The organism is Bradyrhizobium sp. LB14.3 (assembly GCF_040547985.1).
Classification (GTDB): Bacteria; Pseudomonadota; Alphaproteobacteria; order Rhizobiales; family Xanthobacteraceae; genus Bradyrhizobium.
This window is the reverse complement of the sequence record NZ_JBEPQT010000005.1, coordinates 56080-285926: the sequence shown is the minus strand read 5'-3', so window position 1 is coordinate 285926 and position 229847 is coordinate 56080. Positions and strand designations below refer to the sequence as shown.

Genomic DNA, 229847 nt, shown 5'->3' with positions numbered 1-229847 from the left:
TCCTGGGCGGCACCGACATTGATCGTGAGCAGCCAATCCGGCTTCGACTTCTGGATGTTCTGGATCGTCTGCGCGAACTGCGACACACCGAGCGGAATGAACTCTTCGCCCACTACCTCACCGCCGAGATCCTTCAGGATCTTGCGGTTCCACTCTGCCGAGATCTGACCGAAATTGTAGTCGGCGGCGATGACGTAGACTTTCTTGCCGAACTTCTCGACCATCCACGGTATCAGCGTCGAGAACTGCTGCTCAGGCACCGCACCCATGCTGATCATGCTGGCGTCGCAGACACCGCCTTCATACTGGTTAGTGTAAAAATAAGGCGTGGAGGTGCGGTCGACGATCGGACGCAGCGCTTCGCGCGAGGCCGAAGTGATGCCGCCGATCAATACGTCGACCTTGTCGCGATTGAGCAGACGGCGGCCGAATTCCTGATATCGGGCGTTGTCGCCCTGCGGATCGAGGTGGATCAGCTCGATCTGCCGCCCCAGGATGCCGCCGCTCTTGTTGATTTCCTCGACGGCCAGCTGGGAACCGTGCAGCTTCGGCATGCCCATGAAGGCGAGATCGCCGGATACGTCCTCGAGCAGCCCCACTTTCAACGGCGGCTCTGCCGCGCGTGCAACATTCATCACCGCAGCTGTACCAAGCATGGCGCCGAGCAAAACGATTCCGAGCTTACGTCCTGAACTCATCGTGATGTCCCCTGTTTTTGAAAGCGGCTGGATGTCATGGCTTGAGGTAATTCTTCAGGATCGATGCTCCCATCGTGTATTTGGGGTCGACCATGTTGCCGAGGCGCATGCGGCCCGTCTGGCTGAGCAGCATGTAGGCGTCGATCTCATCGAAGCCGTAATCTGCCGCCATCCACCGCACGAGCTCACGATAGGCGATACGCGCCGCGTCCTCGAGCGGACGCGCGCTGCCGATCGTCATGATGAAGTCCTTAGTCTCGAGCCGGGGCCAGGCGAAGCTCCAGTTCTTGATCAGGTCGACCTGCAATGTAACGGTGGCGCGCTGCTCCAGCGCCACGCCGGAGAGCTCACCGTCGCCTTGCGTCGCATGGCAGTCGCCGACGTAGAGCATCCCGCCATCGGTATGCACCGGAAAATAGATGATCGCACCTGGCGCGACGTCGGGCAGATCCATGTTGCCGCCGTGGTAATCAGGCTGAAGCGACGAGATGGCCTCGATCTCCGGCGAGACACCGATGGTTCCGATGAACGGCTCGTAGGGCAGCGTGATCTTGTCGTTCCAGCGTATGCCGTTCCTGTCGACATGCAGTTTCTTTACGCGTTCCGGCAGCGGCGGATTGAGCAGCGCCGTCGAGCTTGTTCCAACCAGCCCGCCGAATTCCGGAATGATGCAGGTCGTACCGGCCGGCTGTTCACCCCGCGTCTCGACGTCGCGGATATAGATCGCGAGACAATCGCCCTTCTTGGCGCCCTTGACGGCGATCGGTCCGCATTGCGGGTTGAGATAGGGGAAATTCAGTTTGGCGGTTGGGCTGTCGCTTTCGCTGGTGAGCACGCCGCCAAAGGCATCTTCCGTCTCGACGACAACGATCCCACCCGGGTCGATCGACAGGGTCGGCTTGGCATAGGGGCCGTAGACATAATGGAAGCCGCCCTGCTGCTCGATCGTCAGGCTATGCGTCGCGCCAGTCGCGCCTTTGGCGACCGCGCGCTTGGTCATGATTGATGTCTTCAACCAGTCTTCGGACATGTGATCAGCTCCTCAACTCAGACCCCGGGATGACGTTTGTGCCAGTCGGTGACGCGCTGGAACGCGTCGCCCGCCCGCACAAGTCCGGCCTCGTCGAAATGACGACCAACGAACTGGAAGCCGACCGGACCGCCATTCGCCGCGAACCCGCCGGGCAGCGTCACGGTCGGACTTCCCGTCATGTCGAATGGACACGTGAAGCGCAGCAGTCCGCCGATCAGCGAGGCGTCCTCGCCGAGCGCCGCCATCTTGGCGAGCGTGGGCGCGGCGAACGCCTGTGCCGGCACCGCGACGAGATCGACGGTCTCGAACAGGACACGGACCGCGCCGCGAAATGCCTCGCGGCGAAGCACGATCTTCTGGTAGTCCATGCCGGACTGCTGCCGGCCGAGATCGAGCAGACCCGCGAGCGCCGGGCCATACTCGTCCTTGCGCGCCGGATAGGTGTCTTCGTGCGCGACGGCGACCTCGATGCCGCAGAGCGGGAACCAGTCGTCGATGACCGCCTTGGGATCGGGGAAAATGATCTCATTGATCTTCGCGCCGAGATCGGCCGCCACACGCAACCCTTCGGTCAGGACCTTCGCCGCATCGCCATCGGTTCCTTCGCTGGTCCAGCGCCGGTCGACGCCGATCGTCACACCGCGCAGGTCGCCGGAGAGACCGGCGAGATAGTCGGGCACAGGCAGCGGCACCGACGTCGTGTCCCTGGGATCCTGCCCCGCGATGACGCCGAGGATGGCGCCGCAGTCGACAGCGCTCCGCGCCATCGGGCCGATGTGATCCAGCGTCGCCGCAAGTTCGAAAGCGCCGTAGCGGCTGACTCGTCCCCAGGTCGGTTTAAGCCCGGTGACGCCGTTGGCCGCGGACGGAAAGCGGATTGAACCGCCGGTATCGGTGCCGAGCGAGCCGAAGCATAGGCCAGCCGCGGTAGCGACGCCGGAACCGCTCGAGGATGCGCCGGGCCAAAGATCCGCGTTCCACGGATTTTTCGGCGGATCAATCTTCGGATGATGATCGGCGTAAGCTCCTTCGGTCTGCTGCAGCTTACCAAGAATGATTGCGCCGGCCTCCTTCAGCCGCGCAACCACCGTTGCGTCCTCAGTCGGACGAAAATCGTGATGGATCGTCATGCCGTGCGCGGCAGGCGCGCCCCTGGCCCAGCAGAGATCCTTGACCGCCACCGGCACCCCATGCAGCGGTCCTTTGACCTTGCCGGAGGCGATTTCCTTCTCGGCCACGGCGGCGTCGGCAAGCGCTGAGTCAGCCATCACATGCGCGAAACTCTTAAGCTTGCCGTCGAGCTTCTCGATCCGCCCGAGCATCGCCTTGGTCGCTTCGACCGGCGACAGCTCCCTCGCCTGGATCTTTCGCCCGATGTCGACGAGCCCGAGATAGTGGAGATCCGTTTCCGCCATCGCTCTTCATCCTCCCGCTCACATGACACATCGCCGTCTCGCACATGCGTCACCGTTCTGGCTACGCGGACGCATCGCCAGCTTTCCCGGCGGCAAACGAAAAAAGCCACCCGTCCCTCCCGAATGAGGTGACGAATGGCTCAAATGCCGCGGCTATGATCTGTCGCTTTAGGGTCCGTGATCGAACGAAGCACTTAGTGCAAGGAGCTGGACGTCATCGGCCAGATCGGCGCACGCGAGGTTCGACAGGTCACCCTGTAGGAGAAAAGTCTAAGGACCTGCCCATCGCGTTGTCAACGATGCTGTCTGCCTAAATTTCGAGAGTGCTGCGCAGCAAAACGGCAAGCCACTTGCGCTGTCATCGGCGATGATGATTTCATCTTCGCGTTACGCGATCGAAAGCAGTCAATGACAAAGCCGTATGTTCCCGTTGGCATCATCTGCTCGCAGTCCGGGCCTTATCAGGCAATGGGCCGCGAGATCCTCAAGAGCGCGATGATGGCGGTCGACGAGATCAACAGCCAGGCGGAGTTCGACTTCGCGATCGCGCCCCATATTCGCGATCCCCGCGGCATCGTCTCCGAATATCACACGGTCTGTGACGACCTCATTCGCAATGTCGGCGTCGAGCACATCATCGGCTGTTACACCTCGGCCTCGCGGAAGCAGGTGCTTCCCATCGTGGAGCGCACCGATCGCCTGCTCTGGTATCCTGCCCGCTATGAAGGCTTCGAGTGCTCGGACAACGTGATCTATGTCGGCGCCTCGCCCAATCACAACGTGCTGCCGCTGGTCCGCTACGTGCTCGACAATCTGTCACGGGAAATCTTCTGCGTCGGCTCCAACTACGTGTGGACGTGGGAGACCAATCGCGTCACCCGTGAACTGGTCAGCGCGGCAGATGGCCACATCCTCGCCGAGCGGCTGCTCGAGCTCGGCGAAAGCGCCGTCGGTCACATCGTCGACGAGATCGTTCGCCGCAAACCGCCGATCGTGTTCAATACGCTGGTCGGAAGCTCGAGCTACGACTTCATCCGCGCATTTCACGCCGGCACCAAGGCTGCCGGGCTGGAGATTCCCATGCTGAGCTGTAGCCTGTGCGAGCCGGAACTGGCGATCGTCGGGCCGGCATCGGCCGGCTGTATCACGTCGTCGGCCTATTTCGAGAGCATCCGGCTGCCGGAGAACCGCGCCTTCGTAGCGCGCTGGAAGGCGCGCCATGGCGAGGACAGCAGCCCCTCCGTTGACGGGCAATCCGCCTATGTCGCAGTCTATCTGCTGGCGCGCGCGCTGCAGCGCGCGGGCACGTCCGACATTGCCGAGGTGCAGCGCGCCGCGGCGGGATATCGCTACAATTCGCCGCAAGGACCGGTGTGGATCGACGGCGGCAACAATCATTGCGTCCTTACACCGCGGCTTGCCGTATCCAATCCGCGAGGACAGTTCGATATCTTCTGGGAAGCCGACGCGCCTGTTAAGCCTGATCCTTACCTGACGCAGCTCGACGTTGCGGTCAGCCCTTCGAAGGAGATCTCGATGGGCGGCGCATTGCCGAACGCGCCGCATTTGCGGGTTGTGAAATGAGCAGACCGTCTTCATTTTCGCTGCGCGGACGCAAGGCGCTCGTTGCCATCAAGGACGAACGCGATGCGACCATCGTGCGACGCCAGTTCGAGCGTCTCGGGATCGAGGGTGTTGCATGGACGCCGGGTGAGCCCGTCGGCTTCACACCGGATCTGTCGCTGATCGATGACGAATTCCTGCCCTTACTGCAACCGGCGCAACGCGCGTACCTGGCGCGATCACCTGTCATCGCGCTGGTCGGCACCGAGACCCCAAGCCGCTTGAAGTTGGTGTTCGAGCTCGACCCAGCTTCGTTCCTGATTAAGCCGCTGCGATCGGCCGGCATCTATGCAGCGCTCGTCATGGCATTCGAGCGAAACCATCGCACAAGCGAATTGAAGCAACAGATCCTCAAACTCGAGCAGCGCCTGCGGTCACGTCGTGTCGTACTTGCCGCCGTTCTCCAGGTGATGCATTCGCATGCGCTTGCCGAACCTGCCGCCTTTGCGCTGATCCGAAAAGCCGCCATGGAGCAACGCAAGACGATCGAAGAGCTTTCGGCAGAGATTACGGCAAGCGGCATGCTCCCACGCGCAACGGGTTAGATCGCCTCCAGCTGCGGACGGGCGTGACAGGCCGCAATCTCCTATGCCCCGCTGGACTCTTTGCTGTTGCATCGTCACATCGAGAAGATGAGCCGTAGCACGCGCATCGCATAGCGCTCGATGAGCTCTCAACTGATTGGCACCATCGGGCAAACTCTGGTTTCGGCTTCTGGCCGCATAGTTGACATCCCAACGGCTGTAGCTGCGGTCTGCTATTTGAGACAAATCAGGCATCCATCTCCCGTCCAGCGCCCAACTGATAAGCTTTCGTATGAAACCTTATCAGTCGGCATGCTTACTCCGATTCGTATGCGTCGCTTTTCAGTTGCTAGGATTTCCAGGACAACCGCGCGTCAACTAAATTCCGTAACGCTCTCTCGCTGGAACAGAAATTCCAGGAGACACTTATTCACCCAGATGAACCTCAGGTCCACTGGGGCACCGAAAGTAACGTTTTCCAAGCTCCTCCAAGCGGCGCCAAATTACCTCGCCAGGTCAGTTCGAGCAGGCGGTGTTCGCCTCTGGAAGTTGCTCCAATTTCGGCCTGAGGCGTGTCCAGGTGCTCTGTTGACAGACTCGCTCTGCAAGAACTCGGCTTGCTAGCGCGAGAAGCGTCGCGCACCTCCGTCAACGTGGACTACCTGTCCCGTGATGTAACGGGCAAGTGGTGAGGCAAGAAAGGCGACCAGCACCGCGAGATCTTCCGGTTCGCCGATATAGCCGGCAGGACAATTTTCAGCGACCCATTTGCGCTGAGCCTGGCAACAATTCTGGTCGATCTGCTCGGAGTGCAGCCGACCTGGCGGGATTGAATTGACCGTGATCCCATCCTTGCCCACAACGCGGGAAAGCGACTTTGCCCAGATGTCGGTGGCCCCATTGGGGGAATGCCGCCGTTCAACGCCAATCGATCGTCGCCTCCCGTCAGATTGACGATCCGGCTGAATTTCTGTGCTTGCATTATGGGTACGAAGGCATGGGCGAGTTCCCGACCGGCATGAAATTAAGCGCCATAGCCTCATCCCATTGTTGACGCGTGCCGAGCCCGTCGAAGGGCCGCGAACCGCCGGCATTGTTGACGAGGATGTCTAGTCGGCCGAAAGCGGCAACCACATCATCTCTGATCCTCGTAGCTGCGTCGTGCTGCGTGATATCCGCGACAATGACCAACGGCCGCTCGCATCCGATAACCGCAATCTCTTCCGCAGCGTTTCTTAGGCGGTCTTCTCGCTGGGCCACGGTTGCGAGGCGACATCCTTTCTTCGGCAAGCATCTGCGCGATCGCGCGGCCGAGGCCGACGCTGGCACCGGTGACAAGCGCGACCTTGCCGGCGAGCTCGAGATCCATGGTTTTCCCCCTTTTTGCCACACCGCGCAAGGCTGATCTCGCCTGGACGGTACTGGCGCGCATTCTGTCCTTTGGGAAAGACCGCGGCATCATTACCCGCAACCCCTGTGAGCGCGGTGGTCGGCTCTATGTCGCAGACCGCCGAGACAAGATCTGGACCGAGCAGAACATCGCCGCAGTCCTGTCAGTCGGCTCCCCCGAGATCCAGCTGGCGCTGGTCTTGGCTTTGTGGAGCGGACAAAGGCAAGGCGACCTGTTGCGGCTGCCCTGGTCGGCCTACGAGAGCCCTTACATTCGCCTTCGCCAGTCGAAGGGAGTCGGCGCGTCGCAATGCCTGCCGGCGGTCCTCTGCGAACTCTACTCGACACCACCGAAAGTCGGGGACCCCTTATCTTGACGAACACGCTGGGCCGGCCTTGGACGTCCGACGGTTTTCGGACATCGTGGGCAAAGGCTTGCGAGCGCGCCGGTATCGAGGGCCTGACATTTCATGACCTGCGCGGCACGGCGGTGGTTCGGTTGGCGATCGCCGGCGCTAGTGTGCCACAGATTGCCGCAGTCACCGGTCACTCCCTGAAGGACGTCGAGGCTATTCTCGATGCACACTATCCCGGACGTGACATTCAGCTCGCAGAAGCTGCCGTGCTCAAGCTCGAAGCAAGAACAAAACTGTAAACGGTGGTGTAAACGGCGCTGGTTTTGCCGTTTGCTCAAACCGCTAAGTGTTTGATTTGTTTGGTGGGCGCACCAGGGCTCGAACCTGGGACCCGCTGATTAAGAGTCAGCTGCTCTACCAACTGAGCTATGCGCCCGAAAGGCGGTCAATGCCTTGCGAGGTCGGTCGTTTAGCAAAGCGATCCCGGTCTGGCAAGCGATGCAGCGAAGGTTTTTCCACAGTCCTCAGAAAGCGAAAAGCCGCTGGATTCCAGCGGCTTCGCCAAGGTTGATCCCAGACCACACTTGAAGGCTTAGAGCCGCCCCTCGCGGTCCCGGTCCGGGCCGCCGTCGCGGTCGAAACGATCACGGTGGAAGTGGTCCATGCCGCGCTCCATCATGCGGTCCATGCCCCGTTCCATGAAGTGGCGGCGCGGGCCGTCTTCGCCGCTGCCGAACGGGCCGCGGTGACGAGTCAGTACGGCGAGGCGCCGCTTCTGGCCCTCGTCCAGGGTCTTGTAGAGCGGATCGGCTGCATCGGCGATCTTCTTCAGGGCCGCCGAGCTCGTGCCCATGTCCTCGGCGCGCTGGCGCAGTCGGGCGATTGGATCCTCGGGCTTGTCGGCATCCTTGTTAGCGTCCTTGCCGGCATCGCCGGGGCCGGCATTCATCCGCGCATTGGCGCGGTCGATGCGCAGCTTGGCGAAGTCGCGCACCGCACTCTCGACCGGCGGCCACAGCTTCTCCTGGTCCGCGCTAAGCTTCAGTCCGGCATGGACGGCGGCGATCCGCGCGTCGACGAAAGCGGCGCGGTCTTCCGGATTCATGCGCATGTGGCGCATGTGCTCGTGCATCCACGGGCGATGATATTGGGCATAGACCGCGCCCGAGCCGGCGATGCTGAGCACGGCAATGGCGGCGATGGTAAACTTCCTCATACGAACCTCCTTGGAAGGACGCCCTGAAGATGAGGGTCGCAAGGCTGACGCGCAACTTACAAGTTGGACAGAGAGAGCCTTCTTACTCCCCTGAATGTCCATTCAGATGCACACTGAAACGATTTGCAACAAAAAAAAGGGCCTCCGCGGGGTCTGCACGGAAGCCCCTTCATTCACGGCCGATCCGGATCAGTTCGTCGTGCTCTTCGCTTCCTTCTGGAACTCGTCGATCAGCGGCTGGCCGATGCGGCCTGCGGCGTCTTTGTAGACCGCCTCCATGGCCTTGCGCATCGCCTCGTCCTGCTCCGGCGTGAGCTTGATGATCTCGCTCTTTCCGCTCTTCTTGATCTCCGCCAGCGCGGCGTCGTTCTCTTTCTGCGACTGCGTATTGTTGAAGTCGGTCGCTTCCTTCATCGCCTTCGAGAGCTGGTCGCGAATGTCGGCCGGCAGATCGTCCCAGAACTTCTTGTTCACGATCACGACGTAGCCGATGTAACCGTGGTTGGTCTCGGTGATGTACTTCTGCACCTCGTGCATCTTCTGGGTATAGATGTTCGACCAGGTGTTCTCCTGCCCGTCGACGACGCCGGTCTGGAGCGCCTGGTAGACTTCCGAGAACGCCATCACCTGCGGCAGCGAGCCGAGCGACTTGAACTGGGCCTGGAGCACGCGCGAGGACTGGATGCGGAACTTGACGCCCTGATAGTCCGCCGGCGTCACCAGCTTCTTGTTGGCGCTCATCTGCTTGAAGCCGTTGTCCCAATAGGCCAGCCCGGTGATGCCCTTGGAGTCCAGCAGCTTGAGCAGCCGAAGGCCGAGCGGGCCTTCCGTCACCTTCCGCAGCGTCTTCAGGTCGGGAAGGATGTAGGGCAGATCGAACACCTCGAATTCGCGGATGCCGAGCGGGCCGAACTTGGAGTTGGACGGCGCCAGCATCTGCACGCTGCCGAGCTGAAGCGCCTCGAGCTCTTCCTTGTCCTTGTAGAGTGTCGAGTTCGGATAGATCTCGACCTTGACCTTGCCGCCGGTGTACTTCTCGGCAAGCTCCTTGAATTTCTCCGACGCCTTGCCCTTCGGCGTGTCGGTGGCCACGACGTGGCTGAACTTGATGATGATCGGCGATTGCGCCGATGCCGGCCCGGTCAGCGCCAAAGCCGCAATCGATGTCGCAGCCAAAATGAGTTTCCGCATGCTTCCTCCCCCCATGTCCTTATGGGGCACGGACCGCCGGCCCCCGGGACTTGAACTCTTGGGGGCAGATTTATAGGGAAGCACGCCAAGGCGCCATTGCCCCTTAGCAGGGGCCTCCTTGCAAAAATGCGGTACCCGGAAAGAAGCGCCCGCACTGGACGATCAACGAAAAACGCGGCACCGAGGGCGCCGCGCTTTTGCAGATTGGCCGGGAGAATGAGCGTCAGCTCGCCGCTGCCGTCGTCACCGTGTCGCGCTGGCGCTTCATGACGATCTTGTTCAGCGCGCCGAGATAGGCCTTTGCCGAGGCAACCAGCGTATCCGGATCCGCCGCGCGCGCCGTCATTGCACGTCCCTCATGCGACAACCGCACCGAGACTTCGGCCTGCGCGTCGGTGCCTTCGGTCACCGCATGGACCTGGTACAGCTCGAGCTTGGCTTCGTGCGGCACCAGGCGCTTGATGCAGTTGAACACCGCGTCGACCGGACCGTTGCCCTCGGCCTCCTCGATCCTGATCTGGCCGTCGACGTCGAGCTTCATGGTCGCGCGCTGCGGGCCATGGGTACCGGCGATCACGGTCAGCGAGGTCAGCTTGATGCGATCATGCGAAGCCGCCATCTCCTCGTCGACCAGCGCCTCGATGTCCTCGTCGTAGATGTCCTTCTTGCGGTCGGCCAGCGCCTTCATGCGCGTGAACGCATCTTCCAGCTGGTTCGGACCGAGCTTGTAGCCCATCTCCTCCAGCTTGTGCACGAAGGCGTGGCGGCCGGAATGCTTGCCGAGCACCAGCGAGGACTGCTTCAGGCCGACCATCTCCGGCCGCATGATCTCGTAGGTCGAGGCGTCCTTCAGCACGCCGTCCTGGTGGATGCCGCTTTCATGCGCGAACGCATTCCGGCCGACGATGGCCTTGTTGTACTGCACCGGGAACGAGGTCGCCGCCGACACCACCTTCGAGGCGCGGGTGAGCTGCGTGGTGTCGATCTTGTTCCACCACGGAAACTTGTCGTTGCGGACATTGATCGCCATCACGACTTCTTCCAGCGCGGCATTGCCCGCCCGCTCGCCGATGCCGTTGACAGTGCATTCGATCTGGCGCGCACCGCCGGCGATGCCGGCCAGCGAATTCGCGACAGCCATGCCGAGATCGTTATGGCAGTGCACCGAGAATACCGCCTTGTCCGAATTCGGCACGCGCTCGATCAGCGTGCGCATGAAGTGGGTGTATTCCTCGGGCGTGGTGTAGCCGACGGTATCCGGAATGTTCACCGTGGTGGCGCCGGCCTTGATGACGGCCTCCACAATGCGGCACAGATAGTCCATCTCGCTGCGGGTGGCGTCTTCGGCCGACCATTCGACGTCATCGATCTGGTTGCGGGCGCGCGCGACCATGGCGACCGAGGTCTCGAGCACCTGCTCCGGGGTCTTGTTCAACTTCACCCGCATATGCAGCGGCGAGGTCGCGATCACGGTGTGGACGCGGCCGCGCTTGGCGAATTTCACCGCCTCGGCGCAACGGTCGATGTCGGCGGGATGCGCGCGCGACAGGCCGGCAATCACGGCGTTCTTAGAGCGGCGGGCGATCTCTCTCACCGCCTGGAAGTCGCCTTCAGAGGTGATCGGGAAGCCGGCTTCGATGACGTCGACGCCCATATCGTCCAGCATCTCGGCCACCTCGATCTTTTCCTCGAAGGTCATGGTGGCGCCGGGGCACTGCTCGCCATCGCGCAGGGTGGTATCGAAAATGATGACGCGGTCCTTCTCGGACTTGTTCACGGTAGCCATTTCAAATTTCCTTTTGAGCTTCTGCGCCATCAGTTTTCTGGGCGCTTGAGGTGTCCGGTGATCTCGACCAACCCCTGAGCGCCCAGGCGGCCCTCAGGGGCAAGTAAGAAGAAGCCCGCCAATAAGGAGGGAGGGCAGCAGCGCGGCCGGGATCGTGGCGGCGGCCAGAGCCACCTCCCCCGAAATCCCATCGATTTGGCCGCGAATCAGCATTGCCAGACCCTGTTGAGCCCTCAAATCCTCGGTCAAAACCGTTGACGGTTGGTTGCCGGGGGGCTCGATCGGCCGTTTCTAGACGAAAAATAGGAGCAACTGCAACGCCAAAAGATGGACAGAAAGGCTGACGTGATTGCAGCGCGGGCGATATCACCAGATGTGCTGCAAGTGCTTGCGCCTTCCGCCGGTAGCTATCCCGTGCGGCGAGCGCGAGCCCTGGTCTCCCAGCGGTCCAGCATCTGACCCAGCTCGCCGGTCGCGACCGGCGCGGCTTTATCGGCGTTCGCGACCTCGTTGGTGTTGGCCGGCGCGTTGGCACCGAGCCACTCCGGCTCGGAGTACTCGCGCCAGCGGCGCGCCTCAGCTCGCCTTTTGCGGGAGACGTGGTCGCGGGTGAAATAGCCGGCCGCAAATGCAATCCCGAGCAGCAAAACCAGTACGACGACAGCGACCACGGCGAACTCCGACTTTACACCCCGAGTGACGTTCTGCCAGCGTCGCGCAGGAGGTCAAGGCTTGACATGCTCCACAGTTTGGCAACGCTCCGAAGGCGTTCCGGGGAAGCCGTCACGCGGGGACGAATTTGTCGTTTCCATGTTCGACGTTCCCACGCTTTTGCCGGCCCGATATCACGCTGAGGATGCGTACCTCCCCCTCGCAACCGCCATCGGACCGGACTAACTTGCCCTGCTCGGCCGGATCAACCGGCTAGCCGAACATGACCGGGAGGACGCGATGACACGCCAGGAAGCTCGTGACCACGAGCAGCGTGACCAGGATGCTGCGCTTTCACGACGAACACTCGTTCAGGGGCTCGCGCTGGGTGCTGCCGCCACAATGGCCGGCGCCGGCTCCGCGCTGGCCCAGACCGGACCCGCCGCACCGCCGACGACGATCACCACCCCGCCACGCGATTTCGGTCCCAACGGTGCCCCGACCACCTATTTCTGGGATCCCGACATCATTGCGGTCGATCCGTCCTTCAACGATCTCGCCCAGCCCAACACGGCGATCAAGCGTCTCTATACGGGCGTGCTGTGGGCTGAAGGCCCGGCGTGGAGTGCACAAGGCCGCTATCTGCTGTGGAGCGACATTCCCAACAACCGGCAGATGCGCTGGAGCGAGGACGACGGCCGCGTCAGCGTGTTTCGTTCGCCGTCCAACAATTCCAACGGCAACTCGTTCGACTTTCAGGGCCGCCAGCTCTCCTGCGAACATTTGACCCGGCGGGTGACGCGCTACGACCACGACGGCACCGCGACCGTGCTTTGCGACAATTACAACGGCAAGAAGCTGAACTCGCCTAACGATGTCGTCGCGCATCCCGACGGCAGTTACTGGTTTACCGATCCGCCCTATGGCGGCCAGCTCTACGAAGGCGAGCCCGATGCCGCAGGCGGTCCAACCAACTCCGGCGGCAAGCTCAATCCGCGGATTGGGCAGCCGGCCGGCTTCGTGCCGGGCAAGCGCGAACTGCCGACCAATTGCTATCGCATCGATCCCTCGGGCCGTGTCGATCTCGTCGTCACCGAGGAGCAGGTGCCAGATCCGAACGGCCTGTGCTTTTCGCCGGACTTCAAGAAGCTTTACGTCGTGTCGACCGGCAAGGGACCCGGCGACACCGGGCCCGGCGGCAAGGGCGAGATCTTCGTGTTCGACGTTGGCGGCGACAACAAGCTCACCAACCAAAAGCGGTTCAGCGAGTGCGTGATCGACGGCGTGAAGTGCGGGCCGGACGGCGTGCGCTGCGACGTCAACGGCAATGTCTGGACCGCCAGCAACGCCGGCCGCGCCGTCGGCTACAACGGCGTGACGGTGTGGTCGCCGGACGGCAAGCTGCTCGGCCGCATCCGGCTGCCCGAAGTGTGCGGCAACATCTGCTTCGGTGGCCCCAAGCGCAACCGTCTCTTCATGGCCGCGAGCCAGTCGCTCTATGCGGTATATACGGCCACGCAAGGCGCAGGGCCCGGCTGAGCCCGCGCGAGAGATCGCAAGCACGGGCGTCGGCGTGGACCGCCGGCGCCCGATCGCTTTCCGCGGGTGCGATCTGCACAAATAACGGTCACGAGCACCGCGGCGAACTTGCGCGTTGTGACAGCAGTTCGAACGCGTGCGCAGAGTTGCGGTTCCCTGGTCGCAATCAAGTTACGCCTCGGGCAAATCTCCGCCATCAATCCAACGAAGATTGAATGGCACGCCAAGGCCGCAGTGCGGCGCGAAGGCATGCTGCTCTTCGTTCCCGCGCCCGGCTTGAACCGGGAGTTGCGCGATGCGCCGTATGCCAAACGACACCATCATCGTCAGCGTTGGGACCCAGCAATTCGTGACTGAGTTTGGAGACCCGGGCCTGCCGACAATGACGTCGTCATTGCATCGATGAAAAACAGATCGTCCGCCGCGTTCAGCGGAGACTCCGGTAGTTCCATCAGCGATCATGCGCATGGCGGCTGGAGGGGGGTCCATACCGCGGATCTCCATGCGAAGGATTTCATTGTGTAGAGGGAATTCATGCGCGTTGTGATTTGCGGCGGCGGCGTGATCGGGGCCTGCACCGCCTGGTTTCTCCGCCGCCGCGGCATCGACGTCATCGTCGTGGAGCGGACAGACGTCGCGGCCGCAGCATCAGGCAAGGCGGGCGGCTTCCTCGCGCGCAACTGGTGCGAGGGCTCGCCGCTCGATGCGCTGGCGCGACGGAGCTTTGCGATTCATGCGCAACTGCCGGAAGAGATCGCAGGCGATTGGGGCTATCGCCCGATGACCGCTTATAGCGGCTTCGTTGCTGCCGATGGCCATCCGCGCAGGGATGCACCCTCCGCGCTCGGCTGGCTCAGCAACGGCGTCATCATCGCACAGCGCATCGGCACGACGGAGACCACTGCGATCGTTCACCCCAAAAAATTCACCTCAGCCGTGATGAACGCGGCGCTCGCGCAAGGCGCCGAGCTTCGTTCCGGCAACATGGCCGGTATCATGCGCGATGCGGACGGCACGACCGCGACGGGCGTCGAGGTCGACGGCCGCACCGTGGAGGCGGACGCCGTCGTGATCGCGATGGGACCATGGTCGCTGCTCGCCGCGCAATGGATGAGCCTGCCCGCCGTCTTCGGCCAGCGCAGCCCGAGCATCGTGTACGACACCGGCACGGATGCCCCGGCCGATGCGCTGTTTCTGGAGTCCGAAGAGAATGGCAGCGCCGTGTCAGCCGAGGTCTTTCCTCGCGCTGACGGCAGCACGCATATCACCGCTCTCTCCGACTTCGCGCCGCTTCCGCTCGATCCGGCCGCTGTGACGCCGGACCACGACGCGATCGCGCGCCTGCAAACCATGTCCGAGCGGCTGTCGCCGCTGTTCCGCTCCGAGAGGATCATTGCGCGGCAGGCTTGCTTCCGGCCGCTGACACAGGACGGCCTGCCGCTGATCGGCCGGGTACCGCAGAGCGACGGCCTCTATGTTGCGACCGGGCACAATGTGTGGGGCATCCTGAATGCACCCGCCACGGGCGAGGCAATGGCGCAACTGATCGCCGAGGGTGCGACGCGCAACGTCGACATCTCGCCCTTCGATCCCGCCCGGCTCGAGCCGCTCGATCCGTGGCTGCTGCGAGCGTGCTGAGCCAACGCGACGGCATCGCAATTCAACGATCCGGTTGCTGGGCGCGATAGCAGCGCATGCCTACCGACGAAATCTGCATGCCTGCGCGTGAAACGGGTCCGGCAGCTCTCCCGCCCGCTATTTGCGCAGCGCTAGACTTTAGTTCGTCTGTCGCAATCCTGAACGCGGTTTCACTTGCCGAGAATGCCTCCGCCGGTATAGTTGCCGACATAATGGCTCACAAGAGGCCTTTTCAAAGGGAGAGAATAACATGAAGAAACGACTCTCTGTAGCATTGCGAATATCGCTCGGTGCGGCCGCGGCCGGTGCGTTGATGACGGCGTCAGGCGCGGCACTTGCCGCCGATCCCATCAAGATCGGCGTGATCGCGGAAGCGCAGGCGATTGCCGGCGCCTCCATCCCTCAGGCGGCACAGCTTGCCGCCGACGAGATCAACGCCACTGGCGGCGTCGACGGCCGCAAGATCGAGATCATCGGATACGACAATCACTCCTCCTCGGCAGATTCAGTGCGCGCGTTCCAACGCGCGGTGAACGAGGACAAGGTGCAGGTCGTCATCGCCAGCTACATCAGCGAGGTCGTGCTGGCGCTCGAGCCCTGGGCTTCGCGGCTGAAAACGCCGTTCGTGACGCCCGGTGCTGCTTCCAACGAGATCAGCAAAAGCGTCCACGCCGATTACGAGAAGAACAAGTATACGTTCCACGGCTATCTGACGTCAGCGGCACTGGCGCTCTCGGTTTGCGACGGCGCCAAGGACCTCCTCGTCGACAAGATGCACATGAAGACCGCGGTCATCATGAGCGAGGACGCCGCCTGGACCAAGCCGCTCGACGTCGGCTACGAGGAATGCCTGCCCAAGATCGGGCTCAAGGTGCTCGATCACATCCGCTTCTCGCCTGATACCACCGACTTCACGCCGATCTTCAACAAGATCGAGGGCTCAAAGCCCGACGTGATCATCACCGGTATCTCCCATGTCGGCGTGCAGCCGACGGTGCAGTGGAAGAACCAGCAGGTGCCGATCCCGATGTTCGGCATCTCGTCGCAGGCCACCAACGAGACTTTTGGCAAGGATACCAACCAGGCCGCTGAAGGCGTGCTCTACCAGGGCGTTTCCGGGCCCGGCGTCGCGGTGACGCCGAAGTCGGTGCCGTTCGCAGAAGCCTTCAAGAAGAAGTTCGGCAACTATCCCTCCTATGCCGGCTACACCTCTTACGACGAGGTGTACTACATCGCCGATGCCGTGAAGCGCGCCGGCTCGACCGACGCCGACAAGCTCGTCGATGCGCTCGAGAAGACCGACTGGGAAGGCACGATCGGCCGCGTCCAGTTCTACGGCAAGGACGATCCGTTCACCCACTCGATCAAATACGGCAAGGGCCTGATCACCGGACTGATGCTGCAATGGCAGGACGGCAAGCAGAGCGCAGTCTGGCCCAAGGATGTCGCCAAGGTCGACGTCAAGTTCCCGAGTTTCATCAAGCTCTCGAACTAGCCGGAACAGCTCCCGGGACCACTTCCCGGGAGCTTCCACACGCGGCTTTCCGCAGCACATTCCTCCAGCAAGATCGTCTGGCCAATCATAGATGCGAGCTTTCCAGATTCTGATTGATGGCTTTGCCATCAGCGCTCTCTACGCTCTCGGTGCCACCGGCTTCACACTGATCTTCGGTGTCTCTGGTGTGCTCAACCTCTCCCACGGTGCCATCATGGTGGCGGCAGCGGTGGCGGCCTGGGCCGCCGCCAGCATCCTCAATGTCGGCACCTATGCTGGCGCACTGATCGGCGTCGGAGTTGCCCTCCTGACAGCCTTTGCCACCTATTTCGCAGTGGTGAAGCCGATCCAGGACTCCCGGCGCATACCGAATGAAGAGAAGGAGATCTTCGTCCTCACCGGCACGCTGCTGTGGGGGATCATGATCCAGGAGGTGATCGCTTATTTCTTCACCAACAACGCCAAGACCGTGCTGCCGATCGTCGATGGCGTCGTCGAGATCCTCGGCGTCCGCACGCCCAAGAACGAGATCTTTACCGCGATCGTGTGCTGCTTCGTCATCGCGCTGTTGTGGCTCCTGGTGAACCGCACCCGCACCGGAAAGGCGGTGCTGGCGGCATCGATGAACCCGCGCGGCGTCACCCTGCTCGGGCTCGAGCTCACCAACATCTATGTCGTGGTGTGGGCGATCTACGGCATCCTCGCCGGCATCGCCGGCGTGCTGCTCGGAATGTTCCTCGGCGTCAGTTCCTACAGCGTCGGACCGCTGACGGCGAGCGCATTCTCGATCGTCGTGCTCGGCGGTCTCGGCAGCGTCTCCGGCTCGCTGATCGCGGCCTTCGTGGTCGGCTATCTCGAAACCCTCACGGCCTATCTGATCTCGCCGGCCTATCGCACCATTCCGGCGCTGCTGCTGCTCGTGTTCGTGATGTACATCCGGCCCCAGGGCCTTCTGGGGAGGCGCTGAGATGGCCAGCTTCTTTACGACACGCCTGTTCTTCATCTCGCTCACGCTCGTCATCATCGCGGCGACGCTGCCGCTCTACGTCTCCGGCTACGTGCTCGGGCTGCTCACCGTCGCGTTCTATTTCGGCGTGTTCGCGATGGCCTGGGACCTGCTGTTCGGCTTCGCCGGCGAGGTCAATTTCGGGCCGACCTTCCTGATCGGCGTCGGCGCCTACACCGCCGGCATCCTGAACGCCCAGTTCGGCTGGTCGGTTTATCTCTGCATCGTGCTCGGCGCGCTCGCCTCCGTGATCGCCGGCCTCGTGCTGGCGCTACCGGCACTTCGGGTGCGCGGACCGTATTTCGGCCTGACCACGCTGGTCGCGGTGCTGATGCTGCAGAATTTCATCGTGGTGTTTGCCGATCTCACCGGCGGCGAGATCGGCCTGACCATCCCGGATGTCATCACCATCAACGCCGGCGCCAACTACTGGATCGCGCTTGGCTTCATGACGATTTCGGCCGCGATCCTCTACGGCCTGTCGCAATCGCCGGTCGGGCTGGTGCTGCAGGCGAGCGGCCAGGACCCGGTGCAGGCCGGCGCGCTCGGCTTCAACATCGTCAAGCACAAGCTTGCCGCCTTCATCGTCAGCGCGTTCTTCTCAGGGTTGTCAGGCGCGCTGCTGGTGTTCTACTTCGGCACCGCCTCGGTCGGCACCGTGGTCGACGTCGCGGTCGGCGTCAACGTCATCGTCTCGGCCGTGCTGGGCGGCCGACGCACGGTACTTGGCGCGGCGCTGGGCGCGATCTTCCTGATCGTCGCCGGCGAATTCCTCAGGCCGACCGGCGAGCTCGCGACCTTCATCGTCTCGGCGGTCGCGCTTCTCGTCGTGCTGTTCTTCCCCGGCGGCTTCCTCGGAGCGGCTCTCTCGCGTGAGGCGCGCTCGTGATGGATATGAAGACTTCAAACCGGGTCGTGCTGGAAGTCCGCGGCCTGACCAAGCGCTTCGGCGGATTGACGGCGGTGAAGAACCTCGGCTTCGAGGTCAATAGCGGCGAGATTTTTGGCCTCATCGGGCCGAACGGCTCGGGCAAGTCGACCGCGATGAAGAGCGTGATGGGCATCGAGCGCCCGACCGCCGGCGAAGTGATCTTCGAAGGCGAGAACGTCGCCGGCCTTCCCGCGCACAAGATCGCGCGCAAGGGCTTTGGCATGGTGTTCCAGCACTCGCGGCCGCTGAACCGGCAGACGGTGCTGGAGAACATCATGGTGGCGCTGCTGCCGGACAGCCTGTTCATGCTGTTCCCGGACAAGGCGCTGGTCGAGCGCGCCAAATGGATCGCCGACCGCGTCGGTTTGGGCGCCGTCATGAACCGCCGCCCGCCGACGCTGCCCTTTGCCGACCTGCGCCGGCTCGAGCTTGCGAAAGCGATCGCGCGTGATCCGAAGGTGGTGCTGGTTGACGAACCCTTCGCTGGCCTGACGCGCGGCGAGGTCGACGTCTTCTCCGACCTGATCCGCAGTTTTCGCGACGAAGGCCGCGCGGTGATGCTGGTCGACCACAACGTCAAGAGCGTCGCGGCCCTGGTCGACCGCGTGCTCGCGATGTATCTCGGCGAGGAGATCGTCACCGGCAAGGCCGAGGACGTCATGAAGAACGAGACCGTGCGCCGGGTCTATCTCGGCGGCGCTATCGAGACCCACGCGCGGCCCGAGACCAGCTTCAAGGACAAGGTGCCGCTGCTCCAGGTCGAGAATGTCAGCGTGTTCTATGGCAAGGCGCAGGCGCTGGAGAACGTCTCGATCCACGTCCACGAGGGCGAATTCGTCTCGATCGTCGGCCTCAACGGCGCCGGCAAGACCACGCTGTTCAACACCATCTCCGGCTTCCTGCCTTATAGCGGCGAGATCGTGCGCGGAGGCGAGAAGCTGCGCGGCACGACGCCGGCCAAGATCGCGCGCAGCGGTCTTGTGCAGTGCCCGGAATCGCGAGAACTGTTCGGCGAGATGAGCGTTCGGGAAAACCTCGATCTCGGCGGTCAACATCTGACCGACGACAAGCGCGCGACGCAGCTCGCCTGGCTGTTCGAGCTGTTCCCGATCCTGAAGGAACGCCAGGGCCAAATGGCTCAGACGCTCTCCGGCGGCGAGCAGCAGATGCTCGCGATCGGCCGCGCGCTGATGATGCAGCCGCAGATCCTGATCCTGGACGAGCCAACGCTGGGCCTCGCCCCTGTCATCCTCGAACTCCTGTCCAAGGCGTTAACGAAACTGCGGCAGACGACGTCGATCACGGTGCTGCTCGGCGAGCAGAACGTGACGTTCGCGCTTCCACATGCCGACCGCGTCTATGTGCTCGAACATGCAAGGATCGTCTGGGAGGGCGATCCCGGCCGCTTCGCCGCGGAGGCTGGCGCCGATTTCCTGTAATTCACAGCCCAACAACAAAACAAGAAGGGAAACGACCATGCGACTATCTACGATTCTCGGCAGCAGCCTCCTCACCTCTGCGCTGGCGCTGTGCCTCGCCGCCCCCGCCTACGCGCAGTCGAATGATCCGATCAAGATCGGCGTCATCGCCGAAGTGCAGTCGATCGCGGGCGCCGCGACGCCCGGCGGCGCGCAGATCGCCGCCGACGAGATCAACGCCAAAGGCGGCATCCTCGGCCGCAAAATCGAGATCGTGACCTACGACAACAAGAGCTCCTCGGCGGACTCGGTACGCGCCTTCCAGCGTGCCGTGAGCGAGGACAAGGTGTCGGCCGTGATCGCGAGCTATATCAGCGAAGTCGTGCTGGCGCTCGAGCCCTGGGCGGCGCGGCTGAAGATGCCGCTGATCACGCCCGGCGCGGCCTCGAACGAGATCACCAAGGCGATCCACAACGACTACGAGAAGAACAAGTACACCTTCCACGGCTATCTGACCTCGGCGGCGCAAGCCCAGCTCGTCTGCGACGCTGCTAAGGACTTGCTCGTGGACAAGCTCAAGTTCAAGACGGCCGCGATCATGAGCGAGGACGCGGCCTGGACCAAGCCGCTCGACGTTGGCTACGAGGCCTGCCTTCCGAAAGCAGGCCTGAAGGTCGTCGAGCATGTGCGGTTCTCGCCCGACACCACCGACTTCACTCCGATCTTCAACAACATCGAGGGCAAGAAGCCGGACGTGATCGTCACCGGCATCTCTCATGTCGGCGTGCAGCCGACGGTGCAGTGGAAGAACCAGCAAGTGCCGATCCCGATGTTCGGCATCAGCGCGCAGGCGCTGAGCCCGACTTTCTGGAAGGACACCAATGGTGCCGCCGACGGAGTGCCGTCGCTGGCGGTCGCCACGCCCGACGTCGCCGTGACCTCCAAGACAAAGCCGTTCGCGGCGGCGTTCCAGGCCAAGTTCGGCTCGCCGCCGGCCTATACCGGCTACACCGCCTATGACGAGGTCTACTTCATCACGGAGGCGATCAAGCGCGCGGGCTCGACCGATCCCGACAAGATGGTCACCGAGCTCGAAAAGACCGACTACGAGGGCACGATCGGCCGCATCCAGTTCTACGGCAAGGACGACGAGTTCACCCACGGCATCAAGTCCGGTCCCACGACCGTATCCGGTCTGGTCTTCCAGTGGCAGGACAGCAAGCAGATCGTGGTCTGGCCCGAGAAGATCGCGGAGGGCAAGCTGAAGTTTCCGAGCTTCGTGAAGCTGTCGCAGTAGCACTTCGGGCTGGGCGCCGGGCTCGGTACCGAGCGCCCCATCACCCTTGCAAGGCCCGTCGCTTCAACTGCGACGGGCCTTCGCTTTGTGCAGAACGCAGCTGGTGCGCTGGCATCGGAGGACCCATCCTGCGATCTTGCCGTTAACCTCCTATGCGCGGCTGGAACAGCCAGATGGACGACCGACCAAGACAACCCGATAGACTGATGCAGGACGACGGCTTCGTTCGTGTGCGAGGCGCGCGTGAGCACAACCTCAGGAACGTCGACGTTCGCATTCCCCGCAACGCCCTCGTCGTGTTCACGGGCGTGTCGGGATCAGGGAAATCCTCGCTCGCCTTTGGAACGATCTATGCCGAGGCGCAGCGTCGATATCTGGAATCGGTGTCGCCTTACGCGCGGCGGCTGTTCCACCAGATGCAAATCCCAGAGGTTGACGACATCGAAGGCCTGCCGCCCGCCGTAGCGCTCCAGCAGCAGCGCGGCGCGCCGACGACGAGGTCGTCTGTCGGCAGCGTGACCACCATCTCGAACCTGCTCAGGATGCTCTACTCCCGTGCCGGCGATTACCCGCGCGGACAACCGATGCTCTATGCGGAATCGTTCTCGCCGAACACGCCGGAAGGAGCCTGCCCGACCTGTCACGGTATCGGCAGGATGCTCGACGTCACCGAAAAATCCATGGTGCCCGACGACACCAGGACCATCCGCGAGCGCGCCGTCGCGGCCTGGCCGAGTGCCTGGCAGGGGCAGAACCTCCGGGACATCCTGACGACGCTCGGTTACGACGTGGACAAGCCCTGGCGTGAGCTGCCCAAAAAGAACCGCGACTGGATCCTGTTCACGGAGGAGCAGCCGACCGTTCCGGTCTATGCCGGTTACACTGCGGCCGAGGTCAAACGAGCCCTTCGCCGCAAGGAGGAGCCGAGCTATCAGGGCACTTTCACCGGCGCAAAGCGCTACGTGATGCAGACCTATGCCAAGTCGGAGAGTGCGATGATGAAGCGCCGCGTCGCGCAATTCATGATCACCCAGGACTGCCCGACCTGCCACGGCACGCGATTGAAGCCCGAGGCGCTGAAGGTCAAATTCGCCGGCCTCAATATCGCCGAGATGTCGCATCTGCCGCTCAAGCAGCTGCAGGAGGTGATAAAGCCGTTCGCAAGGGCATCGACGGAAGGGGCATCGGAGAAGACCATCGTCGCCAGGCGCATCAGCGAGGATCTGTCGGCGCGACTAGCCGTCCTGCTCGACCTCGGCCTCGGCTATCTCGCTTGCGAGCGCAGCACGCCGACGCTGTCGCCGGGCGAGTTGCAGCGGCTGCGACTTGCGACGCAGGTCCGCTCCAACCTGTTCGGCGTCGTCTACGTGCTCGACGAGCCCTCCGCAGGCTTGCATCCCGCCGACACCGAAGCGCTGCTGCGGGCGCTGGACCGGCTGAAGCACGTGGGCAATTCAATCTTCGTGGTCGAGCACGAGATCGAGGTGATCCGGCATGCCGATTGGCTGGTGGATGTCGGCCCTGACGCCGGCGAAGGCGGCGGGAGCATCCTCTACAGTGGGCCAGCCGGTGGGCTTGGCCAAATCGAACAATCGCGAACCGCTCGTTATCTCACGCATCCACGAAAGCCGCTGCCGACGGTCCGTCGCGCGCCGAAGGGGCATCTGAAAGTCCGGGGGGTGACCCGGAATAATCTTCACAGCCTCAGCGTCGATATCCCACTGGGTGTTCTCACCAGCGTGACCGGCGTGTCGGGCTCCGGCAAATCGAGCCTGATCAGCCAATTCCTCGTCGATGCCTTGGCGGAGCATCTCGGCCATACACGTGGCGCGGAAGCGGACGACGACAGCCTGGCACCTACGGTCGAGACATTGGGCGGCAAGATTGTTGGCGGCCTCGACCAGATCAATCGCCTCGTCGTGGTGGATCAGAAGCCGATCGGCCGCACGCCGCGATCCAACCTAGCGACCTATACCGGCCTGTTCGACCATGTCCGGAAGCTGTTCGCCGCGACGCCGCAGGCAAAATCCCGCCGCTACGATGCCGGACGCTTCTCCTTCAATGTCGCGAAAGGCCGATGCAGCACCTGCGAGGGCGAAGGATTTGTCTGCGTCGAGCTTCTGTTCCTGCCCAGCGTCTATGCGCCCTGCCCGACCTGCAAGGGCGCGCGCTACAACGACAAGACGCTCGAGGTGAAGATCCGCGGAAAATCCATCGCGGATGTGCTGGCGATGCGCGTCGACGAGGCCTACGAATTCTTCCGCGCAGATCCAACACTGAACCGCTCGCTAGCGGTCGTTCGCGAGGTTGGCCTCGGCTATATCCGCCTTGGCCAGTCCGCCACCGAATTGTCGGGCGGCGAAGCCCAGCGCATCAAGCTCGCGACCGAGCTCATGCGGCCGCAACGCGGTCACACGCTCTACGTCCTCGACGAGCCGACCACCGGTCTTCATCCGCAGGATGTCGAGCGGCTGATCGCTCAGCTCGAGCGGATCGTGGAGGCCGGCAACAGCGTGATCGTGGTCGAGCATGACATGGATGTCGTCTCTCACAGCGACTGGATCATCGATCTCGGCCCCGGCGCCGGTGACGAGGGCGGCCGTATCGTGGCATCGGGGACACCGCATCGGATCGCCGAAGCCGGCGGGAAGACCGCAAATTACCTTGCCGGTCGCTTGAAACAGTAGCGCACGATCTCATCGCCACTCATTTCGCAATTGCGTTCTGCGCCGCGGAGGAGGGACCCCGACTTTCGCCATGTTGACTTTCCGCCGTCCCGCTCCCCATACTTCGCAAAAAGATAAGCAAGACCAGTCATCGGACGGTTTTTGAGGGAGGATAGGATGCCGACTTCACGCAGGCAGCTGCTGAAGAGCTCGGCGGCTGCTGCCGCCGCACTCAGCCTCGATTGGACAAGGGCCCAGGCGCAAGCCGAGAATTTGCGCATCGGCCTGATCTACGACCTCACCGGCCCGTTCGCCGCCGGCGGCTCGGTCGCCTCCTCGGTCGGCGCACAGATCGCCATCGACCTCGTCAACGAAAAAGGCGGCATCGGCGGCAAGACCAAGATCGTGCCGGTCGCGGCGGACTCGCAGAGCAAGGCCGATGTCGCGATCAACGAGGCCGAGCGGCTGATCAGCCAGGAAAAGATCGACATCATCAACGGCGTCTATTCCAGCGCGCATGCGGTGCCGATGGCGGCAAAGGTGGAGCAGCAGAAGAAGATCCTCTGGATCACGACCGCGGTGTCGACCGCCGTGTTCAAGGACAAGAACCTGCAATATGTCTTTCGCGCGCAGATCCATTCCGACCAATATGGACAGGCCTTTGCCGGCTTTATGAGCGAGCACGCCAAGGCCAAGCTCGGCATGGAGCCAAAGGACGTCAAGATCGCGTTGATCCACGAGGACGGCCCTTACGGTGTTGGCGTCGCCGCCGCAGACGAGGCCTATGCGAAAGAAGCCGGACTTCAGATCGTGCTGAAAGAGGGTTATTCGGCTTCGGCCCCGGATTTGTCGGTGCTGGTCACAAAAATCAAACGCGCCAAGGCCGACGTGATTTCGCATGCCGGCTACAACCCCGACATCACCCTGTTCCTGCGCCAGGCCCGCGAGAGCGGCCTGCGCTTCAAGATGCTGTTCGGCGCGGGCGCCGGCTATAGCCAGCTCGACAAGCTGCGCGCGACTTTCGGCGCAGACATCGACAATTTCTGCAACATCGATCCGGTGCCGGCGCAGCTGCTCGATCCCGCCAAGCTTGCGCCTGGAATCGGCGATCTGACCAAGACCATGGTCTCGCGCTACCAGACCAAGACCGGCGCGACCGACGTGCCGCCGCACTGCTCGATGGGTTTCAACCAGACCTGGGTGCTGCTCAACAACGTACTGCCGGTCGCCAAGGAAAAGTACGGCAGTTTCGAGCCGGATGCCATTCGCAAAGCCGCGCTCGACGTCGACATCCCCGCCGGCGGCACCATCCAGGGCTACGGCGTGAAATTCTTCCCGCCCGGCACGCCGCTTTCCGGCCAGAACGAACGCTCGACGCCGGTCGTGATGCAGAATGCAGGCGAGCACATCTCGGTGGTGTGGCCGACGAACATCAGGACGCAAGACCCGGTATTCCCGCTGCCGAAGGGGTCGACTTACGGGACGTAGGATTGAAGCCGCGCAGACGGTGCGTCCCTCTTCCCTTGTGGGAGAGGGTGGCTCGCCGCTCGCCCTACAACACCACCCTTCGCCCCTCCTCCGCCGCCCAATAGCCGGCGTAGTTCACCTTGATCGTCTCATACGCCAGCGCAAGGTCGGACAGCGGCGGCCTTCCGCTCGCGGCGCATTCCATGAAGTCCTGGATTTCCTGGAGATAGCCGCGCGTCCATTCCTCCTCGAGGCAGACATATTGCCAGCCGGTCTTGCGGTCGACTTTTTCGGTGATGTAGACCGAGGCGAGCTTCTCTTCGGAGGTCTGGTAGCTCATCAGATGCGTGTTCGGCGTGATGTTGGCGAACAGCGAGCCGCCTGACGTATAGGTCTCGATCAGATTGCGCACGCCGCCCATGATCATGTCGCCGGAGAACACCGTCGCCTTGGTACCGTCCGAGAAGGTGGCGGTGAGTGTGCCCCAATCCTCGACGTCGACGGGATTGGCCTTGATGTAAGTGCGCTCCTCCGGCTTGAGGATGGCCGTGACATTGCCGACATCGCCGGTGACGCTGGCGACGCGGATAGTCTCGCCGCGCGCCTTGGCTTCGACCTGCTTGAGATACAGCACCGCGGAGAGCGGATGGCAGCCCATCCGGATCAACGAGCCGCCGCCGGTCATCGCCCATTGCGCGGCATGGGCCGCATGCGAGCCGGAATGACTCTCCTCGCCCTTCATGAACAGGATTTTGTCTTTCGTCGCCCTGATGATCTCCGCGGTCTTGGTCACCGCGGGTGCGTAGATCCAGTCCTCGGCATACATGAAGAGCTTTCCGGTACGTTCGATCGCGGCTCGTGTCGCGTCCATCTCCTCCAGCACGCGCTCGTACATCAGCGCCTTCGGCACATGCTTGCCGATCGGCTGCTCGTCGCCCGCCCGACCAAAATAGCCGGCGAAGGGTTTTTCACAGATCACGTGCTTGCCGGCTTGCATGGCGGCCACGATCATTTCGGCATGCAGATTGGGCGGCGTGCAGATGTCGATGACGTCGAGTTCGCGGTCTGCGATCAGCTCGGTGAAGCTGCGATAGACCCGTGGGATCTGGTGGCGGCCAGCGAATTCGACGACGCGGTCGCCGCGCGCAGCGACCGCCGCGACCTCGACATCCACGCCGTAGACGCGCCGGAACGCATACATATGCAGCTCCGACACGAAGCCGCAGCCGACGAGTCCCACCCTGATCTTTGCCATAGCGCCCCTTACCCATGCTTTGGGCCGCACTATAGCGCGCCGGCAGGTCTATTCCACCGAGACCCGCACCACGCCGGCGCTCATCATGCCCAGCGCACGAGCGGCGGGAACGGAGAGGTCAACGATACGGCCGCGGATGAACGGGCCGCGATCGTTGACGCGGCACTGAATCGAGCGGCTCCCGTAAGACACCCTCAGCACGCTTCCGAAGGGCCGCGTCCGGTGCGCGCAGGTCAGCTCGCCTTTCCCGGCTTTTCCGTATCCGTAATAGGAGGCAAGCCCGCTCTCGGCGTGGGCAAAGGAAACAGCAGAAAGCGAAAAAGTGGCAAGGCAAGAAAATAGCGTGGTCTGCGCTCGCACGGCACCGCTCCCGGTTGGCCCTGGCCCGCGCAGCAAACGTTTGTTGGTTCCCGTGGGTTCCTGAGCCGCTGCCGGGCGACGCCCGGCAGCGCCATCACACATTGTTACCGTTTGTGGAACACGAGCGTCCGGACCTCGATGCTCTCGCGCGGCGCCGCATCCGCCGGCGTGGTCGGATCGACGAAGGCCGTGTGAGGCCCGAAGCGCGTGCGGCCATCGGTTGCGGAATCGTAGCACTTGAGCAGCAGCGCTTCCTCGGCCGTCATCTCGGGGAAATAGAACCAGCGATGGTTCGGATTGTATTTCACCGAATAAGTCTCGCCGCGACGGTTGGGATAGATCAGATCGGAGGCGACGAGATCGTCGGGCGCAACCGTCGTGCCGTCGGCCATCGCCAAGGGTGAATCGCGCAAGGGACCGCGAATCGTCCGCCAGAGGTTGATCACTTGCACGCGTCCCTTCAGCAGCTCTTCGGCTTCGTCGGGCAGATGTTCGCGCACGCGATTGGCGCCGGAGATCGCGGTCTGGTCGACATGGACGCGCGTTGCCGGCTGACGCGGACCGCCGTCGCGAATGTCCGCGGCGCCCTTGACCCGCCTGCGCACGGTATGATCGAAGATGAAGACGCGGTCGGCCTTCAGCGTTGCGCGCAGGAAGGCCTCGACGGCGGGATAGTAGACCGCCCTCACCTCTTCCTCGTTGTTGAAATCCTTCACCAGGGTCGGATGCCGCACGAGCGCAAAGCCTTCGCGATCGAGCGAGATATTTTGCGCGATCAGGCGCGCATCGAAGATCGGAACCTGATGCGGCTCCGGCAACGACGTGCTTTTGGGCTCGCCCGGCGGCGGATCGAAGGCGTAGGTGCGCGGTTTGCCCGAAACCGGCGCGAGATAGTTGAGTTCGGCGGTGACGAAGGGAAGCGATTCGATCTTTGTTTCTTGCAGGCCCATGGCCGGTCTCCCGATGTGGTCGTCTGGAAGATTTTTGAGGGGACCGCGCGTGGCGCAAGGGAGACGGTGCAAATAGCAATGGAGGTGTTGTCGGGAGCAAGGAATGCAGAAGGAACGTTTCGAAGAAGGCAATCGGATTAGGAGGTGCTCTCTCCGCTTCACGGACACTTGAGAGGCATGTGAGGTTTCGTGCCCCGGACGCAGCGCAGCGCTTCTTCAGCGGTGCGCTGCTGAGCCGGGGCCCATATCGCCGAGCATTTCTGTGCAACATGGGTCCCGGCTCTGCGGAGCAGCGTTGCACGCTGCGCCGCGTCCGGGACACGAGAGCTGTTCCTACAACCCTGCCTTCGCGATCGCATCCGAGAACGAGCGATCCACGATCTCGGTCGCATCCAGCTTCTGCTTGATCAGGCCCCAGCGAAAATAGAGATCGATCGTGCTCTGCTCGTCCGCGACCACGCCGTCGTCGATCGGCGCGATCCTGATCTTTGCGCGTGACAGCCAATTCTGCGGCACGGCGGTCGGGATGTTCATCAGCCTGCCCCAGGTCGCGGCATAGCTCTCGACATTGTTCAGCGACCACGCCCGCGCCGCGGTGAGGCGCCGGATGAAGTCGGTCAGCTCCGCGCGCTTGGCGCGGATGGAATCGGGCCGCGCCACCTGAAAGCTCAGCCCCGGTGTCAGGCCCTCCGAGGTGATGACGCGGCGCGATTTGAACAGCACCTCCTCCTGGCTGACATAAGGCTCCCAGGTCGACCACGCGTCGACCGAGCCTTGCGTGTAGGCGATCTTGGCATCGGACGGCGCCAGGAACGCGATCTGCACGTCAGCCGCAGCCCAACCGTTCTTTTCGAGCGCGGCGAGAATCAGTTGATGGCCGATCGAGCCACGGCCGGTTGCGATCTTCTTGCCGCGCAGATCGGCGAAACTCTTGATCGGCGAGTTCTCGGGCACGAGAATGGCGAGACCCTCGCGCGTCTGCCGGATCGCGGCAATCGCTTTCACCGGCGCGCCAGAGGCGGCGGCGAAGGTGAAGGGTGCATCGCCAACGAGACCGGTCTCGATCGCGCCGGCGCTCAGCGCTTCCAGCAGTGGCGCAGCGGCCGGAAACTCCTTCCATTCGATTTTATACGGAACGTCCTTGAGCACGCCGGCGGCTTCCATGACCGCCTGCGAATTGCCCTTCTGGTCGCCGACACGCAAGGTGGTCTGCGCCGCCGCCAGCTCGAACGAGCCGAACAGCAGCGCGCCGGCTAGCATGAGGCGGATCATTCCGCCGCCTCGCCGCGAACGGCGTGACGCTTGGCGACCAGCTCGCGCGTCAGTGGAATCAGTTCGCGCCCATACTCGATGGCGTCGATCAGGGGATCGAAGCCGCGGATCAGGAAATGGCTGATGCCGAGATCGTAATAGTCGCCGAAGACTTCCGCGACCTGCTCCGGCGTACCGACCAGCGCCGTGGTGTTGCTGTTGGCGCCGGTGAGCTTTGCGATCTCGGTCCACAGCCGCTTGTCGATGCGGCTGCCCTGGTCGGCAAGCGAGAGCAGGCGCCGCGCGCCGGCCGTGGCGTGGCCGTCGGCGGGTTTGCGGTAGCCGGTCTTGTCCTGGAGCGCGGTGGCGCGCGCAAGAAGCTCTTCCGCCTTTTCCCAGGCCTGCTTCTCGGTCGGGGCAATGATCGGCCGCACCGAGAGGCTAAAGCGTGGCGTCGGACGGCCCTGCCTGACGGCCGCGTTATGGACGCGTGAGGTGACGTCGCGCACCTGCGCATAGGATTCACCCCACAGCGCAAAGGTGTCGGCGTGCTTTCCGGCGACTTCGATCGCCGCATCCGAGGCGCCTCCGAAATAGATCCGGATGCCCTCTGGGCGATACGGCTTCACCTGCGAAAACGCGTTCTCGACCTGATAGTGCTTGCCCTTGTAGGTGAAGGGCTTGTCGCTGGTCCATTCCAGCTTGAGGACATCAAGAAATTCCGAGGTGCGCGCGTATCGCTCGTCTTTGTCGTCGAGCGTGTTGCCGTCCTGCCGCAGCTCGGTGGCGTTGCCGCCGGTGATGACGTGGAGCGCGACACGTCCGCGGGAGAACTGGTCGAGCGCTGCGAACTGCCGCGCCAGCAGGGTCGGGGCGGTGAAGCCCGGGCGCTGCGCGATCAGCACGTTGAGGCGGCTGGTCGCACCGAGGACGTGCTGGGCGACCTGAAGCGCATCGGGCGCCGTTGAATGAAACGCCAGCAGCGCGCGGTCGAAGCCGGCATTCTCATGCGCCTTCGCCACCGTCTCGATGTGGGTCGGGTTGAGGATCGGTCCCTCGCGAACGACGGTCTCGGACGAATTGTTGTTGCTGATGAAACCGATGAACTCGATCGACATGATCGTCTCCCTGATTGTCTGGCGGAAAAGCTAGAGTCCCAATGCGGCACGGCCGAGGCCGGCGCGCGTGGAATCGTCCTGCGGTGTGTGCACGCGGCCGCACAGGACGTCGCGATAATGCCGCTCCAGCGGATTGGCGCGGGAGAGGCCATGATTTCCGGTCAGCGACAAGGCGTCCTCGACCGCAGCGACGGCGTTGTTGGTCACCGTCAGCTTGATGACATTGGACTCGGCCGCCGAGAGCGCGATGCCGTCATCGAAATCACCGGCGAAGGATGCGATCAGCCGCGCATTGACCGCGAGCCGTGCCTCGATCGCGCCGAGGATCTCCTGCACGCGCGGCAAGGTCGCAAGCGGCGCACCGAGGCTGGCCGGCACCCGCTGCTTCAGGAACGCGACCAGCCAGTCGCGCGCAGCCCGCGCCACGCCGTCATAGATCGCGGCGACGAAGATCGTGTGGACGGTCGCCTGCGCGACATCGGGTGCGCGCCAGTCCGCCGGCTTGCGCACATCGACTTCCGCATCGAGGGGGATCACGACGTCGTCGAAGATGACGTCGTGGCTGCCGCTGGCGCGCAGGCCGTGATGATCCCAGGTCTCGACGATGCGGGTGCCCGGCAGGCCCGCCGACACCAAAAACTGTCCGACGCGCGGCTCGGCCTCGTCCGTCCGCGCCCACACCAGATACCATTTCAGGATCGGCGATCCCGTCGAATAGATCTTGTGGCCGGAGAGCCGCCAGCCGGTTTCGGTGCGACGTGCAATGGTCGCGGGCAGTCCGCCGCGCGCAGGCGAGCCCAGTTCGGGCTCGACGCGGAGCGCGTTGACGAGCGCAATGCCTTCGACGCTCTCGCGTGCAAGCTTGCGCGACAGCCGCGCCGGCCAGGTCGGGCTCCGTGCCATCACCAGATGATTGATGTAGTGCATCGACAACACCAGCGCGGTCGACGGATCAGCCTTGCCGATGATGCCGAGGACGCGTGCGGCATATGCATATTGTGCGCCCGCTCCGGCCCCGCCATGGGCGGCCGGCACCGTCAACGACAGCAGGCCTGCCTCGGACAGCTCGCGAAAATTCTCGAACGGGAAGCTGGCGGTGCGATCGTGCTCGGCCGCGCGCACGGCGAAGGCCTCGGCCAGCGCCTCGGCACGTGCGATGTAGTCGGGCTCGCTATGGCCCACGCGCCCCTTGGCTATCGAACTCACCATGTGGCGTCCAGTCCCAGCAGGCCAAGAATCTGGCGGCGCAGATCGGCCAGATACGGATCGCCGCGATGGCGCGGATAGGGCCGGTCGACACGGATGTCGGCCTTGACCCGCGCCGGGCGGTCGCTGAACACGATGACGCGGTTGGCGAGCACCAGCGCCTCCTCGGCGTCATGCGTCACCAGCAGCGTGGTAAAACCCTTGCGCTGCCACAACGAGACCAACTCGGCCTGCATGGTGATGCGGGTCAGCGAATCGAGCTTTCCGAGCGGTTCGTCGAGGATGAGGATTTTGGGATCGTTGACCAGCGCGCGGGCCAGCGCGACGCGCTGCGCCATGCCGCCTGAGAGCTGGTGCGGATAGGCATTGCGGAAGGACGATAGCCCCACGAGATCGAGCGCGGCATCGACGCGATGACGCTGGCTCTTCAAGATGCCCTGCGCCTCCAGCCCCAGTGCGACGTTGTCCCACACCGTACGCCAGGGAAACAATGTCGGATCCTGGAACACGACAACGCGCGACGGGTGCGGTCGCGTGATGCGAGCCTCGTCCTCGCGCAGCGTTCCGGACCTGGGCTTGTCGAGGCCTGCGACGAGGCGCAGCAGGGTCGACTTGCCGCAGCCGGAGGGGCCGAGCAGCGCGACGAACTCGCCCGGCTCCACGGAGATGCTGACGTCGCTGAGCACCGGCAGCTCGGCACCGTCGATGTCGAAGGCGTGGCTGACCTGCTCGATGTCGAGCGCGGCACCGGCGGCCGGGTGAGCGTCGATTTCGGCGAGCGCAGTTGCGGCTACCATTTTACGGTCCCCTTCTGCCAGACCAGCAGGCGATCACGGATCGCGAACAGCAGCGTGATCGCACCGGAGCAGAGCAGCGACATCACGATCAGCGCCGCATACATGTTGGCGTAGGCGGCCCAGCCCTGCGCCCATTGCAGGTACCAGCCGAGGCCGGCCTTGACGCCGATCATCTCGGCGACGACCAATACGGCGAAGGACGAGCCGAGCCCCATGAACAGGCCGACGAAGACATGCGGCAATGCCGCGGGGATCGCGACCTTCAACACCAGGAAGGACGGCTTTGCGCCGAGCGTCCGCGCGACGTCGTAATAAGCGTTGCTCACACTCGCGACGCCCGACCAAGTCAGCACGGTGACCGGAAAGCCGGTTGCCAGCGCAATCAGAAAGGTCGAGGCGCTCCAGCTCGACGGGAAGGTGAAGAAGGCGATCGGCAGCCAGGCGGTCGCCGGCAGCGGGCCGATGAAGCGCAGCACCGGATGCACCCAATAGCCGACGGCGCGCGACCAACCGATCGAGACACCGGTCAGGAAGCCGACCGTCGCGCCAATCAGATAGCCGCCGAGTTGGAGCTTGACCGAAGCGAACACGCTGTCGAGCAGTTTTGGCAGATCGTCGGTATAGACCTCGATGATCGACTGTGGCGGCGGGAAGAACGGCAATGGCAGCCAGGCGAATTTCGCGGTCGCGACTTCCCACAGGGTCATCAAAACGCCGAGCACGACGAGCCACGGCGCACGCTGGCGCAAGGCCCGGCCGGCCGAGCCAAGATAGTCGGCCGCGACGGTCCCGAACAGCGCGACGGCCGCGATGACAAAGGCGGCAATACCGAGCGAATGGGTTCGCGACCAATCGCCGACGTCCTCCCACCACAGGCAGGACAGGCCGAAGGCGATCCACGCCACGCTGGCGAGAATGCCAACGCCGGATTCACGGACCCAACTCGCAAGCAGCGGCGCGCGCGAGAGACGCGGCGCGCCGGAAGCAAGGCCGTCAGACAGCGAATACGTCGACATAAATGCGCTCCGCGAATTTGGCCGTATCGGTACTCTGTTTGAAGACCTGCACGCTCTTGAGATCGTCGGCATAGGCCTTGAGCTCGCGCTTCAGTACTTCGCCGACGGGGTGATGGTGGTGAGTGTGGTAGCGCACCATGCCTTCGATATCGGCGAGCGATGCCGTCTTGGGCGCGTAGGGCTGGAACGATTTTGCCGCCACTGTCGGGTTCTGCGAGGTGAACATGGCGGCGTCGAGCAGCGCCTGCGTGATGGCGCGCGCGACCTGCGGCTCCTCGCGCACCAGACTGCCGCGCAAGCCGACGATGCAGCAGCTCTTGTCGCGGTATTCGCCGTCGAGATTGGAGGCGACTTCCTTGTACTGGCTGTCCTTGAGCCAGAGATAGCCGAGTGGGTCGGACGACAGGAACGCCTGCACCTCGCCTTTCTCGACGGCGACGTTGAGGAGGTTGCCGGGATAGGCGCGCCAGTCGACGTCCTTGTTGGGATCGATGCCGAGCTTTGCGAGCTGGATCGAAAAGAAGTTCTTGTCGGGGCCGCCGAGATCGCCGACCGCGACGATCTTGCCCTTGAGATCGGCCAGCTTGCTCACGTTGGAGTCGGCGCGCGTCAGCACGCGCATGCAGCCGCCATGGGTGCCGGCGGCGATCTTGACGTCAAAGCCCTGCTCCAGCGGCTTCAGCCAGCGCAGCGCCATGCCGAGACCGGCATCGCTCTTTCCCGTTGCGATCGCCTCTAGCAGCTGGTCGGTCGATCCGGAATAGTTGACGAGCTCGACGTCGAGATTCTGCTTCTGGAAGAAACCGTGCTCGATGGCGACCGGCAGCGGTGCAAGGCAGACCGCGCCGGCATTCCACGACAGCTTCAATTTGCGGGGCGCACCGGCGAGCGCGGGCGCATCTGACGCCGTCCGGCACAGCGGAAATTCCGAGAAGTCGACGCCGGACGCAATCCCGCGCGGCACAAAAGCCTGTGCCGCACCGAGGGCGCCGAGCGGCGCGGCGAATGCCGCCGCGAGCCCCGCCTTGAGCAGGTGACGCCGGTCGAGCCTCGATCCGCCGTGCTTGATGTCGTCGTTCATCCGTCCCCACTCCTGCGCTGGCACGGCTCCGCCATCTGCACAACAGTTTGCGTTGCGCCTGTTCCGTGCGGAGCTGCGTTGAGAGAAAATCTTTTCGCCGGCGCCTGCTGCGCCTCGTTGATGCGATGCGCAAATCATGCGGCGTGCTCGCCGCATCGTCAATGAAATGGATTTTCGAATGTGGCGCGAAGCGAAGTCATTCTCTCCATCGGCGCGTCCGGGACGATGAAAGGATTTCTTCCGATGCATCGGTTGGCAGCGTGCTGGCCTACTCCCTCTCTTGCTTCATTCTTGCGCAGCATCAGTGGCGCACACCGCACGTTCTCGAAAGCAGCGCCTCGCTAAAACGTCCTTGCCCATCGCGCGCGCAATACGGTTAGCCATTTCATTGACTGCGCATCGCGCGACCATAGACTTGATCGTCTCGCTGGATCGTTCGCTCACGCGTCGTGAGCAAAGCACCAAGACAGGCAACATGAGCATCAACTCCCTCCACCATTCCGTCACCCGCCGGCTCGCCGCATCGCTGCTTGCTGCCGCCATCACCCTGTCGACGGCCGCGACGTCATTCGCAGCCGACGCAATCGTGCTGCGCGTCGGCGACCAGAAGGGCGGCAATCGCTCGCTGCTCGAGATCTCTGGCTACGCGAAGGATCTGCCTTACAAGATCGCATGGTCGGAATTCCCCGCGGCTGCGCCGATCCTGGAGGCGCTCAACGCCGGCGCACTCGACGTCGGCTACACCGGCGACCTCTCGTTCCTTTCCGTCTACGCGGCCGGCGCGCCGATCAAGGCGATCGGCGGCACAAGGTCGGATGCGAAGACACAAGCCATTCTCGTACGCCAGGATTCGCCGATCAAATCGGCCGCCGACCTCAAGGGAAAACGCCTTGCCGGCACGCGCGGCGGCTGGGGCCAGTTCCTGATCGACGCCACGCTGGAGAAGGCGCAGATCAAGTTGGAGGACGCGACCTTCGCACCGCTCGGCCCGGTCGACGCCAAGATCGCGTTGGTCGCGGGCTCGATCGATGCCTGGGCAGTGTGGGAGCCCTACGTCTCGTTCGCGACGCTCAAGGACAACGCCCGCGTGATCGCCGATGGTGAGGGCCTGACGCCGACCATCACCTTTATCGTCGCCTCTGACAGCGCCATCACTAGCAAGCGCGCGGCGGTGCAGGACCTCGTGCAGCGGCTGAACAAGGCGCGGCTGTGGTCGCTGGATCATCTCGGCGAATATGCCAAGAGCACGGCCGAACTAACCAAGCTGCCGGAGGACGTGCTGCTCTCGGCCTACACCGCGCAGCGCACCAGCCCGATCGTGATCGACGAGAACGTCGTGAAGGAAGTGCAGGAAGCCTCCGACCGCTCGACGCGCTACGGCATCCTGCCGAAGAAGCTCGACGTCAGCAAAGCCGTCGACCGCAGCTTCACCACTGCGGCCGCAGGATCGAACTAGGAGGCGGCGGGATGCGAAGGCTTCGCCTCAAGGCTGGCCCACTGCATCTCGCCGCGATCGTGCTCGCGCATTTCGCTTGCATGGGCCTGATCGTGTGGCTGTCACTTTAGACGCCGGCCAACGTCGCCGCTCGCTGGCCGGGCCTTAAGGAAAAGATCAGGACAACATAAGGAGCACATAAGGACTTACGAGACGCCACTGGCCTAGCATCGACCCTGTGATCTCGTCGGTAACAGGATGCCTCGTCCACGGCTTGTCCAGGCAACCGCAGCTCGTTCTCCGATTGCCGATCCCGACTGGACGGGCTTACAGTGGAACTCGCCCTGCGGCCGTCAACGCTTGCAATGGGAAGGCGACCTTCGGGCTGGGAGATCAGCGCCATGTCAGCCGGTCAGTATCTTCGTTACGATCCGTCCGTCGAACAAATCCGGCCGGAGGAAGCGGAGGCCGTCGAGGCGATCGTTGCCTCGATCTCGCGAACGAGCGCCCGCACTTTTCACAACGACAAGCATGGGACCCGGCAGCAGCACGCCAAGGGCGCCGGCTATCTCCGCGGCGAGCTGATCGTCTACGACGATTTGCCTGATCATCTGCGCCAGGGCCTGTTCAAACAGGCTGGCCACTTCCCGATCATCGTCCGCCTCTCCACCGCATTCAACAGGAGCGATCGCGTACGTTCGCCGCGGGGGTTTGCCATCAAGGTCTTGGGCGCGACTGGGCTTAAGGCGCTCGGCGACGACGACTCGACGAACCAGGATCTTCTGCTCGTCAATCACCCCAGCTATTTCGCGGATGCGATGGCCTATATGCGCGCGCAGCACAAGGTCGAGCGCAGCCTGATCCTGCCGGATCTGGCGTATGGACCCATAGGCTTTGTCGCGCGCATCCTGGTCGCCGCATCGGACAGAACAGGCATTCCGATCCCGATAGTCTTGAAAGCGCTTGGTGATGCCGGCAGCAACATTCTTGGAGAAACCTTTCACACAGAGGGAGCACTGCGGTTTGGCGATTATATCGCAAGGCTTCGCCTGGTGCCGATCTCGGCCTCGGTCCGCCGGCTCACCGGCCAGCCCTGCCACGATGCCGATAATGCCGTGCTGAACACTGTCGTCGCCTTCTTCAAGGACAATGCGGCCGAGTACGAACTATTTGCCCAGCTCTGCACCGACCTGGAGCAAACGCCGATCGAAGATGCCTCAATCGACTGGCCCGAAGACGTCGCGCCGCCGCAAGCACTCGGCAAGATCACGCTTCCGCGCCAGACCGCCGACAGCCCCGCGCGTCGCGTCTATTCCGACGAGGTGCTTTCGTTCGATCCATGGCGATGTCTCGCGGCCCATCAGCCGCTCGGCTCGATCATGCGATTGCGCAGGGATGCCTACCGTGCCTCCCGCACGCTGCGGCAGCAGCAGAATCAACACACGGTCAAGCAACAGCCCGGAGAACCGCGACAGATCGCGGACCTGCCGGATTGAGCCCGATCACCGTTCCGCACTATCGAGCCGGGTGTCCCGGCCTGCGTCGAAAAAGGACGCCGATCGCAGCGGATCGCCGGGATCAAGCGTCTCTGCCAGCGATCCGATCACCTGGCAGGAGCGGTCCCGCCACTTGGCAGCCCTTTGCGTTTGTCCAAGGCCCGCATAAAGCGCTGCGGTCGTGCGATAAACCCGCCAGGTGGCATGCGGCAACCTGGCATGGCGGACGATCGAAATTGCCGTCGACAAATGCTCGCCGGCGAGTTGCACATCCTGCTTCAGGATCGCAATTCTTGCCATGACCTCGTGGCACAGCGCGAGAAACGGGCGGTCGGGTGCCGCGCTCGTCACCTCATGAAACTGGCTGGCCGAACTCTGGGCGCGATCCAGATCGCCGATCGCGATCCAATAGTCGCAGCAAGTCAGCAGATAGTGGGGGATAACCAGCGACTCCATCGGCACGCGATCGACCTCCATTCGCCGCTCCATCGCATCGAGATGCTGCCGCGCCCGAGTCAGGTCGCCCATCCTGACATAAGCTCGCGCCAGCAGGTTCCTGCCAACGAAGAAGGTGAACGGATTGGCCTCGATCATCGGGCCGAGCGCATCCTCCGCACGCCGTGACGCGCTCCCATATTCCTCGGCCTCGGAATACAGCCATCCGATCGCGAGATGACACAGCGCGACGGCCTGCGGATTTGCATTTCGCTCCGAGATGGCCAACGCGGAGACGACGTTTCGTTGCGCCTGCCCCCATTCACCGTGATAAATCTGGGCAAAGGCCTCGACCGATTCATAGAGTACGAACAGATAGACGTCACCGACCAGGCGGGCGAGCTCCTTGCCCCTGGTCGTCGCATCGCAGCAGGCCGGATAATTCGCGCGCAAGAACTCCAGCACCATCTCCATCGAGCAGCGTCGCAGCCGCATGCTCAGATCCTGTTCTCCGGTGATCAGTGCTGACGCATGCTCGGCAAGGTCCGCATTCTCGCGATCCCAGCCGCGGAGCATCAGCTTCAAATTGGCAACGTTCCCCTGGACCAGAGCGCTGAACGCGGCGTCGTCGATCGCCCGGCTCTTTACAAGAGCCTGTTCCGCAACAGGCAGGCTCTGGCGTCGATCGACGTAAAGACAGAATCTGCTGAGGTCGACCAGTGCGTTCACCTCTTCGCGCACGTGCCCGTTCTCCGCCGCGTGGGCGACGACTGCGCTGAGATCCTGCAGGGAATTCAGAAAATCTCCACTGGCCCGCCAGGCCCAGGCGCGCTGAAGCAGCAACTTCAGACGTGCTGTCACCCGAAACTCCGGCGGCAAATGCGGCACCAGTTCCAAAGCACGGGACAGGTAATTGGCGGCCTCGCGTGTGCTGAACCTTCGCGCCGAGCCCTCGGCGGCCGCGCCCAGATAATGCATCGCTTTCGGGAAATCGCGGCCCAGTTCGAAGTGGCGCGCGAGAACGGCGGCGATCTCCGTAGCCTGCGGCCCATAGCCCTGCTCGAGCTCCGCCCCAAGTAGCGCATGGGTTTTCGTGCGGCGCGCCGGGGCGAGCCGCTGGTAGAGGATCTCCTGGTAGAGCGCGTGCTGGAACGCATAGCGACCGGAGACACCTCCGCTCGGCCACTCAGTCATGCCGGCAACGACGATAATGCGATCAGTCCGCGCCAGGTCCTCGCACATCTGCTCGACATCCAGCACGGGACGGTCCAGCGCACCGGCGATATGGAGCGCAGAAAACTCAGCTCCGGCCGCACTGGCGACCTCGAGCAAGCTGCGCTCGTCCACGGTGAGGTGATCAATCTGCTGCTTGATCATTCCTTCCAGATCGCGCGGCATGCTGTCATGCGAGGCCGCGTCTTCGCTGACCAGCCGCCAGCCCAATTCGTGCTCGACAAGCGCGCCTTGCGCCACGAGATGATCGAGGAGAGACGACACGAACAGAGGATGCCCGCCGGTTCGCGCGAAGATGCGCTCGACCAGCTCTCTGGCAAAATCGGCCGAGTTGAAGCGCAGGGAAAGATAACGTTCGACGTCGACGCCGGTTAGTCGATCGAGCGCGAGCTCGGTGGCGTGTCCGTGAATCCGCAAGTCCTGGTGAACGGCACGGATAGGATGTCCGCCGACGGCGACTTCCATCGGCCGATAGGTGGCCAGCACGAGGATAGCCGCCCTCCGATCCCGGCGCGCAAGCCGGGAGAGCACATCCACGGTGGCAACGTCGCTCCAATGCAGATCTTCCAGGATGATCACCCATGGTCGCCTGACGGCGAGATGTTCCATGAGATCGGCAAATTCGCGCAGCATGCGCTCCCGGGTTGCGCCAAAGACCTCATGCTGGAATGCGGCCCGGTCTGCTTCGCCGAGGAATCCGGGCATTTGCGCGAGCCAGGTCGGCGCGTGCTCGCGTATGGAAGTCAGCAGCGATGCTCCATCGGTTCGACGGCAGCACTCGTTCAGCGCTCCGATCAGCGGAAGAAAGGCCTCATGAGTGCCGAACAACTCGTTGCAGCTACAGTGCAGCACGCCGAGTCCCTGCTGGTTCATCCTGTCGAGCGTCATTTGCAAGAGGGTGGTCTTGCCGATTCCGGCCTCGCCGGTGATGAAGACGATCTGACGCTGTCCGGTACGAGCGAGTTGCAACGCCTTGTCCAGCGTCTCGAGTGCCCCAGTGCGGCCCACCCTCCAGTGCCGGCGTCGATCGACGACCTGCTCCGTGGCGGAAGCCGCCTCCTCTTCGGCTGGCCGCTCGATCGCAGGCAATTCGGCGGTCGCGACCGGCGCAATGAAGCGATAGCCGCGCCGCGTCACCGTCTCGATGTAGTTGGGGGACTGCCTGTCGTCGCCGAGCACCGAGCGCAGCGTGTTCACGGCAACGGCGAGGCTCGACTCGCTGACGTGCAGATCGGACCAGACCGCGTCGAGCAACTCTTCCTTGGTGACGAGCGCACCGGGCCGACCGACAAGATAGCAAAGAACCTCGAACGGCTTCGGCGCCAGCGCGATCCGCTCCCCGCCTCGCCACAATAGCGCGTTGGCCCGGTCGAGGCGGAATTCACCAAAGGCAAGCGCGTCTCTACGCACGGCTCCAACCCCCGGATGCTCCCCGATCTTAAGGGAAAGCTCAGCCAAATGTAAGGGCGCGCTAAAGACCTGCGCCCTGCGCCGGCACTAGCATTGGCCTGTCCACTTCAGAGACGCCGGCAAGGCGTCGGACGGCCTTTTCATCACGCTGTCATTTCAGTCGACAGGCAGTCGATGCCTGAATTCCGGCAAGGAGTTGGCCATGAGCATTTTAAAACACCTGGCGATCTCGCCTCTCGCTTTTGCCATTCGCCATTACGACGTCAGGGTCATATTGAGCGTCACCGTCCTCAGCCGCATCTTTCTCGTCGCCATCTATCTTGCGTGCGGCGGCCCGGGCCTGTCCGGGCCCGATCTCACCAACACCATCGCGCTGCCATGACCTCGGGACCGCTCGAGTGGTGCATCGAGATCGCGATCATCGTCGCGATCTGCATCGGGATTGTCGCGGGCGGGCATGGCCGGCTCGTAGTGCCGCATCACCGGGTTCAACGCGCGCAAGCCGATCGGACCGCTTGCGTACAGCGGCCCTCAAACCTCTTCAGCATCGTCGCGCTGCAGCGAGGCGCTCCGCCCGTTTGATCGATCACCAATATCCGCGATGATAGGCCCGGTACGGCCGGTAGTAGCCGTAGCGCGGACCGTAATATGGACGATAGGCGCGATAGTCGTAGTAGCGTGGACGCGCGTAGTAGCCGCCATAACCGTAACCCGGACCATATGCGTAACCCGATCCGTAGCCGCCGCCATAATAGACGGGCGCATAACCGTAGCCCGGCCCCGGATATCCATAGCCGCCCCCATGGTATGGGCCGCCGCCATATCCATAGCCATAAGGCGCGCTGCTGGCGATGGCGCTGCCGATGATCGCGCCGGCTGCGAGGCCGCCAATACCCCATCCAAAACCTCGGCCGCGCCAGTACACCTGCGTAACATCATCGCCGACCGCGGCCTTCATGGTCGCGACATTGGTCGGCAGCGGAGCTGCTGCCGCCTGCTCGACCTGGCCGGCCGTCACCGCACCCGCCAGCGAATAGGCAATTGTCAGTTTCCAGATACTCATCGCCTCACTCCCTGTTTGACGTTTCGCTCGGAAGAGGATCGCGGTCGCATGATCGGGCATCCTTGCGCCAAGTCAAAGGCTCAAAAGTCGCGCCTCCAATTGCGTGCACCGCACAAGATGGCATGCCTCAATTGTCATCAGACCGGAGGCCGCAGACCCGGCAAAGCATTAAGCTTCCCGCGCATTCGCAACCAACAACCACCTTCCCGATTGACTATTCGTGCCGTTACTATCGGTTCCGAAGTGCGCGGCCGGGAGGCTTCTGGCGAGCGCCAGAGTTGTGGGAGGATGACATGAGTGCCGCGAGACCCGAGCCGCTTGCCCGTCAGGCCCTGGCGTTCGTCCTGGCCGGCGGACGCGGCAGCCGGCTCCTGGAGCTGACCGACCGGCGCGCCAAGCCTGCGGTCTATTTCGGCGGAAAGTCCCGCATCATCGATTTCGCGCTGTCGAACGCGGTGAACTCGGGCATCCGCCGCATCGCAGTCGCCACCCAGTACAAGGCGCACAGCCTGATCCGGCACCTTCAGATGGGTTGGAACTTCTTCCGTCCCGAGCGCAACGAGAGCTTCGACATTCTCCCGGCCAGCCAGCGCGTCTCCGAGAACATGTGGTATGTCGGCACGGCGGATGCGGTCTACCAAAACATCGACATCATCGAATCCCACGCCTGCCGCTTCATCGTGGTTCTCGCCGGCGACCATGTCTATAAAATGGATTACGAGGTGATGCTGCGCCAGCATGTCGAGAGCGGCGCCGACGTCACCGTCGGCTGCCTCGAAATGCCGCGGGCGGAATCCTCCGGCTTCGGCATCATGCATATCGACGAGAATGGCTGGATCAAGTCGTTCCTGGAAAAGCCGAAAGATCCGCCGCCGATGCCGGGAAAGCCGGACGTTTCGCTCGCCAGCATGGGCATCTACGTGTTCGACGCGAAACTCCTGTTCGAGGAGCTCAAGCGCGACGCCGAGGATCCGAACTCCAACCACGATTTCGGCAAGGACATCATCCCCTACCTCGTCAAGAACGGCCGCGCCATGGCGCACCAATACTCGACCTCCTGCGTCCGCTCCGGCAGCGACCCCCGCGCCTATTGGCGCGATGTCGGCACGGTCGACGCCTATTGGGCCGCCAATATCGACCTCACCGACGTGGTACCCGAGCTCGATTTGTTCGACAGCGCCTGGCCGATCTGGTCCTATTCGGAGATCACGCCACCGGCAAAGTTCGTCCACGACGAGGAGAGCCGGCGCGGCCAGGCCGTGAGTTCGCTGGTCTCGGGCGGCTGCATCATTTCCGGCGCCTCGCTGCGACGCTCGCTGCTGTTCACCGGCGTACGCGTCAACTCCTACGCCAATGTCGAGAACGCCGTGATCATGCCCTACGTCAATGTCGGCCGCGGCGCGCGCTTGAAGAACGTCGTGATCGACCGCGGCGTCGAGATCCCGGAAGGACTCGTCGTCGGCGAGGATCCCGAGTTGGACGCCAGGCGCTTCCGCACCACCGAAGAGGGTATTTCGCTCATCACCCAGTCGATGCTGGACAGGCTCAATACATGACGTCTGTTCGCGTCCTCGCGGTCGCCTCTGAAGTCTATCCCATCGTCAAGACCGGCGGCCTCGCGGATGTCGCGGGCGCGCTGCCGCTCGCGCTGAAAGCTCATGGCGTCGAGATGCGCACGCTGATGCCGGGCTATCCCGATGTGATGCGGATGCTCGGGGGAGCCGACGAGATCCGGCGCTGGCCGGATTATTTCGGTGGTCCCGGACGCCTGCTCGCGGGCTCGCATGACGGGCTCGATCTGTTCGTGCTCGACGTGCCGCATCTCTACGCGCGGCCGGGCAATCCCTACGTCACCGCCGAGGGCGTCGACTGGCCGGACAATGGCGTGCGCTTCGCGGCGCTGTCGCGCATCGCCGCCGATATCGGCCACGGTCTCGTTCCCGCCTTCGTGCCCGACGTCGTGCACGCCCATGACTGGCAGGCCGGGCTCGCGCCGGCCTATCTGCACTATGACAGCCGACCGCGGCCCGGCACCGTGATGACCATCCACAACATGGCCTATCAGGGCAAGTTCGCTCCCGAGCTGATCGGTTCGATTGGCCTGCCCTGGCACGCCCTCGGCATCGACGACCTCGAATATTTCGGCGGCATCAGTTTTTTGAAGGCAGGCCTGCAATTCGCCGATCGCGTCACCACGGTCTCGCCGACCTATGCGCGGGAGATCCAGAGCGACGAGGGCGGCATGGGGTTCGGCGGCTTGCTTCGCTCCCGTGCGAACGTTCTGAGCGGCATTCTCAACGGCATCGACATCGATGTGTGGAATCCGCAGACCGATCCGCACATCGCCTACCGCTTCGGCGCAGAGGATCTCACCTTCCGGGCCGCGAACAAGGCGGTGCTTCAGCAGCAATTCAATCTCGATTCCTCGGACGAGACGCCATTGCTCGGCGTCATCAGCCGCCTGTCGTGGCAGAAGGGGCTCGATCTCCTGCTCGAGGCCATTCCGACCATCCTGAGCGAAGGCATGCAGCTCGCGCTGCTCGGAAGCGGCGACCGCGATCTCCAGGAACGCTATCAGGCCGCCGCACGCGCGAACCCGGGCCGGATCGGGGTCGTGATCGGCTACGACGAGATCATGGCGCATCTGATCCAGGCCGGCTCGGACGCGCTCATCGTTCCGTCACGCTTCGAGCCGTGCGGCCTGACCCAGCTCTGTGCGCTACGCTATGGCGCCGTGCCCATCGTCTCGCGCGTCGGAGGCCTCGAGGATACCATCGTCGATATCGGCGAGGCCGATAAATCGGGCCATGATGCCACCGGCTTCAAATTCGGCCCCGTGACCGCGGATGCCCTCGCCGGCACGCTGCGCAAGGCAAACACCACCTTCCACGACAAGCTGACCTGGCGCCGTCTGCAACTGGGCGGCCTCGCGACCGACGTGTCCTGGCGCAACCGTGCCGGCGACTATGCCGCGCTTTATCGCGGGCTGATGGCGTCCCGCCGCGCCTGAGGCCTGATCGTCCACGAATCCATGCTATAGAGCCGGCATGGAACCCCTTACGATCAAGCTGATCGGCTTTGCCGCCGCCACCTGCACCACCGTCGCCTACGCGCCGCAGGTCATCAAGGTCTGGAAGACCCGCTCGGCGCGCGACATTTCGCTCGGCATGTTTCTCATCATGGTGCTGGGCCTCGCGCTCTGGCTCGTCTACGGCCTGCTCTCCGGCGACGCGCCGCTGGTCGCTGCCAACGCCATCACCATGCTGCTCGCCGGCGGCATCTTGTTCATGAAGCTGAAATACGGGTGAGGCTAGCGCGATGCCAGGGTGGATTAGCGAAGCGCAATCCGCCCTACGAGTTCACCCGAACACATACGACGCCATCGCAACGTTAGCGACCTCGTCGACGAAGACGCGCTTGCCCGCGTCGCTGCCGGCGGCGCCGGCGGCCACCATCAGCGGCAGCAGATGATCTTCACGCGGATGCGCGAGACGGGCACTCGGCGCGTTCTCCCAGTCAACCAGCATCGCGTTGCGGCGCGCCGAGTCCGGACTGCCGATCGCCTCGTTCAGATAGGCCTCGAAATCATACGAGACCGGCTTCGACTCCGCCCGGCCAAACCCGCGCATGTTGTGATAGGTGAGCCCGCTGCCGACGATCAGAATGCCTTCATCCCGGAGCGAGGTGATCGCCTGCCCCACCCTGATGTGCTCGGCCGCGTCATAGCTCGATCTCAGCGACAGCAGCACGATCGGCATGTCGGCATTCGGATACATCAGGCCAAGCGGCACGAAGGTGCCGTGATCGAAACCCTGATTGGGATCCTCGCGGCAATCGAGGTCGGCGCGCGCAAGCAGCGCCTTCACTTCCGCCGCGAGTTCAGGCTTGCCCGGTGCCGGATATTTGAGGTGATAGGTGTGCTCGGGAAAGCCGTGATAGTCGTACACCATCGGCGGATGCGCCGAGGTGGTCACCGTGAAGGTCTCGGCCTCCCAATGGCCGGTGATGACGAGCACGGCCTTCGGGCTTGCCGGCAATAGCTGCGGTAGCCGGCCGAACGCCTCGGCAGTCTTCGCATATTGCACCCGCCTGTCCTCCATGAACGGCCAGGGACCGCCGCCATGCGACAGGAAGAGGGTCGGAAATCGCGTCATGGATGCGGGCTCGTCTCGTTGACAGCATGCGCGTGTAACAGCCGCGCGATCGGCGGCGAGCATAGGCAAACCCGTATGGTTAGCAAGGCGTTAACGATTTGCCGCCCAAAATCCGGGCGTGGCCGAAGGAGTCGGCCAGAAGACCAAGGACGTGAGATGAAGAAGTTTGCGCTGGGGGACGTCGTCAACAGTGACAAGGGCCGCCGCGGTGTGGTTCGCGCCGCCTACAGGTCGAGGGAAGGCCAGCAGTTCTACGCCGTCGAGAGGGATGGCGCGATGGATTATCTGGAAGAAGACCGGCTGAGCCCGGCGCCGCGCGTCGAGCTCGCGGCTTAAGTCCAACTCATCTAACGGCCGAGCCGGTCCAGGCGCTCCGACCAGGGGTCGTCTCCGCTCGCGAGGCGATCATTCGTGATCAGCAGCAGGCGATCGCTGCCTGCCGCAGCGTCCCATTGCGGCAGGTCGGGACCGTTGGGATCGCCGCTCTTGGCGAAGTTGATCCAGTAGGCGCGCATGCGGCTTGCGACCTCGCGATCGCCTCGTGACAAGATGCCCGCACCCGGCATGCCTTCTGCGCCGAAGATGAACTGCAATTCCCGCCCGTGACCGCCTTCGGGGTTGGCGCGCCGTGCCTCCGGCACATAGGCGAAGCGATAGCGGAAGGTCGGCGCGCCGCTTGCGGCATGCAGCCGCGCCAGCAGTCTCACCGGCTCCGAGAAAACCTTGTCGGTGTAGAACCTTGCCGCGCGGTCCGAAGGTTTGGCGAGGTCGGGATAGAGCTTGCGCAGTTCGTCGCTGGTGATGCCTGACGATGCCAGCTCCTCCCGGATATCGAGCTCGCTGTCGAAACCCGTCTCGTCATCGTTCGAACCGATGATCATGGGAATGCGGGCCTCACGTCCGGCCGCGAAGCCTGCGGCGATCTCCTCGTTCACCAGACGTCCGTCGATCATCGGCGCAAAACTGCGCGGCGATTTTTCCAGCAGATGTTTTTCGGCGGCAATCAGGCGTCGCGGTTCGGCTGCGCGCAAATCAGCCTGTTGACCAAGCGCCGCGACGAATTGCCGGCCCACAATCTCGGCCTCTTGCGCCGAGCGCAGCCGCGCACGGCCAGGGACCGATTGCAGAATGGCTTTCTGAAAGAGAGCGCGCGATTGCGCACACAGCATCAAGAGCGCGATCGAGGTCGCGCCTGCGCCGCTGCCAAACAAGGTGACGTTGTTCGGATCGCCACCGAAGGCCGCGATGTTGTCGTGCACCCAATGCAATGCGGCGATCTGGTCCATCAGGCCGTAATTGCCGGAGCCGCCTTCCGACAGCGCGGGCTCAGTGAGCCAGCCGAGCGCGCCCAGGCGAAAATTCACGGTCACCACGATGAGGCCGGCCTGCGCCAGCCTGCCGCCGTCGAACAGCGGATCGTTCGCGGTGCCGCGGACGAAAGCGCCGCCGTGGATGAATAGCATCACCGGCAGCGGGCCATCGACCCCGAACGGACGAAACACGTTCAGCGTGAGGCAATCCTCGCTCGCGCCCGGCAGCGACGGCTGAAGGCACGGCGCGCCGTACTTGTAGGCCGTGCGCATCTCCGAACTCTCGGCCGTTGCCTGCGGCGGACGCCAGCGCAGCGGCCCGATCGGCGCGGCCGCATAGGCCAGCCCCTTGAACGACGCCACCTCGCCTTCGACGGCGCCAAGCATCTGTCCTTCACGCGTCAGCGCGAACGGAAATTGGCCGACCGGCTGGGCCACGGCCGAGCCGTTGCAACAGAGGATGACAGAAGCCGCAAAAAGCGCGAACACGGACCGCATCTTCGGAGCATCTCGATGCGCGGAAGGGTTCGGTCAGGTTATGTCCGTCGTCCATAGCGAGGCAAGCGCCGCGGCGGCGCCTAGCTACCCTTGGCGATAAGCTCAGCCAGTGCGTGCCGTGCGATGATGCCGAATTCACCGAGCGTGGAGTGGCCTGACTGCGCCGCCTCGATCAGGCGCTGGGCGATGAACCTGCGGCTGTCGTGATCGCCGCCATGCGGCAGTTGACGGCACGTCTCCTCCAGGACGACGTCCATGTTCGCTCTGGTTCGCTCACTCAACTCTGTCATGACGCCCTGGGTATGCGTGGCTTGTAGCCGCAAGCATACACAGACGGATCATCCATGATTAGCCCGGGTAATCACGGCCATTGTGCATCGCGATGCGTGCATTGAAGCAAGGTTCGCGCGGCCATGATGACGCCGCAAACAGCTACCGAAGATTGCACTTGCTCTGATGACAAGCCGAGCCTGCGGCGATAGCCTGCCGGCAAAACAAAACATACGGGAGGAAATACCATGCCTGACGCAATGGTTGCTGCACGTGCCTCTGACGCGGGTCGCGGAGCCAGTCAGCAGGTCGATGTTGCCGTGGTGGGGGCCGGGTTTGCCGGCCTCTATCTTCTCCATCGGCTGCGCAAGGCCGGCCTCACGGCGGTCGCCCTCGAAGAAGCCGGCGATGTCGGCGGCACCTGGTACTGGAACCGTTATCCCGGCGCGCGCTGCGATATCCAGACCATCGATTACAGCTACACGTTCGATCCGGAACTCGACAAGGCCTGGACCTGGTCGGAAAAATACGCTGCCCAACCCGAGATCTTGCGCTATCTCGGCTTCGTCGCCGACCGCTACGATCTCAGGCGCGACATCCGCTTCAAGACCAAGGTGACCGAAGCCAAATGGGACGAAGCGACCGAACGCTGGCAGCTCACCACCGACAATGGCGCACCGGTCTCCTGCCGCCATTACATCATGGCCACTGGCTGCCTTTCCGCGCCAAAGCCGCCCGAGATCGACGGCGTCAAGGATTTTGGCGGCGAGGTGTATTTCACCGGACGCTGGCCGCATGACGGCGTCAATCTCGCCGGCAAGCGCGTCGCCGTGATCGGCACGGGCTCATCGGCCATCCAGTCGATCCCGCTGATCGCCGAGCAGGCCGCGCATCTGACCGTATTCCAGCGCACGCCGAATTTCGCGCTGCCGGCGGGTAACGGTCCGGCGCCGGAAGATCGCAAGACCTTCTTCGAAAGCGACCCCGCCGCATATCGCGATCAAGCACGCTTGTCGATGACGGGCGTGCCATATCCGCAGCAGACGGTGGTAAGTTGGCAGTTGAGCGATGCCGAGCGTCGCGAGCGCTTCGAACGCGCCTGGGCCGCGGGCGACCTCGTCCACATCCTGACCCAGCTCTGGGCCGACCAGGGCGTGGATGTCGATGGCAATGCGTTGATCGGCGAGCTGATCCGCGAGAAGATCGGCGCTGCCGTGAAGGATCCGGAGACGGCGGCGGCACTGATGCCCCACGATCATCCCTTCGGCGCAAAACGCCCCTGCCTCGATACCAACTACTACGCGACCTACAACCGGCCGAACGTCACGCTGGTCAATCTGCGCCAGGAGCCGATCAAGGCGATCACCGCAAGCGGCATCACGACGGCCAAGCGCAGCGTCGACGTCGATGTCATCGTGTTCGCGACCGGTTTCGACGCCATGACCGGCGCGATCCGCGCCGTGCATCCGATCACCGGACGTGGCGGCAAATCGCTCACCGATGTCTGGGCACAGGGACCGCAGTCCTATCTCGGGCTCACTGTCGAGGGCTTTCCGAACTTCTTCATGATCACCGGCCCCGGCAGCCCGTCGGTGCTGTCGAACATGGCGGTGTCGATCGAGCAGCATGTGGACTGGGTTGTCGACCGGCTCAAGGCATTGCGCGACGCCGGCTTCACCACGATCGAGCCGACCGAGACGGCGCAGGCCGGCTGGGGCCGGCACATGGCCGACTGCTCGATGGTGACGCTGCACCGGCTCGCCAACACCTGGTACACGGGCGCCAACGTGCCCGGCAAGGTGCAGGGCCTGATGCCTTATACCGGCGGCGTCGGCCCCTATCGCAGCATCTGCGACGAGGTCACGAGCCGCGGCATGCTCGGCTTCAAGCTGACCGGCCCCAACGTTGCCGCGCAATGCAATGACGGCGAAGTGGTGCGCCTGCAGCCGGATGTGCGGCTGGTGCTGAACCTGTTGGCGTCGCTGAATCTGCCGCAGATCGAGTCGATGGGCGCGATCGGTGCCCGCGCCTTCGTCGACGAGTTCAACAAGGGCCGGCCTGCGGGACGGCCAATCGGCGACATCGTCGACGGCACCCTGCCCGGCACCGACGGCCCGCTGTCTTACCGCGTGTACCGGCCGGCGACGCCGGGGCCGCATCCGGTCGTGGTCTATTTCCACGGCGGCGGCTGGGTGCTCGGCGACGAGCAGTCGGACGATCCGTTCTGCCGCGACATGGTGCGGCGGACCGGCATGATGCTCGTCAGCGTCGGCTATCGTCATGCGCCCGAGCATCGTTTCCCGGCCGCAGCCGAAGACGGCTATGCAGCGACGCGCTGGATCGCCGAGCACGCCGCCGAGCTCGGCGGCAAGCCGGGCCCGGTGCTGGTCGCAGGCTGGAGCGCCGGCGGCAACATCGCCGCCGTCACTTGTCAGCTCGCACGCGATCGCGGCGGCCCGGAGATTGCCGGCCAGCTCCTGATCTGCCCGGTCACCGACTGCACATTCGATCGTCCCTCCTATAACGACAATGCGACCGGCTATTTCCTGACCCGCTCGCTGATGTACTGGTTCTGGGATCTCTACTGTTCGCCAGCCGACCGCACGGATCCGCGCGTCTCGCCGCTCCGCGGCAAGGTTGCGGGCCTGCCGCCGGCCTTCGTCGTTACCTGCGAATTCGATCCCCTGCGCGACGAGGGCATCGCCTACGCCGAGGCAATGGCGGCCGCCGGCGTCCCGGTCGAGCAACTTAGGGCGCGCGGTCATTTCCACTCGTCCTTCGCCATGGTGGACGTGGTGATCACCGGGGTCTCCGGCCGGGTGCAGATGGCCGAGGCGTTGCGGCGCTTCGCCGGGCTTCCGCCAAAGGTCGGTCGCGGCGACGAGATCAGCCACGGTCACGCCAGCCCGGAGCCCAGAATCGCGGCCGCCGCGAGCTGACAGCGACAAAGCGGCCGGGAACTTTTTCCCGGCCGCTGCGTTTTGTGGGGCGGCACCCGTGTAATGGAGTGCGTGTTGCGTGAGGTGGGGCGATGGGCGACGTGGTTGCGGATTCAAAGGTTGATTTTGGCGCGGCTGCGGCCCTGTATAAATGGCCTTCGCTTGCGAACCAGCGCCGGCCGGACCGGGATTCCTATCAGGTGAGCCAAGGCACTCTGGACGAATGCATCTCGGCTTTCATGGAGAAGCCGGCGACGACCAGGCATCTCTATGAAATTCACACGGCGGCGCAGCCGTCGCTGGTCACGGATATCCTCTCGCCCGAGCACGTCACCGAGCTATCGCGGCTCAGGGAATATCTCTGATTGCCTGCAGGCGCCGAAGCTGCACGCACACGACAAGCTTCTCACAAAGCAGGAACCTTCTTCCGGTTTTTCCCGTTAGTGGTGATCGGAAGCGAAGGTGTGAGTGCTTCACATGCTTGAAGCCGGCGTGCCAGCCCAGGTCGTGCCCTATGGCGCAGATCAGACCTTGTTCGTGGTGATCGATCGCCTCGACAAGGCGACTGAAATCCGCATCGAGCGAAGCGATCTCGACGCCACCATCGGCGAGCTCGTCGCCGGCTGCTTCAACGATCCCATCCAGGTCATCTCGTTCAACACGCTCGAGCACTGGATGAAAGACATCTCGACCGACGTCGCCGGTGAGATTCGGGCGCGCTGCGACATCGATGGCGTGAGGCTGCCCGATTATCTCAGCGACTTCGTCGAAAGCTATAGCTGAGCGCGCGTTACTTCGATTGCTCAGACGAGGAGGCGAGGCGTATGCGTTTAGCGCATGGATGATGAGAATCAGGCGCGCCGGTACTTGCCGGCGATGACCTCGATCTCGCGGCGGCGTTCGCCCGCGAAGCTCAGGAGCTTTTCGATCGTCACGGTATCCGTGATCCGCTTGGCGAGCCGCTCGGCGCGTGTGGCCTGATCTTCGAGATACTGGATCGTGTTCAAACGCCGCCCCCCAAGAGCCCCGATTTGGAGTCCGGAATTGTTTGGATGTCGATCGTGCGTCAGAGGCGGCTAACAGCCGGTTAAGCACAGCGTCGGAAATCGATGAGAATCGCGCTTTATTGCACGACGTCGAGCCGGACATTGGTGACGCCCTTGTCGACCATGCCGAGCGCCTCAGCCGCAGAGGGAGAGATGTCGACCACGCGTCCGCGAACATAAGGCCCGCGATCGTTGATCCTGACGGTCACGAAGCGACCAGAGGAGACATCGGTGACGCGCAGCTTCGTGCCGAACGGCAAGGAGGGATGGGCCGCGGTCAATTCGTTCTTGTCGAACCTCTCGCCGCTCGCGGTCTCCGTATCCGAATAGAAGCTGGCAACGCCATGCGAGGCGGTTTGCTTTGCGTCTCCGTCGGGGACGCGCACCCGGCTGATCGGCCGTGGATGCAGTGTCGCCACCCTGTGCGGGCGCTCGACCGTGGCCTGCCGGCTGGTGCCCGCCAGATCGGCCTTCTGGCGGCCGACCGGCGATTGCGCACACGCCGCAAGCGACGCCGCACCGGCGATGGCGAGCAGCAACCGGCACGAGGTTGCCAGCGAAATCCGGGTATTTTCGGCACGTGCAAAGCGAGACATGATGCGCCCTCCGAACGGCCCGAGTTTCGGCCGGCAATGAGGGCAGAACCTTGTCGGAACAAAAGCGGGTCGGAGGCCGCAGCCGTTTCGTGTTTAGCTGTGACGATTCCACCACACTGGCTTGCCTTGAATCGAGACAGGCTCGTGGGATAAGTCCGATACAACGTGCCAGACGATGCGCGGCCCCGGCTGAACCTCGGAAGGCTTGGTGTCACCCTTCAGGAGCCGCGCGAGTTCGCGCCGATAGAGCCACTGCCAGCCTGTCTTGAGGCTGGCGAGAAAGTCGAGCTCCCGCTGTGTCAGTGTGCACATCTCGAACCCGATCCGGTTGCAAAGCCGCGCTATCAGCCGACGAGGCCACCCATCGGGCTGACATCGGCGCTGCCGGGGAAGACCGCATCGGCCAGCACCTTTTCCTCGACGCGCAGATGATCCCTCAGCAGGCCCTTCAACACCGCGCGCAAATCCGTGGTCGGCTTGAGATCGCGATCCTCGAAGAGTTGCGCCGGCTTCAGGCCAGGCCAGTCCGCGACCACGCGGCCGCCGGCGAGCGCGCCGCCGATCAGGAAAGCGACCGTGCCGGTGCCGTGATCCGTACCCTGTGTCCCGTTGATGCGCGCGGTGCGCCCGAACTCGGTGACGACGGCGACCACCGTCTCTCGCCAGGCCTCGCCCATGTTGCTCTCGATCGCGGCGAATGCGCCGTCGAGCGCGCCGAGCAGATTGTAGAGCTGGCCCGCGGCCGCGCCTTCGGCGATGTGCGTGTCCCAGCCGACGAAGCCCATGGCGCCGACACGCGGACCAGCGGGCTTTGCGAGATAGCGCGCGGCGGTGCCGGCGGCTTCGGCAAAATAGGCGCGCACGCGCGCGATGCCGGGCGCCAGCGTCGGATCGTCGGACATCGGATCGCCCGTGCCCGGTGCGCCGCCGAGCGAGGCGAGCTTCATGCGGGCCTGGAGCACGGTCGCAAGCTTCGGATCGGTGTGCCGGTAGAGATCGAGCAGGCGGTTCTGCGTGTCCTCGCTCGCCGGCAGCAATTTCTGCGGCACCCATGTCATGACAGGCGCCGAGCCGCGCACCACCAGCGGCGTCACCGAGCCAATGCCGAGTGCGCGGCTGCCGCGCGGGTCGACACGCCCGCCCGATTCCAGCGCGAGCAGCGCGCGGTTGAGCCATCCCGAGTTGGTCATGCCGGGCTTGACGAGCCCGCTTTCCAGCACGTCCTGGCCGTCGAAATGCGAGCGCTCGCGATAGGGCGTCGCGGTGGCGTGGACGATCGCAGCCTTGCCGGTCTTGTAGAGCCGATGCAGGTTCGGCATCGCCGGATTGAGCGCGAAGAAGGCATCGAGCGGCAGCGCCGGCGTCTTGCCGTCCAGCACCAGCGCGCGATCGCCGCGCAAGGAGATCCAGTCGGGATCGCCGACCGGCGCGACCGCACCGAGACCATCGAGCGCACCGCGCAGCACGATGACCAGCAGGCGCGGATCGCGCCCTTCGGCCCGCGCAATCCGCGGCATCTGGCTCCATGCGAACAGCGCACCGGAACCGACGAGAAGCTCGCGCCGCGTGGGCAAATGATTGACGAAGCCCATACTCACCTCCTCAGAAAATCCGCCGACATGAACAGCAGCGCCAGCGCCTGCTGCCGGCTCTCGGCACGCCCGACCGCCTGCTTCACCTCGGGCGCGATCTCGGACGCGAAGACATCCTCGATGATGGCTTGCGGATCCGCAGTGGCCGCCACGCGCTCGGCAAAATTATTGGCGATGTCGAGCCTTCGGCCAACGCCGTCGATCCAGCTTGCCTCGTCATCCGGATATCCCTTGGGCGCCGACGGGCGCCACAGTCCCTCGCCGAGCAGGTCCTGGCCGCCGGTGAAGCGCGTGGGATCGACTTCCCTGATGCCGGTTGCGCGCACCATGCCGACGACCCATTCGCCGGGACGCTTGAGTTTTGACGGCGGCCCGCGCCACGCTTCGTCTGACGAGACCAGCGCGATCGCGACCTGCTTGAGATCGCCCTCGGTGTCGCAAAAGGTTTTTGCCATCTGCGCGACGAGCGCCGGCGGCGGTTCGTCTGCCACGAAATGGCGCGCGAGTTTTGTCGCGACATGGGTCGCGGTTGCCGGATGCGCGGCGAGGTCGCGCAGCACGGCGCGGCCCTGCTCGGCATCGTCCTGCTCGTAGCGCTTGCCGAGCACGGTCTGTCCGCCGGGCTCGTGCAGCCGCGGATTGAAGATGAACTCGCCACCGTGCTCGGGATTGTCTCCGGGCGGAACAAGCGTCCATCCCGTCAGCACATTGGCAAAGCCGATGACGTCGTCCTGGCTGTAGCCGGTACGCACGCCGAGCGTATGCAGCTCCATGATTTCGCGCGCAATGTTCTCGTTCAGGCCGCGGCTGCGGTTGATGCCGGCAATCGAGTTCGCCCCCATCGAGCCGAGATTGTCGAGATAGAACAGCATCGCCGGATGGCCCTCGACGGCCTGAAGCAGATCGACGAAGTGACCGAGCGCATTGGCGCGAATGGCCTCGCGCTCGTAAGCACCCGACATGCTCTGGATCTTGTAGGCCGAGACGCAGAAATGGTTGGACCAGAACCACACCAGCCTCTCGGCGAAGCCGATGTCGGCGCCGAGCGCGGCTTCGGTCCGCAGCTTGGTTTCCTGCAAATACATGGGACGTCCGGGATCGGGAACGGCTTCGGCCGCCTGCTTGGCTGCCATCTCCCCGTCCTTCTCCTGACCCTGCGCTGGCCCTTGCGTCTGCGTTTGCTCTTCCGACATGACCGGCGCCGCAGCGATCTGCTGCTTCTTCGCCTGCTGCTGGGCCTGCTTGGCGCGCGCCGTTCGCCGCGCATTGGCGTCGGCCACGGTGCGATAGGCTTTCGCACTGGAGGGCAGGCTGGCGGCTGCGGTGAGCGCAAGCGGGCGATCGAGCTCGGCGATCAGCGCGCCGCGCGGGTCGGTCCCGACCGCCGCAATCGATCCCGGTCGCGGCCCCATTCCGAAGCGACGAAGCGCCAGCACAGCTTCGGCCTTTGCAGAATTGCTCATGGCGAATGCCCGCTTCTTCTAGCCTGCCCGACAACGCGCCGCACGAAGCTACGAACCGTAATGCTACATATCGTAGCATTCGCAGGATAGACTCGCAAGCTGAGATTGAGACCTCGCCCTCAAGACGTCCGAGGCCTCCGGTCCGGCAGACCGGCAGCGGTCCTAGAAATTCGGCCCAAGCGCGATCTTGGTGATCGTGCCGTTCCTGACACCGATGCGCCATTCCGCCGAACCGTTGGCGAACTGGGCGACATAGATGTCGCTGTCGAGCGCGGTGACGCCGCGGAAGGAGACCGCACGCAACGCACCGAGCCGCGTCAGAATCGCCTGATCGAACGGAAGCTGCTGACGCGTGATGTCGGCCACTTCCGACGTCATGCCTTCATAGTCCGGCTGTCCCTTGCCGACGCCCTCGATGTAGCGGCGCAGCATCTCCTCGCCATTGGCGATCGGAACGGCACGGCGCGCGGCGCGTCCCGGCTTTGCGCCGATGTTCGAAGCCTCAACATTGTGGAAGCGCGTCTGCCGGCCCGGCATCAGGACCTCGAGACACCGCCCCGACTTGTCGGCGATCACCCAGGGATTGTTCACGGTGGTCGTGGCAGCCCAGCTCATGTTGGGCCTGACCACACTCTGCGTCTTGCGGTTGCCGTCGGCACCGAGATTGAAGACCTGGATGTCGTCGCCCATCTCGTTGTAGACCAGAATTCTGATCGGCGAGGTGCCGGCACGACCGCGCACGTTCGCCTCCTCCGAGCAAGGCACGATGCCGCCGAGCTCGTCATTGCCGTCGGCCCGGAAGATGACATCGCCGGCCTTGCCATCGGGTTCGAGCAACAGGCGGAATTCGGCCGTGCCGTTCTCGAACTTGGCGCCATAGATGTCGTAGCCGCCGGGCCCGACGCCGCGGAAGAAAATCGACTCCAGCCCGCCGAGCGCGAGTAACGTCGCGTGCATTTCACTGAGCTGCCGGTGGACCTTGGCCGCGAGCGGCGCGCTCATGCGGTCGTAGTTCGGCGTCCCAAGGCGCAGATCCTCGATCCCGCGCAGGATCATGTCCTTGCCGCCCGCGACCGGAACCTGCTCGCGGAAACGATCCGGGACTTCCGCGACACGACGCGCGAAGTCGGCCTCGATCGCCTGCGCCAGCGCCGCATCGATCCGCGGCGCGAGACGGGCGCCGAAGACTGCGTTCTGGACCAGCACGCGCGAGACCTTGGCTTGGTCGTCGCGCAGGAAAATCAGGAGATTGTCGCCATGGATCGAGAAGACGTCGGCACCTTCGGCGAGGAGCGCCGCCCGGCCCTGCACGGTTTCATGAACCTGGAGCCGGTCGCCGTCGCGGCGCACCGTGAGCACGCGGTTCGGCGCGACCCTGTACCAGCCGACATATTGATCGAGCGATGCGGAATCGGCCGCCGCCGTCGGCATCTCGGCGACGCGAACCGCGCGTATGTCGCGGCCGTTCATGCGCAGCATCAGTTCGGCCGAACGACGCTCGGCATCGAGCGGGAACGTGATCTCGCCGGAGGAGGCCGCGTAGGACGCGGTACCGTCGCTCCCGACAGTCAGGCGCAATTTGCGCTGCCCGGTGAGCTGGCCGTAAAGCTCGTCACCGTCCCGGAAGATCGCGAACACCGAAGCCGGGCCCATGGCATAGAAATTGACGAAGGGACGGTAATGCTGGGCCGGCACCTCGCCGGTATCCGCGGCGAGGGGCGCCGGGTCCGGCGTCCGATAGGCGATCATGCCGGCGGATACGATCACGGCCGGTACGATCGCGGCCGCAATCCAAAGCCGCTTGCGCCAGCCGACTGCGACGGGCATGGCGGCGGCCGCGATAATGCGCTCGACGCGGGCGCGCACGGTCGAGGCCCGCGCCATCGCAAGCTCGACCGGTCGCGGTCTTACGGTGCTTGCAAACTCAAGCAGGATTTCCGCATAGGACAGCCGGTCGTCGATCACCTCGATCGCCTCAGCGTCGCTGATGATCTCGGCGAGCTCGGCGAGGTGCGCGAGCTGCCACCACGAGAACGGGCTGAACCAGAACACCGCGCGGTTGAGGGACGCGAGCAAGAGAACGTAGAAATCGCGGTTGGCGACGTGCGCGCCCTCGTGCGCGAGCACCGCGAGCCGCTTCTTCGCGTCCCAGCCGGAAAATTGCGGCGGCACCAGAATGGTCGAGCCGAAGGTAACGGGACCACCAACGTCGCAGCTGACGCGCACATCAGCGTCGATCATCAGCGGGCCCTTCATCGGCTTCGCGACGCGCGCCAGACGCCAGGTCAGGCAAAGGCCGATAGCGAGCCGCAGCAGCAACAGGCCGGCGACGCCGGCATAGACAATAGTGGCGACCAGCCACCAATCGATCGAGAACCCGCTCTTGGCCGGTGGAACAATCGCCGGACCGGGCGCGACCGGAGGTGTCGGCTGCGGCATCTCCAGCGTCGACATGTCGGCCGGCAGAAAATCATCCGGCATGGATACCGGCAAGGGCAGCCGGGTAATCGTGAGCGTCGGCCAATGCATCACGAAGGGCATCGCAAGCGACGCCAGCAGCACGACGACCCATGCCGTCATGTGGACGTGCGGATTGCGCACCCGAAAAAGATTGAGGCCGAACCAGACGACGCCTCCCAGCATAAGGGAGCGCAGCGCCGCCTCCGCCAGAGTTGCGATCATTCTTTCTTCACTCCCCTCGCCTTCTTCGCCTTGGCTACCTGATCGGCCAGCGTGCGCAATTGCTGCTGGTCGAGCATCGCATTGTCGACCATGCCGACGAGAACCTCTTCGATCGAGCCGTTGCAGAACCAATCGACGATGCGCTGCACCGCCTTGGCTGCAACCCGCGAGCGTTCTTCAGCCGCGTGGTAGACATAGGTCCGTCCGTCCACGGTGTGCCGAGCATAGCCTTTTTCTTCCAGCCGGCGCAGCACCGTGCGGACCGTGGATTCCTTCAGACGCCGCGACAGCCGCTCGCGCACGATTTCGGCCGTAACAGGACCATGGGCCCAAACCAGTTGCATGACCTCGTGCTCGAGGTCGCCCAGATCGGGCAAACGATCGTCCATGGCGGCTTACCTTGCTTCGAATTTTCTTGTAGCGCTACAGATCGTCGCATATACGGCCGCGCCGCGCAACGGCGTTTCCACCTGAAATCGTGTCGCGTGCTGACCTAACTAGGCGCGTTGCGACGCGCGGGGGCGGTGCGCTCCCTCTCCCGCTTGCGGGAGAGGGTTGGGGTGAGGGTGTCTCCGCAGTGGGACTTCCCAAGAGGATAGAGCCCTCACCCGGCGCAAGCGCGCCGACCTCTCCCGCAAGCGGGAGAGGTGACCGGGCCAGCCGCCAGATCGAGTCAATCAAAAGTCATCACGCTCAGTATTTCGGCTCGTACATCTGCGACTGGACCAGGCCTTTCACGTCGTTCGGCGCGGGTCCGTCCGCGAGCCCGCGCTGAAAAGCGACGTCGGCGACGGCGGCGGCGATGCGAACCGAGACCTCGCGGATGCGCGGCAGCGCCGGGTAGAGGCTGCCCTGCGCAAGATCGTCCTTGCCGACGCAATTGGCGAGCGTATGGGCGGCGGCCATGAACATCTCGTCCGTCACCAGCCGTGAACGGCTGGCGATGACGCCGAGGCCGACGCCCGGGAAGATGTAGGAGTTGTTGCCCTGGCGCGGCACGAAGGTGCGGCCGTCGAGCTTGACCGGGTCATACGGGCTGCCGCAGGCAAACAGCGCGCGGCCCGCGGTGTAGCGATAGGCATCTTCCGCAGAACATTCGGCTTTCGAGGTCGGGTTGGAGAGCGCAAACACGATCGGCTGCTCGTTGAGCTCGGCCATTGCCTTCAGTACGTCGGGTGTGAAGGCGCCGCCGACCGCGGCAACGCCGATGATCGCCGTCGGCTTCAGCGTCTTGATCGCGGTAAGGAAGTCGGCGATCGGCGCCTGATCGGCAAGGGCATAACGGAGCTTGTGACCGGAGAGGCCTTCGCGGCTGCTAACGACGAGACCGCGCGAATCCACCAGCCAGTTGCGGCGCAGCGCTTCCGCCTCCGAGGCGCCCTCGGCCATCATGGCGGAGACCACGAGGTCGGCGATGCCGGTCGCAGCCTCGCCTGCGCCAAGGAACAGGATACGCTGATCCCTGAGCTTGCCGCCGTTGATGCGCAAGGCCGAGAAAAGGCCGGCGAGCGCCACCGCTGCGGTGCCCTGGATGTCGTCGTTGAAGACGCAGGCGTCATCCCGATATTTGTGCAGCAGCTTGAACGCCGAATGATTGGCGAAATCCTCGAACTGGATCAGCACACCGGGGAAGGTCTTTCGCGCGGCGACCATGAATTCGTCGACGAAGCTGTCATAAGCCTCGCCGGTGAGACGCCGCTCGCGCAGGCCGAGGTAATAGGGATCGTTCAGGAGCTCTTCGTTGTTGGTGCCGACATCGAGCACGATCGGCAGGCACAGTTCGGGATGCACGCCGGCGCAGGCCGAATAGAGCGAGAGTTTTCCGACCGGAATGCCCATGCCGTTGGCGCCGAGATCGCCGAGGCCCAGGATGCGCTCGCCGTCGGTGACGACGATCAGCTTGGCTGGGTAAGGCCAGTTCTTCAGGATTTCGCCGATCTGGCCCCGATCGCGCGAGGATATGAACATGCCCCGTGGCCGCTGGAAGATCAGGCCGTATTTCTGGCAGGCGAGCCCGACCGTCGGCGTGTAGATGATAGGCTGGATCTCGTCGATATTGTCGACGACGACGCGGAAGAAAAGCGCCTCGTTGCGGTCGTGCAGCGCATTCAGCGCGACGTATTTCTCGAGATCGGTCGGCAGCGTGCGTAGATTGGTGAGCACGCGCTCGACCTGGGTCTCCATCGTCAGCACGCAAGGCGGCAGCAGGCCGCGCAAGCCGAGCGCGTCGCGGTCCTGCGCCGTGAAGGCGGTGCCCTTGTTGAGCAAGGGATCGCGCAGCAGCGTCATGCCGTGCGCGGTGTCGGATGACGTCGAATGGGCGCTGACCCGAGCAGGTCTATTCACGAATTCCCCCAGGGAGTTTCTTGTTGAGCCGCAATCATTGTCGGCCACCCCTCACCTGATATCAAGGACGTAGAAACTCAGGCATTGATTGTGATCTCGCACCGCAGCGAGATTTTCGTGAAGACCGGCAGTTGCGCGCGAGAAATGATTAACGCCGCAAGACTCCCGCTCCTCATGGTGAGGAGCGCGTCTTCGCGCGTCTCGAACAATGCAGGCCCTGCTCTCTCCCGCGGCGCATCCTTCGAGACGCGGGCTCCTCAGGATGAGGAAGTGGTATTATTCCGCCTTGATATCGGCGGCCTTCACGATCGGCCACCATTTTTCGGTCTCGGCCTTCTGGAAGGCTCCGAGCGCCGCGGGCGTTTGCTGATCCGCTGGCGGAATCTCCTGCCCCAGTTCGCCAAAACGCTGCTTGACGGAGGGATCGGCAAGCACGGTCACGATGGCCGCGTTGAGCTTTGTGACGATCTCCTTCGGCGTGCTCTTCGGCGCCCAGATGCCGTGCCAGTAGGAAATGTAGAGGCCGGGTAGGCCCGCCTCGTCGACGGTCGGAATGTCGGGCGCAGACGCGAGCCGTGTCGGCGACGTCACCGCGAACGCCTTGATCGCATTGTTCTTGTATTGTGGCAGAGAATTAGAGGCCTGATCGAACATGATGTCGATCTGCCCGGCCACGAGGTCGATCATGGCAGGCCCTGCGCCGCGATAAGGCACGAACTGAAAATCGGTGCCGGTCCTTCCCTTGAAGAAGACACCGGCGACATGGGCGCCCGTGCCGGCGCCGGCTGTGCCGGCAGTCGCCTTGCCGGGGTTGGCCTTCAGCCAGGCGATCATCTCTTTCAGATTGTTGGCCTCGAGCGACTTTCGGCCGACGATGAGCTGCGTGCCCATCGCAATCGTCGCGACCGGTTCGAAATCGGCGATCACGTCGTAGGGCAGCTTGAAGATCGCGCCGTTGAGCACATGCGTGCCCCAATGACCGATCGTGATCGTGGTGCCGTCAGGCGTTGCGCGCGCAACGCGGGCGCCGGCGATGCTGCCGGAGGCGCCGGCCACGTTTTCGACCACGACCGTCGTGTGCAGTTCGGCGGCGATGCGTTCGGACAGGATGCGCGCCAGCGTGTCGGTCGGACCGCCCGCAGCGAACGGCACCACGAGGGTGATGGGACGCGACGGAAACGGCTGCGCGCTCGCAGGTGCGATCCCCGTCGTACATCCAATCAGCGCGCCCACAACCATCGCACGGCCGCGCAATCCGGCCCACAGCCCCCGCATCAGTCTCTCCCACCCTTTTTGCCGCCCGCATGTTGTCAACGGGCTGGGGCCGGAGTGAACGCTGCCGGACGGGCCGAGGCAAGTCGGAAATTTAGCGGAGCGACTATACGGCCGCCCGCCTTGGCGTCAAATTGGCGGCGCTATCAGCCGGAGGCGCGACGTGCATCAAGATGGTCTGGGTGGGGGATGCGACCTCGATGCCGTTCTGTTGGAAGCGCTGTTTCATGCGGCGGTTGAATTCGCGCTGCACCGGCCAGCGTCCGGCCTCTGTGCAGCGGATCTGGCCGACGATCGAGACCATGGCGCCGTCGACCTTGTCGATGCCCCAGAGATCGAGATCGCCGCGGATCAACGCGCGGAATTCCACCTCGCGGCGCATCTCGTCGACGATATCCTTGAGGATCTGACCGGCGCGGTCGGTGTCTTCCTTGTAGGCGACGTTGACGCTGACGGACGCATTGCCGGCGCCGCGGCTGGCGTTGGTGATGGTCGTCACCGCGCTGAACGGCACGATGTGCACGGCACCGTCGCCGGCACGGAGCCTGATAGTCCGGATCGAGACGTTCTCGACCACGCCTGATAGTCCCGACACGCTGACGCTGTCGCCGACCTGGACGGTGTTCTCCAGCAGCAGGAATAGACCGGTGATCAGATCCTGCACCAGCTTTTGCGAACCGAAACCGATGGCGATGCCGACGATGCCGGCGCCCGCCAGCAGCGGCGCGACGTTGACGCCGATCTCGCTGAGCGCCGTGAGGCCGACGACGGAGGCGATCACGCAGAGCAAGGCCGTCCGCAGCATCGGCTGAAAGGTCCGCAGCCGCGCGGCGCGGGCATAGTGCCCGTCGCGCGACAGCGTATTGATCTGGCGGTCCAGCAGCGCGTTGCTGGCTTCCCAGATCGCCGCCGCGATGAGTACGGCAACGCCGATCGTCATCACCGCCGAGATCAGCCGGCTGCCGATCTGGCCACCATAGAACCAGACGATGGCATCGACGCCCCAGACTTCGAGCACGGCCACCAAGCCGATGAAGGCGATCACGCTGGATACGATCTTGCGCAGCAGCGGCAGGTAGCGGTTGGCGCGGATCTCGAGACCCGGAAAGCGCTGGAGGATCTCCGGCTTGATGCGGAAGCCGCGGTCGATCAAGCCCAGCGTCAGCATGATGGCAACACGCGTGATCAGCACCACCGCGATGGTGCCGACGAAGTATTGCAGCAGCAGCGAATAGCCGTTGCGGATGTTCAGCGCCCACACGGCCCACAGCGCAAGATCGAGTGCGATGGCAAGATAGTGCCAGCCGCCCGCAATGCGGTTGCGCAGTCGCGCCGCGATCCCCTGCCGGTCGGCCGGCGCGCGGATGGCTTCGGCGACCTGGCGGCGGCTTTGCAGGATGATGACGACGACGAAGAGATGCACGACCAGCATCACCATGCGCAGGAGCGCGGCATAGCCGGCGCGATGCAGGCCGAGCAGCAGCGCCACGTTGGCGAAGGCGATGCCGGAGACGCCGACACCGACGATACGACGCGCCCAGATCTCGATATAGGCCGCGGTTTCGGCCCTGACCGGAAACAAGCCGAACGGTCCCGCCAGCGCACGGACCGCACAGATGAGCGCGCGCGAGAACGCGTAGGCATTGATGACCGCGAGGATCACGAGGCGGACGGTGGTGGGCTCGCCGATCTCTGTGCCGAGCAGCGCCGTGGCGGCGCCGACAAAGACCAACACCGGAAGCAACTCGAGCAGGAAGCGTCCCAGCACGAGGGGCAGCCGCAGCATGACCTGCCAAGCCCGCGCCAGGCTGTGGCGGCGCCTGTGCAATTCGGGCGCAGGGGTGACATCGGCCACGGATGACGGCGGATCGGCAATGGGCAACACCTGCACCGGCAGACGCGCCGTTTGCGGCATGCGCACTTCCAGGAACGCGACGGGGCGCCGGATCAGACGGAACATCACCCATTCGGCGCAATAGGCGCAGCCGAACACCAGCGCTAGCTTCCAACCGATCTCGATCAGGAGATTATAGGCCGCGGGGTCGTTCGCGGTCTGCACGATCCAGTAGTAGAACGCCGGGAAGTGTGTGAGCGTCCTGGCCATATCGGCGACGTCTCGCGAAATTTCGCCGATCTCCTCAGACACGGTGAGCATGAGCTGCGCACCGAGGCCGTCGGCCGCGAGCGGGATCGGCGATTTCTGCTCGGGCGCGGGTTGCTGCTGACCGGGCGCATTCGCGATCGCGCGTAGCGTATCGATCATCTGCGCGCGCTTCTTGTCGTCCTGGAGCGTCTCCAGCGCGCGCTTGGCCTCCTCCGGCGACACTGCAGCAGCACTGTTGGCGGCCGGCGGCTCTGCGCGAGCGCTGGTGAAAGAGGAGATCGCGAGGAAGAGAACGGCGAAGAGCGCCGGGGCAAGCTTTTGCGACACGAGGATTCCCTGGAAAAAAACAAAAGCGCCGGCGGAATCGGAATCGTCATCACCGAAGCGCATGCGTCATGTCGGAAGGCGTTATTCGCCCCGGTCCTGTGTCGGAAATTTGCCGATGCGGCGACATTCTCTTGGCATTTGCCGCAACGCAGAAACGGGAACCGCGGTCTCGGAGACACCGGGCGCGTATTAGACGCAGTACGCGCAACCTCTCCCGTCATTCCGGGAGTCGGCCCCGGAATGACGGCGATGAGGAGGAGAGAGGCAGGATGTCAAAAACGCCTGTCGCGGCGGCCTCGTCACGGCCATCCGACATGATCGATGTGATGCACAATACAGCGCCGGGCAGGTAGGGGCTTTGCCTTACTGATGCAGCCCACTAAACCTTGACCCGGCGTGCCGTTCGCGGATTCTGCCGCTATGCGATAGTCCGAACGAGCTCCATCGCAATTAACGCGGCTGGGTCTGCGGAGGTGGTGTCATAGACCTCCCCTTGCTCTTGATGTGGACATTGCGCGTCGCTTGTTTGCGACCATTGCGATGCTCCACCCGTGACACAAAACTGTCAAGCGGGATCGACCGCCTGAGGTATCACATTTCAGGACGCGTTCCATCTCACTGCGACAGATAAGCCGCAGCGGACCGCGGAATAAATTCCCTTCGGCAGTGGGCAAATTACGAGGCCGTCCTTCCCACCAATGTCGAGCGCCTCTGCTACTGGTGGGGCCGCGGGTATTGAGGGGACGACGGGGGCGATGGTGACATCCTGCTCCTGTTTTGCCCGACGAGTCAAACGGCTTCGTAAAATCCGCAGCCGTTTATAGTGTCCGTCAAGCCATTGATTTCGCTATCCTCGGCTACTGTGCATGGGGTTGTTTTCGCGTTTTTTGTCCGTGACCACGAGTGGGCGGGCTTCGCGCCAATCGACTGTCACTTCGCTCGCCCCTTGCTTCCCTTGCCCTCTTTCTCCAGCACGTTGCGCACCTCGCCGAATTCCTCCCGCGACACCTTGTCGGCGCGCGGAAAGCGCAAATCGAGCTTTTCGAGCGCTGCGACGATGGCCGACCCGATCACGACGCGGGCGAACCATTTGTGATCGGCCGGCACGACATACCACGGCGCATGCGGCGTTGCCGTGTGGCGCACGATGTCCTGATAGACCGCCTGGTAGCGCGGCCACAGCGCACGTTCCTTGATGTCGTCCATGGAGAACTTCCACTGCTTGGACGGATCCTCCAGCCGGTCGAGGAAGCGCTCGCGCTGCTCGTCCTTGGACAGGTTGAGGAAGAATTTCAGCACCACGGTGCCGTTACGCGAGAGATAGCGCTCGAAGGCGGAGATGTCCTCAAACCGCTCTTTCCAGATGTTCTTGACGAGCTTTTGCGGCAGCTTCTCTTTGGCAAGGATCTCCGGATGCACGCGCGTCACCAGACATTCCTCGTAATGAGAGCGGTTGAAGATGCCGATATGGCCGCGTTCCGGCAGCGCGATCACGTGACGCCAGAGGAAGTCGTGGTCGAGCTCCTTGCTGCTCGGCGCCTTGAACGCACTGACTTCGCAGCCCTGCGGATTGATGCCCTCGAAGATCGCCTTGATCGCAGAATCCTTGCCGCCGGCGTCCATCGCCTGGAACACGATTAGCACCGACCAGCGGTCCTGGGCGTAGAGCTTCTCCTGAAACGCGATCAGCCGCTTCTTGTTGGCGTCGAGAAGCTCCTGCCCCTTCTCCTTGTCGAGGTCGCCCTTCGCGTCGGTCTTGTGGTCCTTGAGATGAAACTTGCCCGATCCATCGTAGCGGAACGGCGTGATGTAGCGGTCAAGTTCCTGGGCGAGCGATTTGGACGGCTTCTTGCTCATGAGCGCGGGGCACCTTGCGTTGCGGCTTCAATCGATCGAGCAAGCTACCAAGGATACCCTTGGGAAGGAATATGATGAAAAGCACGAGCAAGACGCCGTAGACGAGATTGTCCCAGCCGACCGCCTTGGTGCCAAAGCCGATGCGCAAGGTCTCGGCCAGCAGGATCGTGATGACGGCGCCGAAGGTCGGGCCGAGCGAGACGAACAGGCCGCCGACGATGGCGGCGAACACCATCTGGAGCGACACCGCGATGCCGCTGACGGTGTCGGGCGTGATGAACATCTGGTACTGGCAATAGATCGCGCCGGCGAGCGCCGTCATCACCGCGCTGAGCAGCGTGATCTTCAGCTTCTCCGCCGTGACGTCGACGCCGGCGGCGGCCGCAGCGTCCTCGTCTTCCGAGATCGCCTCCAGCGCATAGCGGGCCATGCTGCGGTCAACCCAGTGCCAGACAACGATGCCGAACAGCCAGACCCCGAGCGCGATCAGGTACCAGGTGATCTTGTCGTCGAATTGCAGCGCCAGGAGCTTGTTGCCCGGGGCCCGGTTCGGCGTGTAGCCGAGCGAGCCGCCGGTATAGTCGCGCGTCGCCGTGATGACCTGGAGCACGATCCCGGAGAGCGCGAGCGTCACCAGCACGAAATAGTGCCCGGTGATGCGGAAGCGGAAACAGGGATAGCCGACGATCAGCGCCAGCGCGCCGGCCGCGACCATGCCGATGGGGATGCCGATCCAGGGTGACCATCCCAGATGATTCCAGAGCAGTGCGGTGACATAGGCGCCGATACCCATGAAACCGCCATGGCCGAGCGAGACGAGGCCGAACCGCCCCATCATCGACCAGGACGTATAGGCGAACGACCAGATCAGGATCAGCACCAGGATGTGCAGATGATAGGGATCGCGATAGACGAAGGGCAGCGCGACCAGCGCCGCTAATCCTATCGCCCAGGCTGCAAGCCGCCCCTGCCCCATCATCGGCGCCTCGCCAGCAGGCCCGCGGGCCGGATGAACATCATGACGATGAAGAAGGCGAAGGCGAGCACATAGCCCCATTCGAGATCGGAGAACAGGCCGCCAAGCGAGATGATCTCGGCGAACACGAAGGCGGCGATGAAGCCGCCGATGAAATTACCGAGGCCGCCGAGCACGCAGATCAGGAAGGTGATCGGCCCGAACGACAGACCGACGAAGGGATGCACGTCATATTGCAGAACCAGCAGGCAGGCGGCGAGCCCGGCCAGAGCGCCGCCGAGTGCCGAGGTAATGAGATAGATCCGCTTGGTGTCGACGCCCATCAGCGCCATGATCTGCCGGTCCTGCGAGATCGCCCGGATCGCGGTGCCGGTGAAGGTCCGCGTCATGAACAGATAGACCACGACCATGCCGACCAGCGCCGCCAGAAAGGACAGCAGCCGCGCATAGCTAAAATGCATTTCGCCGAAGGCGAGCACCGGCAGGCGGATGCCGAGGTTGCGAAAGTCGATGCCGAAGGCGACGGTGGCAAAACTCTGGAGCACGAACAGCACCCCGCCGGTCGCGAGCAATTGGTTGATCGGAGGCGCTGTGAGCAGCGGCGCGATCACGAGGTAATGCAGCGCCGCGCCGAGCACCGCGACCAGCAGGATGGTAAGCGGCGCGGCGACGAAATAGCTGATGCCGTAATGCTGCACCATGAAATACATGGCGTACATGCCGATCATCACCAGCTCGGCGTAGCAAATCCAGGTCACGTCGATGACGCCGAAGATCAGGTTGAGCCCGAGCGCGAGCAGCGCCAGCACGCCGCCGAGCAGGATGCCGTTGATCACGGCCTCCAGCAGGTAGATGTCGAAAATGTCCAAAAATGCTTGCATGCCCGCATGAACCTCACACCCCGAGATACGCTTCCTTGACCGTGTCGCTCGCCAGCATCTCGGCCGAGGTGCCTGAGGACCTGATCGTGCCCGCCTCGATCAGATAGGCACGATCGACCACTTTCAGCACCTGCTGCACATTCTGCTCGACGATCAGCACGGTCAGCCCGCTTGCACGGATCCGCTTCACCAGCTCGAACACCTGCTGAACCACCACTGGCGCCAGCCCCGCCGACGGTTCGTCGAGCAGCAGCAGTTTTGGATTCGACATCAACGCGCGTCCGATCGCGCACATTTGCTGCTCGCCGCCGGACATGGTGCCGGCCATCTGATGGCGGCGCTCCTTCAGGCGCGGAAACAGATCGAACACGACGTCCAGCCGCTCGGCATAATGGCCGCGCGCCTCCTTCATGAAGGCGCCCATCTTGAGATTGTCGTCGACCGAGAGCTGCGGAAACAGCCGCCGGTTCTCCGGCACATGCGCGATCCCGAGACTGACGATCTTGTGCGACGGCGTCGCCACGAGGTCGATGCCCTCCATCGCGATCGACCCACGCGCGGGACGGATCAGGCCGGAAATGACGCGCATCAAGGTGGTCTTGCCGGCGCCGTTAGGGCCAATGACGCCGACCGCCTCGCCGGCCTTCACGTCGAGATTGACGTCGAACAGCGCCTGGAAGGTGCCATAACCGGCATTGACGGCGCGGAGCTCCAGCATCGACTATCCTCCCGCGCGGCGGCGCGCTTCGGCGGCCGCGGCCTGCGTGGTCTCGGCATCGGTGCCGAGATAGACCTCGATGACGCGCGGATCGCCGGCAACCGCGCTCGGCAAACCTTCCGAGATCTTTTCGCCGTGGTCGAGCACCATCACGCGATCGACGACGCGCATCAGGACGCCCATGATGTGCTCGACCCAGATGATGGTGATGCCGAGCTCGTCGCGGATGTTGCGCAGCATGTCGGCGGCCTGGCCCATCTCGGCTTCGTCGAGCCCGCCGAGGCTCTCGTCGGCGAGCAGCAGTTTTGGCGCAGTCGCGAGTGCTTTCGCCAGTTCGAGCTTTTTCAGGCCGGCTGCGCCGAGGCCATCGACGCTGGCGTGGCGATCGGTCGGCAGGCCGACCATGGCCAGCGATCGCTCGGCCGCCTCCTCTGCTTTGGCACGGCTGTGGCGGCCCTGGCCGTAGAATCCAGCAAGCGCGACGTTCTCGAAAATGGTGAGGCGGCGGAACGGCCGCGGGATCTGGAAGGTGCGCCCTATACCGCTGTTGATGATCCGATGTGGTGCGAGACCCGCGATCTCGGAGCCGCCGAACAGGATCGAACCGGACGTCGGCGCCAGCGTGCCGGAGAGCATGTTGAAGATCGTGCTCTTGCCCGAGCCGTTGGGGCCGATCAGGCCGAGGATCTCGCCCCGATCGACTTTGAACGACACGGTGTTGACAGCGGTGAAGCCACCAAACCGCTTCACCAGCCCGCTGACTTCCAGCACCGCCCCGCCCTCCTTGCTCCGCGTATTTGCGCTACTGGTTGCTGTAGGTGGTGCCCTTCGGCAGCGGCAGCACGGCCTCGCGCTGCGCCTGGCTCTTGGGCCACACCACCGAGGATTTATCGTCGATGTACTGGATCACGACCGGGAACGAGCGCTCGTTCTGCCCGGCCATCGGCGTGCCCTCGCCGTAGAATTTGACGCCGAAGCCGAGCATGGTGCCGCCCTCTGGGATGTCGGTGTCGAGCGCCGCTTTGCGCAGCGCATCCGGATCGACGCCACCGTACTTCTTGATCGCGCGCGGCAGGACGTCATTCATGAACACATACGTGTTGGACGCGCCGATGCCGACATGAGCCGAGCGGATGGCGACGCCGGGCCGGATCTTGTCGAACTCCTCGCCGACCATCTTGATCACCGCAGGGAGCTTCGGATCCATGGTCTTCTGGTTGGCAAGCCAGATCGAGATGGGATCGGTGTTGAAGATGTAGGTGGCATCGGCGCCCATGCCTTCCTTCAGCTTCTCATAGACGCCGTAGCCCGCGCCATGCCCCATCAGCGCGCCGAACTTCAGGCCCTGCTCGCGGGCTTGGCGCAACAGCAGCGTAATGTCCGGATTGTAGCCGGTGTGGAAGATCACGTCGGGCTTGGCGCGCTTCAACTTGGTCACCAGCGCGGAGAGGTCAGGTGCGGTGGCCGAATAGCCCTCTTTCATCACGACGTTGAAGCCGGCCTTCTTCGCGCCGGCTTCGTTGCCCTTGGACACGTCGACGCCATAGGCGCCGTCCTCGTGGATGATGGCGACGCGCAGATCCTTCGGCTCCTTGTCGAACTTCGCCTTGGCGTTCTGCGCGATGAAATCCATCGTCATCATGCCGAACTGGTCGCCGCTCGCCTGCGGGCGGAACACGTATTTGTAACCCTTCTCGTTGAACACGGCTGACGAGATGCAGGTCGTCATCCACATGAACTTCTTGAGCTGCTCGACGCGCGCGGCCACCGGCACGCATTGCGCCGACGAGAAGAAGCCGAGCACCATGTCGACCTTCTCCTGCTCGAGCAGGCGGACGGATTCGTTGATGGCGATGTCGGGCTTGCTCTGCGCGTCGGCATAGACCGCCTCGATCTTGTAACCCTCGACGCCGGTCCTGGCGAAGTGGTCGAGGATGATCTTTGCGCCGATATAGCCGAGCTCAGAGCCGCCGCCGGCGAGAGGTCCGGTCAAATCGAAAACGACGCCGATCTTGATCTTCTTCTCTTGAGCCTGGGCGGAGACCGCCAAGCCCGTCGCTGATATCGCGACCAACAGCCCACGCACGAAGCGGGCAGCCATGCGCACGCGCATCAAAACCTCCCTGGACGATTGTGCATTGCAGTCTTTTTGCTTTTGCTTTTTGCCCATCACATGGGCTGAGCGCAGCGATGTCAAGCCTCGCGCATCAGCGCGACGCGAACTGCTGCTCGACGAAGGCCGTGACAAATCGCGGCATGGACGGCGTGAGATCACTCATCCCGTGCACGAGATGGATAGCCGAGAGCTCCGGCTCAGCCTCGCGCGCCAGATTGGCTTCGATCCGCGCACGCGCCACGTCACCCGGCATGTCCAGGTTGATGATTTGCATCATTGCAATCGTGGGCCCGGAGACGACGCAATGCCAGTCCGGCTCGGCCCGGTAGTCGGCCGCGGTCAGGCCGGTCTCTTCCTCGAGTTCGCGGACAACGCTGCCGGAAATGTCGAGCGTGTCGCCCCTGACGTCGTCAAGGTCGGGCGTGCCCGATGGGAAATAGATGCGCCCGCCGTTGGCGGTGTGCTGTGCCATCTCGCCCATTACGAAGGCGCCGTCGGAGGTGCGCAGCGCGCCCATGCCGAAACCGTTGAACACGGCTTTGTCGGGAATGCCCCAGTCGCGCCAGGCGAGGAAGCTCGCGAAATCGGTCTCGAAATAGGTCGCGGTGAAATGGCCATCCGTAAACACGGGATCACGCCCGAGCAGGACACGGCCGTTCCAGATCTTCGGCCGCTCACGCTGCTTCTCGGCGAAATGCGCGGCGATCTCGGCGCGCCGCTCCTCGGCGAACGGCCAGACGATCGGCCGCACGGCGAGATCAAGGGTGGTGACGCGATGAATGATTGGTGACGTCATGACGGCCTGATGACCACGCCTTCGCGTCAGTTATTTGGCGCTCCCCGTGGTCTTCTTGGCCTGCTCGACATATTTGTTGGTAAAGGTCTTGCTGACGTCGATCTTGGCGTTAGCGACTTCGGGCGAGCCAGCGCTGAACACCGCGAGCACGGCGTCAGCGCCCTTCGGATCCATCTTGCCGGTCTCGGAGAACATCGGAATCGTGTTCTTGAGCGCCGCGAGATAGAGGTCCTTGTTCTTTCCGACCGTCTCCTCCGGCATCTTCGCCATGATCTCCTCGGGCGAGTGCGAGTGGATCCAGGCGAGCGTGCCCATGATCGCGTTGGTCAGCGCCTGCGTCTCCTTTTCGTGGCCGGCAACCCAGGCCGCGGTCGAGTACAGCGCACCGCCCGGATATTCGCCACCGAACGTCTCGAGCGTGTCCTTCTGGGTTCGGGTATCGCTGAGGATGCGAAGATCCTTGTGACTGCCCTGGAGCACGGTGACGGAGGGATCGAGCATCACGGCGGCGTCGATCTGGCCCTGCTCCATCGCGGCGACCGCGGTGGCGCCGAGGCCGACGCCGATCACGGCAGCGCTGGCGGGATCTACCCCATTCTTCTTGAGCATGTATTTGAGGAAGAAGTCCGTGGAGGAGCCGGGCGCGCTGACGCCGACCTTCTTGCCGGCGAGATCCTTGATCGACTTGATCTCGTTGGTGTGCGAGGGCGAAACCACCAGCACGAGGCCGGGATAGCGGTCATAGACCACGAAAGCCTGGAGCTCCTGCTTCTTGGCGGCGAGGTTGACGCAATGGTCGAAATAGCCGGAGACCACGTCGGCGCTGCCGCCGAGCACGGCCTTGAGCGCGTCCGAGCCGCCCTTGAGGTCCACCAGTTCGACACTGAGACCCGCCTTGTCGTATTCGCCGAGCTGCTTGGCCAGCACCGTCGGCAGATAGCACAGGCAGGAGCCGCCGCCGATGGCGATCGTGATCTTGCTTTGCGCCGCGGCAAGACCGGTGGTGAGCGTCAGCGCGAGCAACGCGCCGGCGAGCCGGCCAAACAGTTTCTTCATGGTTTCCTCCCGGTCTCAATTCGAGGCGCACGATAGAGCAGCGTGCGCCGCCTGAGAAGATGCCGTGCCTACGATAGACTAAAAGCCAATGCGGAGGCCGCCCCGGCCGCTGACGATCGAGCCCGAATTGTTCCACGCGAGATATTCGGCCGCAGCGAAAAGAGACACGTTGCGCGACTGCCATTCCACGCCAAGGCCACCGAAACCACCCCAGACATTGCCCGCGCCCGGTGCGGTGAAGGCGAGCGGCTGCGTGAGCAAGGTGGCGTTGACGGTATCGCCACCGACCCGCTGCAAACCGAGCGCCCCGCCGGACAGGTGGATGGTTAGCAGCGATGCCGGGGATATCTGCGTGGTTCGGATGAACTTCAGCTCGGCCCGCTCCTCGATATTTTGCGTATTGCGGCCGCCGGCCGTCAACGGCGCGGTGGTACCGGTCTCGGTATAGCCGTCGAAACCGGCATAGAGGTAACGGACCTGCACGTTCGGCGTCAGCGCGTAGTGCGAATCGAGCAGCGTTCCGAGCGCGAAGCGATGGCCCCATGTCAGTTCGGGACTGACGTACCAGCCGGTGTAACCCGCGGTCGCCGTCTCCAACCCATTAGCCACGAGATTGTTGTTGACCAGACGAGACGTCGAACTGTGCAGGGCCCCGCCCTGCAGCGCCGCATTGAGGAACGATGCGCCCGACGTGTAGCGCGCGTAGGCTCCGCCAAATGCGAGATTGCTGTCGGTGGCGTCGCCGTTCAGATCGAGGCGGTTATGGGTGCTGCCCGCGCCGACGAACAGGCCGAGCCGCAAATCCGGCCGCAGCGATTTGTCGATGCCGATCGCACCGCCATACCAGGTCGTGACGTTGCGCGACAGCAGGCCATCGGCAGCCTGCACATGCCGTCCGCCAAACCCTCTGCCCCACACGGCGGTGCCGTCGGCATAAACCGCGGTCGGACTCTTGTAGGCAACCTCGTCCGAGGCATAGGCCGAAAGGCCGGGAATGCCGGCAAAGGCATCGGCGATGCCCGACATGCCGCTATCGGGCGCAGCGAATGCGGACACGCCGCCACCGGATGCCATCACGCTGTCGAATGCCGGCACGATCGCAGAGACGCTGCGCGAGAAGTCGGCAAGCACGCTGCCGGCCGTTGCAAACGAGGACGGATCGACCGAGGCGATCCGGTTGCCCGACACCACGTAAGGCACCGTGCCGTTCACCGTTGCGCCGGCCAGCGTATCGAAGGTGAGGTTCTGGTTGACCGCCCGCATGTTGACGGTGTCGCCGCCGCCGCCAAGATTGACGGCGCCGATGATGCGCGATCCCTGCTGCACGGTGAGCGTGTCGGACAATCCCACGAACTGGAGCGCGGCGAGCCGCCCGCTGAGGATCCCGGAATTAGTCAAATTGCTGGAGCCAAAGGCCTGAATGCCGAAGCCGCCGGCCGAGACGGTGCCGGAATTGATCACGGTGGCATTGTGCTGATCGACTAAAATGGCAATGCCGCCCGTACCATTCGCCGAAATGATTCCGGAATTGACGACATGGGCGTTCTGAAGACCGATGATCGCGACGCCGGAGGGTCCATTGGCAGCGATCACGCCCGAATTCGTCACATTTGCATCTCGCACGGCGATGATAGCTGTAGCGGACAGACCGTCAGCCAGAATGGACCCGGAATTGAATACATTTGCATCTCGACCGGCACCGACGCCGGTACCGACGCCCGACGACGAGATGGTGCCGGAATTGACCACGTTGGCGTCTCGGCCCGCAGAAATTCCAACCGTGCCCGCGATCGTGCCCGAAATGACTCCGGAATTGGTGACGTTGGCATCCTGAAAAGCGCGGATCGCGCGCGCGGTGAAGCCGCCGACCGAAATGGTGCCGGAATTGACCACGTTTGCGGTCGTTGCAGAGATGGCGAACAGATTTCCCAGGACGAGCCCTGAGTTGTTGACGTCGGCGATCTGGGTGGCGGCAATGGCGGTGCCGCCGGTATCGTTGGCTCTGATGAGCCCCGAATTGGTCACGGCGGCATTCCGCAGCGCGTGAATGGCGACGCCAGTGCTGGAAGCAGTGATCGTGCCGGTATTGGCTACGGTGGCATCTCGAATCGAAAGGACACCGCGACCGCCGTCCCCGGCCGAGATGATTCCGGAGTTGCTCAAACTGGCGTCTTGATAACTCTTGATACCGATGCCGCTGACGCCGTTCACCGAGATGGTGCCGGAATTGGTCGCAAGGACGGTCTCGCCGGAGACAATGCCGATGCCGCCGCTTCCATTGGCCGAGATGACCCCGAAATTGATAACGGTCGCAGTGTGCAGATCGACGAAAATACCGAAGCCATCGGGGCCGTCGGTCAGGATGCTTCCGGAATTGATCACATAGGCATTTCGACTGGCGATAATACCGGTGCCTTGGGCACCGTTGGCCGAAATCGTGCCGGAGTTAATTACGTTGGCGTCGCGCGTAGCCACAATAGCGTTACTCATACCATCGTCAGCCTGGATGATCCCGGAATTGCTAATGGTGGCATCCCGTCCCACCGCAACGGCGCTGTTGGCAGCACCCGCGGCAGCGACACTTCCTGAATTCGTCAGGTTCAAATCCTGATTGGCGAAGATGCCCAGACTGCTGAAGCCGCTGCTGGAGATCACGCCGGCCGCGGTGTTGGTCAGACTTAGCGTCCCCAGATCCTGCAAGCCGACATTGCCAATGCCCCGAATACTGGTATCAGCGAGCGTCCCGCCATTGGTGCAAGTCTGATTGGTCTGGACCGGGAAACCGACGCACTGCGCATTCGCAGCGTCCATCGGCCAAAGCATCAGCGGCAACATCGCCGCCAAGAACACAGCCCCCGACATTCGGCAGCCACCGAAAGGCATTCCCAGACAAGACCTGAAAATTCGCAAAATATTCCTCAAACGCTCATCAAAAATAACGCCGAAGCGATCCAAGCGTTGGCGGCATGTTATTCAAATCAGGCGACTAAAGTCGATCAGCCCCGCGAATATGGCCGCCTATTTCAAATCCCTGTGGCAAACGCGCAACGCTGGGAACGCCGACCATATCGGCCGATCACCGCAAAGCAGCATGCGGCCCTTGAGACGGCGACTTTCCGACCGCTGGTCAAGCAAGTACCGGCGGCATACCATCGCTCGCATAATAATCAGCACGGGGAGGACTACCCATGAATCGCCTGGCCATCACGCTATCGCTCGTCGCCGCCTTCGCCGCCGGGTGCGGCGCAACCCACCTGATGCGGCCGGCGCTCGCCGCCGAGAACATCGCCCCGCAGATCATTCACACCGCCGAGATGGAGGGCGACGCACTCGGGAATGCCAACAGTGTCGGCTACCGTTCCAAGACGTTCGCAAGCGCCGATGGCGCCACCATCTCGATCCAGGTCGGCAATGTGCCCAAGCACATGCATCCCAACACCAACGAGATCCAGTACATTTTAGAGGGCACCGGCACGATCTGGTTCGGCGATAAGGAAGTCACGGTGAAGCCGGGCGACCTCGTCATCATCCCGAAGGGGACGCCGCATGGCGGCACCAAGCCGATCAGCGGACAGGTCAAGGCGATCGCGATCAAGACACCGCCGCAGGCGCCCGACGACACCAAGCTGCTGGACTGACCCATCGCGCTTCCGGGCTCGCGCCAATGCGCGGGCCGTTCTTGAAATCCGGGCTAGATCGGGCGCGCCTGCTTCCGGATCTCGTTCGCGATCGGCTTGAGCGTGTCCGCTGGAAGCTGGGCGACGAGCGTATAGCCCATACCCCTGTCCGCCCAGGCGAAGCCCGTAATATTGCCGGTCGATTGCGGCAGCATCGGCGTATCCTGCCTGGGATTGCTCATCGGACGTGTCAGCACGACAAGACGGTCGCCGTGATCGTCGTCGTACATAAACATCGCGGCCGGACCATGCGAGGTCGCAACGAGGCGTCCTCCCATCAGCCGATAGCCGGAGACAGCAAGGTCCGGCACCTTGACCGGCTGTTTCAGCCGATTGGAGACCCATTGCGTCAGCTCGGCACTGTCTGAAGCTCGTATCTCGACCGGCCGTACGCGATCCGGAGCGTAGACTCCGTAGGAGTAAGCCGCCTCCTGCGCCAACGCAGACAGTCCGCTCGAACCATCCTGCAACAGGCTGCGCATGGTCCAGCCGCCGAGACCGCCAATGCTCAAGAGCAACAGCGCCGCTATCGCCGCCCACGCCCGCAAGGGACGCCGCTTCCGGCGCTCAATGATGCGCGACAGGTTCAGCGCGGACGGCAATGGTTCGTCGGCGATCGACGCCAGCGCGCCGCGCAACTGCTCGCGCTGGGCGGCGAAAGCGGCGACGCGCCCCGCGATGTCAGGGTGATCGTCCAGATAGGATGCGATCTCTGCACGACGCTCGGGCTCGAGCGCCTGGTCCACATAGGCGTGGAGATCATCCTCCGTGATCGGCCGCTGGCTCATTTCATGCTCCGCAATGCCACGACATTCCCCGGTGCAATGCCGTCCATCTCCTGAAGTAGCCTTTCTCGCGCACGCGACAGGCGCGACATCACGGTCCCGACCGGGATATTCAGCACCGCCGCAGCATCGGCGTAGGAGAGATCCTCGACGGCAACAAGCAGCAATACAGCCCGCTGCTCTTCCGGAAGTTTCGCCAGCCTGTTCAGGACATCCTGATAGATCACCCTGTGCTCCTGCGCGGCAGCGCTGACGAGCTCACTCTCGCCTGCATCGTCGATCGGCATATGCCTGCCCCGCGCTGTTGCTTGACGGAACTGCGTGACCGCCAGATTGTGGAGGATGGTGAACAGCCACGCGCGCACGCTGCCGTCGCGCCGCTGATGCCAGCGGGTGACGGCGCGCTCCAGGCAATCCTGAACCAGATCGTCGGCAGCCGCGCGATCGCGTACGAGCGCCCGCGCATAACGACGGAGCGCGGGGATCAGCGGCTCGACCTGAACCAGCATATCCTTCATGAGGCGCTCCGCCCGATCTTCGTTGCCGCCCTCCGGCGGGTCATTGCGTCTCGATCTGGACCGCTTCGCCGGGCCCGGCCGCGTCTCCGGAAGCAATCACCAGATATCGCTTTCCTGCCACGGCGGACGGGTCGACGATCTGCCGGATCGGGCCGGCCGCGTTGACGATGGCCGATCCGGCCGGATTGGTCATGAAAGCCGCCAGCGGTTGCAGCGGCCCGCTCCCGTCGCTGCGTTCCGCCAGTGCAAGCACATATTTCTGCTTGGGCTGAAGGCCCGTCACCGAGGCCTGCAAAATCTGAATCAGGCCCTGGTCGAACAGCGAAACGCTGGTCGGCGCCTTGCCGTCCTTCGAACTGTCCCTAGAGGCGAGCGACAGATAGGCGACCTGGCCGGCAATGCCGAGGGCCTGCAAGTTCTGACGATCATCCGGGTCGGGCGCCGCTCCCGGAACATAAGCGATCGCCTGCGGCGCCTGGCCGATCGCGATATTCGCCACCACACTGTTGGTCGCGGTGTCGATCGCCGCGAGGGCGTCGGCATTCTCAAGCCCAACATAGATGCGCGTGCCGTCGCCGGAGGGCCAGATGCCATGCGGCAGATTGCCGACCGGGATCGTTGCGACCTGCGAGAAATCGTCGGTGCGGAATACTTTCACCTCGTTCAGTCCGCCAATGGTCACGTAAGCAAAGGTCCCCTTGGCGGTGTGCGCGAAGTTGACGTGATTTGTAATCGGACCGGTGTCGATCGTCTTGATCGGGTTGAACGGCGGCTTGGCATTGAACACCTGGGTCCGGCCGATGTCCTTCAGCGTGAACCACACCTGATTTCCGTCGGGCGTCACCGCGATGTTCGGGCAGAAGGGGCTCTCCTGCTTCACCCTGGCGATGATCTTGTGCTCGGCGACCGCGACGACATCGGTCTCGGGGTTGAAGGACGAGCAGATGTAGCCGTATTTGCCGTCGGGGGAGAATATCTGCATGCCCGGCCCGTTCGGGGTGGCGATGCGGGCTTTCTCCGCAAAACTCTTCGCATCGATCACGGAGACATAGTTTTCGCCGCGAATGGTGACCCAGACCTCCTTGCCATCAGGCGTAAAGAACGCCTCGTGCGGCGACCGCCCGATATAGGTCGTGTGCTTGACCGCGTTGGTCGCGGTGTCGATGAACGTCACCGAATTGGAGCCGATCGACACCACGGCAAGCGTCTTGTGATCGGGCGAGAAGCCCATGCCGTGCACGAGGACTTGGCCCTTGTACAGTGGGCTGAAATTGCCGGGCTGCGGGTCGCCCAGCCGGATCACACCAAGCAGCTTGTTGTCGACGGGATCAGTGACCGAGACCGTATTCGAGAACTGCTCCGCCGCGTAGATGCGGTCGTGGTGGCTGATCGGAATATCGGGCGCGGACAGCGCGCCCGGCGCCTGCCCAGCCCATGCGACGGAACCGGTGGCAAGCATGGTGGCTGCCAGAAAAGTGCTCTTCATGATGTTGCTTTGCGACGCCGTCATCTGCGGCTCCTACTTCTTCATTCCGGCGGACATATCCATCTGCATGCCCGGATGTTGATGAACGTTTGCGGCGGGAACAGCCGACGGCTGCGTCGGAGCCGGCGTCGTCTCCGTCGCCGGCTCGCCGATCGCCAGCTTCATCGCCGCGATCTCCTGCATCTGGTCGACGATGATTTCCTGCGCGATGCGTCGCAGCTGCTCGTTCTTGCCGTAACGCAATTCGATGATCGCCATGTCGATCGCGCCCTGATGATGCGGAATCATCATCGCGGCGAAGTCGCGATCGACATCGCCGGTCGGTTTGGCCGCCATATCATTCATCATCTTGGTCATCGCGGCTTCGTTTTTTTCCAGGAACGCACGCTCTTTCGTACTCAGCGCAGCCGGTGGGACTGCCGGATGAGATTCATGCGCGAGCACAAGCGAAGGAAGCGCGAATGCGACGAGAATGCGCGCGCAAATGAGCGCCGTACCGAAACCGGGCTTTGGCCTCCGGCATCTGCCTGCGAGCGCCGCAACGACGAGGAGAAACTGTGACCGGGGCATCCTGAACTCCCATGCGGGTGGTTGCATGGGGGTATGACGCGCGGGCGCGCGTTCTATTCCGGCCAGCCCATCACATAAAAGTCAGCAGGCAATCGAGGTAGATTAGCCGCGCTCATCCACGGTCGGCCGCCAGACCAGCAGACGGCGCTCGACCAGCGTGACGCCAAAGTCGATCAGGATGACGAAGGCCGACAGCACGAACATGCCGGCGAATACGCCGGCGACGTCGAATATGCCTTCAGCCTGCTGGATCAGATAGCCGAGCCCCGCCGCCGATCCCAGATATTCGCCGACGACCGCGCCGACCACGGCGAAGCCCACCGAAGTGTGCAGCGACGAGAACATCCACGACAGCGCCGACGGCCAATAGACGTGCTGCATCAACTGCCGCTCGCTCATGCCGAGCATGCGACCGTTGTCGAGCACGGTGCGGCTGACCTCCTTCACGCCCTGATAGACGTTGAAGAACACGATGAAGAACACCAGCGTCACGCCGAGCGCGACCTTGGACCAGATACCAAGCCCAAGCCACAGCGCGAAGATCGGCGCCAGCACGACGCGCGGCAGCGCATTGACCATCTTCACGTATGGATCGAACACGGCGGCGACCAGCGGCTGGCGCGCGAACCAAAAGCCGACCAGCACGCCGCCGGCCGATCCGATCACGAAGGCCAGGATCGATTCCGTCAGCGTGATGCCGAGATGCCTCCAGATCACACCGGACGAGAACCACTTGACGATCTGGGCGAAGACATCGACCGGGTTGGAGAAGAAGAACGGCGGCAGCAGGATCTTGCCGAACACGGGCACGGTCGTCAGCAATTGCCACAGCACGAGGCAGACGATGGCGACCAGGATTTGCAGCGCAAGCAGCGTGACGCGCGACATCAGACCGCCTCCGCCGCTTGCGTGGACTGCGCATAGCCCTTCATGACCTCGTCCTTGAGCACGCTCCATATCTCGCGATGAAGCGCATGGAACTCCTTGTCCAGCCGGACTTCAAAAATGTCGCGCGGGCGCGGCAGGCTCACGCGCCAGTCGCCGATGATGCGGGAGGACGGCCCCGCCGACATGATCACGACGCGGTCGGCGAGCGCGATCGCCTCTTCCAGATCATGGGTGACGAACAGCACGGCCTTGCGGTCGGCGTTCCAGAGGTCGAGCAGGAGGTTGCCCATCACCTGTCGGGTCTGCGCATCCAGCGGTCCGAACGGCTCGTCCATCAGCAGGATCTTTGGATCGCGGATCAGCACCTGCGCGAGCGCCACGCGCTTGCGCTGGCCGCCCGAGAGCATATGCGGATAGCGGCCGGCGAAGGCGCCCAAGCCGACCGAGGTCAGCCATTTCTGCGCCCGCGGCAGCGCCTCGCTGCGCGGCGTGCCGCTGACTTCGAGCCCGATCGCGACGTTGTCCAGCGCGGTCTTCCATGGGAACAGCGCATCGGCCTGGAACAGATAGCCGGCATCCCGGTTCAGCCCGGCGAGCGGCTGGTTGAATATCTTGACGCTCCCGGCAGCCGGCTTCAGCAGCCCGGCCGCGACGTTGAGCAGCGTCGATTTCCCGCAACCGGTCGGGCCGACGATGGCGACGAACTCGCCCTGCGCGACCGTCAGATGCGCCTTCTCCACCGCCGTATAGACCCGCCCGTCCCCCAGCCGGAACGCGACCTTGGCATCTTCCAGCGCCACTGCCGTAGGCGTTGTCATGTGTCCCCTCCGAACTTGGTCCGATGCCTTAGCCGCTCGCGCGGCCAAGTTCAATCGAGCCGCCAACCGTGGTACGCATAGGCCTCGTCATCCCCTCCCTCCCGGGTGGGTCAGCGCAGTGAGCCCCCGCCCGATGCCGTCCAGGCCGATGATTCGCTATGCCCATGTCACCAAGAGCTTCGGCGCGCTCAAGGCCGTGGACGATGTGTCACTCGACATCGCCGAAGGCGAGTTTGTGGCCGTCGTCGGCGGCTCGGGCTCGGGCAAGACGACGCTGCTGCGGCTCGCCAACCGCCTGATCGAGGCGGATGGGGGCACGATCACGGTCGAGGGCGACGACGTGCAATCCGCCGATCCGGTCGCGCTGCGGCGCCGCATCGGCTACGTCTTCCAGAGCGGCGGGCTGTTCCCGCATCTGAGCGTCGCCGACAATATCGGGATCACGCCGAAGCTGCTCGGCGTGCCGGCGGGAGATATCGCAACGCGAGTTGATGAGTTGCTCGAACTCGTGCAGCTCGATCGGGCCGCGCATCGCGACCGGCTGCCGGACGCGCTTTCGGGCGGCCAGCGCCAGCGGGTCGGCGTGGCGCGGGCGCTTGCGGCACGGCCCCGCATCGTACTGATGGACGAGCCCTTCGGCGCGCTCGATCCTCTCACCCGCGATGCGCTCGGCGACGATTTTCGCGAGCTGCACCGCCGGCTCGGCCTGACCACCGTGATGATCACACACGACATGACGGAAGCGATTTTGCTCGCCGACCGCATCGCGGTGATGCGCAGCGGAAGGCTGCTCGCGCAGGGCACGCCAGTGGAGCTCTCGAAAACCAGTGACGCCTACGTGCTGGAGCTGCTGCGGACGCCGCGACGCCAGGTCGAAAGGCTGAACGCGCTGCTGCCACAGAGCGGTGCGGCATGAGCCTGTTGTCTGATCCGCGCTGGGGCGAGGCGCTGGCGCATTTGCCCGACTATCTCGGCAACCATGTGCGGGTGAGTTTGGCCGCGCTCGCGCTCGGCCTGATCGTCAGCCTGCCGCTGGCGATCATGACGCGCAACCGCCCCACCCCGCGCGCTGTCCTGCTCGCGCTCGCAAGCATCGTGCAGACGGTGCCGGGGCTGGCACTGCTCGCGCTGTTCTATCCGCTACTGCTGCTTACGGCCTCCGTGACGCTGGCCTGGTTCGGCGTCTCGTTCTCGGCGTTTGGCTTCCTGCCGGCGATGCTGGCGCTCGCGCTCTATTCGATGCTGCCGGTACTGCGCAATGGCATCACCGGCCTCAACGGCATCGATCCCGCGCTGATCGAGGCCGCGAAGGGCGTCGGCATGACCGCACGGCAGTCGCTGGTGATGGTCGAACTGCCGCTGGCCCTTCCGGTGATGATGGCGGGCATCCGTACCGCCGCAGTTTGGGTGATCGGCACCGCGACGCTGTCGACCCCGATCGGGCAGACCAGCCTCGGCAATTACATCTTTGCCGGGCTCCAGACCCAGAACTGGGTGTTCGTTCTGTTCGGCTGCTTTGCTTCCGCCCTGCTGGCGCTCGCCGTCGATCAACTGCTCGGCCTGATCGAGAGCGGCCTGCGCCGGCGCAGCCGCGTGCGTACAGCGCTTGGCGCGGCCGGGATCGCGGCATTGGTCGTCGCAACATTGGTACCGACGATGGGGCGCTCGTCGCAGAGCTATGTCGTCGGTGCCAAGACGTTCGCCGAGCAATACGTGCTGTCGGCGTTGATGAGGGACCGGCTTCAGGCGGCCGGTCTTTCCGCCGTCTCACGATCCGGCCTCGGCTCAAGCGTGATTTTCGAGGCGTTGAAAGCCGGCGATATCGATCTCTATGTCGATTATTCCGGCACGCTCTGGGCCAATCAACTTCATCGCACGGACATCAAGCCGCGTGCGGAACTGTTGGCGGAGCTGAAAACAACGCTCGCGAAGGACAACATCACGCTGCTCGGCGAGCTCGGTTTCGAGAATGCCTATGCGCTGGTGATCCCGAAGAAGCGCGCCGAGGCACTTGGCATCCGCACCATCGCCGATCTCGCCGCGCATGCGTCGTCCCTGTCGATCGCCGGCGATTATGAATTTTTCTCGCGGCCCGAATGGGCGGCGCTGCAAAAGACCTATGGCCTCTCGTTCCGCGCCCAGCGCCAGATGCAGCCGGACTTCATGTATGCGGCCGTCGCCAGCGGCGAGGTCGATGTCATCGCGGGTTACACCAGCGACGGGCTGATCGCAAAATACGATCTCGTTGCGCTCGACGATCCCCGGCACGCGATCCCGCCCTACGATGCGATCCTGCTGCTGGCCCCGAAGCGCGCCGGCGACGAGCGGCTGCAGGCCGCGCTGAAGCCGCTGCTCGGCAAGATCGACATCGCGACCATGCGGGAAGCCAATTTGCGCGCCGCCGGCAATGACGCGAATTCGTCGCCGGATGCGGTGGCGAAGTGGCTGTGGGAGAAGGTGGGGAAGTAGGTTTTGCCGTATGTCCCGTCATCCTGAGGTACGAGGCGTGCGCTGCGAAGCAGTGCGCGAGGAGCCTCGAAGGATGAACGGCCGCGATGCAGCCGGGCCGCGCATCCTTCCGAGGCCTCCGCTACGCTCCGGCACCTCAGGATGACGGTGACGAAGACTACAGCCCCCGGATCATCCCCGCATCGATCAGCAGCCGGTTCAGCCGGCGCGCCTCGGCGCCGTCCTTGCAGCCGTAGAAGATCCCCTTGCAGCGGAGCATGATCTCCTTCTGCTCGGCGAAAGACGGATCGAGCGGGATGCCCGCGGCTTCCTGGATGACCAGCGGCAGATACGGGCCGTCGACCGTGTCCATCACGGCCCCGCTCTTCACCGGCTCGAAATTGACGGCGTCGATCGCGTAATAGGTCGCGTAGAGACGTGGGTCGTAGGCGTCGAGCTTCTTGCCGAGAGCACCTTCGTCGAGCCCGGGCTCGAGGATACCAGGCGCGAATTCCGGCTGGTGATCGCCGTAGCGCACGATCAGGAATGGTTCGCCGGGGTAATTTTTCTTCAGGCCCGCGAGGAAAGCCTTGTACTGCTCGGCGCTCATCGCCTGTCGGCGCAGATATTCGTCGATGGACGGCATATTGCCCGGCGCGCGCCAGTTCGGCAGCAGGTCGGGGCGGAAGCGCGTCTCCCAGGGGAAATGATTGGCACCGAGATAGATGAAGGTGAACAGCGGCTTGTTCGGCGTCCGCTCACCCATCAGCCGGAGCGCCTTGTCGTAGAAGAAGCTATCCGGCTCGACATCCTTGGCGCCGAGATCCTTGGAATCGAAGAATCGTTCGACGCCGGTCGTCAACTGAAAGCTGCGCGCGGCCATGAAGCCGCCATAGGCAGGATAGAGCGACATCGTGTCGTAGCCGCAGCGGCGCAGCGCCAGCGGCAGGCCGCGCTCGACACGGCCTGTCGCGATGCGCGTCACGAAATAGGCGAAGCGGCCGAACGAACGCGAGGAAAGGCCCGCAAGCACGTTGTATTCGGTGAACCAGCTCGGCCCGCCATTGCTCTCGGCCAGAAATGTGCGCTCCTTGCCGTCCCAGGATTTGAAGTGGCTGCCATAGCCTTGCGGCACCTTGATGCCCTGCGCGGCGCGGATGTCGAAGCTCGATTCATCATGGACCATGATGATGTTCGGCCGGCGGCCCGCGGGATGGCACGCATCGACCAGTGGCATGTTGAGCCGTTCGTTGGTCGAAGCAGCCGACTCCATGAAGCCGTATTGCGCGAAATCGGAGACCGCGCTGACGCCGGAACGGAAGAATTTCGAGAGATAGCCGTCGTCGTAATAGCCGCGCCAGGCCTCGTCCGGATGATAGAGCGAATAGCCGACCAGCGCGGCGAGGCAGCCGAGCATGGAGGCGAGCGCCGGCAGCCTGCGGATGCGGAACGGATCGAGCCACCACAGCGCATACATCAGCGGCAGCGTGACGAGACCCGCCAGGACCACCGACCAGCGCAAATTCGGGAAGATCGTGAACAGGAACGCCACCGTGTCGCGGTCGATCATCATCAGGTCGATGAAATTGACTGTCATCTGCACGACGTCGTGCTTCAGGCGTGACAGCAGCACCAGCACCACGACCATGGTCAGCGACAATGCACCCGACAGCGCCGGCCGCCGCAGCAGCGCGATCCAGAAGAAGTTGAGGATGCCCCAGGCCAGCACGAAGGAGAGCCGCGCGCCGAAATCCGTCTCGGTCTCGTACATCAGTGCGAGCGCGGCAAGATGGGGCGCCGCAACCGCGAGCAGCCGCCAGATGCCGAGCGCGGCGACACTCGCCAGCACGGCGGTCGCGGCAGAAGGACCTGGATTGGGCGCGGGCGGCATCGACGACACGCTAAACTTTAGTCCGGCGGGTGATGCCAAGCGTCTCGCGTTTGAAAAACGCGAAGGCGTCCGACGCAGCCGGAAGCCTGCACCGTGTCACAAAACTGTAACGGAACGGTCAAGGACAAGCAACGCGCGCGGCGATCCGACCTTTGCTTATTGTTGGTGAGCGGCGAAGCGCCGCACGGCCAACTCTATCTCCTCACCCTGAGGGCCGGCAGGCGCGCTAGGGTTTGGCAATCCCGGCGATGAACAGGTCGATGACCCCTTCCGCCATCCGCTCGATCTCGCCCTCCTCCACGCCCCAGCGCGGAAGGTGGCCGTCGAGATTCATCCTGGCAAAACCATAGACCAGGGCGCGGCCGGCGATCTGGATGCGCTTTAGGTCGGCCGACCGCAGCAGGCCCTGCTTTGCCGCCTCAATCAGTATTCCCTCGGTCAGCGCGATCAATTCGGCATTGTCGCGCGTCAGCTCCGCCGAGCTGCTATGGGCGAAATAGCGCCCGGTGGAGATGATCTCGAAATGCGCGGGATTGCGCCTCGCCCAGCGCACGTAGGCGAGGCCGAAGGCGCGGAAGCGGCCAAACGGGTCGGCGGCCGGTGCCTGGTCCAGCGCCACCTCGATCTCGGCACGAAAGCGCCGCTGCGCCTCCTCAGCCACCGCTGACATGAGCGCGTCGCGGTTGGGGAAGTGCCGGAACGGCGCGCCCGGCGAAACCGCGGCCCGGCGTGCGGCCTCGCGCACCGAGATTTCGGCCCCCTCCGCCGCCAATTGCAGCGCAGCGTCGATCAACACGCGGCGGAGATCGCCGTGGTGATAGGGCCGGACTTCAGAGGTGTTACGGCGAGCGCGCGGCTTGGCCGGCTGTCGGGCAGGCATGGAGCTTCCTAGCATCACCCGAACGTGAATGTAAGCAGCGATTACACCATTGACCGCGCAGCCAAGCGAAATGTAATCGGTGATTACATAATGGAGCAAATCGCATGTCACAACGCCAAAGCTGGTTTGAAGGCTGGCGGCTGCTTGCCGTCCTCGCATTGAGCCTGATCGCACTCAGCCTGTGGATTGCCTCGATGCGGCAGTTCGAGGTCGAGGGCGCGCGGATGGTGATCCGTTTTACGGCAAGAAGTTCGCTCCTGCTGTTCTGCCTTGCCTTCAGTGCCGCGGCACTGGCACGGCTGTGGCCCAGCGCCTGGACGCGCTGGCAGTGGCGCAACCGGCGCTATCTGGGCCTGAGCTTCGCCACCTCCCACGCCATCCACGCGGTTGCGATCGTCGCGTTCGCCAGGATGGATCCGGCAAGCTTTGCCGAGGCCACCTCGGCGGCCTCCTACATCTTCGGCGGCATCGGCTATGCCGCCATCATCGCCATGAGCGCGACTTCGTTCGACCGCACCGCCGCGCTGCTCGGGCCGCACGCCTGGCGCGCGCTGCACCTTACGGGCGGATACTATCTCTGGTTCCAGTTCGTGGTGTCGTTCGGCAAGCGCGTGCCGGCGATGCCGCTCTATGCCGCGTTTCTCATTCCGCTGATCGCAGTGATGACGCTGCGCCTGGTCGCGATGGCCGCTCGGCCGCGCGGACAGACGGCCGAGGCGAGCTGAACGTCAGCCCTGTGGAAGCAACCCGAGACGCTTGGCGATGATGCGGTCGACCACGCGCTTGGGCAGCGTAGCCGTCATCAAATGTCGCATCCGGTCCGGCGTGATCTGGTAGCGAACCTTGGGTCTCTCAGTCGTGAGCGCCTCGAGAACGACCTCAGCGATCCGCTCGGCCGGCAGCCCGGTCTCGCCGAGCTTCATCATGAACGCCTTGACCTTGTTCAGCGCCGGCAGATAAGGCGAGTTCTGGTAGACGGAGAGATCGATCTGCTCGGCCTTGCTCCAGATCGGCGTCTTGACCGCGCCCGGGGCGACGATGATGACGTCGATGTCGAACAGCATCAGTTCGCGGCGCAGGCTTTCCGATAACCGCTCGACGGCGTGCTTGGAGGTACAGTAGGGCGCCGACAGCGGATTGCCGTTCTTGCCCGCGACCGAGCTGATCATCACGATCCGTCCCTTCGGCCCCTTCAGCGACAGGTCGGCACCGAGCAGCGGCCCGAAAGCCTGCGTCGCGATCACAGGGCCGATCACGTTGATGTCCATCTGGCGCCGGAAATCGTCGGCCGACAATTCGAGCACGGGGCCGGCGACCGCGACACCGGCATTGTTGACCAGACCGGCCAGCGTCTCGCCGCCCAGCATCTCGCGTACTTCTCGTGCGGCGGCCAGCACGGCAGCCTCATCGGTGACATCGAACAGCAGCGGGGTGAAGTTCGCGCCAAACTCACCGTTGAGCCGGTCGGCGTCCGCCTGCTTGCGGACGCTGCCGAAGACGCGATAGCCGCGCCCGATCAGCAATTTTGCAGTGGCCCAGCCAATGCCGGTGGACGCGCCGGTGACGACGACGGATCGCATGGTCTTTCCCCCCAACAGTTCCCGCGATCATGTAGGACAAAGACGTCAGTGCGCAATGCCGCCCGACACTCAAGGGGGCGCCGCAGATGTCAGTTCTTAAGATGAAGCGGCGCGCGAACGTCGCGGCGCGGGATGGATCGCGCCTTCACAATGCGGGTGAAGAGCCGAATCCTTACCCCTGAAGACGCTAGGCTTTCGGCGTTCACGCGCTTCTGAAAGATTTTGAAAAACCACGCGAGACCAAGAATGTGGTTTAAGCGTCAGTTCTTCGTGCTCAGGCAGCACTTCAGCTCGCGAAGAATTTGAATGAAGCAGCAATGCTTCGCGCGAGACGAAAAGAGCGAGACCGCTGTTTGCGATCCCGCTCAGACATAGTCGCGAAGGTTTAAGAATTGGTTTGGCGAGCGAAGCTTGTGTTTCGCTCCCGTATCCCGACGCGGCGTAAACGATACGCCGCGTCTGGACGACGGCGACTTAGTTCTTCGACTTGTCGACCAGCGCGCCCTTCTTGATCCAGGGCATCATGTCGCGCAGCTTGGCGCCGACTTCCTCGATCGGGTGCTCGGCGAGCTTGGCGCGGGTCGCCTTGAAAGAGGTCTGGTTGACCTTGTTCTCGAGCATCCAGTCGCGGGCGAACTTGCCGCCCTGGATGTCGGCAAGGACACGCTTCATCTCGGCCTTGGTCTCGGCGGTGACGATGCGCGGGCCGGTGACGTACTCGCCGTACTCGGCGGTGTTGGAGATCGAGTAGTTCATGTTGGCGATGCCGCCTTCATAGATCAGGTCGACGATCAGCTTCACCTCGTGCAGGCACTCGAAATAGGCCATCTCCGGCGCGTAGCCGGCCTCGACCAGCGTCTCGTAGCCGCCCTTGATCAGCTCGACCAGGCCGCCGCAGAGCACGACCTGCTCGCCGAACAGGTCGGTCTCGCACTCTTCCTTGAAGGTGGTCTCGATGATGCCGGCGCGCCCGCCGCCGACGGCGGAGGCGTAGGACAGGCCGAGGTCGTGGGCGTTACCCGAGACGTCCTTGGCGATCGCGATCAGGCAGGGCACGCCGCCGCCGCGCTGATACTCCGAGCGCACGGTGTGGCCGGGGCCCTTGGGCGCGATCATCAGCACGTCGAGATCGGCGCGCGGGTCGAGCAGATTGAAGTGGACGTTGAGACCGTGCGCAAACACGAGGGCGGCGCCCTTCTTCATGTTGTCGTGCAGGTGCTCGCGATAGATGTCGCCCTGGAGTTCGTCTGGGGTCAGCATCATGACGAGGTCGGCCCATTTGGCGGCCTCGGCGACTTCCATCACCTTGAAGCCGGCGGCTTCCGCCTTCTTGGCCGAGGCCGAATCCTTACGGAGCGCAATCGTCACTTCCTTGACGCCGGAGTCCTTCAGGTTGAGCGCATGGGCGTGGCCCTGGCTGCCGTAGCCGACGATGACGACCTTCTTGCCCTTGATCAGGTTCAGGTCGGCGTCGCGATCGTAATAAACACGCATGGTCGTTTCCTCATTCAGGGGCCGGAATCGGCCGTTGGTCAGATCTCGTCAGTCAGGGCTTGTCCGTCAGGGCTTGTCATTCAGGTCTTGGACGCTGAAATTTGCGGATTTCGGAGGCTGTCTAGAGCATTTTCAGCCCACTGGGAAACCCGATTCTGCATGGAAATCCGCGACATCATGCATCCATGAAAACGGGGTAGAGAGACGTCAACAGCAGGATCGCCATCAGGATATTGAAGGCGCGGACCAGCCGCTCGGAGGTCAGGACCGGCCGCAATGCCGTGCCGAAAAAGGCCCAGACCACGGTCGAGACCGTGCCCACGAGCAGGCTGATCAGGGTCTGGATCGCGATGTTGAGCGGGAATTGGGCGATTGCCGCATAGGCGGTGATGGTGCCGATCACGATCACCCAGCCCTTGGCATTGATCCACTGGAACATGGCGGCGCCCCAGAAGGTCATCGGACCGCGGGCGCTCCCTTCGCCCGGCTTAGCCGCGCCGGAGAAGGCGATGACCGCGGCCAGGTAAATCAGATAAGCGGCGCCGGCATATTTCAGGATGGTCTGGAGGATCGGATAGGCCAGGAATACCGTGCCGAGACCGAGGCCGACTGCGCCGACCATGAAGGCAAAGCCGATGGTGATGCCGGCGATGTGCGGGATGGTGCGACGGAAGCCGTAGGTCAGTCCCGAGGACAGCAGCATGATGTTGTTCGGCCCCGGCGTGAAGAACATCACGAGGGCGAAGATGATGAAGGCGTAGAGCAGCGACTGAGACATGTTCACCTCACGCGACCTTGGCCAGCGCCCGCGGGCGCCGCGCCAGCACCATCACCGCGATGCCACCGACCACGGTCAGCATGCCGGCAAGCCGCAACGGGCCGAACTTCTCGCCGAACACGATGCTCGACGCGGCCGAGCCGACGAACGGCACCAGAAGCGCGAACGGCACCACTTGCGCCGCGGGATAGTCACGCAGCAACCGGCCCCACAGCCAATAGGCGATGCTGGTGGAGATGGCGCCGATCACCAGCAGGCAAATGAGGCCGGTGAGCGACATGTGGATCAGCGACTGCCAGGTCGGCGCCGGTCCGTTGACCACCAGCGTGAGCGCGAACAGCGGCATCGCGGTGGCGAGACACAACCAGGCGAACAGATCGAACATCGGCACGCCGCGAGCACCGCGTAACAGGATATTGCCGATCGCAAAACTGACCGGCGCGATCATCAGCACGGCGAAGGCACCGACGCTGAAATCATAACCAACGGTGCCGCAGATCATCAGGAGACCGACGGCTGCGATGACGATGCCCAGCGTCTGCGCCGGCGTCGGCCGCTCGCCGAATGCGATCGCGGCAAGGCCGATCGTGAACAGTGCCTGGCTCTGCACGACGACGCTGGTCAACCCCACCGGCACGCCATGGGCGATGCCGTAGGCCTGGCTCAGAAACTGGCCGAGAAAGAGCGTGAAGCTGATGGCGATCAGGAGCGACCAGGCAATCTTCGGCTTGCGAATGAACAGGCACGGCACCGCGGCAATCGTGAAGCGCATCGCCGTCATAAGCTCCGGCGAAAATTCGTCGAGCGCAATCCGGCTCGCCACGAAGGCAAGCCCCCAGATGATCGCCACCAGGATGGCGATGAGGATGTCGGCCGGCTTCATTGTTGTTCCCGGTTCTGCCTTGTCGTGCAGCCCTGTTGTTGTCGTCTAGTCTTGCTCGCCGGCCTTTACGTGGAAGAATTGGATTTCCGCAGCAGATAAGTGCCGTGCATAGGGGCGTGGTAATCGGCCGAGACCACTGTGAAGCCGACATCGGTCAGCATCCGCTCCATGACCCAGCCAAAAGTGGAATATTCGTCGCGCATGTGGGTGACGACGCTGTCACGCGAGACATCGTGGTTCTTGATCTCAAAGTCGGCCCATTGCTCGACGTCGCGCTCGACGGCATCGGGCATCGAGGCGTAAACGATGTCGCGCAAATAGAAGGTCGCACCGGGCTTGAGCGCGCGATAGATCCGCGACATCGCCACCGCCTTCCAGAAATCCGGCAGATGGTGCAGCGTGAACTCGCTGACGATCAGGTCATAGGATTCCGGCCGGTAGGCAAAACTGAGCAGGCCGGCAGACTGTGTGCGCACGGGGGCCTTGCGGTCGCGTGCGTAGATCTCGGCGAGCGCCAGCATCGCGGGCGAGATGTCGATGGCGTCGACCTCGGCACCCAACAGCGCCGCCTCGGTCGCGAGCACGCCGTTGCCGCATCCGATGTCGGCGATGCGCCAGCCGCGTTGGACCCCGAGCATTTTCAGCGCGGCGCGCGACCGCAGATCGGCGTCGTCGTGGCTGTCGTAGATCGACGCCACGGCGGGCCCGATGCCCATCCGGTTCCGCTCGTTATAGTACCAGTCGCGCGCCAGCATGGTTCACATCCCTTCGGGCCCGCGGCCGATCGCGGCAACGCCGGTGCGCGACACTTCGACGAGGCCAAGCGGACGCATCAGGTCGATAAACTGGTTGATCTTGTCGGTATTGCCTGTGATCTCGAACACAAAGCTCTCAGTGGTGGCGTCGATCACGCGGGCGCGGAACGCATCCGCCAGCCGCAGCGCCTCGACGCGATGCTCGCCCTGCCCGCGCACCTTCACCATCGCCAGCTCGCGCTCGATCGAGCGTTTCGTCAGCGTCATGTCGACGACGCGATAGACGGGGATCATGCGATCGAGTTGATGCTTGATCTGCTCGATCACCATCGGCGTGCCGGTGGTGACGATGGTTATGCGCGAGAGATGCTTCTGGCTCTCGGTCTCCGAGACGGTGAGGCTCTCGATGTTGTAGCCGCGCCCCGAGAACAGGCCGATGACGCGCGCGAGCACGCCGGGCTCGTTCTGCACGAGCACCGAGAGCGTGTGCGTCTCGTTCGGATCGTGGCGCTCCTCGATGAAATAGGCGGATGCGGGTTGGTTCATTGTCGTCCCCTCTATTCTCGTCGTTACGCCGTCGCCCGAAGGGCGACCGGCGCATCCGTCCCGACCCAATCGCGGAACAGATCGAAATCGATATTGCCGCCGGACAGCACGAGTCCGACGCGCTTGCCCGACAGTTTCGTCTTTTCCTGAAGCGCCGCGGCGAGCGCGGCGGCGCCGGCGCCTTCGGCGAGATTGTGCGTGTCGGTCCAGTAGGCGCGGATCGCGGCGGCGACCTCGTTGTCGGTGACCTCTACGATGTGCGAAGCGCCCTTGCGGATGATGGCGAGCGCTTCCGGATCGGGAATCCGCGTCGCCATGCCGTCCGCGAGCGTGTTGCTGGTCTCGGTCGTCACGACGTGGCCTGCCGCAAACGACAGCGCGTAGGACGGCGCCTCCGTCGATTGCACGCCAACGATCTCGGTCTTCAGGCCCAGCAGATCTCGCGCCATGATGCAGCCGCAGATGCCCGAGCCCTGCCCGATCGGCACATAGAGGATGTCAAGATCCGGTGCAGTCCTGAACAGTTCGAGCGCATAGGTCGCCACACCCAGAACAAGATCCGTATGGAACGACGGCACCATGTGTAACCCAGCGAACTGCGCACGGCGGCCGGCCTCCTCACGCGCAGCTTGAAAGTCCTCGCCATGCTCGACGAGCTCGGCGCCAAACATCTGCATCGCGCGGTTCTTCTCGACCGAGTTGCCGCGCGGCACGTAGATCACCGCAGGCACGCCGTGACGGCTTGCCGCGAACGCGAGGCTCTGGCCGTGGTTGCCGCGCGTCGCCGAGATGATGCCCGGAATGTTGGGCTGCTCGCGCTTCAGACGTTCGAGATAGACCAGCCCGCCGCGCACCTTGAAGGCGCCAATCGGCGTGTGGTTCTCATGCTTGACCACGACCTGTGTGCCGAGCCGCTCGGAGAGCAGCGGCCACGCGTATGCCGGCGTCGCCGGCACCGCCTGCCCCACGATCGCATGTGCGCGTTCGAGCTCCTTCAGGTCGAACATCGCGCTCACACCAGCGCCTTGCCGCCGGCGAACGCCTTTGCGGTGGCTTCGTCGTTGGCCTGCTCCGGTAACAGCATCTCGTTGTGCGCCTTGCCGGAGGGAATCATCGGGAAACAATTTTCCAGCGCCGCGACGCGGCAGTCGAACAGCACCGGGCGCTTGACCGAGATCATCTCCTGGATGGCGCCATCGAGGTCGGCAGGCTTGTGCACCTGGAAGCCGACGCCGCCATAGGCCTCCGCGAGCTTGACGAAATCCGGCAGCGCCTCCGAGTAGGAATGCGACAGCCGGTTGCCGTGGAGCAGCTGCTGCCACTGCCGCACCATGCCCATGTACTGGTTGTTCAGGATGAAGATCTTGATCGGCAGCTCGTACTGCACCGCCGTCGACATCTCCTGCATCGTCATCTGCACCGAGGCATCGCCCGCGATGTCGATGACGAGGCTGTCGGGATGGGCCACCTGCACGCCGACCGCGGCCGGCAGGCCGTAGCCCATGGTGCCGAGACCGCCCGAGGTCATCCAGCGATGCGGCTCCTCGAAACCGAAGAACTGCGCCGCCCACATCTGGTGCTGGCCGACCTCGGTGGTGATGTAGGTATCCTTGCCGCGCGTCGCCTCGAACAGGCTCTGGATCGCGTGCTGCGGCAGGATGACGTCGTTGCTCTTTCTAAAATAGAGCGAGTTGCGGGCGCGCCACTGCGCGATCTGCTGCCACCACGCCTTGACGTCGGGCTTCTTCGCCTCCGCCTTGAACACCTGGAGGATGTCGCCGAGGATGTTGCCGCAGTCGCCGATGATCGGCACGTCGACGCGGATGTTCTTGTTGATCGAGGACGGGTCGATGTCGATGTGGATCTTCTTCGACCCCGGCGAGAACGCATCGACGCGGCCGGTGATGCGGTCGTCGAAGCGCGCACCGACGCACAGCATGACGTCGCAATCATGCATGGTCATGTTGGCTTCGTAGGTGCCGTGCATGCCGAGCATGCCGAGCCAGCTCTTGCCCGACGCGGGATACGCGCCGAGACCCATCAGCGTGGAGGTGATCGGAAAGCCGGTGACCTCGACCAGCTCGCGCAGCAGCCTGGTCGCCTCGGGGCCGGAATTGATGACGCCGCCGCCGCTGTAGATCACGGGGCGCTTGGCATTGGCGAGCAGCGCCACGGCCTTGCGAATCTGCGTCGCATCGCCCTTCACGCGCGGCGCGTAGGAGCGATGCACGTCGGACTTGCGCGGCGGATGATAGGTGCCGGTCGCGAACTGCACGTCCTTGGGGACGTCGACGAGCACCGGGCCCGGTCGCCCCGTAGTCGCAACGTAGAACGCCTCGTGCAGCACCTTGGCGAGATCGTTGACATCGCGCACCAGCCAGTTGTGTTTGGTGCAGGGGCGCGTGATGCCGACGGTGTCGCATTCCTGGAATGCGTCATTGCCGATCAGATGCGTCGGCACCTGGCCGGAGATGCAGACCAGCGGGATCGAGTCCATCAGCGCATCCGTCAGCGGCGTCACCATGTTGGTGGCGCCGGGGCCGGAGGTCACCAGCGCGACGCCCGGCTTGCCGGTCGAACGCGCATAGCCTTCGGCGGCGTGGCCCGCGCCCTGCTCGTGGCGGACCAGGATGTGCTGGACCTCGCTCTGCTGGAAGATCTCGTCGTAGATCGGAAGCACGGCGCCGCCTGGATAGCCGAAAATGTCGGTCACGCCATGATCGATGAGCGCGCGGACGATCATCGCGGCGCCGGTCATCTGGTTCGGATCGTGGCTCTTGTCGCTCATTGGCTTGCTCCGGATGCGCTGTTGTCAGCGGCTTCGTTCGTGTCGGGTTCGGGAAATAAAAAAGGCCCCGAAGAGGGCCCCATGCACACCGCCTGTCATGTGGATGGCAGCTAGCCACCCCCGGCGGTGTGCCTGGGTACGACGGCGATAAGAAGTTTGGTAATAATGTTACGCATGGCAGGTGCCCAGCTTCCCAAAGGTTGCGCGAAACATAGCGACCAACGCCCCGATGTCAAGGCAATGTGGCCGTTCCCGCGCGATTTAGGCAGTGTAGCGGCGTTCCCGGAGTTCGGCGAGCGGTAAATATGGGAGCCGAGGCACAAAAGCACGTCAGCCCGAGTCCCGTGCCGCGTTCACGATCGCCGCGAGCCAGCCCCTCGCCTCCTCCGGCTTGACCCACTCGAACTCCGGCAATTGGTGCCGGAACCAGGTGAACTGCCGCTTGGCGTAATGGCGGGTGTCGGCGCGGCCGATTGTGGCCGCTTGCTCCAGGCTGGGCTCACCGCGCAAATGCCGGATCAGGGCCGGCACGCCGTGAGCCTTCATCGCCGGCAGCAGCGGATCGAGGTTTCGGGCGGCGAGACGCTCGACCTCCTTCAGTGCGCCGGCCCCTAACATGGCGTCGAAGCGGGCGTCGATGCGGGCATAGAGTTCGTCGCGCTCGGGCGCGAGGAACACCGCGCGAAAACTGTCCCTGGGCAAGAGCGGCGGCTGGCCCTCATGGTGCCAGTCCAGTAGCGAACGGCCGGTGGCTTCGACCACTTCGAGCGCGCGCGCAATGCGCGTGCGGTCGCGCAGGTTCAATCGCTCGGCCGCCCGCGGATCGCGACGCGCGAGTTCCGCGTGCAGCGCCTCGACGCCGTTCCGCTCCAGCCGCGCCCGAACGTCCTCGCGTACCTCGGCAGGGATCGACGGTACCACGGAAAGGCCCGCCGTCAGCGCCTTGAAATACAACCCGGTGCCGCCGATGAAGATCGGCTGGCGGCCTTCGGCTTTCGCCTCTTCGAGCGCCTTCGCCGCGTCGTTCACCCAGGCACCGGCCGAAAAATTGACGGCCGCATCGACGTGGCCGTACAGGCGATGAGGCACCCGCGCCTCCTCGCCATGTGTCGGGCGCGCGGTGATGATGTGGAGGTCGCCATAAACCTGCATGGAATCGGCATTGATGACGACGCCGCCCGTAGCGAGCGCAAGCTCGAGCGCCAGCGCCGACTTGCCGCTGGCGGTCGGGCCTGCGATAAGCACGGCCTTGCCAACATGCCTTCTGCCGACTTGCCCCTCGCTCACGAAAACCTCAAATGTCCCTCGTCGCCACGCTGATCTGCAACCCGAATAATCCCGCGCTCGACTCTACCATCGTCGACGGCGCCCGCGCCGTGCTGCCACAGGCGGCTCCCGCGCACTGGCTGTTCGACGGGGTTGCAGTCGACATCCCCTTCGGCGCCGACAGTAACCTCGAAGGCGACCGTCACGCCATCGAACAGCGGTTGCGCGAGCTTCGCGGCGACCTTCCCATCGACATCGTCGTGCAGCCAGTCGGCTTCCGGCGCAAGAAGCTTTTTCTCGCCGACATGGATTCCACCATGATCGGGCAGGAGTGCATCGACGAACTCGCCGATCTTGTCGGGATGAAGACCCACGTGGCCGCCATTACCGAGCGCGCGATGCGCGGCGAGATCGAGTTCGAGCCGGCGCTGCGCGAGCGCGTTGCGCTGCTCAAGGACCTCCCCGCCAGTGCCGTCGACGAGGTGCTGGCCAAGCGCATCACGCTGACGCCGGGCGGCCGCGAACTGGTCGCGACCATGCGCGCCCACGGCGCCTATGCCTGCCTCGTCTCCGGCGGCTTCACCCTGTTCACCAGCGCGGTCGCCACCAGGATCGGCTTCCAGGAGAACCGCGCCAACGAGCTCGTCGTCCGCGACGGCAAGTTCACCGGCGAGGTGAAGGAGCCGATCTTGGGGCGCGCTGCAAAGCTCGCGACGCTGGTGGATTTGATGGAGTCGTTCGATCTCGACGACATCGACTCGGTCGTCGTCGGTGACGGGGCCAACGATCTCGCGATGATCCAGGCGGCGGGGCTGGGCGTGGCGTATCATGCCAAGCCGTCGGTTGCGGCCGCGGCCGCGGCGCGGATCGATCACGGCGATCTCACCGCGCTGCTGTATGCGCAGGGGTATCGGCGCGAAGAGTTCATGGGGGCGTAGCGTCCTCTCCGCTGTTATCGTGCGCAATTGCGCACTGGGCTGGGTGATCCAGAGTTCCAGAGACCGCGAGGATGGAACCGAGAAGCCGCGGCATGACAGTGAGTTTGTGGTAGGCCGTTCTTCCTACTGCACGCTCAGCGCGACAAACCGCAGCTCGCCGTCGGCATTCGACACCAACAGCAGCACCGACTTCTTGCCGTCCTTCTTGAGCTGGTCGACCCGCTTCTGGATGTCGGCTCCGTTTGACACCGCCTCCTGCGCCACCTCGACGATGACATCGCCGGCGGAGAGCCGCTTTTCCGCGGCGTCCGAATTGGCGTCGACATTGGTGACGACCACGCCCTTGACGGTGTCCTTGATCTTGTAGCGCGTGCGCAGATCCTTGCTCAGCGCCGCGAGATCGAGGCCGAGCGCCTTCTGCGTCACGGTCTTTTCAGGCGCGGGCTCATCGGTCTTCACCACGGCCTGTACCTTGTCGGGATCCTGCAACCGGCCGAGCGTGACCTTCTTGGTCTCTTCCTGGCCCTTGCGAATGATGATGACGTCGACCTCCTTGCCGACCGCCGTGTCGGCGACGACGCGGGAGAGATCCTTCGGGTCCTTGACGTCCTTGCCGTCGAACTTGATGACGACGTCGCCGGGCTCGATGCCGGCCGGTTTGGCCGGGCCCTTGTCGTCAACGCCGGCAACCAGCGCTCCGCGCGGCGGCTTGATGTTGAGGCTCTCGGCGATCTCGTCGGTGACGCTCTGGATGCGGACACCCAGCCAGCCGCGGCGCAATTCGCCGAACTGACGGAGCTGGTCGACAACACCCGCGACCGTCTTCGACGGTACGGCGAAGCCGATGCCGATCGAGCCGCCGGACGGCGAGATGATCAGCGTGTTGACGCCGATGACGTCGCCATCGAGGTTGAACAGCGGACCGCCGGAATTGCCGCGGTTGATGGAGGCGTCGGTCTGAATGTAGCTGTCGTAGGGACCTGAGGAGATGTCGCGGTTCTTCGCCGAGACGATACCGGCCGTCACGGTGCCGCCGAGGCTGAAAGGATTGCCGATCGCGACGACCCAGTCGCCGAGGCGCAGCTTGTCGGAATCGCCGAACTTCACCGACACCAGCGGCTTCGGCGGCTTGAACTTCAGCACGGCAAGGTCGGTCTTCTTGTCGACGCCGACCAGCTCGGCCTTGATCTTGGTACCGTCGTTGAGGATGACGCTGATCTCGTCGGCGTCCGCGATGACGTGGTTGTTGGTGACGACGACGCCTGATGTGTCGATGATGAAGCCACTGCCGAGCGAGTTGGTCTTGCGCGGCGCCGGGCTGTTCTCGCCGCCCTTGCTGCCGCCGCCGGGACCCTTGCGATTCTTGAAGAAGTCGTCGAAGAACTCCTCGAAGGGCGAGCCGGGCGGCAGTTGCGGCATGGCGTTGCTGCCGCCGCCGCCACCTTTGGCGTCGACGGTCTGCGAGGTCGAGATGTTGACGACCGCGTCGATCACCTTCTCGGCAACGTCGGCGATGCCGTCCGGTCCGCGCGCAGAGGCCGGTGTGCCGAATGCGCTGAAAGCGCCAACGGCGAGCGCGGCCAGCCCTAAGCGCAAACGGGTCGGGGCAATGATGGCAGCGGTCATTGTGATCTCCAGGGAATGCGGATTCGGCGTCAAGACTGCGCTTGAACGGGAGGACGGCGCAAGCGCGGACCTTAACGGGCCTCAAGACCCGGACAATACGGCGAAAACCGGTCCCTCGCCTTCACTTTGGCGTTGGCGCGACGGCTAAATTGGACGTCGCATAACCCAGATCAGGATCAGGCCGGCCACGGCCGAACCAATCCCCACCGCCCGCAGGACATTGTCCGGAGTGGCCATGGCGCTTTTCATGGCCTTGCGCATCCAGGCCGGACTTGCCGCGAACATCAAGCCTTCCAGCACGAACAGGATGCCCAAGCCGATGAGGAAGTCGGCGAACGCAATGGACCTCATCGGATTGGAACCTCCCGTTGTGCTGTTCTTGTCCGGACGAAGAGCGGCCAGACCGGCCGCCCTCGTCTGGCTTACGGCTTCGCTGGCGTCGTGGTCGCCGTCTTGCCGGACGGGTTACCAAAGAACCGGAAGAAATCCGAGTCCGGGCGCAGGAGGAAGCGGGTATCGTTCGAGCGCAACCCGTTCTCATAGGCCGACATCGAGCGGTAGAAGGCGAAGAAATCCGCATCCTGGCCGTAGGCTTCGGCGAACAGACGGTTGCGCTCGGCATCGCCGACGCCGCGCGTTTGCTCGGCCTGTGACCTTGCTTCTGCCTCGATCACAGTTGCCTCGCGGTCTGCCTTGGAGCGGATCTCCTGTGCCTTCTGGCCGCCCTGCGCGCGGAACTCGGCGGCTTCCCGCTCGCGCTCCGTCTTCATGCGCTGATAGACCGCCTGGCTGTTCTGCTCCGGCAAATCGGCGCGGCGGATCCGGACGTCAACGACCTGGATGCCGTAGCCGTCGGCCTCGTGATCGAGCTGATCGCGGATGCGCTGCATCAGCTTCTCGCGGTCGTCGCGCACCACGTTGATGAACGTGACCTCGCCGAGCACGCGGCGCAGTGCCGCGTTCAGCAGGGTGGTGAGCTGGATGTTGGCGGCCTGGATCGAGCCGATGCTCTGATAGAACCGCAGCGCGTCCTTGATGCGGTAGCGCGCGAAAGCATCGACCACGAGCCGCTTCTGGTCGGACGCGATCGCTTCCTGTGACGGATTCTCGAGATCGAGGATCCGCTTGTCGATGTTGATCACCGAATTCCACGGCGCCTTGAAATGCAGGCCGGGAGCGGTAACGACGTCGACGGGCCGGCCGAACTGCAGCACGATGGTCTGCTCGGTCTGCGCTACCGTGAACAGCGACATGTAGCCCACGATCACGACAAGCAGGAGCCCGAGCAGCGCGACTATACCTGTAACTGGAGACCTCATCGGTTGCCTCCGGTCGTCTGCTGGCCGGTTGCAGGCGGCCGCTTGGCCGTCAATTCGCTGAGCGGCAGATAGGGCACGACGCCTTGGCCCGACTGGCCGCCGTCATAGATGAGCTTCTCCGAGCCGCCGAGCACGCGCTCCATCGTCTCAAGATAAATCCGTTCACGCGTCACGTCGGGCGCCTTCTTGTATTCATCGTAAACCTTCAGGAAGCGCGAGCTCTGGCCCTTGGCCTCGGCGACCGTCTGCTCCCTGTAGCCTTCGGCGGCCTGCATGATCTGCGCCGAACGTCCACGTGCCTGCGGCACGACCTGGTTGGCGTAGGTCTGCGCCTCGTTTTGCAACTGCTCGAGATTGGCGCGCGCCGCCTGGACGTCGCGGAAGGCGTCGATCACCTGGGCCGGCGGATCGACCTTCTGCATCTGCACCTGGCTGATCTGAATGCCGGCGCCGTAGGTGTCCAGGGTCTTCTGGATCAGCTCCTGCACGCCCTGTTCGGTGACGTTGCGCGCGCCGGTCAGGATCGGCTGGATCTGCGAGCGGCCGATCACCTCGCGCATCGAGCTCTCGGCGACCGCCTTCACGGTGCCCTCGGGATTCTGGATGTTGAAGAGGAAATCGCCAACGCCATTGGGCTTGATGCGCCAGAGCACGGTGAAATCGACGTCGACGATGTTCTCGTCACCGGTCAGCATCAGGCTCTCTTCCGGCACGTCACGAATGGAGCGGCCGCGCCGCGCCGGATCGTCGATCAGCGTCATGCCGATGGAGATGGTGGAAACGCGCAGTGCCTTCGGCAGCAGCACGGTCTCGATCGGATAGGGCAGGTGATAGTTCAGGCCGGGCTCCACGGTGCGAACATGCTTGCCGAAGCGCAGCACGACGCCGAGCTCTTCGGACTGCACCCGGAAGAAGCCCGACAACAGCCAGAACGCTACGATGAGCAGCACGATCAGCGTGATGCCGATGCCGGAGAAATAGCCGCCCGGCATGATCTGCTGGAGGCGGTCCTGGCCGCGGCGCAGAAGGTCTTCCAAATCCGGCGGCCTCGGTCCGACCGGCTGCGGGCCGTTGCCCCATGGTCCCTTCGGACCCGAGCCCCATGGGCCACCGCCCTGATTCTTCCACGGCATTCGATGCTCTCCTCGGCAGGGTGAAATTGCCCCAGCCCGCTTTGTCCGGTCCGGCTTTATAGGGGACAGGCAGGTCCCTTACAACGCGGCCCTCGCTGTCTTCCGAGCTATGCTCGGGCACGAAAAAGTCAATGTAAACATTGGCGAAAGCGGTTAATGGCGCGGCCGCCGACGATATGTCACATAGGAGTAGTCGGCGCTGTCGTCGGGTCCGGCAGGATGACGTACACGCGCCACCTCATCCCAGTCTGCCTTGTCGATGTCGAAATACGTGTCGCCTTCGGGGCGCGCATGCACTTCGGTGATTTCGAGGCAATCGGCGCGATCGAGCCATTGCCGATAGATTTCGGCGCCGCCGATCACGGCAATCTCGGCGACCGAACGCCGCAGGGCATCGCCGCGCGCGACGGCGCCTGCATCGGCAGCCGATGTCGTGACGATGGCGCCAGTGGCGCGATAATCCGCATCGCGCGTGATGACGATGTTGGTGCGGTCCCGAAGCGGCCGGGGCAGGGATTCGAAGGTCCTGCGGCCCATGATCACGGGCTTGCCGATCGTGAGCGCCTTGAAGCGCGCCATGTCGGATTTCAATCGCCACGGAATCGCGTTGCCGGCGCCGATGACGCCGTTCTCCGCGATCGCGACGACGAAGACGATCTCCATCAGGTCGCGCTCCCGGCAAGCCGCGTCAGCGCCGGACCGGTGACGCGGCACAGCGTCCAGTCGTCCAGCATGACGGCACCGAGCGACTTGTAGAACGCGATCGACGGTGCGTTCCAGTCGAGCACCGCCCATTGCAGCCGCGACCAGCCGTTCTCGACGCATTCCACGGCAAGGCGCACGAGGAGCGCCTTGCCGAGGCCCCTGCCCCGATGCGACGGCCGCACATACAAATCTTCGAGATAGATGCCGTGGCTGCCGCTGAACGTAGAGAAATTCACAAACCACACCGCGAAGCCGACCGGCTCGCCGTTCCACTCGGCGATTGCGCAATGGAGTTGCGGTCTCTCACCGAACAGCGCATCGGTGATCATCGCCTCGGTCGCTTCGACCTCGTGCGAAAGCTTTTCGTACTCGGCGAGCTCGCGGATGAAAGCGAGAACGAGCCCGGCTTCGTCTGGACGCACACGGCGGATGTTGAGCGACATCGGCTTCAGACCGCGACTGCCGCCTTGATGTGCGGATGCGGATCGTAGCCGACCAGCTCAAAATCCTCGTAACGGAAGGAGAAGATATCCTTCACGTCAGGATTGATCCGCATCACCGGCAGCGCGCGCGGCGCACGCGTGAGCTGGAGCTTCGCTTGCTCCAGATGGTTGGAATAGAGGTGGGTGTCACCGAACGAATGCACGAAGTCGCCGGCCTTCAGACCCGTGACCTGCGCCACCATCATGGTGAGCAGCGCGTAGGAAGCAATGTTGAAGGGCACGCCGAGGAACACGTCGGCCGAGCGCTGATAGAGCTGGCACGACAGCTTGCCGTTGGCGACGTAGAACTGGAACAGGCAGTGGCACGGCGGCAGCGCCATCTTGTCCACTTCGGCCGGATTCCAGGCCGAGACGATCAGGCGGCGCGAATCCGGATTGCGCTTGATCATGTCCGTCACGTTGGCGATCTGGTCGATGCTGCGTCCGTCCGGCGCGGGCCAGGAGCGCCATTGATGGCCGTAGACGGGTCCGAGATCGCCGTTGGCATCCGCCCACTCGTCCCAGATGGTGACGCCGTTGTCGCGCAGATATTTGACGTTGGTGTCGCCCTTCAGGAACCACAACAGCTCATGCACGATCGCCTTCAGCGGCAGGCGCTTGGTGGTCAGCATCGGAAAGCCGGCGGACAGGTTGAAGCGCATCTGATGGCCGAACACCGACAGCGTGCCGGTGCCGGTCCGGTCGGTCTTTTCCGCGCCGTCTGAAAGAATCCGCTCGAGCAGGTCCTGATACTGGTGCATGTGCGTGAGCCTTTGGGGAGGCGGCAAACCTAGCGGCCACCCCCGCGCTGCGACAGCGTCGATTCGCCATCCATACGCATTATACCCGGAAAAATGAGCGTTCCCGGCGCAAACGACAAGGGGCGGAACTTGCGTGCCGCCCCTCGCCTATCGACTTGATCCTGCTGGCTAACTTGCCGGCTTGAGCACCGGGGTCCACTTCGCGATCTCGCTCTTGACGAGGGTCGCCAGCGCCTCCGGCGTCCGGTCCGCGGGCGCCGGAATGACGCTGCCGAGCTCGAGCAAGCGCTTGCGCACGGTCGCATCGTCGAGCGCCTTGACGGCCGCGGCGTTCAGGCTCGCTAGGATCGCGGGCGAAGTTCCCTTCGGCGCGAACATCGCATTCCAGGCCTGGGCCTGGAATGCAGGCAGGCCGGCTTCCGCCGTCGTCGGCACGTTCGGCAGCGACGGATTGCGCTCGGCCGTTGCGATCGCATAGGCCTTGATGGTGCCGGCATTGATCTGCGGCACGGCGTTGACGATCTGGTCGCAGATGTAATCGACCTGGCCCCCCACCAGCGCATTCATCGCGGGGCCCGTGCCGTTGAAGGGCACGCCGACGGGCTTGATGTCGAGGATGACGGGCTTGATGTCGAGGATGGAGTGCAGCAGTTCGCAGGAGACGTGCGAGACAGAGCCGACGCCGGCATGGGCAGCGTTGACCTTCTCGGCATTGGCCTTCACGTAAGTCACGAATTCCTTGAGGTCCTTCGGCGGAAAGTCCTTGCGCGCCAGGATCAGGATCGGCGTGCCCGCCAGCAACGCGACTGGCTCAAAATCCTTTTCCGGATGATAGGCGAGCTTCGGATAGAGCGGCACGGAGGCGGCATGCGTGCCCATGTGCCCGGTGATGAGCGTATAGCCGTCATTGGCCGCACGCGCGGCGCGCGTGGTCGCGGTGGTGCCGCCGGCGCCGACCACGTTCTCGATGATGATGCTCTGTCCCAGCGTCTGCGCCATGTGTCCGGTGACGATGCGCGAGATCACGTCGGTCGGACCGCCGGCCGCGAACGGCACGATCATGGTGATGCCGCGCGTCGGATAGGTCTGCGCCGCAGCCGGTGCGACAAAGCCGCACAACGACGCCAGCGCCGCGGCACATGCGCCTGCAAGCGTGCGAATGGAAGTCATCTCGATTCCCTTGTCGATCCGTTTGTCGGTCTCTTGAGCCCACAAGCAAAATGCCGGCCACAAGGGCCGGCATTTTCATTTCACGAAGCCGTCACACAAGTCGATTGGACTTCCGAATGCGGCGCGCCGACGCAGGCGCGAAGACGACGCAAGAAGCGTCGCCTTCAGTTCTCGGATTCGGTGAACACCTCGTCGCGCTTGGCACGCAACGTGGGCAGCACCGTGAGCACCAGCAGGAAGGCCGCAATCGCAAGCAGCACGGCCGACAGCGGACGCGTCAGGAACACGCTCCAGTCGCCGCGCGAGATCAGCAACGCACGACGCAGGTTCTCTTCCATCAGCGGTCCGAGCACCATGCCGAGCAATAGCGGCGCCGGTTCGAAATCGTGCTTGATCAGCCAGTAACCGACCAGACCGAACACGCCAGCGAGGATGACATCCACCGGTGCGTTGTTCACCGAGTAGATTCCGATCGCGCAGAAGATCACGATCGAGGGGAACATCAGCCGGTAGGGCACGCGCAACAGCCGCACCCAGATTCCGACCAGCGGCAGGTTGATGATGATCAGCATCAGATTGCCGACCCACATCGAAGCGATCATGCCCCAGACCAGCTCCGGCTGCTTCTGCATCACCTGCGGGCCTGGCACGATGCCGTGGATGGTCATCGCGCCCACCATCAGCGCCATCACCGCGTTGGGCGGGATGCCGAGCGTCAGCAACGGGATGAAGGAGGTCTGCGCCGCGGCGTTGTTGGCGCTTTCCGGCGCCGCAACGCCCTCGATCGCACCGCGGCCGAACCGCGACGGGTTCTTGGCGATCTTCTTCTCGAGCGTATAGGCCGCGAAGGAGGCGATCACGGCGCCGCCGCCCGGCAGGATGCCGAGGATCGAGCCGAGCACGGTGCCGCGCAGGATCGCAGGCGTCGAGTCGATCAGGTCTTTCCTGGTCGGCATCAGGCCGGTGATCTTCTGCTGCACGAGGTCGCGGTTCATCTCGGCGCCGGCATCGAGGTTCCGGATGATCTCGGCGAATCCAAACACGCCCATCGCCACCGTCGCGAAGCCGAGTCCGTCGGCGAGTTCCGGAATGTTGAACGCCATGCGCGAGGCGCCGGTCTCGATGTCAGAGCCGACCATCGACAGCAACAGGCCGAACACGATCATCGCGATCGCTTTCAGCACAGAGCCCTTGGCCAGCACCACCGCGAAGATCAGGCCGAGCACCATCAGCGAGAAGTATTCGGCCGGACCGAATGCCAGCGCGAGCTTGGTCAGCGGCGCACCGAGGATGGCGATCAGGATGGTCGCGACGCAGCCGGCGAAAAACGAGCCGATCGCCGCAATCGCCAGCGCCGGACCGGCGCGGCCTTGCTTCGCCATCTGGTGACCGTCGATGGCGGTGACGACCGATGTCGCCTCACCGGGAATGTTGACCAGGATCGAGGTGGTCGAACCGCCATATTGGGCGCCGTAATAGATGCCGGCGAGCATGATCAGCGCGCCGACCGGCGGCAATCCGAACGTGATCGGCAGGAGCATCGCCACGGTTGCGACCGTGCCGATGCCCGGCAGCACGCCGACAAGCGTGCCGACCAGTGCGCCAATCAGGCACATGAGAATATTGATCGAAATCGGGAGCGACAGTCCGAACAGCCACGACGGTGACCACCAGGAGATCTGAAACACCACACCGAAACCGAGGCCCAGATTGTGAAAAAGATCGGCCATCACACCCTCACTGAACCAGGAAACGCGGGAACATCGGCATTGGCAGCCCGAGCACGTAAGGGAAGAGCAGCGCGCAGCCGAGCGTCAGGCAGGCGCCTACGATGATGGCTTCGATCCAGCGCGTCTCATGCGTGCCCATCGCCGCGACCAGGAAGCTCACGAACGCCGTAACCACGACCCCAAGCGGACGAATCGCCAGCGCGAAGAAGACGATCGAGATCAATACGAACAGCGGTCCGCGCCAGGCATAATGTGCCATCGCCGGTCCATCAGACAACAATCCCGTCAACGCGATGCCGGCACCAAGCGCGACGAGGAGCCCGCCAAACATTCGCGGCGCCGTGCCGGCGCCGAAGGAGAAGCCGCGCATACCCTGCAAATCGCTGGAGGCCCACAGCGCGAACAAGGCCAGCGCCATCAGAACGATCCCGCCGACATAGTCCTGCGCCGACCTGATCGTCATGAAGATCGTGAGGATCGCCACCGCAAACAGTGGATAGGAATAGATCAGCGCCAGCAGCACATCGGATGACGCCTTCTTGGTGTCACCGCCGATCGCTCCGATCAGCGCGCCGGGGGCGCCGGCGAGCAGCGCCGTCACGTGACTGATCACGACGGTGGCCGGACCGCGTCCGGTGCCCCAGCCGAAGATCGTCCCGAACGACCAGATGAATTCGAAGATCTGCGGCGCTATGGCCAGCAGACAAAAGCTGAGCGCCACCGACGTGTTTCGGTTGGCTGTCGCCGAGTGGCCCATCGTATCGGCCATGCCTATCTCCTCCGCGACCCGTAAGCCACGAGCAATGTTGTTCTAATCGGCTGGAAAACGATCCCCCCGCCCGGATCACTGCCTAGCGATTTTCATTACACAATGCCAGCAAAACCCAACAGGCCTCCGGCGAGCAAAAGCCATAGTGGATTGATGCGCGAGACCGAGGCGATCACTGCAACCGTCGCGGTCAGAAGCAGTGCAGCAATGGTGCGATCGGTCGACTGTGCCAGGATCAAGGCGCTCGCCGCCATCAGTCCGATCGACAGCGGAACCCAGCCTGAATCAGCACGGGCCAGCGCGATTGGCTGGGGCGGTTGAGGAGCCGGCTGACATAATAGGCAAGCAGCGCCGTCGGCAGGCACATGGCCAAGGTCGCCGCCAGCGCGCCGGGGATGCCGGCAACGGCGTAGCCGATTAGCGTGACGATAAGTACGTTCGGACCTGGTGAGAGCTGCGCAATCGCATAGGCATCGGCGAACTGCTTGTCGGTCATCCAGTGATGCACATCGACCGCGATGCGGTGCATCTCTGGCACCGCCGCCGCGGCGCCGCCGACTGCGAACAGCGACATCAGGCCAAAGGTGGAGATCAGCGCCCAGATCGGGTTCTCGGCGTTCATGCGGCTACCTTCCGCCGCATCAGGAAGGTGGCGCCGACACTCACGGGGATCGCAACCAAAAGCACGGCCTGGAGCGGCAGGCGAACGACGCCGATGGCAAGAAACACGGCCAGCATCAGGATGAGCGCGACGACGTCCAGCCGCTTGAGCAGCGGCGTCATCATCCGGAAGACCACCGCGATCAAGAGCCCGACCGCCGCGCAGGAGATGCCCGCGAGGATGCGGCGCAGCACCTCCACATCGCCGAACCGGGCGTAGATGATCGCAAGCACCGTCATGATCAACGTCGGCGGCAGCAACAACCCGGCGAAGGCGGCAATACCACCCGCGATCCCGCGCAGCCGCGCGCCGAACACCATCGACAGATTGACGATGTTGGGCCCGGGCAGGAAATGGCAGAGCGCAAAAGTCTCGTTGAACTCGTCCGCGGTCATCCAGCGGTGCTGCTCGACGATGGCCTGCCGGGCAAATACCAACACCCCGCCGAAACCGGCCAGCGACATCCTGGCGAAGGCCAGGAACAGCGCGACGAGGCCGGGCGGAACGGGGTTGGTGGCTGGACGGTCCGGCGATTGATCTGGGTGTTGGGCGGCCGGTGCGGAATCCTTGGACATGTCAGGAGCTTAGAACGCCGGCCGTCGCGCGGCCAAGCCAGTCGGGAACCTATCCAAAGGGAACCTCCGGAAAACCGCTCGAAACACCTGTCATTTGAAACCTTTGCCCCCTATATTGGGGGTGCCGGTTCGCCGGCTATGGAAATAAACGGTCGTCGCAATAAACCATTCGGACCCGGGGGCGGTACCCGGCGCCTCCACCAAAGCCCACCAGCGGGCTAGCCCTAGAGTGGGCTTTGGCGGGGGCGAAATAGGATCGACGAGGGCGTAAAGGGCGTTCTTTTTCTCGGTATTGTTCCGCCGTTATCGGGCTATGCAATAGTTGCCAACGACAACTTTGCTCCGGTTGCTCAGGCTGCGTAACGCAGTTTGAAAGACCATTCTGAAGTCCTAACGGGTTAAGCTCCGTTAGGCGGGGTTCGGAGGCACCTGGCAACAGAAGCCTCCACTTACCTCCATTTCCTACCCGGCGGGGACTCCTGCTGACCCGTCAGGCGCGGTATTATCGCGGCTTGGCGAGTCGGGCCGGCGGGGCCCAACTCCTGGAATGCAACAGGACCACCATGGCGACCGATCATATCCGATACGATGTGCTGGCCCGCGACGCGTTGCGCGGCGTGCTGCGCAAGGTGCTGACCGATGCCGCGTCCCAAGGACTGCCGGGCGAGCATCATTTCTTCATCACCTTCGTCTCGAAGGCCGACGGCGTGAAGATCTCATCGCGACTGCTGGCGCAGTACCCGGAAGAAATGACGGTCATCCTGCAGCACCAGTTCTGGGATCTGACCGTGCTCGAGGACCGCTTCGAGGTCGGCCTGTCCTTCGGCGGCATTCCGGAGCGGCTGATCGTGCCGTTCAGCGCCATCAAGAGCTTCCTCGATCCGTCCGTGAAATTCGGCCTCCAGTTCGATACCTCCGATGTCGCCGAGGTCTCGCCCGAGACATTGCCGGCCGCTCCCGCCCCGTCCGCGGTCGCGGTGCCGGCGTCTGCGGCCGAGACGACGGAAAGCTCTGAAGAGCCGGCCGCCCCGAACCAGGGCGGCGCCGAAGTCGTGCGATTGGATCGTTTCCGCAAGAAATGATCTAGATTGGGCCGGAGCCCGTCGCACACGGCCAAACTCCCTATATAGAGGCACATGAAGAGGCTGCGCGGCGTTCGCGCGGCGGAATGGATGTGCCCATGGCCAAGATCGCCCGCTCGAAAACCGACCGCTCCTCGCGCCCCGCGACCCGCACCGAGACCGACAGCTTCGGCCCCATCGAGGTCCTCGCCGATCGCTATTGGGGGGCGCAGACCGAACGCTCGCGCCAGAATTTTCGCATCGGCATCGATCGCATGCCGATCTCGCTCGTGCATGCGCTCGGCATCGTCAAGCTCGCCGCGGCGCAATCCAACCAGGAACTTGGCCTGCTCGACCAGCGCCGCGCCAACGCCATCATCCGCGCCGCGCGCGAGGTGATCGAAGGCAAGCTGGACGATCATTTTCCGCTGGTGGTGTGGCAGACCGGCTCGGGCACGCAGAGCAACATGAACCTCAACGAGGTCATCGCCAACCGCGCCAATGAAATGCTCGGCGACGAGCTCGGCGCCAAGAAGCCGGTCCATCCCAACGATCACGTCAACATGAGCCAGTCGTCGAACGACTCGTTCCCGACCGCGATGCACATCGCGGCGGCAAGCCGTATCAATGCCGATCTCGTCCCGGCCCTCGGCGAGCTGCTCCGTGCACTGCGCAAGAAAGAGAAGGAGTTCGCCAAGATCGTCAAGATCGGCCGCACCCACACCCAGGATGCGACGCCGCTGACGCTGGGCCAGGAATTTTCCGGCTACGCCGCGCAGGTCGAAAGCGGCATCGCCCGGCTCAAGGTCGCGGTGAAGGAGCTCTATCCGCTGGCGCAGGGCGGCACCGCCGTCGGCACCGGCCTCAATTCGAAGCCGCGCTTTGCAAAACTGTTCGCAAAGCACGCGGCCAGCATCACGAAGCTGCCCTTCACCAGCGCCGCCAACAAATTCGAGGCACTGGCCTCGAACGACGCCTACGTGTCGGCGCACGGCGCCATCAATTCGGTCGCGACCGGCCTGTTCAAGATCGCCAACGACATTCGCCTGCTCGGATCCGGCCCGCGCTCGGGCCTCGGCGAATTGATGCTGCCGGAGAACGAGCCGGGCTCCTCGATCATGCCGGGCAAGGTCAATCCGACGCAGTGCGAGGCGATGACCATGGTGTGCTGCCAGGTGTTCGGCAATCACACCGCGATCACGGTCGCCGGCAGCCAGGGCCATTTCGAGCTCAACGTCTACAAGCCCGTGCTGGCCTACAACATGCTGCACTCGATCCGGCTGATGGCGGACGCCGCGCGCTCCTTCACCGAGCATTGCGTCAGCGGCATCCGCGCCGACGAGAAGCGCATCAAGGAGCTGATGCAGCGCTCGCTGATGCTGGTGACGGCGCTCGCCCCCAAGATCGGCTACGACAACGCGGCCAAGGTGGCCAAGACGGCGCATGCCAACGGCACCACGCTGAAGGAGGAGGCACTGCGGCTCGGCTTCGTCTCGGCGGACGAGTTCGACCGCCTGGTGCGCCCCGAGAAGATGACCAGCCCGGGATAAAATTCCGAATTCCGATAGCCATCCGTAGTGATACGGACGCGCGCGCTGCAGAAATATGAGGCTTTGAGGGCCGGATTTGATTACCGTCAATGTCGCGGCGGGGCGGTCTGTTACGCAGCCCCTCTGCCCTTCACGGAGCGAAATTCATCGTTTGATGGCCCAAGGGGCCGATTGACGAGGACGAGCGAATGGCGATCAAGTCTTGTGGGGCGCAACGCGGCACCCTGTTTCTGAATGTTTCATCCAGCCCACGGAGGATCGGATGATGGAGACGCGGCATGGGGAACGTCATCAACCTGAAACGTTTCAGGAAGCGCGCCGAGCGGGAAGCCACGGCGAAGCAGGCGGACGCCAACCGAACGAAGTTCGGCCGCACGAAGGCGGAACGGTCGGCGGAGCAGACGCGCGCGGACCAGGCGAAGGCACACCTGGACCAGCACCAGATCGATCGCGAGGAGCAGCCATGAAGTCGCCCGTCGTGAAAAGGTCGATCGTCGTCGCCGGCCACAAGACCAGCGTCAGCCTCGAAGAGGCGTTCTGGAACGGCATGAAGGAGATCTCGGGCCTGCGCAACATGACGCTGTCCGAGCTGGTCGGCGAGATCGACGGCAACCGCCAGCAGGGCAATCTGTCCTCGGCGATCCGCCTGTTCGTGCTGGACTACTTCAAGAGCCGCGCCATGGCCGCCATCCAGTCGGAAAAGGTCCCGGCCCAGTAGCCGCCCTGGCGCCGATCCCCCTCCGTCACGAAGCTGCTACTTTAAAATCACTCTAAGATGCAGCTTCCGCGAGCCAGCGCGCTTGACCTCGATGCCCTGCGTTGAAAATACAGGGCATGACCGACATCCATGATACGCGTCCGCACATGCCGCTGGGTCTGGCCCAGCGCGGCTATACCGGCGTCATCCAGCACCTTTCCGCCAAGGACGCCGGCTCGGCGCTCTCGGACATCGAGCTCGAGAGCCGGCTGATCGAGCTCGGCTTCGTCGAAGGCGCCCGGGTCGAGGTCTTGCACGAGGGGCTGGTCGGGCGCGACCCGATCGCCGTACGGATCGACAGCATCACGATCGCGGTGCGCCGTCGCGAAGCCATGGCCATTATCGTCGCCTGAAGCGACCGGACCCCAATTCCATGGAATTGCCCCAACTTCATCTCGCCCTGGTCGGCACGCCAAACAGCGGCAAGACCTCGCTGTTCAATGCGCTGACCGGCAGCCGGCAGAAGGTCGCGAACTATCCCGGCGTCACCGTCGAGCGCAAGGAAGGCTTCTTCGTCACGCCCCTGGGGCGCCAGGTCTCGGTGGTCGATCTGCCCGGCACCTATTCGCTGCGCGGCCGCAGCCCGGACGAGGAGATCACCCGCGACTTCGTGCTCGGCAAGGCCTCCGGCGAGACCGCGCCCGACCTCATCCTGTGCGTGGCCGATTCCACCAATCTGCGGCTGACCATCCGCCTGCTGCTCGAGCTCAAGCGCACCGGCCGGCCGATGGTCCTCGTGCTCAACATGTTCGATATCGCCAGCCGCCGCGGCATCACTGTCGACGTCGAGCGGCTCGCCAACGAGCTTGGCGTGCCCGTGGTCACCTCGATCGCGGTGCGCAAGGGCGGCACGGCCGACCTGCTGGCGCTGACGGACGAGATTTCGGCAAAGCTCGCCGCCGAGCCGGGGGAGAACAATTGGCGTGTGCTCAGCGTGGCCGAACTGCGCGCCACCCAGCGCGAGGCCGACCGCATCATCGCCGACTGCGTCAGCCTGCCGAGCCGGCCCGACACCTGGACGGCGCGGATCGACGCGATCGTGCTGCACCCCGTCGGCGGGCTGATCGTGCTCGCGGCTATCCTGTTCGTGATGTTCCAGGCGGTGTTCGCCTGGGCGCAGCCGCTGATGGAGCTGCTCAACTCGGGCTTCGACTCGCTCGGCGAGTTCGTGCACGCCACCCTGCCCGCCGGCCTGCTGCAGAGCTTCCTTCAGAACGGCGTGATCTCGGGCGTCGGCAGCGTGATTGTGTTTCTGCCGCAGATCATCATCATCTTCCTGTTCATCCTGCTGCTGGAAGATTTCGGCTACATGGCGCGCGCCGCGTTCCTGATGGACCGCATCATGGGCGGCGCCGGCCTGCACGGCCGCGCCTTCATTCCGCTGCTGTCGAGCTTCGCCTGCGCCATCCCCGGTATCATGGCGACGCGCGTCATCGACAACAAGCGCGACCGGCTGACCACGATCCTGATCGCGCCGCTGATGACCTGCTCCGCGCGCATTCCGGTCTACACGCTGATCATCTCCGCCTTCATTCCGGCAAAGGACGTCTGGGGCTTCATCAACCTCCAGGGCCTCGTGATGTTCGGGCTCTACGCCGCCGGCATCATCAGCGCGCTTGCCGTCTCGTTCCTCATCAAATTCTTCATGCTGCGCGACTATGCGCCGGCGCCGTTCATGCTGGAGCTGCCCGACTACAAAATGCCGCGGCTGAAATCGATCGCGATCGGCGTCTATACGCGGGCCAAGATGTTCCTGCACCGTGCCGGCACCACGATCTTCTCGATGATGGTGCTGATCTGGTTCCTGGCCTCGTTCCCGCAGCCGCCCGCTGGCGCAACCGAACCGGCGATCGACTTCAGCCTGGCCGCGATCATCGGCAAGGCGCTTGCGCCGCTGCTCGCGCCGGTCGGCTTCAACTGGCAGATCGCGGTGGCGCTGATCCCGGGCATGGCGGCACGCGAGGTCGCGGTCGCCGCGCTCGGCACCGTCTATGCGATCGAAGGCGGCAAGGAAGCGGCCGAGCAGATCGGCCAGGTGCTGGCGACGAAATGGTCGCTCGCGACCGCGCTGTCGATGCTGGCCTGGTACATCTTCGCCCCGCAATGCGCATCCACGCTGGCCGTGATCCGGCGCGAGACCGGAAGCTGGACCTGGATGGCCGTCACCTTCGGCTACATGCTGGTGCTGGCCTATGCGGCGAGCCTCCTGACCTACAATGTCGCGGTCGCGTTCGGGGCGGGCTGAAGCCTCTCGACACCAAAACCGCGAAAACAACCCCATGCACAGTAGACCGATGCTGTGAAATCAACAGCTTACTTGCGCTAAAATGATCCGAGCGTAGCCGGGACAGAACCCACGCGTCGGCACACAGGCCGGTTGCCCCGTCGGGCAAAACAGGCGCATGATGGCATGGTCCGAGAATTGGCGAGACGCTCCGTGACGGCAGGACACGCCGGCGTGGCAGGCCTTCTCAGCCGCTCGCCTGTGTCGCCGGGAACGACGCGGTGAACACCGTTTCATCCCGCACCGACGACGCGACGATCAACCCGCCATGGGCGCGCGCGATCTCCTGGGCAATGTACAGTCCGAGCCCAAGCCCTTTCTGGTTCGGCAGAACGTCGCCACGATCGAACGCAGTGAAAAGGCGCGGCATCGCCTCCGCCGGAATTGGCGCACCTTTGTTGACAATGCTGATGTCGAAGCCAGCTCCGGTCGTTTGCGCCAGCACCCTGATCGGCTCGTTGGCCGCTCCATAGGAAATCGCGTTGCCGAGAAGATTGGACAGCATCTGACCTATGCGGCCGGCGTCGATCCTCACAGTCCCTGGAATGTTGATGACCGTTTCGATAACGCGATCCGGATGCACGTTCTCGAACTCTGCGACAATCTGCTTGATGACAGGCTCGAGTGCCTGTTCTCTCAGCTCGAGCTGCATCCCGGCACCGAGCCGCGTGCGGGCGAGGTCCATGACATTGTCGATCAGACCCGCCATCCGGGCGACGCTTCCTTGCAGAAGGCTGATCCAGTTCTGCCCCTCTTCATCGACCTTCTTGTTCAGAAGCCGCAGGCCGCCCTGGATCGCGGCAAGAGGGTTTCTGAGGTCGTGACCGAGCACGGCGATAAACTGCTCGCGCAGTTCGGCATTCTGTCGTTCCAGCGCCAGCCTGTTCTCGATCAGTTCGACGCGGTCGCCCGCGTCGAGGTGAGACGCGATCAGCTCGGCAAAAAGCTTGAACATCCCGATGACTTCGGGGGTCCGAAGCTTGCGCGGCTTCGGATCGATCGCGCAAAGAGTCCCGAAGAATGAACCGTCGGGAAGGATGATCGGCACGGAGATGTAGCTTTGGAAGCCATATTGCGCGGGCGTGTGATGCTTGAAGTACCCGGCATCCTCGCTGACATTCTCGATGACGACCGCCTCACGGCTCTGCCGGATCTCATGGCAGATCGTGGTCTCGACCTTGAGCTCGTCACCGGGTTTCAGCCCGAACGCAAGTTCGTCACGCGAGGCACAGGTGATCCACCTGTCCTCCGTGACGCGGGCAACGGCCGTAAATCCCATGCCGGTGGTCCGGCTGACCACGTCCAGGATGGTCGAGACCGCCGCGATTCCGCTGACCTTGGCTATGTCGCGCTCGAAATCCATTGCCGCTCCGCGTCGGAACATTCGCCCCGAGGCGACCGTCACCCCAACCAAAGCGCGTCCTTGCAACATTGAAAGCACTGCCAGCCAGGTTATTCCACATCAATGTTGCTCGACGCCCCACCATGGAAGCGGCTATCTGTTCCTATGGAACATTTCAGCACGGGGAGACTGACCGCCGAGAGGCTTCGTGAAGATCACCTGGCCGACCTCGTCGCATTGCATCTCGATGCCGAGGTATCCGATATCTCGGCGGTGTGCGCCCGGCGGAGACGACCAGGACCTATCTCGGCGCCAACATGGCGCATTGGGACCGGCACGGTTTTGGGCTCTGGGTGCTGCGAACCAAAGACGGGGCATTCGCCGGACGGGCGGGCATCCGGCACATTCTGGTGGATGATATCGACGAGACCGAGATTGCCTACGCATTCAAGCGCGAATTCTGGGGCCGTGGACTTGCAAGCGAGACCGCGATCGCGCTGACGGATATTGGACTGTTACACCACGAGCTGCCGTCCCTCATCGGCCTGGTCTATGTCGGCAATGGCGCATCGCGCCGCGTGCTGGAGAAGTCCAACTATCTCCTCGAGCGAAGCACGATCCGGCACGGCGAAGACGTCGTGATCTACCGCATCCGGCGGTGAGACCCGGCCTGGAGATCACTCGGTGCGCAGTCGGACAACCGATTGAGGCAGAGACGCGAGAAACGCGCCGCTATGACCGAACCCGTCCAGGATCAAGCTGGCTTATGAGCCAGCACCGTTCCGATCCGCTCCTTTTTAAGCGCAAACTGTGCCGCCAATGCGAGGCCGAATGCCAAACAAAACGTCGTACCGGCCGCAATGAAGCGCAGCTTATTGGTTTCCCAGATCGCACCCTCCTGTGCCACCAGCGACAGCAAGGGCGGAAGAAGCAAAAACACATTGGTTGCCGCAAAGCCGAAGCAATTGAACAGTCGCCACGCTACCGTTCGTAGGGAATTATCGATGTCCGGCAAATCGGAGCAGCTCTGCCTGTCGAGATAGTACGAAATATAAACGGTCACGAGCGCGGGCCCGAGCCCCCACCGCAACATCGCATAGTAAAGACTGACAACAGACATTTCCCGCAGATTCCCCTCTCCAAAGTAATGGACGGCCACCGTCAGACCGGCGGGCCCTACGACCAGCGCGACCAGAAAACTCCAGCAATAGGTGGTGAGGTGCGACGGATCTGAATGGCTTCCCAGCGAAGAAATCGCAAATCGAAGCAAAAGAACGACGACGATCGCCAATCCATAATTGCAAAGTGAATACATGACCCATGCCATCGAGCGATTAGGGTCTTGCGCCAAAACAATACCCTTGCCTTGCAGCACGTCATAAACGACGGCCGAAATGGCCACGCCCAGATAGACGGAACAGATCAGTGCAATAATATAGACAATCCAGTACCGTAAGGGATTGTCGTGAACAGGAGCATCAATTTCGATGCCGAATTTGTTGGCCTCATTGCGCAGGTCAATTCGAGAGCCGTTGCGGTAGATCAGGTAGCACGCAACAAGGCGGGCAAATCGATTGTAGAGCTCTTTGATCAATTGCGTGGCCTGGGGCGCAGCGAGGCCCGTTAGCACGCCGGCCTTCCACTGGCTCATTGTCGGCGACGTCAGCTGAAAGTCTGCCATGAGCTTGTCGAAACCAAAGCTGTCCTCGGTAAAGAAGGTGGCGTCATCGCCAGCGTCGTGCCCCTGCGTCAGCCACCATTTCATGTAGCAAATTTCCGCCCACATTCGATCCGGGGTATTGGGATCCTTGCGGAAGTCCTGATCCACGATCTCCGGCGAGTTCGCAACGACTTCCGAGACCGCATTCTCTGGCACGCGCAGCGAAAAGCGGATTTGCGCCATGATCTGCTTCGCGAGTTGAGGCACGCTGATCCAGCTCTGGATCACGTCGCGGACCATCAGCAGGACGTTCCACTGAGCCTCCTTTGTAAGGAGGAACAAATACACGGCCCCCATTGCGGCGATCACGGTCAGGTAGGGCGCAGACTGACCTTTCGCAGCCTGTATGACGGCGTCCGGAATCGCAGGGACCAATGGCGCCAAGGCAATGACGTCCCGGTTCTCATGGATGAGAAGAAGGAAAAAGCAGCATGAGAATATGACAAAGATGAAACCGCCCAATCGATACTGCTGTCGGGTCGTCATGTATCTCGGGAAAGTCGGTACTTCGGCAATGGTCACGGCGCGGCCAAAGGCTTGCCAAGCCAATCGGGCCGCCACGACCAAACCCAACAAGGTGATGGACCAGCGCACCAACGAAGGAAGGAGTTCGGACGCGGTGTCGCCGAACTCATCGGCGGAGGCTTGTGTCGATACCAATATGGAGATGACAATTCCCAACACGATGCTAGCCATTGCCAGAACTCCCTCTTGAGCGAGATAGTTCGAACGGGCCGCTCTACGCGGAATTTGAACAAACCGTAAATCCGGCGCGTCGGCGTGTGTGTGAACTAATTCACATCCTTTGGGAGTTTTTGTGCAACTCTCTCGGGCAAGAGGCACAATGCCTTGTCCGCAAGACCCCGACATCTCAACCAGGCGAGCCGGAAACGAAATCCGGTGCGGCCGGGATTGCCGTCACCTCGGCGGAGCGCTGATCTCCGTCGGCATGACACCGGCCTGCTTGAATGGCGAAGCCAACGTCATCGAGATCAATTCGAATGATGATTGGTACGGTTTGTCAGCCGGCTATTCCAATGTTGCAGGCACGCGATCCCTTGTCCTGCGCTCGGCCCGTTAGCGCGGGCCGCCGTGTCCATCCTCCGGATCGCTCTCCGGCTCGCGGATCAGCACCGCGGGTTCGTCATAGCCTTTGCGGCTGCTGTAAAACACCAGCGCCATCAGGCCGATGCCGACGACCAGCGAGAACACGACGCCGAGCACCAGCGCAACATAGCCCGACGCCGGCACGCCGTTATCGGTGCTGGTCCAGCCGAGATAGCCGAGAACGCACGCGGCGACGAGCAACGCGCACAGCACCGCAATGACCACCCATCTCGCGAGCTTGCCCTCTCGCGGGCTGGACGTCTCGGTTGCCGGTTGCTCATTGGTGCTGTTCATGGAGCTCTCCTCAAGCGTGGCCGCATTATGTTACGGCACAGTGGCCTTGGTCGCAATCGCATGCAGGGCCGCCGTCATCGCGGCAACCGCAGCCTTTGCCGGCTCGCCGGCGCCGTGACGCCCAGCGAGATAGGCCGGATCGTTGTAGGACAGCCAGGTCGCACCTTGCTCGTCCTGCCAGACCAGTGCCTTCAGCGGAAGGTCGATGCCAGCGGTCTGCGCCTGCTGCATCAACGGCGTGCCGCCCTTGGCGTTGCCGAAGATCAGCAGATCGGTCGGGCGCAATGTCAGCCCGACAGCGGCAGCGCCCGCGGCGTGATCGACATGGGCAAACACCGCGAGGCCTTTGGCTTTCACCTCTGTCTCGAGCCGCTTCATCGTGTCTTCCGGTCCAAAACTGCTCTTGATGGTGATGAGTCCGTCTGCGGCCATTGCTTGTGCCTCCGATAAACATGACGCTGCGACCAGAGCGATGATCCTGATCAGTGCCGAAAGCTTCATGACCGCTCGCTTACTTCTTGCGGAATAGTTTCGCCGGGTCGAACTCCGGTTCCGGAATGAAGCCGTCGCGATTGGGCATCTTGATCTTCGGCAGGCTTTCCTTGTCGACCTTGCCGTCCGCTGGAATGATGCCGTTGAGGCTCAGGATGTAAGCGGTGACGGCATAGGTTTCGTCCGTGCTGAGCGAGCCGGGCGTCGGATACGGCATGGCGCGATGGATGTAGTCGAACAAGGTCGTCGCATAGGGCCAGAAGCTGCCGACCGTCTTGACCGGCATGTTGGAGGTGAGCGTGCCCTGTCCTCCAGCGAGACGATCCTTGATGCCGCCCTGGCCATTGTCGCCATGACAGGCCGCGCAATTGTCGGCGAAGATCTGCTTGCCTGGCGCCACCGCGCCGCTGCCGTCCGGAAGCCCTTTGCCGTCAGGTCCGACATCGATGTCCCACAGCTTGATCTCCCCCGGCGTCGCTGGACGGCCGAAATCGAACCCCAGCGCGGGTGTCGCGAGCAGGCCCAGGGTGAGCGCGACTGCGAGAAACAGCTTGCTATGCGAGGACATTGCGGACCCTCCCGGCCTCGTCGATGCTCCAGGTCTGCTGGGCGTTGTAATGAAACAGCGCGTTAGTCCCCATCGCGGCGATGAAGGACTGCCGGTCCGGTTGAACATTGCCCTGGTCGTCAGTCGAACGGCTCACGATCTTGGTCGGTTTGCCGTCCCACGCCCAATCCATCTGGAACCGGACCTGGGCCTTGGACAACACCGGCTGGCTCAATTGGGCGGGCATCCACGTCCTCGCCCCATCGGTCGAGATTTCGACCTTGGCGATCTTGCCATGGCCGCTCCAGGCAAGACCCGATATGCGATTGTAACCCGGCTGGATCTGCATCATCCCCGAGGGGTGCGTGATGACTGAGTTGGTCTCCATCCTCAGCTGAAACTGCCTCGCCTTACCGTTCGCAAGCAGCTGTGTGTAACGCGCCGTCTCCCAACGCGTCATCCACGGTTCGTTGCCGAACTTGAGCCGGCGCAGCCATTTGATATTGAGGTTGCCCTCGAAGCCCGGCATCACCAGCCGCATCGGAAAGCCATGCGCGGGCCGCAACGGCTCCCCGTTCTGCCCGTAGGCGACGAAAGCCTCGTTCACGATCTCTTCGGTGAGCGGAATGCTGCGGTCGACGCCCGCGCCGTCGCCGCCCTCCGCGAGCATCCAGTTCGAGCTCTTGTCCTTGGCTACGAGATCAATCAGGAATTTGAGCGGCACGCCGGTCCATTCATTGGTGCTGACGAGGCCATGCGTGTTCTGCACCGTCACATCGGGATCAGCCTTTTTCCAGTTTTCCCATCCGTTGCCGGTGCATTCGATGAAAACGATCCGCGTGACCGACGGCATCCGCTTGAGATCGTCGACGCTGAAAACCAGCGGCTTCCGAATCATGCCGTGGATGAGAAGCCGGTGCTGCGCAGGATCGATATCGGGCACGCCGGAATGGCTGCGCTCGTAATGCAAATCGGTTGGCGTGATGTTTCCGACCAGCTTCTGATGTGGCGTCTTGGAGTTGATGGCATCGCCCGGGTCGATGTTGCGCTTGCCCGGCGTGGACTCGGGGATGCGATCGAGCTTGGCGAACCGGGACCGTTCGCTGTGAGCGCTCAGATCGGCGCCGGGCCCGCGATCGGGGACATCGGCCAACGTTTCGGCGCCAGCGGCTTCGGTCGCAACCGCACCCACGATACCGGCCGACAGGCCTGTCACGAAGCCGCGACGCGAAACGTTCGCGGCGCGCGGCAACAACTCGATTGGCGTCCTGCTCGTCATGCGATCTCCCCTTGGTAGACGTGCTTTTTGGAAATCCCGGCCGCTCTCGTGTCGTCATATTGGCAAACGCCGCGAAGATTGCTCGTTAGGTTGTGTTAGAAGCCATGAGCACCAGCTCATTCGCGCGATGATTGCCAGCATTCCGATCTTGCCGACGCGGCGAGGACCTGGTGGCGATCATTATTCCGATCGAGCAAGGCCATGTTATTTCCCGCGAATGACTTGACGCGCGTAGGTTAGATGCGCTTTGCCGCTCCGTGGAATGGCCGGGCGGCTCGGATTCATGTCCGGGCGGATCAAGGGGTGACGGATGTCGGAGGCGGACGCAGCGGACTTGTTGAAAGCGATGGTGCCGCTATTCAGAATCCGCCCTGTGTTCGAGGATTCCTGCAGATTTGGTGGCAGCTGGGAGTCGTTACACGCGCCGAACGGCAAGGGATGGGCGCAATTCCACATGGTCACGCGCGGCTCCTGCACGGTCGAGAGGCCTGGCCTGGGCTCGCAGCGGCTCGAAGCGGGTGACATCCTCCTCCTGCCGCATGGCGACAGTCACGCGGTCCGAAGCCAGATCGGAGGCGCTGTCGGGCAGATATCGATCGAGGTCAAAAACGGCGTCCGCCAGCGAGCGACGATCGACGCTGACGCCGATACCGAACTCCTGTGTGGCCGGTTCCTGTTCGAAACGTCGGACAGGAACCCCCTGATCGCAGCTCTTCCCGACGAAATCATTGTCCGCACGGCGGGCGAACCGCTCCTGGAAAGGTTTCGGCACCTGTTCATCGACATTCGTGACGAGCTGGATGCAGGAAGGGTTGGCTCGGAGGTGGTCGCGGCCGACCTCGCGAGGGCACTGTTCGTCATGATCCTCCGCGACCATCTCGCCGACGATGCTTCCGGGGATAGTACGGTGTCGCTCTTGCGGGACCGCATAACGGCTCGTGTCGTGTCGGCGATCCTCGACGATCTCGCCCGGGACTGGACGCTCGACGAGATGGCGGCTGTCGCGATCTCCTCGCGCGCGAGTTTGGTGCGCGCCTTTCGGAAGCGCGCAGGCATTGCTCCAATGACGTTCCTCGCCGATTTGAGATTGACGATCGCGCGCCAACGGTTGGCCGGCACCTCTGATCCGATTGCGAAAATCGCGGGCGAGGTCGGCTATGCATCCGAAGGCGCGCTGAGCAAAGCCATCATGCGCAGATACGGCATGCGGCCCGGCGCTCTGAGAATGGCGGAGCCGGGCGAAGCGCGATCCGTCACGGCGAAGACGTCATGATCGACCGAAGAGAGGCCGCCTGACGCTCAGCCGGTGCGCAGACGGACAACCGATTGCGGCAGAGAGGCGAGAAACAACACCGCGCAGACGCACAGCAGGACGATGTCCTTGAACAGAAACTCGCCGGTCAGATTCCACGCCATCGGATCGAACGAAAGGCTCCATTTGACGACATCAGGCGTCGTGAAGAAGAACGACCACGTGATCGCGAAGGTCACCATGCCCATGAACGAGCCGAGAGCGGACAGGACCGGGCTGAAGCTGCCTGCCGCGAGCAGCCCCGCGATCACGAATTCGGCGACACCGAGGAAATATGCCTCTCCCCTCAAGCCGAACACCGACAGCCAGGAGATGAACGGGCTGTTGCTGATGAACTGAGCGATGCCCTGTGCGGATTGCGGCGTGAACTTCTGCATTCCAAACGATACGAATATGATCACCATGACCCAACGGAGAATGGCGAGAGGACGATAGGAACCGCCCCCATTTTCAGCGACGTTGAATTCCTTCATCCGACCAAGTCTCCCCGGATTGCACATCCATCAGCTCTGCAAAATACGTTCGCTGAAGCTGTACGAAGGGGAGCTTCGGTCGTTACCCGCATCGGCGGGTTCCGCAGATCACAGCTGCGTGCGATGTGCGTGTCCGCGCGGCCTACGGCTAACGCCGCCGTCGGCGCATTGATGTGCCATTGGGGCACCTGCGGCGTCTTACCTGAAATACCCCAGCACGAGATCGACATCCGCGCGGCCGGCGACCGTACCGTTCAGCTCGGCGTCGATGACGCGGCGGCAGGCTTCGATCGCGGCGTGGTCGCCGAGGTCGTTGGCGGCTTCCAGCACGAGCCAGGCGGCGTCGACCGAGGCCTGGTCCGATGCTCCGCCGGCATCGGCGTTGAGGTTCTTCTTGCGAACGGCGGTGCCGAATTGAGGTAACATTGCAGATACTCCCTCTCGCTCAGTGCACCTGGAGCTCGGGCTGACGGCCCGCTTCGGTGCCGGCGCTGTTCTTGCGCGACTGATAGCACTTCAAAACGCTGCGTGATGTCTCGATCTTGAGCTTGCCGAAATCGCGTTCGTTGTCGTGAAGCTCACGCGCCGTGATCAGATGATCCTTGGCGCCGAGGAACAGCAGCGACATGGTCGTGTCCCAGGAGAAGTCGAGCGCCTTGCACAGCACCAGGATCATCTCGCGATTGCGGTCCATCATCGCACGCTCGATCACGTCGACCGGCAGCGACGACAACAGTGACAGGCCGATCTGCACCTCGTCGAGCCGGTGCTGGCGCGCGTAGTTCGAGATCGAGTCCTGATTGAGGTTGCCCTGCCGGTACTGCGTCGTCACCACGCGCTTGGCGACGAAATAGCTGCGCGAGGACGGACCGAACTTCGACTGCAGGTCGCCGGTGACCCCTGTCACCGAGCTCTGGATCTGCGCCATCATCTCGGGCCGCTCGGTCTCGAGCCGGTGGCGGACGTCTTCCGAAGCCTTCGAGATGAGCTGCTGGAAAATGTGGCGCGGCACGTCCTTGCGCAGGCCAAGCTGCTCGGCAAGAATCGAGTCGCCCTCGGCGCGGCGGACCATGTGGAGCAGGCCCGAACCGGAGAAGCGCGCGCCCTCGTTCCTGGCAACCGACGTCACGACCGCCTGGTCGCCGCGCTTGACCAGCACGTCGGTGACGGCCTCGCCGATCGATTTGCGCTGGGCGATCGCGAGCAGGTGCGACTGGCCTTTGGTCATGGCGCTCTCGACCAGCATCTTCTCGTCGATGCGCGTGGAGTCGCGCAGCACGGGACCGGCGACGGCGATCTCGTCGTCGAGGGCGAGCTTCTCGATGACGTTGAGCGGGGCGTGATCGCACGCCGACATCAACTCCGAGAGCTGCGCGCGCGCGGCGACCTCGATCTCGTCGGCGAGCCGGCCGATCACCTCGCCGAACGTGCTGATCTCGTCGTCGCTGTAGCGGCCGGTGATCAGAATGTCGGTCGCATGCCACAACGCCTTCGCCCGGCTTTCGTCGGAGCCGCGCGCGATCGCGTCGTCCAGATCCTGCAGAAGTGTTGTCGCCCCGTTCATCTCGATATCCCCAGTTCTTGGCGAACCGTCCCGCCTGTGCTGGCGCGACGCCGAATTCCTCTGGGAGCCAGACTAGGGAACAAACGCGCAAATCCGGTAAAATCGGCAGAGCAGTTTTGCCGAGCAAAATTCATTAAAATGCGAGGGAATTCATTTAGGCCCGCGTAACATCGCGCGTCGCTCGGGTCTGCCCGCTCGTTACGGATTCGACGGCGTCAGAACCAGCGGCGGCTTTGGCCTGGGCTTTGCGGGCGGCGGGCCCGGGGCCGGCCTCACGTCGATCGGCGGAGGCAACGGTGCGATCTGCTGGCTTGCAAGCGGCGGGCTCGGCGCTGCGGGAGCTGCCTGCGGCGCCTTCGGCGTCGGCGTGACCCTGATATCGACCTTGGGCTTCGGCGGCGGCGCGCGGCGCGGATCGCGGCCGGGCATCGGTACATCCAGCAGCGACGGCTCCGGCGCTGGGTCTGGCGAGACCAGCGTCGGCAGCGCGGCGGTTGCCGGCGGCGGCTCGCCACGCTCGATCGCGTCCAGCCGCCGCGTTTCGCGGTCGATCATGCGCACCGCCAGCCACGAGGACAGCGGCCCGAGATCGACGGTGCGGCTGAGCCTGTCCGGGGGACCTGCAGCGAACAGCTGAATCTCCGGCGGCGCGCCGGACAGCCCGGTCATGATCGGCGTCAGGCTGGCGCGGATGTCGGCCTGGTCGGCGGGAATGTCGTAGCCGCCGGAGACGATGGCACGCGCGTTCTTCGCCTCTAACGACGTGGCACCGACGCGCAGGCGTCCGTCGCGGATCGTGAACGGGAACTGCGCCGAGGCCACTGCGATCGGACCTGCCGACAGCGCGGGTTCGACCAGCTGCCGCAATCGATTGTCGTCGGCAACCTGCCCGCCATCGCTGGCCCGGATCGCAATCTCGAAGGCGCGGGGATTGAGGCCGGCGATCTCGGCGGACTCGAGCGTCACCGTGCCATTGCCGGCGAGCGCGCCGGTCAAGGCCGCGACACTGCGGCCCTGGCTGGTCAGCGCCATCTGCGCCGAGGCGCGTCCCTTCGGCAGCGCGAGGTCGCGATAGCGCAGCACCGCCGCATCGACATTGCCGAGCTCGATACGCGCGTTCAACGTCAGACCATTGGCGCCATTGCGCGCATCCAGGTTCGCCGATATCTCGCCGCCGCCGACGCCGCCCTTGAGCGCATCGAGCGCGAGCGACTGACCGTCGCTTCGGATCGTACCGCCAAAGGGGCGCAGCTCGATGCCGCCGGGCAATGTGCCGCGCAAGGCCTGAAAAGCGATGCGGCCGCGCCAGCCACCGAGGAGCCCCGCACTCAAGGGATCGCCGCCATCGTGGCCGGCCGCGCCGATGGCCATCGCGAGCGCGGGCACGAGGTCGAGCGTGTCCAGGCCGACTTCGCCGTCGACGCTCTTCTCCTGATCGAGCGTCACCGCCAGATGACCGCGCAGATGCGAGCCGACCGCGCTGCTGTCGAGGTCGTCGAAGGTCAGCCGGTTGCCGGAGAAGCCGACGCGCGAGGACAGGTTGACGGTCTGCACCGATTTATCGGCCGGGCTGAGCCCGAACAGCGGCGCCAGATTGGCATTGCGCACGCGCAAATTCACGCTGCCTTTCGGCTCCGACAATTCGACGCTGCCTTGTGCGTCCGCGTCCAGCCCGCCGCCGCTGAGCTTTGCGTTCAATTGCAGCTGATGGCGCCACGCGCCGCTCAAGCGGCCTTCGAACCGGGAAGCGCCCTCGCCTGCAGCCACTACGCGATCGAGCCCGAGCAAGCCCAGCAATGCACCGGCCTGCGGTGTCGAGACATTCGTGTCCAGCGTGAAGTCGCTGTTGCGGAAGCGGTCGATATCGATGCCGTTGACGGCCGCTACGGGCATCTGCGCGGCCAGCGTCGCGGTGGCCTTGAGCTGCGGCGCGTCGAGGTCGAGTACGACGCGCGCGTCGTTGCGATCGGCATGCTCGGCGTTCTTGTCGAGGCTGAGGTCGAGCTTCAGGCGCGTCGCGCCGGGCAATGACGGGATGGCGTCGAAGCGCGCGCGCACCGAAGGCGCAAACGGCTCGAGCAGCGCAGTGAGCTCGCGCAGCGAATTGGCGGAGGATTTCAGCGCGAACTTGCCCGTGGCCTTGGCGCGGTCGAAGCTGCCGCTCGCTTCCGTGGTCACGCCGCTGGCCTGGCCGAACCGCAACTGCTCCAGCGACAGCGCCGCCGGACCGTAGCCGAGCTTCGCCGCAAACGGCCGCAACTCCTGGCCCGCCGAGACTGCGCGGCCGATATCGAGCGAAAGCTTCGCTTCCTCCGGCCATTCTCCTTGCGGCCCCGCGAGCGCGCGCACAAAACTCGCGGCGGAATCGAGGTCGAGGCGATCGGCCCTCAGCTCCGCGTCAATCCGCGAGCCCTTGCTCGCGCCGGTCTGGGCGAAGGCGATACGGCCTTCGACCGCGCCGCCCTCGATCTCGGCCTTCAGCCTGTCGATGGCGAAATGGTTGGCGGCGATGGTCACGTCTCCGGCAAGACGCAGCGGCCGCGTGCTGCGGCGGTTGACCTCGCTGCGGCCCTGGAGCCAGGCCACCAGCGTATCGGGATCGGAGGAATCGACGCTGAGGCGGCCGCTGAAACTGTCTGCACCGGGCGTCGCGCCGTTGAGCGAGAGCTGCGTCTGGCCCGGCGCGCGCAGCTCAAGCCGCTGGAAGGTCCAGGACCTTCCGTCGGTCTGAAGCTCGGCCGTGATGTTCTGGAGCGGACGGCCGCCGAGCATGATCTGGTCGGAGTTGAACTCGATCTGCGCCGGGATCGGCGCCTGCGGGATTGCGGCTAGCCCTGCGCGGAGCGCCGGAAGGATGCGCTGCGGCTCGTTATCGTCCTTGGCCGTGAGCTTGTCGGCATCGACCTGGCGCGCCGACAGCACCGCACGCAGCAGCGGCGAAGCGCCGAACTTGATATCGCCGACGCCGCCGAGCTTCAACGCGGTGTCTTCGGGGCCGAAGCTGGCATCGACCTGCTCGAACTTGGCGCCGGCCGGATCGGCCTTGAGTTTTGTCGTGAGCTTCCAGGGCATCCGCCCCGCTTCGCCCGGCTTCTTCGCCGCGGGTACGGCGAGCGTCAGCGCACCGTCGAATTTCGGAAGGCGATTGTCGAAGGCGAGCACACCTTCGAGATCGGCCAGGATGGCGCGCTCGCCGGGATCGATGTTCAGGTGGAGGCGGGTGGCGTTGCCGTCGGCGCTTGGGCCGGAGGAGACGCGGAACGGATAGCGCACCCCGGTGGCGGTGAAACTGCCGTCGCCGCGGACCGAGCCGGCCAGCGAGCGCACGTCGCCGGAGAAGGTGATGTCGCTCAGCTCCAGCGTCGAACGGCTGGCGGCATCATGCAGGGCGATGCGGCCGGTGAGGTTCAGCCGCTCGATCGCCAGCGAGGCCAGATTGAAGCTGCCGCTCGCGACCGACGGCAAATCGACCCGCCCGCGCGCGTCGAGACCGAGATCGACCGCCATGCCGTTGACCGAAAGTTCGGTGGCGCGCCATTCACCGCGCATCAGGGAGCTCAGGCTGAACTCGACGTCGAGCTTGTCGGCGCGCAGGCGGCCGAGATCGTTGTTGCCGCCAAAGGTGACCGCGCGCAGCCGCAGCGTCGGCGCCGGCAAGAGCCGCGCGTCGAGTTCGCCCGCCACCCGCACCGGAACGCCGATGATCCTGCCAGCCTCCGCCTCGAACTGGGGCCTGAACTGGTTCCAGTCGACGAAGTAAGGCCCGATCAGAGCGGCCAGCAGCGCTAGAATAAAGGCAATCGCCAATCCGAGCAGCGTCGTCTGCACGGGTCTCCCCTCGGCCAAACCAGATGCGGGCCTTGCCTGAGCCTTAGGGCCTCAGACGTACCGGAACAGCCCCTTATATAGGGGGAAGTGTGGCGAAGTCACAGCGACTGTTGCGCGCGGAGGTTAACGCCGGCAGCTATCACCAGCTCGCGGGCAGCAGCTTCAGGCCGCGCAGCACGAAGGTGGGCCGCCATTCCGGATTGTCGACGTCGTCAATGCGCAGATCCGGCAGCCGCCGCAGCAGCGTGGCGATGGCGATCTCGGCCTCGATGCGCGCCAATTGGGCCCCCAGGCAGAAATGGATGCCGCCGCCGAACGACAGCGGCCTCACATTCTGGCGGGTGACGTCGAGCCGGTCGGGGCGGTCAGGATAGACCGCCGGGTCGCGGTTGGCCGAGCCCAGCAGGCAGAGCACGGTCTCGCCCTTGGGGATCCTCGCGCCGCCGAGATCATCAATATCCTCCAGCGCGACCCGCCCGGTCATCTGCACCGAGGAATCGTAGCGCAAAAATTCCTCGATCGCGCCCACCATCAGTTCCGGCCGTGCCTTCAGGAGCGCGAGCTGATCCGGATTGCGATGCAGCGCAAGCAGGCCGTTGCCGATCAAATTGACCGTGGTCTCGTGGCCGGCGCCAAACAACAGGATGATGTTGGCGGTCAGTTCCTCGTTGGTGAGCTTGTTGCCATCTTCCTCGGCCTGCACCAGCTGGGTGATGAGATCGTCGCCGGGGTTGCGGCGGCGCAGCTCGAACAGCTGCTGGAAATACATCTGCGCCATCATGTTGCCGGCGTTGCCGTTCGCGATCTCCTCCGGCGAGAGCGGCACGGGGTCGAGCAGCCGTCCGCCGTCGCGCGAGCTGCTATAGAAAGTCTCGCGATGATCCTCGGGGATGCCGAGCATGTCGCAGATGATGGTGACAGGCAGGCGGAAGGCGAAGTCCTCGATCAGGTCCATGTGGCCGCGGTCGATCACGGCATCGATGGTCTGGTCGACGATCTCCTGGATGCGCGGCCGCATGTCCTCGACGCGGCGGGCGGTGAAGGCCTTCACGACGAGGCCGCGCAGGCGGGTGTGGTCGGGCGGATCGGCCTTGCAGCATCCAGTGACTCATGCTGCGGAAGACCGGCTCCTCCATGATCTTCTCGCTATAGCGGCGCCTGGAACGCTCGACGAAATCCTTGCCGAAGCGCTTGTCGCGCATCACGAGGCTGACATCGGCATGGCGGCTGGCGACGAACTGGCCGAACGGCGTCACATGGATCGGAAAGATCGCGCGAAGCCGGTCATAATGCGGATAGGGATCGCGGATGAAGTCCGGCGACAGCGGATTGAACAGCGGACCGCCGGCGCCTTGCACGTGCTCGTTCATGGTGACCTCAAATCGGTTGCCGCATGAATCGAATACGCCGGGCAGCCCTCTTGCGCAGCGTAACCATCCCTGAACTATCAACTCGATACATTGTTGTATCGAGTTGCATTCTGCCCTAAACTGCTCCGATGTCAAGAGTGAGAACCAGGCCGACCAGGGACGACACGCGCGACAGGCTGTTCGAGGCGGCCGCGCGCATGTTCGAGGAAGACGGCATCGGCGGCGCCAGCATCGAGGCGATCGCGGCGGCCGCCGGCTTCACCCGGGGAGCGTTCTATTCCAACTTCAAAAGCAAGGACGAGCTGATCATCGCCATGCTCGAGGATCATGTCGAGCAGTCGATCCGGCGCAACATGGACATCCTCGCGCAGCACGACAATCTCGACGATTTCATCGCGGCGCTGAAGACGATGGATCGCACAAGGCAGGATCCGCTCGGCCGTTCGCCGCTGCTGCACATGGAGATGATCCTGTTCGTCGCGCGCGCCGAGAAGCGCCGGCCTGAACTTGCCAAGCGCCTGCGCGCGCGACGCAAGCTGGTCGCCGATATCGTCGAGGCCACGCTGAAGAGCAGCGCGAAGGGCGACAAGTTGAATCCGCCATGGATAGCCTCCGTCGTGCTGGCCCTGGAAGACGGCTTTCGCCTGCACCGCCTGATCGATCCGGAGACAACGCCGCCCGACAGCTTCTTGCGCGCGATCACGGATTTGCGGCGGAGGACGGGGTTGTCGTCGGATTAGGACGAGCTTCAGAATTCTGTCGAGCTTTCACGTGCGATCGGCCTTGTAAATGGATCAACCGCCGCTCAGCGTGCGGCTGACACGGGTCACGATCGCATCCCACTGCCGCTTCTCGGCGGAAGCCCAATGATAGCGTCGGAACGCTCGTTAGGCCGCCAGCGTCTCGTCGACGCGTCCGAGCGCTCGACGAAGAGCTGCAAAGCAGTCCGGGTCGATTTGGGTGCCGATCGTCTCCGCCATGATCGCAAGAGCTTTCGTGACCGGCATCGCAGCGCGATACGGCCGGTCTGCGGTGAGCACGTCGAAGATATCTCCGGTCGTGATGATTCGGGTGTCCAGGCAGATCTGGTCTCCCGCGAGGCCACGAGGATAGCCTTTGCCGTCCAGCCGCTCATGATGCGCGCCGGCGATCGGGGCGAGTTCGTCAAATGCGCCGATACGGACAGAATTGCTTCCGAATGCGCGGAATGCATGCGCATGACCGCCCATTCGGCTTCGTCCAGCTTGCCGGGCTTGTCGAGGATGGCGTTGCTGACGCCGAGCTTGCCGATGTCGTGCCGCAGCGCGGCACGCTTGAGCCAGCGTCGCCGCTCGGCAGTGAACTCCAGCTGCTCCGCGATCATATCGGTAAAGAGCGTCACGCGCTCGCTGTGCCCGTGGGTGTAGGGACTCTTGGAGCCGACCATTGTTTGCGAGCGATCCAGCCGAAGGTCGCGCCCTCCGCCGACCGCTTCACCGTCTTTTCAATCTCACCGGCCGGATGGATATCGAGGGGGTCAGCGCAGTTCTAATGCGCTAGTGTCCATGGCCGCGATCAAGGATGCGATCTCGATTGTCGCGAAATTGCAGAAGCTGTCGGAGACCGCATAGGGGAAGATGATCTTGTCGCGATGGCGCATCGCGCCGCAGGTATAGACAACGTTTGGAACATATCCTTCGCGTTCGGAAGGGTCTGGGCGCAACAGGGGCTCGCGCAGGCGGCCGAGCACCTTCGACGGGTCCTTTTTGTCCAGCAACGCGGCCCCGATCGAATATTTTCGCAAAGGGCCGACGCCGTGCGTCAGCAGCAGCCACCCTACGTCGAGTTCGATCGGTGATCCGCAGTTGCCGATCTGCACGAATTCCCAGGGGTATCGAGGCTTCAGAATCGGCTGGCCGCCATCCCACGTATGGAGATCGTCGGAAAAGATCAAATAGAGGTTTTCGTTGTCCTGGCGCGCGATCATCGCATATCTGCCCTCGATCTTGCGCGGGAATAACGCCATGCCCTTGTTGCGCGCGGCATGGCCCTTCAAGGTCGATAGCCGGAACGATACAAAATCGGACGTCTCGATCAGCTCCGACCGGATCGCGCGTCCGCTATAGGCGGTGTAGGTCGCGTAATAGATCTTCTGTCCGGCGTTGCTGAACTGCACAAAGCGGGCATCCTCGATCCCGTTCGACTGCGCTTCGGTGACCGGAAAGATCACCCGCTCGCTCAGATCCTCCCCAGCCGCGAACGTAACGTCAATGTCGTCGCCGGCGGCGCCCGATGTCAGCCTGACGAGATCGGGGCTGGACGCAAGACGCCCCGTCGGGTCGATGGTCACGGCCCCGTCTGCGGCAATAAGCCCCGAGCGAAATGTCAGGGAAGACACATGACCCTCGCCGACGGCACGAAGACTTAGGATGAAGCGGAGGCTGCCGTCCGGCGTTCCGGACTGATCGGGATGTGGCACGATACTCGGATTGAACAATGCCGAGGCCTCGAACGAATATTCGTTGAGAAAATAGGCGCCGGCGAGTTGGCGCTGGACCTGCGTGAATACGGCATGGTCGGCCAGCGCCTGTTCCATTTCCGCGGCGCGTGCCTCGAAGATCTGCAACAGGTTGCGGTGACGGCCGAGGAAATTCTCCAGAACGTCGGCCAGTTGCCGGTCGGCCGTCTCGGGATCGAGCGCGAGAACCCGTTCGACGATATGGTTGGCGCGGGTCTTGTCCGTCGGATTGAGGTCGCGCGGCTCTGTCGCCGGCTTGAATGGCCGAACGATGACACGGGTCGGGTCCGGCCGCAGCTGAAGGGCTTGGCGTTTGAGGAAGGGAGATTGCGACAAAACGGCCTCGATTGGTTGAAGGAGTAAATCGTAATCGGCGCCGTCAAGCGACCAGAGGAGCAGGCTTGGCCCGGCTTTCGCTGAGGCGGGCAATCTGCCGAATCTCGGAAAGGCCAAGCAGATACGACACCACGGATTCCCCGCCCCGATTCTCATTAGGACGATCGGGGTGCAGGCCATCCCGGCAGCTTCCGGTTTCCAAATCGACCAGCGAGGCCGACAAATCGTTACTGCCAAGAAACCACGCGAATACCCGTGCGGCTTCGGCTTTCCACTCGACATCGTGATCGGCCCGCCACGCGGCGAGGCATGCCGCGATGGTCGCCGCAGCTTCCAGCGGCTGCTGGTCGAAGGCTTGCGGCGGTCGGCGTCGATCACCGAATCCCGCCGTGCCGATCGGGCGGAATTGGCCCTTCGCTGAGGTTTGCCGCTTCACAAGCCAGCGCAGCGACTCCAGCCCGATATTGACATAGCGCGATGTCTTGCTGGCCAAGCCGGTAATGATCAGCGCCTGGGACAAGCGGGCGTTATCGTAGGCCAACCCGTCCTCGAACCAGACCCAATCGCCGGTTGCCACGGTATCGAAGATCAAAATCAACCGATCGGCAAGCACGGCACGCAGGCGGGTCGCCTGGAAATCGTCCGGAACAGCCGAGCAGTAAGCATCGAGGCCCAACAATACGAACGCCCACGCACGGGGCGAACGAAAACCTTCCACTGTCACCATCGCTTCGGAAAACAGCGCCGCGGCCCATGAGCGCCGCGACGGGCTGGCATCGGTAAGCGCGCAGACGCCCAAGGCCCAGAGCGTGCGTCCGTGGCTATCCTCCGACCCCCTGTCCTCCAACCAGCAGCGGTTGAAGCCCATGAAATTGCGAAACCGCCGTGTATCCGGATTCCAGGCGTGCTGGACGAAGGCGGCAAATCGCGCCGTCAGGGCTTCCGGCAGCCGCTCTTCGCCCGGATTGTTGAGCGCACAGGCCAAGAGCAGCGCCCGGGCGTTGTCGTCGACGCAATAGCCGTGCGCACGATCCGGCACGCTATGAACGGCATGCTGAAACAGTCCGGTGTCGTCGCACATCGACAGGAAATGGCCGAGCTGCATTTCCGGCGGGGCGCGGCTGTCGCGCAGCAGCGTACCAGTATCCGTGCGCGCAATGGTCTTGAGCCGATGCCGTCGGCCCGCGTTCTCGAATACCGACATATAGCGTTCGGCGGTTCTTTCCCACGTCATCGCGCGGCTGCTCGAATAGGCGCGCTTGCGCATCGCCTGCCGAAGCACGTCGTTGGTGAGCAGCTTGGCGATTTCGATGCCAAGCGCTGCCGCATCGCCAAACGGGACCAGGATGCCGCGGCCATCGGCTAATAGTTCGCGGGCATGCCAATACGGAGTTGAAACCACGGCTTTACCGAGGCCAAAACTATAGGCAAGCGTGCCCGACGTCATCTGGGCTTCACTGAGGTACGGCGTTACGTAGACGTCGGACATCGAGATGAAATCGAGCAGCGTTTTCTTGTCGACGAACTGATCGAGGAACACCACGTGATCCTCGACTCCAGCCCGGCGCGCGTGCGCCATCAGGGCCTCACGATAGGCTTCGCCCCGATCTCGCACGAGGTTGGGATGCGTCGCACCGAGCACGACGTAAACGGCGTCGGGTCGGGTCTTCAGAATAGAAGGCATCGCATCGATCATGACTTCGATACCCTTGTTCGGCGACAGCAATCCGAACGTCAGGATGACCGACTTGTTGCTGAATCCGAGCGCAGCCTTGGCCGCGTCGGGTTCGACAAACGCGAACTCCGGGATGCCGTGCGGGATGATTTCGATCTTCTCGTCAGCCACGTGATAGACGGAGCGCAACAATTCCCGACCTTTTTCAGCCATCACGACGACCTTGGACGAGGACTCGACGATGCGGGCGATGACATCGCGCTGAGCCTCTGTCGGCTCGGACAAGACCGTATGCAGGGTTGTCACGATCGGTATGGTCAGGCGCGACAAGAGCGCCATGATCTGACCTCCGGCTTCGCCGCCGAAAATGCCGAATTCATGTTGCAACGAAACGGCCTCGAAGCCGCCGCTGTTCAGATAAGCGGCCGCACGGACATAATCATCTTGCCGGTCGTCGTTGATCTCCAGGCTCACGGTAGCAGGATAATCGTAGACCTGGCCGTGATCGGTCATCGCGACGATGACGGTTTCCAGATCGCCCCGGGACGCCGCAATGGCGCTCTGCAAGTCGGTGGTGAAGGTCGCAATGCCGCAGCGGCGGGGAAGCGAATTCCCGATGAATGCGATACGATTTACGGTAGCCAATTTGGCGTCTCCGATTGTTTGAGCGCGGCGGTCTCGAAGGGGGGCGGGACCAGGGCGCTGGGAAAAGCGTGCGGTACGCGACTGGCGCCCGCGGCGCTGCGCTCTATTAACGCGGCAGGGTTTGCCTTCGGGCCGGGATAGGCCAGTAGCGCTTTCAACCCGTTGGCACCTACCTCGATTTCCGCATGGTCGGCTTCCAGGAAAAACGCGTCCCCCGGCGCGAGCCTCGTCGGGCCGAGTTGGGCGTGACCTTCGATCGCCAGCAGCCAAGTCTCTTTCGGTGCGTCGAGCATCCAAACGGAGCCCGGAGCAAGGTCAGTTTGCTCCAGCGCAAAATAAGAATTGACGGTGAGGACGGTTCGCGCGCCGCTCAGACGTTCGGAAGGCAATTGGATTTTGCGAGGGCCTGCCGTGGCCACCGCGACGGCATTGTCGATGTGCAGTTGGCGCCCTCGTCCATAGTCGAACAGCCGGAACGTGGCGTCGCTGTGCTGCTGGATTTCAACGAGCACGATGCCAGCGCCGATCGCATGAATGGTTCCAGCAGGAATGAAAATGACGTCGCCTGGATGAACCGGCTGCCAATGCACGATATCGGCGATCGAGCCGTCAGTGACCGCGGTTCGCAACTCAGCGGCAGAGCGCGGATAGTCCAGTCCCACCGCGACCTGCGCACCGGGGACCGCGGAGACGATGTACCAGGCTTCGGTCTTGCCGTTGGCAAGCCCGATCGAGTGCGCGAACGCATCATCCGGATGAACTTGAATCGATAGCGGCTCGGTGGTGAAGAGCATTTTGAGCAGCAACGCCGTCTTCGGCGCAGCAAGACCCGGGCGCTCAAACCACAATTCCCCGATCGGGCCGTCGCCGGTCGACGTCTGGCTCCAGGGACGCAGATCGAGGCTGCCCCAGGGCTTCGGCCTGGCTCGCACGATAGCATGTTCGATCGTCAAGCGGGCCTCCCAAAGGCTGTGGCATCAGTCGGTGACCGTGCGTGCCGGGCGCGGGCCGGTCCAGGGCGGGAGCGCATCCCATTCAGCCCTTCGCATGCGGCGTTCTTCATCGCCGACCTTGACGAAGACAAACGGGGCGTCGTCCTGCCCGGTCTTCGATCCAGTGAATGTGGCTGGAAGCCCGTTAAAGTCTCGAACAGCTGCTGTATTTGCCAAGGAACCTCCTGACCGATCTGCGCGCGAGATCGCTGCCGCAGATCAATCAAAAATAGATTCCCGATGCATGAGGCCGACACAGCGACCGGCAAAACAAGGAAACCGGGCAACGGCACCGCAGGTACCAGCCACTTCAGGAGATTTGTATTTAGGGGTATCAGACATCCGACCGCCTTCGTGGTTGAGGCGGGAGCGCAATGCTCTCAGTCACCGATAACTACCTGGGGCGGGCGGTGATCTCAAGCATATAGGAACGTCGTCGCCCAATAGCGAGACGAGAGCATCAATCAGATCGGCTTTATTAGCTGTATCTTTGTGTTGGCATTGCTCTATGGTCACACGACCTGACGTCTGAGTTGACGGGGGCAATTGCTCGATTCCAATCCTGGCCGGCTGATCCCCCTTTTCGGAAGGGTTTTCGGCTATCGGATGCTGCATGGTTTCAACGGATCATTTCCGGCAAGAGATTCGATCCCGGCTCGAATTGGCGAGCGCGCAAGGCCGGCAGAACCTGACTATCGAATGTGGCGAGCTTTACCGGTCCGTGAGCAAGCTGCCCCTTTTGAATCGATTGATGATCTTCTGCTGCAATGCCATGCGCGCCGAAATGGCCTTGACCGATCATTTGATTTTCGATGACAGGAACGCAAGCTTGCTGACCGTTCACTATGCATTGCCACGTCAATGCCGTCTAAAATCAAACCAGGTACGATCGAAGTAACGCGTTTCTGGGCGAGCAGCCCTTGTCCGCGGACATGGCACGCCCTCGGGATGCAAGCCTTCGGGATGCAAGCCTTCGGGATAATTGGCGCCGAGAGTACACGCCCTACGCCGATCGCTTCACCGCAGCCGCGTCAACCGGCTTGACATCAAGCCTGCCCAGCATCGCCCTCGCCTGCTCGGCGCAGTGCTCGATCAGCCAGCGCTCGAAGGCTACAGGCGCGAGCGCGGGAGCGTAGAGGAAGCCTTGCACGACGTCACAGCCGAGTTCGGCCAGCACCTTGCGCTGCGCCTCGGTCTCGACGCCTTCGGCGACAACGGTCATGCCGAGGCCCTGGCCGACGCGCACCACGGCAGTGGCGATTGCGAGGGCGCCCGCGTCGCGCTCGATGTCGCGCATAAAACTGCGGTCGATCTTCAGCTCGCGGATCGGCAGATGCGTGAGCCGGCTGAGGCTGGAATAGCCGGTGCCGAAATCGTCCACCGAAAGCCCGACGCCGAGCTCCCGGATCGCGTTCATCGTCTCGAGCGCGGCGACGCTGTCCAGCATGAACGCGCCATGTGCGGAACCTATTCAGCGCCGGTTCCCGCCTGAAGCTTGCCGGCCACCGCGCGTACCTTGCGCGGCGCGGCCTGCCAGATCGAGAGCGCCGACAATCCGCTCACGATGATGGCGATGCCGAAGGCAAGCGTGTAGTCGCCGGCCCGATCATAGAGCAAGCCGGTGACCCAGGGTCCGGCCGCGCCGCCGGCCAATGCCGCCAGCATGATCGTGCCGAAGATGCTGCCCTGGTGCTTGCCCTGAAAAATCTCGAACACCACTGCGCCCATGATCGAGGTGAGGCCGTAGCCGAGCGCGCCTTGCGTGAACACCATGAGATAGACCAGCCATAAGGACGGCTGGAATTTCAGTGCCATCAGCGCCGCGAAAGAGATCGCAAAGCCCGCGCAGCTGATCGCCCACACCCATTCCCGCCCGATCCGATCGGAGACATGGCCGAGCAGGATCTGGCCGGGAATGCCAAGCAGGCTGACGATGCCGAGTGCCCACACCGCGACATTCGCACTGAAGCCGATGTCGAGCAGGAATTTGGTCTGGTGCACCTGCACCGCATACCAGATGTAAAGGCCGCAGAAATAGCCGAGCGCGATCCACCAGAACCGCGCAGTAGCGACGGCGCGCCGAAGCGTCCACTCGGTACCAACCCAGGCGGGATCGACGATGTTGGAGACGGGCTTTGCGGCACCCGCGGCCGGGGCGGCATCGCCGTCCGGCTGGAGGCCGATATCCTCGGGGCGCCTGTGCAGGAACAGATTGATCGGTGCCAGCACGATCAGGATCATCAGACCCATCGCGGTACAGGCGGTGCGCCAGCCGGTCTGCTCGATCATGTGCTGCACCCATGGCAGCAGCGTCACCGAGCCGATGCCGACGCCGGCGAAGGCGATACCGATCGCGAAGCCGCGCTTGCGGATGAACCAGTTCGGCAGGAACAGCGATTGTCCGGAATAGCCGAGACACACCGAGCCGGCGCCGACCATGACGCCGATGGTCACGTAGAGATGCCAGGGTTGGCTCGTGAGCGGCGCAAGCAGCAGCCCGCCGCCCATCAGAACCACGCCGAGCTCCATCACCGCACGCGGGCCGGCGCGGTCCATCAGCCGGCCGATCAGCGGGCTGACCATGCCCGACACCACGAAGCCGAAGGAGAAGGCGCCTGCGGTGACGCCGCGCTCCCAGCCAAATTCGGAGATGATGGGAGGAAAGAACAACGAAAAGGCTGTGCGCGCGTTGACGCCGATGGCCATGGTGACGAAGGTCACCGCGACCACGACCCAGCCGTAGAAGAACGGAAGCCGCATTGTGTGTTTCATCCCTGGACGGTCCTTCGGACCATCCGGGAATGACCGGGTCAAGCGCTTTTCGCGCATGCCCGCTGAGCAAGGCGATCGCATTTGAAGGGCAACTCGGCGAACAACTACCCTGCGGCCATCCTTCGAGACGCCCGCTTGGGGCGGGCTCCTCAGGATGAGGACGGAGTGTACGGCAGCAGTTCAACAGGCGCCGATGCCGCTTAGCCTCATCCTGAGGAGACCGCGAAGCGGTCGTCTCGAAGGACAAGGCGCGCGCTCAGGCGGCGTTGAGCTGGGACGGTTCGACGGGCACGTCGAACAGAATCCGCTCGATCGGCTGCGGGCGGCCAAACAGATAGCCTTGCGCGAAATTGACGCCGAGCGCCTTCAGCCGCTCGTACTCCTCGCGGGTCTCGACGCCCTCGGCGGTGACCGACATGTCCAGCCCGCGCGCCAGCGTCACGATCGAGGAGATGATGGCGGAGCTGCGCGGCAGATGCGTGAGGTTGCGGATGAACGATTTGTCGATCTTGATCTTGTCGAACGGGAACGCGGTCAGATAGCTGAGCGACGAATAGCCGGTGCCGAAATCGTCGAGCGCGAGCTCGATGCCGATACTCTTCAACCGCTCCATGAAGGCGTGGTTCTCGACCCCGCGTTCAAGCAGCACGGATTCCGTAATCTCGATCTCCAGCCGCTGCGGCGGCAGCCCGGAATCCGCGAGCGCCGCGCTGATCATCTCGAACAGCTCGGCCTCCTTGAACTGGATCGGCGACAGGTTGACGGCGAGTGCGAGGTGGGAGGGCCAGCCGGCCGCGTCCGCGCAGGCGCGCCGCAACACGAATTCGCCGAGCGGCACGATCAATCCGGTTTCCTCCGCGAGCGGAATGAACTGGTCCGGCGGAATCAATCCGCGGCTCGGATGCCGCCAGCGCACCAGCGCCTCGAAACCGCGCCGCGCACCGCTGAGGGCGTCGACGAACGGCTGGTAGTGCACCTCGAGCTGGCACTGTGCGATGGCGTCGCGCAAATCGCCTTCCAGCGTGTTGCGGGCCTCGAGCTCGGCCGACATCGCCACGTCGTAGATGGTGAAGCAGTTGCGGCCCGCCGATTTCGAGCGGTAAAGCGCAAGGTCGGCCTTCTTCAGGAGCTGCTCCTGGTCGCTGCCATGATCGGGCGCGATCGCAATGCCGATGCTGGTGCCGATCTCGACGCGGTGTCCGGGAAGCAGGAACGGTTCGGCCACGAGCTTTGCGATTCGCCCGGCCAGTTCGGTCGAGCAGACGCGCTGATCCTCGCAAGCCTCCTGGATGATGGCGAATTCGTCGCCGCCGAGCCGGGCCAGCACGTCGCCGGTGCGCAGCGCGGATTTCAGCCGCTGTGCGACCTGACGCAGCAGTGCATCGCCGGCACCGTGACCGAGCGAGTCGTTGACGTTCTTGAAGCGGTCGAGGTCGAGCATCAGGATCGAAAAGGTCGGACCGCCGTCCTTCAAGCGGCCGTTGAGCTCGTCGAGCCGGGCGAGGAAGAAGGCGCGGTTCGGCAGTCCGGTCAGGATGTCGGTCTGGGCGAGTTCGAGCACACGCCGGTTCGCCAGCGACAGCCGCTGCGAATTGCGGCTTGCGAGCCTGAGATAGATCGAAAGCGACAGCGTCAGCAGCATGCCGACGATCAACACCGCGCCCGCGCGATCGTACGTCGTCTCCAGCGAGCCGCCGGCAGCCGGTATCGCGCGCACTTGCCAATCGGTGTCGCCGATCTTGAGATTGCCCGACCAGTGCAGGGCCCGCGCGACATCTCGCATCGACTGCGGCGCCGTGGCAGCCGACGAATAATCCGGCAGCATTTCCTCCAGGCTGACGATCTGCCCCGTGAACGGCGGATAGACGTTCACGCTGACCGCGGGGCTTGCGCCGGTGGTCACGCGAATGGACTGGATCAGCAGCGGCAGGTCGAACACGCCGACGACGAAGCCGGCGAGATTGCGGCGCCGGTCCACGACCGTGTCGCGCGACGTTGCCTTGGCGTAGACGGGAATGGCGACGAGGACGTCGGGCAGCCGGCCGCCCTCCTTCGGCTCGTAGAGGCGGGTGCGAATGGCCGCGACCCGATCGGCGTCGCGCGCGCGCTCGAGAACCGCGCGGCGCTCCGGAACGGTCGCGTAGTCCATGCCGTAGACCGAAGACGTCTTCGGCTGGGTCGAGTAGAACACCGGAAAATACTCGTCGCTCTGCGGCGCGCTCGCGAACGCATCGCCCTGGAGCGACTTGATGCGATAGCCGGACACACCGTCCGCGATCGCCGCGGCCTCGTATTCGGCACGCTCCTTGCGGTTCACGCGCGGCACCCACGCGATGCGCAGCATGCCGGGATGGCGTTCGAACAGGCGGGCGCTGAAGGTCTCGAATTCGCTGCGGGTGATCTTCTGGTTGGTCGATTCGAACAGCGTGCGCAGCGCGACGAGCCTGGAGATGTACTCGCCCATGCCGTTCTGCATGACGATCGCTTCGGTTTCGGCCGCGTTCTCGAACTCGATCTTGTTGACGCGGTCTTCCCATCGCGCCACTGCGGCCGCACCCGCAATCGAGAACAGAAGACCGATTCCGACCGCGACGAGCGCAGGACGATACAGCCCGAGCAGCGGCGCGGCACGCCACCATCCGGTCATACGTCCCCGATCCTGATCGTTCTGATCGCGACCGTCCATTCCAGAAACCGCCGTCCCCTCTCCCGGGTCAACCGAACCTCTGGTTGAGCCGCCGGAGCCACTATCGGAACAGGACCGCAGTTAAGAACTGCTCAATTTCGGAACCCGGCCGTTCCGCATGACCCGGCTTAGTTAATGAAGTGCGGGATGATGCGAACTTTGTCGACGTAAGTTGCCAGTTTCCCCGGAGTAGTACGGAGCCGTCGATACATCGCCGATTCATCCTGCGGAGATAGCTGTCCCGAAGCTCCTCCCCGCACCCGGCAAGACTTTTCTCGATGTATCGCGCGCGCGAGCCTGCTGCGCGCCATCAACGATATCGGCCGCTTCGACATCAGCGGCAGCACCGTCACCGTCGGCATGCGGATGATCGAACCGAAGGTGTTTTTGACGGTGACCCAGAAGGACGGGACGTTCAGAGCGGTGGACCGGCTGTAGAGCCGGATTTGACGAGACTCGCCTACCGCTTCGAAAGAGATGCGTTCCCTCCCGTTGTGGGTCAGGGCTATCGCATAGGAAGAAACATATGGCTGGAAGCTCGACTGCGGCCATCCTTCGAGACGCCCGCCTGCGGCGGGCCCTCAGGATGAGGGATGAGCATGCGGCAGCATTTTCAACGCAGATGGATGCAGCTGAGCCTCATCCTGAGGAGGCCGCGAAGCGGTCGTCTCGAAGGACGAGGCGCTCGCTCAGGCGCCGCTGAGACGTCATATGCGATAGCCCTGCCCACAAGGGGAGAGGGAACGGAGAAGCGTGCGTTTAGCCGTGTGCCAAGCTCAATTCGACCTCAACAGATCACGCTCGCAGTCGATCAGGGCCGCCGCGTCCAGCGCTCGGCGTTGACCGCGCCCTGCGGAATCTCGCCTTTGACGATCGCTTCGACCTGGCGCACGGTTTCCAGCGACTGATATTCGATCGCCTGCGGCGTCAGCCCACCGACATGCGGCGTCGCGATGACGTTGGGAAGCTTCGCGAGTTCCGGCGCCGGCATCTGGTCTGGCGCGCGACCGACATCCATCGCAGCGCCTGCGATGCGGCCTTCCAACAGCGCCTTCGCAAGCGCCGCCTCGTCGACGAGGTTGCCGCGCGAGAGATTGACGAAGACCGCGTGCCTCTGCATGCGCGCCAGCGCCGCCTGCCCGATCAGGCACTCGGTCTCTTCGTTCGCAACCGCAAGGCAGACGACATAGTCCGACCCGGCAAGGAGATCGTCGAGATCGACCTGGCGGATCGCAGCATCACTGACTTTCGCGAAGGGATCGGATACCAGCACCTCCATGCGCAGCACTTTTGCCACCTCGGCGAGGTAACGCCCGATGCTGCCATAGCCAATGATGCCGATCTTGCTGCCGGCGAGCTGACGGCCCATCCGCGCTTCCGGCTGGCGGCCGGCCTGATAATCGGCCGTCGCCCGCGATACGCCGCGGGAGAGATCGACCATGAAGCCGAGCGCGAGCTCGGCAACGGCTTGCACGAAGCCAGGCCCGGCGCGGGTCACGAGCACGCCGGCGTTCGAGGCCGCCTCGACATCGACGTTGCGGATGTCGACGGCGCAACGGACGAAGGCGCGCAAGCGCGGCAGTTGCGCAAAGATCTCGCCGCGGCCCTCGGTCATGCGATCGGCCACGATGATGTCGATATCTTTCGCGGCGCGGACGAGGCCGGCGGCGTCCAGCGTATCATCGCTCTCGTGCAGGACCACCTCGGCGGTCGCGCGCAGGCCGCTCAGGCTGCGATCACCGTAGTAATTGCGGCGCATCTCCGGCGTGTGGGCCAGCAGGACTTTCACGGCAAGACTCCTTCAGTAGCCGAACGCGCGCGGCAATGCCGTGCTGAGCCATGGCACGAACGCGATCACCAGCAGGCAAAGGAACAACAGGCCAAGATAGCCCATGATCGGCTTCACCGTCTGCTCGATCGGCACGTTGCCGATCAGGCAAGCGCCGTAGAGCCCGAGCCCGAGCGGCGGCGCGAACAGGCCGATGCCCATCGCGATCACGAGCACGACGCCGAAATGCAGGGGATCGATACCGAGTTGCACGGCCACCGGCAGCAGCAGTGGACCGAAAATGATCAGCGCGGCCGCGCCTTCCAGCACCGAGCCCATCACGATCAGCACGCCGATCGCGAGCAGGATGAACAACCAGGTGCCGCTGGTCTTTGACAATCCCAGCATGAAATCGCCGACCGCATGCGGCACCTGCTGCAAGGTCAGCGTGAACGCCAGCGATTGCGCTGCGGCAACGATGAACAGCACGAGCCCCGCGCGCGTCGCTCCCTGCACAAAACTATGCGCGGCCGATGTGAAGCTGAGCTCGCGGAACACGACACTGCCGACGACGAGTGCATAGGCGACGGCAAAGGCCGAGATTTCCGTGGCGGTGGCAAAGCCGCTCTTGAAGCCGAAGAAGATCATGAAGATCAGGCCGAACGAGGCGATCGCGCCGCTCCACAGCCCCGACACCGGCATCTGCGGCTCGACGTCCTCGGTAGCAGCGGGAGTCTTGCCGAAGATGATGGAGACGGCGATCAGGGCCAGCGCCATCAGCGCCGCCGGCAACAGCCCTGCGACGAACAGGCCGCCGATCGACAGGTTCGCGACGAAGCCAAGGATGATCAGGTTGATGCAGGGCGGAATGGTCTCCGCCATCACCGCGGATGCCGCGAGCAGCGCCACCGCGCCGCCCGGATTCTGCTTGGAGCGGCGCGCAGCCGGGATCAACACGGAGCCGACCGCGGCGACATCAGCCATCTTCGAGCCGGAGATGCCGGAGAACAGCACCATCGAGGCCACCATCACGACGTTGAGGCCGCCGCGCATGCGCCCGACCCCACGCTGCAACAGCTCGATCAGCCGCACCGACATGCCGTTGGCTTCCATAAGGTAGCCGACGAGGATGAAGAACGGGATCGCGAGCAGCACGAAATTGTCGATACCGCGCGCCATCTGCTGGGCGAAGATCACGCCGGGCAGCGCGCCCTCGACCCAGATGAAGACCAGCGCGGCCAGCGCCAGCGCAAAGCCGATCGGCAAGCCGCCGACCAACGTCGCGAAGAAACCGATCAGCATCAGCGTTCCCGCCGACGGCACCGTGGCGGGCGACAAATAATCCCACGCGAGATAGAGGCCGGTCACAACGGCAATTGCAACGAGACCTCTGACGATATCAGGGAGCGGCCTTGCGCAAAGATGGTCGATCGCGAACACCGTCATGAACAGCGCGCCGATGCCCATCGGATAGAAGGTCAGCTCCAGCGGCAAGCCAGATCCGGTGGTCTGGCCCGCCGTCAACGAGCCGAGCTTGATGGCGTTGTAGGCGACGTAGCCCGAGATCAGCACCACCAGCAGCGAACTCGCGGCGTCGACCAGCGCGCGTAGCCGCACCGGAGCCAGATCGCGAAAGAAGGAGACGCCGACATTCTCGCCGCGCGCGAGTGCGCTCGCCGCGCCGAAGAAGGCCGAGCCGACCATCAGGCCGCGCGCGACGTCGTCGGACCATTCGACCGGCGCGTTGAAGCAGAAGCGCAGCAGTACGGAACCGCAGACAACGACGAGATCTGCGGCGAGCAGGATGGCTGCGATCGCGTCGCTGACGCGAAGCAGCAGTGCGATGCTCCCGTGGCGGCCGCCCGAGAGGGAGGCGGCGCCCGTCATCGCCAGCTCAGATTTGGCCATTTCAAGCTTGCGTGGCGCGGATGATGTCGATGACGACTTTGGATTCCGGCCGCGCCTTGATGAAGTTCTCGATCTGCGGCGCCACGCGCTTTTTGAAAGCCTCGCGGTCGCATTCGGCCACTGTCACGCCCTTCTCGGTCAAGGCCGACAGCGCCTCCTTCTCGACCGCGAGCCCATGGGTACGCGTGTCGGATGCGGCCTTCTTCGCGGCGTCGAGAAAGCCCTCGCGCAGCTTCGGATCCATGCGATTGTAGGTCACGTCGCTGAAATAGATCGCGAGCGGCGAGAAATTGTGCTGCGTCAGCGCATAGAATTTCGCAGTTTCGAAGAACTTGCTCGCCAGGATGGTCGGCGGATCGTGCTCCAGCCCGTCCAGTACGCCGGCCTGCAATGCCGTGTAGATTTCGCCGAACGCCAGCGGCGTCGCGGCGGCGCCCATCAGGCGCAGGCATTCCGTGATAACGGGATTTGGCAGGGTGCGGATCTTGAGCCCGGCGAGATCTTCCGGCGTCTTCACCGGCTTCTTCGCAAGGACGCTGCGTGAGCCGAAATTATAGGCCCAGGCGATGATGCGGACGTTGCTGCCCTTGAGCAGCGCGTCCTCGATCGGCTTGGCGGCGCCAGCGTCGAACGCCTTGGTCTGCTGCGGGAAACTCGAGAACAGAAAGCCGAGGTCATAGGTGCCGACCAGCGGCACCAGATTGGCCGAGATCGACGAGCCCGACACCATGAGGTCGATGACGCCGAGCTTCACCGAGTTGATGACGTCGATTTCCTGCCCCAACTGGTTGTCGGGAAAGAAAGCGACCTCGACCTGCTCACCGAGGCCGTTCGTCTTCAGGTTCTTCACGAGATTGTCGTAATAGACGCGGCCGTTGGCGAATTTGGGATCGTTCGGCAGCGAGGAGGAGCATTTCAGCTTCAACGTTGCGGCTTCGGCGCGGCCAATCAGTGCGGGGGAGAACACGAGGCCGGCGGCAAGTCCCGTCGACGACTTGATGAACGCGCGACGGTTTACGGGCACGATGGACATAATGCGGTCTCTCCCCAATTTTTATTTTTTCGCGCCGCGGTGGTTGCCGCAACCCGTTGCGCGGACTGTATGGCCAAAGCGATGGCGCAGGCAAGGCTTGCGGCCGGCCGTCGCAAGGCGGCGTGCAGCAAAAAGCAACGGCATCAGCGCGCAGCGAAATGACCATGTTTGTGCGGGATTCCCGATCAGATCGGCATGGGGCCCGAGGCACGAAAGCATGCCTTCGCGCAGATCCCGAGATCAATCCAATTGGCGCATGGATCAATGCGCTATTCACATGGATGGCGCTAGAACGATGCTGCACCGGCTCTGGCAGACCTGCTGCCCCTTTTTGCCGCAGCTCGCAACGTGATCCAGTGCACAGACAGGCGCGTGGCGGCGACCTAGAAAAGGTGACATCCTCGCGCGCATTGCCGATGGAGGAGACACCATGCCCCGTCCAGTCCTTCGCAATTTTTTCCTTGCCTCCAGCCTTCTTGCGCTCACGCAATTGACGACGCCGACGGAGGCCGCGGCCGAAGCGCGGCTCGCGCTCGTGATCGGTCAATCGGCCTATCGCACCGTGCCGGAACTGCCCAACGCCGCCAACGACGCCAGGGGCATGACGGAGTTGCTCGGCAATGCCGGCTTCACCGTCACCACGGCGGCCAATCTCGGGCAGAACGACATGCGCGCGGCGATCTCGGACTTCGCCGGCAAGGTCAGCGCCAGCGGCGCCGACACGGTCGCGCTGGTGTTCTATGCCGGCCACGGTCTCCAGATCGACGGCGAGAACTATCTGGTGCCGGTCGATCTCGACCCCAAGCGCGAGGCCGACATTCCGCTTCAAGGCGTGCGGCTCAACGATTTGCTCAACACGCTCGGCGCGCTGCCGACGCGGGCGCGCATCTTCATGCTCGATGCCTGCCGCAACAATCCGTTCCCTGCGCTCAGCGGCGCCGGCCACGGGCTTGCGATGGTCGACACCAAGGCCGGCGCGCCCGGCTCCTTCATCTCCTATTCGACCTCACCCGGCGCGGAAGCCGAGGACGGCAGCGGCATCGACAGCCCTTACACCACGGCAGCGCTGACCGTCGCCAAGCAGCCCAACCTGCCGATCGAGGAAGTCTTCAAGCGCATCCGCGTCGCCGTGGCGCAATCGACCGACGGACGGCAGATCCCCTGGGAAAGCTCGTCGCTGACGACCGACTTCAAGTTCTTCGGCGGCGACAGCAGCGGCGATCAGACTGCGCTTCCCGGCGCATCCTCCATGGCACTTGCGAGCGGCACGCGCAGCCTCGATGACTGGCGCAAGGATTTGCAGGGCAAGCCGGCCATGGTCGCCTATGAGATCGTGATCACCGACGACACCGTACCGGCGTATCAGGCCTATATCGAGCTGTACGCTCAGGACACCCGTACGCCGCGCCTTCGCACGGTGCTGGAGCGCCGGCGCCAGATGCTGGCCTGGGAGCGCGCCACCGCGATCAACACCCGCGCCTCGTTCGAGGCCTATCTGGCGAACTGGGACAACAGCGATCTGGCTGCGACCGCACGCAAGCTTCTGCTCCGCGTGCAGAACCGCAACTATGCCTTGCCTGCTGTGGTCGCGGCCGCTCCTGTCCCGGTCGCAATCGCGATGGCGCCGACCTGCCCGTGCTCCACGCCCTCGACACCGGCAACACCCGTCAATCCGGCAATCGCGCCTGTGATCAAGAAGCGCGTCGACGACACGCCGCCGAAGCGCAAGGTCGTCGACACGCCGCCCAGGCAGCGGCGGCCGCCGCCTGATGAAGTGATCTACGAACGCGCGCCGCCCCCCGGTCCGCCTCCCGGCGCCGTCATGCAAGGCATCGGCATCGGTGTCGGAATCGGCATGGGAGTGGGCGGCGGCCGCGGCGGCGATTATCACAACGACCGCGGCCGGTACTGAGGCTTCCGCCCACGTCGCGAGAGATGTCCGCGAGCCCATGGTTTGCGAACATTTCTGTTGATGCGGCTCTCGTGCCCCGGACGCAGCGCAGCGCTCTTCGGCGGTGCGCTGCAGAGCCGGGGCCCATGCGGCAGCGAACTGTGCAGCATCCTGGGTCCGGCACTGCGCAGCAACGCTACGCGCTGCAGCGCGTCCGGGACACGAGAGAGTTGCGGATATTCGCCATCTGCCGCCCTCCGAGCCGGAATTGCTGTAGTCTGATCGTCCGACGCAGGCCTTCCGGGGATTCCACATCAATGCCGCACGACACTCACGCGAAGAGGACTTGGCCGCTATTCCGGTCGCTCGCGTCCTATTCGCTGCCTGGCGATCTCATGGCGGGGCTGACGCTGGCGGCCATCGCGATCCCCGAGCAGATGGCCACGGCGCGGCTCGGCGGCTTCGCGCCGCAGATCGGCTTCTTCGCCTTCATGGCGGGATCGCTGGGCTTTGCGATGCTCGGCGGCAACCGCTTCCTGTCCTGCGGCGCGGACTCCACGATCACGCCGATCTTCGCCGGCGGGCTTGCGGCGCTGGCCGCCGCCGGCTCGCCAGACTATCAGGGCCTCGCAATCGCACTGGCGCTGATAGTCGGCGCGATGATGCTGGCCGGCGGCGCGTTCCGCCTCGGCGGCATCGCCAATCTGCTATCGGTGCCGGTCATGGTCGGCTTCCTCGCCGGCATCTCGGTCCACATCATCGTGTCGCAATTGCCGGGCGTGCTGGGTCTGGAATCGCCGAGTGGACCGACGCTCGATCGCATCGGCGTGCTCGCAAGCGAGCTCGGCCGCAGCAATCCCTTCACGCTATGCATCGGCTTAGGTGTGCTGGCCGTGGTCTTCGTCGCCGAGAAGCTCAGCGCAAAAATTCCGGGCACGCTGATCGGGCTCGTCGCCGCGACCTTGGCCACAATCGCCCTCGGCCTCGAGAGCAAAGGCGTTAGCGTCGTGGGCGTCGTGCCCGGCACGCTGCCGCGGCCGACCTTCCCCGACCTTGCACCGGAGCAATGGGTGCGCCTCGTGCCGCTCGCCTTTGTCATCACGGTCGTGGTGATGGTGCAGACCGCGGCGACGACGCGCTCGTTCCCGTCCGATCCCGACAAGCCGGCCGATGTCGATCGCGATTTCCTCGGCGCGGGCGCCGGCAGCGTGCTGTCCGGCCTGTTCGGCGCGTTTCCGGTCAATGCCAGCCCGCCGCGGACGGGCATTGTCGCCGAGACCGGCGGACAATCGCAGCTTGCGGGCCTTGCCGCCGGGACAATCGTGCTGGCGCTGCTCGCATTCGGAACGGGGTTGCTGCAGCACGTTCCGGACGCCGCGCTCGGCGGCATCCTGCTGTTCGTCGCGCTGCGCATCATCCGCGTGAAGCAGATCGTCACGATCTATCGCCAAACCCCGAGCGAATTCCTGCTGATCGTCGCCACCGCCGCGCTGATTATCTTGCTGCCGATCCAGCAGGGCGCGTTCCTCGGCATCGTGCTGTCACTGCTGCACGGCATCTGGAGCACGACCCGCGCGCGGCTGGTCGAGTTCGAGCGCGTGCCGGGCACCACGATCTGGTGGCCGGCGCATCCGCACATCACCGGCGAACGCATCGTCGGCGTCGCCGTAATCGGGCTGCAGGCGCCGCTGTCCTTCCTCAACGCGCCCGGCTTTCGCAGCGACGTAACCAAGGTGCTCGGCGCGACGCCCCCGCAGCTGCTGGTGCTGGAGGCGAGCGGCATGGTCGAGATCGACTTCACCGCCGCGCAGATCCTGCTGGACGTGTTCAGGGCGTGCAGCGAACAGGGCGTCACGGTGGCGCTGGCCCGGCTGGAATCGGTGCGCGCGCAGGACGCGTTCGAGCGGTTCAGGCTGTTCGAGGCGCTGCCGCGGGACCACGTCTTCCACAGCGTGGACGAGGCCGTGCGCAAGCTGGCGAGGTAAGGCTCAGTGGTGTTGGGTTGAAATCCGATCGCGCCGCGGGTTCGGTGCACCTCTCCCGCTTGCGGGAGAGGTGCACGCTCGCAAGAGCGTGGCGGGTGAGGGCTTTATCCACTCGCGATATATCGCTGGTGGAGACACCCTCTCCCCACCCCTCCCCCGCAAGCGAGGGAGGGAGCGCACTTTCCTCGCGGCAACATCCAGCGCTCACTGCACCAGGGCCGGGTGATCACGCTGGATCGTTTCGCGGATCCAGCTGGCATGGATCGCGCGAAAGAGGATCTGCGCGGTCTTGAGGTCGTTCGCCTTCATGCAGAGATCGACGATGCGACGGACTGCGTCGTCGCGCATCAATCCATCCGAGATCTTCATCGCGATTTCCATCGCGACTTTCGCCGCCCGCTCGTAGCGCTCGCTCTCGTGCTTGTCGTTGCGCGCAGAGCCTGCCGCACTCGCCGCAGCGGCGTCACAGATCGTACGGATGCGCTCGGCGGCCTCGATATCGCCGAGCGGCCGTTCGATCGCTTCGTCCCAGATGTCCTGTCGCGTCTTGCGCGCGAACCACTTCATCGCCCCGCCACCCGTGGTCTTCCAGCCGCCGCATCGTCGCGCTTCGAACCGCGCCCAGCATAGAGAACCGTAGTGAGATCGGCGAGGCGGTTTTTTCCGACACACTCCGCGGCTCGCGACACGTTCAGGACGTCCGACGCGGCCCGATCGCCTCGAACTGCGCCTTCTGCTCGTCGTTCAACGTGGCATAGAAATCTTCGAGCGCAGCGCGCACCGATTTGACGCCATCCAGCATCAGGTCGAGCCGCGTGTGGATCGCGGCCATTCGCGCCGGCGGCGTCATCACGTCGTTGGGCTGGCAAGCCGCCTTGAGCGATGCGCTGACCTTCGCGCTGGTATCCTGGAGCACCTGCAGCGCAGCGCGCTGGGTGCCGTCGGGATGAAGCCTCGCCTCGATGTCGGCGCCGGGCCAATCGAGTGCCGCAGACGCTCCGCAATTCTGGACCAGCGATCCACTGGTAGTGTTGGAAGCTGTCGCGCGACGCTGATCGTCGGCCAGCGCATTGAAGCGCGCCTTCTGCTCGTCGCTGAGCGAGCCATAGAATTTATCCAGTGCCGGCTGAACGAGATCGACGGCTTTCTCCATCGCCTCGATGCGCTGCTGCATCGCCGCCAGCCGACCGGGCGCCGTCGCCGCGACCTGCGCAGGACAGGACGCGCGGATGATCTCCGCCGCCTGGATCGAGGCATTGCCGAGATCGTCGAGGCTTGCCCCTTGCGCATCGGTCGGCTGCACCGCAGCTGCGATCTGGTCGATCGGCAGACCGACGATTTCGCGGCGGTCGCTGCCGCAAAGCTGGTCGAGCGCAACGCCTCGCGCTTGCCGTCGTCCCTGCGGACGTTGCGGCAGATAGGCCGAGAGACCGTCATAGCCATAGGGCCCGAAGATGCCGGCATAGACGTCGGGATAGCCGTAGCCCCAGAAGCCGAGACCGTCACCCCAGATCGTGTAGTCGTAGAGGTCGTTATAGGCGAAAGGCCAGAACAGCGGTCCGACCCAGCCATAGCCGCCCCCTGCATGTTGCCACCATCCGCTGCTTGCGCCATGCCAGCCGACGAGTGCGGCAGCGGCTGCGATCTCGGCCCGCGCCGCCGGATTGCTGATCAGACGGCCGTTGCGGAAGGCGCTTGAGTGCGCGTTGAGCGCATTGCGGAAATTCGCGGGACGCACGGCCGCATTCCGCATCTGACCGAAGTTCGGGCCACCATCTCGGGCTCCGGTTGCGAACCGCATCCCGCGATGCCCGCCACCACCATGATGACCGCCTCCATGATGACCACCTCCGTGATGACCACCTCCGTGATGACCACCTCCGTGACCGCCGCCATGACCACCGCCATGGCCACCACCGCCCTTGCCCAGAGCCGTGCCCGCCAGCATGCAGGCCAGCGCCATCACGGCAATTCCAATGACCGGTCGCAACATCGCATCCTCTCGCAGAGCCGCGCCATTGAGGCATCGGAAGTCTACGGGAATTGGAACCGGCGCGGCTGCGGAAAGTTCCGCGACCGCGACGCGGCAGGCAAGCTAGACCTCCGGCACAATCTTGCCGGGATTGAAGATGTTCTGTGGATCGAGCGCCTTTTTCAGCGCCCGCATCGCGTCGATCGCCTCGGGGCCGAGTTCCGCATTGAGATATTTCTGCTTGCCCTGGCCGATGCCGTGCTCGCCGGTGCAGGTGCCGTCCATCGCCTGCGCGCGCTCGACCAGGCGATGCATGAACTCCTCGCCGCGCGCCATCTCATCGGAATCGTTGGTGTCGCAGACCAGCGAGCAGTGGAAATTGCCGTCACCGACATGGCCGACGATCGGCGACAACAGATTGAGGCGCTTGAGATCTTCCTCGGTCTCGTTGACGCAATCGGCCAAGCGCGAGATCGGCACGCAGACGTCGGTCGCGACCACGCCGATGCTGTCGCCGGGCCGCAGCGCCTTGACGGACCAATAGGCGTCGTGCCGCGCCTGCCACAGTTTTGTGCGATCCTCCGGCTTGGTGGTCCAGGAGAAATCGCCGCCGCCGTACTCCCCGGCGATCTCGGCGAAGGCCTTGGACTGCTCGGCGACCTCGATCTCGCTGCCATGGAATTCCATCAGCAGCAGCGGCGTCTCCGGCAGCGTCAGCTTCGAATAGGCGTTGCAGGCCCGCACCTGCGCGGCGTTGAGCAACTCGATGCGCGCCACGGGAATCCCGGTCTGGATCGCCAGGATCACGGCTTGGCACGCCCCGTGCACGGTCTCGAACGACACCGCACCGGCCGCGATCGTGTCAGGAATGCCGCGCAGACGGATGGTCAGTTCCGAGATGATGCCGAGCGTGCCCTCGGCGCCGACGAACAGATGCGTCAGGTCGTAGCCGGCGGATGATTTCTTCGCGCGCGTGCCGGTCGTGATGATCTCACCGTCGCCGCGCACCACCTTCAGCGCCAGCACGCTGTCGCGCATGGTGCCGTAACGCACGGCGTTGGTGCCGGAGGCGCGCGTCGAGGCCATGCCGCCGAGCGAAGCGTCCGCGCCGGGATCGATCGGGAAGAACAGGCCCTGGTCGCGCAGATGCTCGTTGAGCGCCTTGCGGGTGACGCCGGGCTGGATCACGCAGTCGAGATCCTCGGCATGGACCGCCAGCACCTTGTTCATGTCGCGCAGGTCGATGGAGATGCCGCCGGCGGGTGCGTTGACCTGGCCCTCGAGCGAGGTGCCGGTGCCGAAGGCGATGACGGGCACGCCGTTTTTCGCGCAGATCCGCACCACGTCCTGAATGTCGGCAGTCTCCTGCGCCATCACCACGCCGTCCGGCGGCTGGTTCACAATCCATGTGGTGGTATGGCCGTGCTGCTCGCGGACGGCCTGCGAGGTGATGAGGCGGTTGCCGAACCGTGCGGCAAGCTGCTCCAGCGCACTTGCAAGGGCTTTCGGCGCCGGCCGCGGCGGATTATTGGTGATGGTCGTACCCACGGACGTTCCTCCCGACGAGACGAACCGTGGCAAAGGACATCTCACCGGTCAAGTCAAGCGGCCGGGCGCATAGCTGGGGAAGGAAACATGCCGGAGACTGCCGCCACAGTGCCATTCCGCGCCTCGATCATGCAGATCGAGCCGCAATGGATCGACTACAACGGCCACCTCAACATGGCCTATTACAACGTGATGTTCGACCGCGCGGTCGACCGGATGTGGCTGACGCTCGGGATCGGGCCGGGCTACATGAAAGAACGCGGCGGTTCGACCTTCACCGCCGAATGCCATGTGCGCTACTTGCGCGAAATCCACCTCGGCGATCCCGTGCAGGTGTCGGTCTGGCTGCTGGAAGCCGACGACAAGCGACTGCACACGTTCCAGGAGTTGCGACACGCGACCGAAGGCTGGTTGTCGGCGACCTCCGAAAACATGTCGCTGCACATCGACATGGGCTCACGAAAAGTGGCGGCCTTTCCACCAGACATCCGCGAGCGCATTGCGGCGGTGGTCAAGGCCCACAGTGCCGTGCCGCGGCCCGAGGGCATCGGCAGAAGCGTGGCGATGCCCTCCAAGCGGTAGTGCATGATCCGGAAAAGTGCGAAGCGGTTTTCCGGCAAGATCATGCACCAAATCAAACCGCTAGACCCTGGTACGGCCGCGGGCCAATCCAACAACGGCCGAGACCAGGAACAGCACGACCGCGATGAAGAAGATGATCTTGGCGATTTCGATCGACGCGCCGGCGAGGCCGCCAAAGCCCAGAATACCGGCGATCAGGGCGATAACCAGAAACGTCACAACCCAGCTAAGCATGATCCGAACCTCTGTTTCGATGTCTGTCTGCGATCGGCGCGGCTGACGCGCCTCACTTGCAGGACCAATCGCCAACTCGGAACAATGGTTCCGGGCCGCTGAAGCCGGAAATTCGCTCAACCGACAGGAACAAATTGGCTGCCCGCGCACGTGGAAAACCCCTCCCCGCGGCCCCATATAGGGACCAATCCCTGTTAAGAAGGCTCCCCTTTCACCACCCCGCGGTGCCAACGTGGGGCAAATGATTCGCATGACCGAGCCGAGCAAGATCACGTCCCAGAGCGTCCCCGACCACCAGCCCGCAGCCGGCGGCATCGCCGCGCGTGCGCGGGCCTCGGTGGGCCCGCAATACCTGTCCGGGCTCAATCCGGAGCAGCGCGAGGCGGTGGAGACGCTGGACGGCCCGGTTCTGGTGCTGGCCGGCGCCGGCACCGGCAAGACCCGCGTGCTGACCACGCGCATCGCCCATATCCTGAGCCAGGGCCGCGCGCGCCCCGCCGAGATCCTGTCGGTGACCTTCACCAACAAGGCCGCCCGCGAGATGAAGCACCGGCTCGGCCAGATGCTCGGCCATGCCGTCGAAGGCATGCCGTGGCTCGGCACCTTCCACTCCATCGGCGGGCGCATCCTGCGCACCCATGCCGAGCTGGCGCAGCTCAAGTCGAACTTCACCGTGCTCGACGTCGACGATCAGGTCCGGCTGCTCAAGCAGCTCCTGCAAGCCGACAATATCGACGACAAGCGCTGGCCGGCGCGCATGCTGGCCGGTCTGATCGACGGCTGGAAGAACCGCGGCCTGACACCGTCGCAGGTGCCGTCAGGCGAAGCCGCCGTCTTCGCCAACGGCAAGGGCGGCAAGCTCTATGCGAGCTACCAGGAGCGGCTGAAGATCCTGAACGCCGCCGATTTCGGCGATCTGCTGCTCGAGGACATCCGCATCTTCCGCGAGCACCCCGATATCCTGCGGCAGTACCAGCAGCGCTTCAAATTCATCCTGGTCGATGAGTACCAAGACACCAATGTCGCGCAGTATCTGTGGCTGCGGTTGTTGTCGCAGGCGCCATCGAAGCCAACCACACCCGCTGTCATTCCGGAGCGGCTCGTAGAGCCGAACTCCGACGTGCAATTGCACGTCGGAGAATCCAGAGATGAGTCCGACAATCGAGATTCCGCGCCTTTGGCACATCCCGGAATGACGACTCCGCCCCCCGTCAAAAACATCTGCTGCGTCGGCGACGACGACCAGTCGATCTATGGCTGGCGCGGCGCGGAGGTCGACAACATCCTGCGCTTCGACCATGATTTTCCCGGCGCCAAGGTCATCCGCCTCGAGCGCAACTACCGCTCGACCGGCCACATCCTCGCCGCCGCCTCGCACCTGATCGCGCACAACGAGGGCCGGCTCGGCAAGACGCTGCGCACCGAGGACCAGGACGGCGAGAAGGTCACGGTGACGGGCTCTTGGGATTCGGAAGAGGAAGCCCGCGGCATCGGCGAGGAGATCGAGCAGATCCAGCGCCAGGGCGACAAGCTCAACGAGATCGCAATTCTCGTGCGCGCCTCCTACCAGATGCGCGAGTTCGAGGATCGTTTCGTCACGCTCGGCCTGCCCTATCGCGTCATCGGCGGCCCGCGCTTCTACGAGCGCGCCGAAATCCGTGATGCGCTGGCTTATCTGCGCGTCATCAACTCGCCGGCCGACGATCTCGCCTTCGAGCGCATCGTCAACACGCCCAAGCGCGGCCTTGGCGACGCCACCGTGCAGATGCTGCACGACCACGCCCGCAAGCGCCGCATCCCCTTGTTCGAGGCGGCGCGCGCCGTGGTCGAGACCGACGAGCTGAAGCCGAAGGCGCGCGGAAGCCTGCGCGACGTCGTCGCCCAGTTCGACCGCTGGCGCGCCCAACGCGAGGTCACGGCTCATACTGATCTGGCCCAGATCGTGCTCGACGAGAGCGGCTACACCGAGATGTGGCAGAAGGACCGCTCGGCGGACGCCGCGGGCCGGCTCGAAAACCTCAAGGAGCTGGTGCGCTCGATGGAGGAGTTCGAGAACCTGCAAGGGTTTTTGGAGCACATCTCGCTGGTGATGGACCGTGACAGCGGCGCCGATGAGGACGCGGTGTCGCTGATGACGCTGCATTCGGCCAAAGGCCTGGAATTCGACAACGTGTTCCTGCCCGGCTGGGAGGAAGGCCTGTTTCCGAGCCAGCGCACGCTGGACGAACAGGGCCGCGCCGGTCTCGAGGAAGAGCGCCGACTCGGCCATGTCGGCATTACCCGCGCCCGTCGCCGCGCCAAAATCTATTTCGCGACCAACCGCCGGATCCATGGCACCTGGTCGACCACGATCCCGTCGCGCTTCCTCGACGAGCTGCCGGCGGCCAATGTCGAGATCACGGAATCCAAGGGCGGCTCGGCCTGGGGCGGCACCGGCGGCTACGGCGCCTCCCGCTTCGACGACATGGAGGCGTTCGGCTCCACCTATTCGACACCGGGCTGGCAGCGCGCCCAAGCCAATCGCAATCGCGGCGGCGGCGGGGGCGGCAATGGCGGCCGCGGCAGCTTCGAGGAACAGGCCTCGTCGTTTTCGTCCCAATCGTCCTCGCCAGATTTCGGCAGCTTCTCCTCGCGCCGCCGCGGCCCGATGACGATCGAGGGTGAGCTGGTCGCCAAATCCACCGGCACGACCTCGGAATTCTCCCTCTCCGACCGCGTCTTCCACCAGAAATTTGGCTACGGCCACGTCACCAAGATCGACGGCAACAAGCTCACCATCCATTTCGACAAGGCAGGCGAGAAGAAGGTCGTGGACAGCTTTGTGCAGCGGGCGTGAGGCCCTGCCCTGTTGCGGCGGCGTTACGCCGCCGCGTTTCTTCCCTTCACGCCCCTTGACCACCGCGAACTTCCCCGTATCAGATGCAGCCATGGTCCGGGGCTCCATCACACTGATCTTGCTGGCATTGGGTATGCCGTCGCTTGCGGCGGCGGAGACCATGAGCTTTGGCGATTCACTCGGGCTCCTGGCCAAGAGTTGCGGTGCGGAAATCGTTGCCAATTGCCGCGGCGTCAACCCGGACTCGACCCGCCTGAAGGAGTGCCTTTCCCGCAATCGCGACGTGCTCTCGCAGCAGTGCCAGAGCGACTATCTCGGCGCCTTCGATGCCATCCAGAAGCGCGTTGCCGCCCGCGTCACCGTGGCGAACGTCTGCCAGCGCGAGATCGTCAAGGTCTGCGGCGGCTCGACCAAGGAGACCAGCAAGGCGATCCCCTGCCTGATCTCGACGCCCAAGGGCATCAGCAACAACTGCCTGAAGGCGGTCGACGACGCGGGATATCGGTGATGCGCGCGAACAGGCTTTCCACCGCCGGAATTGGCATCGCGCTCGGTCTTGCCCTGCTCGCGGGCGCGGCAGAAGCGCAGACGGCGCCGCCGACCCGCGACGACATCGTCGCCAAGCTCAACCATTTCGAACAACCCGCTGAGATCGATATCCCCGCGCTGAAGCTGCAGGTGATGGAGCGGGCCAAGGCCAGGATCAAGAACGATCCGGGTCCGGTGAACCGGCCGCTGATCGCGCCGGATCTGGCCAATTTGCCGACCTTCAACGCGCAGATCCAGTTCGACGCCGACACGCCGATCATCCAGCCGGCGTCCTACCAGGCCGTCGGCCGCATTGCCGACGCGCTGGTCCATGCCTCGCTGCTGCCCTACACCTTCCTGATCGTCGGCCATGTCGAATCCAACGTGAAGACGCGCGAGGCTAACGCGATCCTGAGCCAGCGCCGGGCGGACGCGATCCGCGACGTGCTGGTGAACACGTTCAAGATCTCGACCAAGCGGCTGCATCCGATCGGCCTCGGCGAGGAGCAGTTTCTCGACCGGGCCAGGCCGACCTCGGCCGCCAACGGCCAGTTGCAGATCCAGACCTTTGCCAAGCTGCCGGAGGACGAGCCTGCGCGCCCGGCTGCCGCGCCTGCGCCTGCGACGAAAAAACCGGCCAGGAAGCACTGAGCGGATGCGCCCCGGCGCCTGACGGAACCCTTTGAAGTCTTGCCGTTTTGTGACCTGTCTCACAGCGCGACAGACCGGCTTTGCGCGACAATAACGCCGGTTTGTGCACCGCGCTATCAGGTGCTATAGGCTTTTTTCGCCCTTCCCCGACCCCATGCTGCACGAGACCGAGATGGCCAGTTATTTTCAACGCCAACTGGCCGACTACGTCGAATATCATCGCGATCCCTGGAATTGCGCGATGCACGTGGTCGGCATCCTCCTGCTCTTCACCGGCGCCGTACTGCCGCTGACCCTGGTGCACGTCCCGCTGTTCGGGATCGAGGTGAGCCTGGCCGTGATTTTTGCCCTGCCCGTGCTGGTCTACTGGCTGATGCTGGACGCCGGGATCGGGCTCGGCATCCTCGCCTCGATGATCGTGCTGCTTTCTGTCGCAACCGCGATCGGCAATCAGGTCTCGATCGTCATGATGTGGTCGATTTTTGCGGTGCTGATCGGGTCTGGCGTCGCATCGCAGATCGTCGGTCACAAGGTTTTTGAGGAGCGGCAGCCGTCGATGGTTGACCACCCCGCCCATTTCTTGCTCGGACCGATGTTTGTCATGGCGAAATTATTCATTGCATTGGGCTTCCGTCGCGACCTTGCCGCGATTCTGGCGCCTCTTCCGACCAATTCCCTTTCAACCCGATAGTTCTAGACGCGAAACAAGCAAACCTCTGCATGGCTCTCGTACTGGTTACCGGTGGCAGCGGCTTCATCGGACATCATCTCGTAGAAGTGCTCCGCGCCCGTGGGCAGCGGGTGCGTGTTCTCGATGTGCGTGCGCCGGCGACGGCGAATGCCGACGTTGAATATGCCCATGGCTCGGTGCTGGACGGCGCCGCGGTCGATGCAGCGATCATGGGCGTCGATCAGGTCTATCACCTCGCCGGCCTGCCCGGCATGTGGGTCGCCGACAAGCAGGCCTTTCACGACGTCAATTGCCGCGGCACAGAGATCGTGCTCGCGGCCGCGATGAAGCGCGGCGTCTCCCGCTTCCTGCACTGCTCGACGGAATCGATCCTGTTCCCGTATTCTGACCTGGGCGGTGTTCCCGCCGAAGAAGCGCTGCAGCCGGCCGACGCGATGCCGGGCGCCTACACGCGGTCGAAATCGCTGGCCGAGCATTGCGCCGCGAAGGCGGCCGCTGAAGGTTTTCCGCTGGTGATCGGCACGCCGACCATGCCGATCGGTGCTGCCGACCACAATCTGACGCCGCCGACCGCGATGCTGTGGTACTTCCTCCAGAAGAAGGTGCAACCGCACCTCAACTTCCTGGTCAATCTCGTCGACGTCCGCGACGTGGCCATGGGCCTCGTGCTGACCATGGAACGCGGCCGCATCGGCCAGCGCTACATCCTCGGCGGCGATTGCGTTCCGCTCGGCCAGATCCTGCGAATGATGTCCACGATGAGGGGCCGCCGGCAGTTCCCGGTCGTCGTTCCCGGCAAGATTGCCGAGCTCTCTGCGATCATGCTCGAATATTTATCCGATCACGTCACGCGCCGGCCGCCCAACGGCACCGCCGAGGGCGTGCGCATCGCGCTCGCCGCGAGCGACCTCTCGATCGACAAGGCGCGCACCGAGCTCGGCTACTCGCCGCGCCCGGTCGAGCCGGTCCTGCGCGAAACCATCACCCATCTTCTCGCCCGCGGCGGCGCGCTTGCCTCCAGCGCCATCGAGCATCACGCGCTCTCCTCGCGCGCCAGCTGAGCTGCCGCCAACCCAAAGAACCTTTCCGCATGTCCTTCGATTTCAGCAAGCTTCTCTCTGTCGCCTGGGGTGGTTGGACCACGACCTGGCCGACGCAACTGCTCGCCCTGATCTGGCTCGCCTGGCTCGCAAGCTGGGTCGGCGCCTCGTTCTGGCAAGGCCGCACCCAGAAGCAGGTGATGACGCTGGAGTCCGGGCGCTATCGCATCCCGATCCTGGTCGGCGGCATCCTGTTCACACCGTGGACCGCAGAAGTGCTCGGTGAGAAGCCGCTCTGGGTGTTCAGCAATACCGCTGTCTATATCACGGCCCTGATCGTGCTGGCCGGCATCTCCTTCACCTGGTGGGGACGGCTGCATCTCGGACAATTCTGGTCCAACACCATCACTCACAAGCAAGACCACCGCGTCATCGACACCGGCCCGTACGGCATCGTGCGCCATCCGATCTACACCGGCCTGATCCTCGGCATGCTGGTGACCGGCATCGCGGTCGGCACGGTGACTGCGGTGCTCGGCGCGATCCTGATCTCGCTCGGCATGTGGCAGAAGGGCCGGATGGAAGAGGTGTTCCTGTCCAAGGAGCTCGGCGAAGACGCCTACGGCGCCTATTGCCGCCGCGTGCCGATGATCATCCCGTTCCTGGCGCCGCGGTGAAGTAGCAGACCGCGTCCACCATTTTCTCTGCCAGCGTTAGTGCCAACTCCGTCATCCTGAGGCGCGAGGTTTGCGATGCGCATGCATCGCGAGCCGAGCCTCGAAGGATGCGCGGCCAAGATGCAGCCAGCCGGCCGGCCATCCTTCGAGGCTCCCCATGCGTCGCTTCGCGCCCCATGGCTCGCACCTCAGGATGACGGTGATGGATTAGCGCGCTCTGAACATTCCGCCGAGGAACTGCCCTCCTTCCAGCCCGTTAACGCCTCGATACGTGCCACCAGCCGCAGAGCATCGAGCATGTCCGACGCCTACGATTATTTTCGCGAGCACGCGATCGCTGCCGTCCGCAAGGCGCGGGCACTGCCGCCCGGGCAGTCGAAGCAGAAGCAGCGCACGGTGGCGCGAGTCTATCAACTCCTGTCCAGAGAGGCTGCGCTCGCGCCGAACATCCATCATCTGGATGATTTTCGCGCGGCGCGCGGGCTGGAGCGGCAGATCGGCCGCTGATCTCCGGGCACAGCCCGTCGGCGGTCGTCCCATGCAAATTCGAACGGCTGCCATTCCATGGGAATAGAGCCCGACGGCGTGCCACACAGGTTGACGTCTGCCCCGTCAGCCAGTTGGATGCGCGCGCAAACAGGGGCTTCTCATGACTTTTTCCAGCATCTTTGCGCAGTTCGTTGCGCTCCTCGGTGGCATCGCGCTGCAATGGCGGAAGCTGTCGGGCACCGTGCCCGCGCCGGCCTGGGGTCAGTCGCCCGCCATTCCCCAAGCAAAGCCGCAAGGCGCCATCCCGACATTGAAGATGCCGACGGCGCGCGGCTGGAGCGAGGGACAGAAGCCGACGGTCGCTCCCGGGCTCAAGGTCAATGCGTTCGCGACCGGCCTCGACCATCCGCGCTGGATCGAAGTGCTGCCCAATGGCGACGTGCTGATTGCGGAAGCGACGCAGATCGCGGGCGCGCCGAGGTCGGTGTTTCATTACGCGATGCAGGCGACGATGCGGCGCGCCGCCGCGCTCGGCGTCAGCGCCAACCGCATCACGCTGCTCCGCGACAAGGACGGTGACGGCGTCGCCGAAGTCCGCGGAGCCTTCATGGAGAATCTCAGCCAGCCGTTCGGCATGGCGCTGGTCGGCGACACCTTCTATGTCGGCAACACCGATGGCGTGATGGCCTTCCCGTACGTGGCGAACGCCGACCGCATCACCGCGCCGGGCAAGCGCCTCACCACATTCAAGCCGAACGGCCACTGGACGCGCAGCCTGCTGGCAAGCCCCGACGGCAAGAAGCTTTATGCCGGCGTCGGCTCGCTCAGCAACATCGCCGAGATGGGCATGGAGGTCGAGCAAGGCCGCGCCGCGGTCTACGAGCTCGATCTCGTCGCCGGGACGCATCGCATCTTCGGTGCCGGCCTGCGCAATCCGGTCGGATTGGCCTGGGAGCCAAACACGAACGTGCTCTGGACCGTCGTCAACGAGCGCGACGGCCTCGGCGACGAGACGCCGCCGGACTATCTGACCTCGGTGCGCGACGGCGGCTTCTACGGCTGGCCCTATTGCTACTGGGGCAAGACGGTGGACGATCGCGTGCCGCAGGATCCGACGCTGGTCGCCAACGCGCTCACGCCGGACTATGCGCTCGGCGGACACACCGCTTCGCTCGGCCTGTGCTGGATGCCGGCGGGTACACTGCCCGGCTTCCCGGACGGCATGGCGATCGGCCAGCACGGCTCGTGGAATCGCAGCAAGCTGTCCGGCTACAAACTGGTGTTCATCCCGTTCGAGAACGGAAAGCCCTCCGGTCCCGGTCGCGACATCCTGTCGGGCTTCCTGGCCCCGGACGAGAAGGAATCCTACGGCCGCCCGGTTGGCGTCGTGATTGGCCCCGACAAGAAGTCGCTGCTGATGGCCGACGACGTCGGCAACGTGATCTGGCGCGTGACGGGCGCGTGAAGGTTACGTTCCGACGCAGAGCGTGGCGCGCTGCTTGCGGAGCAGCGCGATCACCGACAGTGCCGTGATCAGGCCGGTCTTGGGATTTTCGGACGGGATATTCTCGATCGACATCGAGAAGCGCGCCGCATCCGCCTCGACCTCGATACGATGAACATTGCGTGTCACGGTCGGGTCGGCCCAGATCTGCACCAAGGTGCGGTCCGGCCCGACGCCCGCGAGCGACAGCGCGACCGCGACGTTGAGATTGGCCGGAAAACCCTTTGCAGCCTCGCGCGCGGAGCCTTCGAACAGCTTGAGCGGCTCGCGCAGATTGTCGATATCGATATTATTCTCGACGATGAACGGCGCGCCCCGCAAGCCGTCGATCGGCTTGCGCGTCACCATCTTCACCGAATGAATGGTGCCGATGGCGGCGGCGTTGACGGCGTCGAGTCCGATCAGCGCGCCGGTAGGCACCAGGACGCGGCCGCCATTGGCGCGGGCGAGATCGACAAGATCGAAATTGTCGAGCAGCCCACCGACGCTGACGACGACCGCGGCCTTGCCGCGCTTCACCGCGGGCTCGACGATCGCGCGCAACTGGCTGCTCGGCGCACACTCCACCACAATATCGGCGGCGTCCCCGAGTTGGTCGATCGGCATGATTTGCGGCGGATGACGCAGGCCGGAGAGGAATGTCTGATGCTTTGCGGGATCGCGCACCGCCACGGCAGAGAGAGTCAGGCCCTCGATGCCCTGATCGAGCGCGGTTGCGATCTTGGTGCCGATCGAGCCGAGCCCTGCGATGGCAACCCGCAATTCGTCCGAAGCTCGCCGTTCAGTCATCGCATCCACCCTCTCGCCAGCCGATGTCATAGCCGCTCAGGCGTCGCGCGCATAGCTGCGCAGGCGCGTCTCGAGCACCGACAGCATCGCGTCGCGGGCCGGGTCGCGCGAGCCGCGCAGCCATACGGCAGCGAGCGGCAGCCGGCCGACGGGACCGATCTGCTTGGGCCGCAGCGGCACGAAGCGCACGCCTGATACCGCCATCCGCGTAGTCCAGCGCGGCACGATCGCAACCCCGAGCTTCGTTGCGACGAGATTGATGATGGTCTGCTTCTCGTCGGCGACCTGCACGATGCGCGGCGTCAATCCGGCCTGCTCGAACAGTTTTATCGTGAGGTCGTGGCTGTGCGGCCGCGAGCGGCGATCCGGCACCAGCATCGCCTCGTCGGCGATCTGGGACAGCGTGATCGCCTTGCGTTCGGCGAGCGCGTGGCGCTGCGGGAACGCCACGATGGCTGTCTCCTGCAGGAGATCGCGGAATTCGAGCCGCTTGTCCCGCTGATGGGGGGGACGCACGAAGGCGAGATCGAGCGCGCCGGTCAAAATCTTTGGCAGCAGCCGCACCGTCTTGTCCTCGAGAAGCTGCACCGCGACCTCCGGATGCTTTGCGCGAAAATCGCGGAGTAACGCCGGCAAAAGTCCTGCTGCGGCACTGTCGATAGCACCGACCCGGAGTTTTCGAGCAGCCCCCGCGCGCGAGCGATTGCGCAGATTGCTCTCGACCGCCTCGACGCGGGCGAGGATGGCACGGGCATCGCGCAGCAGAGTCGCGCCATCTTCCGTCAGCGACACCGCACGCGTCGTCCGCGCGAATAGCCGCGTGCCCAGATCCTCCTCAAGCAGCCTGATCTGGCGGCCGAGCGCGGAAGGCAGCATCTGGAGATGCTGCGCCGCGCGGCCGAAATGCAACTGCTCGGCCGCCGCCGCGAAGCATCGAAGCTGATGCAATTCCATTCCCTATCCTCTCGTCCCGCTCCCGGAGACGATTATATCATTTTTTTGTATAAACCAGCGCCAATTGAGTCCCGGGCCTTCCTCCGCCTAGGCTCCTTGTCGGCATGGACCACCGGGTCTGCCGATAACGAGAAAAACGGGACAGGGGGGCTGGGATGGCGAGCGAGATTCAGACGCGCGTGCTGCGCAAGATCACATGGCGCATCGTTCCGTTCATCATGCTGCTCTACTTCGTGGCCTTCATCGACCGCGTCAATATCGGCTTCGCTTCGCTGACGATGAACAAGGACATCGGCCTGTCGCCGACCGTCTACGGTTTTGGCGCCGGCATCTTCTTCTGGGGCTACTTCCTGTTCGAGGTGCCCTCCAACATCATCCTGCACAAGGTCGGCGCGCGGATCTGGATCGCGCGGGTGATGGTCACCTGGGGCATCGTCTCGGCCGCGATGGCCTTCGTACAGGGGCCGACCAGCTTCTATGTGCTTCGCTTCCTGCTCGGCGTCGCCGAGGCCGGGTTCTTTCCCGGCATCATCCTCTATCTCTCCTACTGGTTTCCGGCGCGCCAGCGTGCCGCGGTGACCGCGCTGTTCATGGCGGCGGCGCCGCTCTCGACCGTGCTGGGCTCGCCAGTCTCCGGTGCGCTCCTGGAGATGGACGGAATGCTCGGCTTCAAGGGCTGGCAATGGCTGTTCGTGCTGGAAGCGTTTCCGGCCGTGCTGCTCGGCTTCGTCGTGCTGGCATTCCTCACCGACCGCCCGGAGAAAGCCAAATGGCTCGCGGATGACGAGCGGCGCTGGCTGGTCGAGACCATGAACGTAGAGAGCACCAGCAAGGCTGCGACCTCGAAGCATAGCATCTGGCGCGGGCTCGCCGATCCGCGCGTGCTGGCGCTGGCGCTGATCTATTTCGGCACTTCGGCCGGCCTCTACACGCTCGGCGTCTGGGCGCCGCAGATCATCAAGCAGTTCGGCCTGTCCACGCTCCAGGTCGGGTTCCTCAATGCGTTGCCGGCGAGCGCCGCCGTCGTCGCCATGGTGCTGTGGGCGCGGCATTCGGACCGCACAGGCGAACGCACCTGGCACGTCGTGCTGGCCTGCCTGCTCGCGGCCGCGGGGCTTGCGTTTGCCGGACTTGCGACCGGCGTCGTGACCGTGCTGGTCGCGCTGACACTCGTCAATATCGGCATCTCCTCGGCAAAACCGCCGCTCTGGAGCATGCCGACGCTGTTCCTGTCGGGCCCTGCGGCCGCAGCCGGCATCGCCACCATCAACTCGATCGGCAATCTCGGCGGCTTCGTCGGTCCCGCCATGATCGGTTGGATCAAGGACCAGACCGGCAGTTTCGTCGGCGGGCTCTACTTCGTCGCCGGCCTGCTCGTTCTCTCCGCGGTCCTGACCCTGCTATTGTCGCGCGTGAAGACCGCGCCCGTCGAACCCGTCACACAATCCCATTGATATCTGAAACGGAGCACCCCATGCGCACCCATTCGATTGCAGCGATCCCCGCCGACGGCATCGGCCCCGAAGTCATCTCCGCCGGCGTTCGCGTGCTGGAGGCGCTGGCCAAACGCAGCGGCGATCTCGCCTTCAACATCAAAACCTTCGACTGGGGCTCGGACTATTACAAGAAGCACGGCCTGATGATGCCGGCTGACGGCCTTGCCGAGCTCAAGAAATTCGACGCGATCTATTTCGGCGCGGTCGGCGCGCCCGACGTGCCCGATCACATCACGCTGTGGGGCCTGCGGCTGCCGATCTGCCAGGGCTTTGACCAATACGCCAATGTGCGGCCGACCAAGATCTTGCCGGGCGTCGCCTCGCCGCTGCGCAATGTCGGCGTCGGCGATCTCGACTGGGTGATCGTGCGCGAGAATTCGGAGGGCGAGTATGCCGGCATGGGCGGCCGCGCCCACAGGGGTCTCCCCGAGGAGGTCGGCACCGAGGTCGCGGTGTTCACCCGAGTCGGCGTGACGCGGATCATGCGCTACGCGTTCAAGCTCGCGCAGTCGCGGCCGCGCAAATTCCTGACGGTCGTGACCAAGTCGAACGCTCAGCGGCACGGCATGGTGATGTGGGACGAGATCGCCGCCGAGGTCGCGGCCGAATTCCCTGATGTCACGTGGGACAAGATGCTGGTCGACGCCATGACCGTGCGCATGACGCTGCATCCCAAGAGCCTCGACACCATCGTGGCGACCAACCTGCACGCCGACATCCTCTCCGACCTCGCCGGCGCGCTGGCCGGCAGCCTCGGCGTGGCGCCGACCGGCAACATCGATCCGGAGCGCCGCTTCCCCTCGATGTTCGAGCCGATCCACGGTTCGGCCTTCGACATCACCGGCAAGGGCATCGCCAACCCGGTCGCGACGTTCTGGACCGGCGCGCAGATGCTGGAGCATCTCGGCGAGAAGGACGCTGCAATTCGATTGATGGCGGCCGTCGAACGCGTCTGCGCGGCCGGCGTCCTGACGCCCGATGTCGGCGGCAAGGCGACGACACGGGAAGTGACCGACGCCGTGATCGACGCGATCCACGGATCGAACGCTTAAGATCGCAGCCTCTAATTGAGGTTAGTCTTGCGGCAGATTCGCTGCACTTCTCCCGCTTGCGGGGGAGGTCGACGCGCGAAGCGCGGCGGGTGAGGGCCCTCTCCTCTCGGGGGTTCTCGATCGCGGAGGCACCCTCTCCCCACCCCGCTCCCGCACGGGAGAGGGAGCGCACGTCGCGATGAAACCAGGCTTCTACCTCCGCCCAGCAGGCGGAGTTGCCATCGCCGCAGCCGGCGCGGGCGGCGCCAAATGGCGCGGGACGATGATGGACTGGCCGGGGGTGAGCTGTGCGTTCTCCGCCAGCGAATTGCTCTGCGCGAGCGACCACAGCGGCACGCGATTGGCTGCGGCGATACTCTCCATGGTGTCGCCCCGGCGCACCGGTAGACGCACGCCGCTATCCCACAATTCGACCAGCGTATTCGCAGGCACGAGATAACGCAGCGGCACGGCATCGAGTTGAGTCTGGGGCGGGATCCGCGGCAACTGCGTGACCATCTCGATGATCTGACGATGGATGTCGTCGGACTTCTCGATGTTGATGTGCGAGACCCGCGAATTCTCCTTCAGGTCGTAGCTCGCATAATGACCGCGATAGCCCGGCACGGCCACCACGTTGCCACCGCCGAGCACGCTGTCGGAGAGGAAGATGTTGATGAAGCGCTCGACATTGAGCGGCACGTCGCCGGTCGCATGCGCGGGATCGATGGTGATGACGAGGCTGATCGGGATGTTCTCCTTGGCCGCCATCTCGGAGATGACGATCGAGCACAGCCCCCCCATCGAATGCCCGATCAGCACGATCGGAGCCGGTGCCTCCTTGTAGCTGGAGATAGCGCGGTCACCGATCCATCGGCAGATGGTGAATTCATAGACGTTGGCCGAAAAGCCGGCCTGCGTCAGCTTCTCTTCGAGCCGGTCCATGCCGGTGGAGAAGAACGGCCCCATGGCGCCACGAAAGAGGTAGATTTTCGGCGGCGCCAATGGCTCGAACGGTGGGGGCGGTGGCGCGGCGGGTGCGGCCGGAATGGGCTTCGATTTGGCGGGTGAGGCAACGGCCATGCCGGGGCTTAGGGCGAGCAGCGCAACCGCTGCCAGCACGACTGGTCGCCTCAAATCCATCATCAGTCCAGCAGTCCCACCACGGGAGGCAGCAGCCTCCCCCGGGGGCTTAGTGACCACCGATTGGGTGGATTTTGGGGCACGGAACCGGCCCCTGCGGAAACTCGACCACGCGCCTCGCTTTTGCCGGGGGCCGTCCGCGAGCTTAAAGCGGCAGAATCCGGTTCAGCAACTCGAGCAAGGTGCGCTGCTCGGCCTCGTTGAGCGGAGCTAGCATCTTCTGGTTATAGGGCTCCGTCAGCCTTGTCGCCTCGTGGATGAGCTTTGCGCCCTTCGGCGTGAGCATGAGCTCGACGGCACGGCGATCCGACTTCGAGCGATTGCGCTTGATGAAACCCGAAGATTCGAGCTCGTTCAGGATCTTGATCAAATTGGGCAGGCGTAACCGGAGCAGGCTTGCAAGACTGCTCGGCGGGACACCAGGATTGTCGCGAATGACGGCGAAGATCGCATAGGTCGCGGGCGTCACGCCCAATGCGGCGAACTCTTCGTAGAAGCCTTCGAAGAATTTCAGCTGCGCGAGCCGCAGCATGAAACCCGGTGTGCGCTGGAGCACCTGCAAATTCAACGATTTCTCCGGCTGCTGACCGGACTTCCCTGCGGGTTTCACGGGCTCATGATCCTCGAAACGCGGCGGCCAAAAATCCGCCGAATTGACTCTCCCAAAAATAGATATAAAATATAACTATTATTCAGCGGCACCAAGACCGCCCACGGGAGGGAGACAATGAACAGCAAATTCCTGCATAAATTGTGCATTTCGGCCTTGATGCTGGCTGCGGCAACGCCTGCGTTGGCTCAGGACGCGGTGAAGATCGGCATCCTGAACGACCAGTCGGGGCCGTTCGCGAGCTATCAAGGCATAGGCTCGGTCGTCGCTGCCAAAATGGCGGTGGAGGATTTTGGCGGAAAGGCTGGCGGCAAGCCCGTCGAGGTCGTTGCGGCGGATCACCAGAACAAGACAGATATCGGGATCGGCATCGCGCGGCGCTGGTACGAGAACGACGGCGTCGATGCGATCTTCGACATCCCGAACTCGTCGATCGCGCTCGCGGTGGCCGGCATGAGCGCCGAGAAGAACAAGGTCTTCGTCGGATCGGGCGCTGGCACGGTGCTGCTGACCGGCGAAAAATGCACGCCGACCACCGTGCACTGGACCTACGACACCTATGCCTACGGGCGCGGCCTCGGCAAGGCGGTCGTCCAGCAGGGCGGCAAGAAGTGGTTCTTCATCACCGCCGACTACGCCTTCGGTCATGATCTGGAGAAACAGGCGGCGGAGGCCGTCAAAGCATCCGGCGGCGAGGTGCTCGGCAGTGTCCGGCATCCGCTGGGAACGGCCGACTACGCCTCTTTCCTGCTCCAGGCCCAGGCTTCGGGTGCGAACGTCGTCGGCTTCGCCAATGCCGGTGACGATACCATCACGTCGATGAAGCAGGCCGCCGAGTTCGGTCTGACCAAGGACCACAAGCTGGTCGGATTGATCCTGGGCATGAACGGGCTTCCCGCGCTCGGGCTGAAGTTTGCGCAAGGCGCGCAAATCATGAATCCGTTCTACTGGGATCTGAACGACGGCACGCGGGCTTTCGCCAAGCGGTTCGCCGAACGCATTCCGTCGAAGGCCTATCCGAACGACATGCAGGCCGGCGTCTACGCCTCGGTGATTCACTATCTCAAGGCGGTCGACAAGGTCGGCAGTGCCAAGGACGGCAAGGCGGTGGTGGCGGCGATGAAGGAGATGCCGACCGACGATCCGCTGTTCGGCAAGGGTTACATCCGCAAGGACGGCCGCAAGATCCACCCGCTCTATCTGCTCCAGGTCAAGGCGCCGGAAGAGTCGACATCGACCTGGGATCTGCTGAAGGTCGTCGCCACCATCAAGGGTGAGGACGCGTTCCGCCCCGAGAGCGGAGGCCAGTGTCCACTGACCAAGCAATAGTGGGCGGGAGCTGACCATGAGCGGCATTGCATCAAGTCCGGCCGACCCGTTTGCGCCAGATTTCCTGATGAACCCCTATCGTGCCTATGAGGCGCTGCGCGCGCTCGGGCCCGCGTTCGCATTGGAGCGCTACGGCGTGTGGGCCATGGCAGGCTATGCCGAAGTCGAGCCGGCCCTGAAGGACTGGAAGACGTTCATCAGCGGCGAGGGTGTCGGGCTGAACGGGATGAACCCGGCCCTGCCAAAGCCGCTGACGCTCCAGATCGATCCTCCCGACCACGACAAGGGCCGCCGCGTCCTCGGCCGCACCCTGTCCCCGGGGATCGCGCGGCGCCTGCGCGAAACGTTTCAGCAGGAGGCGGAGAAGAAGGTTTCGGAGCTGATCGACAGAGGCATGTTTGATGCCGTCACCGATCTCGCCGAAGCCTACCCGATGAAGGTGTTTCCGGATGCGATCGGCATCCGGCCGGACGGACGTGACAAGCTGCTGGCCTGGAGCACGTTCGTGTTCGACAGCTTTGGCCCGGAGAACGAGACGCTGGCAGCGTCACGACAAGCGGGGCTCGCGGCGCAGAGCTGGATCATGGAATGTTGCGCGCGAAACGCGTTGCGGCCGGACGGGCTCGGCATGATGATCTACCAGGCCGCTGACGACGGCGAGATCAGCGAGTACGAGGCAACCCATCTGGTGCGACCGTTCCTCACCGCCGGGATCGACACCACCGTCAACGGCATCGGCAATACCCTGCTCGCACTCGCCTCTCACCCGGACGAGTATCGCAAGCTGCACCACAAACCGGAGCTGGCCCGCAACGCGTTCGAGGAAGGGCTGCGTTATGATTCGCCGGTGCAGACGTTCTTTCGCACCACCTCGCGCGATGTCGAGATCGGCGGCGGCGTGATCCCCGCACACCGCAAGGTGCTGCTGTTCATGGCCTCCGCCAATCGCGACCCCGCGCGCTGGGACAGACCAGACCGCTTCGACGTCGAACGGCTCGCGACCGGGCATGTCGGTTTCGGCGCCGGCATCCACGCCTGCGTCGGCCAGATGATCGCACGTCTGGAGGGCGAATTGATCTTCAGCGAGCTCGCAAGGCGCGTGAAGACCATCGAGCTCACGGCAGAGCCGAGGCGCAGACTTAATAATTCCCTGCGTGGGCTTGAGAGTATGCCCGTGCGGGTGACGGCCGCCTAGAACGGATTGACGTAATTGGTGATCGCAATCTGGCGCAGCAGCACCTTGCGGATGATATGCGCCAGCTTAACGTGTTCGGTATGAATCGCCGCATCGCCGGTGCTGCCGGCCGGCAGTGCTGCGCAGTCGCTTCGTCGAGCGGTCCAGAGCGTGCCGTCATTGTCGAAAGTCGCGATGCGCTGCTCGACGGGGATAAGTCGCCGCCGCCTTGCGTCGCGACGCGCGTGACGAAATCGGTAATGGACCTTTTGACCGCGCCGTCGTTCCAGGACGGCAGCGGATCAGACTGGGCGAGCGCGAGAGGGGCCGCGACGACGACCAGCCACGCCACGAACAAGGCTTGCCGGACGCCAACACGGAGCAACGCAAACATTGAATCGTCCAGTCGAATTCGAGGCCACGCAAAACGAAGTCATCCGGCCCGCCTGTGGGCGAGCCGGATTCGATGCAGCGTCGCTTATTTTATCCCGCGCTGCTGAAGCTGCTGCTCGATGAGCTGATTCACGCCCGAGCGGATCTTGTCGATGCTCTGCGCCCGTTGACCGGCCTTCGCCCTGTTGTCCTTGATGTCGTCGAGTTGCTCCTCGAGGATCGTTGCCGGCACGAAACTCGGCGGGAACGAGCGTGGCGGAAACTCCTTGAACGTCATTACAAAGGCGCCGACGTCGTCCATGGCACCATAGACCTGTCCGACGTGGTTCAACTGCCAGTCCCAGAAGGTGTTGGACGTGATATCGGCGCGTTCAAATGGATCCTGCAACAGATTGAAAATCTTCTGCAGGCGCAGTTTGGTGAACGGTTCCGCCCACACCTGCATAGTGCCCGGAGATCGCTGTTCGGCGTAGACGTACTTGTAGTCGCCCTTGCGCAGCGCCACCAGCAGGCCGTCGTCGTCCGCATAGAAGAACTTGTCGCGCGCGCTCTTGGTCCCGTTGTTGTTTCCGGCGGTACCGCTGACACCGCGCAGGAAAGCGGTCTGGTCGAACCCGTCGAGGTGCACTTTGTAATTGACGCCGTTGGCGGTGTAACCGGCCTTGAGTTTGTTGACGATATCGGGCTCGCCGGCGGCCGCGCAAAGCGTGGGAATCCAGTCGTTGTGGCTCATCAACTCGTTGGTAACCGTGGCGGGCTTGATCACGCCGGGCCAGCGGACCAGACATGGCACCCGGAAGGCACCCTCCCAATTGGTGTTCTTCTCCGAACGGAACCAGGTCATGGCACCGTCCGGCCACGAGTTCATGTGGGGGCCGTTGTCGCTCGAATAGACGACGATGGTGTCGTTTGCGAGCCCCATGTCGTCCAGCGCCTTGAGCAAGCTACCCACGGTGTCGTCGTGCTCCAGCATGCCGTCGATGTACTCGCTGTCGCCGTGGGTGTAGCGGCCCCGGTGATCGGTGCGCACATGCGTGCGAAGATGCATGCGCGTTGCATTGAACCAGCAGAAAAACGGCTTGCCTGCCGTTTTCTGCCGATTGATGAAATCGATCGCTGCGGCCGAGGTTTCGTCGTCGATCGTTTCCATGCGCTTCTTGGTGAGCGCTCCGGTATCTTCGATGGTCTGCTTGCCGATCTTGCCGAAGCGCGGATCGACGGTGGGATCGTCGCGGTCGGTCGCCTTGCATTTTAGAACGCCCCGCGGGCCAAACTTGGCGAGGTAGGACGGTTCCTTCGGATAGTCCGGCAGTTCCGGCTCTTCCTCGGCGTTGAGATGGTAGAGATTGCCGAAAAACTCGTCGAAGCCGTTCACGGTCGGCAGCGACTCGTTGCGATCGCCGACGTGGTTCTTGCCGAACTGCCCGGTTACATAGCCGAGGTTCTTCAAGAGCCCGCCGATCGAGGGATCGAGCTGGCTCATGCCCATCGGGGCACCGGGAAAGCCGACCTTGGTCAGTCCGCTGCGGATGCCATGCTGGCCGGTCAGAAAGGCGGCGCGACCCGCCGTGCATGACTGCTCGCCATAGTAATGGAGAAACTTGATCCCCTCACGGCCGATACGATCGATGCTCGGCGTCTCGTAGCCCATCAGGCCATTCGAATAGGCGCTGATGTTCGCGACACCGACATCGTCGCCCCAGATCACCAGAATATTGGGTTTGCGGCCGGACGCCGGCGCAGCAGGCGCCGGTGCCGGAGCGGCCGGCGCGGCTTTCTGGGCTTGCGCCAAGGCACTGGAAGTCAGCGCCGCCGCTGCCACCAGGGTGGATGTTCCAAGCAGGATATTGCGACGATTGACGGCACGGCTACCGGTATCGTCGGTGACGCCTTCGCTATGGTTTTTATTCTTATCTTCGCTGGACATTTCAACTCTCCGCTGGTTGCACGACGGCAAAATCAACAGGTAGGTGAGCTCCTGACGACGCACCTGAACCCGAGGTGGCTGGTGGAGGTATCGATCGCCTCGGCATGCCGCGCCGCCGGGCGATAACGGCGGCAATAGTTTGGCGCGCACAGATGCGAACCGCCCTTGATCACCTTGCGCGGAATTTTGATATTCGGTTGGCTATGGTCGAAGCTCGCCTCTTCGCGACCGCCGCGCGGGTTTTCCGGAATGCAACACGACTTCGGCGCGTCGGCCTCGTGCTTCGGAGAATACCAATCGGCCGTCCATTCCCAGACGTTGCCGATCATGTCGTGGACACCGTAACCGTTCGACGGAAAAGCCGTCACCGGCGAGGTACGCTCGTAGCCGTCGGCGTTGAGGTTCTGTCCGGGAAATTCACCCTGCCAGGTGTTGGCCATATGTGCGCCGCCGGGCAGAAATTCGTCACCCCAGGCAAACTCGGCGCCGTCGAGACCGCCACGCGCGCAAAATTCCCATTCGGCCTCGGTCGGCAGATCCTTGCCCGCCCATTGCGCGTAGGCGAGCGCGTCGGAGAACGAGACATGCACGACCGGATGGTGATCGAGCACATTGATGTTGCTCTTCGGCCCATAGGGGTGGCGCCAGTCGGCGCCTTTCATGAAATCCCACCACTGGCTCCAGTCGCGCAAACTAGCCACCCGTGGCGGCGGCGAGAACACCAGCGAGCCGGCGTAGAGCATGTGCGGCAGCGCGCCGCGATAATCCTTCGGGTCGGGTGGAATCTCGGCAAACGTCCGGTGGCCAGTCGTCCTGATGAATTCCTTGAACTGGAGGTTCGTCACCGGTGTGCGGTCGATCCAGAAGCCATCCACCGTCACGCGGTGGACCGGCGCCTCTTCGGGATAATGATGGTTCGATCCCATACGGAACGTGCCGCCGGGAATCCGGACCATCTCATTGGTCCGGCTATCCTGCAACGGTCGTTCGTTCAGCCCGATCTCGGTACGCAGCAACGTCATGGCACCGGCTCCAGACGATGGCCCGCTACCGGCAGTAATCCCAGAAGCCCTGCGTGCGCGATGGGTCCGTGTAGTACCAGCACATGCCTGGAGCGGGAGCAGCGCCCGCCCAAGCAGCGGCCGTAGCGGCGGTTACAAAGCCGATCGCAGCGCCGGCAGCGATGGCTCCGCCCCTGGGCCAATAGTACCGACCGGGCCGTGCCCAGCGTACGCCGCCACCGGCATAGCCCGGACGCACTACGGCGCCCCGGCGCACCACGGTGCGGCTTGCCACGCCGCCGCGCGGCCCTACGACGGTGGTCCGGCGCACCGCGCCGCCACCGCGACGCACAACGACGTCGATGACAGAACTCTCCTGCTTGATCTGGTATCCCAGCACACCGGCTGGGCCGGCATTGATGGCGGAGGCCGTCGGCCCGGTGACCGCAAGGACCGTCAGGCCAAGAGCGATTGCTACGCTCGAACGGCGGATTACCGTTATTTTTACAAGACTTCTTACGACCGATCGCATTTCAGACGCCCTTCCATATTTCAGTCTTAAGTTGAACCACCGCGCGTATTGGCCGGTATCCTTTCCCAACGTCTTTTGGATTGCCATAGGTTTTCAGCGTAACAGAAGTCCGCGCGCATGTGATGTACGATTTGTGCCATTTTTTAGCACTCGCTCTAAAATTGAGATGTCGTTGTCGCGTCGGAATGTCGCATAGAAATAACCGGACTCCGATTTGCGATCATGCATTGCGCCTTGGGGAATCGAGGTAGGCAAATGCGACATCGTGTTACCGCCGCACTTGCGGTCGGCGCGCTGCCTTGCCTGAACGATGCACCGGCCAACGCGGCCGAAGGCGGCATCGGCGCCTACCTGATGGGATCGCGCTCGAACGGCGCCGGAGTGGGCAGTAACCAAATATCGCAGCAAGCAATTCACCATCGGCCTGGTCGGCTATTATTACCAGCAACTCACGCCCGATACCGGCACGGGCCGCGGGCCTTGGATCGTTCGAGGGACGGGTGGTCGCGCTCGGCGGCGCCATTGGCTACACGTTTGAAATCGGCAAGCTGCCGGTCTCGACGCGGCTCAAGGTCTTTCGCGAGTTCGACGCCGTCAACCATCTGGAGGGAACGGCGGGCTTCTTCACGGTGTCGTTGCCGCTCGCCATCGATGCCTCGGTTTCATCCGCCACCACGGGGAAAGCCATCAAGGCGAGGTTCTGAGGTCGGACAGAACCGATGGGGCAGTCCACACCGATACAAGTCCGCGGTCCGCGGCTCTCAGAGAAACATCGTGCAAATCGACTGCGGACGCATGCGCGGTCAACTCACCCACACCCGCACGCGACGAGCATCACGGCAGGTACGAAGGAGGCGCGTCGTTTGCGGTCATCTCGTTTTCGTCGGGCCGGTGGGCTTTCTTCAGCGAACGCGATTGTGTGACGTTCGCTCCGCTATCCAAAACAGCGATCCAGCTAGTTCCTGGCCGGAGCCATTGCCGCCGCCGACCGTGCCGGCCTGGGCCTGCCGGGCTCGGCAACCGGAGCAGGTGCGCGCGAGTGCATGATTGCGGCGTCGATCTCGGCAATCACGCGGCGCTGGATCGCCTCGTTCTTGTCGATCGAGATGTGGCCGACGCCGGACCCGCGGACGTCGACATTGTCGAGCTTGCCGCGGAAACCGTCCGCGCGCTTCACCGGTTCGCCGGGGCCGTCGCCGATGTAGATGTTGATGTAACGCTCCGCGCCGGTCGAGAGCTTGGTCTTGAACACGGAGTCGAGCCCGATCGCGAGCTTCACGGGAACGCCAAGACGGTTGAGCTTGGCGATCATGTCCGGCAGCGCGGTCGCGCCGGAGGAGTGCCCGACCAGCACGATGGTCTTGAGCCGCCCGGCCTTGTAGGCGATGGCGGCTTCATCCGCGAGCGAGGACCAGGACACAAAGTTCGAGACGGTCACCGGGATGCCCTGCGCCTGGAGCCGGGCGCCGATCGTATCGAGCCCGAGCGAGAAGATGTTGAGCACGCCGCGGAGCAGGTAGACATGCGTGGTCGCGGCCGCGGACTGGCTCGGAGCCGCGTGGGCGGTGGTCGGGCTCATGGCAACAGCTGACAGCAGGAGCAGGCTCATCGCCCACACACGGAGAGCAGACAACTGGCTGGTGCCGGCGGTGTGACGGCCGTTCGGTCTCATCGATCTTTTCCCCGGGGAATACGCTTCGCGATTGGCCGGAATCGTAGCCATGGCCTGCTCGCAGACGCAACAAAGAGCCGCGTGAACGACGATCTTAGCAGCAAGCCGTGACCATCGCGCAACACTTGCCCGAAACCTGCCACGGAAGGGCCTGCTTTGAGACCATCTTTCTCTCGGCAATTGCAGCCGGGCAAGGGCATTCCTATCTGAGGGCTCCGCTGACCGCCCTTCCCGGCTGGTTCCAGCCTCCCTCCCCAGCATTCAGCCCCTCAGACTTGCGGCCATCATGTCCTCCATCATTTCCGTCGCCAATTTGTCGAAGACCTATGGGTCCGGCTTCAAGGCGCTCAACAACGTCAATCTCGACATCAAGCCCGGCGAAATCTTCGCATTGCTCGGTCCCAACGGCGCCGGCAAGACCACGCTGATCTCGATCATCTGCGGCATCGCCAATCCGAGCGAAGGCAAGGTTCTGGTCGGCGGCGAGAACATCCAGACCTCCTATCGCAAGGCGCGCTCGCTGATCGGGCTGGTGCCGCAGGAATTGCATACCGACGCCTTCGAGAGCGTCTGGGCGACCGTGAGCTTCTCCCGCGGCCTGTTCGGCAAGCCGAAGAATCCTGCGCACATCGAGAAGGTTCTGAAAGACCTCTCGCTGTGGGACAAGAAGGACAGCAAGATCATCACGCTCTCCGGCGGTATGAAGCGCCGCGTGATGATCGCGAAAGCGCTGTCGCACGAGCCGCAGATCCTGTTCCTGGACGAGCCCACCGCCGGCGTCGACGTCGAGCTGCGCAAGGGCATGTGGGAAGTGGTGCGCACGCTTCAGCAATCCGGCGTCACCATCATCCTGACCACGCATTACATCGAGGAAGCCGAGGAGATGGCTGACCGCATCGGCGTCATCAACAAGGGTGAGATCGTGCTGGTCGAGGACAAGGCCACCTTGATGCAGAAGCTCGGCAAGAAGCGGCTGACGCTGCATCTGCAAGGCAAGCTCGATGCGCTGCCGGAGAGCCTTGGCCATTACGAGCTCGACCTCTGCGATGGCGGCGCGACGCTGGTCTACGACTACGACACCAAGGGCGAGCGTACCGGCATCACCAGCCTGCTCGGCGACCTCCGCACCGCCGGCATCCGCTTCAACGATCTCGACACGACCCAATCGTCGCTCGAGGACATCTTCGTCGACCTCGTGAGGGCGTCATGAACTACCGGGCTGTCCGCGCCATCTATCTGTTCGAAATGGCGCGCACCTGGCGCACGCTGCTGCAAAGCATCGTCTCGCCGGTGGTCTCGACCTCGCTGTATTTCGTGGTGTTCGGCGCCGCGATCGGCTCGCGCATCAGCCAGGTCGAGGGCGTCAGCTACGGCACCTTCATCGTGCCGGGCCTGATCATGCTCTCGGTGCTGACGCAGAGCATCGCCAACGCCTCGTTCGGCATCTACTTCCCGAAATTCACCGGCACGATCTACGAGATCCTGTCGGCGCCGATCTCCTATTTCGAGATCGTGCTCGGCTATGTCGGCGCGGCCGCGACCAAGTCGATCATCCTCGGCCTGATCATCCTCGCCACGGCCGGCCTGTTCGTGCCGCTGCACATCCATCATCCGGTCTGGATGCTGGCCTTCCTGGTGCTGACGGCGGTGACGTTCAGCCTGTTCGGTTTCATCATCGGCATCTGGGCCGACGGCTTCGAAAAGCTGCAGATGATCCCGATGCTGGTGGTGACGCCGCTGACGTTCCTCGGCGGCAGCTTCTATTCCATCGACATGCTGCCGCCCGCCTGGCACACGGTGGCGCTGCTCAATCCGGTCGTCTATCTGATCTCCGGCTTCCGCTGGAGCTTTTACGAGATCGCCGATGTCAGCGTGTCCGTCAGCGTCGGCATGACGACGGCGTTCCTGATAATCTGCCTGGTGGCGATCTGGTGGATTTTCCGGACGGGGTATCGGTTGAAGAATTGACCCTGGCCGTCATTCCGGGGCGCGCGCGCCTCGGAATCGCCAGCGGCTACCGATAGCAGTGGAAGCGGTTGTACCCGTCGTAATAGCCGCGGCAGCGTCGGTGGCCGCGATGGGGAATGCCGAACACACCCTCGACCGCGCCTACGGCACCGCCGACACCGGCGCCGACGACGCCTCCGACTGCACCGCCCACCGGGCCGGCAATACGATTGCCTTCATAGGAGCCTTCCTGGGCGCCGCGCACGATACCCTGGGCGTGGCCAGCTTGCGGCAGCGACAATAGCGCGAGGAGGATGGCGGCGGCTGCGAACAGCAGGCGGAGGGGCAGACCCGCCGGCGATGACGCGGCGGCGATGCGGGCTTTGTTCATCTTCAATCCCAAGGAAAACATAAAGGGTAACGGCGGCGGGCGCCGCCAGTCGAGCGTGGCCACAGTCAACGCACCGAGCGGCCAAATGGTTGCGCCTTTGTGACGAATTGTCGGCGTTGTGAACGCATCCCCGCTCGCGAAAATGTCAGCACCGCCGCTGGCTTTGCGGCACAAAGCGGCCTTGCTTACGCCGGGCGTCCCGTTAACGATGGGCGAGGCAGGCCGCTGGAACGAAAGCCGGATTGCAGGCATAGTGCACGCCGGGGACGGAGAGCCGCGGCGCCTAGCGTGAACAGGCCGGAGGCCAGAAGTCAGATGCGTTCGTTCTTTATTGTTTTCACCTCGCTGATGCTTTTGACCGCGGGCACCGCGCAGGCCAAGGTCGAGATCACCATCGACAAGGACAATCAGCAGATGACCGTCGCCGTCGACGGCGTCGCCCGCTATCACTGGCCGGTGTCGACAGGCATCCCCTCGCGCGAGACGCCAAACGGCGCGTTCCGCACCTTCCGCATGGAAGAGGATCACTACTCCAAGGAATTCGACGACGCGCCGATGCCGCACGCGATCTTCTTCACCAAGGTCGGGCATGCCATCCACGGCACGGACTCGGTCGGCCGGCTCGGCTCGCCCGCCTCCCACGGCTGCGTACGGCTGTCGCGCCAGAATGCCACGACGCTCTACGCGCTGGTGCAGCAGCAGGGCGTGCTCAACACCACGGTGACGCTGACAGGATCGGCGCAGGTGGCGCTCGCGCGCAATCCGCGCGGCCGCAACCCCACAGCGGTGGCCCGCGCGCCGCAACCGGCCGAAGAGCAGTACGCCACATCAGGCGATCCCGTGAACCTGACGCCGCCGGCCGCACCCGCCCGCCGCTACATGCCGCAGGACGACAACTACATCTATCCCGCCGACGGCAGCGACAACGGCGCGCGCTATCCCGCGCCGCGCGCGACGAGCCGCCCGCTCTACGACGCGCAGGTCTATCAGCAACAGCCGCAGCAATACTACAATCAGGGCAACAGCCAGCAGGGCAACTACTACCAGCCGCAGCCCCGGCAGGTTTATCAGCCGCGCGGCTATTACTACCAGAACTGACGCTATCTGAACGCGGCGTTGCCGCGCTCGACGATTTTTCGCGCCGCTTGGACGAAGGCACGGGCGACCGGCTCGAGGAGCTCGGGCCCGGTCGCGGCGAGATCGTCCGACGGCGTGTGGAAAGTCCGATGGCGGCCGGCCATGCCGAGGAAATTGGCGTAGCCCGCCGCGTGCACATCGCGCAGTTCGCCGACCGCCTGCTTCTCCGTCACCAGCCGTTTTGCGCCGACCTTGGCGAAGGCTTCATCAGTCAGCGCGACGGCGGATTTGCTCAGCACGAGATAACGCTCCTCCTCAGGCCGATCGGAGCGGGCGCCCTCCGCGAAGGCGTAGCAGGCGTTCGATGAGCCGAAGTGAATCCACGCCAGTGTTTCCTTCGGCGCCGGCGCTCCGTTCTTCAGGAACAGCTCCATGCCGCCATGGCCGATCTCATGGCCGATCTCATGGCCGGCTGTCGCGATGAAGACGACATGCGCCGGCCATTTTTCGACAGCGACCGTGCGCGCCAGCGCAAGGAAGTTGGCAATGCCGGGGCCACGTTCGCACACGCAGCCAAGCACGACGGGCTGGGATCTGACCTCGAATCCGGCGGCCTTGAGCTCGGCGGCGATCCACTCGCCGGTGGCGCGATCGCCGGGCGAACCGAACCGGTGCAGACCGAAGGACGCATAACGCGTCACGTCTTCATAGAGGCTCGCACCCGAAAGCACATCCTTGGCTGCCGCCTGCCCGGCCATAAGAACCGCCATGATCGCGATGAACATATGCCGCATGTGGGTTGCTCCCGGTGCCGATCATTTTTTCTTGGCGGCCAGTTTCGGCCCTCCGCGGCCGTCGTCAACCGCCCTCGCCGAATCAAATCACTGCCGCGCTGGATGGACGCAGGCAGGATCCGACAAGAACCGCGGGGACAGAAGCGCCTCGCAAACGAGCCCAAGCGCGGAAATCGCGCCAGCCTGTGCACGGATTGAGCACTCGGACGACGCAGGAAAGCAACAGTCCCCAACCTTCAACGCTGCGGCGTTCCGGCCAAATTGACAACCAGAAGGTCGCCCGTATTGTCATTCTGATTGTTTCTGGGACATGACATGACACGCGAGCAGATTTCGGATTTCTGCGTTACCGCCCTGGCGAATATCCTGCGAATTTCGAGGGACCGAGTTGACATCGGCACGAAATTCAATCGTCTCGGCCTCGATTCGGCGATGTTGGTCTACCTGATGATGGAACTCGAGGAGAAGCTCGACCTCGAACTGTCGACGGACGACTTTTACGATCATCCGACCGTTGAGGCCTTGTCGCGATTTCTCGCTGACAAGCGTGCAATCCGCCCCGCCGCCTGAGGGCGGCTGAAGTCGGCGCAATCCACATGGAAACCTTCCGCTCGCTGGTGGCACTGCTGGCCCGGCGTGCGGCGGAGCAGGCCGACGACCGTGCCTATGTCTTCGTCTCCGATCGCGGGACGGAGGAAGCTGTGCTCACCTTCCGCCAGCTGCATGACTCCGCATCCACGCTTGCGTCGCGCCTGACCGCGGCCGCACGGCCCGGTGACCGCGCCATCCTGGTGTTTCCGCCGGGCATCGAATTCATGGTGGCGTTCTTCGGCTGCCTGATGGCCGGCATCATCGCCGTGCCGATGATGATGCCGCGGCGAAACAGCGCGCGCGATGCCAGCGCCGCCATTCTCGCCAATTGCACGCCGGCGCTGGCCCTGACCAATTCGGCCGTCGCGCTCCGTGGTGAACTGAGAGCACGCTTCGCGCAGGAGAACATTCGCTGGATCGAAGTCGATCTCGCCGTGGCCGACGGTGAGACATTCGAACTTCCCGAGCCGGCGTCTGACGACACCGCCTTCCTGCAATATACCTCCGGCTCTACCTCCGAGCCCAAAGGCGTGATGGTGAGCCACGCCAATCTGCTCGCCAATCTCGAGATGATCCGGATCGCGCTCGGCAACACCCGGCAATCGACTTACGTCAATTGGGTGCCGCTCTATCACGACATGGGGCTGATCCTGAACGCGCTGCAAGCACTCTATGTCGGCGCGACCTGCGTGCTGATGGCGCCGAACGCGTTCATGCAGCGGCCGCTCGGCTGGCTGCGCGCGATCTCGCACTATCGCGCGGAAGTCGCGTGCAGCCCGAACTTCGGCTTCGACCTCTGCGTCAACCGCTTCCGCGCCGATCAGATGGAGGGCATCGAGCTGTCCTCGCTCAGGATCGCGCTGAACGGCGCAGAGCCGGTGCATGCGGGAACCATCGAACGGTTTATCCAGACATTTGCGCCGCACGGCTTCGATCCGCGCGCGATGTATCCCGCCTACGGCATGGCGGAAGCGACGCTCCTGATTTCCGGCGGACACCGCGGCGGCGGTCATGTCACACGCAGCGTGAGCCGCACGGCGCTTCAGGCGCACGCGGCGGAGACGCCTTCCGATGCGGAAGACACGCAAGTCGCCGTCGGCTGCGGGCGCGCACTCACCGGCGAGCGGATCGCCATCGTGAACGCGGACGACCGCACACGCCAGCCCGCCGACCGCGTCGGTGAGATATGGGTGAATGGCGCCAATATTGCCCGCGCCTATTGGCGCAACGACGAGGCGACGCGCGAGGGGCTCAATGCGCAGATTGCCGGCGAAGGCGGGCCGTGGCTGCGCACAGGCGACCTCGGCTTCGTCGACGTCACAGGCGAACTGTTCGTCACGGGTCGGATCAAGGACCTCATCATCATCCGCGGCATCAACCATTATCCGCAGGATGTCGAGCGCACGGTGCAATCGCTCGACGGAGCTTTGCGCGAAAACTGCGGCGCGGCGTTCTCGGTGCAGGACGAGAGCGGCGAAGAGACGCTCGTCATCGTCCAGGAGATCGAGCGCACCGCGCGCCACACGATCGACACCGAAGCGATCAAGGGCCTGATCCGCGAGGCTGTCGCCGACCACCATGAGCTCTCCGCGCGCCACATCGCGCTGATCCGTCCCGGCGCGCTGCCGAAGACCACCAGCGGCAAGATCCAGCGCAAGCTGGCGCGCAGGCTCTGGCTCGACGGTGGCTTCGAGGGGATTGGCTGAGCCGGCTCAGAAATCGATCTTCGCACCCTCCCCGTCGCGCAGGCTCGCAGCGATCCCCTGCTCGAGCTTGCGCGCCAGGATCGCGCGATAGTGGATGAAGTCGGCAAAATTGGCGCGGTCGCGCGTGAGATCGTTGTCGATGCGATAGCTGATGAAATTGCTGCGCGGCCGGCCCGCGACCACCTGTTTCAGCGCGGCGTCGCAGGCGCTGCGCTCCAGGGCGGTTTCCGTACCGGGCTTCGGCACCGTGGTTGCGAGGGTCGGCGGCACGATGATCACGATCGGCACATCGGCCGGCAATGTCCTGACGGTATGTGCCAGCACAGCGATCTCTGGAAATGTCGCCCGCATCTCGGCGGACAAGGACGGCGCCGGATCCCTGGGCCAGCCGACTTCCTTGAATTGACCCGGCGGCCAGATATCCTCGTAGCTGACAAAGCCGTCGGGGTTCATCCGTGGTCGCCGGCCGAGCCCGATACTGATCCGTTGAAAAGCCTGCTCGATCGCCTGCCAGGAGATCAGACGGGCAGCGTAAGTGACGACGCTTCTGTCATAGAGCCAGTCGGGAAACGGGACGCCGCCCACCTCCTTCGCCCGCGCATGCTCGCACCAGCCGGGGTCGGCCACGATCACCAGTGCGCCGACCTCCCGGTGATTCCGGAGGAAGAAGTCCAGCACCGCAAGCTCCTGGCGGGGAAACGCACCGGTCATGTAGAGCTGCACGAATCGCAGGCCGGTCGCACGCGACAATTCCGTCGGCTCGATCATCTGCGCTGTCGAATTGCCCAGGATGGCAGCATTGAAATCCGGATTCCTGGCGCGGCTCGCGGCCGTGATTTGGGTAAGCCGATTGTCGACGCCGTCGATGCCGAGCAGGCCGAGCTTGCCGCTGTCATAGGGATCGACCGCCACCATCAGTGCGAGCACCAGCAGCGCAGCGCCGATCAGCGTGCCCAGGCACGCGAGCAGGCTCCGGCCCCAGCCGGGGTCGGTCTCAGAACTTGAAGTAGACGAAGTCATGGAGATCCCGACCACCCATGTGGAGCAGCAATGCGAATAGCCCAAGACCGAGCAGACCCGCGAGCCACGGATTGGGACGGCGCGTGAGCACCGCCACGATGTCCTGGCTCGCTGGCAGCAGGAAGGCGAAGAGCGGCGCTGCGATCAGCGGCCACAAATGCTTTCCGCGCTCGAGCGGCAGCGGCAAAACCAGTCCGGCAAAGACATGCCAGGCCGCTTCCACCGATCCCGCACGGAAGATCACGCCGGTCGCGAGCACGAACAGCACGGTGAGCGCCCAGCCGAGCCATGACGGCAAATCCGGGCCATAGCGGCGCCACAGCGTGCAGGCGACCAGTGCAAGCCCGTGCAGCACGCCCCACAGCACGAAGGTCCAACTCGCGCCGTGCCACAGGCCGCACAGCGCCATCGTGATCATCATCGCGGCGAAAAACTGGACGGGAAGCCAGCGCCGCGGCAGCAGGCGCAGATTGACCAGCGGATAGAACACGTAATCGCGCAGGAACAGCATCAGGGTGATGTGCCAGCGCTGCCAGAAATCCTGGATGTTGGTCGAGCGCAGCGGCGCATTGAAATTGTATGGCAGCCGCACGCCGAACAGCAGGCCAAGGCCGATCGCGATGTCGGAATAGCCGGAGAAATCGAACAGTATCTGGAAGGAGAAGCAGAAGGCGAGCCAGGCATCGCCGCTCGGGAGCGGCCCGTTCGCTGCCTGGGTGTAGATGGGATCGAGCAGATGCGCGATGCCGTCGGCGATCACGACTTTCTCGAACAGGCCGATCGCAATGAAGCAGGTCGCGACGCAGAACTGACGCTGCCAGCCCGGCACGTAGACCTGCCTGCCGAACTGATGCATCACCTCCGACCAGCGCGCCAGGGGGCCGGCGATCGCCTGCGGGAAGAAGGCGATGTAGAGCGCGTAGCGGTCGAGCGCATAGAGCGGCGCCCTGCCGCGCTTCAGATCGACCAGATACATGATGTGGTGGAAGGTGAAGAAGGAGATGCCGAGCGGCAGTCCGATGTCGAGCGCCGGCAGCGTGGTACCGAGCACGAGGCCGAGATTGGCGAGAAGGAAGTTGGCGTATTTGAACAGCGCCAGCACCGCGAGATCGAGCACGATCACGAGCGTCAGCAGCGTCGGCCACTTCACGCGCCCATAGGCGACCGAGGCAAGCCAATTGATCGCGATCGAGCCGATCAGGAGCAGGATGAAGGACGGGCTGCCCCAGGCATAGAAGGCGAGCGACAGCGCGACCTGCACGGCGATGCGCAAATGCGGATAGGGATCGGCCAGGCGGTAGATCAGCAGCGCCGCCGGCAGGAAGACCAAGAGAAAGGGATAGTCGTTGAACAGCATCGGTTCAAAGCTGAGCCATCGCCGGCGTTGCGCCGGCCGATGATGCTCAGCCCGTTTCCAGGTCGGGCGTCGCGTCGCCCGGCTGCCGCGACATGCGCCGGGCGATCTTCTCCTCGCTGGGCACCTTGACGTCCCAGGCTAGTCCGAGCGCTTCCAGTGCGCGGATGAAGATAAAGCCGGGATCGAACTCGAACCAGCGCAGGCCGAAGGCCGCGGAATACGGAAAGGCATGGTGATTGTTGTGCCAGCCCTCGCCCCAGGCGAGCCAGGCCATCACGCCGAGATTCCTGCTGTTGTCGTCACGGGTGACGAAGGGCTGCGCGCCAAAGCTGTGCATGACGGAGTTGATGGCGGACATGGTCTGCTCGACCACGAACATGCGCACCACGCCGCCCCAGAGCAAGCCGGTCAGCGCGCCCCACAGGCTCATGGTGGCAAGGCCGCCGATCGCGGCCGGCAGCACCAAGCCGAGACCGACCCAAGTGTAATAGTAGCTGTTGACGGCAACCAGCCTGCGATCCGCCATCAGATCCGGGACATAGTGCGCGACGTTGGGATAATCGTGCGCGATCATCCAGGTCAGGTGCGCGTGCAGGAAGCCGCGCAGGCGGCCGAACGGACCGTCGCCATGCAGCCGCGGCGAATGCAGATCGCCATCGTGATCAGACAATTCATGATGCCGGCGGTGCATTGCCGCCCAGGACAGCATGGGACCGCGGCCTGCCATCGATCCCATCACGGTCAGGATCGCGCTCATTGCCGTAGAGGTCGCGAAGGCGCGGTGGGTGAAGAGGCGGTGATAGCCGACGGTGAGGCCGAGGCCGGTGACCAGCCAGAAGCCGAAGAACAGGCCGAGCTCCATCGCACCGATCGGGCGGTAGAACAGAAGGGCCAGTGCCGCCAGCGTGCCGGCCAAGGGCAAAACGTCGAAAAGGATGAAATGCCGCCGCTGCATCCGATGAAAATGCCGGCTGCGGATAATGCGGTGATCGCGTTTCTGTTGCACGTCGGGATTCCAGGGCAGCTTCCATGAGTACATACCCGCCGGGCGAGCGCAACCCAAGCCACCCCCCAAGGTTTCAACAGGCGCGAAAGCCTATAGAATGGATCCGCCGCGCCGAAATGCGTTCAGATTCGGCCCTTTTCCGCTTGCCCTGCGAGCCACCATGCCATCACGTGCTGCGACAATCTTGACCGTGCTGTTACTTCTCATTGCGGGAAAGGCCATGGGATCTGATTCGGGATTTGATTCGGGATTCGACCTCGAGGCCCATCGCGGCGGCCGGGCACTGTTGCCGGAAAACACTCTTCGGGCCTTCGCCAATGCGCTGTCGATGGGCGTGGGCACGCTGGAGCTCGACGTCGGCATTACCGCCGACGGCGAGGTCGTCGTCTCGCATGAGCGCGGGCTGAATCCCGATCTGGCGCGGGATGCGAGCGGCACCTATGTCGCCCCGCCCGGCACGCCTTTCGCAAGATTGCGTTTCGCCGAGGTCAGGACCTACGACGTCGGCCAGATCCGGCCAGACAGCCCTTACGCCAAGCAATTCCCCAACCAGCGCGCCGTGCCCGGGACACGCATTCCGACCTTGAGCGAGCTGTTCACGCTGGTGCGCAAATCCGGCAACACGCGCGTGCGCTTCAACATCGAGACCAAGATCGATCCGAACCATCCGGACGAGACGCTCGATCCGCAAGCTTTCGTCACCAAGCTGCTCGGGCTGATCGAAGCCGAAAAATTCTCCGATCGCGTCATGATCCAGTCGTTCGACTGGCGAACCCTGCAGCTCGTCCAGCAGCGGGCACCGAAGATGCCGACGGTGTACCTGACGCTCCAGCGCGGCTCGGGCCAGACGGTGGCGCTGGACAAGGCGACCAGCTGGACGGCGGGATTCAGCCCGGCCGACCACGGCGGCTCGCTGCCGCGAACGATCAAGGCTGCGGGCGGCGCGATCTGGTCGCCCTATTTCGGCGATGTGACCACAGCGCTCGTCTCGGAGGCGCACGGGCTCGGGCTGCGCGTCGTGGTCTGGACCGTCAACAAGCCCGAAGACATGGCGCTCATGATCGAGATCGGCGTCGACGGCATCATCTCCGACAGGCCCGACCTGCTGCGACAGGTCGCAGGCGAGAAGGGAATTGCGTTGCCCGCGGGGACACCGGTGGAGCCGTAGAAGCGGCCCCTACTCCCCGTCCCGCAAACGCCGGTACAGCGCGCCCAGAATATTGGAGTAATCGTCGGTCCAGACCCGCACCCTGTCGTCGGCTTCGGTCTGCTCCCAAACTTTCGACGATGCGAGCCTGCCGACATCTTCCTCCTCGCGGGCGGAGATGACGACGTCGGTCGAGAAGATGTAGTCACCATCGCGGCCGGAATCCTCGTTGTAGACCCAGCTCTTGAGATCGTTGGCGTCGGCGATGCCGACCACGACAGTCTCGAGATCAAGGTGCCGGTTGGAGACGTGCATCACCACGGCGCCGTGCGGAGCGAGCTTGTCCTTGTAGATCTTCATCGCCTCTTCGGTCGCAAGATGGATCGGGATGGCATCCGACGAATAGGCATCGACGATAATGAGATCGTAGGCACCGTCGGGCTCCTTCGCGAAGGTGAGGCGGGCATCGCCGATCACCGGCTTCAAATCCGGCAGGCAACTCGAGATATAGCGGAAATTCTTCGGATCACGGGCGGCATCGACCATGGACTGATCGATCTCGAAGAATGTCCAGCTCTCGCCGGGCTCGGCGGCGCAGGCGAGCGTGCCCGATCCGACGCCGATCGCGGCGACCTTCAGCGGCACGCCCTTGCGTTCCCGGATCGCGCTGACGGCCTGACCGATGCCGCCGTCCTTGTGATAATAGGTGATCGGTTCGGGCCGCCCGGTGACCGGCGTGCCGTCATTGTTGAGGAAGCGCTCGGCGCCGTGGATCGTGGTACCGTGCATCAAGACGTGGAAATAGCCGCCGGGCGTCACCACGATCTTGTGCACGCCGAAGAAGCTGCGCACCGTGGTGACACGGCCTTCGTCCGCCGGATAAATGCGGATCAGCGCCAGCGCCAGCGCGACGGTGGCGAAGATCTTCCAGCGGCCGGCGTTGACCGCCAGGACCAGCAACGCGGCGAGCACGCCGACGCTACCGGCCACCCAGACGCGGTGATCCTCGAACCAGGCCGACAGCCCCCCCGCCGTAATGGACGGCGCAACGAGCACGACGGCGAGCGCGGCCAGCGCCAGCCAGTACCATTTGACGATGCCCGCCAGCCGCTCGCTCGCGGGCGGCCGGCACAGCGCGGCAAGCGCAACCAGGATCGGATATTCGGCGATCCAGGAGAAGGTAAAGGGCGCAACGAGCCCTGCAAACAGGCCGCCGACCATGCCGCCGAACGACAGCGCGACATAGAATCCGGTGAGATATTTGGCGGCCGGCCGGGTCCGCGCCAGTTCGCCGTGGCAGGCCATGGCGATGACGAAGAAGCACAATTGATGGCCGCCAAGCGTCAGCAGAAGGTTCTGTTCGCCGCCGAACGCCAGCAGGAAGACAACGCCCGCGATCGCGACCGGCTGGAGCATCAGTATCCATTTGTGCGGCAGCAGCGGCCGCGATTGGAACACCACCACCCAGGTCAGGAGGTACAGCGACAGCGGCAGCACCCACAGCAATGGCGCCGCCGCAACGTCGGTCGAGATGTGCGCGGTGACGGCGATCAGCAGACCGGACGGCACTCCAGCGAGAAAGATCCAGCGCAGCCGGGTCAGGAAACCCGGCGCCGGAGCATTCAGATCCTCGGTTCGCGCATCGACCATTGCGAGCTTCGGCGAGCGCAATAACAGCACACCGCATGCGGCGATCAGGAGGATCAGAATGCCATAACCGCCGGTCCAGAGCCGGTTCTGCGTGTGCAGCGTGAACATTGGCTCCAGCAGAAACGGATAGGATAGCAGGGCGAGGAAGCTGCCGATGTTGGAGGACGCATAGAGGAAATATGGATCGTGTCCGGCAGGATGCCCGGTGCGGACGAACCAGGCCTGCAACAACGGATTGTTGGCGGCGAGCGCGAAGAACGGCAGCCCGATCGAGATCACGAACAGGCCGAGCAGCCAGATCGCGTAGCCCGAAGCGGGCGGATCGCCATAGGCGGAGGCGATGCCGAGCGGCAACGTGACGAACGCCGTAATCAGCAGCAGGAGATGCACCACCACCGGAACGATGCGGTTCCTCACCTGCATCAACAAATGCGCATAGGCGTAGCCCGCCAGCAGCAGCGACTGGAAGAACACCATCGCCACCGACCACACCGCCGGGGAGCCGCCGAGCCGCGGCAGCACCATTTTCGTGAACAGCGGCTGCACCGAGAACAGCAGTAGCGCGCTGACGAAGATCGCGGCGGTGTAGACCGTCAGCAGCAGCCGGTTGCGTGACGAGGACGGCTGCTCCGTGGCGGCGGGTTGCACGATCGAATCCATGGAAGCTCCAGCAAGAACGTTTTCCAGCGAAATGGGCACCGGTTCGTGCGCGAAAACGCGTCGGATTACTCCTCCGGCGGGCACCGGACGCGCGCAATGGAGCACACGACGCCTGAACGGGCAATAAAGGGTGTCGTGATGTTGCAGCGGAGAATGCTTGATATACAGATGTCATTCCGAACCTGGTCGTCAGACCGTCCCGGAATGAATGTGGAACAGCTTGGCGCCTTCATGATCGAAACCGACGTCATCATCATCGGCGCTGGCCACAACGGCCTGACCTGCGCGGCCTATCTCGCGATGGCCGGCTTGCGCGTGCACGTGGTCGAGCGCCGCAAGGTGGTTGGCGGGGCCGCGGTCACGGAGGAGTTTCATCCGGGCTTCCGCAATTCGGTCGCTGCCTACACCGTGAGCCTGCTCAATCCGCAGGTGGCCCGTGACCTCAAGCTGGCCGAGCAGGGCCTGCGGGTCGTCGAGCGGCGCGCGCAGAATTTCCTGCCCGCGCCCGACGGCAGTTATCTCCTCACCGGTGAAGGACGGACGAAGGCGTCCGTCGCACGGCTGAGCGCCCATGACGCAAACGCGCTCGACGGATTTTCGCGCGAGCTGGAAGAGATCGCCGACGTGCTCAGGCAATTCGTGCTGCGCGCGCCGCCCAATATGCTCGACGGTTTTGGCACGCCTGCGATCCGCGAGGCCGTGAATGCATTCCAGAGCGCCAACATCCTGCGCGGGCTGACACTGGAGCAGAGCCGCAATCTGCTCGATCTCTTCACCCGCTCGGCCGGCGAGATGCTGGACGAACGTTTCGAGCACGATCTGGTCAAGGCGCTGTTCGGCTTCGACGCCATCGTCGGCAACTACGCCAGCCCCTACGCCGCGGGCTCGGCCTATGTGATGCTGCATCACGCCTTCGGCGAGGTGAACGGCAAGAAGGGTGTCTGGGGCCACGCCATCGGCGGCATGGGCGCGATCACGCAAGCCATGGCGCGCGCCGCGCGCGACCGCGGCGTTGTGATCGACACCGATGCGGGCGTGCGCGAGGTCATCGTCGAGCGCGACCGCGCGGTCGGCGTGGCGCTGGAGAACGGGACGACCATCCGCGCGAAATATGTCGCGGCCAGCGTCAATCCGAAGCTGCTCTATACGCGGCTGATCGCCGCCGATGCCCTGCCCCAAAACTTCCTCGACCGCATCCGGCACTGGAAGAACGGCTCCGGCACCTTCCGCATGAACGTGGCGCTGGACCGTCTGCCCTCCTTCACGACGCTGCCAGGCGACGGCGATCATCTCACCTCGGGCATCATCCTGGCCCCGAGTCTCGGCTACATGGACCGCGCCTTTCTCGATGCCCGCGCGCACGGCTGGAGCCGAGAGCCTGTCGTGGAAATGCTGATCCCCTCCACGCTCGACGACACGCTCGCGCCCGCAGGGCAACATGTCGCGAGCCTGTTCTGCCAGCATGTCGCGCCGGAGCTTCCCGATGGAAAGTCGTGGGACGACCATCGCGACGAGGTGGCCGACCTCATGATCGCGACGGTGGACAAATACGCGCCGGGTTTTGCGACAAGCGTGCTCGGCCGCCAGATCCTGTCACCGCTCGACCTTGAACGGCAGTTCGGCCTGTTGGGAGGCGACATCTTCCACGGCGCGCTGACGCTGAACCAGCTGTTCTCGGCGCGGCCGATGCTAGGCCACGCCGATTATCGCGGGCCCCTGAAGGGCCTTTATCACTGCGGCTCCGGCGCCCACCCCGGCGGCGGCGTCACCGGCGCCCCCGGCCACAACGCCGCGCAGGCGATCCTGAGGGATCACCGGTCGCTGTTCGGAAGCCGTGGATAGGCCTGTGGACGAGCTGTGGACAGGCTGTTGGTAGCGCGGTGAAAGAGCGGTGGGTTGCCCGTCTCGGCCCGCCGGGCCAAGCTGGGCACAAGTCGGTGGAAAATCTGGGGATGAGTACGGGATAAGGCCGTGGACAATGTCCGGAGAACGAGCGGATAGCCTGTGGGCATCACCTTCGAAAACCAGTCCCCAAAACGACTTCGCCCGCCAGGGGCAATCCCCCGACGGGCGCTGGTCGAAATCAGTCTTATGAAGAAAGTAACGTCGCTGAAAAATGGGAGGCGGAAATTACTTCAAGGAGGTGCTAATCGAAGTGAACTTCTCGTTCATCGTGGTACCCAGGCTGTTCACCACCGTGATGATCGCCAGCGCGATACCGGCTGCGATCAGGCCGTACTCGATTGCGGTTGCACCCGAATCGTCGGACCAGAACTTCAAAATCATGCGCTTCAAGTTTCGCCTCCATTTCCATTTCAAGCTGTGTTGGTTGACCTCAACGTCCGGAAATATACGGAGCACAACCTGCGGTCGGGTTAACCCCAAGATTGCAAGTTGTGCGAAAAATTGCGAACAAAAGTTCCAAAAATTGAACCGGACAGAACCCTAGGATGCAGTCTTCCCCCACCCATCGCGCCAGCTTTTCGATCGGCAGCGAGATCGCCGCCAAGCGTGTTGTGGACGTGCTCAACGAGGTGTTTTTCGAGGGCGATGCGGCGGTCGCCGCCTTCGAGCAGCCGAACGGACAATGGGACGTCGCGCTGCATTTCGCGGACGCGCCGGACCAGGCATGGCTGCGCGAACTCATTGCAACCTCAGCAGGAAACGAGTTCGCGGCAACGCTCGCCTTCGACACGATCGAGGCCAAAGACTGGGTCAAGGCGAGCCTGGAAGATCTCGTCCCGGTGCCGGCTGGGCGCTTCGTCGTCCATGGCAGCCACGACCGCGACCGCGTGACGCCAAACAAGCTCGCCATCGAGATCGAGGCGGCCCTCGCCTTCGGCACCGGGCATCACGGCACCACGCGCGGCTGTTTACTGCTGCTTGACCATGTCCTGAAGAGCTCCCGGCCAAGGAACCTGCTCGACCTCGGCACCGGGACCGGCGTGCTGGGAATAGCGGCGGCGAAGGCGCTGCATCGCACCGTGCTGGCCTCCGACATCGACCCGGCCTCGGTACGGGTAGCAGCCGAGAACGCCTCCCTGAATGAGGTTGGTCACCAAATGCGGCTGATCTGCGCCACCGGCTTCGCCGCGCCTGATTTTGGCAGATGCGGCCCCTTCGACCTGGTGCTGGCCAACATCCTTGCCAATCCGTTACGACAATTGGCGGGCCCGATGACGGCCCACCTCGCGCCCGGCGGACGCGTCATCCTCTCCGGCCTGTTGACACACCAGGCCCCCGCCGTGATCGCCGCCTACCGCGCGCGCGGCCTCGTGCCGCTGAAGCATTTGCGGATCGAAGGGTGGAGCAGCCTGTTGCTGCGGAAGCTTTCGTAGGGTGGATTGGCGCTGCGTTCGGCGCCGCACTACTTCGCAGGCTTCTCGTCACGGCGCGTCGATGCGCGCAACGCCCGCTTTGCGCGGCGTTCGGCGAAACGGTCTATCATCTGGCTGAGGAGGCCGCGCGGCTTCTTCGGTGTCGCCGCAACCGGGGCGCGGCGCACCGGCGGCGGAATCTTCTCAAACGTGAACGCTGGCATCGTGTGTCCCCTCGCCGTTGAGACGAACCACTTGCTCGAATTTCCCTGTTATCCGGACGAAGCGCAACTGCTGCATCCTGTACTCCACTCAATTCGAATGGAACTTGTTCAAGCACAGTCCATGCCAGATGCGGCCTCGAATGCGTCTACATTGCGGACTGATCGTCATGATCCTAAAGTGATCCACCATGTTCGAAGCGCATTTCCAGACATTCGAGGAGCCTGAGGCCGGCGTCGCATTGGCGGCCCGGCTGGCCATGCTCCGTGAAGAGCTCGCCCGCCGCAAGTTGACCGGCTTCGTGATCCCGCGCGCCGATCAGCAGCAAAATGAGTATGTGCCGCCCTCGGAAGAGCGTCTGGCCTGGCTGACCGGTTTTACGGGCTCAGCGGGATTGGCGGTGGCGCTAACCCACGAGGCCGCATTGTTCGTCGATGGCCGCTACACGATCCAGGCGGCCAAGCAGGTCGATGCAAGGGCCTGGGCCGTGGAATCCCTGACCGATCCCCCGCCGGAAAGCTGGGTATCGGCACACCTGCGGGCAGGTGACCGCCTCGGATTTGATCCGTGGCTGCACACTTTTGCGGCAGCCGAGCGTTTGTCCGCCGCCTGCGCCAAGGCCGGCGCCGAGCTGGTCGCCGTCGACAGCAATCCGGTCGATGCGATCTGGCAGGACCGGCCGCAGCCGCCGATTGCGCCGGTCGCGGTGCACGGGATGCAACATGCCGGCGTCACTGAAGCCGAGAAGCTGACGCGGATCAGGAGCGAGATCGGCAAGCTCGGCGCCGAGGCGCTGGTGCTGTCCGACAGCCATGCCGTGGCCTGGACCTTCAACATCCGCGGCGCCGACGTCGCGCATACGCCGCTGCCGCTGTCCTATGCGCTGGTGCCGAAGGACGGACGGCCGACCATCTTCATCGACCACCGCAAGCTCTCCAATCTGACCCGCGACCATCTCGAGCAGTCCGCCGACGTGCGCGAGCCCGACGCGATGGCGCCGACGCTGATGGCGCTCGCCAAGAGCGGTGCATCGATCGCACTCGACAATGCGACCGCGGCCGACGCCCTCAGCCGGCTGATCACGGGCGCCGGCGGCAAGCCGGTGCGCGGCAGCGATCCGATTGCGCTGCTCAAGGCGGTCAAGAACGCGACAGAGATCAAGGGCACGCAGACGGCGCACCGGCGCGACGCCGTGGCGCTGGCGCGCTTCCTCGCCTTCATCGACCGCGAGGCGGCAAGCGGCAAGCTCACCGAGATCGACGCGGTCGAGGCGCTGGAAACATTCCGCCGCGACACCGGCGCGCTGAAGGACGTGTCATTCCCGACCATATCAGGCACGGGCCCGAACGGTGCCATCGTGCACTACCGCGTCACCCGCAAAAGCAACCGGCGGATCGTCCCCGGCGATCTCCTGCTGATCGATTCCGGCGCGCAATATGAAGACGGCACCACCGACGTCACCCGCACCATGGCGGTCGGCGACCCCACCGGCGAGATGCGCGACCGCTTCACGCGCGTGCTGCGCGGACACATCGCGATCGCACGCGCGATCTTTCCCGACGGCACCACCGGCGCGCAGCTCGACACACTCGCGCGACAATATCTCTGGGCCGCCGGCGTCGATTTCGAGCATGGCACCGGCCACGGCGTCGGCAGCTATCTCTCGGTGCACGAAGGACCGGCGAGGATTTCGAAGCTCGGCACCACACCGCTGAAGCGCGGCATGATCCTGTCCAACGAGCCAGGCTACTACAAGACCGACGGTTTCGGCATCCGCATCGAGAACCTCGAACTGGTGGTCGAAGCCGACATCAAGGGCGCGGAGAAATCGATGAACGCGTTCGAGACTCTGACCCTGGCGCCGATCGACCGCCGGCTGATCGATGTCGGCATGCTGGGCAAGGACGAGTTCGACTGGCTCAATACCTACCACGCGCGTGTGAGGGCCGAGGTCCGGCCGGCGCTGGACGAGGCGACGAAGGCCTGGCTCGATCAAGCGACGGCGGAACTGACGGCGTGAGCGCGCCGTCCCGAAGCCGCATGGCACTAAGCGATTTGCGCAAGGCTGCTTTCGCAACGGACTCTCATTCTGGCGCGAACCGCGCCCAATTCGTCGCCATCGCGCTGTTATCATAACCGTCCCGGAATCCGTATAGCCGCATTCCGAAACGCCGATATCCGTCTTGCGCGAGCACGCTACAGTCCGATTCGAATTTCCACGAGACGGACACGCATGCACGGCATGATCAGCAAGCCGCCGGAAACGGCGAAGAACATCGCGACCTCGCGCCTGGTGTTGCTGCTGCTCGTCGTCATGACCGGGATCGCGCCGATCTCGCTCTATATGCTGGTTCCGGCGCTGCCGGTGCTGGCGACAACATTTGGCAGCGACATCTCGGTCGCGCAGATGACGGTGTCGCTCTACATGGTCGGCATCGCGCTGTCGCAACTCATCATGGGCCCGCTGTCGGACCGGTTCGGACGGCGCCCGGTGCTGCTCGGAGGACTGGCGCTGATGGTGGTCGCCAGCATCGCCTGCATCTTCGCGGAAACCCTGCCGCAGCTGATCGCCGCGCGCTTCTTCCAGGCGCTGGGCGGCGCCGCCGGCATGGTGGTGAGCCGCGCCATCATCCGCGACATCTACGCGCGCGACCGCGTCGCCTCGATGATCAGCCTCGTGGTCGCGGCGCTGATGATCGGACAGATGGTCTCCCCGCTCACCGGCGGCCTGATCGAGACCGCATTCGGCTGGCGCGCGATCTTCTACGTCATCACCATCGCCGCGATCATTGTCGCCGTCGGCATCGCGGTCGCGCTCCCGGAGACGCGCCGCACCCGCGCCGCCGGCAGCGGCTTTCGCGGCGACGTCGGCATTCTCATTCGCAACCGCGCCTTCGTCGGCTACGTGATGTGCCAGGTGCTGGCCTCGCAGATCATCTTCACCTTCGCCGGCGGCGGTCCCTACATTGTGGTGACGCAGATGGGCAGGACCAGCGCCGAATACGGCGCGTGGTTTGCAACGACGGGCTTTGCGTATCTCGTCGGCAATCTGCTCTGCGTGCGCTTCGCGCCCAGGCATTCGCTGGAGAAGTTGATCTGGTTCGGCGTCGCGCTCCAGCTTTGCGGCAGCCTTTTGAACCTGCTCTGGAGCTTCACAGGCTGGAACGAGGCGCCGGCATGGCTGTTCGGCACCCAGATGATCGTGATGGCCGGCAATGCCTTCGTGATGGCGAACTCGGCCGCGGGCGCGATCAGCATCCGCCCGGAGGCCGCGGGTACCGCATCAGGCGCGATGGGCTTCCTCCAGCAAGGCATCGGCGCGCTGATGTCGCAGTTCGGCGCCTATCTCGGCGGCCATTCCGCGACCACGCTGCCGCTCACTTCCGCCGTGCTGGCAATCTCCCTGCTCTGCGCCTGCACGATGATCTTCCTCGTCCCCCGCCGCGAGGTTGTGGTGAGCGAGACCTTGATCGAGCAGGCGGAGGAGGAAGAGAGCGGGATGATGTGAGGGGCGGTATGCCCTCTCCCCGTCATTGCGAAGGAGAACCTCACTCCCCGATCAGCGTCAACCACTCGTCCTCGGTCAGCACCTTGACGCCATGCTTGTTGGCTTCCGCGAGCTTCGAACCCGCTCCGGGGCCGGCGACGACGAGATCGGTTTTCTTGGACACCGATCCGGACACCTTTGCACCTAACCGCTCAGCGGTGGCTTTGGCCTCGTCGCGTGTCATCTTCTCCAGCGAGCCCGTGAACACCACGGTCTTGCCGGCGACGGCGGAGTTGCTCTTCGGCTTCTCGGCGTCGATGATCTCGATCTCCTTGGTGAGCCGCTCGACGATGCCGCGATTGTGGCTCTCGCCGAAATAATCGGCGATGCTCTTGATCACGGTCTCGCCGATCTGGTCGAGCGCATCCATCTCGGCCATCGCCTCCTCGTCGCCCTTGGCGACCTTGAGGCCGGCATCGTGGAAGGCGTCCCAGGAGCCGTAGCCGCGCGCCAGCGCCAGCCCTGTGGTCTCGCCGATATGGCGCATGCCGAGCGCGTAGATAAAGCGCTCGAGTGCAATCTTCCGACGGCTCTCGATCGCGCCAAACAGATTTCGCACCGAGGTTTCGCCGTAACCCTCGATGTCTTCCAGCTTGAGTTTTGCGTTGCGTTTCTCCAGCGTGAAGATGTCGGCCGGCTCCTTCACAAAGCCCTCGTCGAAGAAGTATTGGAGCTGCTTCTCGCCAAGACCGTCGATGTCGAAGGCGCGGCGCGACACGAACAGCTTCAGATGCTCGATCTTCTGATAGGGGCAGGCGAACTCGCCGGTGCAGCGAGCGCGTGAGCCCTCCTCTCCCGCCGCCGTCTCCTCGCGCGTGACATCGGTGTGCAACGGGCACGGGCACTTCTTCGGAAACTGGAATTCCTTGGCAGCCTTCGGCCGCTTATCGAGAACGACGTCGACCACCTGCGGGATGACGTCGCCGGCGCGCTGGATCACGACGGTATCGCCGATCCTGATGTCGCGGCCCTCGCGCAGCACCTCGCCCTTGTTGCCGATGCCCTTGATGTAGTCCTCGTTATGCAGCGTGACGTTCTGCACGATCACGCCGCCGACGCCGACCGGTTCGAGCTTGCCCACCGGCGTGAACGAGCCGGTGCGGCCAACCTGGATCTCGATGTCGCGCAGCACCGTCATGGCCTGCTCGGCCGGGAATTTGTGCGCGATGCCCCAGCGCGGCGTGCGCGAGACGAAGCCGAGCCGTTCCTGCCAGTCGATGCGATCGACCTTATAGACGACGCCGTCGATGTCGTAGTCGAGTTTTGCGCGCTGCTCCTCGATCGAATGATGGAAAGCGAGCAGCTCCTCGACGGAGTGACAGAGCCTGGTCAGCGGGTTGGTCTTGAAGCCGCAGCGCTCGAACCAGTGGATCATGCCGCTCTGCGTGCCCTCCGGCATCGCGCTCATCTCGCCCCAGGCATAGGCGAAGAAGCCGAGGGGGCGCGAGGCGGTGATGGTGGGATCCTTCTGCCGGAGCGAGCCCGCGGCCGAGTTGCGCGGATTGGCGAAGATGGTGCTGCCTTCAGCCTTCTGCCGCTCGTTGAGCGCGAGGAAGGCCTTCTTGGTCATGTAGACCTCGCCGCGCACCTCGCAGATTTCGGGGACGTTGCGGCCCTTCAGCCTCTCGGGCACGTCTTCGAGCGTGCGGATGTTGGCGGTGACGTCCTCGCCTACCGCGCCGTCGCCGCGAGTCGCCGCGGTGACGAGTTCACCGCCCTCATAGCGCAGCGACATCGAGAGGCCGTCGATCTTCGGCTCGGCGGAGAAATCGATCTTGTCGTCGTCGAGCTTCAGGAAGCGCACGATCCGGCCGACGAAGTCGCGCAGATCCTCTTCTGCAAAGGCGTTGTCGAGCGACAGCATGGGGACGGCATGCCGCACCTTCTTGAAGCGGCCTGACGGTGCAGCACCGACTTTCTGCGACGGCGAGTCCGCGCTGACGAATTCCGGAAAGCGCTTCTCGATCGCGTTGAAGCGCTGGCGTAGTACGTCATACTCGGCATCGGTGACGGTGGGCGCGTCGTCCTGGTAGTAGCGTTCGTTATGCCCCTCGATCTCGAGCGCGAGCCGCATGTGCTCGACCTTGGCCTGCGCCTTGGTGAGGTCGGCGACGTCGGGAAGCGGTTTGGATTTTGCTGCTCTGGCCATGGTGCTTGGATACGACGGAGCGGGCGGGAGGGTAAAGGCGGTTACAGTTTCGTACCCCGGACATAACGTTCTGGGTCCTGGCTCGCGCTTGCGCGCGTCCGGGACACGGGGCCTACGCCGTCGCCGCCTTGAGCAGCCGGTCCGCGGCCGCCCTTGCCTCGGCCGTGATCTCGGCGCCGGCGAGCATGCGGGCGATTTCCTCTCGGCGGTGGTCGGCGGCCAGAGCATTGACGCGGGTGGCGACGCGCTTGCCCTTGTCCAGCGCGTCCTTGGAGATCAGCAAATGCAGGTCGGCACGGGCGGCGACCTGCGGGGCGTGGGTCACGGCCATCACCTGGACCTTGCCGGCGAGCCGCGCCAGGCGCCCGCCGATGGCGTCCGCGACCGCGCCGCCGACGCCGGTGTCGATCTCGTCGAATACCAGGGTCGGCGCCGAGCCGCGGTCGGACAGCACGACCTTGAGCGCCAGCAGGAAACGCGACAGCTCGCCGCCGGAGGCGACCTTCATCATCGGTCCTGGCTTGGTGCCCGGGTTGGTCTGCACCCAGAACTCGACGCGGTCGAACCCTTGCGGACCCGGCGTGGCCTCGTCGGTCTGGACCTGGGTCATGAATTTTGCGCGTTCGAGCTTGAGCGGCGCGAGTTCGGCATTGACGGCCTTGTTGAGCTTTTCGGACGATTTCTGCCGCGCCATCGACAGCTTCTTGGCGGCGGCGGCATAGCGGGCGTCGGCCTCGATCGCGGCCTGCTCCAGCTTTTTCAGCCGCGAGGCGCCGGCATCGATCAGCACGATTTCCGCAGCATATCTGGCGGCAAGCGCGGCAAGCCCGTCGACCGGCGTCGAATGTTTGCGAGACGCTGCACGCAAGGCGAAGAGCCGCTCCTCGATGCGTTCGAGCTCCGAAGGATCGAAGTCCGTCGCTGCCAAGGCAGCCTGGAGATGCTGGTCGGCCTCTTCCAGCGCGTTGATCGCGATGTCGATCGCCTTCACCGCCGGCTCGACCAGTGCTGGCGAACTGGCGCCGCGGCGCTCCAACCGGCGCACCGCGGCCGACAGGGTCGCGACCGGCGAATGGTGGCCGCCGACCGCTTCCTGCGCTTCGCGCAGGTCGGAGGCGATCTTCTCGCCCTGCATCATGGTCGTGCGGCGGGAAGCCAGCGAGGTCTCCTCGCCGTCCCTGGGCGCGAGCTGCTTCAATTCGTCCGAGGCGTGGCGGAGGTAGTCCGCTTCGCGCGCGGCGCGCTCCATGCCGGCGCGATGTTCCTCCAGCGCGGTGTTGGCGGTGCGACGTGCATCCCAGAGCGCTTCGACCGCCGAGACATCTTTTTCGAGACCGGCGAAGGCGTCGAGCAGGCGGCGGTGGGTGGCGGCGTCGACCAGGGCGCGCTCGTCGTGCTGGCCGTGGATCTCGACCAGGGCGGCGCCGACCGCCTTCAGCGTCTGCACGCTGATCGACTGGTCGTTGATGAAGGCGCGGGTGCGGCCGTCGGCGAACTGGACCCGGCGGAGAATCATCTCGCCGGTATCCTCCAGCCCGTTCTCCGCGAGGATCTTCGCGGCGGGGTGATTTTTGGGGATATCGAACACGGCAGTGACCTGCCCCTGCTCCGCGCCGTGGCGCACGAGGCCGGCGTCGCCGCGGCCGCCGAGCGCCAACGCAAAGGCATCGAGCAGGATGGATTTGCCCGCACCGGTCTCGCCGGTCAAAACCGCGAGGCCCGTTGCGAATTCGATATCGAGCCGTTCGATCAGGACGATGTCACGGATCGACAGACGCGCGAGCATGGAATTCTATTTCCTAGCCGAGGCCCATTTTCTTGAAGGTCTTGCTAATCCAGGACCCCTGATTCTCGCTCGGTTCGAGACCACCGGATTTTACAAGATTATAGGCGTCCTTGTACCAGCGGCTGTCAGGAAAATTGTGCCCGAGCACGGCGGCGGCCGTCTGGGCCTCGCCGACGATGCCGATCGCCATATAGGCCTCGGTCAGGCGGTACAGCGCCTCCTCCACATGGCGGGTGGTCTGGTACTGCGTCACCACGGCCTTGTAGCGGTTGATCGCCGCCGTGTAATCGCGCTTCTGCGCGTAGTAGCGGCCGACATTCATTTCCTTGCCGGCGAGCTGGTCGCGCGCACCCTCGATCTTGGCCTTGGCCGAGGTCGCATATTCGGATGTCGGATATTTGCGCACCACCTCTTCCAGCGAGGCGATCGCCTTCTCGGTGCGGGTCTGGTCGCGGCTGATGTCCGGGATCTGGTCGTAATGCGAGGCGGCGATCAGGTATTGCGCATAGGCCGCATCCGGGCTGCCGGGATGCAGCGTGACGTAGCGGGTGGCCGCGCCGATGCAGCTGTCATAGTCGCCGGCCTGATAGGACGAATAGGCGGACATCAGCAGCGATTTGCGGGCCCAGTCGGAATAAGGATGCTGGCGGTCGACCTCTTCGAACTTCTTGTTCGCCGCCTTCATGTCCTTCTTCTCGTTCATGAGGTACAGGCCCTCATTGTAGATCTTGTCGGCGGGCTCCTCGACGAAGGTGTCGTCCTTGGCGGTGAACTTGTCCCAAAGCGCGCCGGTGCCGCAGCCGCCCAGCGGCAGCGCGAGTACGAAGAAGGTGGCAGCCTTGAGCGATCCACGGACTCGAGACGAGACCTGGAGATATCCGCGCGTCATACGCTGTGCCGACATGAGTATTGCCCTGACGCCCTATGGTGCGGTGTCCGCCAGCCCATGAACCGCGTCATGGGCGCGAAAAGTAGCCGTGGTGCCTGCCATGCGACTACGCCGGTGTAACCGAAAAACGATCTTGAACCAACCGGATAGGCAGGCATTTCGCCCGGATTAAGGCGAACGCGCCGCGATCCTAGCCGATCATCGTTACCAGGAGTTTCCTGGGGTCGGCGGGTACAAGTGGCCGCGACGAGAGGTCCGTCAGGACACGTCTCTCTTCAGGAAACGTCCGGCCCGTAGGCCGCGGCGATCCGGCCGCCGACGATGCCACGACCGACTTCGCCCACGGGACGCGCGGTGGTGCGGCGGGCCGCCTCGCCCTCGACCACCCGCCAGGCGGTCCGGTCGGCGAGCAGCGCGGTCAGGACGGCGTGGTTGAGCTTGTGGCCGCCACGGACCGAGCGATAGGCGCCAAGCAGCGGCAGACCGGCCAGCGCAAGGTCGCCGATCACGTCCAACACCTTGTGGCGGGCGCATTCGTCGGCGTAGCGGAGGCCCTCGGTGTTGAGCAGCCGCTCCTCGTCGAACACGACGGTGTTGTCGAAGGAGGCGCCGAGCGCATAGCCGGCGCTCCAGAGCCGCGCGACGTCGCACATCAGACCGAACGTCCGAGCCCGGCCGACTTCGCGGCGAAAACGCTCCGGGTTGAGGTCGAAGGCGTAGCTCTGCTGGCCGATGACAGGATTGGTGAAGTCGATCTCGACCTCGGCGCGGAACCCGTTGGCGTAGGGCCTGATCTCGCCGAAGGAATCGCCGACCTTGACCGAGATCGGCTTCAAAACCTGAATGAAGCGGCGCTGTGCCGATTGGGTCACGATGCCGGCCTGATCGATCGCTGCAATGAAGGCCGCGGCGCTGCCGTCCATGATCGGCACTTCCGGCCCGTCGATCTCGATAATGGCGTTGTCGACGCCCATGCCCCGCAGCGCAGCAAGTACATGCTCGGCGGTGGAAACCAGCGGGCCGCTGCGATCGCCGAGGACGGTGGCGAAATCGGTCGCGATCACCTGCTCGGCGGTCGCCTGAACTTCGCGGTCACTTCCCTCGAGCCCTGTGCGGACAAAAATAAAACCCGCGTCGACAGAAGCGGGCCCAAGCGTGAGAGTGACGGGAAGACCGGAATGAACGCCGACGCCTGCCACGGAGGCTTGCGCACGAAGCGTTGTTTGCCGGCTAAATTTCATCAGGAACCGCCCCACTACGACCATCGCGACTTATACTGAACCCGACTGACCGGCCAAGGCCGCCCGCTCCGAATCCGTATCCCCAAGTCACGACAAACCATAGTCACTGCCTCAAACAGCGCCAACTCACGCTTTTTTACCGATTGTTACCCCAAACCTGCCGTATTCGCGCCAAGGCTTAACCAAATTAGAGCGAAGTTCGGGACCGTTATCGGCAGTTTTACTGAACCATCGAATACGTAATTAATGATTTAAAATCAGCTGCTTGGCGACGCAATCCGGATATGTACCGGACAAAAGCAAAGGTCCCGGCAAGCTTCCCGCCGGGACCTTTTTTCGTCTGCCTTATTGTAACAATCCTCAGGTCGCCTGCCGCCGCAGGAAGGCCGGGATATCAAGATGGTCGTCTCCCTGTGGCGCCGGGGCAACAGGCGCGGGACGGCCATGCATGTCCAGGCCCTGCGGCGCGGGACGGCGGGCATACTCGGACACCGGCTCGCTGGACGCGATTTGCTGCGCCACGGTCTTCTGGGTCCGGCGATCGGGCAGCGGCGGCATCGTGGGACCGGCGCTACGAGCCGCGATCGGTGCCTCGCTCTCCTCGTCGCGACGGCCTAGGCCGACATTGGCGAGGCGCTGGAGCAGCGACAGGCGGGTCTTCTGCGGGGTCTCTTCTTCAAGCTCGCCGCGGGCCTGGCGAAGCTCGGCCTGGGCCGGCATCGGCAGTTCTTCGATTCGCGGCATCCGCGGTGTGCGGACCGGCGCACGCTCCGCCTGCGGCGGGATGAAGGTTTCCGGCGTCATCTGCTCATGCATGGCCATCGGCGCCTGCTCAGGCTCCGGGAACAGCGTGGGCTTCTGCGCGATCGGGCGCACGGTGACGTCGCCATAGGTCTGCATCGGGGCGGGAGCCTGCGGCACGTCCGCAACGGCGGCAGCGATGGCGGCGAGCGCAGCGCGCTCGACGTTCGCACGCGGAGCCATGGGAGCGGCGGCAAACTGGCCCGGTGCGGCGGCCGGGATCTGCGTTTCCAGCTTCTGGGCGCGCTCGGCCATGCGCTGATTGTCGGCGCGCAGCCGCGCGGTCAGATCGGCGAGGCGGCTCTCGGCAACCGCGGCCGGAGCAGCGGGAGCCTGCTGTGCCTGCGGCGCCGCGTTCGCGACGGGAGCGCTGGTGGCCTGGCTGTTGCGGGCGATCGCGGCCTGTTCGATGCCGGTGGCGACGACCGAGACGCGGATCAGGCCGTCGAGCGCTTCGTCGAAGGTCGCGCCGACGATGATGTTGGCGTCCTGGTCGACTTCCTCGCGGATGCGGGTCGCAGCTTCGTCGACCTCGAACAGGGTGAGATCCTTGCCGCCAGTGATGGAGATGAGGAGGCCCTTGGCGCCCTTCATCGAGCTATCGTCGATCAGCGGGTTGGCGATCGCGGCTTCAGCGGCGGTCAGCGCGCGCTTGTCGCCGGAGGCTTCGCCCGTGCCCATCATCGCCTTGCCCATTTCCTTCATTACCGCTCTCACGTCGGCGAAGTCGAGGTTGATCAGGCCTTCCTTGACCATCAGATCGGTGATGCAGGCAACGCCGGAATAGAGCACCTGGTCGGCCATCGCGAAGGCGTCGGCGAAGGTGGTCTTCTCGTTGGCGACCCGGAACAGGTTCTGGTTCGGGATGATCAGGAGCGTATCGACGACCTTGTGCAGCTCGTTAATGCCCGCTTCCGCGGTGCGCATGCGGCGGCCGCCCTCGAAGTGGAAGGGCTTGGTCACGACGCCGACGGTAAGGATGCCCATCTCGCGGGCGATCTTGGCGATCACGGGAGCCGCACCGGTGCCGGTGCCGCCGCCCATGCCGGCGGTGACGAACACCATGTTGGCGCCCGAGAGATGGTCGCGGAGTTCGTCCATCACCTCTTCGGCCGCGGCCGCGCCGACGACCGGCTGCGAGCCTGCGCCCAATCCTTGCGTCGCCGCCGTGCCCATCTGCACGATGCGCTGCGCCTTCGACATCGTCAGCGCCTGCGCGTCGGTGTTGGCGACGACGAAGTCGACGCCCTGAAGGCCCGCCGTGATCATGTTGTTGACGGCGTTACCACCGGCGCCGCCGACGCCGAACACGGTGATGCGGGGCTTCAGTTCGTGAATATCAGGAGCATTGATGCTGATGGTCATGTTTGCCTCTCGATCACGCGCGCGTGGGTTCGCCCCGGCCGACGGCCGCGGGAGTTGGTGAAATTCGAAGATTGCGGAACCGGTTCATCAGAAGCCCTCGCGTAGCCATCGTCCGACCTTTCCAAAATAGCCGCCCGTCCCTGTCTTGACCTGCTGCCGCGTATGCCGCGGTTCGACATGTTCCTGGTGAACATATTGCGGGTAGACGAGAAGTCCGGCAGGCACCGCGAACGCGGCGTTCTTCGCCTCGTTGGGCAGCCGGCCGAAACCGAGCGGACGTCCGACCCGCACGGGCCGGCCGAGAATCTGCGTTCCCAGTTCGACGAGACCCGTGAGCTGCGAGGCCCCGCCGGAGAGCACGACGCGGCCGTTGGGCTCCGAGGCGAAGGGCGAATCCTTCAGCTTGTCCCGAACCATTTCGAAGACTTCCTCGGCACGGTGCTTGACGATATTGGCGATGGTAGCGCGGGAGACGATCTGCGGCAGATCCTGTTCGTCACCGGCTGTCGGTACAGACATCAGCTCACGCGAGTCCGATCCGCCGGTGATGACGGTCCCGTATAACGTCTTGATTCGCTCGGCATCGGCAATGGTCGCGGAGAGTCCGCGCGCCAGATCCATCGTGATATGTTGCCCGCCGACCGCAAAACCCGCGGCATGCACGAACCGGCCGCCGGAATAGACCGCGATCGTTGTCGTGCCCGCGCCCATCTCGACGACGGCCGCGCCCAGATCGGCCTCGTCGTCGGTCAGCACCGACAGGCCGGCCACATAGGGGCTCGCCGCCATGGCTTCGACGTTGATGTGGCAGCGTTCGACCGCCAGCATCAGGTTGCGCGCCACGGTGGCGTCGCAGGTGACGACGTTCATGTCGACGCCGAACTGATGCGCGACCATGCCGCGGGGATCGCGGATGCCTTTGACGCCGTCGAGCGTGTAGCCGACCGGCAGCGCGTGCAGCACCGTGCGGCCTTCGCCGGTGGCGTGGCGCATGCCGGTGGAGGTGACGCGGCTGACATCGGCCGGCGTCACGGCGCCACCGCGGATGTCGGCCGCAGCTTCGACCAGTTGGCCGGAGAGCCGGCCGCCGGAGACCGACAGCAACACGGACTCGACCCGCACCTTGGCCATTTTCTCCGCAAGCCCGACGGCCTGGCGCACCGCCTGCTCGCATTCGCCTAGATCGACCACCGCGCCGGCCTTCATGCCGCGCGACTGGATCTGGCTGTAACCGATCAGTTCCACCGCATGGGTCCGATCGCGCAGGGCTTCGCTCGGCGCCGACGGCCTCAGCCGCGCGATCATGCAGGCGATCTTGCTGGTACCGATGTCGAGGCAGGCGACGAGGCCGCTGCGCTTGTGCGACATCGGGCGTGTCTTCGGCGTTTGGGTGCGATCAAGACCGGTCATGCGGCGTCCCCGGTCTTTTTCTTCTTCTTGTCCTTGAGCAAATCTTCGCGCGCTTTGGCGGCGTCCTCGGACAGCTGCACCACAAGCCGATCGGGCAGGCGCAGGTCGACGGCGACGATGTCGCGGGAGAACAGCCTGTCCTCCTTGTCGAGCCTGGACAGCATCGCAAGCGCGTTGCCGACGTCCTGCTCGGGCAGTCGGATATCGAGGCCATCCTTGAGCCTCAGGTTCCAGCGCCGCTCGCCGACGAAGATCGCGGCCTTGTTGATCGAATTGACTTGCGGATAGCGCGCCAGCAGCGCGAGGAAATCGCGGGCCTGCGTATCGGCGCCCTTGCCGACCACGAGCGGCAGCGACAGGAACCGGCGCGAGACATAGGGCTCGAGCACGGCGCCGTCATCGGCGATGACGGAAAGCCGGCCGGCCTCCTGCCACAGCGCGAACGCCTTGCGCTCGGTGAGCTCGATCATGAGCTGGCCCGGATAGAGCTTCAGCACGGTCGCATCCGCGATCCAGGGATTGCCCTTGAGCTTGTCGCGCACGGCGTCGGCGTCGAGGAACAGCAGCGATGAGCGGCCGCTGACGCCGCCGATCGCCAGAATCTCATCCTGGCTGAGCTGCTTGCGGCCGTTGATCACGACGGAGGTGATGCGGAAGCCCGCGGAATTGGCCAGCGCGTTGCGGGTATCGTTGACCGCGGTGATGAAATCCTGGAAATGGCCGCCCTTGACGATACCGAAGCCGCAGCTTCCGATCAGGAGCAGCACCGTCATGCTGATCCCGACCCGGCGCGGCATAAAGCACTCGACCAGCGCGACCACGCGCGGCGGCGGCTCGCGCTCGACGACGGCTTTGGCCTTGGTCTTGTCCCTGGCGGCCGCGCGGGCGCCGTGAAGTCTTTCCTCGCGCTTGTCCTGCACCCACTCGCGCAGAAGCACGACCGCTCCGATAGCGGCCGCCTTCAGGTCAGCTTGGGGCCTCAGCGATCTGAAAAGCGACCGAGTGAGGCTTCCTGCTCCATCCATTGCACGAGCTCGTCAACAGTTTGTCCGCGACATCGCGCGGGTCCTGGCGAATATGACGTCTCGGACTTGCCGGGCCGGGTGCTGGTCTTCAGCAGAAGAAAACCTCTCCCCTTCAGAGCGTTCGCTGGAGGTGACAACACCCGCAACGGTCCACGCGCCGGCAGCCAAAGCGTCATATGCGCCGCCAGCGTTAACCTTCGGACGTCCTGGTAAACAAAAGGTAAAGTTCGTTAACGGCGAGAGCTTTTTGCCCAGGCCGGTGAGGCATTTATGCCGCAATGTCCGGCATTTTACCGGTTTTGGGTTCCAAAACCGGCCGTTTCGCCACTTCGGCCGTTAACCAATCCTAATTATTTTCGCACACCGGGCACGGCGAGCTCGACCAGGCCGCGCAGGAAGTCGACGAATTCGATGCCCTCCGCCTTCAGCGCCTTGGGATAGAGCGATGACTTGGTAAGGCCCGGCAGCGTATTGGTTTCGAGATAGACCAGGCCCTTGTCCGAGACGATGAAGTCCGAACGGGAATAGCCGGTACAGGACATCGCCCGGTGCGCCAGCATCGATTGCTGCTTCAGTGCGGCGGTGATCTCCGCCGTGAAGCGGCCGGGGCAGATCTCCTGGGTCGACTTCAAGAGATATTTCGCGGCGTAGTCGAAGCTACCCTCGCCCGGAATGATCTCGATCGGCGGCAGCGCGATGATCGACCCGTCCGGCCGCTCCAGCACGCCGCAGGTCGCCTCGACGCCGGCGATGTAGGGTTCGATCACGTATTCTTCGTGCTTCGCCGCGTTGCGGACGGCGACGAGATCCTGCTTGGCGTTGACGAAGATCAGGCCGTAGCTCGAGCCATCCTTCGCGGGCTTTGCGATCAGCCGGCCGTATTCGGCGAACGCCTCGTCGATCTCGTCCAGCGCAACGTTGGCCGGCGGCGTCACGCCGCCGAGCGCGGCAAAATGCTTGGCCGCGATCTTGTCGAAGGCAAGATGCGAGGAGGCCGAGCCCGAGCCGGTGAAAGGCACGCCGCGCGCTTCGCACATCAACTGCAATTCGCCGTTCTCGGCACGCCCGCCATGCAGGCCGAGCACCAGCACGCGACCTTCGGCCTTGGCCTGGTCGAGCGCCTGCGCCAGCGGAATGCCTGATGTACCCGGCTTGAACTCGTCCTCGAACGGGCGGGCATGTTCGAGCAGCTGCTTGGACTGCACGACATGCACCTTGTCCTCGACGTCCCACCACCAGAGATCGGCCTCGGGCAGCGCCTGATGCAGCGCCTGGGCTGACGCGACCGAAACCAGACGTTCGCGGTTGGAGCCGCCGAAGAGGATGGTGATGCGCATGTTCTCTCGTCGCTTGTCCAAATTAGCCGGGAATTCCGATCCGCTTGATTTCCCAGTGTAGCTCAATTCCGGAATTTGCCTTCACCCGTTCACGCACGGTCTCGCCCAGCGTCTCGATGTCGTGCGCGGTGGCGTCACCCGTGTTGATCAGGAAATTGCAGTGCATCTCGGAGACCTTAGCCCCGCCGACGCGCAAACCGCGGCAGCCGGAAGCATCGACCAGCTTCCAGGCGGAATGGCCTTGCGGATTCTTGAAGGTCGAACCGCCGGTCTTTTCGCGGATCGGTTGCGCGGTCTCGCGGTGCGTCTGCACCTCCGCCATGCGCGCGCGGATCGCCTCGGCATCCCTGATCTCGCCGCGGAAACCCGCGGAGGTGAAGATGATGGAGGGATCGACGTCGCTGTTGCGGTAGACGAACTTCATGTCGGCATTGGAGAAGACGTGCTTCGTGCCGTCGCGCCCGACGCCTCGCGCCTCGATCAACACGTCCTTGGTCTCACCGCCATTGGCGCCCGCATTCATGCGCAGCGCCCCGCCGATCGTGCCGGGAATGCCGAAGTAGAATTCGAGCCCGCCGATATTGGCGGAAGCGGCGACTTCCGCCACGCGCTTGTCGAGCGTGGCGGCTCCAGCTGTGACGACATCGCTACTCGCGCTCGCCTCGCCAAAGGCACGCGGCGCCAGCCGGATCACCACGCCCGCTATGCCGCCGTCGCGCACGATCAGGTTGGAGCCGACGCCGACGACGTTGACGGGAATGTCGCTTGCGAGATGTGCGAGGAAATAAGCGAGGTCGTCCTCGTCCGCCGGCGTGAACAGCACCTGCGCGGGACCGCCGACACGAAACCAGGTGAGCTCGGCGAGCGACTGGTTCGCGAGCAGCCGGCCGCGAAGTTTCGGCATCGCGGCTTTGAGAGCGGGGGTGATGTCCGGAAAGCTCACTGCCCTACCCCAGCGCCTTCAATTCGCCGGGGAGCGCATACGCCCATTGCGTGATGTTGCCGGCGCCCAGGCACACCACGAGATCGCCCGGCTTTGCGATTGCCTTGATGATGCCTGCAAGCTCCGGCGCCGCCGGCAGCGGAATCACCTCGCGGTGGCCGTGCGCGCGAAGGCCTGAGACGAAATGGTCGCGGTCGATGCCTTCGATCGGCGTCTCGCCTGCGGCATAGACGTCGGCGACGATCACCGCATCCGCATCATTGAAGCAGGTGCAGAATTCCTCGAACAGCGACTCCAGGCGGGTGTAGCGATGCGGCTGCACCACGGCGACGATCTTGCCGTTGGTGGACTCCCGCGCGGCCTTCAGCACGGCGGCGATCTCGACCGGATGATGGCCGTAATCGTCGATCACGGTGACGCCGTTCCACTCGCCGGTCTTGGTGAAGCGGCGCTTGACGCCGCCGAAGCCGGCGATCGCCTTGCGGATCGCCTCGTCCGACACGCCGAGCTCGCGCGCGACCGCAATCGCGGCCGTCGCGTTGGAGGCGTTGTGGCGTCCCGGCATCGGCAGCATGAGATCGGCGATTTCGTGCACGCGGCCGGTCTTGCGATCGCGGAACGCGACCTTGAACTTCGACCCGCCGCCCATCGGTGTCAGATCGAGGAAACGCGCGTCGGCCTGCGGATTCTCGCCATAGGTGATGATGCGGCGGTCCTCGATCTTGCCGACCAGGGTTTGCACCACGGGATGGTCGATGCACATCACGGCAAAGCCGTAGAACGGCAGGTTCTCGACGAAGTTTCGGAACGCGTCCTGCACGGCCTCGAACGTCTTGAAGTGATCGAGATGCTCGGGATCGACATTGGTGACGATCGCGACCTCGGTCGGCAGCTTCAGGAATGTGCCGTCGCTCTCGTCGGCTTCGACCACCATCCAGTCGCCCGCACCGAGACGCGCGTTGGAGCCATAGGCGTTGATGATACCGCCGTTGATCACGGTGGGATCGAGGCCACCGGCGTCGAGCAGCGTCGCGACCATCGTGGTCGTCGTGGTCTTGCCGTGGGTGCCGGCGATGGCGACACAGCTCTTCAGCCGCATCAGCTCGGCCAGCATCTCGGCGCGGCGCACCACGGGGATGCGGCGTTCGCGCGCCGCCATCAGTTCCGGATTGTCGCGCTTGATCGCGGTGGAGACCACGACGACCTCGGCGCCGTCGACGTTCTCCGCCTTGTGGCCGACCGAGACCTTCGCGCCGTTCTTGCGCAGACGGTCGAGATTGTAATTGTCGGACGCGTCCGAGCCCTGCACGGAATAGCCGAGATTGAGCAGCACTTCGGCGATGCCGCTCATGCCGATCCCGCCGATCCCGACGAAGTGGATGGGTCCGATCTCGCGCGGCAGTCTCATGCGTTGTTCCCTGACCTTGCCGCCCTGCAAGAGCGGCTCTGGCGATGGTCACGGCCAAATCAGCCGCGGGCCTTTCCTACTGGATGCCCCGCTTTAGAAGGCGAAGACAAGGGCTTTTTCGCGTCAGATTCCCGCAACTTTGACCACAAGATCCGCCAGCCGCTCGGCCGCGTCGAGCCGGCCGGCGCTGCGGGCGGCCTCGGCCATGGCGGCAAGACGCGCGGGCTCGGCGGCAAAGGCGGAGATCTCGGCGGCGAGGCGATCGGAGGAAAACTCGGTCTGCAGGATGCGGATCGCGCCATCGACCTTGGCCAGCACGCCGGCATTGGCGAACTGGTCCTGGTCGATCGCGCCGGGCAGCGGCACGAGGATCGAGGGCCGCCCGATCGCGGCGAGTTCGGCCACGGTGCCGGCACCGGAGCGCGACACCACCAGATGGTTGGAGGCGAGCCTTGCCGGCAGATCTGTGAAGAACGGCGCAAGCTCGGCATTGATCTTGAGCTTGTCGTAGACCGCGCGCACGCGCGCCATGTCCTCGTCGCGCACCTGCTGGGTGAGAACGAGCCGGCTCCACAACGCAGGCTCGAGGCGCTCGATCGCGCCGGGCACGATGTCGGCCATGATGCGTGCACCCTGGCTGCCGCCGACGACGAGCAGGCGCAGCGGGCCGTTCACTTCAGGCGCAGCATATGGCACGTCGGCTGCAGCGAGTATTGCCGGTCGCATCGGCGTTCCGACTGTCGTGGTCTTGCCGGATAGCGCCCGATCGCGGTCGAGCACGCCGGGCAACGACGTCGCGATGGCGCGGACGCGGCTCGACAGGAACCGGTTGGCGCGGCCGAGCACCGCATTGGCGTCATGGATGATGCCGGGCACGCCGGCGAATTTTGCCGCGACCAACGGTGGCAGCGTCGGATAGCCGCCGAAGCCGACGACGGCGACCGGCTTCAATCGCTTGATCAGGCTGTAAGCGGACAGCGTGCCGGCGGCGAGCGTCAGGCCGGCATAGGCGAGCTGCAGCGGATTGCGGCCGCGCGCGGTCTCGCTCGACACGACGTCGATCATGTCCTTGGTGAACAGCCCGCTGTAGCGCAGCGCGCGCTCGTCGGTGACGAGGCGGACACGGAAGCCGCGCCGGATCAATTCGACGCCGAGCGCCTCGGCCGGAAACAGATGGCCGCCGGTGCCGCCCGCGGCGAGAAGAATCAGGGGGGATTTGTCCATGGCGGGGAGTTTTACAGTGTCTCCCTCGCTATTGCGAGCGAGCCGGCCAGACTGCCTGATCCTCATCCTGAGGAGCGCATCTTCGCGCGTCTCGAAGGATGCAGGCCCGGCCGGTGGCCTCGCCCTTCGAGACGCCGCGCGTAGCGCGGCTCCTCAGGGTGAGGGTCACGCGTAGCTGCGCATCGCCTCGGCGTGGCCGCTTGCCTCGACCTCCGTGCGCGAGCGCAGCCGCGTCAGCGCCAGCATCATGCCGACGCCATAGGCCAGCGACACGATCGAGGAGCCGCCATAGGAGATGAACGGCAGCGTCATGCCCTTGGCGGGGATGAGCTGGAGGTTGACCGACATGTTAATCGCCGCCTGCACGCCGAACAGGATCGCAAGCCCCGAGGCCGCAAAGCGCGAGAACATGTCCTCGTTGGCATAGGCGCGCGACAACGTGCGGATGACGACGAAGGCGAACAGCGCCAGCATGGCGAGGCACAGGATGATGCCGAACTCTTCGGCGGCGACCGCGAACACGAAGTCTGTGTGGCTGTCCGGCAGGCTGCGCTTGGCGATGCCCTCGCCCGGTCCGAGCCCGAACCAGCCGCCGTTGTAGAAGGCTTCCATCGCGGTATCGACCTGGAAGGTGTCGCCGGAGGCCGGATTCATGAAGCGCTTGATGCGGCCGGCGACGTGGGGGACGAACAGGTAGGCACTGAACAGTCCGGCCGCTCCGAGCCCGGCAAGGCCGAACACCCAGATCATCCGCATGCCCGCGATGAAGAACAGCGAGCCCCACACCATCAGGATCAGCATGGTCTGGCCGAAGTCCGGCTCCATCACCAGGAGCGACACCAGCATCAAGAGCAGCACCAGCGCCATCGAGGTCGCCGGCATTTCCGGACGCTTGGTCGATTGCGCAAACAGCCAGGCCGCGATGACGACAAAGGATGGCTTGGCCACTTCAGAGGCCTGGATATTGACGCCGAGCAGCGTGATCCAGCGCCGCGAGCCCTTGACCTCAGGGCCGATCGCGAGCGTCAGCACGATCAGGATGATGCTGACGGTGAAGATGATCAGCGCGCTGCGGCGGATCGCGCGCGGCGACAGGAAGGAGACCCCGAGCAGCACGATGCAGGACGGCACCAGGAACAGCACGTGACGGCTGAAGAAGTGGAAGGGATCGAGCCCGATGCGGGTCGCAACCGGCGGGCTCGCCGCCAGCGACAGGATCACGCCGGTCAGCATCAGCGCCAGGATGGCGCCCATCAGCGGCTTGTCGACGGTCCACCACCACTCGGAAAAGGGGGTGCGTTCTTCACGGGAGAGCATGGCGGCCGCTTTCGGACAGAGGTCGGTCCATTGGTCGCCGAGGTTGGTTACCGGGGGGTTAATGAGATCGATGAACTTGTGGAGAGTCTCGTGCCCCGGACGCAGCGCAGCGCTCTAAGCGCGTTTACGCGCGTCTTCGGCACGCTATGGCGGTGCGCTGCAGAGCCGGGGTCCATTGCGGCTTCTCGGTCCCGGCTCTGCGGAGCGTCACTTCTTGCCGCACCGCGTCCGGGACACGGGAGCTCCTACACCACCGGCTTCACACCCGGCAGCGTCTGCACCAATTCGCGGAACCTGGTGCCGCGGATTTCGAAGTTGCGGTACTGATCGAAGGACGCGCAGGCGGGTGACAGCAGGACGACCGCGTCAGTGATGCCCGACGCCTCCGCATCGCGCGCGGCGTGCTCGACGGCGACGTCGAGGGTCTGGCTGATCTCGTGCGCCACTTGCGTGCCGAGCGTGCCGGAAAACTCCGGTGCGGCTTCGCCGATCAGATAGGCCTTGCGGATGCGCGGGAAGTAGCCGGTGAGCCCAGTGATGCCGCCCGCCTTCGGCTTGCCGCCGGCGATCCAGAAGATATCGCCGAAGGACGACAGCGCATGCGCGGTGGCGGCCGCATTGGTGCCCTTGGAGTCGTTGACGAACAGCACATTGCCTCGGCGGCCGACCTGCTCCATGCGATGTGCCAGGCCGGGAAAGCTGCGCAGGCCGTTCTGAAGCACATCGAGGCTGATGCCCATCGCGAGCGCGGCTGCGGCAGCACACGCCGCATTCTGCGCATTGTGCAGGCCGCGCAACGAGCCGATGCCGCCGAGCCTGGCAACTTCGCTGCGGGCACCTCCCGAATTGCGCACGATGGTGCCGTGCTCCACATGGATGCCGCTCGCCAGCGGGTTCTTGACGGAAATGCGCTCCACCTTCTTGCCTGCGCGATCGAGCCGGTCGGCGATGTCGCGGCAAAACCCGTCGTCGACACCGACGATCGCGGTGCCGCCGCCCTGCACACCGGCAACGAGGCGTTCCTTCACCGCGGCGTAATGCGCGATGGTGCCGTGACGGTCGATATGGTCCTCGCTGACATTGAGCAAAATGCCGACGGAGGGATCGAGCGAGGGCGTGAGGTCGATCTGGTAGGACGACATCTCGATGACGTGGACGCGGCCCATGCGCGGCGGCTCCAGCGACAGGATCGCAGTGCCGATATTGCCGCCCATCTGGGTGTCGTAGCCGGCAACTTTCGTCAGGTGCGCGATCAGCGCCGTGGTGGTCGACTTGCCGTTGGTGCCGGTGATGGCGACGAACGGCGCGTCCGGCGCGTTCCGCCGCCGCTCGCGGCAGAACAGCTCGATGTCGCCGATCACCTCGACGCCCACCTCGCGCGCCTTCAGCACGCTCCAATGCGGGACCGGATGTGTCAGCGGCACGCCGGGCGCGAGCACCAGCGCCGCGAAATTCGCCCAGGAGACGTTTCGCAAATCAGCCGTGATGAAGCCCGCCTGCGCGGCCTTGGCGACGTTCTCGGCACTGTCGTCGGCGGCGATCACCTCGGCGCCGCCCGCTTTCAACGCGTGACAGGACGCGAGCCCCGAGCCGCCGAGGCCGAACACTGCGACCGTCTTGCCGGCAAAGGACGTGACGGGGATCATCGACCGGTCACCGCAGCTTCAACGTCGACAAGCCCGCCAGCGCCAGCATCACCGAGATGATCCAGAAGCGGATCACGATCTGCGGCTCGGTCCAGCCGAGTTGCTCGAAATGGTGATGGATCGGCGCCATCCGGAAGATGCGTTTTCCGGTCATCTTGAACGACACCACCTGCACGATGACGGAGACCGCCTCCAGCACGAACAGGCCGCCGATCACCGCGAGCACAATCTCGTGCTTCACCGCCACCGCGATCGCACCCAGCATGCCGCCGAGCGCAAGCGAGCCGGTGTCGCCCATGAAGATCGAGGCCGGCGGCGCGTTGAACCAGAGGAAGCCGAGGCCGGCGCCCAGCAGCGCGCCGCAGAGCACCGCGAGTTCGCCGGTACCGGCGACATATTTGATCTGGAGATAATCGGCGAACACCGCGTTGCCGGCGAGATAGGCGATCATCGCAAAGCTCGCGGTCGCGATCATCACAGGCACGATGGCAAGGCCGTCGAGACCGTCGGTGAGGTTCACCGCGTTACCGGCGCCGACGATGACAAAGGCACCGAACACGATGAAGAACCAGCCGAAATGCAGCACCGTGTCCTTCAGGAAAGGAATCGTCAGCGCGGTCGACGCGGGATCGCGGTTCAGCCGCACCAGCGCATAGCAGGCGACCAGCGCGATGGCCGCCTCGATCAGCAGGCGAAGCTTGCTGCCGAAGCCCGTCGTGGTCTGCTTGGTCACCTTGAGATAATCGTCATAGAAGCCGACGAAGCCGAAGCCGAGCGTCACTGCCAGCACGATCCAGACGTAGGGATTGAGCGGATTGGCCCACAACACGGTGCCGACCGTGAGGCCGGACAGGATCATCAGCCCGCCCATGGTGGGCGTGCCTTTCTTGGCGAGATGGGATTGCGGGCCATCGGCCCGGATCGGCTGGCCCTTGCCCTGGCGGAGGCGCAGATGGTCGATGATCCAGGGCCCGAACAGGAACACGAACAGCGCGCCGGTGACGACCGCGCCGCCGGTGCGGAAGGTGATGTAGCGGAAGACATTCAGGAAGGTGCGAACGGCACCGAAGCCCGGAAATGTGTTGGAGAGCTCGATCAGCCAGTAAAACATTCAGACGGTCCTATGGCGCTTTTCGCACGCGTTCTTGGCCGTGGTTATGGCCGTGTTCTTGGTATTGGCCTCGACGTGCCTCACGCGCATTCGCTGCTCATCATCATGGGGTCGGGCGACCTCTAAAGAAAACGGACGGTTTCGTGCCGCAATGGGTGGGATTCGGGAGCCGCGCCTTCCAAGCAGTTTACGCCTTTGCCTGCAAGGCGGCCACTAGGCCCGGCACAAACTTGTTGACCCAGAACATCTTCTTGCTCCCCTTGACAACCACGACATCGCCTGCCCTCAGCAGATTTGCGACCTCGCGCGGCTTCAGCGTGACGGGATCGTCGTGCCAGCCGAGACCCTTGCCGGCGGGGAGCACCTCGAAGAGGTGACGCATCAGGGGCCCGACGCAATAGACGCCGTCGATGCCGTCGAGATGCTTGGCGAGGTCGGCGTGATAGCCTGGCGCGCCGTCGCCCAGTTCCAGCATATCGCCGAGCACCGCAATGCGGCGGCCGCTTGTCATGTTGCGCGCCTGAAGGCTTTGCAGCGCAGCAGCAACGCTGGCCGGGTTGCCGTTGAAACTGTCGTCGATCACGGTGACGCCGACGACCGCCTGCTCGACGCCGCGGCCGGTCATGATGCCGACGCGGTCGAGCTTGGTCGCAAGCGTCGCCGCATCGAGGTTCGCCGCACGAATCGAAGCGAGCGCGGCGAGCGCATTTTGCACGCGGTGCGGCGCGCCCGGCGTCAGACTGAAGGCGATCTCCTTCTTGCCGAGCGCGGCCACGACCTGCCAGCTGTCGCCATGCGGCGCGTGCGCGACCTCGTGCACTTCGGCTTTCTCGCCGAAGCGTGCGACCTTGCCCTTCCAGTCCGGCGCCTTGATCCCGGCGGGCAGCACCAGCACGCCGTCCGAGGACAGACCGAGGGCGATCGACACCTTCTCGCGGCGGATGGCTTCGAGCGAGCCGAGCTTCTCGAGATGCACCGGCTGGACGTTGACGACGAGCGCAACCGTCGGCCGCGTCAGTTCGCTGAGCCGCGCGATCTCGCCGGTCTGGTTCATGCCCATCTCGACGACCCAGAGACTGGCATCGGGCCGCGCATTGCACAGCGTCAGCGGCACGCCCCAGAAATTGTTGAAGCTCGCCGGGCTGGCATAGGCGCCGGGATAGGCGGCCAGAAACTCCTTGGTGCTGGTCTTGCCGGCGCTGCCGGTGAGCCCGATCACCGGCCCTTTGAAGCGTGCGCGTGCGGCACGCGCAAGACCCCAGAGACCGTCGATCAGCGTGTCCTTGACGACGATCTGGGGAATGCGGGTGCCGGCGATCTGGTACGGCACGATCATCGCGACCGCGCCGGAAGCTTCCGCCTTGTCCGCGAACTCCCAACCATCACGCGCGCTGGCGAAGGCCGAGATGAAGCCGCCACTCGGCGTGCCGCTCAGCGCGACGAACAGGCTGCCCGGTTTCACCAGCCGGCTGTCCTGGGTGACGACATCGATCGGCGTGTCCGGGAATGATCCGGCAGCGCCCAGCGCACGTGCCACTTCAGCCACCGTCCATATTGGCGCGCTCATGCAATCCTCGACGCTAGTGCGGCGGCGACCGCCTCGTGATCGCTGAAGGGCAAAATCTCTCCGCCGACGATCTGCCCGGTCTCATGTCCCTTGCCGGCGATGAGCAGCGCATCGCCCTCTTCCAATTCCTCGATCGCAATGCGGATCGCCGCGGCGCGGTCGCCGATTTCGCGCGCGCCCTTGGCGGCCGCGAGGATCTCGGCGCGGATGGCCTCCGGCTTCTCGCTGCGCGGATTGTCGTCGGTGACGATGATTCCGTCGGCGTTGTCAGCCGCGATCTCGCCCATGATCGGACGCTTGCCGGCATCGCGGTCGCCGCCGGCGCCGAACACGACGATCAGCCTGCGCCTGGCGTAGGGACGCAACGCCTGCAGCGCCTTCGCCAGCGCATCGGGCTTGTGCGCGTAATCGACAAAGATCGGCGCGCCATTGCGTTCGCCGACGCGCTCCAACCGACCCTTGGCGCCTTCGAGATGCTCCAGGCTTGCAAACACATTTGCGGCGTCGCTGCCGGTGCCGATGGCAAGGCCGGCCGACACCAGCGCGTTCTCGATCTGGAATTCGCCGACCAGCGGCAGCCGGATCGCATAGCGGTTGCCGCGATGCTCGAGCGCGAGCACTTGCGAAAACCCTTCGACTTCGGCACCAGCGAGACGAATGCCCTCGCCTGCCCCGTCGCCGTTACGACCGACCGCCATCACGCGCAAGCCGCGCGACTTCGCAGCACCGATCGCCTCTGCCGAGCAATCATGATCGGCCGAAATCACCGCCGCGCCTCCAGGCTGAACCAGCTCACGGAACAGGCGCAGCTTGGCCGCGAGGTAATGCGCGACGGTCGGGTGATAATCCATGTGGTCGCGCGAGAGATTGGTGAAGCCGCCGGCGGAAATGCGCACGCCGTCGAGGCGATACTGATCGAGCCCGTGCGAGGACGCCTCGAAAGCGAGATGCGTGACGCCCTCGCGCGCGATCTCGTCGAGCTGCCGGTGCAGCGCGATCGGATCGGGCGTCGTCAGCGAGCCGTAGACGGTGCGCTTCGGCGAGACCAGGCCGATGGTTCCGATGCTGGCGGAGGCATGCCCGAGCCGTTCCCAGATCTGGCGCGTGAACGCCGCGACCGAGGTCTTGCCGCTGGTGCCGGTCACCGCGGCGATGGTCGCGGGCTGCATCGGAAAAAAACTTGCTGCGGCCAACGCCAGCGCACGGCGCGGATTGGCGACAGTGATGAACGGCACCTTGTCAGCCGCCGGCGCATGGTCGCCGACCACCGCCACCGCGCCTGCGGCAATCGCGGCATCGATGAAGCGCGCACCGTCGGTCTTGCTGCCCGCAAGTGCGAAGAAGAGATCGCCCGGCTTGACCACGCGGCTGTCGAGGGCAACGCCGTTCACATCGAGCGCCGCGACAGCGGGCTCGAGTGCGGCATCATTGCCCAGAACATCCTGACCTAGGAGGTCGCGCAGCTTCATGGTCTTCCAGTCGACATGCCGCACCGGAGCGCCGAATCTTCAGGGAAATCCCGACTCAGCGGCGGCAACGGCCCACCCGGTTGATTACTGGGTTGTCCTGGATGCTGCAAGAATAAGGCGCTCGGACGGCGGCAGGTCGAACCGCGGCTCGATGCCCAGAAGCGGCGCGATCCGCTCGATCACCTTGCCGCCGGTCGGCACCGCGTTCCAACCGGAGGTGATGAAACCCTTCGTTTCAGGAATCGCCTGAGGCTCGTCCAGCATGATCAGGATCTGATATTTCGGGTCGTCGCAGGGCATGATCGCGGTGAAGGAATTGAGCACGCGCTTCTTGGCATAGCGGCCGTTGATGACCTTTTCGGACGTGCCGGTCTTGCCGCCGACGTAGTAACCCTTGACGTCGGCGGTCTTGGCGGTGCCGATTTCGGCATTGAGCCGCATCAGGAACCGCATCTTGTCGCTGGTGTCCTGCTTGATCACGCGTTTCGCCATCGCCGCCGCTTCGGACTCCGTGCGCTTCATGAAGGTCGGCGGAATCAAATAGCCGCCGTTCACCAGCGCGTTGATGCCCATCACCGCCTGCAGTGGCGCCACCGACATGCCCTGGCCGAACGCGATGGTGACCGTGTTCAGCTCGCCCCAGCGTCGCGGTATCAGCGGAGCCGCGCTCTCCGGCAGCTCGGTGCGCAGCCGGGTCAACTGGCCCATCTTGGCGAGGAACGCCTTGTGCGCCTCGACGCCCTGGCCGAGCGCGATCCGCGCGGCACCGATGTTGGACGAGAACGTGAACACTTCCTTGGTGTTGATGAAACGTCCGAGCGAATGGCTGTCATGGATGGTGAACTTGCCGTAGTGCAGGTTTCCCCGTGCATCCCACATCGAGTTCAAATTGATCTTGCCGGAATCGAGCGCCATCGCCAGCGTGAACGCCTTGAAGGTCGAGCCCATCTCGTAGACGCCGGTGGTCAGGCGATTGATGCGGTCGGGGTCGTGCGCTTCCTTCGGATTGTTGGGATCGAAGTCCGGAAGGGAAACCATCGCCACGATCTCGCCGGTCTTGACGTTGGAGACGATGCCGGAGGCGGCCTTGGTGTGGTACTTCTCCTTGGCCTTCAGGAGCTCGTCGCGCAGTGCGTGCTCGACGCGCAGATCGACCGAGAGCTCGATCGGCTTTTGCAGCCGGTCGGTGGCAAAGCCCGCGCGGTGGAGATCGGCGAGCCCTTGATTGTCGAGCCACTTCTCCATGCCGGCGATGCCCTGGTTGTCGATGTTGACGAGACCGATGAGGTGGGCGACCTCGTTGCCGGTCGGATAGACGCGCTTGTTCTCGCGCAGGAAGCCGATGCCGGGAATGCCGAGCTTGTGGATGTCCTGCTGCTGCTTCGCCGTGATCTCACGCTTGAGCCAGACGAAGCCCTTGCGCGACGACAGGCGCTCGCGAACCTCGACCTCGTCGAGGTCGGGCACGGTGGCGGTCAGGAGCTCGATCGCCTCATCCTTGTCGATGATGCGGCGCGGCTCGCCGAACAGGCTCGACGCTTTGACGTCGGTCGCGAGGATCGCGCCGTTGCGATCGATGATGTCGGGCCGCGCGGTCGCGACCACCTCCTGCGCCGCGGCGCGGCGCGCGCCGTGAGCGTCGGCGCCGATCGCGAACATCACGAGCCGGCCGCCGATCAGGGCGTAGACCGCGACGAAGGCGAGCATCGCCAGGCCGACGCGCGCGCGTGCCTTTGCGGCGCGATCGACGTTGCGCCCATAAAGCAGGCTGCGGATCAGCCGCTGCCGCCAGGGCTCAGTCGGCTTTGCTGCAGGTTTGACCGGGGTCACAGCACTCATTGCTTGTCCTCGGGCTGAGGCACGGAACCCGTCACCGTGTCGGGATCGCTCGCGGCTTCGATGGTGTTGAGCATGGCGCCGATCGGATCCGGCTCGCCCGGCCTGAACATCCGCGGCGGACGCTCGGGCAGGTTCTTCAGTGAATCGTACTGCGTGCCGTTGACCGGCTTGAGCTGCAGATGCCGGTCCGACAGGCCTTGCAGGCGCAGGGGCGCGTCGAGCTTGGCCCATTCGGAGCGCAGCGCCGCGATGGCGTCGCGCTGCTCGCGAATTTCAGCATGCAGCCGCAGCACCTTTTCGGTGCGCGCCGTGGAGTCCATCTTGATCCGGTAAACATAGGCCGCCGCAAAGACCAGCGCGCCGATGACGAGAAGGTGGATGAAGCGCATGCGCTAGCCACCTCTCATGACGTCGGAGAGTTTTGGCCAGGGCGATTGCTCGCCATCGTCATGCGCAGGCGCCGAGGTGCGCTCGGCGGCGCGCAGTTTTGCAGACCGCGCGCGCGGGTTCTGCGCGACCTCGTCTTCGCCTGCGATCACCGGCCGCCGTGTCAAAAGCTGGAAGCTGGGCACAGCCTGCGACACTTCCGGCAGATGCCGTGAGCCGCCACCGGTCTTGCTACGCTCGGCCAGAAAATTCTTGACGATGCGGTCTTCCAGCGAATGGAACGAGACGACCACGAGGCGACCGCCGGGCTTGAGCACACGCTCCGCCGCGGCAAGCGCGGTCTGAAGCTCTTCGAGCTCTTCGTTGACGAAGATGCGCAGGGCCTGGAACGTCCGCGTCGCCGGGTGAATATCGCCGGGCTTGGAACGAACCACCCTGCCGACGAGATCGGCGAGCGCGCGCGTGGTCGTGAACGGCGTCTCCTGCCGGTCCGCGACGATGGCGCGGGCAACGCGGCGCGAATGCCGCTCTTCGCCGAGGAGATAAATGATGTCGGCGAGATCGCCTTCGGAGGCACGCGCCACGACGTCGGCTGCGGTCGGTCCCGCCTGCCCCATCCGCATGTCGAGCGGACCGTCGAGACGGAAGGAGAAGCCGCGGCCGGCCTGGTCGAGCTGCATCGAGGATACCCCGACGTCCATCACGACGCCGTCGACGCCATCGACGCCTTGAGCCGCGCAGATCTCGGCGAGGTTGGAGAAGCGATCTTCAACGAGCGTCAGCCGGCCCGCGGAGCGTTCGACCAGCTCGGCGCCGCCTGCGATTGCGGTGCGGTCGCGGTCGATCGCGATCAGGCGGGTTCCCGGCACGTCGAGAATCGCGCGGCTGTAGCCGCCGGCACCGAAGGTCGCGTCGACATAAAGGCCGCCTTCGCGCGGGGCGAGGTGGTCGACCGCCTCGCGGCCAAGAACGGGGATGTGCGGAGCCGAGTTCATGCGCCAAGCCTGCCGAGCGCCCCGCCGGACGTCCATGCGAGATCGGGGACGAACAAGCTCATAACGCCTCGCATGATTCCGCGTCGCGGCGGTTCCACGACCCAACCCCCGTCCAGGATGGTTGCCGAACCCGGTGACCCTGAGCCGCCAACCCAGTGTTCCCAGTGGAATTTGTCGGGCAGCCATGGGATTTCAAGCCAAAATACGCTTTGGCCGCCTCCGGACACGGGTCGGCTCTTCATCTCTCAGTAACGGCCCTTAGCGTTAAGAAAGCGTTGATCGGCTCGTGACAAGTCGAAAAGCTGACGCGACGGTGATGCTGCATCCACACACCTGCGCCAAAATGCACCCGTTAACCCCGTCTCCCGATTGCGCACGGTGGAGGGTAAAGAAATAGTAAAGAGAAGGGCTTGGCCCACTCTCTGTCTGTCTCGAGCTGTTTATGTCGTCCGGTTCGTCCACGCCGTCTGGATCTGATTCGAAGCGTCAACGCGTTCTCCCGGTTCCCAAGGCCGCGGCGAACATGCGGACGTTCGAGCCGGATTCCTCGATCGTCTCCGACATCATCCCCTCACCGAACCATGGCGACCGCAACAAGGGCCGGCAGCCCGATATGATCGTGCTGCACTACACCGGCATGCCCGACGTCGAAGGTGCATTGGCGCGGCTCTGCTCCGCGGGCACCGAGGTGTCGGCGCACTACGTCGTGCTGGAAGACGGCCGTATCGTGCAATGTGTGCCGGAGGCCAGGCGCGCCTGGCATGCCGGCGTTTCGTCCTGGGGCGGCCAGGATGACATCAACTCCTGCTCGATCGGGATCGAGATCGTCAATCGCGGCCATGACTGGGGCTATCCGGAATACCCGCTGCGCCAGATCGCCGCCGTGATCGCGCTGTGCCGCGGCATCATGCTCCGTCGCAAGGTGCCCGCGCACCGGGTGCTCGGCCATTCCGACGTCGCGCCCGCGCGCAAGAAGGATCCCGGCGAAAAATTTCCGTGGCATTCGCTGGCCAATTCAGGCGTCGGCCACTGGGTCACGCCCGCGCCGGTCGTGCGCGGCGAGAGCCTGATGCTCGGCACCATCAGCGACGAGGTGTTGAGCCTGCAGCAGGCGCTCGCCAGATACGGCTACGGCGTTCCCTTGACCGGCAAATACGACGCCGGGACGATGGAAGTCGTCACCGCGTTTCAGCGGCACTTCCGGCCGGCGCGACTGGATGGAGTCGCGGATCACTCCACCCTGTCGACCTTGCAGGCGCTGTTGGGGAGCTTGCCGGCCGAGGGGACGGTGGTCGCGTCAAAATAGCTGACGTCTTCGACAACATGACCTCTTGCTCCGTCATGCCCGGGCTTCCACGTCTTTGTCGCGCAGGAAGAACGTGGATGGCCGCGACAAGCCCGGCGATGACGGAAACTCAGTTCATCTCCCTCACTCTTCGCGCGTAGAGCCGTCGCAGCGGCTCGAGCTGCGTCGCCTCCGTCGCCGTAGCATACGCCTCCATCGCCTCCTCCTTCCGGCCGAGCCGCCGCAACAGATCCGCCCGCACCGCCGGCAGCAGCTCGTAACCATCGAGCCCGCCGCGGGCGGCGATCGCATCCACCAGATCGAGCGCGCGTGCCGGTCCGTCGACCATCGACACCGCCGCCGCGTGATTCAGTTCAACCACCGGCGACGGGTTGATGCGTAGCAGGACCTCGTAGAGCCCGGCAATCTGCGGCCAGTCGGTCTGCTCATAGCTCGGCGCACGCGCATGCAGTGCGGCGATCGCGGCTTGTACTGCATAGGGCTGCGGCCGGCCGGGCACGCGTAACGCGTCGTCCACCATACGCAGGCCCTCCTCGATCTGTGCACGGTCCCACCGTGAGCGGTCCTGCTCTTCCAGCAGCACGATATCGCCGGCGGCGGTCTCACGCCCGGCGCGGCGCGCATCGTGCAGCAGCATCAGCGCCAGCAGGCCCTTGATGCCGGTCCGATCGGGTAGCAGACGATCGAGCAAACGGCCGAGCCTGATAGCCTCGGCCGCGAGATCGGGCCGCATCAAATCCGCACCCGACGTCGCCACATAGCCTTCGGTGAACACGAGATAGATCACGGCGAGTACACCGTCGAGCCGCGGCACCAGCGTGTCGCGCTCGGGCACCTCATAGGGAATGCCGGCGAGCCTGATCTTCTGCTTGGCGCGGACGAGACGCTGCGCCATCGCCTCCTCACCGACAAGGAAGGCGCGCGCCACCTGCGCGGTGGAGAGCCCGCAGACGGTGCGCAGCGTCAGCGCGACCTGGACCTCGGGCGCGAACGCGGGATGGCAGCAGGTGAAGATCAGCCGCAGCATGTCGTCGTCGAGCATCGCCGACGGCTCGTCGGTCGCCTGCGCGTTCAGCTCGAGCTCGTGCACAAGTGCCTGCTGCTTGCCGCGGAAGACGGCCTGCCGGCGAATCCGGTCGATCACCTTGTGCTTGGCGACGTTGACCAGCCAGGCGCGCGGGTTGTCGGGAAACTCGCCCGCCGGCCAGTGCTCCAGCGCAACCGCGAAGGCGTCCTGGAGCGCATCCTCGGCGAGATCGAAATCGCCGACGAGGCGGATCAGCGTGGCCAGCGCCCGCCCCGCCTCGTCGCGGAAGATTTTGTCGATCTCGGACAGTGTCATGCGCCGATGCGCGGCTGCGCCATCACTTGTCGTAGACCCAGATCGGCCGCACCTCGATCGAACCGATGCGCGCCGACGGAATCCGGGACGCGATCTCGATCGCAGTATCGAGATCCTTGGCCTCCACGAGATAATAGCCGCCGAGTTGCTCGCGCGTTTCGGCAAACGGGCCGTCGGTCGTCAGCGTCTTGCCGTCGCGCACGCGGACCGTCGTCGCGGTCGTGGTCGGCTGCAACCGGTCGCCGGCCTTGAAATTGCCGCTCTGGATGATGCCTTGCGTGAAGGCCTGGTATTCGCTCATCATCTTCTGGGCCGTGGCAGCGTCGTTCTTCGCGTATTCGACCTCATTCTGGTAGATCATCAGCAGATACTGCATCGCTTCACTCCTGTGTGTTCGGGGGATCACCGACATCCAGTCGAACGGGGCACGCACCAAACGACATGTTCAGGATAAATTATCTGAAGGTCGCGTGCGCGGCGATATCGGCTTGACGGAACCGTCGCAAATGCTCCATGCGTAAGCCGTCAGTCGGCCGGACGGCCGCCCCTGTAAGTGCCGAAAGGCCGCCGGGGAGGAAAGTCCGGGCTCCCTTGACATACGGTGCCGGATAACGTCCGGCGGGGGCGACCCCAGGGAAAGTGCCACAGAGAACGAACCGCCCTGCTTCGCCTTCGGGCTTCGCAGGGTAAGGGTGAAAAGGTGCGGTAAGAGCGCACCGCGGCTCCGGCAACGGCGCCGGCATGGTAAACCCCACCGGGAGCAAAACCGAATAGGGACGGCGTAGCGGGCTGTTCGCGAAAGCGATAACGCCGCGGGGCGATGTCAGGCCCGCCGTCCGGGTAGGTTGCTCGAGGCCATGTGCAAACATGGTCCCAGAGGAATGGCCGTCACGTATCGTTCGCGCAAGCGGACGATGCCTTACAGAACCCGGCTTACAGGCCGGCTGATATTCTAAAGCGTTTTCGAGCAGAAGAAAACGTGTCTACCAAGAAGTGACGAGGGGTTCGATGCTGACCGCATCGGGCCCCTCACCATTTTGGGGCTCGTTATCCGACGATCTCTTGCAACACCGCCATCAGCGCCTCTGGCGCCGTGACGTTCGGTGTAGCGGCCAGTCGCGCGATGTAAACGCTACGGCCTCCAGGCCGCGCGCGGATCGGCTTTCACGAAGACGGGTGCAAGCTGACCGGCCTCGCGCCGCAGCTTGCCTGGCTCAAAACCGTGCATGCCGATCTGCCACTGCAGCCCGACGATGGCGCCCTTGGTCGGTTGCAGCAGCGCGAGCGAAGCGAACAGCGTCACCGGCAGCCACACCGCCAGTTGCAACCAGACTGCCGGCGCGTAGGCGGTCTCGACCGCGAGGATCGCCGGGACCACGAGATGGCCGACGACGACCATCACGAGATAGGCCGGAAAATCATCGGCGCGCTGGTGAAACAGCTCCTCGCCGCAATGGTCGCAGGCGTCAGCAACTTTCAGGAAATGGCCGAACGCATGCCCTTCGCCGCAATTCGGGCATTTGCCCACGAAACCGCGCCACATCGCTTTCGTGAGAGAGACTGAACCGGTTGCCATGACAGCACCTCTTCCTTTCCGCTGATCCATACAATACTATCTTGTATCCATACATTCAAAGGATATGGGCTCAAATTGCATGGATTGGACTCCTACAATCTCGGAGCTGAATGGCCCGCGTTATCAACGCATCGTCGATACCATGGAGGCCGACATCGCAGCGGGCCGCCTCGTACGCGGGCAGCAACTCCCGACGCAGCGCGCCCTCGCAAAAGCGCTCGGCATTGACCTCACCACGGTGACGCGCGCCTATACCGAGGCGCGGCGCCGCGGCATCATGGAAGCCCGGGTCGGTCAGGGCTCGTTCGTGTCGGAGACCAGCGTGCGCCGCGCGGTCGATCTGCCGCATCCCGTCGCGATCGACCTCGCGATGAACGTGCCGCCGCATCCGCTCGAAGCGCAGCTGGACGAGCGAATCATCGCAGGGCTCGAGGCCATCCGCGCGCAATCGGGCCTGACCGCGCATCTCAACTACCAGCCGCCCGGCGGCAGCGCCCATGAGCGCGCGGTCGCAGCGCGCTGGATGCGCGCACGCGTTCCGCACGCACATGCCGACAAGCTCGTGATCTTTCCCGGTACGCAGACGATCCTGTTCAACCTGCTCGCCCATCTCGCCAGGCCCGGCGACGTGGTGCTGACGGAGGCCCTCACCTTCCCCGGCATCAAGGCCGCCGCGGCGCGGCTCGGCGTCAAGCTCGTCGGCATCGCCATGGATGACGGCGGCGTCCTGCCTGACGCGCTGGCGAAAGCGTGTCGCGCGCATAAGCCGAAAGCGGTCTATCTCATCCCGACGCTGCAAAACCCAACCACCGCGACGCTTCTCCCCGAGCGCCGCAGCGCCATCGCAAGGATCATCAGCGATGCCGATACGATGCTGATCGAGGATGACGCCTACAGTCTGCTCGACCGCTCCGCATTGCCGATCGCCAATCTCATTCCGGAGCGGACATATCTGGCGACCACGCTGTCAAAGTGCATCGCGCCGGCGCTACGGGTGGCCTATCTGGTGACGCCCAACGAGAGCTCCCAGCAGGAGATGCGCAACTATTTGCAGGCGACCGTGCAGATGCCGGCGCCGCTTATGGTCGCGCTGGTGACGCATTGGATCGAGACCGGCATCGCCGATCGCATCATCACCGCCATTCGCAGCGAGGCGATCGGACGCCAGCAGCTTGCGCAACGGACACTGAAGGGTTTTCAATTTCTGGCCAAGCCCGCAGCTCATCATCTATGGCTGCGGCTGCCGGAGGGCCGCCCCGACGTCGCGGCGCATCTGTTGCGAAATGGTCTCGCCATCGTCGCCGGCGAGGCCTTCACCGTCGACGGGACCGCGCCACACGCGGCACGCGTCTCGCTTGGCGCAGCGCGCAACAGAGCGGAATTGACCGAAGCGCTGCGCATCCTGGTCGGCGCGCTGCACAGGCCCGCCGACACCAGACAGATCGTCTAGCAATACTTATCGATGCTGGCGGCGATGGTGGGAGCGAACAGCCGGCGCGACGGGGGACGGATAGGCCGCATAGGCCTCGCTCGGCGCAACGGTCTCGCCGCGGGCCCCGCGCGCGGCGGGCGTGAGCTGGCCGCCATTCAGAACATCGCGGTCCGGATGGGCAGCCTGATAGGCCGCAGGCTCGGAAAACTGCGCCTGCGCCATTGTCGGCATCAAAGCCGCCGTCGACAATAGCGCGGCTGCAACGGCAATCTTCGTGCGGGTCATCGTCCTTCTCCATATTCTCGTTCGGGTGACCGGCCAATCGAACCGCATGATGGCGTCGGGCGGGCCCCCAGGTTGCGGTACGAGCATCATGTAGGCCTGTCTTTCGCGAACGTCCGCCGTCGGGGATCACGCTTGCGTGCAGTTTTGAAATTGACCGGCATAGCCGCAGCTGTGCTATGCGAGCGATGGCGATCAACAGTTCGGGATCGCTCAGATAACAGGGATAATCGGTTGGATACGCTCACCTACGCGCTGCTGCTGTTCGGCGCGCTGGCCGGAGGCTTCGTCTCGGGCCTTGCCGGATTCGGCACGGCGCTGATGGCGCTCGGCATCTGGCTCTACGTGCTGCCGCCGTCGCTCGCGGTGCCCCTGGTGCTGATCTGCTCGGTGGTCGCGCAGAGCTCGACACTGCCGTCGATGTGGAAGAGTTTTGATCTCTCGCTGGTCTGGCCGTTCCTGATCGGAGGACTGATCGGCGTGCCGCTGGGCACCATGCTGGTCGCCTCCGCCGATCCAAACGTGTTCAAGCTGAGCGTCGGCGTGCTGCTGCTGATCTTCTCGAGCGCGCTGTACCTCAACAAGAAGCCGCTCGCCATTGCCTTCGGCGGTCGGATCGCCGACGGCGCGATCGGCTTTGCCGGCGGCATTCTTGGCGGTCTCGCCGGATTGTCGGGCCCGCTGCCTATCCTGTGGGCCAACATCCGCGGCTGGAACAAGCACGAGCGGCGCGGCATCTTCCAGCTCTTCAATTTCACGGTGCTCGCCACCGCTTTGGTGTTGCAGACGGCCTCGGGCCTCGTTGAGTTCAAGGTCGTCTGGCTCGCGGTGGTCGCATTTCCGGGCACGCTGATCGGCGCATGGGCCGGCGCGCGCGTCTATCACGCATTGAGCGACAAGCATTTTGGCGATGTCGTGCTCGGTCTGTTGTTTCTGTCGGGCCTCGGCCTCGTCTGGAACAGTTTTGGCACGCACTAAATCCGCATTTTCTTCCGGGAACAAGCGATCGCTACGCGGGCGCACGTGCAGGAGACGGCACGGGTTCGGGTGCAGCCTGCTCTGGAGCCTCCTCTTGCACCACCAGGCGCTTCCCGAATTCGCGGCGTAGCAGCCACAAGCTCAGGCCCGCCTGCAACGTGGTTGCCGCGATCGACAGGTACCAGACGTACTCCATCCGAAAGCCCGGCCGCGTCGACAGCCAGATCGCCGGCAGCGAATAGGTGAACACGCGCG

At 64.1% G+C, this 229847-nt stretch carries 200 protein-coding genes, 1 tRNA gene, 2 other RNA genes and 6 pseudogenes (2 of these 209 only partly in view); 71 read left to right on the top strand and 138 right to left on the bottom strand.

The genetic code is table 11. The annotated features are described in order from the left end of the window. The 3 genes in view from ABIB00_RS13910 to ABIB00_RS13900 are tightly spaced (at most 34 nt apart) and all read right to left on the bottom strand, a layout consistent with a single transcriptional unit that may run on beyond the window. A protein-coding gene (locus tag ABIB00_RS13910; protein WP_502916518.1) for an urea ABC transporter substrate-binding protein crosses the window boundary here: on the bottom strand, window positions 1-698 show its 5' portion. The gene continues 544 nt to the left of window position 1, outside the view; 698 of the gene's 1242 nt are visible here — the first part of the coding sequence; it begins with the start codon at window positions 696-698; its stop codon lies off the left edge, out of view. A 34-nt stretch (window positions 699-732) separates the two neighbouring features. Further along, window positions 733-1728 carry an acetamidase/formamidase family protein gene (locus ABIB00_RS13905; protein ID WP_247444020.1) on the bottom strand — a complete coding sequence of 332 codons (996 nt, stop codon included), beginning with the start codon at window positions 1726-1728 and terminating at the stop codon, window positions 733-735. A gap of 17 nt (window positions 1729-1745) precedes the next feature. Continuing rightward, a complete protein-coding gene (locus ABIB00_RS13900; protein ID WP_354045476.1) occupies window positions 1746-3146 on the bottom strand; it encodes an amidase in 1401 nt (466 codons plus the stop codon). 408 nt (window positions 3147-3554) lie between these two features. Here ABIB00_RS13900 and ABIB00_RS13895 point away from each other — a divergent pair, with 408 nt between their 5' ends. Then, window positions 3555-4730, top strand: a complete 1176-nt coding sequence (locus ABIB00_RS13895; RefSeq protein WP_247444022.1) for a transporter substrate-binding domain-containing protein — start codon at window positions 3555-3557, stop codon at window positions 4728-4730. A 74-nt stretch (window positions 4731-4804) separates the two neighbouring features. Beyond that, entirely contained in the window at window positions 4805-5314 is a 510-nt protein-coding gene (locus ABIB00_RS13890) for an ANTAR domain-containing response regulator (RefSeq protein WP_456648953.1), read from the top strand. A gap of 599 nt (window positions 5315-5913) precedes the next feature. On the opposite strand, the gene ABIB00_RS13885 is transcribed toward ABIB00_RS13890, so the two are convergent. Continuing rightward, window positions 5914-6336, bottom strand: a complete 423-nt coding sequence (locus ABIB00_RS13885; protein ID WP_354104716.1) for an SDR family NAD(P)-dependent oxidoreductase — start codon at window positions 6334-6336, stop codon at window positions 5914-5916. Continuing rightward, entirely contained in the window at window positions 6275-6553 is a 279-nt protein-coding gene (locus tag ABIB00_RS13880) for an SDR family NAD(P)-dependent oxidoreductase (RefSeq protein WP_354104715.1), read from the bottom strand. Before ABIB00_RS13880 ends, ABIB00_RS13885 begins: the two co-directional genes overlap by 62 nt. On the opposite strand from ABIB00_RS13880, the gene ABIB00_RS13875 reads away from it, so the two are divergent. Genes ABIB00_RS13875 through ABIB00_RS13865 form a run of 3 tightly spaced genes read left to right on the top strand, consistent with a single transcriptional unit; the run spans window position 6477 to window position 7337 of the window. Continuing rightward, entirely contained in the window at window positions 6477-6698 is a 222-nt protein-coding gene (locus ABIB00_RS13875) for a hypothetical protein (protein ID WP_354104779.1), read from the top strand. The genes ABIB00_RS13880 and ABIB00_RS13875 overlap by 77 nt on opposite strands. After that, window positions 6661-7059 (top strand): hypothetical protein, encoded by a 399-nt coding sequence (locus tag ABIB00_RS13870; RefSeq protein WP_354104714.1) that lies wholly within the window; start codon window positions 6661-6663, stop codon window positions 7057-7059. Before ABIB00_RS13875 ends, ABIB00_RS13870 begins: the two co-directional genes overlap by 38 nt. Then, on the top strand, window positions 7056-7337 hold the full coding sequence (locus tag ABIB00_RS13865; RefSeq protein ID WP_247341505.1) for a tyrosine-type recombinase/integrase: 282 nt from the start codon (window positions 7056-7058) through the stop codon (window positions 7335-7337). The genes ABIB00_RS13870 and ABIB00_RS13865 overlap by 4 nt, the downstream gene beginning before the upstream one ends. Window positions 7338-7398: 61 nt before the next feature. Here ABIB00_RS13865 and ABIB00_RS13860 read toward each other — a convergent pair. The 5 genes from ABIB00_RS13860 to ABIB00_RS13840 all read right to left on the bottom strand — a co-directional run bounded on the left by ABIB00_RS13860 (window position 7399) and on the right by ABIB00_RS13840 (window position 11902). Then, a tRNA-Lys gene (locus tag ABIB00_RS13860) sits at window positions 7399-7474 on the bottom strand. A gap of 156 nt (window positions 7475-7630) precedes the next feature. Then, window positions 7631-8254 (bottom strand): Spy/CpxP family protein refolding chaperone, encoded by a 624-nt coding sequence (locus tag ABIB00_RS13855; protein ID WP_354104713.1) that lies wholly within the window; start codon window positions 8252-8254, stop codon window positions 7631-7633. 189 nt (window positions 8255-8443) lie between these two features. Beyond that, complete coding sequence (locus tag ABIB00_RS13850) at window positions 8444-9445, bottom strand: TRAP transporter substrate-binding protein (RefSeq protein ID WP_247341500.1); 1002 nt, start codon at window positions 9443-9445, stop codon at window positions 8444-8446. 223 nt (window positions 9446-9668) lie between these two features. Beyond that, window positions 9669-11231, bottom strand: a complete 1563-nt coding sequence (locus tag ABIB00_RS13845; RefSeq protein WP_354104712.1) for a 2-isopropylmalate synthase — start codon at window positions 11229-11231, stop codon at window positions 9669-9671. A 407-nt stretch (window positions 11232-11638) separates the two neighbouring features. After that, the gene (locus ABIB00_RS13840; RefSeq protein ID WP_247341496.1) at window positions 11639-11902 is read right to left on the bottom strand and encodes a hypothetical protein; all 264 of its coding nucleotides are present in this window, start codon (window positions 11900-11902) and stop codon (window positions 11639-11641) included. Window positions 11903-12182: 280 nt separating this feature from the next. Between ABIB00_RS13840 and ABIB00_RS13835 the strand changes: the two genes are divergently transcribed. The 9 genes from ABIB00_RS13835 (at window position 12183) to ABIB00_RS13795 (ending at window position 25360) form a co-directional block, all read left to right on the top strand. Further along, window positions 12183-13421: an SMP-30/gluconolactonase/LRE family protein gene (locus ABIB00_RS13835; protein WP_354104711.1), complete on the top strand. Its 1239-nt coding sequence runs from the start codon at window positions 12183-12185 to the stop codon at window positions 13419-13421. Window positions 13422-13955: 534 nt separating this feature from the next. After that, window positions 13956-15059 carry an NAD(P)/FAD-dependent oxidoreductase gene (locus ABIB00_RS13830; RefSeq protein WP_354104710.1) on the top strand — a complete coding sequence of 368 codons (1104 nt, stop codon included), beginning with the start codon at window positions 13956-13958 and terminating at the stop codon, window positions 15057-15059. 250 nt (window positions 15060-15309) lie between these two features. After that, window positions 15310-16554 carry an ABC transporter substrate-binding protein gene (locus tag ABIB00_RS13825; RefSeq protein WP_247442277.1) on the top strand — a complete coding sequence of 415 codons (1245 nt, stop codon included), beginning with the start codon at window positions 15310-15312 and terminating at the stop codon, window positions 16552-16554. Between the two features lie 91 nt (window positions 16555-16645). Beyond that, window positions 16646-17521 carry a branched-chain amino acid ABC transporter permease gene (locus ABIB00_RS13820; protein WP_247341487.1) on the top strand — a complete coding sequence of 292 codons (876 nt, stop codon included), beginning with the start codon at window positions 16646-16648 and terminating at the stop codon, window positions 17519-17521. Between the two features lies 1 nt (window position 17522). After that, window positions 17523-18449 carry a branched-chain amino acid ABC transporter permease gene (locus ABIB00_RS13815; protein ID WP_354053239.1) on the top strand — a complete coding sequence of 309 codons (927 nt, stop codon included), beginning with the start codon at window positions 17523-17525 and terminating at the stop codon, window positions 18447-18449. Beyond that, window positions 18449-19930, top strand: a complete 1482-nt coding sequence (locus tag ABIB00_RS13810; RefSeq protein ID WP_247442279.1) for an ATP-binding cassette domain-containing protein — start codon at window positions 18449-18451, stop codon at window positions 19928-19930. The genes ABIB00_RS13815 and ABIB00_RS13810 overlap by 1 nt, the downstream gene beginning before the upstream one ends. Before the next feature lie 37 nt (window positions 19931-19967). Then, window positions 19968-21206, top strand: a complete 1239-nt coding sequence (locus ABIB00_RS13805) for an ABC transporter substrate-binding protein (RefSeq protein WP_247341481.1) — start codon at window positions 19968-19970, stop codon at window positions 21204-21206. A gap of 173 nt (window positions 21207-21379) precedes the next feature. Further along, entirely contained in the window at window positions 21380-23893 is a 2514-nt protein-coding gene (gene uvrA, locus ABIB00_RS13800) for an excinuclease ABC subunit UvrA (protein WP_354104709.1), read from the top strand. A gap of 156 nt (window positions 23894-24049) precedes the next feature. Beyond that, complete coding sequence (locus ABIB00_RS13795; protein ID WP_247341476.1) at window positions 24050-25360, top strand: ABC transporter substrate-binding protein; 1311 nt, start codon at window positions 24050-24052, stop codon at window positions 25358-25360. Between the two features lie 64 nt (window positions 25361-25424). Here the strand turns inward: ABIB00_RS13795 and ABIB00_RS13790 are convergent, their stop codons facing one another. From ABIB00_RS13790 to ABIB00_RS13750, 9 genes are all read right to left on the bottom strand, one after another. After that, entirely contained in the window at window positions 25425-26594 is a 1170-nt protein-coding gene (locus tag ABIB00_RS13790; protein ID WP_354104708.1) for a Gfo/Idh/MocA family protein, read from the bottom strand. Window positions 26595-26642: 48 nt separating this feature from the next. Further along, on the bottom strand, window positions 26643-26954 hold the full coding sequence (locus tag ABIB00_RS13785; protein WP_247341471.1) for a septal ring lytic transglycosylase RlpA family protein: 312 nt from the start codon (window positions 26952-26954) through the stop codon (window positions 26643-26645). A 104-nt stretch (window positions 26955-27058) separates the two neighbouring features. Continuing rightward, window positions 27059-27904, bottom strand: a complete 846-nt coding sequence (locus ABIB00_RS13780) for a CmcJ/NvfI family oxidoreductase (RefSeq protein ID WP_354104707.1) — start codon at window positions 27902-27904, stop codon at window positions 27059-27061. A 333-nt stretch (window positions 27905-28237) separates the two neighbouring features. Continuing rightward, complete coding sequence (locus tag ABIB00_RS13775; RefSeq protein ID WP_354104706.1) at window positions 28238-29176, bottom strand: ABC transporter substrate-binding protein; 939 nt, start codon at window positions 29174-29176, stop codon at window positions 28238-28240. After that, a complete protein-coding gene (locus tag ABIB00_RS13770; RefSeq protein WP_354104705.1) occupies window positions 29173-30273 on the bottom strand; it encodes an LLM class flavin-dependent oxidoreductase in 1101 nt (366 codons plus the stop codon). The genes ABIB00_RS13775 and ABIB00_RS13770 overlap by 4 nt, the downstream gene beginning before the upstream one ends. A gap of 30 nt (window positions 30274-30303) precedes the next feature. Next, window positions 30304-31482, bottom strand: a complete 1179-nt coding sequence (locus tag ABIB00_RS13765; protein ID WP_354104704.1) for an acyl-CoA dehydrogenase family protein — start codon at window positions 31480-31482, stop codon at window positions 30304-30306. After that, window positions 31476-32276, bottom strand: a complete 801-nt coding sequence (locus tag ABIB00_RS13760) for an ABC transporter ATP-binding protein (RefSeq protein ID WP_354104703.1) — start codon at window positions 32274-32276, stop codon at window positions 31476-31478. Before ABIB00_RS13760 ends, ABIB00_RS13765 begins: the two co-directional genes overlap by 7 nt. After that, a complete protein-coding gene (locus ABIB00_RS13755; RefSeq protein ID WP_354104702.1) occupies window positions 32270-33292 on the bottom strand; it encodes an ABC transporter permease in 1023 nt (340 codons plus the stop codon). The genes ABIB00_RS13760 and ABIB00_RS13755 overlap by 7 nt, the downstream gene beginning before the upstream one ends. Further along, window positions 33270-34373, bottom strand: a complete 1104-nt coding sequence (locus ABIB00_RS13750) for an ABC transporter substrate-binding protein (protein ID WP_354104701.1) — start codon at window positions 34371-34373, stop codon at window positions 33270-33272. Before ABIB00_RS13750 ends, ABIB00_RS13755 begins: the two co-directional genes overlap by 23 nt. Window positions 34374-34848: 475 nt before the next feature. Here ABIB00_RS13750 and ABIB00_RS13745 point away from each other — a divergent pair, with 475 nt between their 5' ends. Together ABIB00_RS13745 and ABIB00_RS13740 are read left to right on the top strand one after the other, a co-directional pair. Continuing rightward, a complete protein-coding gene (locus ABIB00_RS13745) occupies window positions 34849-35829 on the top strand; it encodes an ABC transporter substrate-binding protein (protein WP_247341453.1) in 981 nt (326 codons plus the stop codon). Window positions 35830-36209: 380 nt separating this feature from the next. Continuing rightward, entirely contained in the window at window positions 36210-37304 is a 1095-nt protein-coding gene (locus ABIB00_RS13740) for a catalase family protein (RefSeq protein WP_247341450.1), read from the top strand. 6 nt (window positions 37305-37310) lie between these two features. On the opposite strand, the gene ABIB00_RS13735 is transcribed toward ABIB00_RS13740, so the two are convergent. Beyond that, window positions 37311-40382: an ATP-binding protein gene (locus ABIB00_RS13735; RefSeq protein ID WP_354104700.1), complete on the bottom strand. Its 3072-nt coding sequence runs from the start codon at window positions 40380-40382 to the stop codon at window positions 37311-37313. A 202-nt stretch (window positions 40383-40584) separates the two neighbouring features. Here ABIB00_RS13735 and ABIB00_RS13730 point away from each other — a divergent pair, with 202 nt between their 5' ends. After that, window positions 40585-40764: a hypothetical protein gene (locus ABIB00_RS13730; RefSeq protein ID WP_354104699.1), complete on the top strand. Its 180-nt coding sequence runs from the start codon at window positions 40585-40587 to the stop codon at window positions 40762-40764. 204 nt (window positions 40765-40968) lie between these two features. On the opposite strand, the gene ABIB00_RS13725 is transcribed toward ABIB00_RS13730, so the two are convergent. Then, window positions 40969-41445, bottom strand: coding sequence for a hypothetical protein (locus ABIB00_RS13725; protein WP_354104698.1), 477 nt, complete (start codon window positions 41443-41445; stop codon window positions 40969-40971). Between the two features lie 293 nt (window positions 41446-41738). On the opposite strand from ABIB00_RS13725, the gene glgC reads away from it, so the two are divergent. Genes glgC through ABIB00_RS13710 form a run of 3 tightly spaced genes read left to right on the top strand, consistent with a single transcriptional unit; the run spans window position 41739 to window position 44753 of the window. Further along, window positions 41739-43001 (top strand): glucose-1-phosphate adenylyltransferase, encoded by a 1263-nt coding sequence (glgC, locus tag ABIB00_RS13720; protein WP_354104697.1) that lies wholly within the window; start codon window positions 41739-41741, stop codon window positions 42999-43001. Continuing rightward, window positions 42998-44455, top strand: a complete 1458-nt coding sequence (glgA, locus tag ABIB00_RS13715) for a glycogen synthase GlgA (protein WP_354104696.1) — start codon at window positions 42998-43000, stop codon at window positions 44453-44455. Before glgC ends, glgA begins: the two co-directional genes overlap by 4 nt. A gap of 37 nt (window positions 44456-44492) precedes the next feature. Next, on the top strand, window positions 44493-44753 hold the full coding sequence (locus ABIB00_RS13710) for a SemiSWEET transporter (RefSeq protein WP_247341438.1): 261 nt from the start codon (window positions 44493-44495) through the stop codon (window positions 44751-44753). Between the two features lie 51 nt (window positions 44754-44804). Here the strand turns inward: ABIB00_RS13710 and ABIB00_RS13705 are convergent, their stop codons facing one another. Next, a complete protein-coding gene (locus ABIB00_RS13705) occupies window positions 44805-45599 on the bottom strand; it encodes a DODA-type extradiol aromatic ring-opening family dioxygenase (protein ID WP_354104695.1) in 795 nt (264 codons plus the stop codon). 156 nt (window positions 45600-45755) lie between these two features. On the opposite strand from ABIB00_RS13705, the gene ABIB00_RS13700 reads away from it, so the two are divergent. Then, complete coding sequence (locus ABIB00_RS13700) at window positions 45756-45935, top strand: hypothetical protein (RefSeq protein WP_247329577.1); 180 nt, start codon at window positions 45756-45758, stop codon at window positions 45933-45935. An 11-nt stretch (window positions 45936-45946) separates the two neighbouring features. Here ABIB00_RS13700 and ABIB00_RS13695 read toward each other — a convergent pair whose 3' ends face one another. Then, on the bottom strand, window positions 45947-47407 hold the full coding sequence (locus ABIB00_RS13695) for a carboxylesterase/lipase family protein (RefSeq protein ID WP_354104694.1): 1461 nt from the start codon (window positions 47405-47407) through the stop codon (window positions 45947-45949). Window positions 47408-47487: 80 nt separating this feature from the next. Next, the gene (locus ABIB00_RS13690) at window positions 47488-47664 is read right to left on the bottom strand and encodes a hypothetical protein (RefSeq protein WP_354104693.1); all 177 of its coding nucleotides are present in this window, start codon (window positions 47662-47664) and stop codon (window positions 47488-47490) included. A gap of 261 nt (window positions 47665-47925) precedes the next feature. On the opposite strand from ABIB00_RS13690, the gene ABIB00_RS13685 reads away from it, so the two are divergent. The 3 genes from ABIB00_RS13685 to ABIB00_RS13675 all read left to right on the top strand — a co-directional run bounded on the left by ABIB00_RS13685 (window position 47926) and on the right by ABIB00_RS13675 (window position 51399). Then, entirely contained in the window at window positions 47926-50616 is a 2691-nt protein-coding gene (locus ABIB00_RS13685; protein WP_354104692.1) for a flavin-containing monooxygenase, read from the top strand. Between the two features lie 92 nt (window positions 50617-50708). Then, on the top strand, window positions 50709-50981 hold the full coding sequence (locus tag ABIB00_RS13680) for a hypothetical protein (RefSeq protein ID WP_247442320.1): 273 nt from the start codon (window positions 50709-50711) through the stop codon (window positions 50979-50981). A 112-nt stretch (window positions 50982-51093) separates the two neighbouring features. Then, complete coding sequence (locus ABIB00_RS13675; RefSeq protein ID WP_247341423.1) at window positions 51094-51399, top strand: hypothetical protein; 306 nt, start codon at window positions 51094-51096, stop codon at window positions 51397-51399. 68 nt (window positions 51400-51467) lie between these two features. Here the strand turns inward: ABIB00_RS13675 and ABIB00_RS13670 are convergent, their stop codons facing one another. The 18 genes from ABIB00_RS13670 to ABIB00_RS13585 form a co-directional block, all read right to left on the bottom strand. After that, window positions 51468-51623, bottom strand: a complete 156-nt coding sequence (locus tag ABIB00_RS13670; protein ID WP_247341420.1) for a hypothetical protein — start codon at window positions 51621-51623, stop codon at window positions 51468-51470. A gap of 116 nt (window positions 51624-51739) precedes the next feature. Beyond that, the gene (locus tag ABIB00_RS13665; RefSeq protein ID WP_354104691.1) at window positions 51740-52258 is read right to left on the bottom strand and encodes a septal ring lytic transglycosylase RlpA family protein; all 519 of its coding nucleotides are present in this window, start codon (window positions 52256-52258) and stop codon (window positions 51740-51742) included. Between the two features lie 344 nt (window positions 52259-52602). Then, complete coding sequence (locus tag ABIB00_RS13660; RefSeq protein WP_354104690.1) at window positions 52603-53850, bottom strand: DUF1501 domain-containing protein; 1248 nt, start codon at window positions 53848-53850, stop codon at window positions 52603-52605. Window positions 53851-53852: 2 nt separating this feature from the next. Continuing rightward, a complete protein-coding gene (locus tag ABIB00_RS13655; RefSeq protein WP_354104689.1) occupies window positions 53853-55313 on the bottom strand; it encodes a DUF1800 domain-containing protein in 1461 nt (486 codons plus the stop codon). Window positions 55314-55475: 162 nt separating this feature from the next. Beyond that, window positions 55476-57995: a M56 family metallopeptidase gene (locus ABIB00_RS13650; RefSeq protein ID WP_354104688.1), complete on the bottom strand. Its 2520-nt coding sequence runs from the start codon at window positions 57993-57995 to the stop codon at window positions 55476-55478. After that, window positions 57992-58384, bottom strand: coding sequence for a BlaI/MecI/CopY family transcriptional regulator (locus tag ABIB00_RS13645; protein ID WP_247341405.1), 393 nt, complete (start codon window positions 58382-58384; stop codon window positions 57992-57994). The genes ABIB00_RS13650 and ABIB00_RS13645 overlap by 4 nt, the downstream gene beginning before the upstream one ends. Before the next feature lie 304 nt (window positions 58385-58688). Continuing rightward, window positions 58689-60341: an NAD-dependent malic enzyme gene (locus ABIB00_RS13640; RefSeq protein WP_354104687.1), complete on the bottom strand. Its 1653-nt coding sequence runs from the start codon at window positions 60339-60341 to the stop codon at window positions 58689-58691. A 276-nt stretch (window positions 60342-60617) separates the two neighbouring features. Continuing rightward, window positions 60618-61616 (bottom strand): tripartite tricarboxylate transporter substrate-binding protein, encoded by a 999-nt coding sequence (locus ABIB00_RS13635; protein WP_354104686.1) that lies wholly within the window; start codon window positions 61614-61616, stop codon window positions 60618-60620. A gap of 103 nt (window positions 61617-61719) precedes the next feature. Continuing rightward, window positions 61720-64044: a mechanosensitive ion channel domain-containing protein gene (locus tag ABIB00_RS13630; protein WP_354104685.1), complete on the bottom strand. Its 2325-nt coding sequence runs from the start codon at window positions 64042-64044 to the stop codon at window positions 61720-61722. Window positions 64045-64974: 930 nt separating this feature from the next. Further along, on the bottom strand, window positions 64975-65901 hold the full coding sequence (locus ABIB00_RS13625; RefSeq protein WP_354104684.1) for a polyphosphate kinase 2 family protein: 927 nt from the start codon (window positions 65899-65901) through the stop codon (window positions 64975-64977). Continuing rightward, window positions 65861-66880, bottom strand: a complete 1020-nt coding sequence (locus ABIB00_RS13620) for a branched-chain amino acid ABC transporter permease (protein ID WP_354104683.1) — start codon at window positions 66878-66880, stop codon at window positions 65861-65863. The genes ABIB00_RS13625 and ABIB00_RS13620 overlap by 41 nt, the downstream gene beginning before the upstream one ends. After that, a complete protein-coding gene (locus ABIB00_RS13615; protein WP_247341396.1) occupies window positions 66877-67758 on the bottom strand; it encodes a branched-chain amino acid ABC transporter permease in 882 nt (293 codons plus the stop codon). Before ABIB00_RS13615 ends, ABIB00_RS13620 begins: the two co-directional genes overlap by 4 nt. Before the next feature lie 13 nt (window positions 67759-67771). Next, window positions 67772-68476: an ABC transporter ATP-binding protein gene (locus tag ABIB00_RS13610; protein ID WP_354104682.1), complete on the bottom strand. Its 705-nt coding sequence runs from the start codon at window positions 68474-68476 to the stop codon at window positions 67772-67774. 3 nt (window positions 68477-68479) lie between these two features. Then, window positions 68480-69247 (bottom strand): ABC transporter ATP-binding protein, encoded by a 768-nt coding sequence (locus tag ABIB00_RS13605; protein ID WP_354104681.1) that lies wholly within the window; start codon window positions 69245-69247, stop codon window positions 68480-68482. A gap of 31 nt (window positions 69248-69278) precedes the next feature. Next, on the bottom strand, window positions 69279-70589 hold the full coding sequence (locus tag ABIB00_RS13600; RefSeq protein ID WP_354104680.1) for an ABC transporter substrate-binding protein: 1311 nt from the start codon (window positions 70587-70589) through the stop codon (window positions 69279-69281). Window positions 70590-70683: 94 nt separating this feature from the next. Further along, window positions 70684-71388, bottom strand: coding sequence for an NUDIX hydrolase (locus tag ABIB00_RS13595; protein WP_354104679.1), 705 nt, complete (start codon window positions 71386-71388; stop codon window positions 70684-70686). A gap of 30 nt (window positions 71389-71418) precedes the next feature. Next, window positions 71419-72444 carry an ABC transporter substrate-binding protein gene (locus tag ABIB00_RS13590; protein WP_354104678.1) on the bottom strand — a complete coding sequence of 342 codons (1026 nt, stop codon included), beginning with the start codon at window positions 72442-72444 and terminating at the stop codon, window positions 71419-71421. A gap of 78 nt (window positions 72445-72522) precedes the next feature. After that, window positions 72523-75306 (bottom strand): autotransporter outer membrane beta-barrel domain-containing protein, encoded by a 2784-nt coding sequence (locus ABIB00_RS13585; protein WP_354104677.1) that lies wholly within the window; start codon window positions 75304-75306, stop codon window positions 72523-72525. Window positions 75307-75632: 326 nt separating this feature from the next. Here ABIB00_RS13585 and ABIB00_RS13580 point away from each other — a divergent pair, with 326 nt between their 5' ends. Then, on the top strand, window positions 75633-76082 hold the full coding sequence (locus ABIB00_RS13580; protein ID WP_354104676.1) for a cupin domain-containing protein: 450 nt from the start codon (window positions 75633-75635) through the stop codon (window positions 76080-76082). 53 nt (window positions 76083-76135) lie between these two features. On the opposite strand, the gene ABIB00_RS13575 is transcribed toward ABIB00_RS13580, so the two are convergent. The 4 genes from ABIB00_RS13575 to ABIB00_RS13560 are packed head-to-tail and all read right to left on the bottom strand — an operon-like array spanning window position 76136 to window position 79354. Then, entirely contained in the window at window positions 76136-76909 is a 774-nt protein-coding gene (locus ABIB00_RS13575; protein ID WP_247341379.1) for an anti-sigma factor family protein, read from the bottom strand. Then, on the bottom strand, window positions 76906-77424 hold the full coding sequence (locus tag ABIB00_RS13570) for a sigma-70 family RNA polymerase sigma factor (protein WP_354104675.1): 519 nt from the start codon (window positions 77422-77424) through the stop codon (window positions 76906-76908). Before ABIB00_RS13570 ends, ABIB00_RS13575 begins: the two co-directional genes overlap by 4 nt. Before the next feature lie 40 nt (window positions 77425-77464). Further along, the gene (locus tag ABIB00_RS13565) at window positions 77465-78934 is read right to left on the bottom strand and encodes a YncE family protein (RefSeq protein ID WP_354104674.1); all 1470 of its coding nucleotides are present in this window, start codon (window positions 78932-78934) and stop codon (window positions 77465-77467) included. Window positions 78935-78943: 9 nt separating this feature from the next. Then, window positions 78944-79354 (bottom strand): DUF305 domain-containing protein, encoded by a 411-nt coding sequence (locus ABIB00_RS13560; protein ID WP_502917814.1) that lies wholly within the window; start codon window positions 79352-79354, stop codon window positions 78944-78946. Between ABIB00_RS13560 and ABIB00_RS13555 the strand changes: the two genes are divergently transcribed. Continuing rightward, window positions 79343-79471, top strand: a complete 129-nt coding sequence (locus ABIB00_RS13555; protein WP_354104778.1) for a hypothetical protein — start codon at window positions 79343-79345, stop codon at window positions 79469-79471. The two genes, ABIB00_RS13560 and ABIB00_RS13555, sit on opposite strands and share 12 nt — an antisense overlap. Window positions 79472-79582: 111 nt before the next feature. On the opposite strand, the gene ABIB00_RS13550 is transcribed toward ABIB00_RS13555, so the two are convergent. After that, window positions 79583-80368: an ABC transporter permease gene (locus ABIB00_RS13550; protein ID WP_247442345.1), complete on the bottom strand. Its 786-nt coding sequence runs from the start codon at window positions 80366-80368 to the stop codon at window positions 79583-79585. Next, window positions 80368-81186, bottom strand: coding sequence for an ABC transporter ATP-binding protein (locus ABIB00_RS13545; protein ID WP_247341368.1), 819 nt, complete (start codon window positions 81184-81186; stop codon window positions 80368-80370). Before ABIB00_RS13545 ends, ABIB00_RS13550 begins: the two co-directional genes overlap by 1 nt. 133 nt (window positions 81187-81319) lie before the next feature. Between ABIB00_RS13545 and ABIB00_RS13540 the strand changes: the two genes are divergently transcribed. Both ABIB00_RS13540 and ABIB00_RS13535 read left to right on the top strand, forming a co-directional pair. After that, entirely contained in the window at window positions 81320-82102 is a 783-nt protein-coding gene (locus ABIB00_RS13540; RefSeq protein WP_354104673.1) for an ATP-binding cassette domain-containing protein, read from the top strand. After that, on the top strand, window positions 82099-83655 hold the full coding sequence (locus ABIB00_RS13535; protein WP_354104672.1) for a glycine betaine ABC transporter substrate-binding protein: 1557 nt from the start codon (window positions 82099-82101) through the stop codon (window positions 83653-83655). Before ABIB00_RS13540 ends, ABIB00_RS13535 begins: the two co-directional genes overlap by 4 nt. 157 nt (window positions 83656-83812) lie before the next feature. Here ABIB00_RS13535 and ABIB00_RS13530 read toward each other — a convergent pair whose 3' ends face one another. Further along, the gene (locus ABIB00_RS13530; RefSeq protein WP_354104671.1) at window positions 83813-85525 is read right to left on the bottom strand and encodes a sulfatase-like hydrolase/transferase; all 1713 of its coding nucleotides are present in this window, start codon (window positions 85523-85525) and stop codon (window positions 83813-83815) included. Between the two features lie 226 nt (window positions 85526-85751). Continuing rightward, the gene (locus ABIB00_RS13525; protein WP_354104670.1) at window positions 85752-86321 is read right to left on the bottom strand and encodes a TetR/AcrR family transcriptional regulator; all 570 of its coding nucleotides are present in this window, start codon (window positions 86319-86321) and stop codon (window positions 85752-85754) included. Between the two features lie 188 nt (window positions 86322-86509). On the opposite strand from ABIB00_RS13525, the gene ABIB00_RS13520 reads away from it, so the two are divergent. Then, a complete protein-coding gene (locus tag ABIB00_RS13520) occupies window positions 86510-87130 on the top strand; it encodes a hypothetical protein (RefSeq protein ID WP_354104669.1) in 621 nt (206 codons plus the stop codon). Window positions 87131-87133: 3 nt separating this feature from the next. Here ABIB00_RS13520 and ABIB00_RS13515 read toward each other — a convergent pair whose 3' ends face one another. The 9 genes from ABIB00_RS13515 to miaA all read right to left on the bottom strand — a co-directional run bounded on the left by ABIB00_RS13515 (window position 87134) and on the right by miaA (window position 96516). After that, window positions 87134-87985, bottom strand: a complete 852-nt coding sequence (locus tag ABIB00_RS13515; RefSeq protein ID WP_354104668.1) for an SDR family oxidoreductase — start codon at window positions 87983-87985, stop codon at window positions 87134-87136. A 474-nt stretch (window positions 87986-88459) separates the two neighbouring features. Beyond that, window positions 88460-89479 carry a ketol-acid reductoisomerase gene (ilvC, locus tag ABIB00_RS13510; protein WP_247341352.1) on the bottom strand — a complete coding sequence of 340 codons (1020 nt, stop codon included), beginning with the start codon at window positions 89477-89479 and terminating at the stop codon, window positions 88460-88462. A gap of 175 nt (window positions 89480-89654) precedes the next feature. Then, window positions 89655-90257, bottom strand: a complete 603-nt coding sequence (locus tag ABIB00_RS13505) for a LysE family translocator (RefSeq protein ID WP_354104667.1) — start codon at window positions 90255-90257, stop codon at window positions 89655-89657. 7 nt (window positions 90258-90264) lie between these two features. Then, entirely contained in the window at window positions 90265-91140 is an 876-nt protein-coding gene (locus ABIB00_RS13500; RefSeq protein ID WP_247341347.1) for an EamA family transporter, read from the bottom strand. Window positions 91141-91205: 65 nt separating this feature from the next. Further along, complete coding sequence (locus tag ABIB00_RS13495; protein ID WP_354104666.1) at window positions 91206-91895, bottom strand: class I SAM-dependent methyltransferase; 690 nt, start codon at window positions 91893-91895, stop codon at window positions 91206-91208. Window positions 91896-91898: 3 nt separating this feature from the next. After that, window positions 91899-92441: an acetolactate synthase small subunit gene (gene ilvN, locus ABIB00_RS13490; protein WP_007613340.1), complete on the bottom strand. Its 543-nt coding sequence runs from the start codon at window positions 92439-92441 to the stop codon at window positions 91899-91901. A 23-nt stretch (window positions 92442-92464) separates the two neighbouring features. Beyond that, window positions 92465-93448 carry a threonine dehydratase gene (locus ABIB00_RS13485; protein WP_354104665.1) on the bottom strand — a complete coding sequence of 328 codons (984 nt, stop codon included), beginning with the start codon at window positions 93446-93448 and terminating at the stop codon, window positions 92465-92467. A gap of 5 nt (window positions 93449-93453) precedes the next feature. After that, entirely contained in the window at window positions 93454-95229 is a 1776-nt protein-coding gene (locus tag ABIB00_RS13480) for an acetolactate synthase 3 large subunit (protein WP_247442363.1), read from the bottom strand. 330 nt (window positions 95230-95559) lie between these two features. Beyond that, window positions 95560-96516 carry a tRNA (adenosine(37)-N6)-dimethylallyltransferase MiaA gene (gene miaA / locus ABIB00_RS13475; RefSeq protein ID WP_354104664.1) on the bottom strand — a complete coding sequence of 319 codons (957 nt, stop codon included), beginning with the start codon at window positions 96514-96516 and terminating at the stop codon, window positions 95560-95562. A gap of 11 nt (window positions 96517-96527) precedes the next feature. Here miaA and serB point away from each other — a divergent pair, with 11 nt between their 5' ends. After that, window positions 96528-97433 carry a phosphoserine phosphatase SerB gene (gene serB / locus ABIB00_RS13470; protein ID WP_354104663.1) on the top strand — a complete coding sequence of 302 codons (906 nt, stop codon included), beginning with the start codon at window positions 96528-96530 and terminating at the stop codon, window positions 97431-97433. A gap of 123 nt (window positions 97434-97556) precedes the next feature. On the opposite strand, the gene ABIB00_RS13465 is transcribed toward serB, so the two are convergent. From ABIB00_RS13465 to ABIB00_RS13410, 12 genes and pseudogenes are all read right to left on the bottom strand, one after another. Beyond that, complete coding sequence (locus tag ABIB00_RS13465; RefSeq protein WP_354104662.1) at window positions 97557-99059, bottom strand: Do family serine endopeptidase; 1503 nt, start codon at window positions 99057-99059, stop codon at window positions 97557-97559. A gap of 144 nt (window positions 99060-99203) precedes the next feature. Beyond that, window positions 99204-99410: a DUF2065 domain-containing protein gene (locus tag ABIB00_RS13460; protein ID WP_211384594.1), complete on the bottom strand. Its 207-nt coding sequence runs from the start codon at window positions 99408-99410 to the stop codon at window positions 99204-99206. Window positions 99411-99481: 71 nt separating this feature from the next. Next, window positions 99482-100378: a protease modulator HflC gene (gene hflC, locus ABIB00_RS13455; RefSeq protein WP_247347556.1), complete on the bottom strand. Its 897-nt coding sequence runs from the start codon at window positions 100376-100378 to the stop codon at window positions 99482-99484. After that, window positions 100375-101511 carry an FtsH protease activity modulator HflK gene (gene hflK / locus ABIB00_RS13450; protein WP_247347558.1) on the bottom strand — a complete coding sequence of 379 codons (1137 nt, stop codon included), beginning with the start codon at window positions 101509-101511 and terminating at the stop codon, window positions 100375-100377. The genes hflC and hflK overlap by 4 nt, the downstream gene beginning before the upstream one ends. Window positions 101512-101664: 153 nt before the next feature. Further along, window positions 101665-102174, bottom strand: a complete 510-nt coding sequence (locus ABIB00_RS13445; protein ID WP_354104661.1) for a dihydrofolate reductase — start codon at window positions 102172-102174, stop codon at window positions 101665-101667. Continuing rightward, window positions 102174-102659, bottom strand: a complete 486-nt coding sequence (locus ABIB00_RS13440) for a GNAT family N-acetyltransferase (RefSeq protein WP_354104660.1) — start codon at window positions 102657-102659, stop codon at window positions 102174-102176. Before ABIB00_RS13440 ends, ABIB00_RS13445 begins: the two co-directional genes overlap by 1 nt. 5 nt (window positions 102660-102664) lie before the next feature. Further along, window positions 102665-103459, bottom strand: coding sequence for a thymidylate synthase (locus ABIB00_RS13435; RefSeq protein WP_354104659.1), 795 nt, complete (start codon window positions 103457-103459; stop codon window positions 102665-102667). Window positions 103460-103627: 168 nt separating this feature from the next. After that, the gene (locus tag ABIB00_RS13430; protein ID WP_354104658.1) at window positions 103628-104629 is read right to left on the bottom strand and encodes a tripartite tricarboxylate transporter substrate binding protein BugD; all 1002 of its coding nucleotides are present in this window, start codon (window positions 104627-104629) and stop codon (window positions 103628-103630) included. 164 nt (window positions 104630-104793) lie between these two features. Then, window positions 104794-106359: a tripartite tricarboxylate transporter permease gene (locus ABIB00_RS13425; protein WP_247347573.1), complete on the bottom strand. Its 1566-nt coding sequence runs from the start codon at window positions 106357-106359 to the stop codon at window positions 104794-104796. A gap of 7 nt (window positions 106360-106366) precedes the next feature. Then, window positions 106367-107128: a tripartite tricarboxylate transporter TctB family protein gene (locus tag ABIB00_RS13420; RefSeq protein ID WP_247347576.1), complete on the bottom strand. Its 762-nt coding sequence runs from the start codon at window positions 107126-107128 to the stop codon at window positions 106367-106369. A 95-nt stretch (window positions 107129-107223) separates the two neighbouring features. Next, a pseudogene (locus tag ABIB00_RS13415) lies at window positions 107224-107750 on the bottom strand (chromate transporter). Further along, complete coding sequence (locus ABIB00_RS13410; protein ID WP_247442376.1) at window positions 107747-108364, bottom strand: chromate transporter; 618 nt, start codon at window positions 108362-108364, stop codon at window positions 107747-107749. The pseudogene ABIB00_RS13415 and the gene ABIB00_RS13410 overlap by 4 nt, the downstream one beginning before the upstream one ends. Window positions 108365-108448: 84 nt before the next feature. Between ABIB00_RS13410 and ssrA the strand changes: the two genes are divergently transcribed. The 7 genes from ssrA (at window position 108449) to feoB (ending at window position 113977) form a co-directional block, all read left to right on the top strand. Beyond that, window positions 108449-108814, top strand: a transfer-messenger RNA (tmRNA) gene (gene ssrA, locus ABIB00_RS13405). A gap of 113 nt (window positions 108815-108927) precedes the next feature. After that, complete coding sequence (locus ABIB00_RS13400; RefSeq protein ID WP_247347583.1) at window positions 108928-109446, top strand: SspB family protein; 519 nt, start codon at window positions 108928-108930, stop codon at window positions 109444-109446. 98 nt (window positions 109447-109544) lie between these two features. Further along, complete coding sequence (gene fumC, locus ABIB00_RS13395) at window positions 109545-110975, top strand: class II fumarate hydratase (RefSeq protein ID WP_502917808.1); 1431 nt, start codon at window positions 109545-109547, stop codon at window positions 110973-110975. A gap of 278 nt (window positions 110976-111253) precedes the next feature. Continuing rightward, window positions 111254-111442 carry a DUF4169 family protein gene (locus tag ABIB00_RS13390; RefSeq protein WP_247347585.1) on the top strand — a complete coding sequence of 63 codons (189 nt, stop codon included), beginning with the start codon at window positions 111254-111256 and terminating at the stop codon, window positions 111440-111442. Beyond that, window positions 111439-111693 carry a ribbon-helix-helix domain-containing protein gene (locus ABIB00_RS13385; protein ID WP_247442382.1) on the top strand — a complete coding sequence of 85 codons (255 nt, stop codon included), beginning with the start codon at window positions 111439-111441 and terminating at the stop codon, window positions 111691-111693. Before ABIB00_RS13390 ends, ABIB00_RS13385 begins: the two co-directional genes overlap by 4 nt. Before the next feature lie 116 nt (window positions 111694-111809). After that, window positions 111810-112085: a FeoA family protein gene (locus ABIB00_RS13380; RefSeq protein ID WP_354104656.1), complete on the top strand. Its 276-nt coding sequence runs from the start codon at window positions 111810-111812 to the stop codon at window positions 112083-112085. A gap of 20 nt (window positions 112086-112105) precedes the next feature. Beyond that, window positions 112106-113977, top strand: a complete 1872-nt coding sequence (gene feoB / locus ABIB00_RS13375; protein WP_354104655.1) for a ferrous iron transporter B — start codon at window positions 112106-112108, stop codon at window positions 113975-113977. 226 nt (window positions 113978-114203) lie between these two features. Here the strand turns inward: feoB and ABIB00_RS13370 are convergent, their stop codons facing one another. Then, window positions 114204-115379 (bottom strand): GAF domain-containing sensor histidine kinase, encoded by a 1176-nt coding sequence (locus tag ABIB00_RS13370; RefSeq protein WP_354104654.1) that lies wholly within the window; start codon window positions 115377-115379, stop codon window positions 114204-114206. A gap of 144 nt (window positions 115380-115523) precedes the next feature. Between ABIB00_RS13370 and ABIB00_RS13365 the strand changes: the two are divergent. After that, window positions 115524-116020 (top strand): annotated as a pseudogene (locus ABIB00_RS13365) (GNAT family N-acetyltransferase). A 92-nt stretch (window positions 116021-116112) separates the two neighbouring features. Here ABIB00_RS13365 and ABIB00_RS13360 read toward each other — a convergent pair. The 5 genes from ABIB00_RS13360 to soxC form a co-directional block, all read right to left on the bottom strand. Next, the gene (locus tag ABIB00_RS13360) at window positions 116113-117774 is read right to left on the bottom strand and encodes a hypothetical protein (RefSeq protein WP_354104653.1); all 1662 of its coding nucleotides are present in this window, start codon (window positions 117772-117774) and stop codon (window positions 116113-116115) included. A gap of 381 nt (window positions 117775-118155) precedes the next feature. After that, window positions 118156-118479, bottom strand: coding sequence for a hypothetical protein (locus ABIB00_RS13355; protein ID WP_247347597.1), 324 nt, complete (start codon window positions 118477-118479; stop codon window positions 118156-118158). 30 nt (window positions 118480-118509) lie between these two features. Further along, window positions 118510-118980, bottom strand: a complete 471-nt coding sequence (locus ABIB00_RS13350; RefSeq protein WP_354104652.1) for a DUF302 domain-containing protein — start codon at window positions 118978-118980, stop codon at window positions 118510-118512. Window positions 118981-118990: 10 nt separating this feature from the next. After that, window positions 118991-119539: a c-type cytochrome gene (locus ABIB00_RS13345; RefSeq protein WP_354104651.1), complete on the bottom strand. Its 549-nt coding sequence runs from the start codon at window positions 119537-119539 to the stop codon at window positions 118991-118993. Continuing rightward, window positions 119526-120797 (bottom strand): sulfite dehydrogenase, encoded by a 1272-nt coding sequence (gene soxC, locus ABIB00_RS13340; protein WP_354104650.1) that lies wholly within the window; start codon window positions 120795-120797, stop codon window positions 119526-119528. The genes ABIB00_RS13345 and soxC overlap by 14 nt, the downstream gene beginning before the upstream one ends. A 310-nt stretch (window positions 120798-121107) precedes the next feature. Here soxC and ABIB00_RS13335 point away from each other — a divergent pair, with 310 nt between their 5' ends. After that, window positions 121108-122070 carry an AraC family transcriptional regulator gene (locus ABIB00_RS13335; protein WP_354104649.1) on the top strand — a complete coding sequence of 321 codons (963 nt, stop codon included), beginning with the start codon at window positions 121108-121110 and terminating at the stop codon, window positions 122068-122070. A 26-nt stretch (window positions 122071-122096) separates the two neighbouring features. Here ABIB00_RS13335 and ABIB00_RS13330 read toward each other — a convergent pair whose 3' ends face one another. The 5 genes and pseudogenes from ABIB00_RS13330 to ABIB00_RS13310 all read right to left on the bottom strand — a co-directional run bounded on the left by ABIB00_RS13330 (window position 122097) and on the right by ABIB00_RS13310 (window position 129344). Beyond that, window positions 122097-122582, bottom strand: a complete 486-nt coding sequence (locus ABIB00_RS13330; RefSeq protein ID WP_247442399.1) for a YkgB family protein — start codon at window positions 122580-122582, stop codon at window positions 122097-122099. 198 nt (window positions 122583-122780) lie between these two features. Beyond that, window positions 122781-123008 (bottom strand): hypothetical protein, encoded by a 228-nt coding sequence (locus ABIB00_RS13325; protein WP_354104648.1) that lies wholly within the window; start codon window positions 123006-123008, stop codon window positions 122781-122783. A 19-nt stretch (window positions 123009-123027) separates the two neighbouring features. Then, window positions 123028-124146, bottom strand: coding sequence for a DUF2336 domain-containing protein (locus ABIB00_RS13320; RefSeq protein WP_354104647.1), 1119 nt, complete (start codon window positions 124144-124146; stop codon window positions 123028-123030). Between the two features lie 198 nt (window positions 124147-124344). Beyond that, window positions 124345-127974, bottom strand: coding sequence for an AsmA family protein (locus ABIB00_RS13315; RefSeq protein WP_354104646.1), 3630 nt, complete (start codon window positions 127972-127974; stop codon window positions 124345-124347). A 139-nt stretch (window positions 127975-128113) separates the two neighbouring features. Further along, a pseudogene (locus ABIB00_RS13310) lies at window positions 128114-129344 on the bottom strand (cytochrome P450). Between the two features lie 128 nt (window positions 129345-129472). Here ABIB00_RS13310 and ABIB00_RS13305 point away from each other — a divergent pair. Beyond that, window positions 129473-130084, top strand: coding sequence for a TetR/AcrR family transcriptional regulator (locus ABIB00_RS13305; protein ID WP_354104645.1), 612 nt, complete (start codon window positions 129473-129475; stop codon window positions 130082-130084). Window positions 130085-130231: 147 nt separating this feature from the next. On the opposite strand, the pseudogene ABIB00_RS13300 reads toward ABIB00_RS13305, so the two are convergent. The 11 genes and pseudogenes from ABIB00_RS13300 to ABIB00_RS13250 form a co-directional block, all read right to left on the bottom strand. Then, window positions 130232-130770, bottom strand: a pseudogene (locus tag ABIB00_RS13300) (HD-GYP domain-containing protein); the annotation flags it as partial. A gap of 90 nt (window positions 130771-130860) precedes the next feature. Continuing rightward, on the bottom strand, window positions 130861-132177 hold the full coding sequence (locus tag ABIB00_RS13295; protein ID WP_354104644.1) for a glycoside hydrolase family 130 protein: 1317 nt from the start codon (window positions 132175-132177) through the stop codon (window positions 130861-130863). A 43-nt stretch (window positions 132178-132220) separates the two neighbouring features. Continuing rightward, window positions 132221-134497, bottom strand: a complete 2277-nt coding sequence (locus tag ABIB00_RS13290) for a glycosyltransferase family 4 protein (RefSeq protein WP_354104772.1) — start codon at window positions 134495-134497, stop codon at window positions 132221-132223. Beyond that, window positions 134485-135450: a class I mannose-6-phosphate isomerase gene (locus ABIB00_RS13285; protein ID WP_354104643.1), complete on the bottom strand. Its 966-nt coding sequence runs from the start codon at window positions 135448-135450 to the stop codon at window positions 134485-134487. Before ABIB00_RS13285 ends, ABIB00_RS13290 begins: the two co-directional genes overlap by 13 nt. A 658-nt stretch (window positions 135451-136108) precedes the next feature. Then, on the bottom strand, window positions 136109-136333 hold the full coding sequence (locus ABIB00_RS13280) for a hypothetical protein (protein ID WP_247347624.1): 225 nt from the start codon (window positions 136331-136333) through the stop codon (window positions 136109-136111). A gap of 159 nt (window positions 136334-136492) precedes the next feature. Next, window positions 136493-136945, bottom strand: a pseudogene (locus ABIB00_RS13275) (EAL domain-containing protein); the annotation flags it as partial. 11 nt (window positions 136946-136956) lie between these two features. After that, complete coding sequence (locus ABIB00_RS13270; protein ID WP_247442909.1) at window positions 136957-138249, bottom strand: MFS transporter; 1293 nt, start codon at window positions 138247-138249, stop codon at window positions 136957-136959. Window positions 138250-138517: 268 nt separating this feature from the next. Continuing rightward, entirely contained in the window at window positions 138518-140908 is a 2391-nt protein-coding gene (locus ABIB00_RS13265; RefSeq protein ID WP_354104642.1) for a bifunctional diguanylate cyclase/phosphodiesterase, read from the bottom strand. 850 nt (window positions 140909-141758) lie between these two features. Then, entirely contained in the window at window positions 141759-142736 is a 978-nt protein-coding gene (locus ABIB00_RS13260; RefSeq protein ID WP_354104641.1) for a hydroxyacid dehydrogenase, read from the bottom strand. Between the two features lie 12 nt (window positions 142737-142748). Beyond that, window positions 142749-144602 (bottom strand): TRAP transporter large permease, encoded by a 1854-nt coding sequence (locus ABIB00_RS13255; RefSeq protein WP_247347868.1) that lies wholly within the window; start codon window positions 144600-144602, stop codon window positions 142749-142751. A gap of 22 nt (window positions 144603-144624) precedes the next feature. Next, a complete protein-coding gene (locus ABIB00_RS13250) occupies window positions 144625-145656 on the bottom strand; it encodes a TRAP transporter substrate-binding protein (RefSeq protein ID WP_354104640.1) in 1032 nt (343 codons plus the stop codon). Window positions 145657-146086: 430 nt separating this feature from the next. Between ABIB00_RS13250 and ABIB00_RS13245 the strand changes: the two genes are divergently transcribed. Then, complete coding sequence (locus tag ABIB00_RS13245; RefSeq protein ID WP_354104639.1) at window positions 146087-147568, top strand: caspase family protein; 1482 nt, start codon at window positions 146087-146089, stop codon at window positions 147566-147568. A gap of 296 nt (window positions 147569-147864) precedes the next feature. Next, entirely contained in the window at window positions 147865-149532 is a 1668-nt protein-coding gene (locus tag ABIB00_RS13240) for a SulP family inorganic anion transporter (RefSeq protein WP_354104638.1), read from the top strand. 204 nt (window positions 149533-149736) lie between these two features. On the opposite strand, the gene ABIB00_RS13235 is transcribed toward ABIB00_RS13240, so the two are convergent. From ABIB00_RS13235 to ABIB00_RS13225, 3 genes are all read right to left on the bottom strand, one after another. After that, entirely contained in the window at window positions 149737-150099 is a 363-nt protein-coding gene (locus tag ABIB00_RS13235; RefSeq protein ID WP_354104637.1) for a hypothetical protein, read from the bottom strand. A gap of 124 nt (window positions 150100-150223) precedes the next feature. Then, the gene (locus ABIB00_RS13230) at window positions 150224-151525 is read right to left on the bottom strand and encodes a Spy/CpxP family protein refolding chaperone (RefSeq protein WP_354104636.1); all 1302 of its coding nucleotides are present in this window, start codon (window positions 151523-151525) and stop codon (window positions 150224-150226) included. A gap of 102 nt (window positions 151526-151627) precedes the next feature. Next, window positions 151628-153052: an FAD-binding oxidoreductase gene (locus ABIB00_RS13225; protein WP_247442442.1), complete on the bottom strand. Its 1425-nt coding sequence runs from the start codon at window positions 153050-153052 to the stop codon at window positions 151628-151630. Window positions 153053-153139: 87 nt separating this feature from the next. Between ABIB00_RS13225 and ABIB00_RS13220 the strand changes: the two genes are divergently transcribed. Further along, complete coding sequence (locus ABIB00_RS13220) at window positions 153140-153634, top strand: thioesterase family protein (RefSeq protein WP_354104635.1); 495 nt, start codon at window positions 153140-153142, stop codon at window positions 153632-153634. Window positions 153635-153694: 60 nt separating this feature from the next. Here the strand turns inward: ABIB00_RS13220 and ABIB00_RS13215 are convergent, their stop codons facing one another. Continuing rightward, window positions 153695-153868, bottom strand: a complete 174-nt coding sequence (locus ABIB00_RS13215; protein WP_007613448.1) for a DUF1328 domain-containing protein — start codon at window positions 153866-153868, stop codon at window positions 153695-153697. A gap of 241 nt (window positions 153869-154109) precedes the next feature. On the opposite strand from ABIB00_RS13215, the gene ABIB00_RS13210 reads away from it, so the two are divergent. The 8 genes from ABIB00_RS13210 to ABIB00_RS13175 all read left to right on the top strand — a co-directional run bounded on the left by ABIB00_RS13210 (window position 154110) and on the right by ABIB00_RS13175 (window position 162245). Then, the gene (locus tag ABIB00_RS13210) at window positions 154110-156704 is read left to right on the top strand and encodes an ATP-dependent helicase (protein ID WP_354104634.1); all 2595 of its coding nucleotides are present in this window, start codon (window positions 154110-154112) and stop codon (window positions 156702-156704) included. Window positions 156705-156795: 91 nt separating this feature from the next. Then, window positions 156796-157212 carry a hypothetical protein gene (locus tag ABIB00_RS13205; RefSeq protein WP_247347651.1) on the top strand — a complete coding sequence of 139 codons (417 nt, stop codon included), beginning with the start codon at window positions 156796-156798 and terminating at the stop codon, window positions 157210-157212. Continuing rightward, complete coding sequence (locus tag ABIB00_RS13200) at window positions 157212-157883, top strand: OmpA family protein (RefSeq protein WP_354104633.1); 672 nt, start codon at window positions 157212-157214, stop codon at window positions 157881-157883. The genes ABIB00_RS13205 and ABIB00_RS13200 overlap by 1 nt, the downstream gene beginning before the upstream one ends. A 154-nt stretch (window positions 157884-158037) precedes the next feature. Beyond that, a complete protein-coding gene (locus tag ABIB00_RS13195; RefSeq protein ID WP_247347655.1) occupies window positions 158038-158574 on the top strand; it encodes an Mpo1 family 2-hydroxy fatty acid dioxygenase in 537 nt (178 codons plus the stop codon). A gap of 29 nt (window positions 158575-158603) precedes the next feature. Continuing rightward, a complete protein-coding gene (locus ABIB00_RS13190; RefSeq protein WP_247347657.1) occupies window positions 158604-159635 on the top strand; it encodes an NAD-dependent epimerase/dehydratase family protein in 1032 nt (343 codons plus the stop codon). Between the two features lie 29 nt (window positions 159636-159664). After that, window positions 159665-160291, top strand: coding sequence for a methyltransferase family protein (locus tag ABIB00_RS13185; RefSeq protein ID WP_354104632.1), 627 nt, complete (start codon window positions 159665-159667; stop codon window positions 160289-160291). A gap of 297 nt (window positions 160292-160588) precedes the next feature. Then, window positions 160589-160798, top strand: a complete 210-nt coding sequence (locus ABIB00_RS13180) for a hypothetical protein (RefSeq protein WP_354049359.1) — start codon at window positions 160589-160591, stop codon at window positions 160796-160798. 142 nt (window positions 160799-160940) lie between these two features. Beyond that, entirely contained in the window at window positions 160941-162245 is a 1305-nt protein-coding gene (locus tag ABIB00_RS13175) for a PQQ-dependent sugar dehydrogenase (RefSeq protein WP_354104631.1), read from the top strand. Between the two features lie 3 nt (window positions 162246-162248). Here ABIB00_RS13175 and ABIB00_RS13170 read toward each other — a convergent pair whose 3' ends face one another. Then, window positions 162249-163073: an aspartate dehydrogenase gene (locus ABIB00_RS13170; protein WP_354104630.1), complete on the bottom strand. Its 825-nt coding sequence runs from the start codon at window positions 163071-163073 to the stop codon at window positions 162249-162251. Window positions 163074-163109: 36 nt separating this feature from the next. Continuing rightward, a complete protein-coding gene (locus tag ABIB00_RS13165; RefSeq protein WP_354104629.1) occupies window positions 163110-164027 on the bottom strand; it encodes a LysR substrate-binding domain-containing protein in 918 nt (305 codons plus the stop codon). A 155-nt stretch (window positions 164028-164182) separates the two neighbouring features. On the opposite strand from ABIB00_RS13165, the gene ABIB00_RS13160 reads away from it, so the two are divergent. Both ABIB00_RS13160 and ABIB00_RS13155 read left to right on the top strand, forming a co-directional pair. Beyond that, window positions 164183-165481, top strand: a complete 1299-nt coding sequence (locus tag ABIB00_RS13160; RefSeq protein WP_354104628.1) for a D-galactonate transporter — start codon at window positions 164183-164185, stop codon at window positions 165479-165481. Between the two features lie 20 nt (window positions 165482-165501). After that, complete coding sequence (locus ABIB00_RS13155) at window positions 165502-166575, top strand: tartrate dehydrogenase (protein WP_247442470.1); 1074 nt, start codon at window positions 165502-165504, stop codon at window positions 166573-166575. A 192-nt stretch (window positions 166576-166767) separates the two neighbouring features. Here ABIB00_RS13155 and ABIB00_RS13150 read toward each other — a convergent pair whose 3' ends face one another. Beyond that, window positions 166768-167700: a LysM peptidoglycan-binding domain-containing protein gene (locus ABIB00_RS13150; RefSeq protein ID WP_354104627.1), complete on the bottom strand. Its 933-nt coding sequence runs from the start codon at window positions 167698-167700 to the stop codon at window positions 166768-166770. A gap of 142 nt (window positions 167701-167842) precedes the next feature. Beyond that, window positions 167843-168307 (bottom strand): MarR family winged helix-turn-helix transcriptional regulator, encoded by a 465-nt coding sequence (locus ABIB00_RS13145; protein WP_354104626.1) that lies wholly within the window; start codon window positions 168305-168307, stop codon window positions 167843-167845. 117 nt (window positions 168308-168424) lie between these two features. On the opposite strand from ABIB00_RS13145, the gene ABIB00_RS13140 reads away from it, so the two are divergent. Next, a complete protein-coding gene (locus tag ABIB00_RS13140; protein ID WP_354104625.1) occupies window positions 168425-169636 on the top strand; it encodes an ABC transporter substrate-binding protein in 1212 nt (403 codons plus the stop codon). A gap of 16 nt (window positions 169637-169652) precedes the next feature. Beyond that, window positions 169653-170831, top strand: a complete 1179-nt coding sequence (locus ABIB00_RS13135) for a cytochrome P450 (RefSeq protein WP_354104624.1) — start codon at window positions 169653-169655, stop codon at window positions 170829-170831. On the opposite strand, the pseudogene ABIB00_RS13130 reads toward ABIB00_RS13135, so the two are convergent. The 4 genes and pseudogenes from ABIB00_RS13130 to ABIB00_RS13110 form a co-directional block, all read right to left on the bottom strand. Then, window positions 170828-170953 (bottom strand): annotated as a pseudogene (locus tag ABIB00_RS13130) (efflux transporter periplasmic adaptor subunit); the annotation flags it as partial. The gene ABIB00_RS13135 and the pseudogene ABIB00_RS13130 overlap by 4 nt on opposite strands. A 335-nt stretch (window positions 170954-171288) precedes the next feature. Next, window positions 171289-173130 carry an arylsulfatase gene (locus tag ABIB00_RS13120; protein ID WP_354104623.1) on the bottom strand — a complete coding sequence of 614 codons (1842 nt, stop codon included), beginning with the start codon at window positions 173128-173130 and terminating at the stop codon, window positions 171289-171291. A gap of 32 nt (window positions 173131-173162) precedes the next feature. Beyond that, the gene (locus ABIB00_RS13115) at window positions 173163-174152 is read right to left on the bottom strand and encodes a formylglycine-generating enzyme family protein (RefSeq protein WP_502917807.1); all 990 of its coding nucleotides are present in this window, start codon (window positions 174150-174152) and stop codon (window positions 173163-173165) included. Window positions 174153-174177: 25 nt separating this feature from the next. Then, window positions 174178-174663: a hypothetical protein gene (locus ABIB00_RS13110; protein WP_354104622.1), complete on the bottom strand. Its 486-nt coding sequence runs from the start codon at window positions 174661-174663 to the stop codon at window positions 174178-174180. Window positions 174664-175081: 418 nt separating this feature from the next. On the opposite strand from ABIB00_RS13110, the gene ABIB00_RS13105 reads away from it, so the two are divergent. Together ABIB00_RS13105 and ABIB00_RS13100 are read left to right on the top strand one after the other, a co-directional pair. Continuing rightward, a complete protein-coding gene (locus tag ABIB00_RS13105) occupies window positions 175082-175201 on the top strand; it encodes a hypothetical protein (protein ID WP_354104770.1) in 120 nt (39 codons plus the stop codon). Next, the gene (locus tag ABIB00_RS13100) at window positions 175164-175367 is read left to right on the top strand and encodes a hypothetical protein (protein WP_354049342.1); all 204 of its coding nucleotides are present in this window, start codon (window positions 175164-175166) and stop codon (window positions 175365-175367) included. Before ABIB00_RS13105 ends, ABIB00_RS13100 begins: the two co-directional genes overlap by 38 nt. Before the next feature lie 251 nt (window positions 175368-175618). Here ABIB00_RS13100 and ABIB00_RS13095 read toward each other — a convergent pair whose 3' ends face one another. Further along, entirely contained in the window at window positions 175619-176335 is a 717-nt protein-coding gene (locus tag ABIB00_RS13095) for a hypothetical protein (protein WP_247347676.1), read from the bottom strand. A gap of 286 nt (window positions 176336-176621) precedes the next feature. Between ABIB00_RS13095 and ABIB00_RS13090 the strand changes: the two genes are divergently transcribed. Together ABIB00_RS13090 and ABIB00_RS13085 are read left to right on the top strand one after the other, a co-directional pair. Then, the gene (locus tag ABIB00_RS13090; RefSeq protein ID WP_247347679.1) at window positions 176622-177545 is read left to right on the top strand and encodes an ABC transporter ATP-binding protein; all 924 of its coding nucleotides are present in this window, start codon (window positions 176622-176624) and stop codon (window positions 177543-177545) included. Further along, window positions 177542-178303, top strand: a complete 762-nt coding sequence (locus tag ABIB00_RS13085; RefSeq protein ID WP_354104621.1) for an ABC transporter permease — start codon at window positions 177542-177544, stop codon at window positions 178301-178303. The genes ABIB00_RS13090 and ABIB00_RS13085 overlap by 4 nt, the downstream gene beginning before the upstream one ends. A 46-nt stretch (window positions 178304-178349) precedes the next feature. On the opposite strand, the gene ABIB00_RS13080 is transcribed toward ABIB00_RS13085, so the two are convergent. Continuing rightward, complete coding sequence (locus tag ABIB00_RS13080; RefSeq protein WP_354104769.1) at window positions 178350-178673, bottom strand: hypothetical protein; 324 nt, start codon at window positions 178671-178673, stop codon at window positions 178350-178352. 315 nt (window positions 178674-178988) lie between these two features. Between ABIB00_RS13080 and ABIB00_RS13075 the strand changes: the two genes are divergently transcribed. Further along, window positions 178989-179771 (top strand): L,D-transpeptidase, encoded by a 783-nt coding sequence (locus tag ABIB00_RS13075; protein WP_354104620.1) that lies wholly within the window; start codon window positions 178989-178991, stop codon window positions 179769-179771. Between the two features lie 2 nt (window positions 179772-179773). On the opposite strand, the gene ABIB00_RS13070 is transcribed toward ABIB00_RS13075, so the two are convergent. After that, the gene (locus tag ABIB00_RS13070; RefSeq protein ID WP_354104619.1) at window positions 179774-180544 is read right to left on the bottom strand and encodes a hypothetical protein; all 771 of its coding nucleotides are present in this window, start codon (window positions 180542-180544) and stop codon (window positions 179774-179776) included. A gap of 315 nt (window positions 180545-180859) precedes the next feature. On the opposite strand from ABIB00_RS13070, the gene ABIB00_RS13065 reads away from it, so the two are divergent. Both ABIB00_RS13065 and ABIB00_RS13060 read left to right on the top strand, forming a co-directional pair. Further along, on the top strand, window positions 180860-181114 hold the full coding sequence (locus tag ABIB00_RS13065) for an acyl carrier protein (RefSeq protein ID WP_247347689.1): 255 nt from the start codon (window positions 180860-180862) through the stop codon (window positions 181112-181114). A 26-nt stretch (window positions 181115-181140) separates the two neighbouring features. Further along, window positions 181141-182841 carry a fatty acyl-AMP ligase gene (locus ABIB00_RS13060; RefSeq protein ID WP_354104618.1) on the top strand — a complete coding sequence of 567 codons (1701 nt, stop codon included), beginning with the start codon at window positions 181141-181143 and terminating at the stop codon, window positions 182839-182841. Window positions 182842-182847: 6 nt separating this feature from the next. Here ABIB00_RS13060 and ABIB00_RS13055 read toward each other — a convergent pair whose 3' ends face one another. The 3 genes from ABIB00_RS13055 to ABIB00_RS13045 are packed head-to-tail and all read right to left on the bottom strand — an operon-like array spanning window position 182848 to window position 186224. After that, on the bottom strand, window positions 182848-183861 hold the full coding sequence (locus ABIB00_RS13055; protein WP_354104617.1) for a hypothetical protein: 1014 nt from the start codon (window positions 183859-183861) through the stop codon (window positions 182848-182850). Next, a complete protein-coding gene (locus ABIB00_RS13050; protein ID WP_354104616.1) occupies window positions 183836-185218 on the bottom strand; it encodes an MBOAT family O-acyltransferase in 1383 nt (460 codons plus the stop codon). The genes ABIB00_RS13055 and ABIB00_RS13050 overlap by 26 nt, the downstream gene beginning before the upstream one ends. A gap of 46 nt (window positions 185219-185264) precedes the next feature. Then, the gene (locus ABIB00_RS13045; RefSeq protein WP_354104615.1) at window positions 185265-186224 is read right to left on the bottom strand and encodes an acyl-CoA desaturase; all 960 of its coding nucleotides are present in this window, start codon (window positions 186222-186224) and stop codon (window positions 185265-185267) included. A gap of 160 nt (window positions 186225-186384) precedes the next feature. On the opposite strand from ABIB00_RS13045, the gene ABIB00_RS13040 reads away from it, so the two are divergent. Further along, window positions 186385-187392 carry a glycerophosphodiester phosphodiesterase gene (locus ABIB00_RS13040; protein WP_502917806.1) on the top strand — a complete coding sequence of 336 codons (1008 nt, stop codon included), beginning with the start codon at window positions 186385-186387 and terminating at the stop codon, window positions 187390-187392. Window positions 187393-187401: 9 nt separating this feature from the next. Here ABIB00_RS13040 and ABIB00_RS13035 read toward each other — a convergent pair whose 3' ends face one another. Further along, window positions 187402-189681, bottom strand: a complete 2280-nt coding sequence (locus ABIB00_RS13035; RefSeq protein WP_354104613.1) for a spermidine synthase — start codon at window positions 189679-189681, stop codon at window positions 187402-187404. Between the two features lie 231 nt (window positions 189682-189912). Here ABIB00_RS13035 and ABIB00_RS13030 point away from each other — a divergent pair, with 231 nt between their 5' ends. Next, window positions 189913-191523, top strand: coding sequence for a phytoene desaturase family protein (locus ABIB00_RS13030; protein WP_354104768.1), 1611 nt, complete (start codon window positions 189913-189915; stop codon window positions 191521-191523). A gap of 288 nt (window positions 191524-191811) precedes the next feature. Here ABIB00_RS13030 and ABIB00_RS13025 read toward each other — a convergent pair whose 3' ends face one another. Further along, entirely contained in the window at window positions 191812-191967 is a 156-nt protein-coding gene (locus ABIB00_RS13025) for a Flp family type IVb pilin (RefSeq protein WP_456649783.1), read from the bottom strand. A 164-nt stretch (window positions 191968-192131) separates the two neighbouring features. Here ABIB00_RS13025 and ABIB00_RS13020 point away from each other — a divergent pair, with 164 nt between their 5' ends. Continuing rightward, the gene (locus ABIB00_RS13020; protein WP_354104612.1) at window positions 192132-193019 is read left to right on the top strand and encodes a 50S ribosomal protein L11 methyltransferase; all 888 of its coding nucleotides are present in this window, start codon (window positions 192132-192134) and stop codon (window positions 193017-193019) included. 29 nt (window positions 193020-193048) lie between these two features. On the opposite strand, the gene ABIB00_RS13015 is transcribed toward ABIB00_RS13020, so the two are convergent. Continuing rightward, the gene (locus ABIB00_RS13015) at window positions 193049-193222 is read right to left on the bottom strand and encodes a hypothetical protein (RefSeq protein ID WP_247347708.1); all 174 of its coding nucleotides are present in this window, start codon (window positions 193220-193222) and stop codon (window positions 193049-193051) included. A gap of 188 nt (window positions 193223-193410) precedes the next feature. Here ABIB00_RS13015 and ABIB00_RS13010 point away from each other — a divergent pair, with 188 nt between their 5' ends. Together ABIB00_RS13010 and ABIB00_RS13005 are read left to right on the top strand one after the other, a co-directional pair. Next, window positions 193411-195240: an aminopeptidase P family protein gene (locus ABIB00_RS13010; RefSeq protein WP_354104611.1), complete on the top strand. Its 1830-nt coding sequence runs from the start codon at window positions 193411-193413 to the stop codon at window positions 195238-195240. 213 nt (window positions 195241-195453) lie between these two features. Then, window positions 195454-196728, top strand: a complete 1275-nt coding sequence (locus ABIB00_RS13005; RefSeq protein ID WP_354104610.1) for a multidrug effflux MFS transporter — start codon at window positions 195454-195456, stop codon at window positions 196726-196728. A 40-nt stretch (window positions 196729-196768) separates the two neighbouring features. Here ABIB00_RS13005 and ligA read toward each other — a convergent pair whose 3' ends face one another. From ligA to rsmH, 19 genes are all read right to left on the bottom strand, one after another. Next, window positions 196769-198916 carry an NAD-dependent DNA ligase LigA gene (ligA, locus tag ABIB00_RS13000; RefSeq protein ID WP_354104609.1) on the bottom strand — a complete coding sequence of 716 codons (2148 nt, stop codon included), beginning with the start codon at window positions 198914-198916 and terminating at the stop codon, window positions 196769-196771. 112 nt (window positions 198917-199028) lie between these two features. Next, the gene (recN, locus tag ABIB00_RS12995; protein ID WP_354104608.1) at window positions 199029-200702 is read right to left on the bottom strand and encodes a DNA repair protein RecN; all 1674 of its coding nucleotides are present in this window, start codon (window positions 200700-200702) and stop codon (window positions 199029-199031) included. Between the two features lie 13 nt (window positions 200703-200715). After that, window positions 200716-201606 (bottom strand): outer membrane protein assembly factor BamD, encoded by an 891-nt coding sequence (locus tag ABIB00_RS12990; protein WP_247347720.1) that lies wholly within the window; start codon window positions 201604-201606, stop codon window positions 200716-200718. Window positions 201607-201866: 260 nt separating this feature from the next. After that, complete coding sequence (gene lpxC, locus ABIB00_RS12985; protein WP_247347722.1) at window positions 201867-202832, bottom strand: UDP-3-O-acyl-N-acetylglucosamine deacetylase; 966 nt, start codon at window positions 202830-202832, stop codon at window positions 201867-201869. Window positions 202833-203192: 360 nt separating this feature from the next. Continuing rightward, on the bottom strand, window positions 203193-204998 hold the full coding sequence (ftsZ, locus tag ABIB00_RS12980; protein WP_354104607.1) for a cell division protein FtsZ: 1806 nt from the start codon (window positions 204996-204998) through the stop codon (window positions 203193-203195). 87 nt (window positions 204999-205085) lie between these two features. Further along, window positions 205086-206408: a cell division protein FtsA gene (ftsA, locus tag ABIB00_RS12975; protein ID WP_247347727.1), complete on the bottom strand. Its 1323-nt coding sequence runs from the start codon at window positions 206406-206408 to the stop codon at window positions 205086-205088. Beyond that, window positions 206405-207433: a cell division protein FtsQ/DivIB gene (locus tag ABIB00_RS12970; protein WP_354104606.1), complete on the bottom strand. Its 1029-nt coding sequence runs from the start codon at window positions 207431-207433 to the stop codon at window positions 206405-206407. The genes ftsA and ABIB00_RS12970 overlap by 4 nt, the downstream gene beginning before the upstream one ends. A gap of 350 nt (window positions 207434-207783) precedes the next feature. Then, window positions 207784-208770, bottom strand: coding sequence for a D-alanine--D-alanine ligase family protein (locus ABIB00_RS12965; protein WP_354104605.1), 987 nt, complete (start codon window positions 208768-208770; stop codon window positions 207784-207786). A 22-nt stretch (window positions 208771-208792) separates the two neighbouring features. Further along, window positions 208793-209713, bottom strand: a complete 921-nt coding sequence (gene murB, locus ABIB00_RS12960; RefSeq protein ID WP_354104604.1) for a UDP-N-acetylmuramate dehydrogenase — start codon at window positions 209711-209713, stop codon at window positions 208793-208795. A gap of 4 nt (window positions 209714-209717) precedes the next feature. Then, window positions 209718-211121 carry a UDP-N-acetylmuramate--L-alanine ligase gene (murC, locus tag ABIB00_RS12955; protein WP_354104603.1) on the bottom strand — a complete coding sequence of 468 codons (1404 nt, stop codon included), beginning with the start codon at window positions 211119-211121 and terminating at the stop codon, window positions 209718-209720. A gap of 123 nt (window positions 211122-211244) precedes the next feature. Further along, on the bottom strand, window positions 211245-212345 hold the full coding sequence (gene murG, locus ABIB00_RS12950) for an undecaprenyldiphospho-muramoylpentapeptide beta-N-acetylglucosaminyltransferase (RefSeq protein ID WP_354049297.1): 1101 nt from the start codon (window positions 212343-212345) through the stop codon (window positions 211245-211247). Window positions 212346-212510: 165 nt separating this feature from the next. Further along, window positions 212511-213662, bottom strand: a complete 1152-nt coding sequence (ftsW, locus tag ABIB00_RS12945; RefSeq protein WP_354104602.1) for a putative lipid II flippase FtsW — start codon at window positions 213660-213662, stop codon at window positions 212511-212513. Window positions 213663-213907: 245 nt separating this feature from the next. Continuing rightward, window positions 213908-215308, bottom strand: a complete 1401-nt coding sequence (murD, locus tag ABIB00_RS12940) for a UDP-N-acetylmuramoyl-L-alanine--D-glutamate ligase (RefSeq protein WP_354104601.1) — start codon at window positions 215306-215308, stop codon at window positions 213908-213910. A gap of 7 nt (window positions 215309-215315) precedes the next feature. Next, window positions 215316-216419, bottom strand: a complete 1104-nt coding sequence (mraY, locus tag ABIB00_RS12935) for a phospho-N-acetylmuramoyl-pentapeptide-transferase (RefSeq protein ID WP_247347744.1) — start codon at window positions 216417-216419, stop codon at window positions 215316-215318. Window positions 216420-216606: 187 nt separating this feature from the next. Next, a complete protein-coding gene (locus ABIB00_RS12930; RefSeq protein WP_354104600.1) occupies window positions 216607-217986 on the bottom strand; it encodes a UDP-N-acetylmuramoyl-tripeptide--D-alanyl-D-alanine ligase in 1380 nt (459 codons plus the stop codon). Continuing rightward, window positions 217983-219455 (bottom strand): UDP-N-acetylmuramoyl-L-alanyl-D-glutamate--2,6-diaminopimelate ligase, encoded by a 1473-nt coding sequence (locus ABIB00_RS12925; protein ID WP_354104767.1) that lies wholly within the window; start codon window positions 219453-219455, stop codon window positions 217983-217985. Before ABIB00_RS12925 ends, ABIB00_RS12930 begins: the two co-directional genes overlap by 4 nt. An 84-nt stretch (window positions 219456-219539) precedes the next feature. Continuing rightward, window positions 219540-221294: a peptidoglycan D,D-transpeptidase FtsI family protein gene (locus tag ABIB00_RS12920; protein ID WP_354104599.1), complete on the bottom strand. Its 1755-nt coding sequence runs from the start codon at window positions 221292-221294 to the stop codon at window positions 219540-219542. Continuing rightward, window positions 221291-221683, bottom strand: coding sequence for a cell division protein FtsL (gene ftsL / locus ABIB00_RS12915; protein ID WP_247347749.1), 393 nt, complete (start codon window positions 221681-221683; stop codon window positions 221291-221293). Before ftsL ends, ABIB00_RS12920 begins: the two co-directional genes overlap by 4 nt. Window positions 221684-221686: 3 nt before the next feature. Further along, on the bottom strand, window positions 221687-222676 hold the full coding sequence (gene rsmH, locus ABIB00_RS12910; protein ID WP_354104598.1) for a 16S rRNA (cytosine(1402)-N(4))-methyltransferase RsmH: 990 nt from the start codon (window positions 222674-222676) through the stop codon (window positions 221687-221689). A 523-nt stretch (window positions 222677-223199) separates the two neighbouring features. Between rsmH and ABIB00_RS12905 the strand changes: the two genes are divergently transcribed. Beyond that, window positions 223200-223982: an N-acetylmuramoyl-L-alanine amidase gene (locus tag ABIB00_RS12905; protein WP_354104597.1), complete on the top strand. Its 783-nt coding sequence runs from the start codon at window positions 223200-223202 to the stop codon at window positions 223980-223982. Window positions 223983-224091: 109 nt separating this feature from the next. Here ABIB00_RS12905 and ABIB00_RS12900 read toward each other — a convergent pair whose 3' ends face one another. Together ABIB00_RS12900 and ABIB00_RS12895 are read right to left on the bottom strand one after the other, a co-directional pair. After that, window positions 224092-225324: an RNA polymerase sigma factor gene (locus tag ABIB00_RS12900; protein WP_354104596.1), complete on the bottom strand. Its 1233-nt coding sequence runs from the start codon at window positions 225322-225324 to the stop codon at window positions 224092-224094. A gap of 22 nt (window positions 225325-225346) precedes the next feature. Next, window positions 225347-225700: a YciI family protein gene (locus tag ABIB00_RS12895; RefSeq protein WP_247347753.1), complete on the bottom strand. Its 354-nt coding sequence runs from the start codon at window positions 225698-225700 to the stop codon at window positions 225347-225349. A 149-nt stretch (window positions 225701-225849) separates the two neighbouring features. On the opposite strand from ABIB00_RS12895, the gene rnpB reads away from it, so the two are divergent. Continuing rightward, window positions 225850-226276, top strand: an RNA gene (gene rnpB, locus ABIB00_RS12890) — RNase P RNA component class A. A 180-nt stretch (window positions 226277-226456) separates the two neighbouring features. On the opposite strand, the gene ABIB00_RS12885 is transcribed toward rnpB, so the two are convergent. Continuing rightward, on the bottom strand, window positions 226457-226930 hold the full coding sequence (locus tag ABIB00_RS12885) for a DUF983 domain-containing protein (RefSeq protein WP_354104595.1): 474 nt from the start codon (window positions 226928-226930) through the stop codon (window positions 226457-226459). 49 nt (window positions 226931-226979) lie between these two features. Between ABIB00_RS12885 and ABIB00_RS12880 the strand changes: the two genes are divergently transcribed. Beyond that, the gene (locus ABIB00_RS12880) at window positions 226980-228350 is read left to right on the top strand and encodes an aminotransferase-like domain-containing protein (RefSeq protein WP_354104594.1); all 1371 of its coding nucleotides are present in this window, start codon (window positions 226980-226982) and stop codon (window positions 228348-228350) included. 6 nt (window positions 228351-228356) lie between these two features. Here ABIB00_RS12880 and ABIB00_RS12875 read toward each other — a convergent pair whose 3' ends face one another. Then, window positions 228357-228617: a hypothetical protein gene (locus tag ABIB00_RS12875; protein WP_354104593.1), complete on the bottom strand. Its 261-nt coding sequence runs from the start codon at window positions 228615-228617 to the stop codon at window positions 228357-228359. A 231-nt stretch (window positions 228618-228848) separates the two neighbouring features. On the opposite strand from ABIB00_RS12875, the gene ABIB00_RS12870 reads away from it, so the two are divergent. Further along, window positions 228849-229592 (top strand): sulfite exporter TauE/SafE family protein, encoded by a 744-nt coding sequence (locus ABIB00_RS12870; RefSeq protein WP_354104592.1) that lies wholly within the window; start codon window positions 228849-228851, stop codon window positions 229590-229592. A 31-nt stretch (window positions 229593-229623) separates the two neighbouring features. On the opposite strand, the gene ABIB00_RS12865 is transcribed toward ABIB00_RS12870, so the two are convergent. Then, window positions 229624-229847: the 3' end of an MATE family efflux transporter gene (locus ABIB00_RS12865; protein ID WP_354104591.1), read on the bottom strand. Its footprint extends 1177 nt past the window's final position; 224 of the gene's 1401 nt are visible here — the last part of the coding sequence; its start codon lies beyond the right edge, outside the window — the gene reads right to left on this strand; it ends in the stop codon at window positions 229624-229626.

Bases quoted from the DNA above. Each gene is read 5' to 3' on its own strand.
- ABIB00_RS13905 (WP_247444020.1), bottom strand. From the start codon at position 1,728: ATGTCCGAAGACTGGTTGAAGACATCAATCATGACCAAGCGCGCGGTC.
- ABIB00_RS13900 (WP_354045476.1), bottom strand. From the start codon at position 3,146: ATGGCGGAAACGGATCTCCACTATCTCGGGCTCGTCGACATCGGGCGA.
- ABIB00_RS13895 (WP_247444022.1), top strand. From the start codon at position 3,555: ATGACAAAGCCGTATGTTCCCGTTGGCATCATCTGCTCGCAGTCCGGG.
- ABIB00_RS13885 (WP_354104716.1), bottom strand. From the start codon at position 6,336: ATGAGGCTATGGCGCTTAATTTCATGCCGGTCGGGAACTCGCCCATGC.
- ABIB00_RS13875 (WP_354104779.1), top strand. From the start codon at position 6,477: ATGACCAACGGCCGCTCGCATCCGATAACCGCAATCTCTTCCGCAGCG.
- ABIB00_RS13870 (WP_354104714.1), top strand. From the start codon at position 6,661: ATGGTTTTCCCCCTTTTTGCCACACCGCGCAAGGCTGATCTCGCCTGG.
- ABIB00_RS13855 (WP_354104713.1), bottom strand. From the start codon at position 8,254: ATGAGGAAGTTTACCATCGCCGCCATTGCCGTGCTCAGCATCGCCGGC.
- ABIB00_RS13850 (WP_247341500.1), bottom strand. From the start codon at position 9,445: ATGCGGAAACTCATTTTGGCTGCGACATCGATTGCGGCTTTGGCGCTG.
- ABIB00_RS13845 (WP_354104712.1), bottom strand. From the start codon at position 11,231: ATGGCTACCGTGAACAAGTCCGAGAAGGACCGCGTCATCATTTTCGAT.
- ABIB00_RS13835 (WP_354104711.1), top strand. From the start codon at position 12,183: ATGACACGCCAGGAAGCTCGTGACCACGAGCAGCGTGACCAGGATGCT.
- ABIB00_RS13830 (WP_354104710.1), top strand. From the start codon at position 13,956: ATGCGCGTTGTGATTTGCGGCGGCGGCGTGATCGGGGCCTGCACCGCC.
- ABIB00_RS13825 (WP_247442277.1), top strand. From the start codon at position 15,310: ATGAAGAAACGACTCTCTGTAGCATTGCGAATATCGCTCGGTGCGGCC.
- ABIB00_RS13820 (WP_247341487.1), top strand. From the start codon at position 16,646: ATGCGAGCTTTCCAGATTCTGATTGATGGCTTTGCCATCAGCGCTCTC.
- ABIB00_RS13815 (WP_354053239.1), top strand. From the start codon at position 17,523: ATGGCCAGCTTCTTTACGACACGCCTGTTCTTCATCTCGCTCACGCTC.
- ABIB00_RS13810 (WP_247442279.1), top strand. From the start codon at position 18,449: ATGGATATGAAGACTTCAAACCGGGTCGTGCTGGAAGTCCGCGGCCTG.
- ABIB00_RS13805 (WP_247341481.1), top strand. From the start codon at position 19,968: ATGCGACTATCTACGATTCTCGGCAGCAGCCTCCTCACCTCTGCGCTG.
- uvrA (WP_354104709.1), top strand. From the start codon at position 21,380: ATGGACGACCGACCAAGACAACCCGATAGACTGATGCAGGACGACGGC.
- ABIB00_RS13795 (WP_247341476.1), top strand. From the start codon at position 24,050: ATGCCGACTTCACGCAGGCAGCTGCTGAAGAGCTCGGCGGCTGCTGCC.
- ABIB00_RS13790 (WP_354104708.1), bottom strand. From the start codon at position 26,594: ATGGCAAAGATCAGGGTGGGACTCGTCGGCTGCGGCTTCGTGTCGGAG.
- ABIB00_RS13780 (WP_354104707.1), bottom strand. From the start codon at position 27,904: ATGGGCCTGCAAGAAACAAAGATCGAATCGCTTCCCTTCGTCACCGCC.
- ABIB00_RS13775 (WP_354104706.1), bottom strand. From the start codon at position 29,176: ATGATCCGCCTCATGCTAGCCGGCGCGCTGCTGTTCGGCTCGTTCGAG.
- ABIB00_RS13770 (WP_354104705.1), bottom strand. From the start codon at position 30,273: ATGTCGATCGAGTTCATCGGTTTCATCAGCAACAACAATTCGTCCGAG.
- ABIB00_RS13765 (WP_354104704.1), bottom strand. From the start codon at position 31,482: ATGGTGAGTTCGATAGCCAAGGGGCGCGTGGGCCATAGCGAGCCCGAC.
- ABIB00_RS13760 (WP_354104703.1), bottom strand. From the start codon at position 32,276: ATGGTAGCCGCAACTGCGCTCGCCGAAATCGACGCTCACCCGGCCGCC.
- ABIB00_RS13755 (WP_354104702.1), bottom strand. From the start codon at position 33,292: ATGTCGACGTATTCGCTGTCTGACGGCCTTGCTTCCGGCGCGCCGCGT.
- ABIB00_RS13750 (WP_354104701.1), bottom strand. From the start codon at position 34,373: ATGAACGACGACATCAAGCACGGCGGATCGAGGCTCGACCGGCGTCAC.
- ABIB00_RS13745 (WP_247341453.1), top strand. From the start codon at position 34,849: ATGAGCATCAACTCCCTCCACCATTCCGTCACCCGCCGGCTCGCCGCA.
- ABIB00_RS13740 (WP_247341450.1), top strand. From the start codon at position 36,210: ATGTCAGCCGGTCAGTATCTTCGTTACGATCCGTCCGTCGAACAAATC.
- ABIB00_RS13730 (WP_354104699.1), top strand. From the start codon at position 40,585: ATGAGCATTTTAAAACACCTGGCGATCTCGCCTCTCGCTTTTGCCATT.
- ABIB00_RS13725 (WP_354104698.1), bottom strand. From the start codon at position 41,445: ATGAGTATCTGGAAACTGACAATTGCCTATTCGCTGGCGGGTGCGGTG.
- glgC (WP_354104697.1), top strand. From the start codon at position 41,739: ATGAGTGCCGCGAGACCCGAGCCGCTTGCCCGTCAGGCCCTGGCGTTC.
- glgA (WP_354104696.1), top strand. From the start codon at position 42,998: ATGACGTCTGTTCGCGTCCTCGCGGTCGCCTCTGAAGTCTATCCCATC.
- ABIB00_RS13710 (WP_247341438.1), top strand. From the start codon at position 44,493: ATGGAACCCCTTACGATCAAGCTGATCGGCTTTGCCGCCGCCACCTGC.
- ABIB00_RS13705 (WP_354104695.1), bottom strand. From the start codon at position 45,599: ATGACGCGATTTCCGACCCTCTTCCTGTCGCATGGCGGCGGTCCCTGG.
- ABIB00_RS13700 (WP_247329577.1), top strand. From the start codon at position 45,756: ATGAAGAAGTTTGCGCTGGGGGACGTCGTCAACAGTGACAAGGGCCGC.
- ABIB00_RS13695 (WP_354104694.1), bottom strand. From the start codon at position 47,407: ATGCGGTCCGTGTTCGCGCTTTTTGCGGCTTCTGTCATCCTCTGTTGC.
- ABIB00_RS13690 (WP_354104693.1), bottom strand. From the start codon at position 47,664: ATGGACGTCGTCCTGGAGGAGACGTGCCGTCAACTGCCGCATGGCGGC.
- ABIB00_RS13685 (WP_354104692.1), top strand. From the start codon at position 47,926: ATGCCTGACGCAATGGTTGCTGCACGTGCCTCTGACGCGGGTCGCGGA.
- ABIB00_RS13680 (WP_247442320.1), top strand. From the start codon at position 50,709: ATGGGCGACGTGGTTGCGGATTCAAAGGTTGATTTTGGCGCGGCTGCG.
- ABIB00_RS13675 (WP_247341423.1), top strand. From the start codon at position 51,094: ATGCTTGAAGCCGGCGTGCCAGCCCAGGTCGTGCCCTATGGCGCAGAT.
- ABIB00_RS13665 (WP_354104691.1), bottom strand. From the start codon at position 52,258: ATGTCTCGCTTTGCACGTGCCGAAAATACCCGGATTTCGCTGGCAACC.
- ABIB00_RS13660 (WP_354104690.1), bottom strand. From the start codon at position 53,850: ATGGGCTTCGTCAATCATTTGCCCACGCGGCGCGAGCTTCTCGTCGGT.
- ABIB00_RS13655 (WP_354104689.1), bottom strand. From the start codon at position 55,313: ATGAGCAATTCTGCAAAGGCCGAAGCTGTGCTGGCGCTTCGTCGCTTC.
- ABIB00_RS13650 (WP_354104688.1), bottom strand. From the start codon at position 57,995: ATGATCGCAACTCTGGCGGAGGCGGCGCTGCGCTCCCTTATGCTGGGA.
- ABIB00_RS13645 (WP_247341405.1), bottom strand. From the start codon at position 58,384: ATGGACGATCGTTTGCCCGATCTGGGCGACCTCGAGCACGAGGTCATG.
- ABIB00_RS13635 (WP_354104686.1), bottom strand. From the start codon at position 61,616: ATGCGGGGGCTGTGGGCCGGATTGCGCGGCCGTGCGATGGTTGTGGGC.
- ABIB00_RS13625 (WP_354104684.1), bottom strand. From the start codon at position 65,901: ATGAGCAAGAAGCCGTCCAAATCGCTCGCCCAGGAACTTGACCGCTAC.
- ABIB00_RS13620 (WP_354104683.1), bottom strand. From the start codon at position 66,880: ATGATGGGGCAGGGGCGGCTTGCAGCCTGGGCGATAGGATTAGCGGCG.
- ABIB00_RS13615 (WP_247341396.1), bottom strand. From the start codon at position 67,758: ATGCAAGCATTTTTGGACATTTTCGACATCTACCTGCTGGAGGCCGTG.
- ABIB00_RS13610 (WP_354104682.1), bottom strand. From the start codon at position 68,476: ATGCTGGAGCTCCGCGCCGTCAATGCCGGTTATGGCACCTTCCAGGCG.
- ABIB00_RS13600 (WP_354104680.1), bottom strand. From the start codon at position 70,589: ATGCGCGTGCGCATGGCTGCCCGCTTCGTGCGTGGGCTGTTGGTCGCG.
- ABIB00_RS13595 (WP_354104679.1), bottom strand. From the start codon at position 71,388: ATGACGTCACCAATCATTCATCGCGTCACCACCCTTGATCTCGCCGTG.
- ABIB00_RS13590 (WP_354104678.1), bottom strand. From the start codon at position 72,444: ATGAAGAAACTGTTTGGCCGGCTCGCCGGCGCGTTGCTCGCGCTGACG.
- ABIB00_RS13585 (WP_354104677.1), bottom strand. From the start codon at position 75,306: ATGTCGGGGGCTGTGTTCTTGGCGGCGATGTTGCCGCTGATGCTTTGG.
- ABIB00_RS13580 (WP_354104676.1), top strand. From the start codon at position 75,633: ATGAATCGCCTGGCCATCACGCTATCGCTCGTCGCCGCCTTCGCCGCC.
- ABIB00_RS13575 (WP_247341379.1), bottom strand. From the start codon at position 76,909: ATGAGCCAGCGGCCGATCACGGAGGATGATCTCCACGCCTATGTGGAC.
- ABIB00_RS13570 (WP_354104675.1), bottom strand. From the start codon at position 77,424: ATGAAGGATATGCTGGTTCAGGTCGAGCCGCTGATCCCCGCGCTCCGT.
- ABIB00_RS13565 (WP_354104674.1), bottom strand. From the start codon at position 78,934: ATGACGGCGTCGCAAAGCAACATCATGAAGAGCACTTTTCTGGCAGCC.
- ABIB00_RS13555 (WP_354104778.1), top strand. From the start codon at position 79,343: ATGCGCGAGCACAAGCGAAGGAAGCGCGAATGCGACGAGAATGCGCGC.
- ABIB00_RS13550 (WP_247442345.1), bottom strand. From the start codon at position 80,368: ATGTCGCGCGTCACGCTGCTTGCGCTGCAAATCCTGGTCGCCATCGTC.
- ABIB00_RS13545 (WP_247341368.1), bottom strand. From the start codon at position 81,186: ATGACAACGCCTACGGCAGTGGCGCTGGAAGATGCCAAGGTCGCGTTC.
- ABIB00_RS13540 (WP_354104673.1), top strand. From the start codon at position 81,320: ATGCCGTCCAGGCCGATGATTCGCTATGCCCATGTCACCAAGAGCTTC.
- ABIB00_RS13535 (WP_354104672.1), top strand. From the start codon at position 82,099: ATGAGCCTGTTGTCTGATCCGCGCTGGGGCGAGGCGCTGGCGCATTTG.
- ABIB00_RS13530 (WP_354104671.1), bottom strand. From the start codon at position 85,525: ATGCCGCCCGCGCCCAATCCAGGTCCTTCTGCCGCGACCGCCGTGCTG.
- ABIB00_RS13520 (WP_354104669.1), top strand. From the start codon at position 86,510: ATGTCACAACGCCAAAGCTGGTTTGAAGGCTGGCGGCTGCTTGCCGTC.
- ABIB00_RS13515 (WP_354104668.1), bottom strand. From the start codon at position 87,985: ATGCGATCCGTCGTCGTCACCGGCGCGTCCACCGGCATTGGCTGGGCC.
- ilvC (WP_247341352.1), bottom strand. From the start codon at position 89,479: ATGCGTGTTTATTACGATCGCGACGCCGACCTGAACCTGATCAAGGGC.
- ABIB00_RS13505 (WP_354104667.1), bottom strand. From the start codon at position 90,257: ATGTCTCAGTCGCTGCTCTACGCCTTCATCATCTTCGCCCTCGTGATG.
- ABIB00_RS13500 (WP_247341347.1), bottom strand. From the start codon at position 91,140: ATGAAGCCGGCCGACATCCTCATCGCCATCCTGGTGGCGATCATCTGG.
- ABIB00_RS13495 (WP_354104666.1), bottom strand. From the start codon at position 91,895: ATGCTGGCGCGCGACTGGTACTATAACGAGCGGAACCGGATGGGCATC.
- ilvN (WP_007613340.1), bottom strand. From the start codon at position 92,441: ATGAACCAACCCGCATCCGCCTATTTCATCGAGGAGCGCCACGATCCG.
- ABIB00_RS13485 (WP_354104665.1), bottom strand. From the start codon at position 93,448: ATGTTCGACCTGAAGGAGCTCGAACGCGCACATGCGATCGTGGGGCAG.
- ABIB00_RS13480 (WP_247442363.1), bottom strand. From the start codon at position 95,229: ATGAGCGACAAGAGCCACGATCCGAACCAGATGACCGGCGCCGCGATG.
- serB (WP_354104663.1), top strand. From the start codon at position 96,528: ATGTCCCTCGTCGCCACGCTGATCTGCAACCCGAATAATCCCGCGCTC.
- ABIB00_RS13465 (WP_354104662.1), bottom strand. From the start codon at position 99,059: ATGACCGCTGCCATCATTGCCCCGACCCGTTTGCGCTTAGGGCTGGCC.
- ABIB00_RS13460 (WP_211384594.1), bottom strand. From the start codon at position 99,410: ATGAGGTCCATTGCGTTCGCCGACTTCCTCATCGGCTTGGGCATCCTG.
- hflC (WP_247347556.1), bottom strand. From the start codon at position 100,378: ATGAGGTCTCCAGTTACAGGTATAGTCGCGCTGCTCGGGCTCCTGCTT.
- hflK (WP_247347558.1), bottom strand. From the start codon at position 101,511: ATGCCGTGGAAGAATCAGGGCGGTGGCCCATGGGGCTCGGGTCCGAAG.
- ABIB00_RS13445 (WP_354104661.1), bottom strand. From the start codon at position 102,174: ATGGAGATCGTCTTCGTCGTCGCGATCGCGGAGAACGGCGTCATCGGC.
- ABIB00_RS13440 (WP_354104660.1), bottom strand. From the start codon at position 102,659: ATGTCGCTCAACATCCGCCGTGTGCGTCCAGACGAAGCCGGGCTCGTT.
- ABIB00_RS13435 (WP_354104659.1), bottom strand. From the start codon at position 103,459: ATGCACCAGTATCAGGACCTGCTCGAGCGGATTCTTTCAGACGGCGCG.
- ABIB00_RS13430 (WP_354104658.1), bottom strand. From the start codon at position 104,629: ATGACTTCCATTCGCACGCTTGCAGGCGCATGTGCCGCGGCGCTGGCG.
- ABIB00_RS13425 (WP_247347573.1), bottom strand. From the start codon at position 106,359: ATGGCCGATCTTTTTCACAATCTGGGCCTCGGTTTCGGTGTGGTGTTT.
- ABIB00_RS13420 (WP_247347576.1), bottom strand. From the start codon at position 107,128: ATGGCCGATACGATGGGCCACTCGGCGACAGCCAACCGAAACACGTCG.
- ABIB00_RS13410 (WP_247442376.1), bottom strand. From the start codon at position 108,364: ATGTCCAAGGATTCCGCACCGGCCGCCCAACACCCAGATCAATCGCCG.
- ABIB00_RS13400 (WP_247347583.1), top strand. From the start codon at position 108,928: ATGGCGACCGATCATATCCGATACGATGTGCTGGCCCGCGACGCGTTG.
- fumC (WP_502917808.1), top strand. From the start codon at position 109,545: ATGGCCAAGATCGCCCGCTCGAAAACCGACCGCTCCTCGCGCCCCGCG.
- ABIB00_RS13390 (WP_247347585.1), top strand. From the start codon at position 111,254: ATGGGGAACGTCATCAACCTGAAACGTTTCAGGAAGCGCGCCGAGCGG.
- ABIB00_RS13385 (WP_247442382.1), top strand. From the start codon at position 111,439: ATGAAGTCGCCCGTCGTGAAAAGGTCGATCGTCGTCGCCGGCCACAAG.
- ABIB00_RS13380 (WP_354104656.1), top strand. From the start codon at position 111,810: ATGACCGACATCCATGATACGCGTCCGCACATGCCGCTGGGTCTGGCC.
- feoB (WP_354104655.1), top strand. From the start codon at position 112,106: ATGGAATTGCCCCAACTTCATCTCGCCCTGGTCGGCACGCCAAACAGC.
- ABIB00_RS13370 (WP_354104654.1), bottom strand. From the start codon at position 115,379: ATGGATTTCGAGCGCGACATAGCCAAGGTCAGCGGAATCGCGGCGGTC.
- ABIB00_RS13360 (WP_354104653.1), bottom strand. From the start codon at position 117,774: ATGGCTAGCATCGTGTTGGGAATTGTCATCTCCATATTGGTATCGACA.
- ABIB00_RS13355 (WP_247347597.1), bottom strand. From the start codon at position 118,479: ATGAACAGCACCAATGAGCAACCGGCAACCGAGACGTCCAGCCCGCGA.
- ABIB00_RS13350 (WP_354104652.1), bottom strand. From the start codon at position 118,980: ATGAAGCTTTCGGCACTGATCAGGATCATCGCTCTGGTCGCAGCGTCA.
- ABIB00_RS13345 (WP_354104651.1), bottom strand. From the start codon at position 119,539: ATGTCCTCGCATAGCAAGCTGTTTCTCGCAGTCGCGCTCACCCTGGGC.
- soxC (WP_354104650.1), bottom strand. From the start codon at position 120,797: ATGACGAGCAGGACGCCAATCGAGTTGTTGCCGCGCGCCGCGAACGTT.
- ABIB00_RS13335 (WP_354104649.1), top strand. From the start codon at position 121,108: ATGTCGGAGGCGGACGCAGCGGACTTGTTGAAAGCGATGGTGCCGCTA.
- ABIB00_RS13330 (WP_247442399.1), bottom strand. From the start codon at position 122,582: ATGAAGGAATTCAACGTCGCTGAAAATGGGGGCGGTTCCTATCGTCCT.
- ABIB00_RS13325 (WP_354104648.1), bottom strand. From the start codon at position 123,008: ATGTTACCTCAATTCGGCACCGCCGTTCGCAAGAAGAACCTCAACGCC.
- ABIB00_RS13320 (WP_354104647.1), bottom strand. From the start codon at position 124,146: ATGAACGGGGCGACAACACTTCTGCAGGATCTGGACGACGCGATCGCG.
- ABIB00_RS13305 (WP_354104645.1), top strand. From the start codon at position 129,473: ATGTCAAGAGTGAGAACCAGGCCGACCAGGGACGACACGCGCGACAGG.
- ABIB00_RS13270 (WP_247442909.1), bottom strand. From the start codon at position 138,249: ATGCGGCTTCCGTTCTTCTACGGCTGGGTCGTGGTCGCGGTGACCTTC.
- ABIB00_RS13265 (WP_354104642.1), bottom strand. From the start codon at position 140,908: ATGACCGGATGGTGGCGTGCCGCGCCGCTGCTCGGGCTGTATCGTCCT.
- ABIB00_RS13255 (WP_247347868.1), bottom strand. From the start codon at position 144,602: ATGACGGGCGCCGCCTCCCTCTCGGGCGGCCGCCACGGGAGCATCGCA.
- ABIB00_RS13250 (WP_354104640.1), bottom strand. From the start codon at position 145,656: ATGTCCATCGTGCCCGTAAACCGTCGCGCGTTCATCAAGTCGTCGACG.
- ABIB00_RS13245 (WP_354104639.1), top strand. From the start codon at position 146,087: ATGCCCCGTCCAGTCCTTCGCAATTTTTTCCTTGCCTCCAGCCTTCTT.
- ABIB00_RS13240 (WP_354104638.1), top strand. From the start codon at position 147,865: ATGCCGCACGACACTCACGCGAAGAGGACTTGGCCGCTATTCCGGTCG.
- ABIB00_RS13235 (WP_354104637.1), bottom strand. From the start codon at position 150,099: ATGAAGTGGTTCGCGCGCAAGACGCGACAGGACATCTGGGACGAAGCG.
- ABIB00_RS13230 (WP_354104636.1), bottom strand. From the start codon at position 151,525: ATGTTGCGACCGGTCATTGGAATTGCCGTGATGGCGCTGGCCTGCATG.
- ABIB00_RS13220 (WP_354104635.1), top strand. From the start codon at position 153,140: ATGCCGGAGACTGCCGCCACAGTGCCATTCCGCGCCTCGATCATGCAG.
- ABIB00_RS13215 (WP_007613448.1), bottom strand. From the start codon at position 153,868: ATGCTTAGCTGGGTTGTGACGTTTCTGGTTATCGCCCTGATCGCCGGT.
- ABIB00_RS13210 (WP_354104634.1), top strand. From the start codon at position 154,110: ATGATTCGCATGACCGAGCCGAGCAAGATCACGTCCCAGAGCGTCCCC.
- ABIB00_RS13205 (WP_247347651.1), top strand. From the start codon at position 156,796: ATGGTCCGGGGCTCCATCACACTGATCTTGCTGGCATTGGGTATGCCG.
- ABIB00_RS13200 (WP_354104633.1), top strand. From the start codon at position 157,212: ATGCGCGCGAACAGGCTTTCCACCGCCGGAATTGGCATCGCGCTCGGT.
- ABIB00_RS13195 (WP_247347655.1), top strand. From the start codon at position 158,038: ATGCTGCACGAGACCGAGATGGCCAGTTATTTTCAACGCCAACTGGCC.
- ABIB00_RS13190 (WP_247347657.1), top strand. From the start codon at position 158,604: ATGGCTCTCGTACTGGTTACCGGTGGCAGCGGCTTCATCGGACATCAT.
- ABIB00_RS13185 (WP_354104632.1), top strand. From the start codon at position 159,665: ATGTCCTTCGATTTCAGCAAGCTTCTCTCTGTCGCCTGGGGTGGTTGG.
- ABIB00_RS13180 (WP_354049359.1), top strand. From the start codon at position 160,589: ATGTCCGACGCCTACGATTATTTTCGCGAGCACGCGATCGCTGCCGTC.
- ABIB00_RS13175 (WP_354104631.1), top strand. From the start codon at position 160,941: ATGACTTTTTCCAGCATCTTTGCGCAGTTCGTTGCGCTCCTCGGTGGC.
- ABIB00_RS13170 (WP_354104630.1), bottom strand. From the start codon at position 163,073: ATGACTGAACGGCGAGCTTCGGACGAATTGCGGGTTGCCATCGCAGGG.
- ABIB00_RS13165 (WP_354104629.1), bottom strand. From the start codon at position 164,027: ATGGAATTGCATCAGCTTCGATGCTTCGCGGCGGCGGCCGAGCAGTTG.
- ABIB00_RS13160 (WP_354104628.1), top strand. From the start codon at position 164,183: ATGGCGAGCGAGATTCAGACGCGCGTGCTGCGCAAGATCACATGGCGC.
- ABIB00_RS13155 (WP_247442470.1), top strand. From the start codon at position 165,502: ATGCGCACCCATTCGATTGCAGCGATCCCCGCCGACGGCATCGGCCCC.
- ABIB00_RS13150 (WP_354104627.1), bottom strand. From the start codon at position 167,700: ATGATGGATTTGAGGCGACCAGTCGTGCTGGCAGCGGTTGCGCTGCTC.
- ABIB00_RS13140 (WP_354104625.1), top strand. From the start codon at position 168,425: ATGAACAGCAAATTCCTGCATAAATTGTGCATTTCGGCCTTGATGCTG.
- ABIB00_RS13135 (WP_354104624.1), top strand. From the start codon at position 169,653: ATGAGCGGCATTGCATCAAGTCCGGCCGACCCGTTTGCGCCAGATTTC.
- ABIB00_RS13120 (WP_354104623.1), bottom strand. From the start codon at position 173,130: ATGTCCAGCGAAGATAAGAATAAAAACCATAGCGAAGGCGTCACCGAC.
- ABIB00_RS13115 (WP_502917807.1), bottom strand. From the start codon at position 174,152: ATGACGTTGCTGCGTACCGAGATCGGGCTGAACGAACGACCGTTGCAG.
- ABIB00_RS13110 (WP_354104622.1), bottom strand. From the start codon at position 174,663: ATGCGATCGGTCGTAAGAAGTCTTGTAAAAATAACGGTAATCCGCCGT.
- ABIB00_RS13095 (WP_247347676.1), bottom strand. From the start codon at position 176,335: ATGAGACCGAACGGCCGTCACACCGCCGGCACCAGCCAGTTGTCTGCT.
- ABIB00_RS13090 (WP_247347679.1), top strand. From the start codon at position 176,622: ATGTCCTCCATCATTTCCGTCGCCAATTTGTCGAAGACCTATGGGTCC.
- ABIB00_RS13085 (WP_354104621.1), top strand. From the start codon at position 177,542: ATGAACTACCGGGCTGTCCGCGCCATCTATCTGTTCGAAATGGCGCGC.
- ABIB00_RS13080 (WP_354104769.1), bottom strand. From the start codon at position 178,673: ATGAACAAAGCCCGCATCGCCGCCGCGTCATCGCCGGCGGGTCTGCCC.
- ABIB00_RS13075 (WP_354104620.1), top strand. From the start codon at position 178,989: ATGCGTTCGTTCTTTATTGTTTTCACCTCGCTGATGCTTTTGACCGCG.
- ABIB00_RS13070 (WP_354104619.1), bottom strand. From the start codon at position 180,544: ATGCGGCATATGTTCATCGCGATCATGGCGGTTCTTATGGCCGGGCAG.
- ABIB00_RS13065 (WP_247347689.1), top strand. From the start codon at position 180,860: ATGACACGCGAGCAGATTTCGGATTTCTGCGTTACCGCCCTGGCGAAT.
- ABIB00_RS13060 (WP_354104618.1), top strand. From the start codon at position 181,141: ATGGAAACCTTCCGCTCGCTGGTGGCACTGCTGGCCCGGCGTGCGGCG.
- ABIB00_RS13055 (WP_354104617.1), bottom strand. From the start codon at position 183,861: ATGACTTCGTCTACTTCAAGTTCTGAGACCGACCCCGGCTGGGGCCGG.
- ABIB00_RS13050 (WP_354104616.1), bottom strand. From the start codon at position 185,218: ATGCTGTTCAACGACTATCCCTTTCTCTTGGTCTTCCTGCCGGCGGCG.
- ABIB00_RS13040 (WP_502917806.1), top strand. From the start codon at position 186,385: ATGCCATCACGTGCTGCGACAATCTTGACCGTGCTGTTACTTCTCATT.
- ABIB00_RS13035 (WP_354104613.1), bottom strand. From the start codon at position 189,681: ATGGATTCGATCGTGCAACCCGCCGCCACGGAGCAGCCGTCCTCGTCA.
- ABIB00_RS13030 (WP_354104768.1), top strand. From the start codon at position 189,913: ATGATCGAAACCGACGTCATCATCATCGGCGCTGGCCACAACGGCCTG.
- ABIB00_RS13025 (WP_456649783.1), bottom strand. From the start codon at position 191,967: ATGATTTTGAAGTTCTGGTCCGACGATTCGGGTGCAACCGCAATCGAG.
- ABIB00_RS13020 (WP_354104612.1), top strand. From the start codon at position 192,132: ATGCAGTCTTCCCCCACCCATCGCGCCAGCTTTTCGATCGGCAGCGAG.
- ABIB00_RS13015 (WP_247347708.1), bottom strand. From the start codon at position 193,222: ATGCCAGCGTTCACGTTTGAGAAGATTCCGCCGCCGGTGCGCCGCGCC.
- ABIB00_RS13010 (WP_354104611.1), top strand. From the start codon at position 193,411: ATGTTCGAAGCGCATTTCCAGACATTCGAGGAGCCTGAGGCCGGCGTC.
- ABIB00_RS13005 (WP_354104610.1), top strand. From the start codon at position 195,454: ATGCACGGCATGATCAGCAAGCCGCCGGAAACGGCGAAGAACATCGCG.
- ligA (WP_354104609.1), bottom strand. From the start codon at position 198,916: ATGGCCAGAGCAGCAAAATCCAAACCGCTTCCCGACGTCGCCGACCTC.
- recN (WP_354104608.1), bottom strand. From the start codon at position 200,702: ATGCTCGCGCGTCTGTCGATCCGTGACATCGTCCTGATCGAACGGCTC.
- ABIB00_RS12990 (WP_247347720.1), bottom strand. From the start codon at position 201,606: ATGTCGGCACAGCGTATGACGCGCGGATATCTCCAGGTCTCGTCTCGA.
- lpxC (WP_247347722.1), bottom strand. From the start codon at position 202,832: ATGAAATTTAGCCGGCAAACAACGCTTCGTGCGCAAGCCTCCGTGGCA.
- ftsZ (WP_354104607.1), bottom strand. From the start codon at position 204,998: ATGACCATCAGCATCAATGCTCCTGATATTCACGAACTGAAGCCCCGC.
- ftsA (WP_247347727.1), bottom strand. From the start codon at position 206,408: ATGACCGGTCTTGATCGCACCCAAACGCCGAAGACACGCCCGATGTCG.
- ABIB00_RS12970 (WP_354104606.1), bottom strand. From the start codon at position 207,433: ATGGATGGAGCAGGAAGCCTCACTCGGTCGCTTTTCAGATCGCTGAGG.
- ABIB00_RS12965 (WP_354104605.1), bottom strand. From the start codon at position 208,770: ATGCGCATCACCATCCTCTTCGGCGGCTCCAACCGCGAACGTCTGGTT.
- murC (WP_354104603.1), bottom strand. From the start codon at position 211,121: ATGAGACTGCCGCGCGAGATCGGACCCATCCACTTCGTCGGGATCGGC.
- murG (WP_354049297.1), bottom strand. From the start codon at position 212,345: ATGGACAAATCCCCCCTGATTCTTCTCGCCGCGGGCGGCACCGGCGGC.
- ftsW (WP_354104602.1), bottom strand. From the start codon at position 213,662: ATGCTCTCCCGTGAAGAACGCACCCCCTTTTCCGAGTGGTGGTGGACC.
- murD (WP_354104601.1), bottom strand. From the start codon at position 215,308: ATGATCCCCGTCACGTCCTTTGCCGGCAAGACGGTCGCAGTGTTCGGC.
- mraY (WP_247347744.1), bottom strand. From the start codon at position 216,419: ATGTTTTACTGGCTGATCGAGCTCTCCAACACATTTCCGGGCTTCGGT.
- ABIB00_RS12930 (WP_354104600.1), bottom strand. From the start codon at position 217,986: ATGAGCGCGCCAATATGGACGGTGGCTGAAGTGGCACGTGCGCTGGGC.
- ABIB00_RS12925 (WP_354104767.1), bottom strand. From the start codon at position 219,455: ATGAAGCTGCGCGACCTCCTAGGTCAGGATGTTCTGGGCAATGATGCC.
- ABIB00_RS12920 (WP_354104599.1), bottom strand. From the start codon at position 221,294: ATGAGTGCTGTGACCCCGGTCAAACCTGCAGCAAAGCCGACTGAGCCC.
- ftsL (WP_247347749.1), bottom strand. From the start codon at position 221,683: ATGCGCTTCATCCACCTTCTCGTCATCGGCGCGCTGGTCTTTGCGGCG.
- rsmH (WP_354104598.1), bottom strand. From the start codon at position 222,676: ATGAACTCGGCTCCGCACATCCCCGTTCTTGGCCGCGAGGCGGTCGAC.
- ABIB00_RS12905 (WP_354104597.1), top strand. From the start codon at position 223,200: ATGCGGACGTTCGAGCCGGATTCCTCGATCGTCTCCGACATCATCCCC.
- ABIB00_RS12900 (WP_354104596.1), bottom strand. From the start codon at position 225,324: ATGACACTGTCCGAGATCGACAAAATCTTCCGCGACGAGGCGGGGCGG.
- ABIB00_RS12895 (WP_247347753.1), bottom strand. From the start codon at position 225,700: ATGCAGTATCTGCTGATGATCTACCAGAATGAGGTCGAATACGCGAAG.
- ABIB00_RS12885 (WP_354104595.1), bottom strand. From the start codon at position 226,930: ATGGATCAGCGGAAAGGAAGAGGTGCTGTCATGGCAACCGGTTCAGTC.
- ABIB00_RS12880 (WP_354104594.1), top strand. From the start codon at position 226,980: ATGGATTGGACTCCTACAATCTCGGAGCTGAATGGCCCGCGTTATCAA.
- ABIB00_RS12875 (WP_354104593.1), bottom strand. From the start codon at position 228,617: ATGACCCGCACGAAGATTGCCGTTGCAGCCGCGCTATTGTCGACGGCG.